Raw genomic sequence first — 224,089 nt, 5'->3', positions numbered from 1 at the left:
CCGGCATCATCCCCGCGCCCTACCTGGCGCGCGCGAAGTGGGTGCGCGTCGAAGATTTGAAAACCCTCAGCGACGCCGAAGCAAAGGACCTGCTGACGCGTTCCTATGAACTGGTGTTCGGCAAACTTACCAAGAAGCTGCAACGCGAGATACAAGGATAAACAACCATGGCCGATACTTTCGACAGTCTGGAAACGCGCTCGCCCGAACAACGCGAACGCGAGCTGATGACACGCCTGCCGCAGCTGGTGGCGCGTGCCAAGGCCGCCGCCGGCTGGTCGCGCATCCTGCACGACGTGAACGCCGCCGACATCAACAGCCGCGCCGCGCTGGCCAGGCTGCCGGTGACGCGCAAGTCCGACCTGCACGGATTGCAGAAACAGCAGGCGCCGTTCGGCGGCCTCAATACCACGCCGGTCGGCCAGCTGTCGCGGGTGTTCATGTCGCCCGGCCCCATCTTCGATCCCGAGGGACGCGGCCAGGACTGGTGGCGTTTCGCGCGGCCGATGTACGCGGCCGGCGTGCGTGCCGGCGGCCTGCTGCAGAACTGCTTCTCATATCACTTTACGCCTGCGGCTTTCATGGTCGAAGGCGGCGCGGCGCGCATCGGTTGCGCCGTGATACCGGCCGGCGCCGGCCAGACCGAATTGCAGGTGCAGGCCATCAGCCACCTGCGGCCCGATACCTACATCGGCACGCCGTCCTTCCTGAAGATCATCATCGAAAAGGCGCAGGAACTGGGCGCGGACATCAGCAGCATCAGGCAGGCCTTGATGTCCGCCGAGGCGCTGCCCGAATCGCTGCGCAACTGGTTCGTCGGGCATGGCGTGCCGCACGTGCTGCAATGCTACGCTTCGGCCGATATCGGCAGCATCGCCTATGAAACCCACACCGGCGGCGCGCGCGATCCCGGCATGGTGCTGGACGAAGACCTGATACTGGAAATCGTCCGCCCCGGCACCGGCGACCCCGTGCCCGACGGCGAAATCGGCGAAGTGGTGGTCACTCTCTTCAATTCCGACTATCCGCTGATACGCTTCGCCACCGGCGACCTGTCGGCGATCATGACCGGCGTGGCGCCCTCGCCCTGCGGCCGCACCAACACCCGCATCAAAGGCTGGATGGGCCGCGCCGACCAGACCACCAAAGTGCGCGCCATGTTCGTGCATCCGTCGCAGGTGCACGACGTCACCCGCCGCCATCCGGAGATCGTCAAGGCTCGGCTGGTGGTGTCGGGCCAGATGGCGCACGACGTGATGACGCTCCATTGCGAAGTGGCCGATCCGTCCAGCGCCAGCAGCGCCGTCGCCATCACCGAATCGATACGCGACCTGACCAAATTGCGGGGCGAGGTGCGGTTTGCCGCCATCGGCAGCCTGCCCAACGACGGCAAGGTGATCGACGACATCCGCGATTACAAGTAACCCGTTGTGGCGGAAAACCAACGGCATGCGGTGTGGCGGGATATGGCGGATAATAGCGAACTTACCACCCGTTTTTAGAAGCCGAAGAAGACCATGCAAGACTTCCACCACAACCGCGCCCGCGCCCTGCTGGAAAACGCGGAAGAGCTGTTCACCAAAGCAGACGTCGACCACGCCGTCACCGCGATGGCCGATACCCTCAACGCCCGCTTCGACCGAGCGGATAGCGACGCCTTCCCGCTGGTGCTGGGCGTGATGGGCGGCGCGGTGGTCTTCACCGGCAACCTGCTGCCGCAGCTGACCTTCCCGCTCGAATTCGACTACATCCACGTGAGCCGCTACGGCGACGACGACCAGGGCGGACAAGTGGTGTGGAAAGTGGTGCCGCGTTCGAATGTGGCCGGCCGCGTGGTCATCGTGCTGGACGACATCCTGGACGAAGGCGAAACGCTGGCCCACGTCAAACAGCGCCTGCTGGACATGGGCGCCGCCGAAGTGGTGCTGGCCGTCTTCGCCGACAAGGCGATCGGCAAGGCCAAGCCGGTCAAGGCGGACATCGTCGGCATCACCATCCCCAACCGCTTCGTGGTGGGCTTCGGCATGGACGCCTACGGCTACTGGCGCAACCTGCCAGGCCTGTGGGCCATCCAGACCGAGAACTAAGCCTTACGGCCGCAGGCCGTACGCGTCGACGAACTTGCGAATGCCGTCCGGGTGTCCGCGCTTCCAGGCCTCGAACTCGGGGCGCCAGGACTCCTTGTACTGCAACAGCATCAGCGCGGTCTCCAGCTGGCCGGCCTTGGCCAGCATGCGCATGGTCTTCAGGTTGGAATCTGTGACTTCGCCGCCGCCGTTCGCGGCCAGTTCGTCCGCCACCTTCATCGCGCCCTCCCACGACGCCAACTCGATGGCGAAGGGTTTGTCGGCCACCTTGTCCACACGGTTCTGGCCGCGCAGGTTGGCCTCCGTGGCGGCGAGCATCAGCCATACCGCGCCATCAGGGCTCTTTTGCTCCGCCGACCCACTGAACGCCTCGTCCAGATTGATGGTGAACTTGCCGGTCGCCGGGTCCATCGCGGCGCTGGCCTTGCGCTTCATCTGCAGGGCGGTCAGCGGGTAGCCGTTGGCGCGGCGCAGGGATGCCAGCTTGTCCCAGTTGGGGCGCTGACTTGGCTGCGCGGCGATGCCGCTCAACAGCGCGGCTTCGGCTGCGGGGCGCTTGCCCTGCTGGGCCAGCGCATCGGACAGGAAGCGCCACGCCTGGCCGTTCAACGGCTCCAGCTCGGCCGCCTTGCGGAACCAGGCTTCCGCCTCCGGCATATTCTGCTGCACATAGTAGGTGTCGCCGATGAAGACCAGCACCGAGGAATACTGCGGGTCCATCTTCGCGGCCTGCTCGTATTTGACGCGCGCCTCATCGAATTTGCGCCCGTGGTAAAGCACTTCGCCTTCCTGCACCACTTTCAGCACGTCCATCGATGGCTCATGCAACTGCGTGCTTTTTCCATCCATCAGGCGGCGCAGCACCTCCTGCGCCAACGGGTCGGCGGAATCGAGCCTGAGTGCCTGGCGCGCGGCACCCTCGGACTGCTGCCGCAGCTTGGCGGCGTTGGCATCATCGGTGTTCGACGACGCCACCATCAGCACATGGGCGATGAGCGACAGCGGCGTCGATGCCGCCGGATCGGCCTTGGCCGCCGCCGAAAATTTGTTCAGCGCCTCCTGGAACTTGCCCTGCGCGGTCAGCACCTCCCCTTCCCGCACCAGCGGCTGGGCCGCCTCGTTGGGCAGCACGGTGGCATAAGCATGGGCGCCGGCCAGCGCCAGCACCATCGTCAAAACGCGGATTTTTTTCATCGAACGAAGTTCACCAATTGATAAGATTGGAATTAGTATAATTGCTTTCATCCTCGGAACATGGGAGCATCGACGGAATGTTCAATCTGATACTTTCGTGGCTGTTCCTGCTGGCGATAGGCCAGGCCTTCCTGATGGCGGCGTCGCTGCTCAGCGTGCGCCAGCCGGAGATGCGCACCGCCAACCGGCTGCTGTCCGCGCTGCTGCTGGTGTTCGCGGCCATCATCGGCCATAACTGGCTGGGCCTCAATCACCTGTATCACCAGTATCCGCACAGCGCGCTGGCCATCGTCACGCTCGGCCTGGCCGTCGGGCCGCTCCAGTACCTCTACCTGCGCGCTATGCTGTCGGACCAGCCGCTTGGCCGTCGCGCGTTGCTGCACTTCGCGCCGTTCGCCGCCGCCACGCTGGCGATGATGCCGTTCTATCTGCGCTCCGCCGAGGAGAAGCTGGCGTGGATGCATCGCTGGAACGGCTGGCCGTGGTACATGACCGTGGCGGGACTGGTCAAGCTGGCGATCCTGCTGGCCTATATCCGCGCCACCTTCGTGCTGGTGCGCCGCGTGCCGACCGAATCGGACCTGGTACGCGACCTGCGGCGCCTGATGAGGGCCTGGCTGGTCAGCGCTGGGCTGAGCGTCGCCGCACTGGCGATGGAGGTGCTGGACGTGGAGACGCCGCTGTCCGCCGACGCGATGGACGGCATCTCGCTGATGGTGTTCGTGTTCGCGACCGCCGTCACGGCGATGCGGCTGCCGCTGGGCTACCGTCCGCGCGCGCTGCCGGCCCCCGCCAGGCAGCGTTACGCCAGCAAGCAGTTATCCACAGGCGACCGCGATGCCTTCCTCGCGCGCCTAAACGCCTGCATGACGCATGACCAGCCCTACCGCAACGGTGAATTGAAACTGGAAGACCTGGCCGCGCAGGTGGCGATGACGCCGCACGAACTGTCCCAGCTGATTAACGAAAACTGCGGCGGCAATTTCGCCGATTTCCTCAACCGGCACCGGGTCGACGCGCTGAAACTGGCCCTGCACGAACCCTTGCAAGCCGCCGCCAGCATCCTCGATCTGGCGATACAGGCCGGATTTAACAGCAAAAGCGCGATGAACCGCGCATTTAAAAAACAGACCGGCATGACGCCGGGCGAATTCCGCGACCAAGCCAAAACGCCCGCATAGCGCGTGCCAGATCATCATTTGCGACGCAAACCGCAGCCTGCGGCGGCACACTGGGCGCCTCACAACACGGAGCCACGCATGAAAACCACCCGCATTCTCGCCAGCCTTTCCCTCGTCCTCTGCGCCCAGGCCTGCGCGACAGGGCAGCAGACCTGGATCACCAACGTCAAGCTGGTGTCGCCGGAAAAGCTGGACCGCATCGAGACCGGCAGCGTCCTGATCGACGATGAACGCATCGTCCGCGTCGAACGCGGCGCCGGCAGGAAGGCCCCGGCGGGCGCCCGCCGCGTCGATGGCAAAGGCCAGTTCCTCACGCCCGGCCTGATCGACTCGCACGTCCACCTGTTCTCCGTCCCCGGCATGAGCTTCGAACAGGCCGACCAGAAGAAGACCATGGCCGCCGAATACTTCGCGCAGCTGCCGCGCTCCTTCCTCTACTACGGCTACACCACGGTGATCGACCTGGCCGCCGGCAGCCGCCAACTCATCGACCGCGTAAAAGCCACGCCGCTGCACCCGGACGTCTACGACTGCGGCGCACCGCTGGTGTTCGCCAACGGCTACCCGTCGTCCTACGCGCCGCCGGAGACGCGCTTCGACATGTTCTCCAACTTTATCTACGACCCGGCGCAGGCCGACCAGATCCCCGCCCGCTTCAAGCCGGAGGACTACACGCCGGCCAAGGGCGTGGCGCGGGTCAAGGCCGACGGCGCCATCTGCGTCAAGACCCACTTCGAACACGGCTTCGGCACCATGCGCAACCTGCCGGTGATGAGCCCCGCCGTGTACGCGGATGTACGAAAGGCCGCCAGCAAGGAGGGCCTGGTGCTGGTCACCCACGGCAATTCGTTCGAGGCGCAGACCTTCGCCGTCAACGGCGGCGTCGATGTGCTGGCGCACGGCATGTGGAATTGGGGTGCGATGGACAAGGAGAAGGAACTGCCGGCCGAGATCAAGCAGCTGCTGGACAAGATCGTCGAGCGCCGCATCGGCTTCCAGGCGACGATGCAGGTGTTGTATGGCATGAACGCCTACTTCGAACCGGCCTACCTGAACAACCCGACGCTGGCCAAGCTGCTGCCGCCTTCCATGCTGGCCTGGCTCAAGACGCCCGAAGGCCAATGGTTCAAGCAGGAGCTGGCGGAAAACGAAACCGACGCCGAGGTATTGAAGGGAATGGAGGTGCCGCTGCGCCGCCAGCAGCAGGTGGTGGCCTACCTGGCCGGCAAAGACGCCAACTTCGTGTTCGGCAGCGACACGCCTTCGTCGCCGACCTACGGCAACATCCCCGGCCTGAACGGCTACCTGGAGATGCAGGACCTGCATAATGCCGGACTGTCGCTGGCGCAGCTGTTCAAGGCCGCGACCATCAACAACGCCCGCACCTTCAGGATCGACGCGCAGGTCGGCACCATCGAAGCGGGCAAGGTCGCGAACCTGGTGCTGATGAAGATGTCGCCGCTGGCCGATATCCGCGCCTACGACAGCATAGACACCGTCTGGGTGCGCGGCAAACAGGCTGCGCGCGGCAGCCTGTCGGTCAAGCGGTAGTTACAGCGCCAGGCGCGCGCGGGCAGCGTCGTATTCCTGCTTCAGACGGGCCACCATCTCGGCGGTGGTCGGCACGTCGTCCATCAGGCCCACGCCCTGGCCGGCGCCCCAGATGTCGCGCCAGGCCTTGGCGCTGCTGGAGCCGAAGTTCATCGAGCTCTTGTCGGCCTGCGGCAGCGCGTCCGGGTCCAGGCCGGCGGCGACGATGGATTTTTTCAGGTAGTTGCCATGCACGCCGGTGAACAGGTTCGAATACACGATGTCCGCCGCCGTCGACTCCACGATCGCGTTGCGATAGTCGTCGCTGACGTTCGACTCCTGCGTCGCCAGCCAGCGCGAGCCGATGTACGCGAAGTCCGCGCCCATGGCCTGCGCCGCCAGGATCGCGTCGCCGGTGGCGATGGAGCCGGACAGCGCGATCGGACCCTTGAAGAATTTGCGGATCTCGCCCACCAGCGCGAACGGCGACAAGGTGCCGGCATGGCCGCCGGCGCCGCTGGCCACCAGGATCAGGCCATCGACGCCCGCCTCCAGCGCCTTCTCGGCGTGGCGGATCGAGACCACGTCGTGCAGCACGATGCCGCCGTAGCTGTGGATCGCATCCAGCATCTCCTTCGGCGGCGCGCGCAGCGACGAGATGATGATCGGGATCTGGTGCTTGACGCAGACTTCCACATCATGCGCCAGGCGGTCGTTCGACTGGTGCACGATCTGGTTGACGGCGATCGGGCCGACGCGCTTGCCCGGATTGGCGGCCTGGAAGTCGGCCAGCTCTTTTTGCAAATCGGTCAGCCACACGTCCAGCATCTCGGCGGGACGCGCGTTCAGCGCCGGGAAGGAGCCGACGATGCCGGCCTTGCACTGCGCCGCGACCAGGGCCGGGCCGCTGGCGATGAACATCGGGGAGGCAATGACGGGAAGGGTAAGGTTTTGCAAGACTGCTGGCAGGGCCATGGCGCACTCGCTGTCGGTAAGTTGAGGAAAATCGATTATAGATCGAAAATAGTACGACCGTGCCGAAACTAGGCGACTTCCTCTACACTTGCCTGGTGTCTACACGTTAAGTAAGTGCTCACCCTCGACGCGGGCCGCGCCGGCGCGCACCAGCTGGCCGGCCGCCCAGGTGGCGACTTCTTCCGGCGTCTGCTTCAGGAAGTGGCTGTTGGCCTTGGCGAACACCGGCATCGCCAGCAGCAGCTGCGGCACTTCCGCCAGCGGAATGCGCTGGCGCTCCAGCAGCAGGAACTTGAGCAACACCTTCAGCGCGTTCTGCGCGTTGCGCAGCGGATCGGCCTCCAGGTAGTCCACCCGCGAACGGGCCCGCGCCAGCGCGCCTGCCACATCGTTGAACGGCTTGCCGTGGCCGGGGATCACCAGCCGCACGTCCAGCCCCTCGATCACGTCCAGCGTGGCGCGTTCCTCGGCAAAGCCGGACTGCCCGTCGAGCTCCGGGAAGATGATGCCGAAGCCGTTTTCCCACAGCGCGTCCGCCGAAATCAGCAGCCGCTCCTGCGGGCAGTAGAAGATCAGCGAATGCGGATCGTGCCCGGGCGCGCCCAGCGCATGCCATTCCATGTCCGCCAGTTGCAGCACGTCGCCGGGGGACACGGTGGCGTCGAAGGTGAAACGCTCGCAGCGCTGGCCGGTCGCCTTGAAGCTGAGGGCCTCCACGTCCCAATGCCGCACCTTGTCCGCCTCGGCCACCGGGATCGAGGTGCGGCTGCCGAAGTGCGCCTGCAAGGTGGCGTTGCCGCCGCAATGGTCGGAGTGCAGGTGGGTGTTGATGATCTGGTCCAGATGCCTTCCGCGCAGCGCGTGGCGCACCAGCGCCAGCGTCTGCGGCGCGTGGGTCAGGTAGCCGGTGTCGATGATGGCCGTATCGTGGCGGCCCAGCAGCATGACGTTGTTGGACGACAGCCAACCCCGCTCAAAAACCTGGATCGAATCGGGGAGCGCGTTCATTCGTCGTCGAAGTTGATTAATTGTTCACGGCGGCGGATTTCTGCCCACACGCCGCGCTTGTAGTCGTCGTCCGCGGTGGACCAGGCGACGATTTCCGGAATGGTGCGCATGCAGCCCAGGCAATAGAGGCGGTCGGCGTCCATTTTGCATAGGCTTACGCAGGGCGACGGCACCGGCACGGCCAGTTCCGGCGCGCCGGGAGGGATCAGGTTGGCGGGTTCACTCATGCCGCCATTATGCCGCGAACACGCTTGACTTGGTGAGTTTCAAGCCTATACTACCATCCATGTAGATGGTAACCGGATGGAGACTCATGGCAAAGCAAGAATTAAAACTGAAGACCGCCGAATCGGAAAAGATCACGATCAATCTCGGTCCTATCGACCTGGGGCAAATCGATCTGTTGGTGCAGGAGGGGTTTTACTCCAACCGCACCGATTTGATACGCACGGCGATCCGCAATCAGTTGAACCAGCACGCCGACGTCGTGAAACAGACGGTGGCGCGTAAAAGCCTGGTACTCGGGATGCAGCACTATTCGCGCGCCGACCTCGAAGCCATCCAGGCGGCGGGCGAGCGGCTGCAGATCCAGGTACTGGGCTTGGCCAGCATCGCCAGCGACGTTTCGGTCGAACTGGCGCTGGCGACGATCGACTCTATCTTCGTATTGGGATCGCTGCATGCCAGCGCCATGCTCAAAACCGCGCTGGCCCAACGCATCCATTAAAGGATCATCATGAAACTACCGTTGTTTTCACACATGCGCGAGGCAGCGCAAAAACTGATGAACCGAAGCGCGTCGGCCACCATCCAACAAGCGCTGGACAGCCTGCGCGGGCATCCGTCCCTGCGGACGGCGCAACCTGCGATGCGCGACATCAATCCGCCGCCGTCCGGGCCAGCGGCGGAAGCCGCGCCCGAAGCCGCCGCGCGGACGGCGTCCGCACCGGCCACGCCGAATCCGGCCACGCATCCCGCCGAATACGCGCAGGACATGCTGAACCGCATGGGCATCCAGATCGACCTGCAAGCGAACATCGACCGCGCCATCGACGCCGGCGCCTTCATGCATCCGACGCCGGAAGTGGCGCTGCCGGAAGGCGCGCAGTTCATCAAGGGCAGCTACACCAACCACGCGGGCACCCGCAACTACAAGCTGTACATCCCGGCCAGCTACCACGGCCAGGCGATGCCGCTGCTGGTGATGCTGCACGGCTGCACGCAGAACCCGGACGATTTCGCCGTCGGCACGCAAATGAATTTGCTGGCCGAGGAAAAGGAATGCTTCGTGGTCTACCCGGAGCAGACGCCCAACGCCAACCAGCAGCGGTGCTGGAACTGGTTCAACGCCATCGACCAGCAGCACGGCCAGGGCGAGCCGTCCATCATCGCCGGCATCGCGCGGCGGATCATCGACGAATACCCGGTCAACGAGCGCCAGGTGTACGTGGCCGGCCTGTCGGCGGGCGGCGCGATGGCGGTGATCGTCGGCACGCTGTACCCGGAACTGTTCGCGGCGGTCGGCGTGCATTCGGGTCTGCCCTACGCCTCGGCACAGGACCTGCCGTCGGCGCTGTCGGCCATGAAGCGCGGCGTCAAGGCGCCGCACAAGGCCGGCGACGGCGCGCAGCCCATCATCGTCTTCCACGGCGACAGCGACACCACCGTCCATCCGCGCAACGGCGAGCAGGTGATCGAGCAGCGCCTGCACAGCCACCCTGGAAAACCGACGGTGCAGTCGGGCAGCGTGCCGAACGGCCACCGCTACACGCAGACCACGCACACCAAGGCGGACGGCACGCCGCTGGGCGAACACTGGGTGGTGCACGGCGCCGGCCACGCCTGGTTCGGCGGCAACGCCGGCGGCACCTACACCGACGCCAAAGGCCCGGACGCCAGCCGCGAAATGCTGCGCTTCTTCCGCACCGTCAGTTAGGCTTTTTAACAACATTCCTGTTGCACGACCTAGGACAATTGTCCTAAAATCTGCCCACTACTCAATCAACGGAGGCGTGGGCACGAATGGGAACGCGCGAACAGATCGTGGATGCCGCGAACCGGCTGTTCTACCAACAAGGGTATGAACGGACGTCGTTCGCGTCCATCGCCGAAGCCGTCGGTATCTCACGCGGCAATTTCTACTATCACTTCAAGACCAAGGACGAGATCCTCGACGCGGTCCTGCAGACGCGCCTGGCGGACACGCGCGCCATGCTCGATGGCTGGACCGAAGGCGCGGCCACGCCCATGGAGCGCGTGTTCCGCTTCGTCGACATCGTGGTGACCAACCGTGGCGACATCGAACTTTACGGCTGCCCGGTCGGCACCCTGACCAGCGAACTCGCCAAGCTGGATCATCCCTCGCGCGCGCAGGCCGTGGGCATCTTCCGCGTCTTCCGCGACTGGCTGGGGGAGCAGTTCAAGGCGCTCGGCCACGCCGCCAGCGCGGACGATCTCGCCCTGCAGGTGCTGGCGTTCAGCCAGGGCGTCGCGACACTGTCGAACGCTTTCGGCGACCGCGCCTACGTGCAGCGCGAGGTGGAGCGGCTGAAGACACGCCTCATGTCACTCGACACTTAACCAAGGAGACTACAGATGTACATCGTCCTGCTTCGTTTTTCCGCCAACAAGAGCCAGGCCCCGGCGCACATGGCCGCCCACCGCGAATGGCTGCAACAAGGTATCGACGAAGGCGTCTTCCTGCTGGCCGGCAGCATCCGCCCCGGCCTGGGCGGCGCCATCCTGGCCGCCGGGCCGTCGCCCGAAGCGCTGCAAGCCCGCATCGACCAGGACCCGTTCGTGGTCCACGACATCGTCAAGGCGGAGATCCTCGACGTCGCCCCCAACCACACCGTTCCCGAACTGGCCTTGCTGGCAGGGTGACGGTCAGCCGGTAAAGCGCTCGATCTTCGCGCGGTTCTGCTCCATGTCGTGGTCGGAATCGGCGTAGCGCTTGGCGATGTCGATGAAGTCCTGCTGCAGCTCCATGAAGGCGTCGACCATGTCGGGATCGAAGTGCTTGCCGCGTCCCTCGGCGATGATGGCCACCGCCGCCTCGTGCGACATGCCGGCCTTGTAGACGCGACGGCTGATCAGCGCGTCGTACACGTCGGCCACCGCCATCAGCCGCGCGGAGATCGGAATGTCGTCGCCGCTCAGGCCTTCGGGATAGCCGCTGCCGTCCCATTTCTCCTGGTGGCCATAGGCGATCTCCTTGGCGAACTTGAGGAAGTCCACCTCCAGCCCCAGCTCGCGCTCGGCCTGGCGGATCGCGTCGCGACCCAGCGTGGTGTGGGTCTTCATGATCTCGAACTCGTTGCCCTCGAAGCGGCCGGGCTTGAGCAGGATGCGATCCGGGATGCCGACCTTGCCGATGTCGTGCAGCGGCGCGGACTTGAACAGCAGCTCGATGTTCTTATCGGTCAGGAAGGCGCTGAAGCGCGGATTGGTGCGCAGCTTTTCCGCCAGCGTCTTCACGTAATGCGCGGTGCGGCGGATATGGTTGCCGGTTTCGCTGTCGCGCGTTTCGGCCAGCGAGGCCATGGTGTGGATGGTCACGTCCTGCAGGGCGACGATCTCGCGCGTGCGCTTTTCGATTTCGGTTTCGAGGAAGTTGTTCTGGTCGCGCAGGAAATCGTGCACCCGCTTCATCGACAGCTGGGTCTTGATGCGCGCCTGCACGATGGGCGCGGAAATCGGCTTGGTGATGTAGTCCGCCGCGCCCAGGCTCAGGCCGAGCTGCTCGTCCACCGTCTCGCTCATGGCGGTGACGAAGATGACCGGAATGTCGCGCGTGTCGGGATTGGCCTTGAGCGCCTTGCAAACGTCGTAGCCGCTCATCCCCGGCATCATCACGTCCAGCAGGATCAGGTCCGGCTTGGATTCGCCGTTGGCGATCTTCAGGGCGCGCTCGCCGTTGACGGCGATCTTGGTGCGGTAATCGTCTTCCAGCACGGCGCACAGCAGATCGATGTTGTCCGGGATATCGTCGACCACGAGGATCGTTGGTTTTGCGTTCATCGGCGTTCTCTCTTCACAAAGCGATACTCAGTGCATCGGCGGCGGCCTTCAGTTCATCCAGCGCGCCTTCAAAATCGTACTGTCCCAGCATGCGCCGCAGCTGGCGCGCATGCTCGGCCTGGCCGGCCGCGGCCAGCGCGCCGCACAAGCGGTCCAGCAGCTTGACGGCGGCGCCGTCGTCCTGCGCCAGCAGGCGCGCCATCTCGCGCGCCGCCGCCGCCAGTTCGTCCTTGTCGACCGCCTGCGGCGCCGGCGCCTGTTCCACGGCGGCCGGCTTGTCGTCCATCGCAAGCGCGATGCGCGCCACCAGGTCGTTCAATTCGCTCGCCATATCGGCGATGGCTTCGTCGCGGCCCTTGGTCGCGCCCATCGCCAGCATCTGCTCCACCTTGCCGGCGGCATCGGCCATGCCGCCCGCGCCGATATTGCCAGCCAGGCCTTTCACAGTATGCGCCTCGCGCGTGGCGCCAGCCAGGTCGTTGTTCTCGATGGCGGTGGCGATGCGCTGCATGGCGTCGAACTGGGTTTCGACAAAGCGCGACAGCAGCTTGCGCATCAGCTTAACATTACCGCCCACACGCTGTAGCGCGGCTTCCATGCGCAGGCCGGCGACCACCGGCAGCACCTCGTCGCGGCCCGCGCCGGCGGGCGCTTCGGCCGCCGTTTCAAGCGCCAGCGGATTCTTCACCTTGACCCAGCGCGCCAGCGTCGTGAACAGCTGCGCCACGTCGATAGGCTTGGCGATGAAGTCGTTCATGCCGGCGGCCAGGCACTTCTCCTTGTCGCCGACCATGGCGTTGGCGGTCATGGCGATCACCGGCAGGTTGGCGTGGCGTGCGTCCTCGCGCAGCTTGCGGGTGGCGTCGTAGCCGTCCATCACCGGCATCTGGCAGTCCATCAGCACGCCGTCGTAGTCGGCCACGGCGATCTTCGCCAGCGCCATCGCGCCGTTGACGGCGATGTCGACGCGGACGCCGGCGTCGCTGAGAATCTGCTGCGCCACTTCCTGATTGACCTCGTTGTCCTCCACCAGCAGCAGATAGGCGCCGCGCATGGCCTCTTCGGCCGCCATGTAGTCGGCGCGCCGGCGCGTGCTGCGGCAGCGGCTCAAGTCCTTGCCGAACACTGTGGAAATCGAATCGAGCAGCGTGGACGAGCTGACAGGCTTGTTCAGCATGGCGTCGATGGCGATGCCGCGTGCCTCTTCCATCAGCACGTCGCGGTTGTAGGCGGTGACCATGATGAAGGCCGGCGATTCCGCGCCCGCCTCCTGCGCCTGCGCGCGCAGCGCCTGCAGCGTCTCCAGGCCGTTCATGTCCGGCATCTGCCAGTCCAGCAGCACCACGTTGAAGGGCCGGCCTTCGCTGCGCGCCTGCGCCGACAGCTCGAGCGCGCGCCGGCCACCGTCCGCGCAGGCGGCGGCGAACTGCATGGACGACAGCATGCCCATGAAGATTTCGCGGGCGCTGGCGTTGTCGTCCACCACCAGCACGCGCAGGCCGGAGATGTCCGGCAGCGGCTGCGGCGCCTCGACGGCGGCCACGCCGAATACCGCCGTGAAGTAGAAGGTGCTGCCGACGCCAGGCTGGCTTTCCAGCCCGATCTCGCCGTCCATCAGCTCCACCAGGCGCTTGCTGATGGTCAGGCCCAGGCCCGTGCCGCCGTGGTGGCGGGTGGTGGAGGTGTCGGCCTGCGAGAAGGCCTGGAACAGGCGCGCCTGCTGCTCCGGCGTCAGGCCAGGGCCGGTGTCGCGCACGTCCACGCGCAGGCGCACGCGCTGGTCGGGCAGGTGTTCCTGCACATGGATCGTCACCACGATCTCGCCCCGCTGCGTGAACTTGATGGCGTTGTTGGTCAGGTTGATCATCACCTGCCCGAAGCGCAGCGGATCGCCCACCAGCGCCTGCGGCACATCCGGCCCGACATCGAACAACAGCTCCAGGCCCTTGTCCTGCGCCCGCATCACGGACAGGTCGGCGATATTCGCCATCACGTCCTCGACGTAGAAATCGACCTGCTCGAAGGCCAGCTTGCCGGCCTCGATCTTCGAGAAGTCCAGGATGTCGTTGATGATGCCCAGCAGGTTCTTGGCCGCGCCCTCCACCTTCTCCAGGTAGTTGCGCTGCTTGGGCGTGAGGTCGGTCTGCAGCGCCAGGTGCGTCATGCCGATGATGCCGTTCATCGGCGTGCGGATCTCGTGCGACATATTGGCCAGGAAGTCGGACTTCATCTTGGTCGCATCCTCGGCCACCATCACCGCGTGGCGCAGCTGCTGTTCGGCCGCCAGGCTGGCCGTCATCAGCTTGAGCGCGTGCAGCAGTTCGCCCGTCTCGTCCTGCGAGGTCACCTCGATCACCGAACTGAGGTCGCCCTGCCCGACCCGCTTGGCGATGCCGATCGCCGCCTCCAGCGGCCGCGTGATCGAGCGCGCCGAAATGCCGAAGCCTATCCCCACCAGCACCGCCGCGCCGCCCATCAGCGAAATCAGCACCAGCGAAAAATTGATGTCGGCGCGCGCGCGTCCGGCGCTGGCCATCACCTGGCTTTGCTGCAGCCGGTCCAGCACCTTGATCTGCTCCAGCAGGTGGTCCAGCGCCGGCAGCGCCATTCCATTCATCTTTTCCTCGGCCTGGTCGCGGTCCTCGGCCTCCACCATGTCGGCCACGGCGATGAAGCTGTCGTAGTAGGCGGCGCGCGCCTGCTTGACCCTTTCGATCTGCGCCCGCGCCTCCGGCGCGGTGTCCAGTTTGGCCAGCAGTTCCAGCTGGGCGTCGATATCGAGCTTGATGCGGTCGATGCGGCTGTAGCTGTCGACGCGGTGCTTCTGGTCCTTCTGGATGATCAGCGTGACGATGCGGGTGGCGGCCTCGCGCGACTGCGTGTCGATCGCGTTGATGGCGGCGCTGGCGGCCCAGTCCTGGTGCAGGATATGGTCGCTCTCGGCGCGGATGGCGTAGATGCGGCTCACGCCGACCAGGATCACGCCGGTCATCAGCAGGATCAGGATGATGTAGCCGCTGCTGATGCGCGCGCGGATACCCATGTCGCTAAAACGGCGCATGCATGCTTCCTTCTGGCTAGGCGGCCGGCTTGGGATGGTCGGCGCGTTGGTCCAAGATATGCTGTTTCAGACAATCCGGACACCAGCAGCTGGCGCCCGGCGCGGACGGCACCGGCAAGGACGCCGGCAGATACGTGCACCAGCAGGGCTGCGCCGGCGCCGACGGATCGGCATCGACCATGGCGCAGCTGAATTGGGCGCCGCAGCGCGAGCAGGTGCTCATGGCGCGCCTATGGATGGTGGTGTTCGGGGTCGTCGTCGAGCGGCGGCGCGCCGTCTTCCGGCAGGTCGAGCGGGAAGCGCCGCATGGCCGTGCGCAGCAGCGACATCTGGCCGTTGAACCGGGTGCAGGCGTCGCACACCATCAAGTGCAGCCGCATGCGGGTGCGCTCGATGAAGGACAAATCGCGGTCCATCCCTTCCGACACCAGCCGGTGCACTTCGCGGCAGGTCGGCTTCAAGCCGGTTTTATGTGGTTCCATAGTCGCAGACGATAAGTGGCGCGGTCACGTGGCCTGGCGGTTGCCAAACCAGTTCAAGTCCAGGCATTCGCGCAAACGCATGCGCGCCCGGTACAGGAGTACCCAAGCATTAGACGTTGTAATCGCCAGTTCCTTACAAATTTCGTCGGTTTCCAGTTCCAGCCATTCGCGCATCATGAAAATGCGGGCGGTCTTGGCGGGCAGCTTTTCCAGGCAAATCTCCAGCACCTTGAAGAAATCCTTCTGCTCCAGCGTCGCATCCGGATCGCCCCAGGCCATCGGTTGATCGACGGTGTGACCGTCGGCCTTGAACAGCGCGTCGATGGCGTCGTCCTCGGACTGGTCCTCGGCGGTGTCGATCTGGCGCTCGCGCGAGCAGGCGCGCAGGCAGTCGATGATCTTGAACTTCAGGATGCCCGTCACATAGGTGCGCAGCGTGGACTGGCCGTTGAAGCGCTCCGGCTTTTCCAGCACGGCGATCAATGCGTCCTGCACTGCGTCTTCGGCCAAGGCCTGATTCCGTATTTGCAATTGTGCAAATCGGACAAGCATGGGGCGCATGGTTTCTAGCTGGCGGTGGAGGGTGTCGTTGGCGCTCATAGAGGGGCAGCGTATCGGATGATCCGGGAAAATACAACCGGATAGCCCTATAATGCGTAGTTGATTGCAGCTTGAAGCTGTAAAATTGCACAGATTTTTCTAACCGGACTCGCCATGACCCAACTGACTAACCTTAACTTAGGCATGAATGACGACTTGACCGCGGTGGCGCCGCAGATCAAGGCGCAGATCCTGGCTGAGGCCCTGCCCTACATCCGTAATTTCCACGGTAAGACCATCGTCATCAAATACGGTGGCAATGCGATGACCGACGAGCGCCTGAAACACGGCTTCGCACGCGATGTCATTTTGCTCAAACTGGTGGGCATGAACCCGGTCGTGGTGCACGGCGGCGGTCCACAAATCGACAACGCGCTGAAAAAAATCGGCAAGCAGGGCACCTTCGTGCAGGGCATGCGCATCACCGACGAAGAAACCATGGAAGTGGTGGAGTGGGTGCTGGGCGGCGAAGTCCAGCAGGACATCGTGATGCTGATTAATCACTACGGCGGCCAGGCGGTTGGCCTGACCGGCAAGGACGGCGGTCTGATTCGCGCGAAAAAAATGTCCATGCCGGACAAGGACAATCCGGGCCAGTTCCTCGACATCGGCTTCGTCGGCGAGATCGACGCGATCAACCCGGCCGTGGTCAAGGCGCTGCAGGACGACGCCTTCATCCCCATCATTTCGCCGATCGGCTTCGGCCAGGACGGCCAGGCGTACAACATCAACGCCGACGTCGTCGCCGGCAAGATCGCCGAGATCCTGAAGGCTGAAAAGCTGATCATGATGACCAATATCGCCGGCGTGCAGGACAAGCAGGGCAACCTGGTGACCGACCTGTCGGCCCGCGAGATCGACGAAATGTTCGCCGACGGGACGATTTCGGGCGGCATGCTGCCCAAAATTTCATCAGCTTTGGACGCGGCCAAGTCCGGCGTCAACACGGTTCACATCATCGACGGGCGAATTGAACACAGTTTATTGCTCGAGGTGTTGACCGAACAGGCTTTTGGCACTATGATCCGGTCTCACTGAAAAAACGGCGGTCTCGCCGAATCGGTGAAACCGCCACATTTGTATGCCCTTGTAGCTCAGTGGTAGAGCACTCCCTTGGTAAGGGAGAGGCCACGTGTTCAATCCACGTCAAGGGCACCATTTCTGTAGTACCCTCCCCCGCTCAGTAAATCCGTTCCACCGACAGCCCGCGTTTGCGCAGCAGTTCCGGTACGCTTCCCTTGCCGATCAGGTGCAGCACGCCGATCGCCGCCACGCAGTTGTTCTCGCGCGCCATCAGCTTGACCATGCCGTCGGCCAGCGTGGGATTGCGGCCGTCCAGCAGCACCTTCTGCACGAAGCGGCCGGAGAAGCTGTCGTCCATCTCCGCCTTGAGCGCCAGCGCGTCCAGTCCCACCACATCGGCCTTGCGCCAGGCATCGGCGATCTCGCGCGCCTGGTTGGCCTGCTCCTTGTCCTCGATGCCGGCGATGGCCTCCTGCAGGAAGGTCAACTGCTCCGCTGCGCTCATCTGGTCGAACAGCGCCATCTGGCTCTCGGGCGATTCCAGCTCGACCACCTTCTGGCCGCGCTGGTGCGCCTGCCTGGACAGATGCGCGTCCACCGCCAGCGCGGCCTCGTAGCCCTGGGCCGAGAACTCGCTCACCGTCAGCAGGCTGGCCAGCAGCCAGGGCTTCATCGCCGCCACCGTCTCCGGCTCGATGTTGTACTGCTTGAGCAGGCGGTCCAGCCGCAGGCGCCAGTCGGCCGTCAGCTCAGGTCCCGCCGGGCCGCCCTTGGCCAGCATGCCGTGGCGCTGCACGGCGCGCATCAGGTTCTGCTGGTCGCCCAGCGGATCGATCTCCAGCGCCAGCACCGGCGCCTTCTTCAGCGCCGCCGCGATGCGCGGCTCCAGCGGATAGAAATCGGCCGCGCCGACGTGGATGGTGCCGAACAGGTACAGCGTATGCCCGCCCTGCTGCACCTTGAACAGGGCGCCGTGATTGGGCGCCTGGACTTTGTCCGCGGCCCATGCCGGCATCGACACAAAACAGAACAAAGTCCAGAACATCACTATAATCTGGCGCTGTATGGCTTCCCGCATGGCTTCCTTAGATGACTGACTTGAAGTGAACATTATTACCCGCAATTCCCCGGTGTGGCTATTCGATCTGGATAACACGCTGCACAACGCCTCGCACGCGATCTTCCCGGCGCTCATGGCCAACATGAACGTCTACATCGCCAATGTGCTGGGCGATGGCGTCACGCCCGCCGGCGCGGACGCGGTCAACGCCGCGCGCACGCTGTACTGGCAGCGCTACGGCGCCACCATGCTGGGACTGGTGAAGCACCATGGCGTGCAGGCCGCGCACTTTCTCGACGTGACCCACCGCTTCGAACGGCTCACCGACATGATCCGCGCCGAACGCGGACTGCGCCAGCTGCTGCGCCGTCTGCCCGGCCGCAAAATCCTGCTGACCAACGCGCCGCACCGCTACTCGACGCAGGTGCTGCGCCACCTGGGACTGCAGCGCCACTTCAACCACCACATCTCGGTCGAGGCGATGACGGTGCACCGGCAGATGCGCCCCAAGCCGTCCAAGCTGCTGCTGCGCAAACTGATGCGCCGCCACGGACTTACGCCCGGCCGCTGCGTGCTGGTCGAGGACACGCTGGCCAACCTGCGCAGCGCCCACGCGCTGGGCATGCGCACCGCCTGGGTCACGCAATACCTGAAGGTGGGCGACGCGGTCGGCCTGGCGCATCCGCAAAAAAGGTTAATTCGCCCCGCTTATGTCGATGTCAAAGTAAAATCTGTCAGGAATTTGCCGGCGCGGCTGCACCATCTGCGCTGAAGCCAGGTCAAAAAGACATACCCATTCACTTATCCGCGAGATCACATGGCAAGCACACCGCCGGGCCAGCGCCGCATGCAAATCCTGCAGGCGCTGGCGGAGATGCTGGAACAACCCAAGGGCGACAAGATCACCACCGCCGCGCTGGCGCGCAAGCTGGAGTTCTCCGAGGCCGCGCTGTACCGGCACTTCGCCAGCAAGGCGCAGATGTTCGAGGGGCTGATCGAGTTCATCGAGTCCTCGGTGTTCGGCCTGATCAACCGCGTCGCCGAACGCCAGAGCGACGGCCTGGCGCAGGCGCGCGACATCGTCGGCATGCTGCTCAACTTCGCCAGCCAGAATCCGGGCATGACGCGGGTGCTGATCGGCGAGGCGCTGGTGAACGAGGACGAGCGCCTGCAGCTGCGCATGAACCAGTTCTACGACCGCGTGGAGCTGGCGCTAAAACAGGCCTTGCGGCTGGCCGTCACCGAGGGCCAGGCGCACGAGGCGGACGTGCAGGCGCGCGCCGGCATGCTGGTGAGTTTCGTCATCGGCCGCTGGCACCGTTACGCCAAGAGTGGATTCAAGAACAACCCTGCGCAGGACGCGCCTCTGCAAATCGCCCTGCTGCTTTCGTAAGTTGAAGATGAACGCTGAATGTTTCGCACTGCTGGATGACGCCAGCCCGGAAGGCACGCAAGCGCCGGGAGCGCGTTCGCGCCTGTACACCGGCCACACCGCCACCCTGCACTGCGACGACATCGGCCAGTGGCCGCAACTGCTGGAGCAGATGCAGGCGGCGCTGATGCGCGGCGAATACGCCGTCACCGTATGCAGCTACGAGCTGGGCGCCGAACTGCTGCAACTGGATGCGCAGGCGCCAGCCGCCAGCGCCGGCACGCCGCCGCTGGCGCGGATCCTGCTGTTCTCGCAATGCACGCTGCTGTCGCCGGCCGAAGTGGGCGACTGGCTGGCGGCGCGCTCCTTCCCGATCGACCGCCCGTCCGGCATCGCCAACATCCGTGCCAACATCGGCCAGGAAGCCTTTAGCGGGGCGCTGGCGCGCATCCACGACTACATCGAGGCCGGCGACACCTACCAGGTCAATTACACGTACAGGCTGCGTTTTGACGCCTTTGGCAGCATCCACGCGCTGTACGCCCGCCTGCGCGGACGCCAGCCGGTGCCCTACGGTGCGCTGGTGGGGCTGGAGGACGGCAGCGCCATCCTGTCGCTGTCGCCCGAGCTGTTCGTGCGCCACGAGGACGGCGTGCTCACAGCGCGGCCGATGAAGGGCACGGCGCCGGCCGCGCCGCCGTCGCAGGCCGCCGAGAACATCCTGCGCGCCACCACGCTGGCCGCCGATCCCAAGAACCGCGCCGAGAACCTGATGATCGTCGACCTGCTGCGCAACGACATCGCCCGCGTCGCGCAGACCGGCAGCGTGCAAGTGCCGGCGCTGTTCGAGGTGCACCGCTACAGCAGCGTGCTGCAGATGACCTCCACCATCACCGCCCGGCTGCGCGACGACGCCACGCTGGCCGACATCTTCAACGCGCTGTACCCGTGCGGCTCGATCACCGGCGCGCCCAAGCGGCGCACCATGGAGATCATCCGCGAGCTGGAGCCGGACCCGCGCGGCGTCTACACTGGCGCCATCGGCTGGTTCGATCCGCGCAGCGACGGCAGGGTGGGCGACTTCTGCATGTCGGTGCCGATCCGCACGCTGATGCTGCAACCGGCGGAGAGCCCGAACGGCATCCGCCACGGCGAGATGGGCGTGGGCGCCGGCATCGTCTTCGACAGCGACGCGCAAGAGGAATACGCCGAATGCCAGCTCAAGGCGCGCTTCCTCACCGGCCTGAAAAACGAATTCGAGATTTTCGAAACCATGCGCGCCTCGCGGGCTGGCGGCGTGCGCCACCGCGGGCGCCACCTGAAGCGGCTGGCGGCATCGGCGGCCTGCTTCGGCTACGCCTGGGACGAGGCGGCGGCCAACGCCTACCTCGACACCGCCTGCGCCATGCTGGACGCGGGCATCGACTACCGGCTGCGGTTGGCCTTGAGTGCGGCGGGCGCGTTCTCGGTGCAGCATGCGCCGCTGTCGCCGTTGACGGAGCCGGTGCGCGTGCTGCTGGCGCCGGACGCCACCGAATCGGGCGACCTGTTCCTGCGCCACAAAACCAGCGTCCGCAGCCGCTACGACGCCGCCTGGCGCGAGGCCGAGGCGCAAGGCGCTTTCGACACGCTGTTCTTCAACGAACGCGGCGAGCTGACAGAAGGCGGCCGCACCAACGTCTTCGTGCGCGTGGACGGCCGCTGGCTCACGCCTCCATTAAGCAGCGGCCTGCTGCCCGGCGTGATGCGCGGCGTGATGCTGGACGATCCGCAGTGGCAGGCCAGCGAAGCCGTCGTCACGCGCACGATGCTGGCGGCGGCCGACGAGATCGTGGTCTGCAACGCGCTGCGCGGCGCCATGCGCGCCGTGTTGGCGAACTAGGCCCGCCACTCCAGCATCTTGTACGGGCCGGCGTCGCCGGTCACGCGGAATCCCAGGCGCTCATACAAGCGCTGCGCCGGATTGCTGCCTTCCACATGCATGCTGATGCCGGCGCCGTCGCTGGCGGCGTCCTGCTGCAGGCCGCGCAGCAGCTGCGTGCCGTGGCCCCGCCCCTGCCATGGCGGCAGCAGCGATATGTCGATCACGTGGGCCATCAGCGGCCGCCGCGCGACGTAGAAGCGCCCAATCGCCACGCCATCCAGTTCGACGATATCGAAGCGCGCGTCGGGATAGGCCGCGCGGTAGTGGCGGTCCTGCGCGTCGAACTGCATGCGCAGGAATATCTCGGCCTGGCTGGAGTGCCAGCCGAACAAGCTGATTTCGCCGGCGCGGGTGGAGGCGTACACGCTGCGCAGGAAGGCCTCGTCCTCGGGCCGGCTGGGTCGGCGCTCCAGCATCACAGGTCGATCATCATCTCGAAGCCGCCCCAGATCATGCGCTTGCCGTCGAAGGGCATGTTCTTCGGGTCCATGTAGTGGGCGACGCGCGGGTCTTTCATCACTTTTTCGTTGATCTCGTCGCGCGCGGCGCGCGAGGCGTAGACGATCCACGAGAACACCACGGCCTCGCCCTCTTCCAGTTCGACGCTGAGGGGGAAGGACGTCACCTTGCCGGGTGGGACATCGTCGCCTATGCACTCGCGGAATTCGAGCGCGCCGTACTCCTTCCACACCTTGCCGCATTCCATCGACATTTTTTTGTATGCGTCGACCTTTTCCTTCGGCACCGGAATCACAAAACCGTCTACATAGGACATGGCTGTCTCCTTCTCAGTTTGGAAATTCAGGGTAGCCAGATATGGCCGAAATGACAAGCGGCGCGCCCTAAATCGTGTGGCCGAAACGAATGCAGGTGAGAACCACGCGCACAACATGCTCACTTTATCTCGACAAACTTACCGCCAACAAAGCGGCCGCGAGAGGTTTTTCGCCTGAGCTTGCGAATGACGATCGTCGGATCGGAGGGATCGGCGGAAAACAGCGGGGTGTCGCTCCTGAAGCGCAGATTCAGCTCCGCAGGCAATGCGCCTACCGCCTCAGGTAAGGCCTTGGTTACACGACGGCTGTCACGCAGATCGACATCATCCGCCACCAGCGGAACTATCATCTGCATTTTTCTGTTACGCGCCATAGCTTCCTCCGGCACTGGCCGTTGAGCCGCCGAGGCGGCCATTACTGGTAGACCGCCAGCCTATGCAAAAGTTCAACCCACTTCAATTATAAAACTTCCACAAACTTCCCGGCCTTGAAATAGCCCCTGGCCGCCCTGCCGTCGAGCTCGCGGATCACCAGGCCGGGGTCGAGCGGATCAAGGCTGAAAACGGGCGTGCCGGGTTCGAAGGCCGCGTCGGCGCCCGCGTCGGCCAGCATGATGGCGGCACGCCGGCCTTCGCCGCGCGCCCGCACCAGTTGCCGGGCCGTCTGCAGGTTCGAGCGGATGGCGATGCAGCCAAACGAGATATCGATCGGGCCGCTGACCGCGACTGCCGCCTTGTTCGCGATACGCACCATGAAGTCCTCCTGCTCTGCCGGTTGAGCCGCCGAAGCAGCCATCACTGGTAGACCTCCGCCATAGCCGGAAGTTCAGCGCTGCTTCCCTCGCCGGCGCATTTCGCTATACTGGAACGCCTGATGCCGTTGGAGTGCCCCATGACCATCACCGTAGGCCGGATGTTCGCCGCCGCGCTGCTCGCCTGCCTGCTGGCCTCGGCGGGCACGGCGCAGGCCGGCCCGCTGATCCGCCTGGGCTCGGACGACTGGTGCCCCTATGTGTGCGCGCTCGACGGCAAGCCGCCCGGCGGCTATCTGGTGGAACTGGCCTCGATGGCGATGGCGGCGGAAGGCTATCGGGTGGAACCGGTGCTCATGCCGCTCAACCGCGCCATCACCCAGACCGTGCATGGCGATATCGAAGGCGTCTACGCCCCGCCGATCGACCGGCGCCTGCACCTGAGCGCGCCCGTGGCGCAGTCGCGGGCCTGCTTCTACACGCGGGCCGGCGACGACTGGAGTTTTCATTCCATGAATTCACTCAAGATGCAGGTGGTGGGCGTGATCGACGACTACGGCTACGACGACGGGCCGATGGACGCCTACATCGCGGAAAACCGGCACCAGCCCGCCCTCATCGCGCTGGCCTTCGGCGCGTCGGCCGGCACCACCAATGTGCAGAAGCTGCTGGGCGGACGCTATCGCGTGATATTGGAGCATGCCGCCGTCATGGCGCAACTGGGCAAGCGGCTTGATGTGGCCGGCCGCATCCGTCAGGCGGGCTGCCTCGACAACGAGCTGCCGCTGACCATCGGCTTCGCCACGCAGGATATCCGGGCCGAGACCTGGGTCCGCGCGCTGGCCGACGGCGTACGCAAGCTGGAAGCCTCCGGCGAACTGAAAGCCCTGCAGAAGCGCTACAAGCTGGACTAGCCGGCTTACATCGCCAGCGCTTTTTCCACCGCGCCGACCAGCTGCTTGTCCGTCGGCGTGACCTTGCTGCCGAAGTTCTCCACCACCTTGCCGTTGCGGTCGATCAGGTATTTGTGGAAGTTCCAGGCCGGCGCCTTGCCGGTGATTTTGATCAGGCTGGCGAACAGCGGATTGGGCTCCTTGCCCGACACCACCGACTTGGCGAACATCGGGAACTTCACGCCGTAGGTGTTATAGCAGAAATCGGCGATCTCCTTGCTGCTGCCCGGCTCCTGCTGGCCGAAGTCGTTGGACGGGAAGCCCAGGATCACCAGGCCCTTGGCGCCGTACTTGGCGTACATCGCCTCCAGCCCTTCGTACTGGCCGGTGAAGCCGCAGTAGCTGGCCGTGTTGACCACCAAAATCACCTTGCCCGAATACTGGCACAGGTCCTGCGGCGCTTCGTCCTGCAGGCGCTTGAAGGTCTGCTTGAGGATGGCCGGGCAGCTGGCCGGCGCGGCGGCCGGTGCGGCGGCCGGCGCCGCAACAGGGGCTTGGGCAAAGACGGACGCGCTGGCCATCACGGTCAGCGCGGAAAGCAGGCATAACTGGGCAAAGGTCTTGGACATGATGGTCGGCCGGAAAAGGGAAAAAACCATTTTATGCCAAACTCGGCCGGCCTGCTTGCCGAGCCTGTGGATAAGCCCTTCCCGCCCCGCGCACGATTGAGCGAAATTAAGCGAAATGCGTCCCGCTGCTCCACACTGCATGCCTGACCTGAAGCGAGGATGCCATGACGAAGCTGCTCTGCCTGCTGTGTTTGCTACTGGCCGGCGCCGCCCCGGCGCAAGTGGTATCGCTGCCCAATATGACGGCCACCCAGGTCACCGTGTCCGGCCTGTCGTCCGGTGCCTACATGGCGGTGCAGTTCGAGGTGGCCTTCTCGCAGACGGTGCAAGGGGCGGGCGTGATTGCCGGCGGGCCCTACTTCTGTTCGCAGGGCAGCGTGTTCACCGCCACCACCAGTTGCAGCTGCACCAGCGAGCTGTTCCCGTGCCGCGTGCGCCCCGGCGGCACCCGCATCAACGAGCTGATCGCGTTTACCGACTGGTTCGCCGGTGCCGGCGACATCGACCCGCCCGCCGCCCTGGCCGGCCACCACATCTGGATGTTGTCCGGCAGCGCCGATACGGTCGTGCCGCAGCCGGTGATGAACGACCTGTACTTCTACTATCGCCATTACGTCGACGCCGACCGCATCTCCTACACCCGCAACCTGCCGGCCGAGCACGCGATGCCGACCGACAAGTACGGCCACAGCTGCGCCACGCTGGGCACGCCCTACATCAACAACTGCGGCTACGACGCGGCGGGCGAGCTGCTGCGCTGGCTCTACGGCCCGCTCACGCCCCGCAACAACGGCGGGCCGGGCGGCCGCGTGATCGCCTTCGACCAGTCGGAATTCCTGCCGCTGCCGGGCTGGCACGGCATGGCGGAGACCGGCTACCTGTACGTGCCCAAGGCCTGCGACGGCAACAGCGGCGCCGGTTGCCGGCTGCACGTGGCCTTCCACGGCTGCCTGCAGGACCAGGACAACATCGGCACCACCTTCGTCGAACACGCCGGCTACAACGCCTGGGCCGACAGCAACAAACTCGTGATCCTGTATCCGCAGGCGTCGGCGATCTACCCGTACACCAATCCCAACGCCTGCTGGGACTGGTTCGCCTACGACGACGCGCGCTATGCCCAACAGTCCGGCAACCAGATGGCGGCCGTCAAGCGCATGGTGGACCGGCTGACCGGCGTGGCGCCGGCCACCATGCTGGTGCGGATGCGCTAGATGCCGCCCATGCAGATGTATTTGACGACCAGGTAGTCGTCCAGCCCGTAGTGCGAGCCTTCGCGCCCCAGGCCCGATTGCTTGACGCCGCCGAACGGCGCAATCTCGTTGGAGATCAAACCGCTGTTGACGCCGACCATGCCGCTCTCCAGCCCCTCCGCCACGCGCCAGATGCGGCCGATGTCGCGCGAATAGAAGTAGCTGGCCAGCCCGAACTCGGTGCTGTTGGCCAGCTCCACCGCCTCCTCGTCGGTGGTGAAGCGGAACAGCGGCGCCAGCGGGCCGAAGGTTTCCTCGCTGGCGACGATCATGTCGGCGGTGACGTCGGCGATCACGGTCGGCTGGAAGAAGCTGTGGCCCAGCGCGTGGCGCTTGCCGCCGGCCAGCAGGCGGCCGCCCTTGGCCAGCGCGTCGGCCACGTGCTGCTCCACCTTCTGCACCGCCTTCTCGTCGATCAGCGGGCCTTGCGTGACGCCCTCCTCCGCGCCATTGCCGACCTTGAGCTTGGCCACGGCGGCCACCAGCTTTTCGGCGAAGCGGTCATACACGCCGTCCTGCACGTAGATGCGGTTGGCGCAGACGCAGGTCTGGCCGGCGTTGCGGTACTTGGAGGCCAGCGCGCCCTCCACCGCCGCGTCCAGGTCGGCGTCGTCGAACACGATGAAGGGCGCGTTGCCGCCCAACTCCAGCGACAGCTTCTTGATCGTCGGCGCGCACTGCTCCATCAGCAAGCGGCCCACCGCCGTGGAGCCGGTGAAGGTCAGCTTGCGCACGGTGGGGTTGGACGTCATCTCCGCGCCGATCTCCTTCGGCGTGCCCGTCACCACGCTGAACACGCCGGCCGGAACGCCGGCGCGCTCGGCCAGCACGGCCAGCGCCAGCGCGCAATACGGCGTCGATTCGGCGGGCTTGAGCACCATCGGGCAGCCGGCGGCCAGCGCCGGGCCGGCCTTGCGGGTGATCATCGCGATCGGGAAGTTCCACGGCGTGATGGCGGCGCACACGCCGATCGGCTCCTTGGTCACCAGCAGACGGCGATCCGGCCATGGCGAAGCCAGGGTCTCGCCGGCCACGCGCTTGGCTTCCTCGCCGAACCACTCGATGAAGGAGGCGCCATACGCCACCTCGCCGCGCGACTCGGCCAGCGGCTTGCCCTGTTCGGCGGTCATCAGCTGGGCCAGGTCTTCGGTGTTTGCCAGGATCAGGTCATTCCACTTGCGCAGGATGGCGGCGCGCTCCTTGGCGCTCTTCTTGCGCCAGGCCGGCCAGGCGGCTTTGGCGGCGGCGATGGCGCGGCGCGTTTCGGCTGCGCCCATCAGCGGCACGGTGCCGAGCTGCTCGCCGGTGGCGGGATTGGTCACGGCCAGCGTGGCGCCGTTGTCGGCGTCGCTCCACGCGCCGTTGATGTAGGCCTGCTGGCGCAGCAGGGTGGGATCTTTAAGTTGCAGCATAGGTAAGCTCCTTTACTCCACGGTGAACGAGGACAGGTCGGGATGCGGCTCGGGATAGGCCAGGTCCATGTCTTCCAAAGTCTCCAGCAGCAGGCTGGCGACCACCAGGTTGCGGTGCGTCTTGGAATTGGCCGGCACCACGTACCACGGGGCGTGCGGCATATTGGTCTCGCGGATGGCGCGTTCATAGGCGCGCTGGTAGTCGTCCCATTTCTTGCGCTGCTCGACGTCGGTCGGATTGAATTTCCACTGCTTGTCGGGATCGTCCAGCCGCTCCTGCAGGCGCCGGCGCTGTTTTTCCTTCGAGATGTGCAGGAACACCTTGACGATCACCGTGCCAGTCTCCGTCAGCATGCGTTCGAAATCGCGGATCTGCGCGTAGCGGCGCTTGCATTCGTCGCCGTCTATCATGCCCTGCACCTTGGTGATCAACACGTCTTCGTAGTGGCTGCGGTTGAAGATCGCGATCTCGCCCTTGACCGGCACCTGCTGGTGCACGCGCCACAGGTAATCGTGGGCCAGTTCGTTGTCGGTCGGCTGCTTGAAGGCCGCCGCGCGCACGCCCATCGGGCTGATGCCGTTGAACATGACACGTATCGTGCCGTCCTTGCCGGCGGTGTCCATGCCCTGCAGGATCAGCAGCACCTTCTGCTGGCGCTGCGCATACAGCTTGTCCTGCAGGGCGCCGATGCGGGCGATCAGCGCGGCGGTGCGCTTCAGGTCCAGCGCCTTGGCCTTGGCCTTGCTCAGTTCCGGGTTGGCGGAGCGGCTTGAAAAAGCCGCGTCGTCTGCGTCGCTTTCACGCAGTTTCAGTTTGGCGGAGGCGCCGAAGCGCTGGCGGGCGTTATGTGTCATCGGAATAGCTTATCACTTTGCGGCAAGTGCGGCGGCACGGCAGCCCCACCACGCGGCTTCCTCGAAGACCGAGAAGCCCGACAGGTCGGCGTGCGCGAACAGGATGGGGCCATCGGCCTCGCGCAGCGCCTTCATGCCGGCGTTGCTGCGGAAGTTGGGGCCCGGCGAGGCCATCGCGTGGCCGCGCAGCGTGATGTCGACCCGCTCGACGCAGGAGGCGAACTGCGATCCGTAGGCTTCCTTCAGATCGGCGCTGGCCAGCGCCAGCAGCTCTTCCGGCGTGGCGGCCTCCATCCAGCGGCGCGCGGCGCCGGGCTTGCGGTCGGACAGCGCGACGTAGGCGCTGAACACGGTCTTCTCCGGCGGCTGCACGCGGATGTCCTGGTGGGTGGAGACGACGAAGCCCAGTCCCGGCTCGCTGTACACCACGTTGTCCCACGACAGCGGCTGGCTTGGACGCTCGTCCGGAAAGCGCTTGAGCAGGAAGTTCGCCACCATCCACGGCGCATAGTCCGGTACGTGCTTGACCGGATCGAAGCCGTAGGCGGCGATGTTCTCCACCACTCGCGCAGCCACGTAGGTGGGCATCGCGCAGATGGCCTTGCGGGCACGGACGACGTAGGTGACCGGTTGGCCGTTTTCCAGCTTGAAGCACAGCGCCTCGACGCCGTCCGCCGTGGTCTTCAGCGACACCGCGGTGCCGGCCATGCGCTGCACGCCGGATGCGCGCTCGATGCCGGAAGCCAGCGGCTGCAAGCCTCCCGGCCAGGTGAGCCAGGCGCCGTTGCCGGCGTTGGCGGCCTGTCCCCAGCGGCTGCAGTAGTAGTGCAGCCCGGCCCAGGCCGAGACCTGGTCGTAGCGCGTGCCGTAATCGTCGCGGCAGCAGTAGTTCAGGTACCAGTGCAGCGTCGGCGACTTGTAGCCGTTCTGCTCCAGCCACTGCTTGAGGGTGATGCGGTCCAGCGCCTGCCACTGCGGGTCTTCCGACGACAGCACGGTGGGGAACACGAACACGCGGCGGCCGTCCGCGCCATGCGTCTGGCGCAGTCGCGTTACCTCGGCGAAGAAACGCGTGTGTTCGTCGCGCTCCCACTGCGGCACGCCGTCGGTGGGGATGAAGCCGTCCTGCCAGTGGCCGTTGAACAGCAGCCGCTCCTCCGGCCCGTGCAGGATGTAGCGCTCGTCGTAGTAGGGCTTCTCGGCCATCGCATCCTTCTGGATGATGCCCAGGTCGGCCAGGATCTCGCGCACGTGCACCGATTCCGGCGACGGCAACGGCAGGTAGTGCGCGCCGGTCGGATATTCGAGGTCGCCGAAGGCGCCGCCGGCGGCGTTGCCGTGCGGCTGAGGGCCGTCGATCATCAGCACGTCGGTCTTGCCGAGTTTTTTCAGCTTCCAGGCGGCGGTCAGGCCAGCCACGCCGGAGCCGAGGATGGCGACGTCGGTGTGGATAACTTGCGACGGCGGCGGCAAGGCGCGACGGTCGCGCAGGAAGTGGCCCTCGGCGCGGCCAGGATAATGCACCGCTGGCGTGATCTCCTGCCAGCGGTGAAATCCTGCCACGCTGCCCGCCGCCACCACGCCGCTGGCGCCGGCCCACACGAGGAAGGAACGGCGCAGCATCAGCGTATCACCCGGCGCCAGTCCTGCTCGAACTCGTGCACCAGAGATTGCGTGTTGAGGCGGTTCGGCTCCATCGGCAGCGCCTTCATATCCGGCGGGAAGATGAACATCTCGCGCGTGGTGTCGGCGTTCAGGTAGCGCATCGGCAGGCGGTATTCGGTGGGCGGCTTGTAGTCCGCCTGCGGCGTGGCGAGGATGAAGCCCCATTCGCCGAACGACGGCACATAGGCGTGGTACGGATAGGTCTTCAGGCCCACCTCGCGCAGCGTGGCATCGATGGTCCAATAGGCGTGCGGCGCGAAGAACGGCGACGTCGATTGCACCACCATCAGGCCGTTGGCGGCCAGGTGCTTCTTCACCATGCCGTAGAACGGCACCGAATACAGCTTGCCCAGCGCGAAACTGGACGGATCGGGGAAATCGACGATGACGGCGTCGAACATGTCGTCATTATGCTGCAGCCAGATCGCGGCGTCCGCGTTGATGACGCGCACGCGCTTGTCGCTAAAGGAGCCGTGATTGAGCTTGACCAGCTCCTCGCGCTTGGTGAAGGCGCCGGTCATGGCCGGATCGAGGTCGACCAGCGTGACCTGCTGGATGTTCGGATAGCGCAGGATCTCGCGCAGCGCCAGGCCGTCGCCGCCGCCCAGCACCAGCACGCGCCGCGCCCAGGGCAGCGGCTGCAGCACCGGATGCACCAGCGCCTCGTGATAGCGGTACTCGTCGCGCGAGGAGAATTGCAGGTTGCCGTTGATGTACAGGCGCAGGTCGTCCTTCCAGCGCGTGATCACCAGCCGCTGATAGGGCGTGGTGGTGGCGTACACGATCTCGTCGCCGAACAGGCCATGCTCGCCCCAGTAGGTCATCTTGTCGGCGAAGGCGAAGCCGAACACCAACACGCACATCACGCTGGCGGCGCGCAGCATGCGGCCGGTGACGTTTTTCAGCTCTGTGCGAAACGCGGTGATGGTCCACAGGGCGACGCCCACATTGAGCATGCCGAACAAGAAGCCGGTGCGCACCAGTCCCAGATACGGCGCCAGCACCAGCGGGAACAGCAGCGACACGGCCAGCGCGCCCAGGTAGTCGAAGGTCAGCACGCGGCTGACCAGCTCATTGAATTCGGTCCTGCGCTCGTTCAGGGCGCGCATCACCAGCGGCACCTCCATGCCGACGAAGGCGCCGATCAGGAACACCATCACGTACAGCAGCGTGCGGAACGGCGCCGCCATCCACGAGAAGGTGAGGAACAGCACGGCCGCCGACAGGCCGCCGACCAGGCCGACCGCCAGTTCGATGTCCACGAAGCGCGCCAGCACATCCTCGTCCCTGACATACTTGGAAAAATGCGCGCCCACGCCCATGGCGAACAGGTAGCAGCCGATAATGGTGGAGAATTGCAGGATCGAGTCGCCCAGCAAGTAGCTGGACAGGGCGCCGGCGATTAATTCGTAGGCAAGGCCGCAGGATGCGACGACGAAGACGGACAGGATGAGAATCTTTTTGGTCATTTAGCTATTTTTGCACTAATATGTTTGAGCGTTAGCAAGTTAACCACTTTAACCCAAGGTGCGCCGTGCCCGCCATCCTAAACTACCTGATTCATCTTTTGCTGGCCGCAGTGCTGCTGGCGGTCTTCTTCAAAGCCTACACGTGGATGACGCCTTTCGACGAGGTGCTGCTGATACGGCAGGGCAATTTCGCCGCCGCGCTATCGCTGGGCGGGGCCTTGATAGGTTTTTCCATCACCATCGCGTCGGCGCTGGTGCATACTGCCGATTACCGCGAGTTCTCCGCCTGGGCGCTCGGCGCGATGGTGGTGCAGATGCTGGCCTACGCCATCACCACCCGCGTGCTGAACATGTCGAAGGACCAGATAGAAGGCAACAACGCGGCCTTCGGCGGCTTGCTGGGCGCTATCTCCATTTCCATCGGCGCCATCAACGGCGCCTGCATTTCCTAATTTTTTTCGCGAGGACCATCATGGGCTTAGGCAGCTTTATCAAGAAGCAGTTTATCGACGTACTGCAGTGGAACGAGGAAGTCGACGGCGTTCTGGCATGGCGTTATCCGATGCAGGACCAGGAGATCCAGAACGGCGGCGTGCTGGTGGTGCGCGAATCGCAGATGGCGGTGTTCGTCAACGAGGGCCAGATCGCCGACGTGTTCGGCCCCGGCACCCACAAGCTGACCACGCAAACCCTGCCGGTGCTGACCAATCTGAAAAACTGGGACAAGCTGTTCGATTCGCCGTTCAAGTCGGATGTCTACTACTTCAGCACCCGCGTGCAGACCGGCCGCAAATGGGGCACGCCGCAGCCGATCACCATCCGCGACAAGGACTTCGACATGGTGCGCGTGCGCGCCTTCGGCATGTACTCGTACCGCGTGGCCGATCCGCGCCTGTTCTTCAAGGAGATCAGCGGCACCCGCGAGGCCTACACCCGCGACGAGGTGGAAGAACAGCTGCGCGGCATCCTGATGGCGACCATGGCCAGCTCGCTGGGCAGCGCGCAAGTGCCGTTCCTGGACATGGCGGCCAACCAGGCGCTGATGGCGCAGCAGGTCAAGGGCGACCTGGCCACGGCGTTCGGCCGCTACGGCATCGGCCTCGATGAATTCAACGTCGCCAGCGTCAGCCTGCCGGAGGAACTGCAGGCCGCGCTGGACGAGCGCATCTCCGCCGGCATGAAGGGCGGCATGAGCGCCGACAAGATGGCCGGCTTCACCAAGTACCAGGCGGCCACCGCGATTCCGCTGGCGGCGCAGAACGAGGGCGGCATGGCCGGCATCGGCGTCGGCCTGGGCGCGGGCGTGCAGCTGGGCCAGGTGATGGGCCAGGCGCTGGGCGCGTCGCTGGCGCCGCAGGCGGCTCCGGCCGCCGCCGCACCCGCGGCGCCGGCCGAGGACTCGGTCGAGGCGCGGCTGGAAAAACTTAAGGGTCTGCTCGACAAGGGCTTGATCACGGCTACCGACTACGACAGCACCAAGGCCGAACTGCTGAAAAAACTGCTCGGCTAATGCAAATCGTTTCCTGTCCCAGCTGCGGCGCGGAAGTCAAATTCCGCTCGCATGCCTCGGTTATGGCTGTCTGCGAATACTGCAGCACCAGCGTGCTCAAGGACGCCGACTCGGTCAAGGGCCTGGGCAAGATGTCGTCCGTGCTGGAGGACTACTCGCCAATCCAGATCGGCACCGCCGGCGTGTTGGGCAAGCGCCAGTTCACGGTGGTCGGCCGCATCCAGCTGCGCTACTCGGCCGGCATGTGGAACGAGTGGTATCTGCTGTTCGACGACGGCGTGACCTCGTGGCTGGGCGATTCGTCCGGCATGTACACTGTCACCGCCGAATTCAAGATCGATCCCCAGGCCTCGGCGGCGCTGCCGGCGTTCGAGCAGCTGCAGCCCGGCCGCAATTACCCGATCAACGGCGCGCCCTACACCGCCGCCGAAATCCGCACCGCCGATTGCATAGGCGGCCAGGGCGAGCTGCCGTTCAAGGTAGGCGAAGGCTATCAGGCCAGGGTAGCCGACTTCCGGCGCGGCGTGGAGTTCATCACGCTCGATTATTCGGATTCGCCGCGCCCGGTGGTCTACACCGGCCTGGCCGTCACGCTCGAGAGCATGAAGTGCCAGCTGCTGCGAGACGACGACACCATCCAGCGCGCGGCCGGACGCTATCGCGGCAAGCTCGACGCACTCGACTGCCCGTCCTGCGGCAGCGGCATCAAGTACATCCCCGGCGTGACGGCCACGCTGGTATGCCCGGCCTGCCACGCGCAGATCGACGCCGCCAGCCCGAAGGCCGAGGTGCTGGCCGCCGGCGAGCGCGTGGCCGCCGTGCCGATGACGATAGAACTGGGCGCGACCGCCAAAATCAACAACCAGGACTTCACCATCATCGGCATGATGCGCCGCGCCGACGACGAGGGCACGCAGTGGAACGAGTACCTGATGTACGGCACCCGCGCCGGCTTCTCGTGGCTGGTGGAGACGGACGAAGGCTGGTCCGGTTCGAACGTGCTGGCCGAGTGGCCGGTGGCGTACGCGCCCGGCGCGCCGACGGTGACTGTGGATAAGTCGCAGTTTTCCCGCCTGTACGACTACGGCTCGGTGGTGACCTTCGCCGCCGGCGCCTTCAACTGGCGGGTGGCGGCGGGCGACCGCACGCGGGTGGAGGAATATGCCGCCTGCCAGATCCGGCTGGCGGCCGAAAGCACGGACCAGGAAATGACGTGGTCGCGCTCGTCGCCGGTGTCGGCCGACCAGCTCAAGGCCTGGTTCGGCGACAAGTTCAAGGGCCGCGTGGGTGCGCAGGCTAAGGCCAAGGGCGGCAATCGCCGCTACCGCGACACCGCCAAGTACATCATCTGGTTCATGTTGGCGATTAACGCGATACCGCTGCTGATGAACTTCTCCGGCACCTGGTTCCTCAGCCTGCTCGGCGCGGCGGCGATCTACCTGCCCGCCTGGTTTATGGACAACGAGGACAACTCATGAGCAAATTCTTCATCTACGCGGTCATTGTTTCCGTGGTCACCTCGGGCAGCAGCTGGATGCGCGCGATGAGCGGCGGCAGCAACTACGGCAGCAGCTACCGGGGCAGCACCTGGAGTTCCAACACCGGCGGCGGCGGCGGCAGCTACGGCGGCGGTTCCGGCGGCGGAGGCCACAAGTGAAACGCGAAGCGCTCCCGAACGCGGCGGCCGTGCACCAACCGGCCGGCACGCATCTGCTGGCCGACCTGGGCGGCATCGCCGCCGAAAAATTGAGCAATTGCGCGGAGCTGGAAGCGTTGCTGCGCGCGGCGGCCGAGGCGGCGCATGCGCGCGTGCTGTTCAGTCACTTCCACGGCTTCGGGGAGGGATTGGGCGTGACCGGCGTGGTGCTGCTGGCGGAATCGCACATCTCGATCCACACCTGGCCCGAATGCGGCTTCGCCGCCGCCGACATCTTCATGTGCGGCAGCGCGCAGCCTCGGTTGGCGCTCGCCATTCTCGAAACGGCCTTGCAGCCCGCGTCCAGCCAGGTCAACACCGTGCGGCGCGCGCCTCCCGCGATCAGTTGACCCTGGCGGCGCTCTGGCTGGGCGACATCAATTTCAGCGGCACGTCGTCAACCGGTACGTTGGCCGTAACGGGAGACGCCGTGTGTACCGTCACGACGATGCTCGGCGGATAATTGAAGCCGGCGCCGGTATTGCGATCGACGATGTAGCCGATGCCCCCACCCACAAGGATATTGGCCCACACCGCGCCGTTCGCCTTGGACTCTGCCGTGGCGTTACCAACGTAAGCGTCCTTTTTGCAGTCGACCGCCAGGTCACCCGTGCTCTTGTGGACCATCACGCTTGCCGGACTGGTCACGAACCAGCTGCCGGCATCGTTGCTCAGTGTGCAGCCCAGGCCGGCAATTTCCCGGCTGTCGAAAATCGTAGTCACGGCCACCGGCTGCATCTTTTCGCCTACCACCGTCGCGCAGCCTGTCATCGCCAAGACGCCAGCCAAAACGAGTATTTTCTTCATTTATTTTTCCTGGTGGACTTATTGTCCATCAAATTATCACTCAGGAAATAGAAGATAACAATATGCAACGAACACGGGACGGCCAATTGCTGGCCGTCCCGGACAAAAAACTACAGGTTATACGTCTCGTTCAGTCAGTTCGCCTTGACGGCGCTTTCGTTTGCCGACACCGGCTTGAGCGGTGCATTGGCAGGAATGCCGGCGGTGTCGAGCTGGCGCAGCGTCACGACGATGGTCGGCGGGTAGTCGAAACCTGCTCCGGTATTGCGGTCGACGATGTAGCCTATGCCGCCGCCCAGCAGGATATTGCCCCACACCGCACCATTCGATTTGGACACGGCCGTGGCCGTGCCGGCGTAGGAATCCTTCTTGCAATCAATCGCCAGATCGCCCGTGCTCTTATGCACGGTCACGCTTGCCGGGCTGGTCAGGAACCAGCTTCCGGCATCGTTCGTCAACGTGCATCCCAAGCCGGCGATTTCCTTGTTATCGAAAATCGTGGTCACAGACACCGGCTGCATCTTTTCGCCAGCCACCGATGCGCAACCGGTCACTGCCACGACGCCCAGCAAGGCGAGTATTCTTTTCATGTATTTCCCCTAGTGGATTATGTTTTTATACTTTTGCCTGAGACAAAAGTTGCAACACAATACGGGGTTATTGCCATTGCAAAACTAACAAAATGTCACACTGGAAAAATATGGTGAGACCAAGCAACAGTTAGGCGGCGGCTTGGGCGGCGGCCAGTTCGCCGTCCTTGGCATTGGCTGCGGCAAACGCAGGCCGGCTCGTGACGCGCGCCACGTACTGCTCGATCACGGGCAGCTTGGGCAGCAGGTCGTAGGCGCCCATCCAGCCCAGCGACGAGGCCCACAACACGTCGGCCGCGCTGAACTGTTCGCCCAGCAGGTACGGCCCCTTGGACAGCTGTTCGACGAAGGTGTTGAACATGGTGTCGAAATCGCCGTAGGGGCAGGACGCCTTGTCGGCCGGCGTGTTCTTCATCCACTTGTCGACGATGGCCGGCTCGAAGCAGCTGCCGTAGAAGGCCATCCAGCGCAGGTAGGGCCCGCGCAGCGGATCGCCCGGCGGCGGCGCCAGTTTGGCGTCCGGGAACAGGTCGGCCAGGTACAGGTAGATCGCCACCTGCTCGGTGACAATGGCGTCGCCGTGGCGGATCGCCGGCACCTTGCCCATCGGGTTGATGGCCAGGTAGGCCGCCGCGCGGTTCTCGCCCTGCTTCATGTTCATCACCTGCAGCGCGTAGGGCGCGTGCAGTTCTTCCAGCAAGGTCATCACGCCCGTGGAGCGCGAATACGGGCAGTGGTACAAGGTCAGTTGGGTTGCCATGGTGTTACTCCTGTCGATGGTGAAGAGACGCCACGATATCTCTTGCTATGATGGCGGTCTTGTAAAAACGCGAACCCCATCATGCAAACCGTGACGAGCCGGCCCAAAGGCGTGGTCAATCCCGCCGCTGCGGAGAAAGCCTTCCGCCTGGAACGCTACCTGCCGCCGCCGGACCTGGCGCCGTTCGTCGAATACTTCTGGCTGGTCGCGTGGAAGTTGCCGGAGGGCGTGGTCCATGTGCAGCGCACCCTGCCCTCGCCCTGCATCCACCTGGTGTTCGACGCCGGCCGCACGGCGGTGTTCGGCGTGATGACGGGGGCTTTCGAATACACGCTCAGGGACAGCGGCCGCATCCTCGGCGTGCGCTTTCTTCCGGGCGCCTTCCGCTGCTTCCTGAAGCAGCCGGTACAGTCCGCGACGAACCGCGAATTGCCGCTGTCGTCGCTGTTCGATTGCGACGACGCCGAGGCCGAACGCAGCGTGCTGGCGGCGGCCGACGATGCCGGCATGGTGGAGGCGGCCAGCGCCATCCTGCGCCGCGCCTTGCCCGCGCCCGATCCGCAGACCGCGCGCATCGCGCAGATCCTGGACGCGGTGCAGCAGCATCCCGACATCACGCAGGTGCGGCAGCTGGCCGATCACACCGGCATCGGCGTGCGCAGCCTGCAGATGCTGTTCAAGGAATACGTGGGCGCCACGCCGAAATGGGTGATACGCCGCAACCGCCTGCTGGACGCGGCCGACCAGCTGTCGCACGGCAGCGATGTCGACCTGGCCGCGCTGGCGCAGGCACTGGGCTATTACGACCAGGCCCACTTCACCACCGATTTCGAAAAACTGGTCGGCAAGCCGCCGGCCGACTACCGCCGCAGTTGCAAGGAGCAGAGATGAGCCGTCGTTTCAAGCAGGTCGATGTTTTCACCAGCGCACCGTTCATGGGCAATCCGCTGGCGGTGATCCTGGACGCGGAGGGACTGAGCGGCGAGCAGATGCAAGCCATCGCCCGCTGGACCAATCTGTCCGAAACCACCTTCGTGCTGCCGGCCACCGATCCGGCCGCCGATTACCGGGTGCGCATCTTCACCACGGCGGAGGAATTTCCGTTTGCCGGCCATCCCACGCTGGGCACGGCCCACGCGCTGCTGGAGGCGGGACTGCGGCCCAGGACGCCAGGCTTGCTGGTGCAGGAATGCGGCGTCGGCCTGGTACCGCTGCGCATCGGCGACGGCGGCAGCCTGGCGTTCCGCGCCCCGCCGGCCACGCACGCCGCGCTGGACGCCGGACTGACGCCGCTGCTGTGCGCGGCGCTGGGCGCCGACGCGCTGGCCGAGGACGCGCCGCCGGTGGTGGTCGACATGGGCATACGCTGGCTGGTCGCTCGGCTCGACACGGCGGCCGACTGCCTGGCGCTGAGCTGCAACGCCGCCGCCTTGAGCGAGCTGACGCAACGCGCCGGCATCAACGGCGTCGCGGCGTATGGTCCGCATCCGTCGGGCGGCCCGGCGGACTACGAAGTGCGCGCAGTGTGTGTGGAGAACAGCGTGATGATCGAAGACCCGGTCACCGGCAGCGCCAACGCCTGCATCGCCCGTCTGCTGGGCGGCGGCCGGGACTACACCGTCCGCCAAGGCACCGCGCTCGGCCGCGACGGCCGCGTCGCCGTCCGCTACCTCGACGGCGAGCCATGGATAGGCGGCCACAGCGTCACCATCATTGACGGCGCCATCGTCCGATGAGACACTGTGCGCCTAACCCACCCACAGGAGACCATAAAATGCGCCAAGTAGATACTGCCCTCCTGGCGGCTGCCTGATTACGTCGGGACTCCCCTCCGTAGTGTGTTGATCCGCGCGTTCTCGCGCAGCTGACTTCCCGTATTCGCCACCCATTCGCCCAGTCGCGAAGGGTATTGCTCGCCTTACCGGAATCAGGAAACACACACACCATGATCGACATCGATTTTGAATCGCTGCGCCTTATCGGCTTAACGCAAACCATCGCCAGCCAGCTCCACCTGCTGCACGACGCCCCGGCCAACGCCCGGCTGGTGCGCATCACCGAAATCCAGCGCGACTGGCTCACCGTCCACGACGGCCACGAGGAGTTCCGCGCCCGCGTGCTGCCGGCGCTGCACGACGCCGCGCTGGCGGTCGGCGACTGGGTGCTCAGCACTACGCTGGCCCACGACGAACGCTGGCTCGGCGCGCTGCTGCCGCCCACCACCCACATCGCCCGGCGCGGCAACGACGGCCAGCATCACAGCCTGGCGAGCAACGTCGACACGGCACTACTGGTGATGGGGCTGGACCACGACTTCAATCCGCGCCGGCTGGAACGCTACCTCGCCATCGTCAAGACGGCCGGCGTGGAGCCGGTGGTGGTGATGAGCAAGGCCGACATCGGCGACGAGGTGGAACAGCGCATGGCGCTGCTGCGCCAGCGCCTGCCCGCCAGCATTCCGCTGCTGGCCGTGAACACGCTCAGCGACGATGCCGCGACGCAGCTGGCGCCGTGGCTGGGCGCCGGCCAGACGCTGGTGTTGCTGGGCTCCTCGGGCGCCGGCAAGTCGACGCTGACCAACACGCTGACGCAGGCCGGCCAGCAGACCGGCGGCGTGCGCAAGGGAGACGGGCGCGGGCGGCACACGACGACGTCGCGTTCGCTGCACCGTTGCGCCGGCGGCGCCTGCATCATCGACACGCCGGGCCTGCGCAGCTGGCAGCCCGACGCCGACGAGGCCAGCCTGACGGCCGCGTTCGAGGACATCGACGCGCTGGCGGCGCACTGCCAGTTCCGCGACTGCCGCCATGCCGGCGAGCCCGGCTGCGCGGTGCGCGGCGCAGTGGATGAGGACCGTCTGCTGAACTACCACAAGCTGCTGCGCGAAGCGCGCCGCAGCCAGCAAACGCCGCTGGACCGCATCGCCGAGGTCGCCAAGTGGAAAGTGATGCAACGCGCCGCCGTCGCCCGCTCGAAGGACAAGTTCGGCAAGCGATAGCAAGGCTTGGCTGTGCCGTCGGCTACGACGCCACCGACGGCGCATCAGGCTGGCGGTACTGACCGGCGTCCGATGCGGTCGCTCAGAATGCCGAGGATGGGCATGGTCAGCCCGATACCGACCGCGCCCAGCAGTGCGCGATTCATGGGGCCTTTGCATGAAGTAGCCGCCAATTGTATGGTGACCAAGCGTGAACGGCTATGGCCGCTGTCACAACCTCGCGACGTCGGAGTGGATGTCAACGCTACGAAAGGTATTACTTACTGGACCTACCAATATAAAACAGTTATCAAAAGATGACGATGCTATATTCGCACTCGGTGTTTCCTCAAATTTTAAGAAATGTCCTGAGTTATGAAACTATTCGCCGTTTTCGCCGTACTGGCGATTTGCGTTTCGCCTTTAAGCTTGGCTCAGGTAGAAAAAAAACCCACCATCGAACCAGGTATCTATGAACCGAAGGCTCCCTTTGAGAACATAAAGCAGCGGTTTTACGTTCGCGAACGTGAGCGGCCGCTACTAGACGCCATTATGGATGCAAGTACGTCCATCACTTTTTTTTTAATCGATGTAACCAATGCCTCATCGGCCAAATCGGAGTCTTCCATACGTCAGGTTTTAGGCGAGGCACGGAATGACTTACGTTTGCCGCCAATTGCTACTTTTGATAAAACAAATCGATATGTCGGCTTAACTCTCTACTGTTGGAAGAGCACAGAAAAAAATAGCTTAGAGTTTTTGATCGAGTGGGCGGATATCACAACTAACGCACGCTACACCGATTCCTACATATTTGTTCGACGAGGGCCTTCGTGGTATTTTGAAAGGCATGGAAGTACGCCTGCTTGGCACTGGACACAAACCGAGCGCTATTTTCAACGTGCTTGTCCATCAATTCCCACTGAGTGAATCGAATGTTTTGGGCTCGCCCAGCTTCTTCGTGTTCAGGTTCCGCCATCGGTGTCAAAAAGCGCGGCGATTACGGCGCTGGAAATCGCCGAACCGTGTGCCGACCGGCACTCGCCGTTTCGCCGCCTCCCCGCGCACTGATTGAGCTGAAACGCTAACTCGCTGCAGCGGGCTTGCGCATCAACACCGGCAGGCACAGCACATACAGGCCGGCGCCGATCAGCCACACCAGGCCGGGGAAGCGGCCGCGCGACATGAAGTAGATCGTGCTGATCGCCACCGGGCCGATCACCGTCGCCAGGCTGGCGGTGCTGGCCAGCACGCCTTGCAGTTTTCCCTGCTGCGCCGGGCCCACGCTGGCCGACACCAGCGATTGCAAGGCCGGCGCGCCAATGCCGCCCAGGCAGAACAAGGGCATCAGCGCGAACGCCATCCAGCCCTGGTTGGCCAGCGCGATCAGGATATAGGCGCTGCTGTCGGCCGCGACGCCCACCATCAGCGCGCGCCGTTCGCCCCAGCGCTCCGCGATCGGCCCCACCACGAACGCCTGCGCCAGCGCGTGAAACGCGCCGAAGCCGGCCAGCGAGATGCCGATGGTCAGCGAGTCCCAGGCGAACTTGTCCTCGCCGTACAGCACCCAGACGGTGCCGCCGATTTCGCCGATCAACACCAGCACGCCGGACGCGCCTATCAACGGCAGCAACGATTTGAAGCTGGCCGCCCAGCGCAGATTGGCCAGCGGATTGTAGGACATGCGCTCCGCAGCAGCCGCCTCGCCGGCGCGCGCCGTGTGCGATTCGCGCACCAGCAGCAAGGTCAGCACCAGGTTGACGGCGTTCATCGCCGCGGCCGCCAGGAAAGGCGCCCTCACCCACCAGCCGCCCAGCAGGCCGCCGATCACCGGGCCGATGATGAAGCCGATGCCGAAACAGGCGCCCAGCTGGCCGTAGCGGCGCGAGCGCTGGTCTTCCGGCGTCACGTCGGCGATGTAGGCCGACGTCACCGCCATGCTGGCGCCGGTGATGCCGGCGATCGCGCGGCCCACGAACAGCAAGGCCAGCGTCGGCGCCAGCGCCATGAACAGGTAGTCGACCACGGTGCCGGCCAGCGACAGCAGCAACACCGGCCGGCGGCCGATGCGGTCGCTCAGCACGCCGAGGATGGGCGAGAAGATGAACTGCATCAGCGCGTACAGGCCGGTGAAGGCGCCGAAGCGCCAGCCCAGCTCGGACGTGTGGCCGACGTCGCGCATCAGTTGCGGAATGATGGGCATGGTCAGCCCGATGCCGATGGCACTCAGGACGACGGTGGCAAGTATGGTCAGCAGCGCTCGGTTCATCTGGCTCTTTTCAGAAAGTAGCCGTCGATTGTAGGACGATCAAATCCTCGCTGCTGTGCCCGCTATCACAATGTGCTTGCCTCTGCGGGCGCGATCGGCGCCGGTTGAACGCGCCAGGCGGCCAGCGCAACGGCGCTCAACGCGGCGCCGGCCAGCGACACGCCGCTCCATCCGGCGCGGGCGTAGACGTAGGTGGACAGCATCGAGCCGCAGGCGCCGCCGATGAAATAGCAGCTCATGTAGCAGGCCGTGAGGCGGCTTCCGGCGTCCGGACGCAGCTGGTTGATGACGCTGAGGTTCATCACGTGGATCGCCTGCGCCATCAGGTCGAGCACCAGGATGCCAAGCAAGAGTGCGGCGACGGACGTGCTGGCGGCGGCCAACGGCAGCCACGACAGCAGCAGCAGGCCCAGTCCGACGCTGGTGACCAGGCCGGCCTTGCCGCGATCGGCCCAGCGTCCCACCGGGGAGGCAGCCAGCGCGCCCGCCGCTCCCACCAGCCCGAACAGGCCGATCGTGCCGTCGTCGTAATGGAAGGGTTCGGCCGCCAGCAGAAAGGACAGCGAAGTCCACAGCACGCTGAAGACGCAGAACACCACCGCGCCCAGGAAGGCGCGGATGCGCAGCACCGGCTCTTCCACGAACAGGGTCAGCGTCGACGCCAGCAGGCGCGGATAGCTCAGCCTCGCCGACTGGCGATGCCGGGGCAGCGCCCGGCCGAGCGCGAACGCCGTCGCGACCATCATGGCGGCGCCGAACCAGTACACCGCCTGCCAGCCGGCGGCGGCAGACAAATAACCGGCGACGGTTCGCGCCAGCAGAATGCCGAGCAGCAGGCCGCTCATCACATTGCCGACGATCCGGCCGCGCTCCTCCGGCGCGGCCAGCGTCGCCGCGAACGGCACCAGGATTTGCGCCAGCACCGAAAACAGGCCGGTGACCAGCGTGCCGGCCAGCACCAGCGCCAGGCTGTTGGCGAGCGCCGTCAGCACCAACCCTGCCGCGGACAACAGCGCCATGACGACCACGAGCCGCTTGCGTTCGAACAGGTCGGCCAGCGGCACCAGCAGCATCAGGCCCAGGGCATAGCCGAGCTGGGCGGCGGTGACGATGCATCCGGCGCTGGCGTTGGAGATGCCCAGTTGGGCGGCGATGGTGTGCAGCAGCGGCTGCGCGTAATAGTTGCTGGCCACGGCGACGCCGGTGGCCGCGGACATCAGAACCATGAGGCCTGTGCCGAGCTGGTGGGATGGGGTGCTGGCCACGGGCGGGCGCCTTTCGGAGAGGTGGCCCACGCCTGCGCTGGCGTGGGCCGGGCTTGCATCAGTAAGGCTTGTTCGGCAGGAACTTGCCGTTCAGGGTGATCACGGCGCGCTTGCCGCCTTCCGGATCGTCCTCGGTCTTGAAGTCCAGCTTGAAGTTGATCGCGCTGATGATGCCGTCGCCGAGCTCTTCGTGCACCAGCGCCTTCAGGGTCGTGCCATAGATCTGCACCATTTCGTAGAAACGATAGATCGTCGGATCAGTGGGTATGCCGCCGGGGATGCTGCCGCGCAGGGGGATGGCTTGCAGCTGCGCGGCGTCGGCCTGGTCCAGGCCCAGGCGTTGGCACACCAGCTCGGCCGCGTCCTTGCTCAGCGTGTGCTGGCCCAGCAGCGCGGCGGTCACGTAAGGGACGCTCAGTCCGCTGCCGGCGGCGATCTCTTTCCAGGACAGGTCTTTCAGCGCCTTGGCGGCCAGCACGCGATAGGTGACTTCGAGGCGGGGATCTTGAAATACGTTCGACTGTTGCATGGTGATTTCCTTTATCAACGGGGTGGGTGGATGGTTAAGCGGCCAGGGCGCCGTGCTTCGCTTGCGTCGCCTGGGTGTGTGGATGGTCGGCCAGCGAGACGAAGCTGTTGGTCTCGCCGTCCAGCGCCACGATGGAACCTGTTTCGATGTCGTAGACCCAGCCGTGCAGGTTCAGGCGGCCCTGCTCCAGCGCCAGCGCCACCGAGGGATGGGTGCGGATGTTGACCAGCTGGGCGATGACGTTTTCGCGCACCATGGAGTTGAGCCGCGCGGCCGGCGAGACATGGGTGCGCGAGGCATTGACCACCTTGGCCGAGTCCGCATGACGCAGCCAGCTGGCGACGGCCGGCAAGTGATCCAGGCATTTGCAGCTGGAGATGGCCGTCATCGCGCCGCAGTCCGAGTGGCCGCAGACGACGATATCGGTCACGCCCAGCACCGCGACTGCGTACTCGACCGTGGCAGTCACGCCGCCCGGTTCGGAGCTGTAGGAAGGCACGATATTGCCGGCATTGCGGATGACGAAGATGTCGCCGGGATCCTGCTGGGTCAGCAGCTCCGGCACGACGCGGCTGTCCGAACAGGTGATGAACAGCGCGCTCGGGCTTTGGGTGGTGGCCAGCTCCTTGAACAGCGACGACAGCGCGGGGAAGGCGTGCTGTTGGAACTTGATGACTCCGTCGACGATGGACTTCATGGCGTTTCTCCTTGTGTGATGAGGCAGTGACGTCATGATGAGGCGGCGGAGCTATTACGTCCAAGACTCATATACAATGAAGTCCATAACCAATGCCTATAGTTTCAAGCCATGCAACTACGCCATATCCGCTACCTGCTCGCCGTGGTGGAGCACAAGAATTTCACCCGCGCGGCCGAGGTGCTGCATGTGTCGCAGCCGACCTTGTCGCAGCAGATCCGGCAGCTTGAGGAGTCGCTGGGCGCGCAGCTGCTGGACCGTACCGGGCGGACGGTGCGGCCGACCGACGCCGGAACAGCTTATATCGAATACGCGCGCAGGGCGTTGCGGGAACTTCAAGCGGGACAGCGCGCCATCCACGACGTCCACGACCTGTCGCGCGGCGTGCTGCGGCTGGCGATGACGCCGACGTTCACCGCCTATCTGGTGGGGCCGGTGATCGAGCGCTTCAACGCCCGCCATCCCGGCATCGCCATCGACATCCGCGAGATGGCGCTGGACGCGATCGAATCCGCGCTGGCCGAGGATGAGGTCGATCTGGCCATCGCCTTCAGCTCGGTGCGCTCGGCGGAGCTCGATTGCCGCGCGCTGTTCATCGAGAAGCTCAGCGTGGTGGTGGGCGCGGGCCATCCGTTCGCCGCGCGCGCGGACGGCATCGCACCGGCCGACCTGGCGGCCGCGCCGCTGGCGCTGTTGACCGCCGACTTCGCCACCCGCATGCATGTGGATGCGTATTTCCAGGCGCAGGGCATACGGCCGAGGATAGCCGTGGAAGCCAACACGATCAGCGGGATAGTCGAGATTGTTCGGCGGGGCAGCATCGCGACGATACTGCCGGACGCCATCGCGCGCGAGCACGAGGCGCTGCAGGCGATAGCGCTGACGCCGGCCTTCGCGCATCGCGGCGTCGCGCTGCTGAGCCGCAAAGGCGCCTACCAAAGCGCGGCCGCCACCGCCTTCGCGGAACTGCTGGCGGCCATGGTCGCGGAGGCCTGAAATGAAAACGGCCCGGTCGAAAACTCGACCGGGCCGCAGAGGCAGTAGGCTGCCTGTGATGCTGTGCGTTGCTTAGTGCTTGGCGCGCAGTTTGGCGATCGCCGCCAGCTGGCCGATGGCCGCCGCCAGTTCGGCTTGCGCTTTCGCGTAGTCGATCCCGGAGGTGTTGTTCGCCAGCGCTTCTTCGGCACGTTTCTTGGCCGCGGCCGCTTTGGCCTCGTCCAGATCCTTGCCGCGAATCGCGGTATCCGCCAGCACCGTCACGGCGCCCGGCTGCACTTCCAGCAGGCCGCCCGCGACGAAGACAAATTCTTCCTCGGCTTGACCTGGTACCTGGATGCGCACCGCGCCCGGACGGATGCGGGTGATCAGCGGCGTGTGCTTGGGATAGATCCCCAGCTCGCCCTGCTCGCCCGGCAACGCGACGAATTCGGCTTCGCCCGAGTAGATCAACTCCTCGGCGGAAACCACGTCAACGTGAATAGTGTTTGCCATGTGTGTCCTGTCGGTGTGATGCGGCCCCGCTTGCACAGGGCCGCGCTCAAAGCTCAACGATTAGTTGAGTTTCTTGGCTTTTTCGATTGCTTCGTCGATCGTGCCAACCATGTAGAACGCTTGTTCTGGCAGGTGATCGAGTTCGCCGGAAGCGATCATTTTGAAGCCCTTGATCGTGTCTTTCAGCGAAACGTATTTACCTGGCGAACCGGTAAACACTTCAGCAACGTGGAACGGCTGCGACAGGAAACGCTGCATCTTACGTGCGCGTGCCACCAGCAGCTTGTCTTCCGGCGCCAGTTCGTCCATGCCCAGAATCGCGATGATGTCGCGCAGTTCCTTGTAGCGCTGCAGGGTGCCCTGAACGGCGCGCGCGGTGTCGTAGTGCTCCTGGCCGACGACCAGCGGGTCCAGCTGGCGCGAGGTCGAGTCCAGCGGGTCCACCGCAGGGTAGATACCCAGCGAGGCGATGTCACGCGACAGCACGACGGTCGAATCCAGGTGACCGAAGGTGGTCGCTGGCGATGGGTCGGTCAAGTCATCCGCTGGAACGTAGACGGCCTGGATCGAGGTGATCGAACCGGTCTTGGTCGAGGTGATGCGCTCTTGCAGACGGCCCATTTCTTCGGCCAGGGTAGGCTGGTAACCCACTGCGGAAGGCATACGGCCCAGCAGTGCGGACACTTCGGTACCGGCCAGCGTGAAGCGGTAGATGTTATCGACGAAGAACAGCACGTCCTTGCCTTCGTCACGGAACGATTCCGCGATGGTCAGGCCGGTCAGCGCGACGCGCAGACGGTTGCCTGGTGGTTCGTTCATCTGACCGTAGACCATGGCCACTTTGGAGTTGGCCGGGTTTTCCAGGTCGACCACTTTGGCGTCAGCCATTTCGTGGTAGAAGTCGTTACCTTCGCGGGTACGCTCACCAACGCCGGCGAACACGGACAGACCCGAGTGCGCTTTGGCGATGTTGTTGATCAGTTCCATCATGTTCACGGTCTTGCCCACACCTGCACCGCCGAACAGACCGACCTTACCGCCCTTGGCGAACGGGCAAACCAGGTCGATCACCTTGATGCCGGTTTCCAGCAGATCCTGCGATGGCGACAGTTCGTCGTAGGCAGGAGGAGTGCGGTGGATCGAGGCGATCTGGTCGTGAGCGACCGGGCCGCATTCGTCGATCGGGTTGCCCAGCACGTCCATGATGCGACCCAGGGTAGCTTTACCCACTGGCACCATGATCGGCTTGCCGGTGTTCTGGATCATCATGCCGCGACGCAGACCGTCCGACGAGCCCAGAGCAATGGTACGGACCACGCCGTCGCCCAGCTGTTGTTGTACTTCCAGGGTCAGCTCGGAGCCTTCCATTTTCAAGGCATCAAATACCTTAGGCATCGCGTTGCGTGGAAACTCTACGTCCACCACAGCGCCGATACACTGAACGATTTTGCCATCAGCCATGTTCGTTCCTTCAAATATAGTTAAATTCGTTTAAACCGCTGCCGCACCGGCGACGATTTCGGAGAGTTCTTTGGTAATCGCAGCTTGACGGGTCTTGTTGTAAATCAGCTTCAATTCGCCGATCACGTTACCGGCGTTGTCGCTTGCCGATTTCATCGCCACCATGCGCGCCGATTGCTCGGACGCCAGGTTTTCCGCCACGGACTGGTACACCAGCGCTTCTACATAGCGCTCCAGCAGCTCATCAATCACGGTCGCAGCGTCTGGCTCGTAGATGTAATCCCAGTTGTGATTACCTGCGTCAGCCTGCGTCTTGGCCGCTGGCAGTGGCAGCAACTGCTCCACTACCGGCTCTTGCTTCATCGTGTTAATGAACTTGGTGTAGCACAGGTAGACTGCGTCGATCTCGCCGTTCTGGAACTTCTCCAACATGACCTTGACCGGCCCGATCAGTTTTTCCAGGTGCGGCGTATCGCCGATCTGCGTTACTTGCGCAACGACAGGGACGCCTACGCGATTCAAAAAGCCCAAACCTTTGTTACCGATGGCTACCGCGGCAATCTTGTTGCCGGCTGCTTCCAGCTCCCGGGTTTTGGCCGTCACCATGCGCAGGATGTTGGTGTTCATGCCGCCGCACAGACCTTTGTCGGTGGTGACGATCACGAAGCCTATGGCCTTCGCCTTGTCCTGCTGCTCTTCAGCCAGGAACGGGTGGGTGTATTCCGGGTTAGCGGTAGCCAGATTAGCGGCGATATTGCGAATCTTTTCACTGTAGGGACGGGCGGCGCGCATGCGATCCTGCGCTTTGCGCATTTTCGATGCGGCGACCATTTCCATCGCCTTGGTGATCTTCTTCGTATTCTCTACGCTCTTGATCTTGCCACGTATCTCTTTGCCTACTGCCATGAGTCCTTACTCCTTCTGCGCGTAAGGCGCCCCTCGCGGGGCGCCGTTGTGCTTAAAATGCGCCGGATTTTTTGAAGTCAGCAATGGCCGCCGACAGCGTTGCTTCGCCATCTTTGTCCAGTTGCTTCGACGATTCAATCTTGGACATCAGGTCAGCTTGCTTGGTCTTCAGGTATGCATGCAGACCAGCTTCGAACGGCAGCACTTTCTTGACCGGCACGTCGTCCAGGTAGCCCTTGTTCACTGCGAACAGCGAAGCGGCCATCATGGAGATCGACAGTGGCGAGTACTGAGCCTGCTTCAGCAGTTCGGTCACGCGGGCGCCGCGGTCCAGCTGCTTGCGGGTCGATTCGTCCAGGTCGGAAGCGAACTGCGCGAACGCAGCCAGTTCACGGTACTGCGCCAAGTCGGTACGGATACCGCCGGACAGGTTTTTGATGACCTTGGTCTGAGCGGCGCCACCGACGCGCGACACCGAGATACCGGCGTTGATCGCAGGACGGATGCCCGAGTTGAACAGCGAGGTTTCCAGGAAGATCTGACCGTCGGTGATCGAAATCACGTTGGTTGGCACGAACGCCGAAACGTCGCCCGCCTGGGTTTCAATGATAGGCAGTGCGGTCAGCGAGCCGGTCTTGCCCTTGACTGCGCCGCCGGTGAAGGCTTCGACGTAGTCGGCGTTGACGCGTGCTGCGCGTTCCAGCAGACGGGAGTGCAGGTAGAACACGTCGCCTGGGTAGGCTTCGCGGCCTGGTGGGCGGCGCAGCAGCAGGGAAATCTGACGGTAGGCCACGGCTTGCTTGGACAGGTCGTCGTACACGATCAGCGCGTCTTCGCCGCGGTCGCGGAAGTATTCGCCCATGGTGCAGCCCGAGTAGGCCGAGATGTACTGCATCGCTGCCGATTCGGCGGCCGATGCGGCCACAACGATGGTGTACTCCATCGCGCCGTGCTGTTCCAGCGAACGCACGATGTTCTTGATCGTCGAGGCTTTCTGACCGATAGCCACGTAGATGCAGGTCATGCCCTGGCCTTTTTGGTTGATGATCGCATCAACCGCCACGGCGGACTTACCGGTTTGACGGTCGCCGATGATCAGCTCGCGCTGGCCGCGGCCAATTGGTACCATCGCGTCGATCGACTTCAGACCGGTCTGCATAGGCTGCGAGACGGACTCACGGGCGATAACGCCTGGAGCGATCTTTTCGATTGGCGAGGTCAGCTTGGCGTCGATGGCGCCTTTGCCGTCGATCGGCTGGCCCAGGGCGTTGACCACGCGGCCACGCAGTTCAGGACCGACCGGCACTTCCAGGATGCGGCCGGTGCACTTGACCGTGTCGCCTTCGGAGATGTGCTCGTAAGCACCCAGGATCACGGCGCCGACGGAGTCACGCTCCAGGTTCATCGCCAGGCCGAAGGTGTTACCAGGGAATTCCAGCATTTCGCCCTGCATCACTTCGGACAGGCCGTGGATGCGGACGATACCGTCGGCGACGGAAATAACCGTGCCTTGGTTGCGTACTTCAGCGCCGCCATCAAGGCCTTGGATACGGCTCTTGATCAGCTCGCTGATTTCAGATGGGTTGAGTTGCATACTAACTCCTAAAAGTGTTTCTCTCAGCTTGCGCGAGATGAAGAATCTGTTCTAAGCGACGCTTATGCGACCAGTGCGACACGCATTTGCTGCAGCTTGGCGCGTACCGAAGTGTCCAGCACTTCATCGCCAACGACCACGCGCACGCCACCGATCAACGCTGGGTCCACGGTGACAACCGGGTTCAGCTTGCGGCTGAATTTCTTTTCCAGCGTGGCGACCAGCTCGCTCACTTGAGCCGAGCTCAGGTCGAAGGCGCTGGTGATGTCGGCGTCTGCCGCACCTTCCTGGGCGTTTTTCAACGCCTGGAATTGCGCGCCGATTTCCGGCAGCAGACTGATGCGGCCGTTGTCGACCAGCATCGCCAGGAAGTTTTTCGCTTCCGTGTTCAGCGGCGACTTGACCAGTGCCGTGATGGCGGCGCTCACATCGCTAGCCGAAGCTTTCGGGTTGCGGGCGAATGCTTGCACCTCGGGGTGGGCACCGATCTGGGCCAGTTCGGCCACCAGTTCGGACCACGCCGCGAGGTTGAACGATTCCTTACCTGCTTGGGCTACGCGGAACAAAGCTTCCGCGTAGGGACGGGCGACGGTTGCGTTTTCTGCCATGATTACAGCTCGACAGACAGGCGCGACAACAGATCGGCGTGGGCCGAGGCGTTGACTTCGCGCTTGAGGATTTGCTCGGCGCCCTTCACAGCCAGGTCAGCCACCTGAGCGCGCAGCGCTTCGCGCGCCTTGGCCACTTGCTGATCGGCGTCGGCCTTGGCTTGCGCAATGATGCGGTCGGCTTCAGCTTGTGCATTTGCTTTGATTTCTTCCGCCACCAGTTGCGCGCGCTTTTCAGCGTCGGCAACGCGTTGCGAAGCTTCTTCGCGTGCACCAGCCAGCGCTTCGCTGGCGCGCTTCTCAGCAACGACCATCGCCTGCTGGCCCTGGTCGGCCGCAGCCAGACCGTCAGCGATACGCTTGGCACGCTCATCCAACGCTGCATTCAGCGAAGGAAATACGAACTTCATCGAAACCCAGACCAACACCGCGAAGGTGATCATCTGACCGATGAGAGACATATTGATGTCCATACCTTTGCTCCTAACTAAAAGTTTCTCCTAGAAGGGAGCGAATTAATGTGCCGCCAGAACAGCTGCCAGGAACGGGTTGCTGAAGGTGTACAGCAGGGCAACGCCGACGCCGATCATCGAGATCGCATCCAGCAGACCGGCGATAACGAACAGCTTGGTTTGCAGTTGTGGCATCAGTTCTGGTTGACGAGCCGAAGCTTCCAGGAATTTGCCGCCCAGAATTGCGAAACCGAGTGCGGTGCCGATAGCGGCCAGGCCGATGATGATAGCGGCTGCCAGAACGGTCATGCTTTGTACTTGTGCGATCAGAGCTTGCATTGAATTTCTCCTAAGATTTTAAAAAAGACTACGATACTGAAAGTTAAAAACGATTTTGTTGCTTAGTGCTTCTCAACCGCGAGGCTCAGGTACACGACAGTCAACGCCATAAACACAAACGCTTGCAGGGTCACCACCAGGATGTGGAAGATAACCCAAGGACCACCCAGCAGCCACTGCGCCCACCATGGCAGCAGAGCGATCAGAATGAACAGCAGCTCGCCGGCATACATATTGCCGAAGAGTCGCAGCGACAGCGACAGTGGCTTGGCCAGCAACTCGATCATCTGGAAGATGAAGTTGACCGGGGCCAGCACGACAGCCATGAAGCCATGGGCGTGGAACGGCGCGGTCAGCAACTCTTTACCCCAGCCGCCGAGACCTTTGGCTTTGATCGAGAAACCAATAATGCACAGCATGACGCCGAACGACATGCCGAAAGTGTGGTTGACGTCCGCGGTCGGCACGACGCGCAGCTTGTGGACGCCAGCGTAGCCAAGCAGCTTAGGCAGCAGATCGACCGGCAGGAAGTCCATCGCGTTCATCAGCCAAACCCAGCAGAAGATCGTGATGGCCAGCGGCGCGATGACCTTGCTCTTGGCGTGGAATGCGGAATTGACGACTTCGTTGACCAGCTCCATGACGGCTTCGACGAAGTTTTGCAGCTTGCCCGGCACGCCGGCGGTCGCGCGGCGCGAGGCCAGGTAGAACACACCGAGGAAAATCAAGCCCAGAATGGCCGAAACCCAGAACGTGTCCAGGTTAAAGGCGCCATCCGCAGACTTCAGATGCGACAGGTGGTGCTGAATGTACTCGATGGAGGTGGGCGCTTCGTGTGCCCCTACAGCGTTTTCTGTGGTCATAAAAGTAGTAGATTTTGGTGATTAAATTGCGAGCAGTGAAAACCAATAAGCTAAGGTTGCCACCGCGAAACCCAAGATCAGCCATAACCAAGAGGCCGACTGAAACAGCGCCAGTGCCAACACAAACAGCACTACCGTGATAAATATTTTTACAACTTCGGCGCGTACATGCGACCGGAAAGCTTTTTTGGCGTCATTTGTTCCGCCCGCAACAATCATCGCGTACATCAGACTCCCGATGACTGCGATTGCTCCGCCATAGGCGGCCGACCAAGCTTTGAGCACTCCGCCCAAGTTCCAGGCGAGCAAGGCGAATCCAGTGGCGATAGCTAACTGGAGGGCGACGACTTTAAAAATCGGCTTGGAAATACTCGTCGAATCATTCATCTGGCGAGCTCCCGAAAAGCCGATAAAACCCAAAGACACGGGATTATATGTGTCTTTACTGTATCACGTCAAACATTGCTGCACCGCAGCAGAGCAATTGGTGCACGAAAGCGACGCTTTTATAAACAATTCCGCGCCGGTTGCACCAAGTTGGAACCAGTTAAGCGTTTTCGTTTTTCAGGAGAATTTTGGGGTCAAGTCTGACATTCGGACACGAACTCGGCCGTAGACTGTCGTTACGGCAGAGGCCGTGTCCGAATGTCAGACTTGACCCCAATTTTATTAGGCGCGCAGGCGGGCCAGGACGCCGTCGAGGATGTCGAGGTCGGCGAAGGCGATGATCATCTGGCCGCGGCCCTTGCTGCCCATCTTGAATACGACCGGCGTGGCCAGCTTGTCCGACAATTCTTCTTCCAGGCGGACGATGTCGCCGGATTTCTCTTTTTGACGCGCTTCGGCCGGCGGCGCTTTTTGATCTTCCAGCGTTTTTGCCACCAACTTTTCAGTTTCACGCACGGATAACCGTTTGGCGATGACCATGTTGGCCAGGTTGATCTGGGTCGCGGCGTCGACCGACAGCAAGGCGCGCGCGTGGCCCATGTCGATGTCGCCGGCCATCAGCATGGTCTGGACCGCGTTGGCCAGGTTCATCAGGCGCAGCAGGTTGGAGACGGCGCTGCGCGAACGGCCCACGGCCGTGGCCGCCTGCTCGTGCGTGAAACTGAAGTCGGTGATCAGGCGGTGGATGCCCTGCGCCTCTTCCAGCGGATTCAAATCCTCGCGCTGCATGTTCTCGATCAGGGCCATCGCGGCGGCGGCCTGGTCGTCGACGTCGCGCACCAAAACAGGGAGCACTTCCAGGCCGGCGATTTGCGCGGCGCGGAAGCGGCGTTCGCCGGCGATGATCTCGTACTTGGTGGCGCCGGTCAGCTTGTCGGTGCCGACCGGGCGGACCAGGATGGGCTGCATGATGCCCTGGGTCTTGATCGATGCGGCCAGCTCCTGCAGGCCGCCCTCGTCCATCCGGGTGCGCGGCTGGTACTTGCCGGCCTGCATCTGCGCGACCGGCAGTTCGGACGGCGTGTTCGCGTCCGGGGTGGTGATGTCGCCGTCGCCGCCGAGCAGCGCTTCCAGGCCGCGACCCAGGCCTTTGAGTTTTTTGGTTGCCATGTGATTGCCTTACATTTTCTTGATGCGCTTGACCATCTCGGCGCCGAAGGCGATGTACGCCTGCGCTCCCTTGGAGGATGGATCGAAGGTGACGCCCGGCAGGCCGTACGACGGCGCTTCGGCCAGGCGCACGTTGCGGGGGATGATGGTTTTGAAGACCTTGTCGCCGAAGTGCTGCTCCAGCTGGGCCGATACTTGCTGCGACAGCGTCATGCGCGGATCGAACATCACGCGCAGCAGGCCGATGATCTTCAGGTCCGGGTTCAGGTTGGCGTGCACCTTCTTGATCGTGTTGACCAAGTCGGACAGCCCTTCCAGCGCGTAGTACTCGCACTGCATCGGGATGATGACGCCGTGCGCGGCGCACAGGCCGTTCAGGGTCAGCATCGACAGCGCGGGCGGGCAGTCGATCAGGATGAAGTCGTACTCCTTGTCGACCAGGGCCAGCGCATCCTTCAGGCGGCGCTCGCGGTTGTCCAGCGAGACCATCTCCACCTCGGCGCCGGCCAGCTCGCGGTTGGAGGGCAGGACGTCGAACTGTCCCGGCTCCGAACGCTGGCGCGCGGTGGCCACGTCGGATTCGCCCAGCATCACCTCATAGGTCGATGCAGGCAGGCCCGCCTTGTTGATGCCCGCGCCCATCGTGGCGTTGCCTTGCGGGTCCAGGTCGACCAGCAATACCCGCTGGCCCAGCTTTGCCAATCCGGCGGCCAGGTTTACCGTCGTGGTGGTTTTCCCCACACCACCCTTTTGATTCGCTACGCAAAAAATTTTCGCCATGTATTTCTTTGTGTTGTGCTTCTTAATTATTTATACTATTAAAACGATATAAACGATTTATACTGTTTATACAGAATAAACGGTATAAACCATTTATATCGTATAAATCATTTACTTGGTTTCGGCTTGAATGAAGACCAGGTGGCGCTCCGCGTCCAGCCCCGGCACTTCCAAAGGTTCCAGTTTCTGCACTTTCCATGGCTCCGGCAGCCGCTCCCGCTCCTCCGCCGGCGCCGTCCCTTTCAGGGCGATGAATCGCCCGCCCTCCTGCAGCAGGTGCCCGGACCAGTTGACGAAGTCGGACAGGTCGGCAAACGCCCGCGAGGTGATGACATCGAACTTGGTCTTCACTTCCAGCTGCTCCACGCGCTTGGTGTACACCGTCACGTTGGCCAGGCCCAGCTCCGCCTTCACCTGGTTCAGGAAGGCGGTCTTCTTGTGCACCGTGTCGATCATCGACACCTTCATGTCCGGACGGCTGATCGCCAGCACCATGCCCGGCAAGCCGCCCCCTGCCCCCACGTCCAGCACGTTCTGCGCGCCGGCGAAGGCGGGCACCGCCGCCAGCGAATCGAGCACGTGCAGGGTGACCATCTGCATCGGATCGCGCACCGAGGTCAGGTTGTACACCGCGTTCCACTTGTTCAGCAGCGCCAGGTAGTCCAGCAATTTCTCCACCTGATCGTCGCCGAGGTCCAGCTTCAGACTGTTGATACCTTGTTTTAAAACATCCGCAATGGCTACACGGTCAAACACCTTCATTGAACAGCCTCATCTTTTTGATTCAAAAAACCGCCGAAACCGGCCTTCTTCAGGTGCACCAGCAGCAGCGAGATCGCCGCCGGCGTCACGCCGGAGATGCGCGATGCCTGGCCCAGCGTTTCCGGGCGCTGCGCGTGCAGCTTCTGGCGCACTTCCACCGACAGCGCGGTGATGTCCAGGTAGCTGAAACCTTCCGGCAATTTCAGGTTTTCGTAGTGCTCGTGGCGCTCGACTTCCTTGGTCTGGCGGTCGATATAGCCCGAATATTTGAGCTGGATTTCCACCTGTTCGCGCACCGCTTCGTCGCTCACGCCGGGGCCGGCCAGCTCGCGGCCGTCGATGCCGGACAGGCTCATCAGCTTGCCGTAATCGACGCCGGGACGGGCCAGCAGATTGGCCAGCGAGTACTCGCGCTCGATCGCCTGGCCGATGACGCGCTCGGATTCGGCCGCCTCCAGGATGCGCGGATTCACCCACGTGGAACGCAGGCGCTCCAGCTCGCGGGCGACGGCTTCGCGCTTGGTCTCGAAGGCTTCCCACTGGGCGTCGCCGACGCAGCCCAGCTTGCGGCCGATCTCGGTCAGGCGCATGTCGGCGTTGTCTTCTCGCAGGCTCAGGCGGTACTCGGCGCGGCTGGTGAACATGCGGTACGGCTCCATCACGCCCTGCGTGACCAGGTCGTCGACCATCACGCCCAGGTAGGCTTCGGAACGGGCCGGCGTCCAGGCTTCGCGGCCCTGGGTTTGCAGCGCGGCGTTGATGCCGGCCAGCATGCCCTGCGCGGCCGCTTCCTCGTAGCCGGTGGTGCCGTTGATCTGGCCGGCGAAGTACAGGCCGCCGATGGCCTTGGTTTCCAGCGAGGCCTTGAGGCCGCGCGGGTCGAAATAATCGTATTCGATGGCATAGCCGGGGCGCAGGATGTGGGCGTTTTCCATGCCCTTCATCGAGCGCACCAGGTTGATTTGCACGTCGAACGGCAGGCTGGTGGAGATGCCGTTTGGATAGAATTCGTTGGTCGTCAGGCCTTCCGGCTCCAGGAAAATCTGGTGCGATTCCTTGGCCGAGAAGCGGTGGATCTTGTCTTCGATCGACGGGCAGTAGCGCGGGCCGACGCCTTCGATGACGCCGGTGTACATCGGGCTGCGGTCCAGGCCGGCACGGATGATGTCGTGGGTCTGGGTGTTGGTGTGCGTAACCCAGCACGGCATCTGCTCGGGGTGCATGGCGGCGTTGCCCATCACCGAGAATACCGGCACCGGATCGAGGTCGCCGGGCTGTTCGGTCATCAGCGAGAAGTCGATGCTGCGGCCGTCGATGCGCGGCGGCGTGCCGGTCTTCAGGCGGCCTTGCGGCAGCTTCAGTTCCTTCAGGCGGGCAGACAGCGAGATGGCCGGCGGATCGCCGGCGCGGCCGGCCGAGTAGTTCTGCAGGCCGACGTGGATCTTGCCGTCCAGGAAAGTGCCGGCGGTCAGCACCACGGCCGGCGCCAGGAACTGCAGGCCGATCTGGGTGACGGCGCCAATCACGCGCTCGCCCTCCACCATCAGGTCGTCCACGGCCTGCTGGAACAGCCACAGGTTGGGCTGGTTTTCCAGGCGCGAACGGATGGCCTGCTTGTACAGGATGCGGTCGGCCTGGGCACGGGTGGCGCGCACGGCCGGGCCTTTGGACGAATTCAGGATACGGAACTGGATGCCCGACTCATCGGTGGCGATGGCCATGGCGCCGCCCATGGCGTCGACTTCCTTGACCAGGTGGCCTTTGCCGATGCCGCCGATGGAGGGATTGCACGACATCTGGCCCAGCGTCTCAATGTTATGCGTGAGCAGCAGAGTCTTCTGGCCCATGCGGGCCGAAGCGAGGGCGGCCTCGGTGCCGGCGTGACCACCACCGACGACGATGACGTCGAATTTTGTAGGAAATAGCATGTTGGAATTGGTTAAAGCGAAGGGATCAAGGTCAGATTATAGAGTCTTTTTGCTGCTGCGACTTTTTTAAGCAAAAAAATATCGTTGGATTGTTCCACGTGAAACATTGAAAAAGGGCCCTTATCGTTCCCGATAAGAGCCCTCTTTTTGTTCCACGTGAAACAGTGTCACCAACGCAACCATGCATCGTGGCCAGTTTTCAGGATCAATATCGTCACCACGACCAGGAACAATTTGCGCACGAAGCCGCTGCCGTGCTTCATCGCCATACGCGAGCCGATGATGGAGCCGGCGATCTGGGCCACCGCCATGGTTGCGCCCAGTTGCCAGATCAGGTGGCCGCTGTAGCCGAACCAGATCAGCGCGGCGAAATTGCACGCCACGTTGACGACCTTGGCCACGGCCGAGGCGCCGAGGAAGTCGAAGCCGAAGATGCGCACGAACAGAAACACCAGGAAGCTGCCGGTGCCGGGGCCGAAGAAGCCGTCGTAGAAGCCGATGCCGGCGCCGATCAGCAGCGCCAGCGTCTGCTCCCTGGCGCCCGAGTGCACGGGCGCGTGGACGCTGCCGAAGTCCTTCTTGGCGAAGGTGTAGATGGCGACCGCCACCAGCACGACCGGCAGCAGCAGACGCATGAAATCGGCCGAGACCTTGGTCACGGTGTAGGCGCCGAGGAAGGCAAAGACCAGCGCAGCCAGGGCGGCCGGCGTGGCCACCGACCAGGCGATCGCGACCCGCCGCGCGTAGCTGACCGCCGCGACGCTGGTGCCAAAGATGCTGGCCAGCTTGTTGGTGCCGATCAGCGTGGCGGGCGCCATGTTGGGAAACACCGAGAACATGGCCGGAAGTTGTATCAGTCCCCCGCCCCCCACCACCGCGTCCACCAGACCCGCACCGAACGCCGCCACACCCAACACCAGATAATCGACCATCGCCTTGCCATCCTCAACCATGCAAAGGCTACATTGTACGGAAGAAATTCGATGCGGCTCATGCGCATCCTGCATGGCCCGGGGCAGGCACAAATCAGGTAAGCTTCACGTGAAATCCACCAACCTGGAACCGCCATGACCGACTTCCCAGCGTTCGCCTTCAGCACCGTCGCCCATATCGTTTCCAAGCTCGGCGCCGCCGGCCGACTCGGCGAACATATCGTCCAGCGCTTTCCGGCGGCCAGGCGCGCCCTGCTCGTCACCGATCCCGGCTTCCTCGGAACCGGTCTAGTCGAAGCACCGGCCGCCAGCCTGCGGGCCGCCGGCCTGGCGGTGGCGACCTACTCCAACGTGGTGGCGGACCCGCCGGAAGCGGTGGTGCTGGATGCCGTGGCGGCCGCCCGCAAGCACCGGGCCGACATCGTCATCGGCCTCGGCGGCGGCAGCTCGATGGACGTCGCCAAGCTGATCGCCGTGCTGGCCGGCAGCGACCAGCCGCTCAGCGCCATCTACGGCATCGGCAATGTGCTGGGCGCGCGGTTGCCCTTGGTGCAGATTCCAACCACCGCCGGCACAGGATCGGAGGTGACCAACATTGCCATCGTCACCACCGGAGCTACCACAAAAATGGGCGTCGTCGCGCCGCAACTCTATGCCGATCTTGCATTGCTGGACGCCGAGCTGACACTCGGTCTGCCGCCCATGGTCACCGCCGCGACCGGCATCGACGCGATGGTGCACGCCATCGAGGCCTACACCAGCCGCCACAAAAAGAACCCGCTGTCCGACATCTTTGCGCGCAAGGCGCTGGGCCTGCTGTCCGCCAACCTGATCCGCGCCTGCGAAAACGGCGGCGACCTGGCCGCGCGCCAGGCCATGCTGCTGGGCGCGATGCTGGCCGGGCAGGCGTTCTCCAACGCACCGGTGGCGGCGGTGCATGCGCTGGCGTATCCGATAGGCGGGATATTCCACGTGCCGCATGGCTTGTCGAATTCGCTGGTGCTGCCGCATGTGCTGCGCTTCAACGCACCGGAGGCGGCCGCGCTGTATGCGGAACTGGCGGAGATCGTCGTGCCTCAGGCCAGCGGCAGCGTTGAGGCGAGGGCGGAGGCGTTGGTTGTTGCGATGCAACAAATAGCCATCATCACGGGGATAGAGCGGACGTTGCAGCAGGTGGGCATCAGGGAAACGGATCTGGACCGGCTGGCGGACGACGCCATGCTCCAGACCCGCTTGTTGGGGAATAACCCCCGCACCGTCACGCGCGACGATGCGAGGGCGATCTACGCGGCGGCCTTGTAGCCCTTAGTTGGGCACATCGACCGTGGTGCCGCTGACCGCGATCGCGTTGGCGCCAGGCGCGGCCGCGATGGGCGGCACGTTGACCACGGTGATCGGCGTGGTGTTGTCGGCGCGCGGAACGGTACGCACCAGCTGCGACGGCGGCAGCGGTGTCGCGGAACTGCGCAGATTGGCCAGCATCGCATCGAGCGCACGGAACAGGTAGACGTGCAGCGGCACGATGTTGGCCGGCAGCGCGTTGGTGAAGGAATCGAAGTGGTTGGCGTTGGTCACCTCGATGTAGCGCAGCTTGCTGGACGTGCCCTCCGCCGACGCGTTCAAGCCCACGTAGGCGCGTGAGGCGAAGTTCACCGGGATCAGCGTATCGCTGCGTCCCTGCACGATGATGGCCGGCTTGCCGTGCAGATTGCCAGTCGCCGCCACCTCGGCCATGCCCGCCTTCACGCGCGCGCTCTGCGCCGACAACGTCCCGCTCAGGGCGCCACCGGTCACCGGGTCGACGCCCGTCGCCAGCGAACGCAAACACAAGAAGCCGTCCAGCGACTGGTCCGCCAGGCTGCTGCTCGGCGACACGCCGAAGTTGTAGGCCTTGGCGCCGCCCACCGAATTTTCGTACACCACGCTGCCGACGATGCCGTTTTGCGTGGCGAAACTGCTGGCCTTTTGCGCGGCCGTAAAGGCCAGCGGCGAACCGGTCGCGTCGGTTGGCGCGAACGAGAATCCGCACACCTTGTCCGTCACCGAGAATTTGCCGTAGGCGTTGGCATACGTCACCGCCACCAGGATGTTGGTGCCAGCGTGCGCCGCCTGCAAGATGTCGGAATCGGCCAGCCAGCCGTAGGCCTTCAGCCGGGCCTTGGCGTCCGCCTGCTGCGACGGCAGGTCGATGCCGGTCAGCAGGCCTTTGGCGGCCAGCGCCGTGCAACGGCCGGGCGCGGCGGCGGTGGAGGCGATGCAGGGCTGGTACAGCGCCGCAAACGTCGAGTAGTCGAACAGCGCCTTGCCCTGCCCTGTCACGTTGACGCCGCCCTGGCGCACCGTGTAGCCGGTGGCGGTCTTGGGCTGCACCTGCGGCTCGGTGGCCGCCACGCCGCCGATCAGGCCCTTGGTGTCCTGTTCCGCAGCCAGCAGGGCCGAGCCGGCGCCGTTGGAGATGCTGGAGGCGATGGTCACCGTGTTCTTCGGCGTCAGGCGCACGATGTGGCTCTTGTTATCCTTGGCCAGCACGCCGTACTTTTCGTTGAGCACGTAGAAGGCGAATTCCAGCGATTGCAGGGTGAACTTGCCCCAGTCCTTTTCCGGATTCTGCTGCGAGTGCGCGTGCTTGAAGGCGACGCGCCCAGGCGATGATGCGGCGAACACGGCGCGGTCGGCATCGCTCAGCGCCGGCGCGAACATGGCGTTCTTGCCGGCCGCGGCGCGGGTGGAACGCACGCCGTTCTGCAGGTTCACGCTGTCGTCGTCGAAGGTGTAGAGGCCGGTGCCGCTGCCCTTGTCGGCATACGCCACGGCGCAGTTGTTCTTCAGGCCCCACTCGCCGGCGCTGCCGATGGCGCCGTACACGCCGCGCGATCCGCTCGACGTGCCGGTGACGATGCAGGGGTTGTTGATGTCGAAGCCGCTCGGGATCTGCACCATCAAGGTCACGTTCTGGTTGCCCGTGCCGTCGTCGGAATAGGCGATGTACTCGGTGCCGGCAATCATGCCCTGCCCCGAACCGATCGTGCCCCTGGCATCCACATTGGGGCCGTACAGCGTGCCGTAGCCGCTGTTGACGTTGATGTCGAGCACGGCACGGTAGTTGGCATAGATGGCGTTGCGCCGCAGCTCGGTGGCCGTGGGATTGGACGGATCGGCATACGCCGGCGCGGTGGCGGCGGCCAGGCCGGTCGCGCCCAGGCCGGCGGTCAGCAGGTCGTCGGTGGTGCCGTCGTAGGTCTTGCTGCTGATGGTGCCCAGATACGCCGGCAGCACGTTCAAATCCTCGGCCGCGTCGTGCTCGTTGGCGCCGCAGGCGGTCAGCGCAATGCCGGCCAGCGCCAGCGTGATTTTCTTGATGTGCATGTCATCCTCTATGTCGATAAAAAGTTACGGACGGACTACTCCCATTCCGGCCGGCGGCCAGACGAAATGTACTACCGGTGAAATAAAAACGCCGGACAGAACGTCCGGCGCGTGTGCTGCATCAAGCTGCTTTTTTGCCGCCGCCGACGGCGTACTTGGCGACGATCTCGCCGACTATGCCGCGCCGGAACAACAGCACGCAAACGATGAAGATAAAGCCGATCACCATGTTGACCGCTTCGCCGATGGTGTTGAACCATTCGATGCCGGTGTGCGAGACCATGAAGATGCCGAAATCGCCCAGTTTGTTCTCCAGCGCGATGATGAGGATGGCGCCCAGCATCGGCCCGGCCAGCGTGCCCATGCCGCCCACCAGGGTCATCAGGATCACCAGGCCGGACATGCTCCAGTGGACGTCGGTCAGCGTTTCGAAACCCTGCACCAGCATGTTGGACGCGCCCGCCAGGCCGGCCAGCGCGGCCGACAGCACGAAGGCCAGCAGCTTGTACTTGTCCACATCGTAGCCCAGCGAAATCGCGCGCGGCTCGTTCTCCTTGATCGCCTTCAGCACCTGGCCGAACGGCGAATGCACGGTGCGCACGATCAGCATGAAGGCCAGCACCGCGATGCCCAGCACGAAGAAGTACAGCGCGGTGTCGTTCGTCAGGTCGATCAGGCCCAGCAGTTTTCCACGTGGAACACCCTGCAGGCCGTCCTCGCCGCCGGTGAACTCGCCGGCGCGCAGCGCGCCGAAGTACACCATCTGCGCCAGCGCCAGCGTGATCATCGAGAAATAGATGCCCTGGCGGCGAATCGCCAGCGCACCCATCACCAGGCCGATGAAGGCGCCTGCGGCGACGCCGGCCAGCAGGCCCAGCTCGACCGGCCAGCCCCACACCTTCATCGCGTTGCCGGCCACGTAGCCGGCGGCGCCGAAGAAGGCCGCATGGCCGAACGACAGCAGGCCGGTGAAGCCGATCAGCAGGTTGAAGGCGCTGGCGAACAGCGCAAAGCACAGCAGCTTGGCCAGGAACACCGGATAGCCGACAAACGGCGCCGCCAGCGCGATCGCGAAGGCGACGAGATAACCTAGGTTTTTATTCATCTGCGGCCTCTTATTTTTCTTTGCCGAACAAGCCGGCTGGACGGATCAGCAACACGACGACCATCACCAGGAACACCACCGTCGACGAGAACTCGGGGTAGAACACCTTGGTCAGGCCCTCGATCACGCCCAGGCCGAGGCCGGTCAGGATGGAGCCCATGATCGACCCCATGCCACCGATCACTACAACGGCGAATACGACGATAATCAGGTTCTGACCCATCAGGGGCTGCACCTGGATCACCGGGGCCGCCAGCACCCCTGCAAAGCCCGCCAAAGCGACGCCGAAGCCGTAGGTGAGCGTGACCATCAGCGGCACGTTGATACCGAACGCTTCGACCAGCTTGGGATTCTCGGTGCCGGCGCGCAGGTAGGCGCCCAGTTTGGTCTTCTCGATGACGAACCAGGTCGACAGGCACACGGCCAGCGACGCCACCACCACCCAGGCGCGATAATTCGGCAGCACCATGAAGCCGAGGTCGGTCGCCCCGGCCAGCGTCTCCGGCACCTGGAAGGGCTGGCCGGACACGCCGTAGAACGAGCGGAACACGCCCTCCACCAGCAGCGTGATGCCAAAGGTCAGCAGCAGGCCGTAAAGGTGGTCCAGCTTGTAGAGCCAGCGCAGCATGGTTTTTTCGATGACGATGCCGAACACGCCGACGATCAGCGGCGCCAGCACCAGCATCACCCAGTAGTTCAGGCCGAGGTAGGCCATGCCCATCCAGGCGACAAACGCGCCCATCATATACAGCGCGCCGTGCGAGAAATTAATCACGTTCAGCAGGCCGAAGATCACCGCCAGGCCGAGCGACAGCATGGCATAGAAGGAGCCGTTGACCAGGCCAAGCATCAGCTGGCTCATAATCATGGGCAAGGGGTAGCCGAATATTTCCATGAGATCACAATATAAAGATCGCCGTCCCGGACGGTGCGGCGTGACACCAGAAAAAGGCCGGGCAAGGGCGCCCGGCCTGTGTGCAACTCAGCTTATTTCCACAGGGAGCATTTGGTTTCCGCCTTGGTGGCGTAAGCCTGGTCGCCCGGAATGGTGGCCACGACCTTGTAGTAGTCCCATGGATATTTCGATTCCGACGGCTTCTTCACTTCCATCAGGTACATATCGTGGACCATGCGGCCGTCCGGACGGATCACGCCGTTCTTGGCGAACATGTCGTTGATCTTGTTGGCCTTCAGGTAGGCCATGACCTTGTCGGTATCGTCGCTGCCCACGGCCTTGACCGCCTTCAGGTAGTTGGCCGCCGCCGAGTAGTCGGCCGCCTGCAGCATCGACGGTTCCTTCTTCATTTTGGCGAAGTAGCGCTGCGACCAGGCGCGGGTGTCGGCATTCGCATCCCAGTACCAGCCATCGGTCAGGTACATGCCCTGGGTCAGGTTCAGGCCCAGCGAGTGCACGTCGTTGATGAAGATCAGCAAGCCCGCCAGCTTCATCTTCTTGGTGATGCCGAACTCGTTGGCGGCCTTGATCGAGTTGATCGCGTCGCCGCCGGCGTTGGCCAGGCCCAGGATCTGCGCGCCCGACGATTGCGCCTGCAGCAGGAAGGACGAGAAGTCCGACGCCGACAGCGGATGCTTGACCGCGCCCAGCACCTTGCCGCCGTTGGCTTTCACCACGTCGGCCGTGTCTTTTTCCAGCGACTGGCCGAAGGCGTAGTCGGCGGTCATGAAGTACCAGCTCTTGCCGCCCTGCTTGACGATGGCGCCGCCGGTGCCGCGCGCCAGCGCGATGGTGTCGTAGGCGTAGTGGATCGTGTACGGCGTGCATTCCTCGTTGGTCAGGCGGGCCGAACCGGCGCCGATCGAGATGAACACTTTTTTCTTCTCGGCCGCGACCTTGGCCATGGCCAGGTTGGCGCCCGAATTGGTGCCGCCGATCAGCATGTCGACGCCCTGCTGGTCGAACCACTCGCGCGCCTTGGAGGCGGCGATGTCGGCCTTGTTCTGGTGGTCGGCGGAGATGAACTCGACCTTTTTACCGGCGATGACCACGCCGGCGTCGGCAATCGCCATCTTGATTGCTTCGGCACCGCCGGCGCCGTCGATGTCCGTGTACAGGCCGGACATGTCGGTGATCATGCCGATCTTGATGGTGTCGCCGGAAACCTGGGCTTGGGCAGCAAAGGACAGGCCGAGTGCGCACACGGCGGTGGCTGCGATGGTGATGGCTTTGAGTTTCATTTTGTCTCCGTTGGTTCAAGAAGTAGTGCTGGTCTATTTTTTGTACACTTACTCAGACACCCAGAAGCTCGGTCAGGACCGGCATCTTGGCGCTCAATTCCGATGCAACAAAGGTCTCGACGATCTGACCGTGTTCCATCACATAAAACCGATCCGCCAGCGGCGCGGCAAACCGGAAATTCTGTTCCACCATGACGATGGTGTAGCCCTTGGCCTTGAGCGTGGTGATCATCCGCGCCAGGCCCTGCACGATGACCGGCGCCAGGCCTTCGGAGATTTCATCGAGCAGCAGCAGGCGCGCGCCGGTGCGCAGGATGCGCGCCACCGCCAGCATCTGCTGCTCGCCGCCGGACAGCCGCGTGCCCTGGCTGTGCTTGCGCTCTTCCAGGTTGGGGAACATCGCGTAGATTTCCTCGACCGACATGCCCTTCTCGCCGGTCGCCAGTTGCGGCGGCAGCATCAGGTTTTCCTCGGTCGACAGCGACGAGAAAATGCCGCGCTCTTCCGGGCAATAGCCGATGCCGAGGTGGGCGATCTTATGCGTCGGAAAACCGATCGCTTCCACGCCGTTGACCTTGATCGACCCCTTGCGCGCGCCGGTCAGGCCCATGATCGCGCGCAGCGTGGTGGTGCGGCCGGCGCCGTTGCGGCCCAGCAGCGTCACCACTTCGCCCGGCTGCACTTTCAGGTTCACGTCGTGCAGGATGTGCGATTCGCCATACCAGGTTTGCAGGTTGGAGATTTCCAGAGCGGCGGCCATCAGTGGGCTCCTTCCAGCACTGCGGCTTCGGTGCCCATATAGGCTTCCATCACTTGCGGATTACTTGAAACTTCGGCGTACGTGCCTTCCGCCAGCATCGCGCCGCGCTGCAAAACGGAAATCTTGTCGCAGATGCCGGACACTACTTTCATATTGTGTTCGACCATCAGAATGGTGCGGCCGGACGACACTTTTTTGATCAGCTCCGTCACGCGGTGCACGTCTTCGTGGCCCATGCCCTGGGTCGGTTCGTCCAGCAGCATCAGCTCCGGTTCCATCGCCAGCGTGGTGGCGATTTCCAAAGCGCGCTTGCGGCCATAAGGCATATCGACGGTGATGGTGTCGGCGAACTCGGTCAGGTCGACCTCGGCAAGCAGCTGCATGGCGCGGTCGTTCAGCTTGTTCAGCGACCGTTCGCTCTGCCAAAAATTGAAGCTGGTGCCGAGCTGGCGCTGCAGTCCGATGCGGACATTCTGCAGCACCGTCAGGTGCGGAAAGACTGCGGAAATCTGGAAGGAACGGATCACGCCCATGCGGGCGATCTGCGCCGGCTTGGCGGCGGTGATGTCCTTGCCGTTGAAAAGAATCTGGCCGGAGGTGGGCACCAGAAACTTGGTGAGCAAATTGAAGCATGTGGTTTTACCGGCGCCATTGGGGCCGATCAGCGCGTGGATGTGGCCGCGCTGCACTTTCAAATTCACATCATTGACCGCGGTAAAACCTTTGAATTCCTTGGTCAAGTGCTTTGTTTCCAAGATAACGCCGGACATCCTGTCTCCTTGTTATTCTTTTCAAACTACTAAATTTTTTTAAATCATACACAGTAACAAATTGGCTAACAATACAGTATAACTACGGTCCGCTTTTGATTTAGACCTAGCGAACACAGGGTTTCATTTCCACTCTGAACGAATCAGTTCTGAAGCTTTCTCCGCGATCATAATCGTCGGCGAATTGGTATTTCCCGACGTGATAAACGGCATGACGGAAGCGTCGACCACGCGCAATCCTTGTACGCCAATTACACGCAAGGCGCTGTCCACGACGGCGGTTCGATCAGCGATGCGGCCCATTTTGCAAGTGCCGACCGGATGGAAAATCGTGGTGCCGATCAAGCCCGCGGCGGCCGCCAGTTCTTCCTCGGTGCGGTAATGGATGCCCGGCTTGTACTCTTCCGGCGCATAGCGTTTCAATGCCGGCGCGGCGACGATCCGGCGCGTCAAAGTCAACGCGTCGGCGGCGACTTTGCGGTCTTCGGGCGTGCTCAAATACATCGGTGAAATCTTGGGCGGCGCGTACGAATCGGCGCTGGCGATGCGCACATGGCCGCGCGAAGTCGGCCGCAGATTGCAAACGCTGGCGGTGAACGCGGGGAAGGCGTGCAACGGTTCGCCGAACTTTTCCAGCGACAGCGGCTGCACGTGATACTGCAGATTCGGCGTGGCCTGCGCGGAATCGGAGCGCGCAAAAGCGCCCAGCTGCGATGGCGCCATCGACATCGGCCCGCTCTGGAACATCGCATATTCGAGGCCGATTTTCATCTTGCCGTACCAGCTGGACGCCATCGTGTTCAGCGTACGGGCGCCGCCGCCGAGCTTGTAAATCATGCGCAGCTGCAGATGGTCCTGCAGGTTTTCGCCGACACCGGGCAAGTCGGCCAGCGGCTCGATGCCGTGCTGGCGCATGCTGCCGGCGGCGCCGATACCTGAGCATTGCAGAATCTGCGGAGAACCAACGGCGCCAGCCGCCAGCAGGGTTTCTTTGCCGGCGGCCGCGCTGAACCGCGTGCCGCCGCCGGTGAAAATCACGCCTTTGCACACCGGCCCGCGATCTCCCATTTCGATCTGCAAACGTTCCACGTGGCAGCCGGTCATGATGGTCAGGTTGGGCCGCATCGACACCGGTTTCAAAAATGCCTTCGACGTGTTCCAGCGGATGCCGCGTTTTTGATTGACGTCGAAATAGCCGCAACCGGCATTGTCGCCGCGGTTGAAGTCGTCCACTTTCTGAATGCCGGCCTGCTCTGCCGCGTCGCGGAACGCGTCGAGTATCTGCCACGACAGGCGCTGCTTTTCCACGCGCCATGGCCCGCCGGCGCCATGCAGTTCGGATGCGCCGCCGTGATAATCCTCGCTCTTTTTGAACAGCGGCAGCACAGACGACCAGCGCCAGCTGTCGTCGCCGGTCAACTCGGCCCAGCGGTCATAGTCTCCAGCCTGGCCGCGCATGTAGATCATGCCGTTGATGGAGGAACTGCCGCCCAGCACTTTGCCGCGCGGGTAAAGCAAGCTGCGCCCGCCCAGGCCGGGATCGGCCTCGGTGCGGTACATCCAGTCGGTACGCGGATTATCTATGCAATGCAGATAACCAACAGGAATATGGATCCACACATAATCGTCTTTACCACCTGCCTCGATCAGCAGGACATTCGCGTTTCTGTTCGCGCTCAAGCGGTTTGCCAATACGCAGCCTGCCGAGCCTGCTCCAATAATGATGTAATCGTAAATGCCTGCTGATTCCAAAAACTTCTCCTCCAAGAGTGGTGTTCCGGTCAGGCGGCGGCTATCTCCGCCAACAAGGTTTTTACCAGCTGCGCAGCGGGCATCGGCCGCGCACGGCCGACGCCGGTTCCGCACCACAGCGACATCAGTTCCGTCTCGCCGCGCTTGCCCGCTTCCGCCCGGATGGCGCCGGTCAACGCATTTTGTATCGGATAAGCCGGGATTTGTTTTTCCACCGGAGCCATTTCAAGCATGAAGCGGTTCTCCAATCCGCGCGCATAACGGCCGGAAAAGGTGCGCGTCAGGCGGGTCGGATGATCGCCGGCCGTCAGCAAGCGCTGCTTGTAAATCGGATTGATGGACGACTCGTCGCACACCAGGAATGCCGTGCCCATCTGCACCGCCTGGGCGCCGCCGTCCAGCGCGCGCTTGATATCGGCGCCGTCCATGATGCCGCCGGCGGCGATCACCGGAATATTCACCGCCTCGACGATGGTCGGCAGCAGTTCGAAGGTGGTCAGCCTGGCGTCTTCCTGGGCCCCGATGAAGGTGCCGCGATGGCCGCCGGACTCGGTGCCGGAAGCGATCACCGCATCGGCGCCCCTGCTCTGCCAGGCCAGCGCTTCGTCGGCATGGGTGATCGTGCCGATGACGAAAATACCGGCGTCGTGCAAACGCCGGATCTGCTCTGCGCTGAGGATGCCGAAGGTGAAACTGGCCACGGCGGGCCGCAATTCGATCAGCGTTTCAAACTGGGCGGCGAAGTCTTCGCACCATTTGGCGGGCACCGGCACCTCCGTCCAGCCCAGCGACGAAGCGATCGGCTTCAGCCATTCCATGGCGCGGGCCACTTCTTCCGGGGCCGGCTTGGGTGTCTCCAGAACAAAGAAATTCAGGCAAAACGGCTTGTCGGTCAGGGCGCGGATTTGTTCGGTCTGGCTGCGGATGACGTCCGGCGAAAGCAGGGAGCAGGCCAGCGAACCCAGCGCTCCTGCATTGGAGACCGCAGCCACCTGCGCGGGCGTATTATTGCCGCCGGCTGTCGGTCCCTGGATGATGGGATGGGGAAAAATTGATGCCAAATTCATCGGATTTCTCGCAAAAAATGGCGTTTACGACATGTGGATAAGTCTATGGATATCCACAGGCACGAAATGTGAGTAAACAAAAATTTTTTGGGGACGCTTTTTCTTATCCCAAAACAGTTCTTTGCTCATACACGGCTTTCCCGCCCGCTTATGCAGTCCGTAAACGCCTGATTTTAATCCAAAATGGACACTTATCCACAGAAAAGTGTCTGCGTTAACAACTACTACTATTTTTATATATACATCTTTAGAGTAAACCATAAACCCAAAAACCACAGGCGCAAGCGCCTGGACCGCCCGATACCCTACTGAAACGGAAATAAGATTTCTCCCACATCTGCTTTCCCCTATACTGAATTCGCAAACAACCAGCCTCTGGCGGAGACATTTTGTCCTCACAGCGCAAACATCTGCGGTCGCCGGCTTATCTGCGTTTTCGGCGACGTCTGATCACGGGCCTTTTCCTGATGGCTACCCTAGCCATTGCCGTAGTCGTTACTCAATTCCGCACCAGCTACGTTGAACGCGAACTCGCGGTCAAAACCCAAACCGAACATCACGTCAAAGCGATGGAAGCGCATGTGCTGTATTCGCTTCAATCGGTCGACCTGTCGTTGATAGGCTTTGCCAACGCCATCAAGGTTTTGAACGCGCAACAACGGAACTCACCGGAAATGATGTCGGAACTGTTGTCCTCGCGCGGCTCCACTTTCAACGGTGAATACTGGATCACTTTTCTCGACACCAAGGGCGTGGCAATCGCCACCTCCACCGGCAACAACATCAACGGTTCCCGCTATGCCGAGCGCGACTACTTCAAAGCCCATCTGGATATCGCGATGCGCGGCAAATTATTCATTGGAGAACCCGCACTTGGCCTGCGCAGCAGCCAAAGGTTGTTTTTTCTCAGCCGCCGGGTGGAAAGCGCCAAGGGAGAATTTCTGGGAGTAATCGTGGCTCCGCTCAACGTCAGCCGCTACGTCACCGTATTTGAAAATTCGCGCTTCAATTCCGACATCTCTATCGCGCTGGTGCATGCCGGCGGCAAAGTCATCGCCAGCGTCCCGAATTTTGAGGAATCGTTTGCCCGCGACCTCGGATCGACCGACCTGTTCGACAATGTTCGCCGCGCCAGCTCAGGCACTTACAAAACCATCACCAACACCGACAATTTCACGCGCGTATTCAGCTACCGCGTTTTTGAAAAGCTTCCTTTGATCATCGTCGTCGGCAGCAGCGATTCCGAATCGGCCAGATTGCTTCAGCAAAATTCTTTGATTGCTGGCGCTGGCTTGATCTTGCTGTTGATCCTGATCGCAGGCGCCGGTCATTTTTCACTGCGCACATACACCAGGCAGGAAGAACGCGAACTGCGCTTCCGCGCCCTCTACTCCGCCAGCCGGGAAATGGAACAAAAGCTGCTGGCCAACGAAGCGGAACGCAAGAAAAACGAAGAATCCATGAAGCTGGCGGCCTTGCTTTTCCAAAACAGCGGCGAAGGCATGATGGTCACCGACGCGGACGGCCGGATTTTGACCGTGAATCCAGCCTTTTCCCTGCTGAGCGGCTATACGGAAAAAGAAGTTATCGGCCACCGCGGCTATGAGTTGACGACCAGCCGCCAGGACATCAACTTCTACACACGCATGTTCGAGTCGATCGCCCATACCGGCCAGTGGGAAGGCGAACTCTGGCATCAACACAAAGACGGCGAAGAGTATCTGGTCGCGATGCGCTTCAACACTGTCTATGATGAATTGGGCAATCCATTCCGCTATGTAGCGCTATTGAGCGACATCACCAAAAGGAAGGCATCGGAAGAACTGGTCTGGCGCCAGGCCAATTTCGATGCGCTGACCGGGCTGCCGAACCGGCGCATGTTCCATGAGCATCTACGTCAGGAAATGAAAAAGACCGACCGCTCGCACCTGCCGATGGCGCTGGTGTTCATGGATCTGGATCACTTCAAGGAAATCAACGACACCCTCGGCCACGATAAGGGCGATTTGCTGCTCAAAGAAGTGGCAATCCGCTTGTCCGGCGCCGTGCGCGGGACCGATACGGTGTCGCGGCTGGGAGGCGACGAATTCACCATCATCCTGAGCGAGCTGCACAACGCCGGCGACGTCGTCCGGACGGCGCAGGAAATCCTCAGGCAAATGAGCACGCCGTTCAACCTTGGCAATGCCGGGGACAAACATATCGCCCATATTTCCAGCAGCATCGGCATCACGCTCTATCCCGAAGACGGCGCCGATGCTGAAACTTTAATCAAAAACGCCGACCAGGCCATGTACGCGGCCAAACAGCAGGGCCGCAACCGCTTCAATTATTTCGCCCCGTTCATGCAGGAAGCGACGCGCGTGCGCATGACTTTGGTCAACGAATTGCGCGAAGCGGTCAATCACGACGAATTGCGGATCTTGTTCCAGCCGATAATCGACCTGGCCAGCGGCAATATCTGCAAGGCGGAAGCGCTGGTCCGTTGGCAACATCCAGTGCGCGGACTGCTCAATCCTGCCGAATTTATCAGCATCGCGGAAAGCAGCGGCATGATCGTCGGCATCGGCGACTGGGTTTTCAAGCAGGCGGCTCGGGAAGTGCAAAAGCTGCAGGCTCTGGGATTGCCCGATTTCCAGATCAGCGTGAACAAATCCGCGTGGCAGTTCCGCGACAACGGCAGCAATTACGAACAATGGCTGGATTTTCTCCAGGAACTGCATCTGGATGCGAACAGCATCATCATCGAAGTGACGGAAAACTTGCTGCTGGATACGGCAAACTCGGTTTCGGAGCGAATGCTGGCGCTTCAACATGCCCATATGCAGATTTCGCTCGACGATTTCGGCACCGGTTATTGCTCAGTGGCATTTTTGAGGCGATTCGATATCGATTACATCAAAATCGACCCGACTTTTGTCTCCAATCTGTCGAATGGGACGGATGGCGTCGTGCTTTGCGAGGCAATTATCGCCATGGCGCACAAGCTGGACATCAAAGTGATCGCCGAAGGCATCGAAACACCTCAACAACTGGCCGCCTTGACGGCCGCCGGATGCGATTTAGGACAGGGATACCTGTTTTCCAAGCCGATTTCGGGCGAAGAATTGGAAAAACAGATCAAAAACCAGCTGGCACCTGTGAATAACTCGCTGGATATCCACAGGACGACTTGTGAGTAAGGACGAAGTTGTCCAAAGGACGACATTTTATACAGAATTGCTCCTGAACTGGTACAGCGCTTATGCAAGTGTTTATCTTTCGCGTAAACAAATGATTTGTAAACGTATACATGACTTATCCACAGGCTTTTGGTCGTTTACTATTACTACTATTTTTATATAAATCCTTTGTAAACAAGTAAACCGAATCTGAAGGCCTGCTCGCGCTCTGAAAACACCCCAGAGCACAAAAAACGCCTTAAAATCGACCGATTTTCGTAAACCTCTGTGGAAAAACCGCTTGAAATCCACAGCCTCCATCGTCAAAAACCAAGGAAAAGTATGCGTTTAGGCATCATCAGCGCGTTGGCTGAAGAACAGCATGGGCTGATAGAAGCCCTTGAGAGCCCCTACAAGCTCGTCCATGGCATGAGGGAGTACACGGGTGGGAAACTCTGGGAAATCGACGCTGTGTGCGTTCTGTCGCGTATAGGCAAGGTTGCAGCGGCTATGACAGCTTCCATCCTTGTGGAAAAGTTCGGAGTTACCCACATCGTCTTCACCGGCGTCGCCGGAAGCGGGGATAAAAATGTAAAAGTCGGGGATATCGTCGTCGCTGAGGAACTGGTTCAGCATGATTTCGATGCCAGCCCGCTTTTTCCACAGTTTGAAATCCCGTTGACGGGCTTGTCGCGCTTCGCGACCGATACCGCTTTGACTGAGCAATTGGCTGCCGCAGCCGCACAAACCACGCGCGTACACCGTGGAATGATCGCCAGCGGTGATCAATTTATTGGCAAATTGGCCCAAATTCAGGCGTTAAAGGCTGCTTTGCCTGATTTATTGGCAGTGGAAATGGAAGGCGCCGCAGTCGCGCAGGTTTGTTTTGAGCTAGGCATTCCGTTTGCCGTCATCCGCACGATCTCCGACAACGCCAACGACGACGCCGCCGTCGATTTCATGCATTTCATCAAAACCGTGGCTTCCCGTTATGCTTTTGATGTGATTGAGCGCTTTTGCAGGGAACATGTCGGATCCGTCTGAAATGATGGTTATCCCCGGCGGCACCATCGCCATGAGGGACGATCGAACCGGTCGAGCCTGGGTGGTGGAGCTGCCCGCTTTTGCGATCGGCTGCTATCCGGTCACGCAAGCGCAATATGCGGCCGCCACCGGGCTTTGGCCCTCGTCCCGCGTTTCCGCTCAACGTCCGGTGGAGAACGTCTCCTGGGTCGATGCTGTCCGGTTCTGCAATCTGTTGTCGAACAGCGCCGGTTTCCGCGCCGCTTACGAGTTGGACGACGATGGCATGAGCGCTTCGCGCATAGCCGGCAGCAACGGCTACCGCCTGCCCACCGAAGCCGAGTGGGAATATGCATGCAGGGCCGGCACCAATGGCCCGCGCTATGGCGATCTTGGGGAGATCGCCTGGTACCGGGAAAATTCAGGCGGTCGCCCGCACGCGGTCGGCCAGAAACAGCCCAACAGCTGGGGTCTGCACGACATGCTGGGCAATGTCTGGGAATGGTGCGAAGACCAGTACGATCCGGCGGTTTATGGGCCGTACCGGGTATTCCGTGGCGGGGGCTGGTCGGATGCCGAACGGGGCTGCCTGGCGACGAACCGCCGCCGCAGCCATCCCACCTTCGCCATCGACGATCTCGGCTTCCGGGTGGTCCGGCCGTTGGCCTGATCAGGCAAAAAAAGGGCCGGGTTTTATCCCGGCCCCAAAACAACAACAGGTGATAGGTTTATGCGTCCAGCGTCATCAGGCTGGCGTTGCCGCCGGCCGCGGTCGTATTCACGCACAGAGCGCGCTCAGCGAGCAAACGCCACAGGGGGATGGCGCCATCCTCGTTGGTGTCGATCAGGCCCACCAGCGCCCCGCTACGGGCCGCCAGCGAGGCACGCAGGCCGCCGACCAGCATCGTCTCCACCAGCGCGATCTGGAAATCGCCGTTGAAGCTGTCCAGGCTGCTAATAGCCTGGATGCGGTCTTTGACCACGGCAGGCAGGTCCGCAGGCAGCAATTTGGACGATTCAGCCGTCACCAGCGCCATATTGCCGGTCGCCAGGGTCGCCGCGAGCTGGTTCAACAGGCCGGCTTGCGTGCCGGCCGCGCAGACCACGGCGCCGCGCGCAACCAGCGCCAGCGTGTTGCGTTCGCCCGTCGGGCCCGGCAATACCGTCAAGCTGCCCAGCATCGTGGTGCGGCTGTATTGCTCCGCCAGGGTGGCGATGCGCTCGTGGCCGTGCATTTTCGACCAGACGGTCAGCGCGTCCAGGCCAGGCGTCGCCTGGCGCTCGTGTTGCGCGCTGATGATGGCGCCGCGCTGCAGACGCTTCAGATACAGCGGGCCGCCGGCTTTCGGGCCGGTGCCGGATTTGCCTTCGCCGCCGAACGGCTGCACACCCACTACCGCGCCGACGATGTTGCGGTTGACGTAGATATTGCCGACATGCGCGCGCGAGCTGATGTAGTCGATGGTTTCATCGATGCGCGAGTGGACACCCAGCGTCAGGCCGTAGCCGCTTTCGTTGATCTGTTCGATCAGCTTGGGCAGATCGGCGCGCTTGTAGCGAATCACGTGCAGGACCGGGCCGAACACTTCCTGCGTCAGTTCCGACAGCGAGCGGATTTCCAGCACAGTCGGCGGCACAAAGGTGCCGGCCGACGTCACGCTGGCCGGCAGGTCCAGCGAGAAGTAGTTCAGCGCGGTTGCCTTGAGTTTGTTGATGTGCGCCAGCAGGTTTTGCTGGGCTTCGGCGTCGATCACCGGGCCGATGTCGGTCACCAGGCGATCGGGGCAGCCGACTTTCAGTTCCTGCATCGCGCCCTTGAGCATCTTGATGGTCTTGTCGGCGATATCTTCCTGCAGGAACAACACCCGCAGCGCCGAGCAGCGCTGGCCGGCGCTGTCGAAGGCCGACGAAATCGCATCCTGCACCACCTGCTCCGGCAGCGCCGAGGAATCGACGATCATGGCGTTCTGGCCGCCGGTTTCGGCGATCAGCGGAATGTCGGCGTTTTCCGCGACGGCGCGCTTGGCCAGAGTGCGGTTGATCAGCTGCGCCACCTCGGTCGAGCCGGTGAAGATCACGCCTTTGACGCGCGCGTCGGCGGTCAGGGCGGCGCCGACCACTTCGCCGCGGCCCGGCAGGAATTGCAGCGCGGCGCGCGGAACGCCCGCTTCGTGCAGCAGCTCGACGGCGCGGTGGGCGATCAGCGGCGTCTGCTCGGCCGGCTTGGCCAGCACCACGTTGCCGGCGGCCAGCGACGCTGCCACCTGGCCGGTGAAGATCGCCAGCGGGAAGTTCCACGGGCTGATGCAGGTCACCGGACCCAAGGCCAGCGTGTTGGTCGAGCCGTGCACTTCGGCCGCGTAGTAGCGCAGGAAGTCGACCGCCTCGCGCAGTTCGGCGATGGCGTTCGGCAGCGATTTGCCGGCTTCGCGGATCGCCAGCGTCATCAGCTCCATGGCGTTGGCCTCGAACAGGTCGGCGGCACGGTTCAGCGCGGCCGCGCGTTGCGACGGCTCGGTGGTCTGCCAATCCATGGCGAAATTGCTGGCGCTGGTCAGCGCGGTTTCGACATCGGCGGCGCTCGCCTCCACCAGCTGGCCGACGATGTCGCTGCGTTGCGCCGGGTTGCTCACGTCCTGCACCGGCTGGCCGGCGCTCAGGCCGCCCGCCAGCAGAGGCGCGGCGTGCCAGTGGCGCGGCGCGGCCAGTTCCGCTGAAATTTTACGCAGCACGTCTTCGTTGGCCAGGTCGAAACCGGACGAGTTCTTGCGCTCGGCGCCGAACATGTCCAGCGGCAGCGCGATGCCGGTGTGCGGCAGGCCGCCCTGTTCGCGTGCCAGCGCCACCGGATCCTTGATCAGCGATTCGACCGGGATGGCTTCGTCGACGATCTGGTTGACGAAGGAGGAATTGGCGCCGTTTTCCAGCAGGCGGCGCACCAGGTAGGCCAGCAGCGTTTCGTGGGTGCCGACCGGGGCGTAGATGCGGCAAGGCTTGTCCAGGTTGTCCTTGCCGACCACCTGGTCGTACAGGGATTCGCCCATGCCGTGCAGGCACTGGAATTCGTAGTCCGTCACGCCGTCGCGCTTGGCCCAGGTGTAGATGGTCGACAGGGTTTGCGCGTTGTGGGTGGCGAACTGCGGATAGATCACGCCGGTCGCGCCCAGCAGCTTTTGCGCGCACACCAGGTAGGACACGTCGGTGTAGACCTTGCGCGTGTAGACCGGATAGCCGCTCATGCCGTCGACCTGGGCGCGCTTGATTTCGGCATCCCAGTACGCGCCCTTGACCAGGCGCACCATGAACTTGCGGCCGCTGCGCTTGGCAAGGTCGATCAGGTAGTCGATGACGAAGGGGCAGCGCTTCTGGTAGGCCTGTACGACGATGCCGATGCCTTCGAAACCGGCCAGCTCGGGCTCGTGCGCCAGCGCTTCGATCAGGTCCAGCGACAGTTCCAGGCGGTCGGCCTCTTCCGCGTCGATGTTCAGGCCGATGTTGTAGTGCTTGGCCAGCAGCATCAGCTCGCGCACGCGCGGCAGCAGTTCTTCCATCACGCGGGCGCGCTGGGCGCGGCTGTAGCGCGGGTGCAGCGCCGACAGTTTCACCGAAATGCCGGGGCCGTTCTTGATGCCGCGCCCGTTCGATGCCTTGCCGATCGCATGGATCGCGGTTTCGTAGGAAGCGTAGTAATTCTTGGCGTCGGCCTCGGTCAGCGCGGCCTCGCCCAGCATGTCGTAGGAATAACGGTAGCCGCGCGCCTCGTTGGCCTGGCCGTTCTTGATGGCCTCGGCGATGGTCTGGCCGGTGACGAACTGGTTGCCCAGCATGCGCATCGCCAGGTCCACGCCCTTGCGGATCAGCGGTTCGCCGCCCTTGGAGATGAGCTTGGTCAGGGCCGAGCCCAGGCCGGTCTCGCTGCTGGTCGACACCAGCTTGCCGGTGATCAGCAAGCCCCAGGTGGCGGCGTTGACGAACAGCGAAGGCGATTCGCCCAGGTGCTTGCGCCAGTCGCCCTTGCTGATTTTGTCGGCGATCAGGCGGTCGGCGGTGGCGTTGTCGGGAATACGCAACAGTGCTTCGGCCAGGCACATCAGCGCCACGCCTTCTTCCGACGACAGCGAAAACTCGTGCATCAGGGCATCGACGCCCGAGGCGCGGGTACGCTGTTCGCGCACCGAGCTGACCAGTTTATGGGCCAGTTGCTGGGCCTGCTGCAGCGTGCCGGCGTCGTTGTTTTTGATCTGTTCCAGCAGCCATTGAACGGCGCTGACCTCGTCGCGGCGATAGGCTGCCGTCACTGCTGCGCGCAGGGGAATCGGGTCGCGCAGGATCTCGTCCTGCAAGGCGGCGAAAGGGGTGAAACCGGTGCTTGCTGCTGCTTGCATTGAATACTCTCAGAATAGAAATTTTGGCGCAGTACATTACAAAAAAACGCTCGGCCGGCGGGTGCTGGCGAGCGTGAATCTGAGTCAACTGCTGATGATTCGATTGTAAAGTGATTTCTTCTGGATTAATTCTGGTATTGCAGGGGACTAGCAATAGATTGTTTTTAGTGCGACAATTTAACCAAATAATATTTATTTGGGAGTTCCCGGAAATGTTAGACAAGATCAGCAAAAAAATCTTGATGGAATTGCAGAGCGATGGCCGCATCAGCAATGTGGAGCTGGCGGCGCGCGTGAACCTGTCACCGGCCGCTTGCCTGGAACGCGTGCGTAAGTTGCACGAGTCCGGCTACATCATGGGTTATACCGCGCAGCTCAATCCGCAACTGCTCGACGTATCCCTGCTCGTCTTCATCGAAGTGGTGCTCGATCGCACCACGCCCGAAGTGTTCGACGCCTTCAAACACAGCGTGCAGGTCATCCCCGAAGTACTGGAATGCCACATGGTTGCCGGCGGCTTCGACTACCTGGTCAAAGCCCGCGTCAAGGACATGGCGGCCTACCGCGAATTCCTGGGTAAAACCCTGCTCCAGAAGGGCGTACGTGAAACCCACACCTACGCCGTGATGGAAGAAGTGAAGAATACCACCAAGTTACCGATAAAATAGCATCAGGGAAATAAATTAGTCGAGACGCCCAAGGCGCCTGGTAAAACGGGGGACAAATGAAGCTTTTGCAGCACAGGCTGGTGCAACGTGGATTGTGGATTTTGGGCGCGACGGCGGGTGGTACTTGCCTGGCATATTTATTCAAGCTGGTGGCCGGCGACGGCGCGGCCCTGGTCTACACGGCCGCGCCGGCCGCGCTGGGCGGGGCCGCAGTGGCGTGGTGGGCCGCCCGGCAGAATGGCGACGAGGATGGCGTCAAGCGTTTCGCTCTTGTGGTCGGCGATGAAATCGATGCCATCATGATCGGCGCGGCGGAAACCTCGTATTTCGTCGATTCCGTCAAAAAGAAAATCGAGCTGGACGTGGGGACGGCTGGCGGCATCGCCCGCAGTTCGGCCCACAATGCGCAGGCCACGGCCGCCATTGCCGTCAATGCCGAGCGCGCCGCCAAGATCGCCGCCCAGGTGCGCGGCGAGACGGTGACCGGCCGCACCGAGGCCGATCATGGTTTGCAGCGCATCAATACGGCGCGCCAGGATGCGCAGACCGCGGCGGCCGTCATGGCCAGCTTGCAAACGAATTCACGCAAAATTTACGGATTTACCGAGGCCATCAGCGAAATCTCGGCCCGCACCAACCTGCTGGCGCTCAATGCCGCCATCGAGGCCGCGCGCGCCGGTGAGCAGGGACGCGGCTTTGCCGTGGTCGCCAGCGAGGTGCGCCAGCTGGCGCTGCGCACCAAGGAAGCCACCGACGAAATCAGCACCATGGTGCGCGAAATCAATCAGCAGGCCGAGCAGGCGGCCACCGGCATGAATTCGCTGGCGGCCAAGGTCAGCGAGGCGGCCGGCAATGTGGAAACCGTGCACGGCTTGCTGGGCAATATCGAGCGCTCCTCCGGCGTGTCGGAGGAAGAGATCGGCGAAATCGCGCGGGCCTCGCGCGAACATGTCGCCACCACCGAGGAAATCGCCGCCGCCATCGCCAGCATCCGCGACAGCTTGTTATCGACCGAGAAGGAATTGCCGCGCGCCGCCAGCTCGGCGATGGCGCTGGCGGAACGGGCCGAAGTCATTACCGCCGCGCTGAGCGAGTCGTCGATCGAAACCTCGCACGACGCGATCCGCATTGCCGCGCAGCAGGCGGCCGCGCAGGTGGGACGGTTGTTCGAGGCCGCCATCGCCTCCGGCAAGATCACGCGCGAAGCGCTGTTCGACCGCCACTACACGCCGATCCCGAACACCGATCCGCCCAAGCACAAGACCCGTTTCGACGATTTCACCGACCGGGCCCTGCCGCAGCTGCAGGAAGGCGTGCTGGCGGCGATGCCGCAGCTGGCCTACGCCGGCGCTGTGGATAACAATGGATATTTCCCCACCCACAACAAGAAGTTTTCGCAGCCGCTGACGGGCGATTACGACGTCGACATGGTCAACAACCGCACCAAGCGCATCTTCAGCGACCGCACCGGCAAGCGCTGCGGCTCGAACACCAAGCCCTTCCTGCTGCAAACCTACAAGCGCGACACCGGCGAAGTGATGCACGACCTGTCGGCGCCGATCTATGTGAACGGCAAGCACTGGGGCGGTTTCCGCGTGGGTTACCGCTCCAGCCACCAGTAATCAGTAGGTGTCGTTCTTGGGCGCCGTGCCCGGCGCGGTGCGCTGGGCCACGGAGTTCATGCCTTCCAGGTTCATGCGTAGCCACTTGTGGGCCGGGCTGCGGGCGTCGCGCTCGTGCCACAGCATGTCCAGGTGCACGGCCGGCAGCTGGAACGGCAATTCCTTGGAGATCAGCGCATCGGTCATGCCGGTGGAGGCGATCAGGTGGCGCGGCAGCACCGTGATCAGGTCGGAATTGGCCACCACGCGGCCGGCCGTGAAGAACTGGTTCACGGTCAGCAGGATGCGGCGCTCGCGCTGGATCTGCGCCAGCGCCTCGTCGACCAGGCCGTGCGCGCGGCCGGAGAAGCTCACCAGCAAGTGGTTGGCCTTGCAATAGTTGTCCAGGGTCAGGTCGACCTTGGACAGCGGATGGTCGCGCCGCATCACGCACACATAATGCCCCGAATACAGGCGCTCATGGCGGATCGGCGAGCCGGTCTCATACGACAGCTGCGCCGCCACGCCGGGGAAGAAGCCCACCGCCAGGTCGATATCGCCGCGCAGCAGCATCGGCCGCGGTTCGCGCGTGGTCAGCGGCACCATGCGCACGTTGACCCCCGGCGCCTCCCTTTCGATAGAACGCATCAGCGACGGCAGCCAGAAGGCGGCGGTGGCGTCGGCCATCGCCATGCGGAAGGTGGCGTGGGCGGCGGACACGTCGAAGGTCTCCGGCGCCACCGCCGCCTCCAGGCTGGCCAGCGCGCTGCGCACCGACGGCCACAGCGCCTCCGCGCGCGGGGTCGGCTTGACGCCGTAGGCGGTGCGGATCAGCAATTCGTCGCCCAGGCTCTCGCGCAGGCGCTTGATGGCGTTGGAGACGGCGGGTTGGGTCATGGCCAGGTGGCCGGCGGCGCGTGTCAGGTTCTGCTCTGTCATCACGGCGTCGAAGACGCGTAACAAATTCAAGTCCAGCGTCAAAAAGCTCATGTCGGCTCGGGATGTGGGGTTGGGGTCAGTGCAGTATCGAGAAATATGGATTTCCCGTCAATGATAAGACATCCCATTCACCAAACGAATAATTGTTATCGGGGAAGTAAATTGGATACTTATGTTGCGCTGCACTATAGTTACACTTGATTCTAAATGCAGTATAACAACATGTCTACCATCATCTCAGTCGTACAGAATATTTCCTTGGCCGCCGCCGGTGAGCTGGCGCTGGCGAGCGGCGCTTTGTGCGCGCTGGCCGTCCTGTTCAAACCGCTGCTGCGCGGCCTGGCGCGGGCCGCCATGCTGGTCGTCAAACCCAAGCGCAGCAAGGAAGAGCAGCTGCAGCGCCGCCAGATGCGCGACGCGATGATGCTCAAGCGCATGCTCAATGCGATGGAAGGCGACCCCAGCCACGCCGCCGAACTGCGCGCCATGGCTTCGCGTGCTTAAGGATAAGGCAGCGGTACCGGCCTCCGGTACCGCGCCGCAGCATTACTTCTCGCCCAGCAGGGCGGGCTTCAACGAACTGTCGACCGGCTTATCACCCAGCCAGATGCGCAGCACGGCGTTGTAGAACGCCACGTCCGGCATCAATTCCCCGATTTTCTTTCCGTTCAGATAGCACTGCGTGCCCTCGCCCGGGTTCCAGTCCAGCGTCAGCTGGTCGCCCTTTTTCAGCGCCTGGATCTGCGCGAACACTTCGCCGAACTTCATCGTCTGCGGCAGGATCTTGCTGCGCTCGTTCTTGTCGGTGTTGTTGTTCAGGCCGTCCATGAAGGCCTTGCCGAAGTCTTCCGAGCTCACTTCGCGCAACATGGTGATGGCCACGCGGCGCGGGCCCGGCGTGGCCAGCACGTCCGGCACGGAGGTTTTCTTTTCGGTCAGGTAGAGGCCGGCGGCGTAGACCTTGAAGATCACCTTGGTCCGCAGGCCCGCGCCGTTGAGCTTGAGTTCCTTGCCGGCGACATTGATGCTGTCGTCGAACTTGACGCCGGCCACTTCCACGGCGGCAAATGCGGGCAGGCTGAAGCTGCCGGCCAGGAAGGCGGCTGCCATCAGGCTCTTGATGATGTTTCTGCGATTCATGAGTTGTCTCCGAGGAATATAAATGCCAGCGTCCCGCCTGCGAGGCGGGCGTTGCTGGAATATACCACCGGGAGCGGGGCAAAAACGCGCTGCGGCGCAAATTGGCCGCACGGTCATGCTTTTTTAGGCTCGTCAGGCCTTGGCGGCCTGCAAACGCTCGAATTTTTCGCGCAGTTGTTCTTCGCTCTCGCGCCAGGCGGGATTGAAGGGGATGCAGCTGACCGGGCACACCTGCTGGCATTGCGGCTCATTGAAATGGCCGACGCATTCGGTGCACTTGTCCGGATTGATTTCGTAAATTTCGGCGCCCATGTAGATCGCGTCGTTCGGGCACTCCGGCTCGCAAACGTCGCAATTGATACAGTCGTCGGTGATCATCAAGGCCATGCTGGAACTCGCTTATTGCTCGGCGGCGTTGTTGGCGGCAATTTTCTTTTGCAGCCAGCGGTCGACCGATGGGAAAACAAACTTCGATACGTCGCCGCCCAGCACCGCGATCTCGCGCACGATGGTGCCGGAGATGAACTGGTACTGGTCGGACGGGGTCAGGAACAGGGTTTCGACGTCGGGCAGCAGGTAGCGGTTCATGCCCGCCATCTGGAATTCGTACTCGAAGTCGGACACGGCGCGCAGGCCGCGCACGATGACGCGGGCGTCGTGCTCGCGCACGAAATCTTTCAGCAGGCCGGAGAAACTCTCGACCTTGACGTTGGGATAGTGGCCCAGGACTTCGTTGGCGATGGTCAGACGCTCTTCCAGCGAGAAGAACGGCTTCTTGTTCTTGCTGTCGGCAACACCCACCACCAGCGTGTCGAATAGACCGGATGCGCGACGCACCAGATCTTCGTGACCACGGGTCAGCGGATCAAAAGTTCCTGGATAAACGGCTACTACCATCGCGGCTCCTTGCAGTGCACCAATATAGAACGCGCATTATGCCTGAAAAACCCTATCTGCCTTAATTTGGGGCTGCTTGCGGCCCATTTAGCGGCAAATACCGGCGTTTAGGCAAGCGCATCCTTGTGCTTTAACAAATGATAGAACACCATTCCGGCCTTGTCAGCCCGGATCACTTCCCACGGCGCCATCCATTCCGGCACGTCGCCCTCGTCGAACTCCAGCGCCAGGCCGGATTCGGCGTAGATCAGGCCACCCTCTTTGAGGATGCGCGTGCACAGCGGCAGGCAGCGTTCGAGGAACTCCTGCTGGTACGGCGGATCGAGGAAGATCAGGTCGTATTTCTGGCCGCGCGCGGCGGCCGACTGGGCCACGGCCAGCGCGTCGGCACGCATGATCTGCACGTTGTCGGCCTTCAGCTTGGCCTTGATGTCTTCCAGCTGGCGCACCACCGGCACCACGGTGTCGATCATCGTCACCGATTGCGCGCCGCGGCTGGCCGCCTCGAAGCCCAGCGCGCCGCTGCCGGCGAACAAGTCCAGCACCTGCGCATCGGCCCAATAGCCGTCGCGCTGGTGATTGATCCAGTTGAATACGGTCTCGCGCACGCGATCGGGCGTGGGACGCAGGCCGGAGGCGCTCAGCACCGGCAGCGGCGTGCGCTTCCAGGCGCCGCCGATGATGCGCACCTGGTTGCTGTGCTGGGGACCGTGGACCGGGACTTTGGCGGGTTTCGCTGCTTTGCTGGCGGGCTTCTTTGGCATGTGGCTGTGTTCTAAGTCATTGATTCAACAGGGGCCACTATACCATACGGGCCTTAGCGGGGTTCCACCGCCAGACTGTTGAAGTCGTCGATCCAGCCCTGCATGCGCTTGTGCGCGTGGGCTTTCTGGGCCGGCGTGGCGATCTTGACGACGGTCAGTACCAGCTGTGCCGTGGAGGCTTCGTAAGCGTCGAAGAACTGTTTGCGCTCGGAATGTTCGAGGCGCTCGAAGGTGTCCTTGATCAGCGTGTGGACCAGGGCCATCGTGGCCTCCTTGCTCAGCTTTTCGCGCTGTACCTTCTGCACCAGGGTCAGGATGTTTTTCTGGCGGCGCATGCGCTCGTCCAGCCAGATGTCGTTGTCCAGGGGCCGCGCGTCGGAGGCCTTGCGGATTTGCGCCTCCTGGTCCGGGCTGAAGTTGCCGAACCAAAGCTCGAACTGCTCCATCGATTTTTTATAGCGGAACTTCAGCTGGGCATCCAGGTCGCCCTTCATGTTCTTCTTGCGGAACTCGGCGTTGTTGGCGGCGAATTTCTTTTCCAGCGTGGCGATCTGGTCCGGCTGCAGCGAGCGCACCAGGTCGGCCAGTTCCGGCAGCGCCTTGAACAGCAGCAATTGCGTGCGGCTTTTGACTTCGTCGTAATCGCCGATCAGGTCGGCCGCCGTCGGGTTGCCTGCCAGCTGGCGCTGCGCCGTCTGCAGGATTTGCGCGTAGTCGTGCAGCTGGGTCTTGCGATGCCAACGGAACAGGTCGTCGATATCCCGCTTGACCCAGACCTTTTGATCGGAGTTGAGGTCGACATAGGCGTCCAGCCACCAGTACAGCAAGGTATCGCCGTGGTTGTAGGCCAGGCGCAGCGAACTGCAGCCGGCCAGGACCGCCAGCAGGACGACCAGCAAAAGGCGGCGCAGTGCGCGGCTGTGGATAATTGGCATGTTAAACTTTCGCTTTGATTAACTCTCTTGACTTGGCACCTATGAACGTAGTTATCCTCGCAGCCGGCATGGGCAAACGCATGCAATCCGCGCTGCCGAAAGTGTTGCATCCACTGGCGGGCAAGCCGCTGTTGTCGCACGTTCTGGATACGGCGCGTAGCCTGTCTGCCAGCCAATTATGCGTGATTTACGGTCATGGTGGCGCGGCCGTGCTGGAGATGCTGGCGGCGCAGCCGGAAAAAGTTGCTACCGCGCTGCAGGAACCGCAGCTGGGCACCGGCCACGCCGTCATGCAGGCGCTGCCCGCGCTGGACGACAGCGCCGCCACCCTGATCCTGTACGGCGACGTGCCGCTGACCACAGCAGCCTCGCTGCAGGCGCTGGTGGACGTGGCCGGCAAGGACAAGCTGGGCATCCTGACCGTGGTGCAGGACGATCCCTTCGGCCTCGGCCGCATCGTCCGTGAAAACGGCGAAATCGTCCGCATCGTCGAGCAAAAGGATGCCAATGAAGCCGAACGTGCCATCAAAGAGATCAACAGCGGCATCATGGTGGTGCCGACCGCGCGCCTGAAGCAATGGCTGGGCGCGCTGAAGAACAACAACGCCCAGGGCGAGTACTATCTGACCGACATCGTCGCCATGGCGGTGGCGGACGGTGTGCCGGTGGTGTCGGCCCAGCCGTCTGCGCAGTGGGAGGTGGCCGGCGTGAACAGCAAAGTGCAGCTGGCCGAGCTCGAACGCATCCACCAGGCCAATATCGCGCTGAAATTGCTGGAACAGGGCGTGACGCTGATGGACCCGGCACGCATCGACGTGCGCGGCGAGCTGGTCTGCGGCCGCGACGTCACCATCGACGTCGGCTGCGTGTTTGAAGGCAAGGTCGAACTGGCCGACGGCGTGCGTGTCGGGCCGCATTGCGTGATCGTCAATTCCCGCATCCTGGCCGGCGCCCAGATCAAGCCGTTCTGCCATATCGAAGAGGCGGTGGTGGGTGAAGTGTCCATCATCGGCCCGTACGCGCGCCTGCGCCCCGGCACCGTGCTGGCGGAGGACGTGCATGTGGGTAACTTCGTCGAAATCAAAAACGGCCAGGTCGCCGCGCACAGCAAGGCCAACCATCTGGCCTACATCGGCGACGCCACGATCGGCTCGCGCGTCAACATCGGCGCCGGCACCATCACCTGCAACTATGACGGCGTCAACAAGTTCCGCACCGTGATCGAAGACGACGCCTTCATCGGCAGCGACAGCCAGCTGGTCGCCCCGGTGACGGTCGGCAAGGGCGCGACGCTGGGCGCGGGCACCACGCTGACCAAGGACGCGCCGGCCGACAAGCTGACCATTTCCCGCGCGCGCCAGATCACCATCGAAAACTGGAGCCGTCCGGTGAAAAAGCCGAAGTAACAGCACCGCACTCCAAGCAAAGCCGGGACATGTCCCGGCTTTTTTATTTTGTGGATAACGATGTGGAGAAGCGTGCGTATAAGCCGTGAAAAAGCCGCGTATAAGCCGGGGAAAACCGCTGCACAACTCTGCTTGCAGGAGAAAAGTGACCGCGCGCGACGGCATGCAGCTGTGGTTCAGGCCGGGATGTGGATAAGCCTGTGGGAAATCATGTGAGTAAATCAGGATAACTATTTACTGTGGATAAGGTTGGGTATAACCGCGTGCATAGCCCTTGGAAAAGCCGTGGAAAAAACGGGAAAACATTTCCCGGTCCTAGTCCGATGTGGATAAACCTGTGCAGAAACCGTTGAATAAGCCAGGGATAAGTCTCTAAACCGCGATCCGCGTCTCGAATTTGCTGCGGAAGGTGGAAAAGTAGGCTTTGACATTGCGCACATTGGCCTGCGTGGCGAACAGCCGGTGCGCCAGCGCGTGATAGGCCGGCATGTCCGCCACCTGCACGATCAGCACGAAATCCGGCCCCGGCGCCACGCGGTAACACTGCAGCACGGCGTCGTCGCCCGCCACATGGGCTTCGAACTCGGCCATGCGCTCGGCCGCCTGGACATCCAGCGAGATTTCCACTATCGCCGTCAGGCTGGGGCCGACCTTCTCCGGCGCCACGATGGCCACCTGGCGCTGGATCACCCCGCTCTCGGTCAGATGCTTGACCCGACGCAAACAAGTCGGCGCGGAAACATGGACCGCCAGCGCCAGCTCGCTGTTAGTTTGTGACGAATCAATCTGCAGCGCATTCAAAATGCGACGATCTATCTCATCCATAAAAATATTCCTCGAAAATGAAATAATATTTCACACATCAACATCGGTGAAAGAATATTCCAAAATATACAGGATTTAGAAAGCATATTTCAGAAGTCATGCTCTAGCATGGCTAGACTTATTTTTAGCGAGGTTTTCTATGTGCGGCATCGTCGGCGCGGTAGCGCAACGCAACATCACCCCCATCCTGATCGAGGGCCTCAAGCGCCTGGAATACCGCGGCTACGACTCCTGCGGCGTGGCCTTGCACGTGGATGGCCAGTTGCAGCGTTCGCGCAGCACCTCGCGCGTGGCCGACCTGGAAAAGCAGATCGCCGAAGTCGGCATGCAAGGCTTCACCGGCATCGCCCACACCCGCTGGGCCACGCACGGCGCGCCGGCATCGCACAACGCCCACCCGCACTTCTCGCCGACCACCGAACAGGCGCGCATCGCCCTGGTCCACAACGGCATCATTGAAAACCACGACGAACTGCGCGCCGAACTGACCGCGCTCGGCTACGTCTTCCAGAGCCAGACCGACACCGAAGTGATCGCCCACCTGGTCGACCACATGTACAACGGCGACCTGTTCGACACCGTCCAGCAAGCCGTCAAGCGCCTGCACGGCGCCTACGCGATCGCCGTGTTCGCGCGCGAAGAACCGCACCGCGTGGTGGCCGCGCGCCAGGGCTCGCCGCTGATCGTCGGCCTGGGCCAGGGCGAGAATTTCGTCGCCTCGGACGCGATGGCGCTGGCCGGCACCACCGACCAGATCATCTACCTGGAGGAAGGCGACGTGGTCGACCTGCAACTGGCGCGCACCTGGATCGTCGACGTCAACGGCAAGCCGGTCACCCGCGAAGTCAAGACCGTGCAGGCGCACACCGGCGCGGCCGAGCTGGGCCCGTACCGCCACTACATGCAGAAGGAAATCTTCGAACAGCCGCGCGTCATCGGCGATACGCTCGAAGGCGTCACCGGCATCATGCCGGAACTGTTCGGCGACGGCGCCTACAACGTCTTCAAGCAGATCGACCGCGTGCTGATCCTGGCCTGCGGCACCAGCTACTACTCCGGCCTGACCGCCAAGTACTGGATCGAATCGGTGGCCAAGATCCCGGTCAACGTCGAGATCGCCAGCGAATACCGCTACCGCGACAGCGTGCCGCACCCGAACACGCTGGTGGTGACGATCTCGCAAAGCGGCGAGACCGCCGACACCTTGGCTGCGCTCAAGCACGCGCGCAGTCTGGGCATGGAGCACACGCTGACGATCTGCAATGTCGCCACCAGCGCCATGGTGCGCGAGTGCAAGCTGGCCTACATCACCCGCGCCGGCGTGGAAGTGGGCGTGGCCTCGACCAAGGCCTTCACCACGCAGCTGGCCGCGCTGTTCCTGCTGACCCTGTCGCTGGCGCAGGTGAACGGCCGCCTGACCGACGCCGAAGAAGAACAGCACCTGAAAGCCATGCGCCACCTGCCGGTCGCGATTTCCGCCGTGCTGGCGCTGGAGCCCCAGATCATCGCCTGGTCGGAAGATTTCGCCCGCAAGGAAAACGCGCTGTTCCTGGGCCGCGGCATGCACTACCCGATCGCGCTGGAAGGCGCGCTGAAGCTGAAAGAGATTTCCTACATCCACGCCGAGGCCTATCCTGCGGGCGAACTCAAGCACGGCCCGCTGGCGCTGGTGACGGAAGAAATGCCGGTTGTGACCATCGCCCCGAACGACGCGCTGATCGAGAAGCTGAAGTCCAACATGCAGGAAGTGCGCGCGCGCGGCGGCCAGCTGTACGTGTTCGCCGACGTCGACTCGCGCATCACCTCGGGCGAGGGCGTGCATGTGATCCGTCTGCCGGAACACTACGGCCTGCTGTCGCCTATCCTGCACGTGGTGTCGCTGCAGCTGCTGGCCTACCACTCGGCGCTGGCTCGCGGCACCGATGTGGACAAGCCGCGCAACCTGGCCAAGTCGGTGACGGTCGAGTAAGTAGGGGGATGAACCCAAGCAAATGTTTGATCAGGGCTGTACCGCGTTGTACAGCCCGATTACAGTGCCGACAAATCCGCCGGCCTTCTTCGTGCTGAGGAAGCTGGCGTCCAGATCCTTTTCTAGCGACTTCCACCTGCCATCGTCCAGCGCATACGTAGCGGACACGCGCCCCGCATCGAACGCAAGCCGTAGGCGAACTGTTTGCGCTAGCGCGCCCGGCAACTTCCGGGACGCCAGCACCCGGCCAACGCGAGGAGCCTGCTCCCCATCGCGTTCGGCCAATACCAGCATCGGGCTGCCCTCTATTTGCTGGATGCCAAAGAACAACCACGACTGGTCGCTTTGCACGGCAGCGAGACCCGCCCGTTCGCCTTCCGCTGCCGGCGTAAAACGCATCGACGTGCTGGCTTCGGCGTGCGCATGGGCCTGCTTTCTCCCGACGAACGATGGCACGGCCGACGGATCGCCAAGCGGTGTAGACGGACGGAGCACAAGGTCACCGTTCTGCAAGGTGTAATGCGGAGTGCCGTCGCTCCGGATACTCATCCAGCCAAATTGGAGCGCAGGGCCCTTGAAGTCGTCGGTGTAGCCGTAGTCGCCATTGAGTGGCGTCGGCTGCTGGGCTCCATGCGGCAGTTCGGGGCGCTCAACCACCAGCGGCAGCGCCCGGCCCGCCGGCAGGATGGTCGGCCAGTCGTCTTTCCAAGTTACCGGCAACAGGAAGGTCTCCCGCCCCGTGTTATACAACTGCGGCGCGTAGGGACGGGCTGCGAGGAACGCGGCCCACCAGTCGCCGTTTGAGGTCTGCACGAATTTCGCATGGCCCGCGCTTTCAACCGGATGCTTGCGCTCCGCAGGCAGGTCAAGCTGGGAAAGGATCGGATTGCCGGCATAGGCTTCATACGGCCCTTTCAAATTGCGGCTGCGGAACACCAGTTCGGAATGGCGCTCGTGCGGCTTGGTTCCGCCAGCGGCGGTGAGCAGATAGTAATAGCCGTTACGCTTGAAAAGATGCGGCCCCTCGGCCCAGAAAATGGAGGGAGGGTGTTCGCCTCCTCCCACCAGCGGCACGCGCCCGCCCACCGTCGTATGTGTTTTCGGATCGAACTCCTGCAGCCAGATTACGCGGTGGCCCGGATAGCGGGGCGCTCCCTCAGGAGGACCGTTGTTGACGATATATGCTTTGCCGTCTTCGCTGTTCCAGAAAATCGACGGGTCGATCCCTTCGACATCAAGCCAGTAGGGATCGGACCAGGGACCCGCAGGATCGGATGCGGTGATGACGAAGTTCCTGCGGAAAGTCGAGACAATGTAGTAAATGCCATCGTGGTACGAAATGTCCGGCGCCATCATGCCGTCCGAAACCTGCAGGCCGCGAAAATCCAGTTGTGCCGGCCGATCGAGGGCATTGCCGATCTGCGACCAATTGACGAGGTCGGTCGAGTGATAGATCGGAAGCCCGGGAAAATGCGCGAAGCTGGATGTGACGAGATAATAGTCCTTGCCAACCTGAGTCAGGCTGGGGTCTGGTGCGTAGCCGGAGACGATCGGATTGACGAAATGCTTCGCATCGGGCTTCAACCCCTCAAGGCTGTGTCCTTCGTAGCGGAACCAGGAAAAATATGCATCGGCGCCTCGCAATGTTTGTGCATTGCCGATACAGGACGCGGCCATGAGAGCAGCCAGCAAGGAGAGACGAAACAAGGAGATAGCCTTCCTGAACTTGTCGTTGGAGTGCGAATGCGAAGAGCCACGATGCCCGGATGGTCATGGCGTTGGTCAGCGATCGCATACTAGCATTGGAGGGGGCGCCGTTGAGGCGAGTCTACAAAATCGAACGCGCAATTGCTGAATTTCATAATTGCCAGGCCGGGTGTCGCCGTGGACAATGCCTGCTGACTCAATCTGGGGGGAATATGCGGAAGTCTTTGCGCGCGTGGATACGGGTGGCGCCGGCGCTGCTGCTGGCGCCCTTGCTTGCCTGGGCACAGCCGCGCGTATCGGCGCCCCTGGATGCAGGATGGGAATTCCGAAAAGCCGATACCGAACCCTGGCAAAGCGTTACCCTGCCCCACAGCTTCAATGCAGCGGACAGCGCCAGTCCACACTACTACAGAGGACCGGCCTACTACCGGCGCTCGTTGGACCTGCCCGCCATGCGCGGGGATCAGCGCCATTTCCTTGAATTCGACGGCGCCATGCTCGTTACGGAAGTGTGGGTCAATGGGCACCGTATTGGCAGCCACGCAGGCGGATTCGCGCGCTTCCGTTTTGACGTCACTCCGTGGCTCAAGCCGGGACGCAATGAATTCCTGGCAAAGGTCGATAATGCCAGCAATCCCGACGTGGCGCCGCTGGGTGGCGACTACACCATGGCCGGCGGCCTTTACCGGCCAGTGCGCCTGATGAGCACCGGAGATGTGCACTTCGACATGCTCGATTACGGCGGCCCTGGCGTCTACTTCAAGTCTTCCAACGCCACGCCTGGCCGCGCTTCGCTGGCCTGGACCGCCCGTGTCGCCAACGAGCGCGCAGACCTCGTGCGCGCCGTGGTCAACGCGCGCTTGCGCGATGCAGGCGGCAAGGTTGTTGCCACGGCGCGCAAGGTGGTCGCTCTGCCGCCGCGCAGCGTCACCACCGTGGCGTTGGAAAGTGCGCTCTCCTCGCCCCGCCTGTGGCAAGGCGCTTCCGATCCCTACCTGTACACCAGCGAGGCCGCACTCGATGCCGAAGGCGCAGCTGCAACGCTGGACCAGCTGGATTTCCAGGTCGGCATCCGCGACATCCGGCTCGACCCGGCGCGCGGCCTTCTGCTGAACGGCCATCCTTATCCCGTCCATGGCGTCAATGTCCACCAGACCTTCCTGCCGGGCAAAGGCCCCGCTGTTTCGGCGGCCGATATCGATGCTGACTACCGGATTCTCGCCGACCTGGGCGTGACCGGCCTGCGCTACGCCCATTACCAGCATCCGCAGCACGCTTACGATCTGGCCGACCGCGCCGGCTGGCTGGTCTGGACCGAATTGCCGCTGACGGCGGCGGTCAGCGCCAGCCAGGCATTCCTGGCCAACAGCGTCCAGCAGCTCCGTGAACTGATACGCCAGAACAGCAACCACCCGTCGGTCATGGTCTGGGGGCTGGGCAACGAAATCTACAAGGTCGACGCAGACAGCTCGCGCGTGCTGGCCTTGTTGCACGAGATGGCGCGCCGCGAGGATCCCGACCGGCCAACGGTGTATGCCAATTGCTGCGCGCCGATCGAAGGCCCGCAGGCAGCGCACACCGACGCGGTCGGCTCCAATGTGTATTACGGCTGGTATGACGGCGAGTTTGCCGACCTTGGTCCCTTCCTAGACCGGAACCACGCCCGAAAGCCCGCCACGCCGCAGGCGGTGAGCGAGTACGGCGCCGGGGCCAGCGCGCAACAGCAGGAAGATCCGCCCCGGCGCCCTGCCGCCGGCGGCCGCTGGCATCCGGAACAATACCAGTCCCTGTATCACGAGGCTGCATGGCGCCAGCTGGCGGCACGCCCCTGGCTCTGGTCGAACTTTGTCTGGGTCGGTTTCGACTTCCCGTCGGCGGGCCGCAATGAGGGCGACAGCGCCGGTTTCAACGACAAAGGGCTGGTCAGCTTCGACCGCAGCGTGAAGAAGGATGCCTATTTCTGGTACCAGGCCAACTGGTCGCCTACGCCCATGGTCCACATCACCTCCCGCCGCCAGGTGCAGCGCGCGGCGGCGGACCTGCAGCTCAAGGTGTACAGCAACCAGCCAGCCGTGCGCCTGCGCATGAACGGGACCGAGCTTGGCGAGCAGCCTGTCGTCGGCCGCATCGCCAGTTGGCAGCTCCGGCTGAACGAGGGCGCGAACCGAATCGAAGTCAGCGCCGGCGGGGTGAGCGACGCTGTCGAGTGGAATTACCGTCCGGTGACGTCCGCTCCCAGTCCCTAGTTGGCTACCCGCCTAGCGGCCGCTCAATGCCACCCCGTCCAGACTGCGCGACTTTTGCCCGACATACGGCAGCAAGCTGACCAGCCCCAGCGCGGCCAGCGCGACGCCCAGCCACAACGGCGCGCGCAGGCCGTAGCCGGCCGCGATGCCCGCGCCGCCTAGCCACGACCCGGCCCCCAGGCCGATGTTGATGACCGAGGTGTGCACGGTGTTGACCAGCGGCCCCGGATGCGCGGTCTTCATCACGCGGGCGATGATGGCCGGATTCATCGACACGCCGACCAGCCCGGTCACGACCAGCAGGATCACGCTGATCGTCTGGTTGTCCGCGAACACCGCGAACAGCGCCAGGCTCACGCCCAGCACGATCATGCCCCACACCATGATGAGGATGGTGTGCTGGTCCGCGTAGCGTCCCACCACGCCGTTGCCCACCACGTTGGCCACACCGTACGCGCCCAGCAGCCACGGGATGGCCGACGGCGCAAAGCCGCTGATCTGGATCAGGATGGGCGTGAAGTAGCTGAAGGCGGCGAAGATGGCGCTGATGATGAGCGCGCTGGTGGCGTAGGCCGCCCACAGGTGGGGATTGCGGAACTCCACCATCTCCTTGCCGAGGCTGATTTGTCCGGACGAGCGCGAACGCGGCACCAGCAGCGCCACCAGCAGCATGCACATGCCGGTCAGCGCCACCACCAGCCAGAAGCTGGCGCGCCATCCCAGGTGCTGGTCGATCAGCGTGGTGACCGGCACGCCGACCACGGCGGCGAGCATCAGGCCGCCGATCACGACGGCGGCGGCGCGTCCGCGCATGGTCGGGCTGACCACCTCGGCGCTGATCGCCAGCGACATGCCAAAGCAGGCCGAGCCCGCCACGCCGGTGGCCACCCGCGCGATCGCCATGACGTCGTAGCTGACGGCCGAGGCCGCGACCGACTGCGCCAGCGCGTACAGGCCCAGCAGGCCCATCAGCCCTTGCTTGTTGGGGACGCGCAGCTTAAGCAGGCCCAGCGTGGCCAGCGGCCCGCCGACCACCATGCCGATGGCGTACAGCGAGATCAGATAGCCGATCTGCGTCACCGGCACGTTCAGGGCCTGGGCCAGCGACGGCATGATGCCCGCCACCATGAATTCGGACGTGGTCAACGAAAAAATCGTCAACCCGAGTATGTAGACAAGCAACGGCATAAAGGCTTCCTTCGAGATTGGGGGAATGGGCGCGAGCCGCCGGTGCGGCCCGCGCCCTTGAGTGATGCGCCGCCGTCAGCGCGAAAAAATGCTGTCCGCGATATCGCCGGTGCTGAAGTTAGGGAAGTCGCGCACCGACAGGTGGTGCGGGTCGTTGCCGGTGACCATGCGCAGCAGGCGGTTGCTGCCGGCCTGCAGGTAGAACACCGACGACGCGGCCGGCCGCTCCACCACCCAGGCGTCGGCGGCCTGGCCCAGCACAGTGTGGCGGCCGTCGTGCAGCGCCCCGCCGTCCCGCAGGATGGCCTGCGGCAGGAACAGCTCGGGGAAGGACGACAACTCGTCGGCCAGCACGGTCTCCAGCAGCTGCGCGCCGGCCGCCGTCGCTTCCCTGGCATAGGCCACTTTCTGCTTGCGGCTTTGCCCGCGCCCGGCGTCGCCGAGCTCCGACATCCACAGCCGGTAGCCCTTCTCCTTTTCCGGCCAGGGATTGAACAGGCCATCGATGCGGCAGATGTTGCGGGCGTAGTCGAACCAGCAATAGCCGGAGGTGACCTGGTCTTCCGGCTGCATCGGCGACCAATAGGAGACGTAGGCGCTGCTCCATTGCATCGGCAGCAGCGGCGGCGTGGCGTGGACTGGCATCGTGGCGCTCCCTATCGGCCCAGCGCGTAGCCGAGGGCGGCCATCAGCGCGTCCTGCAGCGGCGGCAGGTCCTTGCGGCGGGCGTCGAAGCTGATGGTCAGCTCGGCGTTGCTCAGGCCGATGCGGTCGCCGACGGTCTCGAACCAGCGGCGGCTGCTGTTGGCGTGTTCCTTGAACAGCTGCACCAGCGGCACCGCGCGGTCGTTGAAGTTGCGCAGCGCGGCGGCGGTGTCGGGCTCGGCGCCGAGCGTCTTCACCAGCAGGTGGGCCACCACCACCGCCATCGTGGTGCCGTGGCCGATCGAGAAGTGGCCCGATTGCAGCGCGTCGCCGATCAGCACGAACTTGCCGTCGTAGGCGAGGTCGTGGCTGAGCGTCATGAAGTTGCGCCAGCCCTGGCCCGGCTGGCTCACCAGTCCGTGTTCGCCCAGCTCGGCGTTGAAGGTCTGGGCGATGTAGGCGGCCGCTTCGCGCTCGGTCATGTTGTCCAGCCCGGCGCGTTCATAGGTCTGCTCGCTGCACTCGACGATGAAGGTGCTCATCTTGTCCGAGTACTTGTAGGCGTGGCCGATGAAGATGCCCTTGTCGTTGCTGCGGAAGACCAGGTTCATCTGGTCGAACAGCTGGGTGGTGCCGTACCAGATGTATTTGTTGCGGCCGAAGTCGACCTGCGCGGCCAGCGCCGGCGGCAGTTCCAGCGATTTGTGGTTGACGCCGTTGGACACGACCACCAGGTCGTATTCGGCCTCCAGCTCTTCCCGGCTTTGCATCGGCGTCTCGTAGCTGACGGCGATGCCGGCCGCCACGCATTTGGCGCGCAGCGCCTGCACCAGGCCGCGGCGCTCGACGCCGCACAGCGTCACGCCGGTGCTCATCAGGTTGGGCTGGTCGCGGTGCACCAGTTTGAACTCTTCGATGAACTGCGGGTTCAGCTGTTCCGGCTGCGCCAGGTAGGACAGCGGATTGGCCGGATGGCGCGGCGGCCGCCCGGGCAGCACGACGCCCCAGCCCAGCACTTCTTCCTGGGTATTTTTTTCCGCGATGCTGATGTCCCAGCTTGGCTGGGCTTGCTTCATTTGACTGGCGAAAATCAGTCCTGCCGGTCCTGCGCCGATAACGAGAATCTTCATTAATTTACCCTTCCAAGTTTGTACCAAACGTTTTGCTTCTTCTGGATTTGCTGCAGCTCATCGTAGGGAACCGATGTGAAGTACAGTTTCTCCGCCATGTCGGGCGGATAAACATTGGGGAATTTCTTGTGCATGTAGCGCGTGTAGCGCGTCTGCAGGAAGAAAATGAAATTGGGATTGCTCAGCGCCTCGTAGTTGGCGATCGCCATGTCCTGCATGGCGTCCGCCTGCACCTTGCGCTGGCGGGTGAACTCGGACAGCACCACGTCCAGCGCCTCGCCGTGTTTTTCCAGCAGCGTGATGAACACGTACACGTCCTCCAGCGCCATGTTCATGCCCTGGCCGAGGAAGGGCGCGGTCGCGTGCGCCGAGTCGCCCAGCAGCAGCACGTTGCCCTTGTAGTGGAAGGTGCTGGAGCGCACGTTGATCAGGTCGTTGCTGGGCAGGGCGATGAACTGGTCCACCAGCGCTTGCCGGCTGGCCTCCGGCAGGCCGCCGAAGTAGCGGCTGAAGAACTCGTTCATCGTTTCGCGGTGCAGCGTGGCCAGGCTGGGCACGCCGGTGTAGGGCAGGCAGATGGCGAAGCTGATGCTGCCGTCCGGGATGGTGGCGGCGCGGCCGGCGAACAGGCCCTTGGAATCCATGCCGAAGAAGTACAGCAAGTCCTTGCGGAAGCCCAGTTCCGACGCGTTCGGCAGCACCAGCGTCTTGTAGCCGTGGCGGAAGAAGCTCTGCTTGAACTCGAAGCGCCGCATGCCGCTCTGCATGGCGCGCCGCACGGCGGAGTGGGCGCCGTCGGCGCCGATGATCAGGTCGCCATGCAGGTGCTGCATGGCGCCGTCCTTGCCCTGGATGAGCACGATCTTGCGTTCGAGGTCGACGTCCAGGCAGCGGTGCTCGAAGTAGTACTTCACGTTGTGCTTGGCGGCGTAGCGGTTGAGCAGGCGCTGGAAGGCGTTGCGGTCCAGCGAGAGCGGGAACAGGTTTTCCAGCGGGCTCAGTTCGCGCACCTTGAACTGGCCGCGCACGCAGAAGGCCATGCCGACGATGGGCTCGCCGCACTGCTCCAGCTCCTGCCGGCTGATGCCGGCCGCCAGCACGGCCTTGATGCCGCGCACGGTCATGCTGACGCCGATGGCGCGCGAGCTGACCGGATCGGCCGTGGCCGGGTTGTCCTGCAGCGGATCGCTGCGCTTTTCGATGACGTGGATGTCGTATCCGCGCTGGGCCAGGTAGATGGCGGTCAGGCTGCCGGCCAGCCCGCCGCCGACAATGATGATGGTCTTTTTCATTTACGCTTCCCTTGACATCCTTCCCCGAGATAAGTCGGTCAATTGCTGATTAAAAAACTCCAACATTTCTATCTGCGCCAGGCCGACCACGCCGGCCTGCAGGCCGCGCGCGTACTGCGCCAGCGACCGGCATTTGTGCGCCAGCTGTTCGCAGCCCAGGCTGAAGTTGCTGCTGACCTGCTCGCCCGGCCGCATCGGCACCGGCGGCCCGGCGTTGCGGCCCGGCAGGCCGGACGGCATGTTCATCAGCGCCGCAGACAGGGGCCGCAGCAGGCCGGTCATGATGTCGATGGAGGCGTTCATCAGGCGCGAGCGGCGCAGGCTGCCCAGCGGCTGCTGCGCGAAGTGGTGCGCCATCAGCAGGAAGGTCAGCTCGTAGCAGCCCTGGTACAGCCGCATCAGCGAACGCGCCTGCTGGTCGGTCACCACGGTGCAGTCGGCGCGCGCCTCCAGCACCGGGTTCTTCAGCGCCGGCACGGCCGGTTCGAACGGCTGGGCGCGGGCCGTGTACCTGCCGGCCATGGCGCGCAGCCGCTGGAAATGCGAGGAGGCGAAATGCGGCGAATCGACCGCCACGCCCTCGCCCTGCTCGGTGACGAAGTCGATCGCGAACAGCGCGCTGTCGCGGTCGAACACTTCCAGCTGGTAGCCCGGATAGGCGCGGTTGGTCAGCTCCTTGAGGAACAGGTGGTGCTCGCCGCCGCGCTTGCCGCCGTTGGCGTCGAACAGCTCGGGCAGCTCGGCCAGCGCCCGGCGGATCGCGATGTAGAAGCTGGCGATGGACTTGCCCGGCGTGGGCAGGTAGTCCGGCCATTCGAAGCGCACGAAGCGGGCCAGCACGTGTTCGGAGAACGGTTCGAAGGCGAACTCGGTGTCGAGGCCGAAGCGCTGCCGCGCCTGCTCGCCCAGCAGCGGCGTGCCGGCGTGGAAGGGTTCGCCGAGCGCCATCAGCACATTGTTCACCACCAGGTAGTGGATCATCTCCTCGTGGGCGATTTCCAGCAGCGCGCCGCGCGTGCCGCTGTTGCGGCGCCGGTCCTCGGTGCCGCAGGCCAGTTCCAGCTCGTCCTGCTGCCAGCGGCCGGCCTGCACCAGCTGCGCGCCCTGCTCGTAGTTGGGGATGGTGTAGGCGGCGTACAGGTATTGCAGCATCAGCGACAGTTCCAGGTCGATCGCCGTTTTCAGCTCGGCGATCAGCTCGCCCTTGCAGGCGATCGCGCGCGCTGTCGTGTCCGCCTGCGGCGGCGCGGCTTTGGCTGCGGCCTCGACTTGCGTCAGGTATTTCAGGAACAGGCGCGACTTGGGCAGCGACAGCTCGCGTGTGCTCGGCATGTAGTAGCTCTTGTCGCGATTGTGCGGATCGCACATCTGCCACATCAGGCGCGAGTAGGTCTCGGCCTTGCACTGGTCCGCCAGGCTGAACACCTTGTCCGACATGAAGGGATAGACCAGCTCGTAGTAGCTCATCACGTGCCGGTACAGGAAGGCGTAGTCGACCTGCTCGGCGGGGACCTCGTCCAGGTGCCAGTCGTCGGGCAGCACGCGCGCGCCGATGTGCTGCGCTTCCCTGCCCTCGCCCAGCACGATGCGGGTGGCGCCGGGGCGGCGGCCGGTGACGGTCAGGTCGGCGTAGCCTGCGCCCAGCTTCGATGCTTGCAGTTGCAGCGCCAGCAGCTCGCCGTCCTGCGCCTGCGTCTGTTCCGCGAGCGCGGGGTGCGCGGCCAGCTCGCCGCGGAAGCGGCTTTGCAGCGTGATCGTCTGTGGATAATCCTGGAGTTGTCCACGGTTGGGCGCTTCCAGGTACAGCTGGTTGCTGTCGGACTGCACCACCCAGTCGGCCTCGTCCCATTGCGCGTGCGCGCTGCCCAGGCGCAGCGAGCCGGACGGCGCGGCGCCGTGCCGCAGCGGCACGTCGAACACGCCGTGGTGGCGCCAGTGGTCCAGATACAGCTGCTCGGGTATCCGGGCCACCAGCGTTCCGGCCGCGTCGTGCAGCGTGAGTTCGCCCAGCGCCTGCTTGCCGCCGAGCGCGTGCGTGGGATGCTGTTCGGAGACGGCGCCGGCGTCGCGGGTGGTGAAGGGGATGGCGGTCGGCATGTTGAGCGAGACCCGATCCGCGTGCAGCTTCACCAGCACCGGCCCCAGGCTGCCCTGCCGCGGCAGCAGCAGACGGCCGCTGGGATAGGTGGCCAGTTCGTCGCGGCGCCACAGGCCGATGCTGCCGGCCAGGTCGTAGAACACCGGCGAATCCGGCTTGAGCGGCGTCGACATATTGAACAGCGCGTACTGGATGGTCAGGCCCAGCACGTCGTCGTCGGCCAGCGCGTGCTGCAAGGCGCACATGCTGGACGGCAGCGGCGTGTCGGGATTGAACAGGAAGTTCGGGTCCTGCTTGGCCACCGAAAACTGGAACAGCCGCGAGCGGCCGATCTCCTCGTCCAGGAAGTGTCCGTTGCGCTCGGTGACGTGGCCGTGGCCCAGCCAGCGCACCGAATGCGCTTGCGGAATGTCGGCGCTGAACAGCGTCGGCGTGTGCGGCGTGGCCTGCTTGCCGCTCAGCGTGAACTGGCCGGCGTAGATCAGCGTGGTGTCCGGCTGGCCGGGGTTGTTGTCGACCCAGCGGGCGCGGTTGAAGGTGGTGCGCAGGTAGTCGTTGTAGTGACCCCATAAGGCCAGCTTGGCGCCCACCAGCGCGTCCCCGGTGTCGATCTCGCCTTCCTGCAGCTGCACGCCGGTGATCCTGACGTTCTCCCACGAGAAGTGGTTGTTGCCGCAGAAGTTGTAGCCGGCCGCCTGGCTGAACACGCCTTCCGGGTCCGGCTTGCCGGCGGCGTTGAAGCGCGGCGCCAGCTGCTTCAGGTGCTCATGGAACTCGGACGGCGGCCGGCTCAGGTCGAACGGCTCGCCCGCCATCGAGATCGCGTTGGTGGCGATATCGATGTGGCCGTGCGTGTTGCGGTTCGCGGTCGGCACGTTGGCGCGCGCGAAGCCGCGAAAATGCAGGCGGGGCAGGTCGAGTATGCTCATGCGCGCTCAGCCGACGAGAGGACCAGCGCATCGGCCTCGCCGGACGCTTCGGCCTGCTGGCGCAGGCGTTCCAGCAGCAGGCGGGTGGCGTGGCGCGCGCTGATCAGGCTGCCCTCCATCCAGCCGCAGTGCTGGGTGTAGGCGTCCGAGCAGGAGATGATGCCGTCCTGGTGCAGCAGCGCGGCCGGGTGCGTGCTTTGCGGCTCCATGTAGAACTCGACGCCGTGCGGCCAGTGCTTGTGGAAGTGCGCCTTGATCGGCGGCATAGGCCGGCCGTCCAGCGGCAGCGCTTCCTCCAGGTGGCGGCGCACCCGCTCCAGGTACACGTCCTCGCCCTGCTCCAGCGATTCCCGCCAATAGCTGGCGCTGTCGCTGTCGTTGTAGAACAGCAGGTATTTGTCGCCCTTGAAGTAGATCTTGCGCAGCGGGTTGTTGGTCATCACCACCTTGTCGGTCAGGCCGAGCGCCTGCCACCAGGCGTGGTCGAAGGTCAGGAAGCCTTTGAACAGGGGCAGCGAATCGTATTCGAACGAGCTCCAGGCGGCCGGGAAATCCAGGTTCAGCGGCGGCATCGCGGACGGCGGCACGGCCATGATCACGTGGCGGGTGCGGTGCAGCTGGGTGTCGCCCCGGTGGCTGAAGGCGAGCAGGTGGTCGGTGCCGGCGCGTTCGACCGACAGCAGGCGGTGCTCCATCTGGAACTCCACGCCGGCGGCCTGCGCCTGGCGCTGCAGCCGGGCCAGCAGTTCGCCGTAGCCGCCGGTGGCGTAGCGCCACTGGTTGCCGGCGTTTTCGGTGAAGCTTTGCGTTTCCGGGTGCTTCTTGATGATGTCGTAGGCCATGGCGCCCGAGACGATGGGCAGCAGCAAGGCGTCGTAGCCGGTGGCCTTGATCATGCGGATGGCTTCCGCCTCGCCCAGGTAGTGGCTGACGAATTCAAGGAAGGAATCGGTCGGATGTTCCTTCAGCATTGCGCTCAGGCTGCGCAGGGTGGATTTGAGCTTCTCCTGGGCGCTGCCGCCGGCCGCCACTTCCGTGAACGGATAGGTCGCGTGCTCAAGGCCGCTGTCCTGCATCAACTGGTCGAAATGCGGATGCAGCTGCGGCGAGTAGCGGGCCGCGCCCAGTTCGGCGACCTCGTCGCCGTCGACCATGCGCGACTGGATCCGTCCGCCCACTTTGGCATTCAGATCGAATACCCGGATGCGTAAATTCTTGCCGAACGCGGCTTTGATCAATTGAGTTGCGCATGCCAACCCCCCCAGGCCTGCGCCAATGATGCAAATGTCAGAATAATGTGTCATCCAGAGTTCCTTTCAGTTAATCAAAAAACGTGAAGCAACACACCCTGTGGGCGCACTGCCGAAAACTGATGCGGCTCAAAAAAGCTTGATTTAGACGCGTGGTTTTTCTGCGTCAGATCAAAGGCTGCGCAGACGATAGCGTAATTGCATGTTTGACGATTTGATAAATCACAAGGCGCTCCAAGCGGACTCGTGCTACTTTTGAACGGTTCTATTTCCGCTAGGCAGGACGCTGATTCGGCGGGCAATATCTGGCTGTTGTTGGCCGGAATGTTGTGTAGCCGCGCAGTTTGGCTGCGCGGCGGCACGTGCGGAGGGGGGAATGTGATGGGCGCTGGGTCGCGGCGCTATCCGGGGCGATAGCGTGGACCCGGCGCGAGGCGCCGTTACAGCGTTTGCGCGTAGCCGCTGCCGGCCAGCAGGCGCTCGAAGTCTTTGGTGTTGAGGATGTCGGCGATGGCTAGTTTCTTGTCGGTGGCTTGCCGATAGTAAGCCTGGCAGATGCGGAAGCCCATGAGCAGCGAGGTCGGGAGATCGGCGCCGCCTTCCTTGATGCCGTGGTCCAGCAGGGTCTGCGGCGCGACCTTCTGCTGGAAGTGCATCAGCTCGCGCGTCACCAGCGACGGCATCAATCGGATCCTTTTTGTCGCATGGGCCTATTTCTCGTGCGCGGCGTCGGGATATTTCTGCTCGATCTCTTTGATGATCTCCGCGCCCAGCCTGGCGTAGTTGGCGTAGCGGTCGTAGAGCTGCTGCGCGGCGATCTGCTGGCGCAGCAGGCGCTTGCCCTTGGGCGCGGTCACCAGCTGGTAGTGCTGTTCGACGCTGTCGTCGCCGGACAGGCTGGACTCCACGTAGGCGCGGAAGGCATTCTGACGGTTGCGCCATCCGCCTTCCGAGGTTTTGATCTGCTCGCTCTGGAGTTCATAGAGGTTGAGGATTTTTTCCAGCAGCGCCTCGTCCTCAATATGGATCAGCTTGCCGGAGGACTTGAAGCCCTGGTAGCGGCTGGTCTGCGAGCTGAAGAAGAAATTGCTTTCGGCCGCCTGGTACGCTTGCTCGAATTTCACCGGCTCGGGCGTGGCGCGGGGATCGAGCTTGCTGAGGTATGCAAAGTTGGCGTCGAACTCGCGGTAGGCGGCGTTGAGGTCTTTGATGTATGCGATGTCGGCGCCGATGTCGTGCTTCAAGCCCAGCAGGAAGTGGCGCACCTGTTCCTGTTCGTGCCGGTGCTCGCCCAGGCTGTGCAGCCAGATGCTGAGGGTGACGGCGAACACGATGGTGACGATCTCCAGCATCATCTCGCCGAGTTTGTGGCGCCAGCTGTGTTCATTCTTTTCAAACAGTCGTACCACGTTCTTGGTGTGTTTCGCGATTTCCTGCTCAGCCATGGTTTTCCGGTATTGAAAAATAAAGTAGCCGAAACTATAACGCATGACATCGTGCCGGCGCAAAAAAGCCCGCTCGCGGCGGGCTGAGCGCGGAGCGCGGGGCTGGCGTCAGCGTCCGCCGCAGGCCACCGACGAGCCGTCCGCCGACGCCTGGCAGAAAGGCGCCAGGCCGCCGCACGCGACTTGGCGGCCATTGGCCGATTGCTCGCAGAAGTTGGCCTTGCCGCCGCAGGCGACCTGCTGGCCGTCGGCCGATTTTTCGCAATAGGAGGCGGCGGCGCCGCAGGCCACCGCGCTGCCGTCGGACGATTTGGCGCAGAACGCGGCTTCGCCGCCGCAGGCGACTTGCTTGCCGTCGGCCGAGGTGTCGCAGAAGTTGGCCTTGCGGCCGCAGGCGACCGCGTTGCCGGCGGGGGATTTCTGGCAGAAGCTGGCGGCCGGGCCGCAGGCTACCGCCTTGCCGTCGGGCGAGGCCTGGCAAAACGCCGGGCCGCCGTCGGCGCGGGCCGTGGCCGCGCCGGACTGGGGCACGATCGCGATGCAGCCGGCGCACAGCAGGGTGGCAAGAAAGGTCAGGGTGGAGCGTGCTGCCTGCATGATGCGCATGGTAATCCTCGGAGTGGTTATTGATCTTTTGCTATTATACCCATCGGCGGGCTGTGCACCCGGCCGGGCAAAACCTTATTCTGGGAGGAACGACCATGCTTACCACGGAGTCCGACATCCTCGCCGCCGAGGCGGCCCTGGCCGACTGGCACCGCGCGCTGGAGCGCCACGACTGGGACGCGGTCGAGGCCGGCCTGACGGCGGACTTCGTCATGATCGAGCAGGACCGCATCCTGGACCGGGCCGCCGTGCTGGCGCTGCTGACCGGCAGCGCCGCGCTGGGCCGGCAGCAGGCCAGTCTGCAGGAATTCCGCACCCAGGCGCACGGCGACGTCGCCTGGACCACGGTGCGCAACGATGCGGTCTGGATCGCCAACGACGGCATGCAAACCCCGTACGGCTTCCTGGAGACGGCGGTCTTCAAACGCGACGGCGGCGTCTGGCGGATCGACCGCTACCACGCGACCCGGCTGGCCGTGCGTTGAAAGTTGCAATTTCTTTAGTCCGCGGCAAGAATGGCGGCTGTTCAAATTACAACAGGATGACCGATGACCGACCTGAGCCAGGATGGCCAGCCGCAGCTGAGCAAGCACCGTATCGAAGCCCTGGTGGACGGCATCTTCGCCGTCGCCATGACCTTGCTGGTGATCGACCTGCGCCTGCCCGAGCATGCGCACCTGGCCAGCGAGGCCGCGCTGCGCTACGCGCTGGCGGGCCTGATCCCCAACCTGATGTCGTGGCTGGTCAGCTTTTTCGTGCTGGCGATCTTCTGGATCGCCAATCACCGCCTGTACAGCTACGTGCGGCACGCCGACCAGGGCCTGCTGTGGCTGACCATGCTCAGCCTGTCCGGCGCCGCGTTGCTGCCGTTCGCCTCGGCGGTCAACGCCCAGATCCCGTCGACCACGGGACAGATCGTGTATTCCGGTGTGATGATCTGGTTGAGCGTGTCGACCTTGCTGGTGGCGCGCCACATCCACCGCCATCCCGGCCTGTGCGCGCATCCGATGCCGACCGGCGCCTACCGCGCGACCCTGGTGCGCGGCGGCGGCGTCATGCTGATCGCGGCCCTGGCTGTGCTGCTCAGCATGGTCGCGCCGGGCAAGGCCAACGTGGTGTTTATGCTGATGTCCGCCTTGCGTCCGCTGAGCGCGCGCATTGAGCGCCGCTACGCCGGCGCCGCCGCCTGAGACCGGCTCAGACCTCGCTCCACTGCCGCAGCAGGTTGTGGTAGTGGCCGGTCAGGCCGACCAGTTCCTCGCAGTCGCCCAGGCGCGCGCGCAGGCGCTGGATGTTCTGGTCCAGCTCCAGCAGCATGCTGCGGCGCATGTCGTCGCGCACCATGCTCTGGGTCCAGAAGAAGGAACAGACCCGCGCCCCGCGCGTGATCGGCTGCACCCGGTGGATGCTGGTCGACGGATAGACGATCAGGTCGCCGGCCGGCAGCTTGACCTCGTGCTCGCCGTAGGCGTCGGTGACGATCAGCTCGCCGCCGTCGTAGTCGCCGGGATCGCTGAGGAACAGCGTCGACGACACGTCGGTGCGCAGCCATTGCCCGCTGGCCGGCACGCGGCGCAGCGCGCCATCGACGTGCGCGCCGTAGTGCTCGCCGCCGGCGTAGCTGTTGAACAGCGGCGGGCAGGTGCGCAGCGGCAGCGCGGCGGCGAAGAACAGCGGACTGGCCGCCAAGGCCGCCAGCACTTCCGCGCCCAGCTCCTGCGCCAGCGGCGAGCCCTCGGCCAGCTGGCGGTTCTGCTTGACCTGGGCGCCCTGAGCGCCGACCGTGGTGCGGCCGTCGACCCAGTCGCTCTGGTCCAGCCGGCGCCGCATGGCGGCCACTTGTTCGCGGCTCAGCACGCCGGGGATGTGCAACATCATCGAATCTCTCCTAAAAAAAAGCCCCGCCGGTGAGGGCGGGGCCGGCGTCACAGCATGGCTGGCGCCTAGAACTTGAAGTTGGCGGTCAGGCTGGCCGAGCGCGGCGCGCCCGGCGTGTAGCGGTAGCCCGACTTGTTGATCGCCTGCACGTACTGCTTGTCGGCCAGGTTGTAGACGTTCAGGCGCAGGTCGACATGCTTGTTGAGCGGATACGAGGCCATGGCGTCGACCACCCAGTACGAGTCGGCGTAGGCCGGGGTGCCGACCGCGCCGTCGGTGCCGCGCAGCAGACGGTCGCTGAAGCGGGCGCCGCCGCCGATCTGCAGGCCCATCGGCAGCGTGTACGAGGTCCACAGCGTGAACGCCTGCTTGGGCGTGTAGCTCAGCTGGTTCTCGCCCATGGCGGTCACCACCTTGCCCGACACCACCTGGGTCGACATGCGGGTGTAGCCGGCGCTGACCAGCCAGTTGCGCAGGAGCTCGCCGGTCACGCCCAGCTCGACGCCCTGCACGCGCTTCTTGCCGTTCTGGTAGAAGATGGCGCTGTTGGTCGGGTCGACCTCGATCTCGTTGCGCACGTCGGTGCGGTAGGCCGCGGCCGACAGCGACAGCTTCTGTTTCAGCAGGTCCCACTTGGCGCCCATCTCGTAGGTGGTGGTCACCTGCGGATCGTAGTTGGGGTTGGCGGCGCTGTTGGCTGCCGAGCTCAGCGTGAAGGTGTTGCCGCCTGGCGGTGCCTTCGAGGTCGCCACCAGGCCGTAGACGCTGCTGTCGGCGGTCGGCTTGTACAGCGCCGACAGTTTGCCGTTGAGCAGGTTGTCCGAGGCTGTCAGCGAGGTCGCCAGCAGCGTGCCGACCGGGATGGTCTGCGGCGTGGCCACGCCCTGCACGGTCGCGCCGTTGTAGCTGGTGTTGTAATGGTCCACGCGCAGGCCGGCGTTGAAGATCCACTGGTCGCCCAGCTTGGCGGTGTCGAACAGGTACACGCTCTCGGTGGTGGTGCTGCCGTTGCCGCCGGCGCCGTTGCGCACCAGGCTGACCTGGGACGGCGTCACCGGCTGGCTGGCATCCGGATGGTAGATGCTGACCAGCGGCAGGCCGGTCGCGCCCGGCGCGTTGACGTTGGTGTAGTTGGTCTGCTTCTCGTTGACCAGTTCCAGGCCGGCCACCACGGTGTGCTTGAGCAGGCCGCCGTCGAAGTCGGCGGTGACGGTGGTCTGGTTGGTGACGATCTCGTTGAGCTGGTCTTTGTAGTTCAGGTTGGTGCGCGCCATCATCCAGCTGTCCGGATTCGAACCGGCCACGACGTTGCGCAGGTTGGCGCCGGTCGACATGAAGGACGTCAGCAGGTAGTCCTGCTTGGTGCGGCCGTAGCGGGTGGTGCTTTGCAGCTTGGCGCCGCCGGCGAAGTCGTGTTCGACGCGCACGGTCAGCATGTCGGCCTTGACGCGGTCGAAGTCCAGCACCGAGCCGTAGAAGTTGTTCGGATCGACAGCCCTGGCGCCGGCCATGAAGTCGAAGCTCGGGCCCAGCACGGCCGGCGAGGTGGCCGTGGCCGCCTTCAGCACGACCGGCGCCGGCGGGGTCCAGCCCGGCAGGCCGATGGTCGGCACGCCGCCGTCGGGGATGTTGTCCTGGTCCACGTGCAGGTAGTTCAGGTAGACGCGGGTCGGGCCGTTCAGGCCGAAGGCGAGCGACGGCGCGACGGCCCAGCGCTTGTTCTTGACCACGTCGCGCGCCGGGTTGCCGCTGTCCTGGTCGAGCAGGTTGAGGCGGAAGGCGGTGCCGGTGTCGGCGTTGATGATCTTGTTCAGGTCGGCGGTGACGCGCTTTTGCCGGCCGCTGCCTACCGTGACGGCGCCCTGGTAGGCGTCCTCCATCAGCGGCTTCTTGCTGACCAGGTTGACCGAGCCGGTCGGCGAGCTGCGGCCGTTGTCGGTGCCGGCCGGGCCCTTGAGCACGTCGATCTGTTCGATGTTGAAGGTGTCGCGCGAGATCGAGCCGACGTCGCGCACGCCGTCCACGTAGATGCTGCCGGAGGCGTCGAAGCCGCGCATGTAGATGGCGTCGCCGGTGCTGGTGCTGCCGTTCTCGCCCAGGAAGAAGGCGCCCACGCCGGGGGTGTTGCGCAGCGCCTCGGTCAGCGTGACGGCGCCCTGCTGCTCGATCAGCTCCTTCTTGATGACGGTCAGCGTCTGGGCGGTGTCGACCAGCTTCTCGGTGTACTTGGCGGACGAGGCCTTGTCGGCCTTGAAGTCGTTGATGGCTTCGCCACGGACCTTGACTTCCTGCAGCGTCTGGTTGCTGCCGGCCACGATGACCGGGTCGGCGCCGGCGTCGGCCGCGTGGGCGGCCACCGGCAGCAGCATCACGGCCAACGCCGCGCCCATCTGTTGGTTGAAGCGCGACTGCGCGTGTTTGCGACTCTTAATCATTTGCATCTTTCTTCCGAGAATGTAGGCGGCGGGCTGCGCTGTGTTGCGGCGTCTGGCTGCCGGATCATGATCGGAGGATTGTAACAATGAAGCTTATATATGTAAATGCGAATTATTATCAATAGCGTTCCGCTATATGAAAATACGCGGGGCGGAGGGGATTATTGGCCGGCCAGCCAGGCGCTGGCCAGCGCCAGCGTCTGTTCCAGCTCGGCGCGCACGGCCTGGTACAGCGCGTCGAGCTGGTCGTCGCGCTGCTCGTTGATGGCGGTTTCGGCGTCCAGCGTGGCCTGGATCAGGCGCTTGGCGCCCAGCACGCCGACCGCGCCGCGCAGGCTGTGGAACTGGCGGGCGGCGTCGCGCAGCCGCCCCTCCCGCAGCGCCTGGCCGGCCAGGTCGGCCGGCTCCATGCCGGCGTCGACCACGCCGCGCACCATCTTGACCATCACGGCGCGGCCCTTGGCGTCCTTGCCCATCACCCGCATCAGGCTGTCCATGTTGAAGGCGGGGAGGCGGTCGGGCGGGGGCGCCGGCGGCTGCGGCGCGGCGGCGGCCATGGCGGCCAGCATGGCGTCCTGCGCCGACACCCTGGGTGGCACGTGGCGCAGCAGCACCGCCAGCATCTCGTCCACCTCGATCGGCTTGGGAATGAAATCGGTGATGCCGGCCTCCTGGCTGCGCAGGCGTTCCGAGCCGAGCACGCCGGCCGTCATGGCGATGATGGGCAGGGTCAGGCCCAGCTGCTGGCGCAGCACGCGGGTGGCGGTGAAGCCGTCCATCACCGGCATCTGCATGTCCATCAGCACCAGGTGGTAGCGGCTGGCGCTGGTGCGCAGCAGGTCGACCGCCTGGCGGCCGTCGTCGACCACGTCCAGCGTGGCGCCGGCGTGTTCGAGGATGCCGCGCGCCACCATCTGGTTGAGCGCATTGTCCTCCACCAGCAGGAAGTGGTAGCCGGCCAGGCTGCCGGCGATGCCGGGATCGGCCACCGGCTGCGGCTGGCCGTCGCTCTTGGTCACCAGCGCCTGGTGCAGCGCGTCGAACAGGTTGGAGCTGGTGATGGGCTTGACCAGCACCACGTCGGCCTCGGGCGCGTTGGAGATTTCCTCCGCGTGGTCGCGGGCGAAGGCGTTGACCATCACCACGATGGGCTGCCTGGCGCCGGCCGCCGCCTCGCGGATGCCCTTGGCCGTGGCCAGCCCGTCCATGCCGGGCATGTGCCAGTCGGCCAGCACCACGTCGTACACCTGGTGCGCCTGCTGGCTCTGGCGGTAGCGCTGCAGCGCGGCCGCGCCGGAATCGACCTCGTCGGCCTGCCAGCCCCAGGCGCGGATCAGCTTGGCGATCACCTCGCGGCTGGTGCGGTTGTCGTCCGCCACCAGCAGGCGCAGCTGGCCCAGCGCCGGCTTGCGGCGCTCGTCCGGCAGCTCGGGCAGCACCTCGAACGGCAGGCTGAACCAGAAGCGGGTGCCCTTGCCCTGCCCGCTCTGGACGGCGATCTGCCCGCCCATCAGCTCGATCAGCCGCTTGGTGATGGCCAGCCCCAGGCCGGTGCCGCCGAAGCGCCGGGTGATGCTCTGGTCGCCCTGCGAGAAGGCCTGGAACAGCTGCGTCTGCTGGGCCTCGGTCATGCCCATGCCGGTGTCGCGCACCTCGAAGCGCAGCAGCGCGTGGCCGGCGTCGCGCGCGCTCAGTTCGATGCTCACCACCACCTCGCCCTGCTCGGTGAACTTGATGGCGTTGCCGGCCAGGTTGACCAGGATCTGCTGCAGGCGCATGGCGTCGCCGCGCAGGTGGCGCGGCACGGCCGGGTCGACGCTGATGGCCAGCTCCAGCTCCTTGTCGCCGGCGTTCATGGTCATCAGCGTGGCCAGCGAGTTCATGGTGTCGTCCAGCGTGAACTCCACCGGCGACAGCTCCATGTGGCGCGCCTCGATCTTGGAAAAGTCCAGCACGTCGTTGAGGATGCCCAGCAGCGACTGGCCCGACACCCGCACCATGCTCAGGTATTTGCGTTGCTGCGGCGTCAGCTTGGTGTTGCCGAGCAGGTAGACCATGCCCAGCACCGCGTTCATCGGCGTGCGGATCTCGTGGCTCATATTGGCCACGAACTCGCTCTTGGCGCGGTTGGCGGCCTCGGCGCGGTCGCGCTCGCGCTCCAGCTCGGCGGCGCGCGCCTCCACTTCCAGCTGCAGCCGGTGGCGTTCGGTGATGTCGGAGATCACCGCCAGCACCTTGGTGCCCTGGTCGGTGCGCACCGCGCTCAGGTTGATTTCGATCGGGAACTCGCTGCCGTCGCGGCGCAGGCCGAACAGCACCGTGCCGCGCCCCATGCGCACCGGCTCGGCGCTGAGGCGGTCGGCAAAGAAGCGCACGCGGTGGGCCGCGTGCGGGCCGCGCTGGCGCTCCGGCACCAGGATTTCCAGCGGCTGGCCCAGCACGGCGTCGCGCTGGTAGCCGAAGCAGCGTTCGCTTTCGCGGTTGAAGGTTTCGATGCGGCCGTCGACGCCCACCACCACGATGGCGTTGGGCGCGAATTCCAGCAGGCTTTGCAGGCGGGCGTCGGCCGCCAGCCGCTCGTGCATCAGGGCGTTGAAGGCGGAGGTCAGCTGGCCCACCTCGTCCTGTGCGTGGGCCGGCAGCGGCGTGTAGCGGCCGGGCTGGTCGCGCAGCGCGACGATGGCGTCGCGCAGCCGGATCAGCGGCGCCAGCAGACGCGAGGTCAGCCAGCCGATCAGCGCGGCCGCCAGCAGCGAGGCCAGGCCGCCCCACAGCATCAGCCGGTACAGCACGCCGTTGAAGGGCTCGAACGCTTCCTCGGCCGGCAGCGAGGCGGCCAGCACCCAGTTCACCGTCTTGAGCGCCTTGTAGCTGTTGAGGGTGCGCCGGCCGGCGCTGTTGACGCTGTCGACCGTGCCCTCGTAGTCCTGTTCCAGCGCGCGCGCGGTGGCGGCGTTGGCGTTGGACGGGCGCGGTTGCAGCAGGCGCTTCAGGTCGGGATGCAGCACGTACACCGGCGTCGGCCCGCGGGTCAGCGCGAAGTAGTAGCCGGTGCGGCCGACCTTGGCGTTGCGCAGGTGGCCCAGCAGGTTGTCCTTGTACAGCCGCAACACGCCCACCAGCAGGCAAGCCACCTCGCCGTTGGCGTCCAGCACCGGCGCCACCATCTGCACGATGGGCTGGCCGTTGCCGCGGCCGATCAGCGGTTCGGTGATCATCGGCTGGCGGGTGCGCATCACCGTCTTGAAGTAGGCGCGGTCGGCGGCGTCGATGCCGACCCGGCCCGGCTGTTCCGGCAGGTCGGCGATGACGGTGCCTTGCGGACTGAGCACCAGCAAGTCGTCGAACAGCGCCAGCACCGCGCGATCCCGGTAGTAGGCCCGCAGTTGCCCGGCGGATTTGGCCAGCGCCGGCGGCTGGTTGCGCGCCGACATGGCGATGATGTCGAGCAGCATCGTCAGCTTGTCGTCCAGCTCTTCCGCCGTGCGGTTGATCAGCGCGGTCTGCTGCGTGAACAACACCTTGGTGAAGTCTTCCTGCATGCGGTGGGTCTGCAGCACCGTCACCAGCGCGATCATCAGGACCGAGGTGATGCTGGTGGCCAGCGCAACTTTAGCCTTGATGCCGGGTGACTTCATCGCGTCCTTGTGGGCGAGGTGGGGGGACAGGAGAAAATGTCTAATTGACAGCAAATTCTCCTATCAAAGCCCGCCCTTGGCAACAGGATTAACGCTGGGCGGCGGCGGCGATGATCACCTCGGCCACCCTGGCCGGCTGCGACAGCATCGGCACGTGGCTGGTTTTCAGCGTGACGGTGGTGGCGTTGAGCTTTTTGGCGAAGGCTTGTTGCAGCGCCGGCGCGATCATGCGGTCGTCGGCGGCCGCGATGTAGTAGTTGGGCTTGGTCTTCCAGGCGGCCACGGTGGTGGTGTCGGCGAAGGCCTTGGCGCTGATCGGGCCCTGGGTGGCGGCGATCAGGGCGGCGGTGGCCGGCGCCACGTCCGGCGCGAAGTTGCTGGCGACCGAGTCGGTTGGCAGCCACAGGTAGCCGGCGGCGTCGGCCCGCAGCGTGGCGATGCCGGGCGGCACGGCGTAATCCTTGCCCAGCGCGGCGGTGGCCTCGCCCTCGGACGGCGCGAACGCGGCCACGTAGACCAGCGCCTTCACCTTGTCGCTGGTGCCGGCCTGGGTGATGACGGTGCCGCCCCACGAGTGGCCCACCAGCACCACCTTGCCGGTCTGCGCGTCGATCACGCGCTGGGTGGCGGCGACGTCGTCGGCCAGCGAGCTGAGCGGATTTTGCACGGCCACCACCTTCAAGCCCTGGGCCTGCAGCAGCGGGATGACCTGGTTCCAGCTGGAACCATCGGCGAAGGCGCCGTGAACCAGCACGACGGTGGTGTCGGCGGCCGGGGCGGCGGCGTGGGCGCCCAGGGTGGAGGCCAGCAGTGCGGTAGCGATCAGAGTGCGTTTCATGGTGTTGTCCTTGTGGTTGAGTAGTTGGCTATCAAATAGTGTGCTACTTGATGTGTTGAACTATAGCTCGCAATTTAATCGTGCGCAATATAAAAATTAAAAATATTTTGTGATACTTCGCGAACCCAAACGGCGCCGCCGCGCCTCTTAGCTGCCGAGGGACTTCCTCTGCGACAATTTGGAGTGCATGATGTTTTATGTGAAAAACGTACCGAACTGGGAACGCGCGCTGCGCGTGGTGGCCGGCGTCATCGCGGCCGGGGCCGGCATCGCCGTGCTGGGCGGCGCATGGGGGCTGGCGCTGGCGGCCTCGGCGGCCGGGATCGTGGCGTCCGGGCTGTTCGGCTTCTGCCCGATGTGCGCGCTGGTCGGCCGCCGCCTGGACCGGGCGGCCGGGAAGCAAGGGAAATAATGACGCTGGCAATACAACACTTGCCGGTGCTGGACGCCGCCCACCGCGGCGATCCGGCCGCGCTGGCGCAGCTGCTGCGGCTGTGCCAGCCCGACATCCGCCGCTACGCCCAGCGCAACTGCCTGATCGGCGACGTCGACGACGCGGTGCAGGAAGCCCTGCTGGTGCTGTCGCGGCGGCTGTCGTCGGTGCGCGCGCTGGCGGCGTTTTCCGGCTGGCTGTTCCAGGTGGTCAGGCGCGCCTGCCACCGCCTGGGCCGCGCCGCGCTGGGCCACGATCCGTGGGACGACGAGCGCGCCGAGCTGTGGCTGGCCAGCCAGGACACGGCCGGCCTGCGGCTGGAGCTGGTCAACGCGCTGGAATCGCTGCCGGCCGACTACCTGCAGGTGGTGTTGCTGCGCGATTTTGCCGAAATGTCCATCGCCGAGATCGCCGCCGAGGTGGGCGACAGCGGCGCCGCCGTCAAGAGCCGGCTGCACCGGGCGCGCAAAATGGCGCGCGAATACCTGATCGGCTAACTGCGGCATCAGCCCCGATTGACGACAAATGGTCTACACTGAGGCCATGATACGAGAACTTCCTGAGCTGGTCCTGCCCGGCGCCACCCTCGACACCCTCAAGGCCAGTTGTGCGACGTGCAGCATGCACCAGCTGTGTTTGCCGATGGGGCTGGACAACAACGATATGGACCGCCTGGACCAGATCATCGGCCGCCGCCGCAAGGTGGCGCGCGGCGCCCCGCTGTTCCGCATCGGCGATGCGTTCCAGAGCCTGTACGCGATCCGGCTCGGCCATTTCAAGACCTACCAGGTCAACCGCGAGGGCGTGGAGCAGATCACCGGCTTCCAGATGGCCGGCGAGCTGCTGGGCATGGACGCCATCAGCGCCGACCAGCACCATTGCACCGGCGTGGCGCTGGAGGACAGCGAGGTGTGCGAGATTCCGTTCGGCAGCCTGCAGCAGCTGCTGGCCGACATGCCGACGCTGTTGCGCCATTTCCACCGCATGATGAGCCAGGAAATCACCCGCGAGCAAAGCGTGATGCTGTTGTTGGGGAATATGCAGGCGACCCAGCGGTTCGCCGCCTTCCTGGTCAACCTGTCGTCGCGCTACGAGGCGCGCGGCTATTCGCCGCATGTGTTCCAGCTGCGCATGTCGCGCGAGGAGATTGGCAACTACCTGGGGCTGACCATCGAAAGCATCAGCCGTCTGCTGTCCAAGTTCAAGAAGGAAGGTCTGCTGCGCGTGAGCAACCGCGAAATCGAGTTGCTCGAGCCGATACGGCTCAAGGCCATCACGGCAGGCACGCAGACCTGTAGTTGAATATTAATCGTCCGCCGGTTGCGGCAGGTCGGCGTGCAAGGTCACCGAGCGCTGCGCCGGCCAGCTCCAGGTGCCGGCCAGGCGCCAGTCGCGCCGTTCGCCCTCCACCAGCACCACCCAGCGGCTGCGCTCCAGCATCGGCAGGTTGATCTGGAAGGCGCCGAACTCGTCCGGCTGCACCACCAGTTGAATATCCTTTTCCGGCAAGGTCGCGTGCGACAGGTGCACGAACAGCCGTTCGGTCTTGCCCTGGTCGCTGGCGGTGCGGCGCAGCTGGCCCGTCAGTGCGCCCTGGGTGGCATCGTAGCTGACGTCCACCGACAAGCCCAGCGACGCGGCCAGGCGGTCGCGCCGCAAGTCCTGGTTGATGGCCTTGCCCTGCTTGTAGTAATCGCCCACCACCAGCGCGTCCTGGCGCGAGTAGGCCAGCCAGCCGGTGTAGCTGGCGGCCACCACCACCACGGCCGGGCCCAGCATCAGCAGCCACGGCCAGCGCTGCTTCCACCACGGCGCCGTCGGCGGCGTCATCATCGAAATAGTCATTAGCTTCCCCTTAGCGCGGCACGAAGAATACCGCGTGTTCTTCCACATGCAGCGACGGCTGGTCGACTGCGGTCAGTTCGATCTCGATCTTGTTCGAGCCCGGTTTGCCGGCGCCGTGCGCGCTGCGCAGGCGGATCGGATAGGCCTTGGTCTCTGTGCCTTCCACCCGCACCAGATCCGGCGTCACCTGTGTCAGCGTGGCTATGCCGCTGACGCGGATGCGGTAAGTATGCGCCTGTTCCGAGGTGTTCATGATCTGCAGGCGGTAGACGTTTTCTATCATGCCCTCCTCGACTTCGCGGCCCATGGCGCCGCGGTCGCGGATCACGTCCAGCTTGAGCGGCGTGCGCAGCCACAGCGCGGTGCTGACCGCGATCACGATCAGGCCCAGGATGGCGGCGTAGATCTTCACCCGCGGGCGCAGCGTGCGCTTGCGGATTTCGGTCGGCGTGTAATGCATCAGCAGCGCGCGTTCGGTGCTGTAACGGATCAGGCCGCGCGGCTCGTCGATCTTGTCCATCACGCCGTTGCAGGCGTCGACGCAGGCGGCGCAGCCTATGCATTCGTACTGCAAGCCCTTGCGGATATCGATGCCGGTCGGGCACACCTGCACGCACAGGCTGCAGTCGATGCACGAGCCGCCCTTGAGTTCTTCCCGCTTCGACAGCGGCGCGCGCGGTTCGCCGCGTTCGCTGTCGTAGGTGATGATCAGGGTGTCGCGGTCGAACATCGAGCTCTGGAAGCGGGCATAGGGGCACATGTATTTGCACACCTGCTCGCGCAGCCAGCCGGCGTTGCCGTAGGTGGCCAGACTGTAGAACAGCACCCAGAACCATTCCCACGGGCCGAAGCTCAAGGTCAGCACCTCGTTGCCCAGCAGCTTGATCGGCGTGAAGTAGCCCACGAAGGTGAAGCCGGTCCACAGCGCGACCGCGCCCCAGGCCAGGTGCTTGGCGGTTTTCTTGCCAAACTTGGCGGCCGACGGCGGTTGCCGGTCGAGCGCCATGCGCGCGCTGCGCTTGCCTTCGATCTGACGTTCTATCCACAGGAAGATCTCGGTGTACACCGTTTGCGGACAGGCGAAGCCGCACCACACCCGCCCCGCCACCGCGGTGGCCAGGAACAGCAGGTAGGCGCAGATGATCAGCAGCGCGGCCAGGTAGATGAAGTCCTGCGGCCACAAGACCAGGCCGAAGATGTAGAACTTGCGCGCCACCAGGTCGAACAGCAGGGCCTGGCGGCCGTTCCACTGCATCCACGGGCTGCAGTAGAAGGCCAGCTGCGTCAGCCAGACAAACAGCCAGCGCAGCCGGGCGTAGCGGCCCGTGGTTTCGCGCGGGTAGATTTCCTCACGCTTCGCATACATCTTGATGACTTGTGGTGCAGGATCGTTCATTTTGTTGCCGGGGCGGGTTCTGTCGCCGCCGCGACCGGTGAGGTTTCAACGCGGTTGGCGTCGTTCGACAAGCTCCATACATAGGCAGCCAGCACATGCACCTTGGCGTCGCCGAGGAAGTCCGCGAAGGCCGGCATGGTGGTGGTGCGGCCCTTGCGGATGGTTTCCATGATGGTCTCGGCGCTGCCGCCGAACAGCCAGATCTTGTCGGTCAGGTTGGGCGCGCCGATGGCCTGGTTGCCGGTGCCGCCGGCGCTGTGGCAAGCCATGCAGGCGCCGAACTTGTCCTTGCCGAACGCGGCCTTGATCGGGTCCGAGGTCGAACCGGACAGGCTCAGCACATAGTGCGCGACGTTTTCCACTTCCTTGTCCGAGCCCAGCGCGGCGCCCATCGGCGGCATCACGCCGGTGCGGCCGTGCAGGATGGTTTCCTTGATGGTCTCGGGGGCGCCGCCGAACAGCCAGTCCTTGTCGGTCAGGTTGGGGAAGCCCTTGTTGCCGCGCGCGTCAGAGCCGTGGCATTGCGCGCAGTAGGTCAGGAACAGGCGCTCGCCGATGGCGTGGGCCTTGGGATCGGCCGCCACCGCTTTCAGGTCCTGCTTCTGGTATTGCGCGAACAGCGGGCCGTAGTCGGCCTCGGCCTGCTTGAGCTCGGCCTGGTACTGGCCCGACGATTTCCAGCCCAGCTTGCCGGCATAGCTGCCCAGCCCCGGATACAGGAACAGATAGGCCAGGCCGAACACGATGGTGATGTAGAACAGCCACATCCACCAGCGCGGCATCGGCGTGTTCAGCTCGCTCAAGTCCTCGTCCCACACGTGGCCGGTGGTTTCGCCGGCCTTGCCCTTGATCTGGGATTGCGAGAACAGCAGGATGCCGCAGCCGGCGATGCCGAGCAGGGTCAGCACCACGATGTACAGGTCCCAGAAGCCGTTGGTGAAATCAGCCATGGCTACTCTCCTTGTCGTCGTCGTCGAACGGCAGCTGCGCCGCCGTGGCGAAATCGGCTTCCTTGTTGTGGATGAAGGCCCACCACAGGATGCCGGCAAAGGTGATGAAGGAAATCACCGTCATCACGCTGCTGGCGCGGTCAAACAGGTTATCGATAGCCATGCTAGTTCCTCGTCTTGATTAATGTGCCCAGGCCTTGCAGGTAGGCGATCAGGGCGTCTTCTTCGGTCTTGTCCTTGAGCTCGGCCGGCGCGGCGGCGATCTCGGCGTCGGTGTACGGATCGCCCAGGCGCTGGAGCGCCTTCATGTGCGGCACGATCGCCTCCGGCACCAGCGCGGTCTTCGCCAGCCACGGGTAGTTCGGCATATTCGATTCCGGCACCACGTCGCGCGGATTGTTCAGATGGGTGCGGTGCCATTCGTCGCTGTAGCGGCCGCCCACGCGCGCCAGGTCGGGCCCGGTGCGCTTGGAACCCCACTGGAACGGCCGGTCGTAGACGAACTCGCCGGCGACCGAGTAGTGGCCGTAGCGCTCGGTCTCGGCGCGGAACGGACGCACCATCTGCGAGTGGCAGTTGTAGCAGCCTTCGCGCACATAGATGTCGCGGCCGGCCAGGCGCAGCGGCGAGTACGGTTTCAGGCCGGCCACCGGCTCGGTGGTGGACTTCTGGAAGAACAGCGGCACGATCTCGACGGCGCCGCCGACGCTGACCACCAGCGTCACCAGCACGATCAGCAGCCAGGGGTTTCTCTCGATCCAGTCATGTGAAAATTTCATGCTTTGCTCCGATATCAGGCGTGGCCGGCGGTGAGCGCGGGAATGCGCGCTACGGCGGTCTCGCGGTTACGCAAGGTCATCCAGGTGTTGTAGCCCATCAGGCACATGCCGCTCAGGTACAGCAGGCCGCCGGTGAAGCGCACCACGTAGTACGGATAGGTCGCTTTGACGCCTTCGACGAAGGTGTAGGTCAGGGTGCCGTCCGGGTTGACCGCGCGCCACATCAGGCCCTGCATCACGCCGGCGATCCACATCGCGGCGATGTACAGCACGATGCCGATGGTGGCGACCCAGAAGTGCAGGTCGATCAGCTTGGTGCTATACATTTTTTGCTGGCCGGCCAGGCGCGGCAGCAGGTAGTAGATCGAGCCCATAGTGATGAAGCCCACCCAGCCCAGTGCGCCGCCGTGGACGTGGGCGATGCCCCAGTCGGTGTAGTGCGACAGCGCGTTGACGGTCTTGATCGACATCATCGGGCCCTCGAAGGTGGCCATGCCGTAGAACGACAGCGAGACGATCATGAACTTCAGGATAGGGTCGGTGCGCAGCTTGTGCCAGGCGCCCGACAGCGTCATGATGCCGTTGATCATGCCGCCCCAGCTTGGCGCCAGCAGGATCAGCGAGAACACCATGCCGATCGATTGCGTCCAGTCCGGCAGCGCGGTGTAGTGCAGGTGGTGCGGGCCGGCCCACATGTAGGTGAAGATCAGCGCCCAGAAGTGCACGATCGACAGGCGGTAGGAGTACACCGGACGCTCGGCCTGCTTCGGAATGAAGTAGTAGACCATGCCCAGGTAGCCGGCGGTCAGGATGAAGCCCACCGCGTTGTGGCCGTACCACCACTGGATCATGGCGTCCTGCACGCCCGAGTAGGCGGAGTAGGACTTGAACAGGGTTGCAGGCATGCTGGCGCCGTTGACCACGTGCAGTATCGTCACGGCCAGGATGTAGCCGGCGAAGAACCAGTTGGCGACGTAGATGTGCTTGACCTTACGCTTGATCAGCGTGCCGAAGAACACGATGGCGTAGGACACCCACACCACGGCGATCAGCAAGGTGATCGGCCATTCCAGCTCGGCGTATTCCTTGCCGCGGGTCAGGCCCAGCGGCAGGGTGACGACGGCGCTGAGGATGACCGCTTGCCAACCCCAGAAGGTGAAGGCGGCCAGTTTGTCCGAGAACAGCCGCACCTGGCAGGTGCGCTGCACGACGTAGTAGGAGGTGGCGAAAAGTCCGCAGATGCCGAACGCGAAGATGACGGCATTGGTGTGTAAGGGCCGCAGGCGGCCGTAGGTCAACCATGGAATGTCCAGGTTCAGCGCCGGCCATGCCAGCTGGGCGGCGATAATGACGCCTACCAGCATGCCGACGATACCCCAGACCACGGTGGCGATCGCGAATTGCTTCACAATCTTGTAGTTGTAGTTCTGTGCAAGGTCCACTTGAAGTTCTCCCAAGAACGCTTTGATGATGTGGATCAAAGGTTACTTATGTGGGACTTAAAAAACCTTGATGTGAATCAAAATTTTCAGGATCAAGTCATTCGACCGGCGGCTTGTCGTCGTCCTGCAGCACGCGCAGCGCCGGGCCGACCAGGTCGTCGAACTGGCCGCCGTCGGAGGCGCTGAAGAAGATCCACAGCGCGGCGAACACCAGGATCACGCTGAGCGGGATGAGCAGGTACAAGGCTTCCATCATGCACCCCTTCTGAGCCGCAGCGCGTTGGCCACCACCACGGCCGAGCTGAGCGCCATGCCCACCCCGGACAACCAGGGGTTGAGCCAGCCCATCGCCGCCGCCGGGATGGCCACCGCGTTGTAGACGCTGGCCCAGCCCAGGTTCTGGCGGATCACGCGCATGGTGTCGGCCGCCACGCGGGCGCAGCCGGCCACGGCGTCGAGGCGGCCGCACAGCAGCACCGCGTCCGCGTGGGCCTGGGCCAGCGCGGCGCCGGCGCCCATGGCGAAGGAGACGTCGGCCGCGCTGAGCACGGCGGCGTCGTTGATGCCGTCGCCCACCATCGCCACCACCGCGCCCTTTTCCTGCAGGCGCTTGACGAAGGCCAGCTTCTCGTCGGGCAGGTAGCCGCCGATGGTGGTGCGGATGCCGAGCTGGTCGCCGACCTGGCGCGCCAGCACGTCGTGGTCGCCGCTGAGCAGCACCACCGTCTTGCCGGCCTGGCGGAAGTAGTCGACCGTGGCCTGGGCCTCGGGCCGCAGGCCGTCGTGCAGCTGGAAGCAGGCCAGCCACTGGCCTTCCACGCCCAGGTAGACCGGCGTGACGCCGGCGCCAGGATCGTGCGGCGGCGCCGCGCCGCTCAGTTCGGCCACGAAGCCGGCGCTGCCCAGCCGGTACAGGCGGTTGTGCAGCACGCCTTCGATGCCGCGTCCGGGAATTTCCTTGGTCGCCACCGGCTGCCAGTCGGCGCGCGCGCCGCCCTGCGCCTCGGCCGCCGCGTTGACCAGGGCGCGCGCCAGCGGATGGGCGCTGCCGGCGTCCAGCGCGGCCGCCACCTGCAGGCAGAAGTCGGTTTGCATCAAGCCCAGCTGGCGCACCTGCTGCAGCACCGGACGGCCGTAGGTCAGCGTGCCGGTCTTGTCGAACACCACATGGGTGGCGCGGTGCAGCGTTTCCAGGGTCTGCGGGCCGGTCACCAGCACGCCCTGGCGCAGCAGGGAGTCGGTGGCGGCGGCCAGCGCGGTCGGCGTGGCCAGCGACAGCGCGCACGGGCACGACACCACCAGCACGGCGATGGCGATCGGCCAGGCGCGGCGGGCGCTGTCGCCGTCCAGCCAGAACCAGAAGGCGAAGGTGGCCAGCGCGAACAGCAGCAGCGCCAGCACGAACCAGCCGGCCACGTCGTCGGCCCACTGGGCGATGCGCGGCTTGTCGCGGCCGGCGCGGTCGATCAGCTGCACCAGGCGCGACATGGTGCTGTCCTGGGCGATGCGCGTCACGCGCGCCAGGATCACGGCGCCGGCGTTGATGGCGCCGCCCGGCAGCGCGTCGCCCACGTCCTTGGCCACCGGCGCGCTCTCGCCGCTCAGCAGCGACAGGTCGAGCACGGTGCGGCCGTCGACGATGACGCAGTCGGCCGCCACCGCCTCGCCCGGCTTGATCATGATGACGTCGTCCACCGCCAGCGCGGCGGCCTTGACCAGGCTGGCCGCGTGGCTGTCCGGGTAGTGCTCCAGCAGCGTGGCCGAGGCCGGCAGCGCGTGCTGCAGGCGCTCGAGCGCGGCGCCGGCCTTGCGGCGCGCGCGCAGTTCCAGGTGGCGGCTGCACAGCAGCAGGAAGATGAACATCGTCACCGAATCGAAATACACCTCGCCCTGGCCGCGCACGGTGGCCACCACGCTGGCGCCGAACGCGGCGGCGATGCCCAGCGCCACCGGCACGTCCATGCCCAGCGCGCGCGCCCGCAGGCTGGCCCAGGCGCCGCGCCAGAACGGCAGCGCCGAGTAGCAGATGGCCGGCACGGTCAGCACCAGGCTGGCCCAGCGCATCAGCGTGGCCATGCTGTCGTCCAGCGTGCCGGCGTCGGCCAGGTAGGCCGGCGCCACGTACATCATCACCTGCATCATGGACAGGCCGGCCACGAACAGCTGGCGGCCCAGCGTCCTGGCGGCCTTGCGCTGCTGTTCGCTGTGGCGCTGCACGTCGTAGGGATAGGCGGCGTAGCCGATCTTGTGCAGCGCGGCCAGGATGTCGCCGGGCTGGCAGGCGTCGCTGCGCCAGCGCACGTACAGGCGCTCGCTGGCGACATTGAGCTGGGCGCTTTCCACGCCCGGCAGCTTGGCCAGGCGCTGCTCGATCAGCCACACGCAGGCGGCGCAGCGGATGCCCTCGACGGTCAGCGTGGTTTCGCGGCTGTCCTCGTCGAGCGCGAAGCGCGGGTCGGCGTTGTCGTACAGGCGCAGCTCGGGCGGCAGCATCTGCGCGCCCTCGGCGCTGGCGGCGAAGGCCGAGCGCTCGCGGTAGTAGGATTCCTGGCCGAGGTCGACGATGGTCTGCGCCACCGCCGCGCAGCCGGGGCAGCACATGGGATGGTCGGCGCCGGCGATGCGCACCGTCCACGCGGGGTTGGCGGCGGCCGGCAGCGGCAGGCCGCAGTGGTAGCAGAGGCCGGCGCTGGCGGCCGGCGGCGCGGCGTTGCCCATGGCGGCGCTCATGGATGTGGTGTCAGGCATAGGGTGTCCATCCAGTCGGGCGCGATGCCGCCGGCCGCGCGGGCCAGGCCGAGCACGCCGAAGGCCAGCACCAGCAGGCCGCAGGCGATGCGCACGCGGCGCTGTTGCAGGGCGCGTTGCAGGCGGGCGCCGGCCAGGCCGAGGCCGGTCAGCATGGGCAGCGTGCCCAGGCCGAAGGCCAGCATGACGGCGGCGCCGTCGCCGGCCGAACCGCTCAGCATGGCGGTCAGCAGCACGCTGTAGACCATGCCGCACGGCAGCCAGCCCCACAGCGCGCCCAGCGCGAAGGCCTGGTGCGGGCGGGTGGCCGGCATCAGCGATTTCATCATCGGCGCGATCGCCGGCTGGGCGCGCTGCCACAGCACGCGGCCGCCCCGCTCCAGCACGGCCAGGCCGCGCCAGGCGTCCATCAGGTACAGGCCCAGCGCCACCAGCATCAGGTTGGCCAGCCAGTAAAAGCCCAGCTGCAGCCCGGCCAGCGAGGCGATGCTGTGGGCGCCGCCGGCCAGGCCGCCGGCCAGCGCGCCGGCCGTCATGTAGCTGGCGATGCGGCCGGCGTTGTAGGACAGCACCCGCGTCAGCGCGCTGGTCTGGTGGACCGCGACGATGGGGATCACCGTGCGCGGCGGCGGCGCCGTGCCGACCGACAGCGCGCCGACGATGCCGCCGCACATGCCGACGCAGTGGACGCTGCCCGCGAGGCCCACCACCATCACCGGCAAGAGCTGGAGTGCGTTCATGGCGGGGTCAGATCGTCTTCGAGTAGCGCAGCGGTTGCGGGCCTTCGCTGCGCGGCAGGCTCAGGTAGCGGTCGAACACCATGCAGATGTTGCGGATCAGCAGGCGGCCCTTGGGCGTCACCGTGATCCACTGCTCGTCGAGCTGCACCAGGCCGTCGTCCTCGAAGGCGCGCAGCTTGTCCAGCTCGGCCGCGAAGTATTGCTGGAAGCGGATAGGGTAGGCTTGCTCGATCGACGAGATCGACAACTCGAAATTGCACATCAGCTTTTGGATGACGATGCGGCGCAGCAGGTCGTCGGTGTCGAGCTTGATGCCGCGCGTGACCGGCAGCTTGCCGTCGTCGAGCTTTTCGTAGTAGGCCTCCAGCGTCTTCTCGTTCTGGCTGTAGGTGGCGCCCACCGCGCTGATGGCCGACACGCCGCACGAGATCAGCTCGGCCTCGGCGCGCGTGGAGTAGCCCTGGAAGTTGCGCTGCAGCCGGCCCTGGCGCTGGGCCACGGCCAGCTCGTCGTCCGGCTTGGCGAAGTGGTCCATGCCGATGTAGACGTAGCCGGCCGCGCACAGGCGGCCGATGCACAGCGCCAGCAGGTCCAGCTTGACGGCCGGCGTCGGCAGGTCGGCCTCGGCGATGCGGCGCTGCGGCTTGAACAGGTGCGGCAGGTGGGCGTAGTTGTACAGCGCGATGCGGTCGGGGTTGGCGGCGATCACCTTGTCGAGCGTCTGTTCCATGCTGGCCATGCTCTGCTTGGGCAGGCCGTAGATCAGGTCGATGCTGATGGAGCGGAAGCCGGCCGCGCGCGCCGCGTCCATCACGGCGCGCGTCTCCGCCTCCGGCTGGATGCGGTTGACGGCCTTCTGCACCTCGGGGTCGAAGTCCTGCACGCCCAGGCTGATGCGGTTGAAGCCCTGCGCCCGCAGCGAATGCACGCGCTCCACGCTGACGGTGCGCGGATCGATCTCGATCGAGTACTCGCCCTGGGCGTCCGGCGCGAACTGGAAGTTCTCGTGCAGGTGGGTCATCAGGTCGCCCATCTGGCGGTCGCTCAGGTAGGTCGGCGTGCCGCCGCCGAAGTGCAGCTGCTCGATCTGGCCCATGCCGGCGAACAGGCGGCCCTGCATGTCGATCTCCTGCTTGAGGTAGCCGAGATAGGTGGCGGCCTTGCTGTGGTCCTTGGTGACGATCTTGTTGCAGCCGCAGTAGTAGCAGATGGTGTCGCAGAACGGGATGTGGATGTACAGCGACAAGGGCCGCTGGCTGCGGCGCATGCGCAGGCCGGCTACGGCCTCCAGGAACTGGCCGTAGCCGAATTCCGGCTGGAAGCGGTCGGCGGTCGGGTAGGAGGTGTAGCGCGGGCCCGACTGGCTCAGCTTGCCGATGATGGCGGCGTCGAATTCGACGGCGGGAAAGGCGCCGCCGGTGTGGCTTACGGTGGTGTTCATGTTCATGCCGCGAGGCGTTTCATCGGTTGAGGTTGTTTGGTGGCGCGCAGCGGACGCACCTTGCGCGCGCTGTCGAATTTGAACAGGCTGACCGCCTGGGTCAGGCCGCCCGCCTCCAGCGCCAGGCTGGCGGTGGCGGCCGCAGCCTCCTCGACCAGCGCGGCGTTCTGCTGCGTGACCTGGTCCATGTGGGCGATGGCGGCGTTGACCTGGTCGACGCCGATGCTCTGCTCGTGCGAGGCGACCGAGATGTCGTGCATGATGGCCGTCACCTGCTGCACCGAGGCCACCACTTCCTTCATGGTGGCGCCGGCGCGGTCGACCTGCACCATGCCGTCGCTGACCTTGCCGACCGAGACGTTGATCAGGTGCTTGATGTCCTTGGCGGCGGTGGCGCTGCGCTGGGCCAGGTTGCGCACCTCGCCGGCGACGACCGCGAAGCCGCGTCCCTGTTCGCCGGCGCGGGCCGCCTCGACGGCGGCGTTGAGCGCCAGGATGTTGGTCTGGAAGGCGATCCCTTCGATCAGGCCGATGATGTCGACGATCTTGCGCGAGGAGGCGTTGATCTCGTCCATCGTGGCGATCACGTCGGCGACGATCTCGCCGCCCTGCACCGCGACGTTGGAGGCGTTCTGCGCCAGCTGGTTGGCCTGGGCCGAGTTGTCGGCGTTCTGCTTGACGGTGGCCGAGAACTGCTCGACGCTGGAGGCGGTCTCCTCCAGGCTGGCGGCCTGCGCCTCGGTGCGGCCGGACAGGTCGGCGTTGCCGGCGGCGATCTGGCGGGTGGCCACGGCCATGGTCTCGACATTGGTGCGCACGTCGCGGATGGTGGCGATCAGGTTGCTGTTCATCTGCTGCAGCGCGCGCACCAGTTGGCCGACCTCGTCGGTGGCCTCGGTTTCGAACGAGCAGGACAGGTCGCCGGCGGCGATCGAGCGGGCGCCCTCCAGCGCGCGGCCCAGCGGCTGCAGCACCGACACGCGCAGCGTGTACCACAGGAAGACGTTGATCAGCAGGCCGACGAAGGTGGCGGCGAAGATGCCGTAGCTGTTGCCGCCGCCGCCCATCAGCGCGGCCGCGCAGACCACCACCTGCAGCACGTTGACCACGCTGGTGGCCAGCCAGATGCGCATGGCCAGCGACACATGGCTCAGGCGCGAGAACAGCGAGCCGGCGCCGGAGCGGATCACCTGACCGTTCTTGATGCGGATGCCGTGCTTGCCGCCTTCGCGGATGGCGCGGTAGGCCTGCTCGGCTTTTTCGATCTGGTGGCGCTCGGGCTTGACCCGCACCGACATATAGCCGGTGGTCTTGCCGTTGTCGCGGATCGGCGTGATGTTGGCGCGCACCCAGTAGAAGTCGCCGTTCTTGCAGCGGTTCTTGACGATGCCGGTCCACGGCATGCCGCCCTTGATCGAGCTCCACAGGTCGGCAAACGCTTCGGCCGGCATGTCCGGATGGCGCACGATGTTTTGCGGCGCGCCGAGCAACTCCGCCTCGCTGAAACCGCTGACTTGCGTGAAGTAAGGATTTACATAGACAATATTGCCATTTAAGTCAGTCTTTGAGACGATGGCCTGGTCATCCAGGACTTCCACTTCGCGGTTGCTGACGGGCTGGTTGTTGCGCATACGAGGCTCCGAAGGATATATTGCTTTATCGCAATTGATCCGTTCAGTTTACGGAGTCCGGCGTCCAATTTTATTGATGTGGATCAAAATTCCCCGGATTGGGGTTGCTAAGGAAATCATGAAACTTCACCGTCCCATAGGCATTTTCGACGCCGGCATCGGCAGCTATGCGATCGTCGAGCGCGTGCGCGCGGCCTTCCCGGCGCAGGACGTGGTGTATTTCGCCGACCGCGCCAGTTTTCCCTACGGCGCCAAGTCGCCGCAGCAGTTGCTGGAAGTGGTGCAACGTGCTACCGCTTTTTTGCAGGACCAGGGTTGCGTGGCGGTGGTGCTGGCGTCCAACGCGCCCAGCGTGGTGGTGCTGGAGCCGCTGCGGGCGGCGGCGGCCGTGCCGGTGATCGGCATCTTCCCGCCGGTGGCCGAGGCGGTGCGGCGCTCGGCCAGCGGCCGGGTGGCGGTGCTGGGCGTGCGCTCGATGGTGGGCAGCGCTGCCATGCAGGCCTACGCGGACGCCCACCGGGGCGCCGGCCAGGTGCTGCTGGTGAACGCGTCGCCGCTGGTGGAGCTTGTGGAAAACTTTGATTTTGTCCACAGGCCGCAGGCGACCCAGGCCACCGTCGACGATTTCATCGCCGAACTGCGCGCCGCCCACCCGCAGGTGGATGTGATGACGATGTCGTCCACCCACCTGCCGTGGCTCCAGCCCTTCTTCGAGGCGGCCGCGCCGGACGTGCAATTCCTCGACCCGGCCGACAGCGTGCTGGCCGAGCTGGCGCCGCACACCAGCGCCGGCGCCGGCCTGACGCGCTGCGTGGCCACCGCCAGCGCCGAACTGAGCCTGGAGGACTTCAACACCGCGCTGCGCGCGCTGGGCACGCCGCTGCAGGCCGAGCTGGTCGCCAGCGCCTAGCCGTCCACGCTGAGCGGGCGCAGCGTGCCCACCGCGTAGCCCTGGGCGTAGTCCAGGCCCAGCTCGCGCACCACGGCCAGCGTCGGCTCGTCCTCCACGTATTCGGCCACGGTGCTGATGCCCATCACGTGGCCGACCTCGTTGATCGCCTTGACCATGGCGCGGTTGATGGCGTTGTTGGCGATGTCGCGGATGAACACGCCGTCGATCTTCAGGTAGTCCACCGGCAGCGCCTTCAGGTAGGCGAACGAGGACAGGCCGCTGCCGAAGTCGTCCAGCGAGAAGCGGCAGCCCAGCGCCTTCAGCCCGGCCATGAAATCCTGCGCCTTGATCAGGTTGGCGATCACGGCGGTCTCGGTGATCTCGAAGCAGATCTGCTCGGGCGCCACGTCGTGCTCGACGAACTGCTCGATGATGTAGTCGCGCAGGCCCTCGTCGCTCAGCGAGGTGCCCGACAGGTTGACCGAGTACTGCGCCGGCGCCGGCTGGCGCTGCGCGAGATAGGCCTGCTGCGGCCCCAGGCTCTCGCGCACGCTTTGCACGTGGCGGCACACGGCGCGTATCACCCAGCGGTCGATGGCGGTCATCATGTCGTAGCGTTCGGCGGCGGGGATGAAGGCGCCCGGCAGGATCAGCTCGCCCTTGTCCGGCTGGATGCGGATCAGCACCTCGTCGTGCCCGCCGCCCTGCGCGCCCAGGCCGACGATGGGCTGGGCGTACAGCCGGAAGTACTGGTGCTCGAAGGCCTCGTTCAGGCGCGACACCCATTGCATCTCGCCCTGGCGGCGCGCCAGCCGCAGGTCCGAATCCTGGTACAGGTGCACGCGGTTGCGGCCCCGTTCCTTGGCCAGGTAGCAGGCCTGGTCGGCCGCGATCAGCAGCTCGGTCATCGACTTGCTCAGGTGGTTGATCTCGACCAGGCCGATGCTCACGCCCAGCTCGAAGGTGTGGTCGTCCCACACGAAGCGGAAGTTTTTGATCGATTGCCGCAGCTGGTCGGCGATCAGCTGCGCCTGGTCCGGCGGGCAGTGCGGCAGCAGCAGGCCCAGCTCGTCGCCGCCCAGGCGGGCCAGGATGTCGCTGTCGCGCATCTGCGTCTGCAGCATCTTGGACAGCAGTTGCAGCAGCAGGTCGCCGGCGCTGTGGCCGCAGGTGTCGTTGACGATCTTGAACTGGTCCAGGTCCATGTACAGCAGCGCGTGCACGTGGTTGTCCTGCTTGGCGCTGTGCAGCGCGGCGGCGATCTGCACCTCGAACTCGCGCCGGTTGATCAGGCCGGTGAGCGTGTCGTGGCTGGCGTTCCACGACAGCTGCTTGGTGAGCTTGCGTTCGTGGCTGACGTCGCGGAACACCACCACCGCGCCCAGCAGCTGGCCGCAGTCGGACCAGATCGGCGCGGCAGATTCCTCCACCGCCACGTGGCGGCCGTCGCGCGTGACCAGCTGGTTTTGCGACGAGGTGCCGATCGCCTGCTTGAGGCGCAGGCACTGCAGCGCCACGTGCTCGGGGATGGCCGCGCCGGCGTCGTCGATCAGCTTGAGCGTGGTGGCGATGTGCAGGCCGCGCGCGTGCTCCAGCGTCCAGCCGGTCAGCTGTTCGGCGATGTAGTTGAGGTAGTCGGTCTCGCCGCTGGCGTTGGTGGTGATGACGCCCTCGCCGATCGAGCGCAGCGTGACGGCGGCCAGCTCGCGCTGGCGCGCGACGGCCTGCTCGGTCTCCTTGCGCTCGGTGATGTCCCAGACGATGCCCAGCGTGCCGATCGGCCCGCCGTGGTCGTCGCAGAACACATGGGCCTTGGCGGCCAGCCAGTGGCGGCTGCGGTCGGGCCACTGCACGCGGTATTCGACCTCGTAGCCGGTGCACTTGTCGACCGCGTCCTGCATGGTGTCGAGCAGCTTGTCGCGGTCCTCCGGACAGACGATCTGCAAAAAGGTGGCGAACGGCTGCTGCCGGTCGCCCGGCGGCAGGCCCAGCAGGCTGGTGCCGGCGCCGACCCACTTGACCGTGCTGTCGAGCACCTTGCCGCCCCCCAGCTCGGAATCCCAGATCATCATGCGCGCGGCGTCCAGCGCCATGCGCAGATGGCGTTGTGTTTGCTCCATTGCGGACCTCCTACGCCTTTTGAGTGAAAAGGCGGCTTGGAGTTCCGCGGTTTGCCGAATTTTTTAGCGCCGGATCAGCCCGGCTCGCCGGCGCCGCCGGCCTTGACGGCGGCGACGTCGCGCACGTTCTTCTGCACCGCCACCGCCGCAAACAGGCTGAGCGCGAAGCCCATGGCGTAGAAGCCTTTTTCGCTGGGCGCCAGCGTGGCGTTGAACAGGCCCACACCCAGCAGGCCGATGACCAGCAGAATGGAGGTCCAGCACAGGCTGAAGTACAGGCCGCTGACCGGGATGCCTTCGCTGCGGTCGCGCACCGATTTTTGCAGCGAGACGGCGGCGAACAGGCCGTACATCAGCAGCGTGAAGTAATAGCCTTTTTCGTTCAGCGCCATGGTGGCGTTCCACAGGCCGAACAAATAGGTCAGGGCGCCGGCGATCAGGGCGACCCAGGAGGCGGCGATAAAGGCGCTGGTCGGGCCTTGGTGGGTGGGATGGGCCATATGTGCTCCTTGCAGTGGGTGGCGCGGGGCCGGACGGCGCCCGCTGCGGGATCATATCAAAAATACCAATGTTACTTCCTGATAATCCTCAACAGTTTGCCGCCCAGCATCACCACGGCCAGGGTCAGCGCGCCGGCGGCGACCCCGGCCAGCGCGTCCAGCGCGACCGGCGCGGCCCAGGCCAGCAGCGGGCCGAACGCCGGCACCGTGGCCGCCGCTTCGGCGGCGTGGTGGATCAGGTCGTGGGCGCCCGGCAGGCCGTGGGTCAGGATGCCGCCGCCGACCATGAACATGGCCGCCGTGCCCACCACCGACAACAGCTTCATCAGCTTGGGCGCGGCCGCCAGCAGCACCCGGCCCAGCGCGCGCACGGCGGCGCCGCCGCGCCGGCTCAGGTACAGGCCGGCGTCGTCCATCTTGACGATGCCGGCCACGATGCCGTACACGCCCACCGTCATCACGAGGGCGATGCCGGCCACCACCGTCACCTGCTGCAGGAAGCCGGCGCCGGCCACCGTGCCCAGCGCGATCACGATGATCTCGGCCGAGAGGATGAAGTCGGTGCGGATGGCGCCCTGGATCTTGTCCTTCTCCAGCGCCACCAGGTCGACGTCGGGATCGCTGACGGCGTCGGCCAGCTCGCCCAGATGGCGGTCCTGCTCGTCCTTGTGCAGCAGGCCGTGGGCGATCTTCTCGAAGCCCTCGAAGCACAGGTACAGGCCGCCGGCCATCAGCAGCGGCGTGATGGCCCACGGCGCGAACGCGCTGATGGCCAGCGCGGCCGGCACCAGGATGGCCTTGTTCTTGAGCGAACCGAGCGCCACCGCCCACACCACCGGCAGCTCGCGCTCGGCGCGCACGCCGGCCACCTGCTGGGCGTTGAGGGCCAGGTCGTCGCCCAGCACGCCGGCGGTTTTCTTGGCCGCCATCTTGCTCATCAGGGCGACGTCGTCGAGGATGGTGGCGATGTCGTCGATCAGCGCCAGCAGGCTGGTGCCGGCCATTAACGTTGCTCCTGCGGGTAGTGGGTCATGGGAATTCCTTGGTTGATAAGCAATATTAACCGATGACGGGCCGGGCGGTGAAACGCCAACGCCGCTACAATGTACTTTGCCCCGCGGCATGGTGCTGCGGCTGACCGCACGGGATTATCATGAGCTTCGCCACCTGGATCACCTTTTTCATCGCCGCCTGCATCATCGCCGTCTCGCCCGGCTCGGGCGCGGTGCTGTCGATGTCGCACGGCCTGTCGTTCGGCGTGCGCCGCACCACCGCCACCATCCTCGGCCTGCAGAGCGGGCTGATGCTGATCTTCTTCATCGCCGGCGCCGGCGTCGGCTCCCTGCTGCTGGCGTCGGAAGTGGCGTTCAGCATCGTCAAGACGGTGGGCGCGCTGTACCTGATCTACCTGGGCCTGAGCCAGTGGCGCGCCAAGGTCAGCGTCGGCGCCCAGCGGGAGCGCGCGGAAGTGGTGGTGCCCAGCGCGCGCAAGCGCTTCCTGACCGGCTTCCTGACCAACGCCACCAATCCCAAGGGCATCATCTTCATGGTGGCGGTGCTGCCGCAGTTCATCACCCGGGGCGCCCCGCTGCTGCCGCAACTGCTGATCATGGCCGCCACCATGTGCTGCATCGACCTGGTGGTGATGCACAGCTACGCCTTCCTGGCCTCGTCGATGCAGCGCTATTTCCGCGACGCGGGCGCCGTCCGCAAGCAGAACCGGGTGTTCGGCGGCCTGCTGATGGCGGTCGGCGCGGCCTTGTTCTTTGTTAAACGCGGCGGCGCAAGTGCCTGATTTGCCTATGATTTGTAACCCGGTGTAAGCCCGGTAGCCGAATCCGCCGGCGCAGCGTTAATCTGAAGACAAACTAGGAGACGCGCCATGAGCCGCAAAATACTACGTTCCGCCGTGCTGGCCGCCCTGGCCGGCTTTTGTACGTTCGCGCTGGCGGACCCGCCGGCCATGGTCGGCCGCATTTCGGCGGTGCAGGGCCAGGTCACGCTGGTCGGCGACGACGAGCCGGTCGCCGCCGGGCTGAACTGGCCGGTCACCGGCGCCAGCCATCTCACCACCGCCAGCGGCGCCCGCACCGAGTTCCGGGTCGGCTCGACGGCGGTGCGGCTCGACGGCGACTCCGACCTGGAAATCACCGACCTGGACGACGATCTGCTGCGGCTGCGCCTGAATTACGGCAGCGTCAGCATCCGCGTGCGCAGCCCGGAGCTGCTGCGCGATTTCGAACTGAACACGCCGCAGGCGCGCGTCACGCTGCTGGAACCGGGCCTGCTGCGGGTCGACGTCGAGCGCGTGGCCGACACCAGCCAGGTCAGCGTGCTGGCCGGCAGCGCGCGGGTGGACGGCGCCGGCTCGTCGCTGACGGTCGGCCCGGGCCGCCACGTCGACGTCAGCAGCGTCGATGTCGGCACCAGCGTGGCGCGGCGCGACGGCTTCGATGTCTGGTCCGACGAGCGCGACCGCGCCGCCGAGGTGGTGGTGGCCTCGCGCTTCGTCTCCACCGGCATGACCGGCTACGAGGAGCTGGACCGCAACGGCAGCTGGAGCGACAGCGTCGAGTACGGCGCGCTGTGGACGCCGCGCAATGTCGCCATCGACTGGGCGCCCTACCGCGACGGCCGCTGGATCTGGCTGGCGCCGTGGGGCTGGACCTGGGTCGACAACGCGCCCTGGGCCTATGCGCCGTCGCACTACGGCCGCTGGGTGGTGGTCAACCGCCGCTGGTGCTGGGCGCCGGGGCGGCCCGCCGGGCGGCCGGTGTGGGCGCCGGCGCTGGTGGGCTGGGTGGGCGGCGACGGTTTCGTGCGCGACCACCGGCCGGGCCTGGGCTGGTTCCCATTGTCGCCGCGCGAGCGCTACGTGCCGGCCTACCGGGTGTCGTCCGAGCACGAGCGGCGCCTGGTCTGGACCCACAACGGCCGGCCGTTCGAGCCGCGCACCGGCGTGCCCGGCCAGTGGGAGCGGCGCGACGGCCTGACCGTGCTGCCGCGCGACCAGTTCGAAGGCCGCCACCGCAGCGTGCAGGTGCCGCGCGGGTCGCAGGTGATCCCGACTGCCGCGCTGGCCGCCGCCGCGCCGGTGGCGCCGCCGCAGCCGGCGGTCGCGCGCACGCTGGACACCAACCGCCGGGGCTGGCAAGACAGCGACCATGACGGCCGTCCCGACCGTCCGGCGCGGGTGCTGACCGCGCCGTCGGTGCCGCAACCGGCGGCGCCGTTGCAGCCGGGCCGGCCGCAGGTCAGCACGCTGGCGCCGGGCCAGTTCGGCCGGCCCGACGCGCCGCCGCAAACCATCCAGCCGGGCGACGTGCGCATCGATATGCGTCCGTACGGGCGGCCGGGGCAGGCGCCTTACGTCCAGCAGGCCAATCCGCCGCTGACGCCGGCGCCGCACATCCAGCAGGCCAATCCGCCCATCATGGTGACGCCGACTATCCAGCAGGCCAATCCCCCCATCGTGGTGACGCCGAATATCCAGAAAGCCAATCCGCCGATCACCGCCGCGCCGGTGGCGGCGCCGACCGTTCCGACGCCGTTCCCGGCCTACCGCGAGCGCGATGACAATCGCCGCCCGTACCGGCAGCTGGAAGAGCGGCGCCAGGTGCAGCCGCAGCCGGTGCAGCAGCCGGCGCCCCAGGCGGTGCAGCAGCGTCCGCAGCCGCAGCCGCAGATCCAGCCGCAGGTCCAGCCGCAGCCGCGCGAGAACCGCGACGGCGGCCACGACAAGCAGGAGCGCCGCAAGGAGGACGGCCGCGACCGCGGCGACAATCGCAACCAGAACCGTCAATGACCGTCTGTTCCGGAAAAACCGGCGTTCAGGGCGCCAAATCGGCAGTTCGTCTCATTCGGATGGACTTTGTCTATTGTAAAGTATAATGTTGCATTATTGATAAAGCCGGCGGGAAGCGTGAGAACAAGGATGGCGACATCCGCCACGCAGGACCGTCGAGACCGTCCCCCTTTGCCCCAACTATTTTCCGGATTTTTCCCAATTTCCGATCAGAGAATAGTTTTCGCCAGCCTCCGGGCTGGCTTTTTTTTGGCGCGTCCTTAGCCCCGCTCCGCCTTCAGGCGCAGCCGCGCCCGCCATTCGCCCAGCGCCGACAGCGCGCCCTGGAATTCGCGTTCGATCAGATCGGCCTCGGCCGGGGTGACCTTGCCGTCCAGCAGCGCGGTCGAGACCGCCTCTGCCACCGCCCCCACCTGGCTCATCACCTTGCACACGGTTTGCGACAGGTCGTCGTCGCCGATGTTGTCCGGGGTCGGCACGACGAAGGCCGCCATGCCGTGGCGCACCAGCAGCGCGTGCAGCGGCAGGTGGGCGTCGGCCACGCCGGCCTGGTGGCACAGGTGCACCACCGTCGACACTTCCTCGAACGAGGGATAGTGCGAGGCGATGGTCGGCGCCAGCTTGTTGCGCAGCACGTTGACCGAGATGCCCATCGCCTGCGCCAGCGCGTCGATGCCGCCGGGGTAGCTGCGCGCCACCTTGTAAAGCGCGTCGTGTTGATTCATGTCCGAGTATTTGCGTGTCATGGTGAAGCGAGCCTTTTATTACCGATGCAAGCGCCGGTGCGCGGCGCTATGCTGATTTTCATTCAACTTCTTTGCGAAAAGACATCATGAAGTTCTTTCATTCTGCGCTGGTACTGACGCTCTGCCTTGCGCTGGGCAGCAATGTGGTGGCGGAGGCGCGAACTTCCGCACATTCTGGCACATCGTCGTCGTACAAAAGTGGATTTTCTTCACAAAAGAGCAACGTCTCGCGGAGCTCGCCTGCCGCGCCGGCGGCCGACCGCCAGAGCGGCCCCGGCGCGTTCGGCAAGGCGGCCGGCCCGCCGGCCTCGGCCACGCCGCGCAACAGCTCGGCCGCCTCGCGCGACCTGGACCAGAGCGCGGCCCAGGCCAACGCGCTGAAAACGCTGGACGCCCGCCGGGCCGCCGCCGCCGCGCCAACCGCGCCGCCGCCGTTGAACGATACGGTTTCGCGGCCGCAGCCGTCGCCGGTGTATCAGGCGCCGCCCGCGTACCAGCAGGCGCCCATCATCGTGCAACAGCCAAGTAGCGGCCTGATGCATGGCGTGCTGGGCTTCATGCTGGGACGGGCGATGAGCCAGAGCCATCAGCCGGTGTCGTATCCCACCGCCCCTGCCGCCGCCGGCAGTCCGGCCCCGGCCGACAGCGGCGCCACCCAGGCCGGCATGGTCGGCGGCATGCCGGGGCTGGGCGATCCGGTCCCTGCCGCCGCGCCGCCGGCGCCGTCCTTCCTGGGCAGCGTGGCGCGCTGGCTGGTGTGGCTGGGCGTGCTGGGGGTGATGGCGTGGGCGCTGCTGTACACGGTGCGCAAGCTGCGCCGCCTGCGGGCAGGCAAAGGAACGAATGGCGGCACTGCGAATTATTCATTTGAAAGGAATTGAGATGGGCTGGTCGGATGCATACAACTACCTGCGCAATGGCGCGGCCAAGCTGGGCGGGGCCGAGGCGCCACGCACGGACCAGGGCTTGCCGCTGGGGGCGCGCATCGGCAGCGTGATCCGGCTGCAGCAGTCGCCGCTGCTGCGCGCCGCCGGCGACGGTTCGCTGATCGCCCTGCCGGACGAGGGCGACAGCCGCATCGTGGCGGTGTCGCAGATCCGGCTCAAGCAAAGCGGCGGCCTGTACCGCTACTACCTGGACACCGGCGACCGCGACGCCAGGGAGAAGTTTTTGCAGGTGTACCAGGACACCCAGGGCCAGGTGGCCGAGGTGATGTATTGCACCCAGCTGGCCCGCGTGATTCCGGAAACGGTGGAGGACCAGGAGGCCTACATGGGCCTGGCCGGCGCCGGCCTGGGCGACCGCAGCTACACGCTGTGGCGCGGGCAGCTGGGCGACGTCGGGTTGGACGAGTCCGACCTGGACCTGGTGTTCGGCCAGCGCGACGGCCTCGACTACTGGCGCGACGCCGGCGACCCCAACGCCGAGTTCGTCTCGCCGTTCTCAGGCACCGAGACCCGGCTCGACGACGCCAGCGGGCGCACCGGCCTGCGCCAGGAAATGTACTTCATGCCGTATGTGCGGGAACTGCGCGGCGGCGGCAAGGAATATTTGCTGATCACGACTGAAATCATCAGCAGCGTGAACGGCGATGCATCGAAACGCGGGATCCATGTCGACTTCGTCATTGGCATCCCGGTTGAGCAGCAACGCGTCGTTATCCAATGACGCGCAACTTTTTAAGGACGACTGACATGAGCAACTTGAACGGCTGGGGTTTGACCGCGCGCCTGATTTCCAAACACTTTGGCGCGCTGGGCGACCGTGTTTCCGAAGCGATCGCCAATTTTGATCCGGAAACGGCCACCGAGGCCGACCGCGACCGGCTGGCCGACAGCCTGCGCCTGACCGCGCAAAAACTGGCCGCCGCCCGCAGCTCCTTCGACAAGGAAGCGGCCGACGTGGTCCAGCTGCGCCAGCTGATCGCCACCGACGAGCAGGCGGCCGGCACCTTGGCCGAGCGTCTGGCCGCGGGCAAGATTTCGGAGGCGACCATCACCCTGTTCTGCGACGAGCTGGAGGCGAACAAGGCGCGCATGCCGCAGGAGCTGCAGGAGGAGGCCGACGCCCGCCAGTATATGCAGGAGCTGCAGACCATCGTCGATGCGCTGTCCAAGCAGCTGGCGGACTTCGACTCGGCGGCCAAGAAGGCGATGCAGGCGCTGGCCTCGGCCCGCGCGCAGCAGGATCTGCAGAACCTGCGCGCCGAGCGTCAGAGCCAGCTGGCCGGGCTGTCCGGCATGCGCGGCAACTCCAGCGCGCTGAACGCGCTGACCCGCCGCGCCCAGGCCATCAGCAACGAGGCGGCCGGCATGAAGATCGTCACCGACATCGGCCAGCGCCCGTACGAGCAGGCGGCCGAGCTGGAGGCGATCCGCAAGTCGGTCAGCCAGCCGGGTGTCGCCAACGAATCGGCGCTGGCGCGCCTGCAGCGGCTGTCCGGCCAGCAGCCGGCGCAGCTGGCCGCGCCGCAGGAGCCGGCCACGCTGGCGCTGGGCAAAGCGTAAGCCTGCGCTGAATTGGCTACAATAGAGGCCGGTGGCGTCGTGTTGGCGCCGCCGGTTTTCTTTTTTGATTGGAATGAATATGCAAGCGATCCCGCCGTCAGAGTCCCTCATCGAGTACCCGAGCGACTTCCCGATCAAGGTGATGGGCCCGACTCATATCGATTTCGCCCCGACCATCGTGCTGGTGGTGCAAAAGCATGACAAGGATTTCCACGAAGGCAAGATGGAAGTGCGTCCCTCGGCCAAGGGCAATTACACCGGCCTGACCGTGGTGGTGCGCGCCATCAGCCGCGAGCAGCTCGACGCGCTGTATTCCGAGCTGTCGGCTCACCCGATGGTCAAGATTGTGATGTAAATCAGGCTTGCTGGCGCTGGAAGGCGGCGATCTCTTCCAGCAGCCAGTCGCGGAAGGCCTGCACCTGCGGCCTGCCGGCCGCGCCGGGCGGCGAGACGAAGAAATACTCATCCGGGCACGGCGTGGCGGTATCGAACAGCCGCCGCAGCTGCCCGGAGGCGATCTCCTGCATCGCCACCACATGGCGCACCAGCGCCACCCCGTTGCCGTCGGCGGCGGAGCGTATCAGCATCGACAAATCCTCGAACATCAAGCCGCCGGACGGCTCGGCCATGTCGACCCCGGCCGCGCGCAACCACGGCGACCACGGTTCCACCGAGCGCAGCAGCGTGTGCTGGGGCAGCTCCTGCGGCGTGGCCGGTTGCTGTCCGCCACGATAGTGGGGACTCACTACCGGGTAGTAGACGTCGCCCATCAGCCGCTGCACCACCAGCCCCGGATAGTTGCCGCGCCCGAAGCGGATGCCGACGTCGATGCCGTCGCGCGCCAGGTCCTGCAGCTGGCCGCTCGACTGCAGCACCACCTCGATATCCGGATACAGGTCGATGAAGCGGCCCAGCCGGGGCGCCAGCCAGCGCGCGGCGAACGACGGGATCGACGAAATCGTCAGCCGCTGGTTGACGCTGGAGGCCCGCATGGCGTCCGCCGCGGCGGAAATATCGGCAAAGGACTTGCCTAAAAACTGGGCGAATTTCAGCGCATCGCTAGTTATTTTCACCTGCCGGCCGTGGCGCACGAACAGCGGCCGGCCCAGTTCCTCCTCCAAGGCGCGCACCTGATGGCTGATCGCGCCATGCGTCAGATGCAACTCCTCCGCCGCCCGCGAGAAGTTCTCGTGGCGTGCCGCCGCCTCGAAGGCGCGCAGGGCGGAAAAATTGGGCAGGCGGCGGCTGGCGCTCATCAGGTCGTCATGCTGTGGATAACTATGTGAATAAAATTAGCTAGAATCACGAAAATATAACGTTATACAGGCGCTACGGCAAGGCTTACCATGTGAATAAATCTACTCTAGCCGGAGCCATCATGCCTTTTGAACTGTACGTCGACAGCCTTTTCACCAGTCCTTACGCCATGTCCGCCTTTGTGGCGCTGACCGAAAAGGGCGTGCCGTTCAGCGTCAAGACGGTGGACCTGGAAGCCGGGCAGCAGAAACACAGCGCCTACGCGGGGCGCGCGCTGACCGCCCGCGTGCCGGCGCTGGTCGAGGGCGCGGGTGAATCTCAATTCGTGTTGACCGAGTCGAGCGCCATCACGGAGTACCTGGACGAGAGCTTCCCGCCGCCGGAATACATCGCGCTGTACCCGAAGGACCGGCGCCAGCGCGCCCAGGCGCGGCAGATCCAGGCCTGGCTGCGCAGCGACCTGCTGCCGGTGCGCGCCGAGCGCGACACGGAAACGGTATTTTTCGGCAAGGCCAGCGCGCCGCTGAGCGAGGCCGGCCAGGCCGCCGCCGCCAAGCTGATCCACGCCGCCGGCCAGCTGGTGCGGGAGGGCAGCCCCAATCTGTTCGGCGAGTGGTCGCTGGCCGATGTCGACCTGGCGCTGATGCTCAACCGCCTGATCCTCAACGGCGACGAAGTGCCGCAAAAGCTCAAGGACTACGCCGCCGGCCAGTGGCAGCGGCCGTCCATCCGGCAGTGGCTGGAGCGTCACCAGCCGGGCTGATTTATAATGCCGGGATGACGTCCCCTACCCCAATCGAGCCTGCGCTGATACGCCACCTCGGCCTCTCCGACTACGACAGCACGTTCGCCGCGATGCGCGCCTTCACCGACGCGCGCACGCCGGACACCCGCGACGAACTGTGGATCGTCGAGCATCCGCCCGTGTTCACGCTGGGCCTGGGCGCCGACCGCGGCCACCTGCTGGCGGGCGCGTCCGCGATCCCGGTGGTGCAGACAGACCGCGGCGGCGAGGTTACCTACCACGGCCCCGGCCAGGTGGTGATCTACATGCTGATGGACCTGCGCCGCAACAAACCGGGCGGCAAGTTGTACGCCCGGCAGTTCGTCAATAAAATCGAGCAGGCGGTCATCAACGTGTTAGGGGCGTATAATCTTGCCGGTGAGCGCGTTGCCGGCGCGCCGGGCATCTACATGGCCGGCGGACCCAAGCAGGGCGCCAAGATCGCCGCGCTCGGCCTGAAAGTGCGCGGCAACGGTTGCACCTACCATGGGCTGTCGCTGAATGTGGCGATGGATCTGGCCCCGTTTTCCTGGATTAACCCCTGCGGCTATGCCGGGCTGGAAACAGTCGACATGCGCACCGTCGGCGCGAGCGCCGTGTTGTCCGACGTGCAACAGCAACTGGCCGAGGAGCTGATCCGCGTATTGGCGCATGTTGCCGAACCAGCAGTACACGAATAACCAAACTTTGCCCGCGAGGGCACGCAGCCAAATGACTTCTGAAACCACCTCCAGCGTTGCCCCAGCTTACAACCCGAGCGAAAAGCAAAAAGGCGCCAGCAAGACCGCGCGCATCCCGATCAAGATCGTGCCGATCGAGCAAGTTGAGCGGCTGAAAAAGCCGGAGTGGATCCGCGTCAAGGCGGCGTCGGCGTCGACCCGCTTCTACGAGATCAAGGACATCCTGCGCGAGAACAAGCTGGTGACCGTGTGCGAGGAGGCGAGCTGCCCGAACATCGGCGAATGCTTCGGCAAGGGCACGGCCACCTTCATGATCATGGGCGACAAGTGCACCCGCCGCTGCCCGTTCTGCGACGTCGGCCACGGCCGTCCCGATCCGCTGGACAAGGAAGAGCCGGCCAACCTGGCCAAGACCATCGCCGAGCTGCGCCTGAGCTACGTGGTGATCACCTCGGTCGACCGCGACGACCTGCGCGACGGCGGCGCCGGCCACTTCGTCGAGTGCATCCAGCACACCCGTGCGCTGTCGGCCAAGACCCAGATCGAAGTGCTGGTGCCGGACTTCCGCGGCCGCCTGCAGAAGGCGCTGGACATCTTCAAGGACGGCCTGCCGGACGTGATGAACCACAACCTGGAAACCGTGCCGCGCCTGTACAAGGAAGCGCGTCCGGGTTCGGACTATATGCACTCGCTGCAGCTGCTCAAGGAGTTCAAGGAGCTGTACCCCGAGGTGAAGACCAAGTCCGGCATCATGGTCGGCCTGGGCGAGACCGATGAGGAGATCCTGCAGGTGATGCGCGACATGCGCGAGCACAATATCGACATGCTGACCATCGGCCAATACCTGGCACCGTCCAACAGCCACCTGCCGGTGCGCCGCTACGTGCATCCGGACGTGTTCAAGATGTTCGAGGAAGAAGCGTACAAGATGGGCTTCAAGCACGCCGCCGTGGGCGCCATGGTGCGCTCGTCGTACCACGCGGACGAGCAGGCGCACAACGTGCTGGCCGCCGTGTAAAACCCGGCCACGCCGCAAAGAGCAAGCCCTCGCGAGACGGCTTGCTTTTTTTTGGGCTATTTACGCACCGATCAGCTTCAGGTCGAACGCGCGCTCGGCCAGCCACACCACTGCCACCAGCGCGATGGCCGCCGAGCCGGCGGTCAGCAGGTGGCGGTAGAAGCTGGTGGCGCGCAGCGCGAACGCCAGCGGCAGGAAGGCGGCGACGATGCACAGCTGGCCGATCTCCACGCCCGCGTTGAAGCCGAATAAACCGGCCAGCAAAGCACCCTGCGGCAGGCCCAGGTCGGTCAGCACGCTGGCGAAGCCGAAGCCGTGGATCAGCCCAAACCCGAACGCCGCCACCGGCCGCCGGCCACGGAACAGCGGATAGATGTTGTTCAGCGCCGCCAGCACCACCGATGCCGCAATCGCCGATTCCACCCAGCGCGAGGGCAGCGATATCAGCGACAGGCTGGCCAGCGTCAAGGTCAGCGAGTGCGCCAGCGTGAAGGCCGTCACCACTTTGAGCACGTCGATGAAGCACGCGCGCAGGCCGGCCGACGGCGTGCCGTGCGCACCCACCATCACCGCCGGCAGCAGCAGCGACAGCAGGAACAGGAGATGGTCATAGCCGGTCCAGATATGCCACACGCCGTCCTTCACGTAGGCGCGGAATTGCCGCCAATGGTCCGGCGCTGTCAGCGACAAGGTCTGGCGCGCATGTTCCGGATCGAAGATCGCGCTGGACGTCGCGCCGTCGCGCACCAGCCGCAGCAAGCCTTTGTGCTGCGGATCGAGATCGGCGAACAGCCGGTAGTTGATGGTCAGCGCCGCCACCGGGCCTGGACAGTCCGCGTGAAAACGCAGCACGTTGTAGGCGCCGTCGGTGTGGTCGTCGACCAGCTGCTGGCCGGCGTCGATGCGGCAGGCGCCCTTGCCGGTGGCGATCTCCAGCCGCTCCAGCGCATACGCGGCGATCGCCGCATGCCGCGCGCGGATCTCGTCCCACGTCAGCTTGCCGTCGCCATCCTGGTCAAGGCCGATGGCGAAGTCCAGATCGCGCAGCGCGATGTCCCACTGGCCGGTGATGCGTTCGCCCTGCACCGTCAGCGACAGATAGCTGTCGCTGGGCTTGTGCGCAAGGGCCGGCAGCGCCACGCCGCACAGCAGCGCGCAAAACAGTATCAGGCGTCTCATCATGTCCCCGCTTGCAGTTGACGGATCAGGCGCGACGCGGCCACATCCTCGGTGTGATTCAGCGCGACCCAGTCCAGCACCGGCCTGGCGGCGCTGGCGTCGCGCGCCTGCACCGCCGATTCCAGATAGATGCGAATGTCGGCCGCCTCCTTTTGCACGGCCCAGTTCTTGCGCGCCAGTGCCAGCGCGGTGGCCGGGTCGTGGCGCAGCATCAGTTCAAAGCGCGCCTGCTCGCGCTGGTGCACGGTGTCGCCGCGCTGGGCGGCGGCGTCGAAGCGCGACGCCAGTTCCTGCACATCGGCGGCCAAGGCGATGCGCGCGCCGCCCAGCTGCTGCAACGCCAGCGCGCGGCGCAGCAGCAGCGCGTCGATGCGGGTCTGGTCCTTCAGCAGCGCGACGACTTCGCCCGCGCGCCGTTGCTCCAGCAGGAAATCGGCGTAGGCGCCCAGCAGGTAGCTGTCGCGCGGGCTCAGTGCCAGCGCGCGTCGGTAGCGCGCTTCGGCGACGTCCGCCGCGCCGCACCGTTGCGCCAACTCCGCCAGCAGCGTCAAGGCCCAGACCTGCAGCTCGGCCGGCGCGTTGGCGCTGCGTTCCAGCGTCAGGTCCAGCAGCCGTTCGCTGTTCAGGGAACGCCCGGTCGCCGCGCCGACGTTGGCGATGCAGGCGATGGCGACCAGCTCCGTCGACAACGCGGACAGGTGCGCGCAGCTGGCGGTGGCGCCGGCGTAATCGCCTTGCACGGTCTGCACGGTGGCCTGTGTCAGCCATGCCTGCGCGTTGGCCGGATCGGCCGCCAGCACGGCCTGCAGGTCGTCCATCGCCGGCTTGAAGTTGTGGGTACTTTGCAGCAGCGTGGCGCGCAGCAGGCGCACCGGCGCCGGCGGCGACGACAGCCGCCACCACGGCGCCAGCGCCGCTTGCGCGTAGCCGAGGTAGCGCGGATCGGTTTCGCTGCGGGCCAGGCCGATGTAGCGTGTGGCCAGCCCGATAGCCAGCGGCATGTCCCCGGGACGGGCATGCAATTCACTGCGCATGCGGCGCAGTTCCTGCTGCACCGGATCGCCGCGGCGCGGCAGCGTCTCGATCACTTGCCGGCCGCTGTCGGGAAGGTAAGGCGCCGCCTGCACCGCCGTCGCGGCGCTCAGCAGCAACGCAAATAATGGCTTCTTCATGATGACCTCAAACGGTGGTGTGGGCGGCTGCAAGGCTTACTTGTACGCGACCGGTTCCGCATCCTCCGGCGCGGTGGCGGCGATGCTGTCCGTCGCCACCGGTTCGGCCGTGGTTTCGCTGCCGTCGCCGATGAGGGCCAGTACCGCCGAGTAGAACGCGTCGAGCGTCACCGCCGGCGGCGACGGCGCCGGCGGCATCGGCGGCGTGTGGTCTTCGTAACTGGTGCCGCCTCCGCATGCGCTGAGCACCAGCAGCGCAATCAGGCCAAGGTACTTCATGGCGCGCTCCGGCCCGACGTCACGCCCGAGGTTTGCGGCGAGCCGGGGATGGGCGTTTTCAAGTAAGGGAAGGCGGCGGTGAAGTAGCTATCGTCCAGGTAGGCGCCGTCGGTGAAGTGCAGGCCGCCGGCCGGTGCGTCGGCCGGCGTGCAGCCCAGGTTCAGCGTGCACAGTTTGCCCATCACCACGCGCAGCGCGATGTCGACCACGTCGTCGCCCGGACGGCGGCCGTTGGGAAAGCCGGCGTTGTCGCCGCCGATCACGCCCAGGCGGTTCTGCGCGCCCATCGCGACGGCGGGCGTCGAGGTGTTCAGGCGCAGCATCTCGGAGGCGGTCACGGTGGCCGGCTGGTTCAGGCCCTTGACGCCGGTGAGGAAGGCCGCCACCAGGTCGTTGCGCGGGAAGTTGGTGGGCGCCTTGGCGCCGGCGCTGCCGTACAGGATTTCGATCAGCGCCGGCAGCGTCGGGTTGGTGACGTAGGTCGCGAACTGCGCGTCGCCGGAAGGCTTGCTGCTGTTGAAGCTGTCCTTGTCCTTGAGGCCGATGACGACTTCGTTCACCAGCGGCATGCCGAGGCGCGACACCTGGGTCCAGGCGCCGCCCTCCTTCGATGGCGCGCCGGCGTTGGGCGTCGGATTGAGCAGGCGCGCCTGGCGCACGCTGGCCGTGGTCCAGCCGCCGATCACGGGATCGCTGCCGCCGGGCGCGGTCAGGCAGGCGGCGGCGACTTCCAGTTCGATCGAGGTCACGTTCTTGTCGGCCAGGTCGTCCCTGGCGGCGCGTTCGGCGTTGGCGTTGAACTCGGTGGCCGGGGCCTTGATGTTCACCAGGTCGAAGGTCTCGCCGAGGTTGACCACGAACGGGTCCTTGCGCTGGCCGACGAACATGCGTGCCGGCGTGGCGCAGCCGGGGATGTTGACGTTGTAGAGGTGGGCGGCGGCATAGGCCGCGTAGTTCGGTATCGACTTGTTGCCGATGTTGTCGAGCGGCTTGTCGAAGATGGCGGAGCCGTCGGCCGCGTTGGTGACGGCGGCCCTGGCGCCGGTGCGGCGGTCGCCGCGCACCAGGTTGACGGTGTAGGTTTCGCGCACGTTGGCGCCGGCCGCGTTCGGGCCGGCGATGGGGCCGCCGTTGATCACCAGCGGGATCGACACCTGCTTGCCGCCGACGGTGAGCTTGCCGTCCTTGTTGGCGCTGCTGAAGCGGAACTGGAAGGTCAGGTCTTCCCTGGCGTCGCCGTTGTTGTCGATGTGGATCTCGTACAGCGCGTTCGGGTCCATGGCGAAGAAGTTCGGCCCGCCGTAGGCATCCTGCAGGGGGATGTAGTTGGCGATCAGCGTGATGAAGCCGGCGCGGCCGGCCTCGTAGCTGCGGAACATGTAGAAGTCGGTGCCGTCGACCTTGGGACTTTGCGTAATGAACGGCGCCTCGCGGTGGCTGGAGGCGGTGGCCGCCGGTGCGAACGCGCTGGCCAGCGCGCCGATGGCGGCCGCGCGCATCGCGTGTTTGACGATAGTGTGCATCTCGTTTCTCCCTCGATTGGTTGATCTGCCGGATACTGCGAGGAGATATACGCGGCGCGGGGCGAACCGGATTCAAAATAAATCGGTGTTCGCGCCGGCGGGGGATATGGTATTTTTCATCTGCTTGTATTTTTTCCTCCCCATCCGGAAGGCTCCTTGTGTCCGACGCGAATACTCTTGATCCCCAGCAGCTGCGCGCCTGGCTGCAAGGCGCGGCACGGCGCGACGCGGCCGCCTTCCGCGCGCTGTACGACGCCACGTCGGCGAAACTGTTTGGCTACGCATTGCGTATATTGAACAAGCGCGAGCTGGCCGAGGAGGTGCTGCAGGAAAGCTTCGTCGCGATCTGGCATAACGCCGGCACATATCAAAGCCAGCTGGCCGCGCCCATGACGTGGATGGCGACCATCGTCCGCAACAAGGCTTTCGACCTGCTGCGCCGCAGCGACGCCGCCGCCGAAATCGACGGCGATCAGTTTGACAGCGAGGTGATCAATGCACTGCAAGACCCGGCAGCCACCCCCATCGAGGCACTGCTGATGAGCCGCGACGCCAAGGCGCTGGCCTATTGCATGGCGGCGCTGGAAGGATTGCAGCGGCAGGTGCTGGGCCTGGCCTTTTTCCACGACCTGTCGCACAGCGAGGTGGCGCAGCAGATGGCGCTGCCGATCGGCACCGTCAAGACCTGGATACGGCGCAGCCTGGACAAGCTGAAGACCTGCCTGGCGAAGCGGGAGCGCGCATGAATCTCCGCGACAACGCCGCGCTGCGCGATCAGCTGGCGGCCGAATACGTGCTGGGCACGCTCAAGGGCGGCGCGCGCCGCCGCTTCGAAGGCCATCTGCACAACGACGCGGCCCTGCGCCGGCTGGTGGCGGAATGGCAGGACCGGCTGATGCCGCTGGCCGAGTTCTCGACCGCGCAGGCGCCGCGCCGGCAGGTGTGGCGCGCCATCGAGCGCCGGCTGGATTTGCCCGCCGCCCATCCGGCGTGGCAGTTCTGGCGCAAGGGATCGCTGACGTTCTGGCGCGCGTTGGGCATGGCCTCGAGCGCGGTGGCGGCGTTGCTGGCGCTGGTAATCGGCCTGCGCACGTTCGATGCGCCGCGGCTCGACTACGTCGCCACGCTGACCGACGCGCAGGCGCAGACCGCGCTGCTGCTGACCGGCGACCGCCGCCACCAGGCGATCACGGTGCGCGTGGTGGGCGCGGCGGCGGTGCCGGGAGATAAATCGCTGGAACTGTGGGCGGTGCCCAAGTCCGGCCATCCCCGTTCGCTGGGCTTGCTGAGCGGCCGGGGCGAACTCACGCTGCCGATGACCGGCAAGGCGGTCGGCGACGACGTGGCGCTGCTGGCCGTCACGCTGGAGCCGAAGGGCGGCTCGCCCGATCCCAACGGGCCGACCGGTCCCATTCTGTACAAAGGCCGCTGGGTCCGGGTGATGTGAGGGGAAAGTTGCTATCATCGCGAGTGTCGGGCCGCAGCCCCCACTCGCGAAGGAAAGTCATGGACGCCAGCAAGTTCAACCCGGAATACTTCAACAGCTTCGGCAAGGGCACCTTGCCGGATCATATGGGCATCGTCATCACCGGCGTGCGCGAGGGCGAGATCGTGGCCGAGTTCGAAGTTACGCCACAGCACCTGGCGCCGAACGGCTACCTGCACGCCGGCAGCGTGGTCACATTGGCCGACACCGCCTGCGGCTACGCCTGCTTCTCGCACCTGCCGGAAGGCGGGCACAGCTTCACCACCATCGAGCTGAAGTCCAATCACCTGGGCACGGCGCGCGACGGCGTGGTGGTGGCGACCGCGAAGGCCGTGCACCTGGGGCGCACCACGCAGGTGTGGGACGCCATCGTCAGCAACAAGGAGACCGGCAAGACCATCGCCCTGTTCCGCTGCACGCAGATGATCCTGTTCCCGAAACAGGCATGAGGCACTTCCCCAGGATGGCCGGACTGGGCCTGCTGCTGGCCTCGTCGCTGGCGACGGCGCAGACGCCCTACGCCGATGACGCCACTTACCTTGGCCTCGGCGGCAAGGACGGCATCCGCAAGATCGTCGACACCTTCATCCCGCTGGTGCTGGCCGATGCGCGTATCAAGGACAGTTTCGCCGACTTCGACATGGATCAGGTCGGTGCGCGGCTGCGGGAGCAGTTCTGCGAATTCGCCGGCGGCCCGTGCCGCTACACCGGCCAGCACCGCGACCGCACCATGGACGGCGTGGGCACCGTGCGTGACATGGCGACCGTGCACCAGGACTTGAAGATCACCGACGCCATGTTCAACGCGCTGACCGAGGACTTGCAGCTCGCGATGGAGCGCAACCAGGTGCCGAACCGCGTGGCCAACAAATTGATCGCGAAGCTGGCGCCGATGCGGCGTGACATCGTCACCGAGCGGGCGGCGCCGGGGCGGCCGGACGGGGGCAAGTTCCTCGCCACCGGCGGTGTCAGCCAGGTGGAGGGCGCGGGCGGCGGCGGCATCACGCCGTGGGCGCTGATCGGCGGCTACGGCACGCGCGACAGCTGGGGCGCGAATGCGTACTACACCCGCCTTTCAACGCAGGACTACCGGCTCGACAGCTACGGCGTGGCGGTGGGCGTCGCCGACCGGCTGGAGCTGACGCTGGCCAGGCAGCGCTTCCAGGGGAGCCTGGCGCCGCTGAACCTGCTCGACATCCGGCAGGACATCGTCGGCGTGAAGCTGAAAGTGGCGGGCGACGCGGTGTACCAGCAGGACAGCCCGATGCCGCAGGTGGCGCTCGGCGTGCTGTACAAGCGCAACCGGGGCGTGGACGGCCTGGGCGCGCTGGGCGTGAGCAAGGTCAGCCAGCTGGGCGCCAGGGACGACCACGGCTACGACTACTACGTGGCGGCCACCAAGATCCTGTTCGAGCAGAGCCTGCTGTTGAACGGCACCTTGCGGGCGACCCGCGCCAATCAGATGGGTTTGTTGGGTTTCGGCGGCGACAAGGGCGACAGCCTGCGCCTGATGCCGGAGGTGTCGGCAGCGTATTTGGTCAGCCGCAAGCTGGCGCTGGGCGCCGAGTACCGCCGCAAGCCGCGCAACCTGGGCGTGGACAACGAGAAGGCGTACTACGACGTGTTCGTGGCCTGGTTCCCGAGTAAAAATTTCTCATTGACGGCCGCATATGTCGAGCTGGGCGACATCACCGTCTTCAATCCGGCCCGGCAGCACGGCCTGTACTGGTCGGCGCAGGCTGGCTTTTAAGGTGGGGTCAAGTCTGACATTCGGACACGAGCTCTGCCCTAGGCGCACCTAGGGCAGAGCTCGTGTCCGAATGTCAGACTTGACCCCAGTGTTGGTTTTTGAATTAGCCGCGCAGCGATTCTTCCAGCAGCTTGTGCAGCGCCGGGAAGTCCGGCTCGCCCAGGTAGCGCTTGAGGATCTTGCCGTCCTTGCCGATCACGAAGGTGGTCGGCGTCATCGCCACGTTGCCGTAGGCCTTGGCGGCCGAACCGTCGGTGTCGAGCGCGACCTTGAACGGCAGCTGGCGCGTCTCGGCGTAGTTCAGCACGTAGTTGGGCGGATCGTAGCTCATCGCCACGGCGACGAACTCCAGCCCCTGTCCCTTGAACTTGTTGTAGGTCTCGACCATCTTCGGCATCTCGCCCACGCAGGTGGTGCACGAGGTGGCCCAGAAGTTGACCATCACCACCTTGCCGCGCAGGCTCTCCGGCGATATCTTGTCGCCCTTGATGCTCAGGAAGGTCACCTCGGGCGCGGCCTGGCGCTGGTTCAGCGACAGGTAGCCGCCAAAGCCGGCCGCGGCGATGACCACGGCGGCCAGCACCGGCTTGATCCAGCCGGGGGAAGTTTTCGTCTCTTGCATGATGGGCTCGGACTAGGTATGGAATGGGGCCATTATAGACCCCATCCGGATTACGAGTTGCCGGCCGGCTTGGCGGGCTGGAAGCTCTTCCACTCTTCCTCGGTGATGTACTCGAACACCTTGACCACCTTGTTCACGCCGCTCACGCCGCGCGCCACGTCGGCGCCGATCTGGCCTTCGCGCTGGGTCACGCGGCCCTGCAGGTAGACCACGCCGCGCTCGGTCACCACCTGGTAGGAGTTGGCCGAGATGTCCTTCATGTCGACCAGGCTGGCCTTGACCTTGGTGGTGATCAGCGCGTCGTTCGAGCGCGAGGTGTAGCTGGACGGGCCGGCGATCTCCAGCTCGTTGATCACCGACACCACGCCTTCGATGCCGCGCAGTTCGCGCTCGGCGGTGGCCTTCATGGCCTCGTCGCGCACTTCGCCGGTCAGCAGCGCCCGGCGGTTGAAACTGTTGATGTTGATATGACCCGCGTCGCCGACCACGTTGTTGAGCTTGATGCCGCCCTTGACTTCGATCGCCCGGTCTTCCGTCTGCGCACCCAGGGTGCGGCGGTCGGTCGCGGCCAGCGTTCCGGAAATGGCGCCGCCCGCGACCAGCGCGACGCAGCCCGACAGCGAGGCCAGCATGGCGCCACACAGCACGCTCATGGCCAACGGCCGCTGTACTTTTTTCCAGATATCGCCGGGATTAGTCATTCACATCTCCTCCGAATAGCGCGACGTCGATGCCGTCGCAAATGCAGTGTATGGTCACCAGATGGACTTCCTGGATGCGGGCGGTGCGGTCGGCCGGCACGCAGATGTGCACGTCGGCGTCGGTCAGCATCTTGCCGATGGCGCCGCCGCCCTTGCCGGTCATCGCCACCACGCGCATTTCGCGCTCCAGCGCGGCCTCGATCGCGGCCATCACGTTGGCCGAGTTGCCCGAGGTCGAGAACGCCAGCAGGATGTCGCCGGCCTGGCCGAACGCCTGCACCTGCTTGGAGAAGATTTCGCGGTAGCTGTAGTCGTTGGCCACCGCCGTCAGGATCGAGGTGTCTGTGGTCAGCGCCATGGCCGGCAGCGGGAAGCGTTCGCGCTCGAAGCGCCCCACCAGCTCAGCCGCGAAGTGCTGGGCGTCGGCGGCCGAGCCGCCGTTGCCGCACACCAGAATCTTATTGCCGTTGGACAACGCCGAGAACATCAGCTCGACCGCTTGCGCGATGTGCGGAGCGAGGACGGTGGCGGACTGGATTTTGAGTTCGGCACTTTCGTGGAAGTGCGAGAGTATGCGTTGATTATTCATAGTGTGCTGATTATAGTGCAGCCGCTCAACGAGCCGGACAAGCGCTGTTAAAAATGCTTACATTTCCAGCGTATTTTGTATCCATGACAACTTTTCGCCGTCGATGGCGACCAGGTCGAAGCGGCAAGGCGGCAGGCTGCGGTAGCGCTGCAGGTAGAACTGGGCCGCGTGGATCAGCCGCCGCTGCTTGGCCGGCGTGACGCTGGCGGCCGCCCCGCCGTAGCGGCTGCCCGCCCGCCGCCGCACCTCGACGAACACCAGGTGCCCGCCGTGCCGCATGATCAGGTCGATCTCGCCGGCCTTGCACAGGAAGTTGCGCTCGACCAGCACCAGCCCGGCCGCGCTCAGGTGGGCCAGCGCCCGGTCCTCGCCGAGCCGGCCCAGGCGCTGCTGTTCGGTGCGCGGCATGGCGGCCTCACGGCGTGACCGGCCGCGCCGCGCCGTTCTGGTACACGGCCGGCTGCTCGGCGCGCTCGAAGCTGGCCGCGCCGTCGCCGAAGTCCACGCTCAGCCGGCCGGTGACGCCGTCCAGCTGGAAGCGCCCCACCGGATGGCGGCCGATCTCGCGCGCCACGCGGTAGGCGTCGATGCCCAGCGCGTACAGGCGCTCGATGTCGGCGCTGTTCGATTGCAGCGGATGCGGGTAGACCATCACCGCCGGATGGTCGCGCTGCAGCTGCCACGGCAGGTCCAGCAGGCGCACGCCGTCCAGTTCCTGGGTCGGGCTGTTGCTGCCGCTGCCCGGGTTCAGCGCCGAGGTGCCGTAGATCGGCAGGCCGCGCAGCGATGGCGCCGGCGTGGCGGCCGGCGGCGGCGGCAGCGCGTCGGCGGTGCTGAAGATGGGATTGGTCGGCTCGGTGCTGTAGCCGTCGCCGAGGGCGCCGCGCAGCTGGCGGGTCTGGTCGGCGCTCATGGCCGAGAACAGCAGGCCGGGCGGATCGTCGCGCAGGCGGGCGCGCAGCTGCACCAGTTCCGGATCGCTGAGGTAGCCGTCGGGCGCGCTCAGCTCCACCATTTTGGACGGCAGGCCGTGGCGCTGCCACTGCGCGGCGAAGGCGGCCGCCACGCGCCGCTGCCAGGGCGTGCCGGTGCTTAAAATCAGGGCAGTGCTGCCGGGCAGGTCGGCGGCGGCCCACTGGGCGGCCTGGCGCGCCTCCTCCTCGATCGACAGTCCCATGGCCAGCATCTGCGGCGGCAGGGGCGCGGCGCCCGGCAGGCCGTGGCCGTCCGGATAGTTCAGCGCGACGGTCGGCTTTTGCACCAGCGGACTGGCGGCGATGGCCGCCACGGCCGAGCGCGCCAGCGGGCCGACGATGAGGTCGTCCTGCTGCTGGGCGCGGGCGTAGCTGGCCAGCACGTCCTGCGGCACGTCGCCGGTTTCGATCACGTCCACGGTGATGTTGTCGCGGTCGCGCTCCCACGCCGCCAGGAAGCCGGCCCGCACCGACGACGCGGCCAGGCCCAGCGTCTCGGAACGCAGCGGCAGCAGCAGCGCCATGCGGATCGGCGCGGCGGACCCCAGCGCGGGCGCCTCGGCCATGCGCACCGGGCCCTGGTCGGCGCTGACGGTCAGGCCGGCGCCGGCACGCGGCGGCGCGGCCGGAGCCATGCCCGGCAGCGTGACGGCGAAGACTTCGGCGGGCGGCGGCGCCGGTTCAGGCGGAGGCTTGGGCAGCGGCGCGGGTGCCGGCGGCGGCAGCGCGGCGGGCGCGACACTTGTATTTGACGAGCCGGGCGCGCACAATCCTCCGGGCGCATTGCAGAACGGCGTGCTGCACGCGCTCACCAGCGCCGCGACCGTACACAGCAGCGACAACTTCACACTATTCATCCTACCCCCACAATGACCGCACAAGAATCCAGCTCCATCGCCACCCTGCCCGTGATGGGCGAAACGGCGCACCAGACCTATCCTAGCGCAACCTTGTACGTCGTGGCGACCCCGATCGGCAATGTGACGGATATCAGCCTGCGGGCGCTGCACGTCTTGAGCCTGGTCAACGCCGTGGCCTGCGAGGACACCCGCAACACGGCCCAGCTGATGACCCGCTTCGGCTTGCACAAGCCGCTGATCGCGGCCCACCAGCACAACGAGCGCGAAGTGGCCGACACGCTGATCGCGCGCCTGCAGGCCGGCGAGCGCATCGCGCTGGTGTCGGACGCGGGCACGCCGGCCGTGTCCGATCCGGGCGCGCGCATCGTCGACGCGGTGCGGGCGGCGGGCCTGCGCGTGCTGCCGCTGCCGGGCGCGTCGGCGGCGGTGACGGCGCTGTCGGCCAGCGGGCTGGTGAACGATCAGTTCTACTTTGTCGGCTTCTTGCCGGCCAAGGCCAAGCAGCGCGAGAACTTCCTCGCCACCTTGCGCGCGGTCACGGCCACGATGGTGTTCTACGAGGCGCCGCACCGCATCCTCGACTGCGCCACGGCGCTGGCGGCGGTGTTCGAGCCGGAGCGCCAGGTGGTGTTCGCGCGCGAGCTGACCAAGATGTTCGAGGAAATCCACCGCTGCCCGCTGTCCGAGGCGGAGGCCTGGATCAAGGCCGACGCGCACCGCGAGAAGGGCGAGTTCGTCGTGCTGCTGGCCGGCGCGCCGGCCGCCGAGGACGAGCAGGACGTGGAGGCCGAACGCATCCTCAAGATTCTGCTGACCGAGTGCTCGGTCAAGCAGGCTGCCAACCTGGCGGCGCAGATCACCGGCCGCAAGAAGAACGCGCTGTACGACCGTGCCCTGCAGCTCAAGGGCGGCGAATAATCAAAACTTGCAGCCGCTGTCTTTCTTGTCCAGCAGCCAGATGAGCGGCGCCAGCAGGCCGCCGCCGCCCTTCCGGCAGTCGGGCCGGGTGGCGCCCTGGATGTCGTGCCCCAGCTTGGATTCGCGTTGCTCGGGATACAGCGGATGATCGTCCAGCTGCGCCACCGGCAGGCCGGCGCGCGCCGGATCCTTGGCGTTGGCTTCCTTGCGGGCGGTTTTCAGCGCCGCGTTCATGTCGAATTTCTTCGGTTGCAGCTCCGGGTGCAGCGGATCGGGCACGGCGGCCGGCGCCGGCAGCGTGATCGCCTGTGCCGTCACGGCCGCCGGCGCCTCGGCTTTGGCCGGCTCCGGCGATGCCGGGTTGGCGCGCTTGGCCAGCTGCGGCCGTTCGCGCTTGCGCGGCTGGGCCGGCTCAGGTTTCGGCGCGGGCGGCGGCTCCACCTTGGCGACGATGGGCTTGGGCGGCTCGGCCGGCCGCAGCCACACGGTCATGGCCTTGGCCGGCTGCGTCGGTTCCGGCGCGGTGGGCGCCGCCAGCCGGTAGCCGAAGATCAGCGCCGCGTGCAGCACCAGCGAAACGGCGATGCCCGCGACTATCCCCGGCCGCCGCATCGGGGCGGGCTGGAATTGGGTCAGGATCGCGCTCATGGCTTTTTAGATAATTTATTCACACCGCCATAATCTCACATTGAAAAAAAATCGCCATAGTACATACTGATTTCATAGTGACACTTGACGGATACCGGAGCAGCTTGTATTATCTTGCTTCTTCGGAGTGTGGCGCAGCCCGGTAGCGCACCTGGTTTGGGACCAGGGGGTCCAAGGTTCGAATCCTTGTACTCCGACCAGTTTCAGAAAAAAAGACTCAAGAGTTTCGGCTCTTGGGTCTTTTTTTTATCCCGCACGGTTCAACGAGCTATACGAATTGATCATAGATTCGATTGAATACGCAATTGGTTGGCAAGCAAGCTCTTACGTAATATGAAATGAGCGCGGGCAAAACGCGCAAATAAAAAAACTACGGAGAGACCATGCAACCGACTACGCTCAACTGGCACATCGCCTGCTAGCTCGCCGCATCGCGCGAGCGCCTGCTATCCACAATCAGAGCTACACGCCGCACCAGGCAGGCATTCGCACATTCATTCATTCCTAATACTAAGAGCACGGAGACACAATGAAAATGAATACATCCAAGACAGTCATAGCAGCCGTCATCGCCGAGATGCTGATGATGGCGGGCGCGTCGGCGCAAACGTCCGGCGAGGCCAAGCCCATCGACACCGGCGCGACCGTGGTGGTCAGCGGCATCCGCGCCTCGCTGTCGTCGTCGCTGACCACCAAGCGCCTGCAGGACGGCGTGGTCGATGCTGTGTCTGCCGAGGATGCCGGCAAGTTCCCGGACACGAACATCGCCGAATCGCTGCAGCGCGTCACCGGCGTGCAGATCCAGCGCAACAACGGCGAAGGCCGCTACATCTCCGTGCGCGGCCTGGGGCCGGAATTCAACAACGTGCTGGTCAACGGCCGCACCATGACCAGCGACACCGGCGGCCGCGAGTTCTCCTTCGACCTGCTGTCGTCCGACCTGATCTCGAAAGCGCTGGTGTACAAGACCTCGCAGGCCTTCCTGCCTGAAGGCGGCATCGGCTCGACGGTGGACATCCAGACCGCGCGCCCGCTGTCGGGCAAGCTGGGCCACACGTCGGTGGTCAACGTGTCGGACTCCTACGACACCAACTCCAAGAAGAACACGCCCAACCTCAGCGGCATGTATTCGTTCGCCAACGAGAACCGCACCTTCGGCGTGACCGGCTCGCTCTCCTACACCGACCGCGCCTCCAAGCAGAACAAGGCCGTCAACGACGCCTGGAACTACCGCGACGTCTCGATGATCAACGGCGACCTCAACTCCAAAGGGTTGACGATGGCCGACGTGACCACCAAAAAGCTCTACATGCCGCAGAGCTATGGCTTCCAGCAGGAGAACGAAAGCCGCAAGCGCCTGGTGGGCAATCTGACGGTGCAATACAACCCGTCGCCGACCTGGAAGCTGACGGCCGACGCGCTGTACTCGCGCCTCGACCAGAAGAACGATGTGATCGCGTTCAGCGACTGGAACAATCCCCAGCAGCTCGGCATCAAGACCGACGCCAACAACCAGGTCATCAGCTTCCTGCGTCCCGGCTCGATCTTCTACGCCAACAACCCGGCGATCGCCGGCGCCGGCAAGCTGCTGGGCGAGGCCAACTCGAACGACATGATCGTCAAGGGCGGCGACCGCCTGTCCACCACCCAGGCGTTCGGCCTGAACTCCAAATGGGCGCTGGCGCCGGAGTTGAAACTGGAGGGCGACATCTCCAGCTCGCGCACCACCTCCAAGTCGCCGAACATGTGGATCGTGGCCGGCATGGTGCCGAAGAACGGCGACGTGCTGACCTTCGGCAGCACCCCCGGCCTGGTGTTCGGCGACGGCATCGCCGACCCGACCGCGGTGCGCGCGCACGCCGTCTCGTACGGCGACATCCGCAACCTGGACGACCTGCAGGAAGGCCGCTTCAGCCTCGCGTGGAACCACGAGATGGGCTACTTCAAGGGCATCGACTCCGGCATGGCCTACTCGCAGCGCAACGTCGAACGCACGCAGTGGAACAACGACGCCTGGAACGCCTTCAGCGGCTACCACGTCTCCTTGCCATCGTCGCTGTTCACGGTCACGCCGATGGACAACTTCCTGGGCAACGGCGCGCAGATCCCGAGCGCGTATCTGCGCTTCAGCCCCTACGCCTACATGGACTACCTGAACCAGCCGTCGCTGCTGGCGCAATCGAACGACCCGGCGCTGTATCTGGACAAGAGCAAGTACCCGAACGGCCCGATGGCGATCGACTACACCAAGCCTGACATGTGGGGCGTGAAGGAGAAGGTGTCGAGCTTCTTCCTGGATTCGAAGTGGGAAGGCGAAGGCTGGTCGGCCAACGCCGGCATGCGCGTGGTGCACGTGAACTCGGCGTCGACCGGCATCAGCCGCGTGCTGCTGTCGGCGACCAAGAGCCCCAACGACACCACCTACATCCTGAACTGGGGGCCGACCGCGGTCAACACCGTCAGCAACAGCTACAACAGCTTCCTGCCGTCGGCCAACCTGAAGATCGATCTGACGGCCGACATGATGCTGCGCCTGGCCGCGTCGAAGACCGAGACCCGTCCTACCTTGAACCAGATGGGCGTCAGCAATTCCTACGGCGGCCGCTTCGGCGACGTGCAGACCGGCGGCGGCAATCCCTACCTGAAGCCTATGCAGTCGAAGAACTACGACCTGTCGTATGAATGGTATCTGTCGAAGACCAACTACGTCAGCGCCGCCATCTTCCGCAAGGACGTCTCCAACTTCCTGGAGACCAAAATGGTGGACATGAAGATTCCGCAGTACGATGAAGTGGTCCACGACACCCGCGTGCGCAACGGACAACAGGGCAAGATCAAGGGCGTGGAACTGGCCGGCCAGTACGCCTTCGACAACAGCATCTCGTGGCTGAAGGGCTTCGGCGTCGCCGCCAACTACACCTACGTGGACGCCAGCGCGACCCGCGAGTCCGACGCCAGCGCGCCGGCTTGCGGCTACCCTGGCCTGTCGCCGCAGTCGTACAACGGCTCGGTGTTCTACGAGAACGACAAGTTCATGGCACGCGTGAGCTACAACTGGCGCAACCACTTCTCCGTCGATTGCGGCGGTGGCAGCACCCTGCCGCGCAACCGCGCTGCCTACGGCCAGACCGACGCCAGCCTGCGCTACAATCTGACGCCGAAGATGGCGCTGTACGCGGACTTCATCAACCTGGCCAACTCGCGGATGCACGAATATGCCAACAACGAATCGCAGTTCCTCACCCTGGAAGATGTCGGCCGCCGCGCCAACGTTGGCCTGCGAGTGGCGTTCTAAATGATGCGAGCGAATCTTCCTCGCCGCCGCCTGCTGCAAGGCGCCGCCGCCGTCGCCGGTGGCGCCCTGTTGCCGATCCACGCCGGCGCGCAAGCGGCGCCGCGCTTCGCGGTCGGCGCCAGCGACTTCCTCATCGACGGCAAACCATTCCAGATCCGCTGCGGCGAGATGCACTTCGCCCGCGTGCCGCGCGAGTACTGGGGCCACCGCCTGAAGGCCATCAAGGCGATGGGTCTGAACACGGTGTGCGCCTACCTGTTCTGGAACTATCACGAATGGCGCGAAGGGAAGTTCGACTGGAGCGGCCAGCGCGATGCGGTGGAGTTCTGCCGTCTCGCGCAGCAGGAAGGGCTGTGGGTGATCCTGCGTCCCGGCCCTTACGCCTGCGCCGAGTGGGAGATGGGCGGCCTGCCGTGGTGGCTGTTGAAGAAGAATCCGGGCGATGCCTTCCTGCGCACGCGCGATCCGGCCTTTATCGATCCGGCGCGGCGCTACCTGAATGAAGTCGGCCGCGTGCTCGGGGCCATGCAGGTGACGCAAGGCGGGCCGATTTTGATGGTGCAGGTGGAGAACGAATACGGCTTCTTCGGCGAAGACCTGGACTACATGCGCGTGCTGCGCCAGGCCCTGCTCGACGCCCGGTTCGACGTGCCGCTGTTCCAGTGTAATCCGACCAACGCGGTGGCCAAGACTCATTTGGCGGGCATGCTCTCGGTGGCCAACTTCGGCAGCGATCCGGCCAGCGGCTTCAAGGCGCTGGCGGCGGTGCAGCAGGCGCCGTTGATGTGCGGCGAATACTACTCCGGCTGGTTCGACACCTGGGGCAATCCGCACCGCCGTGGCGACAACACCTCCGCCGTCATCGACATCCAGGCCATGCTGAAGGCGAACGGCTCGTTCAGCCTTTACATGGCGCACGGCGGCACCACCTTCGGCCTGTGGGGCGGCTGCGACCGTCCCTTCCGTCCGGACACCACCAGCTACGACTACGACGCGCCGATCAGCGAAGCCGGTTGGATGGGCGCCAAGTTCAACGCCTACCGCGAGGGCATGCGTCCCTTCCTGGCGGCGGGCGAGGTGCTGCCCGACGCGCCGGCGCGCAATCCCGTGATGCGCATCGATGCCTTTGCGCTGAGCGAGTCGGCGCCGGTGCTGGCCAACCTGCCGCCGCGCGCGATCAAGGCCGTGTCGCCGGAGCCGATCGAGCAGTACGACATCAGCCGCGGCCTGATAGTCTATCGTGTGCAGCTGCCGGCCGGTCCCGCGGGCTTGCTGGCCGCAGCCAAGGTGCGCGACCTGGCCTGGGTGTACATCGACGGCAAGCAGGTGGGAACGCTGGACACGCGCCACCGCCGCTTCTCGGTCGCCGTGCCGGCGCGCAGCAAGCCCGTGACGGTGGAGATCCTGCTGTACACCATCGCGCGGGTCAACTTCGGTCTGGAAGTCCACGACCGCAAAGGCCTGCATGGCCCGGTGACGTTCACCCCCAAGGACGGTGCGGCGCAGGCGCTGGAGAACTGGGAAATCCGCGCCATCGATTTCGACGCCGACGGCGTGCTGCCGCCGCTGTCGTTCAAGCGCGGACGTACGAAAGGCCCGGCCTTCTGGCGCGGCGGCTTCGAGGCGGGCCGGCAGGCCGACACCTTCCTCGACATGTCGAGCTGGGGACAGGGCATCGTGTGGATCAACGGCCGATGCCTGGGCCGCTACTGGAGCATCGGCCCGACGCAGACCATGTACCTGCCCGGCCCGTGGATCAAAAAGGGCCGCAACGAAATCGTGGTGCTGGACCTGACCGGCCCGCGCAGCGCCCGCATCGCCGGCCTGACGGAACCGATACTCGACCAGCTCAATCCGGAGCTGGACCTGGCGCGTCCACCGAGCACGGTCAGGCCGGCGCTGGAAGGCGTGACGCCGGCGCATGCTGGCGAATTCGCGGCCGGCGGCGCGACGCAGGATGTGATGTTCGCCGCTCCGGTCAGGGGCCGCCAGTTCTGCCTTGAATCGCTGGGCGCCTTCGACGGCAAGCAGTTCGCGGCGGTGGCCGAGATTTCACTGCTGGGCAAGGACGGCAAGACGATCAACCAGCAGTCGTGGACGATCGCCTACGCCAGCAGCGAGGAGTTGAAGAAGGAGGACGGCTCGGCGCTCAACGCCATCAACGGGCAGGCGTCGGACCACTGGCACACGGCGTTTGCCGGCGGCGCCGGCCACCCGCACCAGCTGATCATCGACCTGGGTCAGCAGGTGGAGGTGGCGGGCGTGCGCTACATGCCGCGCCAGGGGCCCGACACCGTCACCGGGCGAATCAAGCAGTACCGCATGTACGTCGCGGACAAGCTGGTACGCGAGTGACGTAAGGTTAGCCGGCGCGCTTGGCGGCGATGGCGTTGCCGGCGCGGCTGGCGCCTTTGCGGCCCAGGAACTGCGAGATGAACTGGCCGGCGTCGACCACGATATCGAGGTCGATGCCGGTTTCAATTCCCAAGCCCTGCATCATGTACAGCACATCCTCGGTGGCCACGTTGCCGGTGGCGCCCTTCGCATACGGACAGCCGCCCAGCCCCGACACCGACGAGTGGTAAATCGAGATGCCCAGTTCCAGGCTGGCGTAGATGTTGGCCAGCGCCTGTCCATACGTGTCGTGGAAGTGGCCGGACAAGCCATCCAGGCGGAAGGCGCGGATCGCCGTCTCCATCACCGCCTGCGTCTTGCGCGGCGTGGCCACGCCGATGGTGTCGGCGATGTCGATCTCGTCGCAGCCCAGGTCGCGCATGCGGCCCACCACGTCGGCCACCGCGTCCAGCGGCACCTCGCCCTGGTACGGACAGCCGAACGAGCAGCTGATGCTGCCGCGCAGCCGCAGGCCGTTGTCCTTGGCCGCCTTGGCCACGCCTTCAAAGCGCGCGATCGATTCGGCGATCGAGCAGTTGATGTTCTTTTGCGAGAACGCCTCCGAGGCCGAACCGAAGATCACCACCTCGTCCGCCTTGGCCGCCAGCGCCGCTTCGAAGCCCTGCATGTTCGGCGTCAGCGCCGAGTAGATCACGCCCGGCTTGCGCGTGATCGCGGCCATCACCTCTTTGCTGGTGGCCATCTGCGGCACCCACTTCGGCGACACGAACGACGCCGCCTCGATGTTCTGGAAACCGGCGCTGGTCAGCCGGTTCACCAGCTCGATCTTCACTTCGGCGGGCACGCTTTCCTTTTCGTTCTGCAGGCCGTCGCGCGGGCCGACTTCGACGATCTTTACCTGTTTCGGCAAACTGCTCATTTCAATATCCTCGGTTGCGGTCGACCACGCCGGCGACGGTTTCGCCCTGCGCGGTTTTACGGATTTTTTCGGTGATCTGCAGCACGCTCTCGCGGCGCAAGGTCAGCGCGGAGATGTGCGGCGTGATCGTGATGCGCGGCTCCTGCCAGAACGGATGCTGCGGCGGCAGCGGCTCGTTGCGGAACACGTCCAGCGTGGCGGCGGCGATGTGGCCGGACTTGATCAGCGTGAGCAGATCCGGTTCCGCCAGGTGCGCGCCGCGCGCCACGTTGATCAGGTACGAGCCTTGCGGCAGCTTGCTCATATTGGTGCGGTTGACCAGGTTGTTGGTCTCGGCCGTCAGCGGCAGCATGCAGACCAGCACTCGGCTGCCGCGCAGGAAGGTGTCCAGCCCTTCGGCGCCGTGGAAGCACTGCACGCCCGGCATGCTCTTCTCGCTGCGGCTCCAGCCGCGCAACGGGAAGCCGAACGGCGCCAGCGCCTCCAGCACGCGCGTGCCCAGCACGCCCATACCCAGCACGCCGACGGAGAAGTCTTCCTTCGGATGCTGGGGCAGCGGCAGCCACTGGCCGGCGCGCGCCTGGGTTTCGTATTCGTCGAAGCGGCGGAAGTAGCGCAGCACCGAGTACGTCACGTACTCCGCCATCTGCAGCCCCATGCCGGCGTCTTCCAGGCGGATGATGGGAATGTGCGGCGGCAGCGCGTCGGTGAACTTGAGCACCGCGTCCACGCCGGCGCCGGTGACGAAGATCGCCTTTACCTGCGCCAGTTCCGGCAGCATCGCTTCCGGCGGCGACCACACCACCGCGTAGTCGCAGCCCTGGGTTTTTTCGCCGGCGTGCCAGATTTCGACTTCGGCTTCCGGCAGGTACTTCGCAAAGTCCTTGATCCACGGTTCGGTCTTGCCGTCCGCGCGATGTAAAAGAATACGCATGATGTCCTCCTTTACGCCGTCTTAAACGCCAGCAGCGGTGCGCCGTCTGCCACCTGGTCGCCCACGCTGTACAGGATTTCGTCGACCACCCCATCGTGCGGCGCGGCGATGGTGTGCTCCATCTTCATGGCTTCCATGATGACCAGGGCGTCGCCCTTCTTCACTTCCTGGCCCTTGGCGGCCAGCACCGCGACCACCTTGCCCGGCATCGGCGCGGTCAGGCGGCCGCCTTCGGCCTCGGTCTCGCCGGCGTGCGCCATCGGATCGTTGTAGGCCAGCGGATAGTGCGCGCCATTGGTGAACACGTGCAGCATGTCGCCGTCGCGGCGCACGGTGCCGTGCACGGCCTGCTCGCCCAGCTTGATGCTGAAATCATTCCCGTTTTGCGACATCAGGCTCAGTACCTGCGGCTGCGCCGTGCCGACGCTGAACAGCCAGTCGGCGGCGCGGTAGCTGACGTTGACGCCGTACGGCTTGGCCGCCGCGAATTCGTCGCTGAACGACAGCCCGCGCACGTAAGGATGGTTCATGCGCCAGCCCAGCGCCTGGCCCCACGGGTCGGCGGCGTTGGCGCCGGATTGCGCGGCGGAGCGGTCCTTCTCGGATTCGATCAGCGACACGGCGGCCAGCGCCAACGCGGCGTCCGGCGCCGCGTGGGCGGCCGGGAACAGCGCGTCGTGATTGCGTTCGATCAGGCCCGTATCCAGGTCGGCCGTCGAGAAGGCCTGGCCTTCGACCAGGCGTTTCAGGAAGGCGATGTTGGTGGCAAGGCCGACGATCTGGTACTGCGACAGCGCCTGCGCCATGCGGGCCAGGGCCTGCTTGCGATCCGCGCCCCAGACGATCAACTTGGCGATCATCGGATCGTAGAACGGCGAGATCGCATCGCCGGCGCGCACGCCGGAATCGATGCGCACGCCGGCCGGCAGGTTGACGGCGCCGCCCAGCTCAAACGCGACCGCGCCCGGCGTCTCCATGTGGCGCAAGGTGCCGATCGACGGCAGGAAGCCCTTCTCCGGATTCTCGGCGTAGATGCGCGCTTCGATGGAGTGGCCGTTGATGGCCAGTTCGTGCTGCTGCTTCGGCAGCGGCTCGCCGGCGGCCACGCGCAGCTGCCATTCCACCAGGTCGGTCCCGGTGATCATTTCGGTGACAGGGTGTTCGACCTGCAGGCGGGTGTTCATCTCCATGAAGTAGAACGAACCGTCCTGGTTGGCGATGAACTCCACCGTGCCGGCGCCCACGTAGCCGACGGCCTTGGCGGCGGCGACTGCCGCCTCGCCCATCGCCGCGCGGCGTTCGGCCGGCATGTTCGGCGCCGGTGCTTCCTCCAGCACTTTCTGGTGGCGGCGCTGCACCGAGCAATCGCGCTCGAACAGGTAGATGCAGTTGCCGAGGGTGTCGGCGAAGACCTGGATTTCAATGTGGCGCGGGCGCTGGAGGTATTTCTCCGCCAGCACCTTGTCGTCGCCGAAGGAACTGATCGCCTCGCGCTTGCAGGACGCCAGCGCGTCCTTGAACTGCGCCGAGTTCTCGATCACGCGCATGCCCTTGCCGCCGCCGCCGGCCGAAGCCTTCAGCAGCACCGGGTAGCCGATCTTGTCGGCCTGCGCGTGCAGGAAGTCGGCGTCCTGCTGCTCGCCGTGGTAGCCGGGAACCAGCGGCACGTTGGCCTTCTCCATCAGCTGCTTGGCGGCGGACTTGGAGCCCATCGCGCGCATCGCCGATGCAGGCGGGCCAATGAATACAAGGCCCGCTTCGGAGCAGGCGTCGGCGAATTCGGCGTTCTCGGACAGGAAGCCGTAGCCGGGGTGGATCGCCTGCGCGCCGGTGGCCTTGGCGACGGCGATGATTTTTTCGCCGCGCAGATAGCTTTCCTTGGCGGCGGCGGGGCCGATCAGCACCGCCTCATCGCACACCGCCACGTGCTTGGCGTTGGCGTCCGCCTCCGAGTACACGGCGACGGTCTTGATGCCCATGCGGCGCGCGGTGGCGGCCACACGGCAGGCGATTTCACCACGGTTGGCGATCAGTATTTTTGTGAACATGGTCTCTCTCTTTGCAGCTTGTGGCTGGAAGTTTTTTTATAGTGTGGCGAATCGACGGGCTGGATCAGCAGCCGCACTTCTCCTTCGGTGCCGAGTCCAGCACGGCGCCACGGGTTTTCAGGCCCAATTTGTTCAGCAGCGCGCGGTCGTCTTCCGCTTCCGGGTTGTCGGTGGTGAGCAGCTTGTCGCCGTAGAAGATCGAGTTGGCGCCGGCCAGGAAGCACATCGACTGCACCGCCTCGCCCATCTGGCGGCGGCCCGCCGACAGACGCACGCGCGCCTTCGGCATGGTGATGCGGGCCACGGCGATGGTGCGCACGAATTCGAACGGGTCCAGCGGGTCCATGCCGTACAGCGGCGTGCCTTCCACCTGCACCAGATGGTTGACCGGCACCGATTCAGGATACGGATTCAGGTTGGCCAGTTGCGCGATCAAGCCAGCGCGCTGCAGGCGCGATTCGCCCATGCCGACGATGCCGCCGCAGCAGACCTTCAGGCCCGCTTCGCGAATGCGGCCCAGCGTGTCCAGGCGGTCCTGGTATTCGCGGGTCGAGATCACGTTGTCGTAGAACTCGGGCGCGGTGTCCAGGTTGTGGTTGTAGTAATCGAGGCCGGCGGCCTTCAGGCGCTCCGCCTGTTTTTCTTCCAGCATGCCCAGCGTGGCGCAGGTCTCCAGGCCCAGCGCCTTCACTTCGCGCACCATCTCCTCGACCTTGTCCATGTCGCGGTCCTTCGGGCTGCGCCACGCGGCGCCCATGCAGAAGCGGGTGGCGCCGTTGTCCTTGGCCTGGCGGGCCGCATCGAGCACGGTGTCGATGTCGAGGATCTTCTTGGCTTCGACGCCGGTGTCGTAGCGCGCCGCCTGCGGGCAGTAGCCGCAGTCCTCCTCGCAGCCGCCGGTCTTGATCGACAGCAGCGTGGCCAGTTCGACGTCGCCGTCCGGGAAGTTGGCACGGTGGGTCTGCTGGGCGCGGAACATCAGGTCGTTGAACGGCAGGTCGAACAGGGCCATCACGTCTTCCAGCGGCCAGGTCGCGGCGGGCGGCAAGGTGATGGCGGCCGTCGGACGGTGCAGCGAAACGGTTTTCGGTTCTTGGAGGGTGTTCTGGGACATCGTGTTTCCTTCTTCGTTCAAAGTTTGTTCTGAGCTGGCCAGTTGGGCAGCTGCGTAAAATCGATATATGCGGCGGCGGCTTGCGCGCCCGGTTCGGCCAGGCGCGGCACGCGGCCCAGCAGCGGTGCGCTGATGCGCTGCTCCAGCGCGGCGACGTTTTCGTCGGCGAAGGCCATGTCGTCCTGCGTTTCGTTGGCGACCCAGCCGGCCAGGCGCAAGCCGCGCGCTTCGATCGCCTCCACCGTCAGCAGCGCGTGGCTGATGCAGCCCAGGCGCAGGCCGACCACCAGCACCACCGGCAGGTCGAGCTGCTCGGCCAGGTCGGCGGTGTCGAAATCGTCGTTGAGTGGCACGCGGAAGCCGCCCACGCCCTCCACCACCGAGGCGTCGGAGGCGGCGTTGATTTCGATGTAGGCGGCCAGGATGGGCACCGGCGAAATCGTCACGCCTTCCAGCGCGGCGGCGATGTGCGGCGCGGCCGGTTCCTTCAGCAGGAACGGCGTGGTGATCGACTGCAGCAGGTGGACATTGCCGGCGGCGGCCAGCTGGTCGCAGTCGTCGTTGTGCCAGGCGCCGTCGCGCAGTTCGGCGCCGGCGGCCACCGGCTTCATGCCGCAGGCGCGCACGCCGGCCTGCACCAGCGCGTGCAGCATCGCCGATGAGATCAGCGTCTTGCCGATCTCGGTGTCGGTGCCGGTGACGAAACAGCTGAACCGCGGCGGGATGCCGGTGGCGGCTGGCGCGGGCTGCACCTGCGTTTGCGGTGCGTCCACGGCTATGACGGGATCGTCGAGACTCATATCAAGTCCTTTCCAATGCATTGATCGCGGCTATCAGCTTTGCGACTTCCATGCTGCTATGCCCTGCCGACAGCGTTACGCGCAGGCGCGAGGTGCCCGGCGCCACGGTCGGCGGACGGATGGTGCCGACCCACAGGCCCTGCTCGTACAAGGCCGCGCCGGCGCGCATGGTCTCGGCATTATCGCCGATCAGGATGGGCTGGATCGCAGTCATCGAGGGCAGGCGCTGCCAGCGCTTCAGGCGCAGGCCATCGTCTAATTGTGCCACCAAAGCCTGCAACCGTGCGCGCCGGCTGCGGCCTTCGTCGCCTTCCAGCAGCTCAAGGCTGGTCAGCAGCGCGTGCGCCAGCGCCGGCGGGGTGGCGGTGGTGAAGATGTAGGGGCGGGCTTTCTGGATCAGCGTTTCGATCACCGTCTCGTGCGCGGCCACGAAGGCGCCGCTGACGCCGGCCGCCTTGCCCAGCGTGCCCATATAGACCAGGTTGGGCGAGCGCAGGCCGAAGTGCTCCAGTGCGCCGTGGCCGTTGGCGCCCAGCGTGCCGAAGCCGTGGGCGTCGTCCACCACCAGCCAGGCGCCGTATTGTTCGCACAAGGCCAGCAGCTGCGGCAGCGGCGCGAGGTCGCCATCCATGCTGAAGACGCTGTCCGTCACTACCAGTTTGGTAGCGGCCTTGGACGCGGCCAGCAGCTGCGCCAGCGCTTCCAGGTCGGCATGCGGGTAGACCTGGACGTTGGCGCGCGACAGGCGGGCGCCGTCGATCAGCGAGGCGTGGTTCAGCGATTCGGAGAAGATGTCGGCGTCGCGGTCGGCGGCGGTCAGGCCGGTGACGATGGCCAGGTTGGCCATGTAGCCGGTGCAGAAGGTGAGCGCGCGCGGCGATTCCAGATGGGCGCCGACGAATTCCACCAGCCGCTCTTCCAGCATGGCGTGGGCGTGGCCATGGCCGCTGATCAGGTGCGAGGCGCCGCTGCCGACGCCATACATCGCCGCGCCTTCCTGCAGCGCGAGCTTGATGCTGCGGTGGTTGGCCAGGCCGAGGTAGTCGTTGGTGCAGAAGGCCAGCAGTTCGCGGCCGCCGACCGATACGCGGGGACCGCAGGGAGTGTCGACCGTGCGGCGGGTGCGGATCAGGTCTTGCTCATCGAGCGCTTGCAGCTGCCGCTTGAGTTGATTCAGCATTTCCATGGTCAGCCCGCCATCACTTGGTCGAACACGGCCAGCGTGTTGGCGGCGAGGCCGTCGATTTCCTCGTCGTCGAGGATATACGGCGGCATCATGTAGACGGTGGAACCGATGGGGCGCATCAGCAGCTCGTGCTCCACCGCCGTGGCGAAGAAGCGGCGCGAGAAGTCCGGCTTGGCGCCGACGGCGTCGAAGGCCCAGATCATGCCGCGCTGGCGGAAGTGGCGCACCTGCTGGTGTTGCGCCAGCGGTTGCAGCGCCGCAGTCAGGCGCGCTGCTTTCACGCGGTTCGCGGCCAGCACGTCGTCTTCCTCGAAGATCTGCAGCGTCGCCAGCGCGGCGCGGCAGGCCAGCGGGTTGCCGGTGTACGAGTGCGAGTGCAGGAAGCCGCGCGTGACGTCGTTGCTGTAGAAGGACTGGTATATCTCGTCGCGCGTCATCACCAGCGACAGCGGCAGATAGCCGCCGCTGATGCCCTTCGACAGGCACAGGAAGTCCGGCCACACGCCGGCCTGCTCGCACGCGAAGAAGGTGCCGGTGCGGCCGCAGCCGACGGCGATTTCGTCGAGGATCAGGTGCACCGCGTGGCGGTCGCACAATTCGCGCACCAGCTTCAGGTACAGCGGGTCGTGCATCGCCATGCCGGTGGCGCATTGCACCAGCGGCTCGATGATGATGGCGGCGATCTTGTCGGCGCGTTCGATGAACAGGCGTTCGACGTCGGCGGCGGCTTTGCGGGCCATGTCCTCGGCGGTCTCGCCATCCCCGGCGTTGCGGGCGTCCGGCGACATCACCGTCTGCGAGGCGCGCAGCAGCGGGCCGTAGGCGTCCTTGAACAGGGCGACGTCGGTCACGGCCAGGGCGCCGATGGTCTCGCCGTGGTAGCTGCCCTTGAGGCAGACGAATTCCTGCTTGCCGCTCTTGCCGTTGTTGCGCCAGGAGTGGAAGCTCATCTTCAGCGCGATTTCCACCGCCGATGCGCCGTCGCTGGCGTAGAAGCTGTGGCCGAGCGCATGGCCGGTCAGCGCCGACAGTTTTTCCGACAGCTCGATCACCGGTTCGTGCGTGAAGCCGGCCAGCATCGCGTGTTCCAGCGTGTCCAGCTGGTCCTTCAGCGCCGCGTTGATGCGCGGGTTGGCGTGGCCGAACAGGTTCACCCACCAGGAGCTGATCGCATCGAGGTAGCGGCGGCCTTCGTGGTCGTACAGCCACGCGCCCTTGCCGCTCTTGACCGGAATCAGAGGAACGGTTTCATGGTGCTGCATCTGGGTGCACGGATGCCATACGCTGCGCAGGCTGCGTGCTACCCAGTCGCTTTGTTTATTCAATTCCAAAACTACTCCAGACTTTTTCTAGCTCAGCCAAGTTGGCTTGCGCTTCTCCAGGAACGAGGCCACGCCTTCGCGGCCCTGTTCCGAGGCGCGGATATGGGCGATGCGCTCGGCGGTGTCGGCCAGCAGCGCATCGTTGACGGTTTGCCCGACCACTTCGCGCACCAGCACCTTGGCTTGCTGCACGGCGTTCGGACTGTTGTTGACCAGTGCCTTGACGATCTCCGCCACCTTGGCGTCGAGGGCGTCGGCGGGCACCACTTCGTGCGCGAAGCCGATGCGCAGCGCTTCCTGCGCGCCGAAGCGCTCGGCGGTGAGGAAGTAGCGGCGCGACGCGTTCTCGCCCATGGCCTTGATCACATACGGCGAAATGGTGGCGGGGATCAGTCCCAGTTTTACTTCGCTCAGGCAGAAGTTGGCCTGGTCGACCGCGACGATGATGTCGCACGCAGAGACCAGGCCCATGCCGCCGGCGTAGCAATCGCCCTGCACCTTGGCCACCACGGGCTTGGGACACAGGTAGATCGTGCGCAGCATCTCCGCCAGTTGCAGAGCGTCGGCATGGTTTTCGGCGTGCGTGTAGCCCGCCATTTTTTTCATCCAGTTCAAATCGGCGCCGGCGCAGAAGGCCGGGCCGTTCGCGGCCAGCACAATCGCGCGCAGGTCCGCTTCCGCACCGAGCTCGCCGAAGGCTTGCGTGATCTCGGCGATGGTGGTTTCGTTGAAGGCGTTGCGCACGTCGGGGCGGTTCAGCGTGACGGTGGCGACTTTGCCTTCGCGGCTGATGGTCAGCGTGGTAAAGCTCATCTCTGGTCCTTGATCGTGTATTTGATTTCGGTCGGCATGCCGACGCTTTGCAGGAAGCGCGTGGTCTCCGGCAGCCAGATGGCCACGCCGTCCGGGCTGGAGCTCATGCCGTGCGCGTCGCGCTTGAAAGGTCCGTAGGCCACCAGCTGCGCCTTGCCGCCGGCGCCGGTATAGGCGGCGTACATGTCGGCGGCCAGCTTGGGGCCGAAGTGGTGGTCGTTGGCGCCGTAGAACCAGATGCTGGGCGTGGTGCTGACCGCGCCGTAGGCCTTGAAGGCATCGACCAGCGCGGCCTGCCAGTCGCAGTGCGAGCGGCTGTTGACGCCGCCGGCGAAATTGATCACGCCCCGCACGCCGCTGATGTTATGGCTGCCGGCGGCGATCGCCGTCAGGCCGCCGTGCGACTGGCCGCCGATGACGACGTGCTGCTGGTCGGCCCACGGCTGTTTCATCACGTAGGCCATCGCGAAGTACAGCGACGAGGCCTGGTCCTCGCCGTTTTCCCTTGCCTGGCAATGGGAGTTGACGTAGCTGCCGCCCGAATCGGCAAAGCCCATGCGCATCGGGATCACCACCGCGTAGCCGCGCTTGACGAACTCGCGGCTGATGACGGGATAGCGCGCGCGCGCTTGCCTGTGGGCGTCGCCGCCGTCCTTCCCGTGGTTCATGAACAGCACCGGGAACGGGCCGTCGCCGGGCGGCTTGAAGATGGTGGTTTGCAGTGTGATGTCGGCGCCGCCGATCTTCGCGGGGATGGCGATGACCTGCTCGCCCATGTTCGCATCGACCGCCGGCACATGGATGGCCTGCGCCGAAGCGCATGCCGCCGCCAGCAGCGGCGCGGCCAGTCCTTGACGGTATCGGGTCTGCAAGGTCATCGTCCGCTTACATCCTGAAGACGCCGAACTTGGTGTCCGGGATTTCGGCGTTGAGCGCGGCCGACAGGCCCAGGCCCAGCACCATGCGGGTGTCGGCCGGGTCGATCACGCCGTCGTCCCACAGGCGCGCGGTGGCGTAGTACGGGTGGCCCTGGTGTTCGTACTGTTCCTTGATCGGCTGCTTGAACGCGGCTTCCTCCTCCGCCGTCCACGAGCCGCCCTTGCCTTCGATGCCGTCGCGCTTGACGGTGGCCAGCACCGACGCGGCCTGGTCGCCGCCCATGACGGAGATGCGGGCGTTGGGCCACATCCACATGAAGCGCGGCGAGAACGCGCGGCCGCACATGCCGTAGTTGCCGGCGCCGAAGCTGCCGCCGATGATGACGGTGAACTTGGGCACGGCGGCCGTCGCCACAGCGGTCACCATCTTGGCGCCGTTGCGGGCGATGCCTTCGTTTTCGTATTTGCGGCCGACCATGAAGCCGGTGATATTTTGCAGGAACACCAGCGGGATCTTGCGCTGCGCGCATAGCTCGATGAAGTGCGCGCCCTTCAGCGCGGACTCGGAGAACAGGATGCCGTTGTTGGCGATGATGCCGACCTTCATGCCGAAGATGTGGGCGAAGCCGCAGATCAGGGTGGTGCCGTAGCGCGCCTTGAATTCATCGAACTCGCTGCCGTCGACGATGCGGGCGATCACTTCGCGCACGTCGAAGGGCTTGCGGGTGTCGACCGGGATCACGCCGTACAGTTCTTCGGTGGCGTACTTCGGTTCCGCCGCCTCGCGCAACGCGCCCTGCTGCGGCTTGGTGCGGTTCAAATTGGAGACGATGGTGCGGGCCAGCGACAGCGCGTGCAGGTCGTTCTGCGCCAGGTGGTCGGCCACGCCGGACAATCGGGTGTGGACATCGCCGCCGCCCAGGTCTTCGGCGGTGACCACCTCGCCGGTGGCGGCCTTCACCAGCGGCGGGCCGCCGAGGAAGATGGTGCCTTGTTCCTTGACGATGATCGATTCGTCGCTCATCGCCGGCACGTAGGCGCCGCCGGCGGTGCAGGAACCCATCACCACGGCGATTTGCGGGATGCCCTTGGCCGACAGGTTGGCCTGGTTGTAGAAGATGCGGCCGAAGTGGTCGCGGTCGGGGAAGACGTCGTCCTGGTTGGGCAGGTTGGCGCCGCCCGAGTCGACGAGATAAATGCACGGCAGGTTGTTCTGGTCGGCGATCTCCTGCGCGCGCAGGTGCTTCTTGACCGTGATCGGGTAGTAGGTGCCGCCCTTGACGGTGGCGTCGTTACAGACGATCACGCACTCCTGGCCGGCCACGCGGCCGATGCCGGTGATGATGCCGGCGGCCGGCGCGGCGTCGGCGCCGTTGGCGTCCTGGTACATGCCGTAGGCGGCCATCTGCGACAGTTCGAGGAAGGGCGTGCCGGGATCGAGCAGCATCTGCACGCGGTCGCGCGGCAGCAGCTTGCCTCGCGCGACATGCTTGGCCGATGCCGCCTCGCCGCCGCCCAGGGCGATCCTGGCGACCTTGTCGCGCAGGTCGTCGACGACGGCCTGCATGGCGGCCGCGTTGGCCTTGAAATCCTCGCTGCGGGGGTTGAGTTTGCTTTCGATCTGCGGCATTGCTTTTCCTTTTTTCTGCGCGGTGTCTCCGCCGCGTCCTGATGATTTATTCTGGAAAACTACCGTCAACGTAAAACCAGCGCAGGCCGCCCTCGGCCGGCTCGCGCACAAAGTTGCTGATCTCGTGCAGGCGCTGCGCCCGGCCATTGACCTTGAACCGGGCGACAAACTCCACCGTATCCATGGCCGGATCGGCAACTTCGACTTTACGTTGACGTAAACGTAAAGCAGATTTTACCTCAAGTCCCAGCCACTGCAATTTTTCTTCCTTGCTCATGATGGGCTCGGCCGGACGGGTGCTGGCGTGCCAGGTGGCCATCAGGTAGGGCTCGTTGCGCTGCACGTAGGCGGTATAGCGCGAGCGCATCAGCGCTTCGGCGGTGGGCGGGATGGCGGCGCCGGCGATGTACGGCCCGCAGCAGCTCGCCAGGGAGGGGCCGCCGCAGGGGCAGGCGGCAGGCGCGGTGGACTTCTTGGACATGGGTTCGGATGGTCGGGCTGGTGTAACGATCCAGCATTATCCGCCAAATGGCCGCATTCCGTCGGGCTTGCCGTTATGCCATGTGAACAAATATTGTTAATTTCAGCGTCCTGAGGCGCACACGTTTGGTGTAACGCTATTACACTAGAGGCGTGAGGAGATTTGAATGAGCCAGACGAGTTTTGAATTCAAGGCGGATGCCAACGACAGTACGCCGCTGTACATGCAAATAGCCCGGAAGTTGAGCGACGATGTGCATAACGGCCGCTACCAGGTGGACCAGGCGCTGCCGTCCGAGCGGACCTTGTCGGAGCTGCTGAACGTGTCGCGGGTGACCGCGCGCAAGGCCATCGACCAGCTGGTGGACCAGGGGCTGGTGGTGCGCCGCCGCGGATCGGGCAACTATATTGCGCCGCGCATCGAGCAGCCGCTGTCCAACCTGACCAGTTTTTCCGAGCAGTTGCAGCAGCGCGGCCACATTCCCGGCTCGCGCTGGCTCAAGCGCGCGGTGGTGACGCCGACGCCGGAAGAGCAGCTGAGCCTGGGCCTGTCGCCGTATTCCAAGGTGGCGCGGCTGGAGCGCCTGCGCCTGGCCGACGACGTGGTGATGGCCTACGAGGTGTCGGTGCTGCCGCAGACCGTGCTCAACGATCCGAACGCGGTGGGCGCCTCGCTGTACCAGTATTTGGAGAGCATCGGCCAGGCGCCGGCGCGCGCGCTGCAGCACATCCGCGCGATGAACGCTTCGGCCGAGCTGGCCAAGCAACTGGGTGTTCCCGAGGGGCAGGCGGTGCTGTACATCACCCGCATCGCCTATCTGGAATCGGGCGAGGCGATGGAGTTGACGCATTCCTATTGCCACAGCGATCACTACGACTTCGTCGCGGAGATGCGTCGCGCTACGTAACACACAACCTATGCTAAAAACCGAAACGCCGAGTACGCAGCACGCGCAGCTGGATCAATATTCGGTTGAGGCATTGGTGGCGGCGCTGGTCGACGACCAGACGCAGGCGCTGAAGGCGGTGCAGGCGGCCGAGTCCAGCATCAGCGCGGCCGTGCACGCGATGGCGCCGCGCATCGCCGCCGGCGGACGGCTGGTGTATGTCGGCGCCGGCACGTCGGGGCGGCTGGGCATTCTCGACAGCGTGGAGCTGTTTCCCACCTTTTCCTGGCCGCACGAGCGCGCCGTGGCGCTGCTGGCAGGCGGCCTCGGCGCCATGTTCGAGGCGGTCGAGGGGGCGGAGGACGACCGCGCCAAGGGCGCTTCCGACTTGCGCTTGCTGTATCCGGTCTATAACGACGTGGTGCTGCTGGTGGCGGCGTCGGGCACCACGCCGTATGTGCTGGGCGCGTTGCAGGCGGCGCGCGCGGTGGGCGCTTTGACGGTGGGCATCGCCAACAACGTCGGCACGCCGCTGACGGCCGGCGCCGACATCGGCATCACCATCGACACCGGGCCGGAAGTGATTTCCGGCAGCACGCGGCTGAAGGCGGGCACGGCGCAGAAGATCGTGCTGAACACCTTGTCGAGCGCGTTGATGGTGCGGCTGAACAAGGTCTACGGCAATCTGATGGTGGACATGCACGCCACCAACGTCAAGCTGGTCGAGCGCGCGGTGCGGCTGACCATGCACGCCACCGGCGTCGACGCCGCCATTGCGCGCGGCGTGCTGGAGCGGTGCCATTTCCACGTCAAGGTGGCGATTGTCTCGCTGCTGAAAAACACCTCCATCGAAGTCGCGCAAGACTTGCTCGACGCAGCGGATGGCAATGTCCGCAAGGCCATCAAATAAAATTGGGGTCAAGTCTGACATTCGGACACGAGCTCGGCTGTCGCACGGGGGTCAAGTCTGACATTCGGACACGAGCTCAACACTAGGCGCGGCCTAGTGTTGAGCTCGTGTCCGAATGTCAGACTTGACCCCCAGCCCACGGCACAGGCCGTGTCCGAATGTCAGACTTGACCCCAAGTTGAAAGGTCGTATGAAGCAACAACGCAATGCCTGGGCCTGGGTGCCCAGTATTTCCTTCAGCCAGGCTGTGCCTTACGTCGCGGTGATGATGCTGTCGACGGTGATGTACAAGAACCTCGGCGTGTCCAACACCGACCTGGCGTTCTATACCGCGTGGCTGTACCTGCCGTGGGTGATCAAGCCGCTGTGGTCGCCCATCGTGGAGCTGTTCGGCACCAAGCGGCGCTGGATCGTGCTGCTGCAACTGCTGACCGGCGCGGCGCTCGCCTCGGTGGCGCTGACCCTGCACCTGCCCGAGTTCTTCCGCATCAGCCTGGCCGTGCTGTGGCTGATGGCCTTCAGCTCGGCCACCCACGATATCGCCTCCGACGGCTACTACATGCTCGGCCTGCCGACCCAGCACCAGCAGGCCGCCTTCGTCGGCGTGCGCAGCGCCTTCTACAAGCTGGCGATGATCTCCGGACAGGGCGGCCTGGTCTACCTGGCCGGCCGGCTGGCCACGTCCAGCGGCGATCCCGCCTGGGCCTGGTCGGTGGTGTTCGGCCTGATGGCGGCCCTGATGCTGGCCTTGGGCGCCTATCACCAGCTGATCCTGCCCCGCCCCGGTTCCGACCGCAGCCATGCGGCCGGCGGCGCGCTGTGGCAGGATTTCCTGCGCACCTTCCACAGCTTCTTCCAGAAACCGGGCATCAAGGCCACGCTGGGTTTCCTGCTGCTGTACCGCCTCGGCGAGGCGCAGCTGCTGAAGATGGCGGCGCCCTTTCTGCTCGATGCGCGCGCGCAGGGCGGCCTCGGCCTGAGCACCGAGACCGTCGGCGTGGTCTACGGCACCGTCGGCGTGTGCGCGATGGTGCTGGGCGGGCTGGCCGGCGGCGTGGTGATTTCCCGCTTCGGCCTCAAGCGCAGCCTGTTGCCGATGGTGTTCATCATGCACGTGCCGGACCTGGTGTTCGTCTACCTGGCCAGCGCGCTGCCCACCGACACCACGCTGATCTCCGCCTGCCTGGCGGTGGAACAGTTCGGCTACGGCTTCGGCTTCTCGGCCTTCCTGCTGTACATGGTGCTGGTGGCGGACGGCGAGCACAAGACCGCGCACTACGCCATCTGCACCGGTTTCATGGCCCTCGGCATGATGTTGCCGGGGATGGTCAGCGGCTGGGTACAGCAGCACCTGGGTTATCAACATTTCTTCGTCTGGGCCTGCGTTTCGACCCTGCCCGCGTTCGCGATGACGGCGCTGGTACGGATCGATCCCCAATTCGGCAAGGAATAAACGGTAAGCGCATTACAATACGGGTGCTCAACAGATTCGGGGAATGGTTTTGGTTTTTAATGCAAAGAAGCGGCTGACGCTGTCTGCCGGCGTGGCCGGCGCCCTGGCCGTGCTGCTGGACGGCTGTTCCAGCACACCGATCGCGACCGCGCCGGAGGCTGGTGTCCCGCCGCGTCCGCAGGCACCAGGCATCGCGACGCCGCCGGCGCCGTTCGATATGAACATGCCGCCGCCGGCCCCGCGCGAGTTCCGCGCCGCGTGGGTGTCGACCGTGGCCAACATCGATTGGCCCAGCCGCAGCAACCTGGGCATGGCCAAGCAGCAGGCCGAGGCGCTCGCCATCCTCGACCGCGCGCAGGCGCTGCAGCTGAACGCCATCGTGCTGCAGGTGCGGCCGAGCGCGGATGCGATCTATCCGTCCGAGCTGGAGCCGTGGTCCGAGTTCCTGACCGGCCAGCAGGGCCGCGCCCCCGCCACCGCCTGGGACCCGCTGCAGTTCTGGATCGAGCAGGCGCACGCGCGCGGGCTGGAGCTGCATGCCTGGTTCAACCCCTACCGCGCCCGCCACGCGACGGCCAAGTCGCCGCTGGCGCGCAACCACATCGGCAGCACCAATCCGGAGGTGGTCAAGTCCTACGGCCGCTACCTGTGGATGGACCCGGGCGAGGCGGCTGCCTCGCAGCACACGCTGGACGTGGTGCTGGACGTGGTGCGCCGTTACGATATCGACGGCGTCCACATCGACGATTATTTCTATCCCTACCCGATCGACACGGCCGGGGCGGACGGCGTGGTGCTGGACGCCGGCGCCGGCCCGAAGCAGGAGCTGGAGTTCCCGGACCAGCCGTCGTGGCAGCACTACCTGCTGGGCGGCGGCACGCTGGACCGCGCCGGCTGGCGCCGCCAGAACGTCAACACGCTGATCGAGGCGCTCTACCTCGGCATCCACAAGGAGAAGAGCTGGGTGCGCTTCGGCATCAGTCCGTTCGGCATCGGCCGCCCGGATCGGCGCCCGGCCGGCATCGTCGGCTTCAGCCAGTACGACAAGCTGTACGCGGACGCCGAACTGTGGCTGGCCAACGGCTGGCTCGACTACCTGGCGCCGCAGCTGTACTGGCCGGTGGCGCAGGCGCCGCAGGCCTTCGACGTGCTGCTCGACTACTGGCTGGCGCAGAACACCCGGGCGCGCCACGTCTGGCCGGGCCTGTACACCAGCCGCATCGACAACAGCGCCAAGGCCTTCGCGCCGGAGGAGATCGTCAAGCAGATCGGCGTCACGCGCAGCCGCGCCGGCGTGCAGGGCCACCTGCACTTCAGCATCGCCGCGCTGATGGAGAACCGCAAGGGCATCGCCGACCAGCTGCGCGCGCAGACCTACCAGACCGCCGCGCTGGCCCCGGCCAGTCCGTGGCTGGGCGCGGAGCTGCCGCTGGCGCCCACCGTCGCCGTGCGGCGCGAGGGCAACGGCGTGGGACTGAAGCTGTCGGCCGGCGCCGGCAGGCCGGTGGCGCATTACGCGATCTGGTCGCGCTACGGTTCGGAATGGCGCTTCGCGGTGGCGCCCGCCTCGCGTCCGGTGCTGCTGCTGCCGGACGACGCGGCGGCCGGCTCGGCGCAGGCGGTGGTGGTCAGCGCGGTCGACCGCCTGGGCAATGAAAGCGAACGCATCAGCGTCATGCGCTGACCATCATGGAGCGCAACATGGGCGAGCTGGGACTGGGCATCGACGCGGGCGGCACGCAGACCCGCTGGGCATTGGCCGACGCGGCGGGCGCGGTCGTGGCCGAGGGCGCGGTGGCCGGCCTGTCCGCCACGCAGATGGGCAACGCCGCCGGCCGCGACGCGGTGCGCGGCATCTTCTCGCTGCTGGCGGCGCAGGTGCTGGCGGCCGGCCGGCCGCGCGCCGTGTGCGCCGGCCTGACCGGCTTCGACGGCCAGGCCACGCTGCCCGCGCAATGGCTGGCCGAACTGCTGCAAGTGGCGCCGCCGGCGGTCGCGCTGCGCAACGACGTGGAGATCGCCTACCTCGACAGCTTCGCGCCCGGCGAAGGCTACCTGGTCTACGCCGGCACCGGCTCCATCGCCGCGTGGATCGGCGAGGACGGCGTGTTCCACCGCGCCGGCGGACGCGGCGTGACGCTGGACGACGGCGGCGGCGGCTTCTGGATCGCGCGCGAGGCGATGCGCCACATCTGGCGGCTGGAGGACGAGCAGCCCGGCGCCTGGCAACAATCGACTATGGCACGCGCGGTGTTCGAGCAGGTCGGCGGCAGCGACTGGGCGTTGTCGCGCCAGTTCATCTACGGCCAGGAGCGCGGCGCCATCGGCCGCCTGGCCCTGGCCGTGGCCGCCAGCGCGGACACCGATCCGGTGGCGCGCAGCATCCTCGAACAGGCCGGCCGCGAGCTGGCGCGCATCGCGCTGGCGCTGGTGGGCCGCTACGGCCCGCGCCCTCTGGTGCTCAGCGGCCGGGCCGCCACGCTGCACCCGCTGATCGCGCAGGCGATGCGGGCGGCGCTGCCGCCGGAACTGCCGCTGCGGCAAAAAGAAGCGCAGGCCCACCACGCTGCGGCCCGCATTGCTCTACACTCACGGAATTGAAACGTTGCCGAGACCGCTAATGATGAAGCTCCTGCCGCTTGCCGCCCTGACCACCGCCGCCGCCCTGCTGGCCGGCTGCGCCACCGCACCGCCCGCCGGGCCGCGCCTCGACACCACGCTGACGGCGCGCAGCCAGAGCGACCGCATCAAGTACATCATCCTGCACTACACGGTCAGCGACCTGCCGCGCTCGATCAAGATACTGACCCAGCAGGAAGTCAGCGCCCACTACCTGCTGACCGACACCGACCAGCCCTTCTTCTACACGCTGGTGGACGAATCGCGCCAGGCCAACCATGCCGGCCTGAGCAGCTGGAAGATCTACAACCAGCTCAATTCGGCGTCGATCGGCATCGAGATCGTCAATCCCGGCTTTGTCGACACGCCGCAGGGTAGCGTGTACGCGCCGTTCAAGCAGGCGCAGATCGACCAGCTGATTTTGCTGCTGAAGCAGATCGTCGCGCGCCACGACATCAAGCCGGAGAACATCCTCGGCCACAACGACATCGCGCCGCAGCGCAAGCAGGATCCCGGCCCGATGTTCCCGTGGAAGCAGCTGGCCGACGCCGGCCTGGTCGCGTGGCCGGAGCCGAGCCGCGTGGCCGCGCGCCTGCAGCTGTTCCAGCAGCAGCTGCCGGACGTGGCGTGGTTCCAGCGCAAGCTGGCGCAGCACGGCTACGCGGTGCCGCAGACGGGCGAGCTGGACCAGGCCACCCGCAACGTGATGGTGGTGTTCCAGTCCAAGTATCGGCAGTCGCTGTACGACGGCGAGCCGGATGCGGAAACGGCGGCCATCCTCGACGTGCTGACCAGCCCGCTGCCGCTGCAGATGGCGGTCCCGCCGACCGTGATGCCGCAGCCGCAGCCGGCGCCGGGCACGTTGCCGACCGAATAACTCGTTGGGAGCGCCGCATGGCTGTCACCGTCCGCTGTGAAGAAATCGCCAGCCATCCCGACTTCCGGCGCCTGGACGGCATCGCCGGCATCGCCGTCGACCTGCGCTACGCCACGCCGGATAATTTCGTCGGCCGCGACTTGTACACGCCGCTCGACTGCGCCTGGCTGCACCGGCACGCGGCGGCGGCGCTGGAGCGCGTGGTGGCGTGGCTGGCCGAACGGCGGCCCGACTGCAGGGTGCTGGTGCTGGACGCGCTGCGTCCGCAGCGGGTGCAGGAGCAGTTGTGGCTGGCGCTGCAAGGCACGGAACTGCTGGGCTACATCGCCGACCCGGCGCGCGGCTCGATCCACTCCTTCGGCATGGCGCTGGACCTGACCCTGCTCGACGCGCAGGGCCGCGAGCTGGACATGGGCACCGGCTTTGACGATTTATCGGAACGCTCGCATCCGGCGCTGGAGGCGGCATTGCTGGCGCGCGGCGAGCTGAGCGAACAGCAGATCGCCAACCGCCGCCTGCTGCGCGACGCCATGTTCCAGGCCGGCTGGGTCGGCATCAACAGCGAATGGTGGCACTTCGACTGCGGCGACCGCCAGCTGGTGCGGCGCGACTACATCCGCGTGCTGTAGCGCTTACCCCGCACGGTAGGCATCAACGATCCACCATCGCCATGCGCTCCTTGCTGTAGCGCGGGCCGGACACCTGCTTGAGCGCGCTGTCGAGCACCGCCATCTCGGTCGCATCGAGCGCGATCTCCGCCGCCGCCACGTTCTGCTCCAGGAAGGCGCGCCGGCGCGTGCCGGGGATGGTCACGATATCGTCGCCCTTGTGCATGGCCCAGGCCAGCGCGATCTGCCCCGGCGTGACCAGGCGATGATCGGCCAGCTCGCGCACGATGGCGGCCGCCTCCATGTTGCGGTCGAAGTTCGCGCCCTGCAGGCGCGGGTCCAGATGGCGGAAGTCGCTGGGCGGATATTCCTCCGCGCGCTTGGCGGTGCCGGCCAGGAAACCCCGTCCCAGCGGGCTGAACGCCACCAGGCCGATGCCCAGTTCACGCAGCGCCGGCAGCACGTCGGCCTCCAGATTGCGCTCCCACAGCGAATACTCGCTTTGCAGCACGCTGATCGGATGCACCGCGTGGGCGCGGCGGATGTTGGCCACGCCCGCCTCGGACAGCCCCAGGTAGCGCACCTTGCCCTCGCGGACCAGCTCGGCCATCACGCCCACCACGTCCTCGATCGGCACCAGCGGATCGATACGATGCTGGTACAGCAGGTCGATGTGGTCGGTGTTCAGGCGGCGCAGCGAACCCTCCACCTTCTCGCGGATATGTTTCGGATCGCTGGTCACGCCGACGGTCTTGCCGTCGCGGATGTCGAAGCCGAACTTGGTGGCGAGGATCACCTCGCTGCGGCGGCCGGCGAAGGCGCGGCCCAGCAGCGCCTCGTTGTCGTAGGGACCGTATTGCTCGGCCGTGTCGAAGAAATTGACGCCCAGTTCCAGCGCCCTGTGCAGCGTGGCGACCGCCTCGGTCTGGTCGGCCGGCCCGTAGGTATTGCTCATGCCCATGCAGCCCAGTCCCTGCGCCGATACCGTCAGACCCTGGCTGCCTAAAGTGCGTTGTTTCATGGTGACTCCTGCTTGATGTGGTGCTTTCAGTATGGCCACCGCACAAAAAATACACAATCCACTTACAATGCAAAGCATTGTTGATGTAGCTGCAACGGTGGAGCGATGCAATGGAAATGTTGAAGGAGATGGCCATCTTTGCACAGGTGGTCGATAGCGGCGGTTTCTCTGCGGCGGCGCGGCAGCTGGAGCTGACCACGTCGGCGGTCAGCCGCCACGTTTCGCGGCTGGAGGCGCATATGGGCGGACGGCTGCTGCAGCGGACCACGCGTTCGCTGTCGCTGACCGAGCTGGGGCAGCAGGTGCACGCGGCCTGCGCGCGCATGGTGAGCACGGCGCGCGAGGTGCATGCGCTGGCCGGCAGCTACAGCGCGCGGCCCAACGGCACCATCCGCGTCAGCGCGCCCATCGTGCTGGGGCAGGTGTGGCTGGCGCCCAAGCTGCCCGGCTTCCTGGCGCGCTATCCGGAGGTCAACGTCGAACTCCAGCTGATGGACCGCAAGATCGACCTGATCGAGGAAGGCATGGACCTGGCGATCCGCATCGCCACCGAACTGGCGCCGGGGCTGGCGGCGCGCACGCTGGGGCCGGTGAGCTATGTGCTGGTGGCGTCGCAGCAGTACCTGGACGCGCATGGCGAGCCACAATCGCCGCACGAGCTGCCGGCACACCAGTGCAGCTATCTGGGCTACGCGCGCTTCGGCGACGCCTGGAGCATGCGGCGCGGCGGCGAGACGGCCAGCATCCGCGTGCCGTCGCGGCTGACGATCAACAACAGCGGGGCCTTGATGGCGGTGGTGGAGGCGGGCGGCGGCATCGGCCTGGTGCCGGACTTCACGGCCCGTCCGGCGCTGGCGCAGGGACGGGTGCGGCGGGTGCTGCCGGAGTGGAGCTTCGACCAGCCGTACGCCGGCACCGTGCACGCCGTGTACATGCCCGGCCCGCACCTGGCGCTGAAGGTGCGGGCGTTTATCGACTATCTGGTGGAGGAAGGGTTGCCGGGGATGTGACTACCGGGAGCGGGCAAATGCCAAGATCGGCGCAACGTTGTCGTGGCCAACCACAATCACGTTCTTTGCTTTCAACTCAGCGACAATCTCGCCTTGCGCGCGGCCGCGCGGCGTAGGCTCATTGGCCTCGGGGCCTTTGACGGCAAAGAGGACTTGAGGGGGTAACAGATCGCGCTTTTTAAGCGAGTCAATACGGTAGAGCCATTGGCCGCCGTGGTCGATGATTTTCGCGGCGTCAGTGTAATTGAGGTTGAGCGGCTTGATGATTTTTTCAGGATGCTCTTCCGGGCCTGCCACGAAAGGAAAATGCGCGTGATATTCTTCGTTGCCTATGCGCGCCGCATGGAATTTGTTTTGGAGCCCGGCGTCACGCAGCCATCCGCTGACATCGCGCTCCAGCAGCTTTTCCTGATACTCCTTGTTTGCGAAGTTGTGTCCGACGTAGTAGTCATAGAGCTCCAGCAATTTCGAGGTGCAATCTTCAGCCAAGACAAGACGTGGTTCGCTAAAGCGCAACATGGTCTCACGAGGCTTAATCAGCTCCGCCCAAATGCGCAGCAGAGCTTCTTTGTCGTAGCTGCCAGTCTGGTTTAATATCAAATGGAGTCGTTCCATTTCCTCGCTCAGATCGCTGATTGAGGCTTTGAAAACCTTGGGATCTAGCCCTTCAAAGAAATTGGTCACGCGAGCGTATCGGTTAAGCAAAAGTTTGAACCCGAAGAAGCGTATTCCGGGTGCAAGCATAACCAAGCCAACATTGGCGAACTCTCCGGTCTCAATGAACGGCGTAAAGCGAACAATGGCGTAATGACAGGCGATATTCATGGTGGTGGCAACTGCCAGAATGCATCTGTTAAAGCACGCTCCAAAAGCCGTTTGATCTCATCAAACGGGAACTTGGTCGGCATGGTCATTTCGGCGTCGATAAAGCGCCAAGCTAAGGGAAGCGTATCACAAATAGCATCCCAATTTTCCAGTGCGGTGGTAAAGCGGGCGCGGTATGTGTCGCGCAGGAGGAAATCACTGAACAGATCGGCTACTTCTGAAGAAAACACATGCAGATGAAGAAATTGTGCTGGGTCGAAGTCCGCATCAAAAGCCAAATTGTGATCAATCATGACCAATGCCGGTGACTCACCGACCGTCCACAGCAGGTTGGGATTGCCGCCAATGTCCGTTAAGTTGCGATCTGCATTGCGCACCCACCAGTCAAACACGATGATGTCGCGACGCAGACTTTGCTGTACTCGTTTTATATCGCTGCGCATCAGGTTTCTGGCGTTCACGCGGCGAGATGCGAAGACCGGGTCCGCGCCCAAGTCTTGATAAGTGCCAGTTAAGTCAGCTTCGATTATTTCGACAGGTACCGTCGCCAACGCATAGTGGGGAATGGGTAATTTCAATGCTGTACATAACTGTGCGCTTATCCACTCGGCGATAAGCTGATATCGGGTAGTTGATTTTCCCTTGACGAAGTAGACGTCTCCATCGTCACACCGACAGATGAAAGGGCGTGTTTGTCCCTCTTGAGAGCGGCTCAGTATTTCTGTGACGATTAAGGACATCTTGCAATGTTCCCCGCTGCGTTATGGTCAAATTATTCTACGCGAACTTCAGTATGGAAAATTCAAACCTATTTGGTACGAGCCACCCAGTCGATCACGCCGTCCAGCACGGTGCGGCCGGCGCCGTTGGCGACGTGTTCGTCGTTCAGGATGGCGACCACGATGCAGGGCTGGTTGTTGGCGTCGGTGACGTAGCCGGCGATGGCGATCACGCTCTTCAGGCTGCCGGTCTTGATGCGGGCGCGCAGCGCGGCCGGGCTGTCCTTGAGGCGCTTGCGCATGGTGCCGTCGGTGGCGGCGATTGGCAGGCTGGACAGGAACTCGGGCATCCACAGGCTCTTCAGGCCCGCTTGCAGCACGCCCGCCAGTTGCGCCGGCGTGGCGCGCTCGGTGCGCGACAGGCCGGAGCCGTTGTCGAACACCAGGCCGTTGGCGTCGATGCGCTGGCTTTGCAGCCAGGCGCGGATCGCGGTCTCGGCGCGCATCGGCGTGCTGGCGGCGCTGCCGTCGGGCGCGATCGGGCGGCTGCCCAGCACGGGGTCGGCCTCCAAGCTGCCCAACATCAGGAAGACTGTGCGGGCCAGGGTGTTGTCCGAGAATTTGTTGATGTCGCGTAGCATTTCCGGCAGCGGGCGGGAGACGTGTTCGGCCAGCAGGCGCGTGGCCGGGACGGCGGCCGGGGCCGGCGTAGCAGTGGCCGGCGCATCGACATCGGCGTCAGCGGCCGGTTTGGCGGGCGTGGCGCTGGCGGCGGGCGAGGCGGTCACGTTGGCGGCCGGCGTGGCCGCAGTGGTGCTCGTGCCCGGCGCGGCAGCCTCGCGCACCTCGCCGCTGATGCTGCCGCCCAGCTTGCGCCAGGTGGCGCGCAGCAGGCGCTCCAGATAGTCGTGATGATCCATCACATCGACGCTGGTCGACTTGATGCAATTCCTCGGGAAGCTGCCATGCAGCACCACCTCGATCCTGTCGCCGCTGCGCGCCACGTCCGGCGAGCGCCAGCCCGCCTCCCACGATCCGCACGGCGCGTCGCTGAGCGTCATCTCCGAACGGATGGCGACCTTGTCCATCTCCGGCATCATCACCAGGCCCAGCTTGTGGGCGGTCGAGCGCATCTCCACTTTCAGCAGATTGGTGTTGGTCAGCAGCGCGTCGGGGATCACGTTGTAGTAGGCCCATGGATACTCGTCGAATGGCGGCTGGCCCACGTCCGGCCGCGCCGGCTGGAACAGTTGCCGGTCCAGGATCACTTCGCCCTTGATCTTGCGGATGCCCTGGTTGCGCAGCGCCTGCAGCATGTGCAGCAGCACGTCCTCGTTCAGGTCGACATCGCCGCCGCCGCGCAGGATCAGGTCGCCCTGCAGCACGCCGTTGACCAGCTCGGCGCCGGTGCGGAACTCGGTGCGGCCGCGGAAGGCCGGCCCCAATTGCTCCAGCGCGGTCATCGTGGTGAACAGCTTCATGGTGGACGCCGGCTGCATGCTCTGCTGCGCGTTGTGCGAGACCAGCGTGGTGTCGCCGCGCAGCACGACGATGCCGGCGCCTTCCGGCGGAATTTGCGCCGCCTGCAGCAGGGCGCTGATCGGCTCCGGCAGGTCAGCGGCGTGGGCGGTACCGGCGGCGATCAGCGCGGCGAGGATGAGGCGACGGAACATGGCGACCTTGTTCAATGGAAGAAGACGTAGGATACAAAAATGGCGGCGATCACACCGGCAAAATCGGCGATCAGGCCGCAGGAGATCGCGTAGCGCGTCTTGCGTATGCCGACCGAGCCGAAGTACAGCGCGACGATGTAGAAGGTGGTGTCGGCCGAGCCGTTGAACACGCAGGCCAGGCGGCCGACGAACGAGTCCACGCCGTAGGTACGCATGGTGTCGATCATCATGGCCTTGGCGGCGCTGCCGCTGAGCGGCTTCATCAGCGCGGTCGGCAGCGAGGGCACGAAGTCGGTGTTGATGCCCAGGTGGCCGAACACCCAGCTGAAGCCGTCCACCACGTAGGCGAACACGCCGGCGTTGCGGATCACGCTGATCGCCACCAGCATGCCGACCAGGTAGGGAATGACGGTGATCGAGGTCTGGATGCCGCCCTTGGCTCCCTCGATGAAGGCCTCGTAGACGTTGACCTTGCGCCGCAGCGCGCCGATGATGAAGCCGGCGATCACCAGCATCAGCACCAGGTTGCTGAAGACCTTGGAGAACAGTTCGATCTCGGTCTTGGTCATGTAGTGCGTGAAGTAGTAGACCATGCCGGCGATGGCGGCGGTCATGCCGCCCAGCCAGCCCAGCACCACGCCGTTGAACAGGTTGATGCGCTGGCGGATGGCGACCGCGATGATGCCGGTCACCGTCGCCACGTAGGTCGCGATCATGCAGGGGATGAAGATGTCGGACGGATCGGCCGCGCCCAGGATCGAGCGCTGCGCCATGATCGCCAGCGGGATCAGCGTCAGCCCGGAGGTGTGCAGCACCAGGAACATGATCTGCGCGTCGGTCGGCTCGTCCTTGCTGGGGTTGAGGGTTTGCAGGCTTTCCATGGCCTTCAGGCCGAACGGCGTGGCCGCGTTGTCCAGGCCCAGCAGGTTGGCCGAGAAGTTCATCACCATGTGGCCGGTGGCCGGGTGGTTCTTCGGCACGCCGGGGAAGATGCGCGAGAAGAACGGCGCGATCAGCCGTGCCAGCAGGTCGATGGCGCCGGCCTTCTCGCCGATGTTCATGATGCCCAGCCACAGTGTCATCACGCCGGCCAGCGGCAGCGCGATGTCCATCACGCCGGCCTTGGCGGAGTCGAAGGTGCCGTCGATGATGCGCTTGAAAATCTCGGTGTCGCCCGTCAGGAGGAACTGCGCCAGCGCTGCCACAAAGCCGACCAGGAAGAAGCCGGACCAGATGTAATTGAGCGACATATCGAGTATTTTTCCTGAAAGCAGTGGGCGATCCGCAAAGTATAGCGGGTAAGCCCGCCAAAAAAGTTATAAGCTGCCGCTTTACGTATGCGAGGTGGAATGGACCTGATGACCAAAAGTTATGCCGCAGTCGTGCTGGCGCTGGTGTTATCGGCCGGCGGCGCCGATGCCGCCGCGCCGAAAGTCCTGCACGCCTTCCTGAGCACCGGCGAGACCGGACTTGATCCGGCGGTGGCGTCCGACATCGCCAGCCTGAGCCTGCTGGAGAACCTGTTCGATCCGCTGCTGCGCTACGACTACCTGGCCCGCCCCGTCAAATTGCAGCCCAACACGCTGAGCGCCATGCCGACCATCGAGGACAACGGCCTGAGCTACACCTTCCATCTGCGCCAGGACATCTACTTCACGCCCGACCCGGCGTTCAAGGGCGAGCACCGGCAAGTGACCGCGCAGGACTACGTCTACAGCCTCAAGCGCCTGTACGACCCCACGCTGAAGTCGCCATGGCTGTTCCTGTTGGAGGGCAAGATCGCCGGCGACGAGGCGCTCAAGACCAAGTTCAGCTACGACAGCGACATCGCCGGCCTGCAAGCGGTGGACAAGTTCACCCTGCGCATCAAGCTCAACACGGCCGATCCCAACTTCCTGTTTTACCTGGCCACCCCGTCCACCGCCGTGGTCGCGCGCGAGGTGATGGAAGCCTACGGCGCGCAGGCCGGCAACCACCCGGTCGGCACCGGCCCCTTCCTGATGGGCCGATGGAAGCATAGCGACCAGATCACGCTGCTGGCCAACCGCGACTTCCGCCCGACGATGTTCCAGGGCCGCCGCCTGCCGCTGCTGGACCAGGTCGACATCAAGATCGTCGAGGAATACCAGTCCCGCGTGCTGGGCTTCCTGAACGGCGAATTCGATTTCCTCGAACAGCTGCCGGAATCGATGAAGGACATGGTGCTGACCGCCGACGCCAAGCCGACCCTGAAGCCGGCGCTGGCCAAACAGGGCATGGTGCTGTCGCCCTTCCCCGTGCTGCAAACGTACTACATGTGGATGAACATGGACGACCCGCTGATCGGCGGCTACGGCAAGGAGAAGCTGGCTTTGCGGCGCGCCATCGCGCTGGGCTACAACAGCGGCGAGGACGTGGCGCTGATGAAGAAGGGCCTGGCGCTGCCGGCCGCCACGCCGCTGCCGCCGAACGTGCTGGGCTACGATCCCGCCTACCGCAGCCCGGTCGGCTACGATCCCGCGCTGGCCAACGCGCTGCTGGAGCGCTATGGCTACCGCAAGGCCGCCGACGGCTTCCGCACCCAGCCCGACGGCAAGCCGCTGACCCTGGTGATGCACAGCGAATCGTCCACCGTCGGCCGCCTGCGCGACGAGCTGTGGCGCAAGAACCTGAACGCCATCGGCCTGAAAGTCACGTTTAAGAGCGACAAGAAAACCGAGATCATCAAAGCGTCGCGTCTGGGCTCGGTGATGATGTTCGAGACCAACTGGGTCGCCGACTTCCCAGACGGCGAGAATTTCTACCAGCTGCTGTACGGCCCCAACAGCGGCCGCGCCAACTACGCGCGCTTCAACCTGCCCGCCTACAACCAGCGCTACGAGCAGAGCCGCGCCATGGGCGACTCGCCGCAGCGCACCGCGCTGTACGACGAGATGGCGCAGCTGATCCACGCCTACACGCCATGGGTGCTGCTGACCCATCCGATATCCGCCGACCTGCAGCAGCCGTGGCTGAAGAACTACCAGCGCCATCCGGTAGAATTCACCAACTGGCGCTATCTGGACGTGGGCGCACATAGTCCGCGCTGATCCATGCGTACAATGGCCGCATGAGACTATTCAACCGCAGGGCGCTGCTGCACGTCAGCGCACACCCGATGGGCTTCCTGCTGCAATGCCTGAAGGGCTTCCGCGCCAACCAGGGCTTGCTGCTGGCGGGCGCGGTCGCCTATTACTCGCTGCTGTCCATCGTGCCGCTGGTGATGCTGGTGGTGGTCGCGCTGTCGCACGTGATCGCGCAGGACGAGCTGCTGGCCACGCTGGGCCGCTACCTCAACTGGCTGGTGCCGGGCCAGGCCAAGGCCATCGTGACCGAGGTCGGCCACTTCCTCGAACACCGCGACCTGATCGGCGGCGTGCTGGTGGTCAGCATGATTTTCTTCAGCTCGCTGGCCTTCACCGTGCTGGAGAACGCCATGTGCGTGATCTTCAAGCACCGGGTCGAGATACGGCGCCGGCATTTCCTGATCTCGGCGATCATGCCCTACTGCTACATCCTGTCGCTGGGCGTGGGCATGCTGCTGGTGACGCTGGTGGCGGGCAGCCTGCAGGTGCTGGGCGAGGAAAGCGTGCAATTCCTCGGCTACAGCTGGTCGCTGCACGGCGTGTCCGGCGTGCTGCTGTACCTGCTGGGCCTGGGCGGGGAGGTGCTGGTGCTGACTTCGATCTACCTGGTGATGCCGGTGGGCCGGCTATCGCTGTCGCACGCGCTGATCGGCGGCGTGACGGCGGCGCTGCTGTGGGAACTGGCGCGCCACATCCTGGTTTGGTATTTTTCAACCTTGTCGCAGGTGAACGTGGTGTACGGCTCGATGACCACCGCCATCGTCGTCATGTTCAGCCTGGAGATCGGCGCCACCTTGCTGCTGTTCGGCGCCCAGGTCATCTCCGAGTTCGAGCGGGTCGGCCGCCGCCGCCAGCCGGGCGAAGCGGTGCCGATGACCACCCAAGCTACAGAAGTAAAATAATTTGTGCGTCGCACAAAAAACTGTGTTACACTACGTTCGTGGTTGAGGTTGTGAGGGAGGAATCCCGGACAACAGTCCCACATCCAAGTGGAGCGCCGCAGTTCGATATGTGTAAGACCGAACCGCAGTTGACGCGAAACCTGGAGTTGTAATTCCGGATACGATGGTCGATTTACACGTTGGAGGCACCACGCAGATAGCATGGGCGTCCGAGACTCTGGAGTCACTTTGCAGATAGCACTGGATTCCGGCATACGATTAAAGCATTGGTAATACATTGGAACAAAGCCCGCTGAGATGCGGGCTTTTTTTTATGGCCGATTCATTTCGATATTATTTGAAATATCGAATCACCTGCGGTAATATCGGCCGCATGGAAACCAAACAAGCTCTGGCGGCCCTGTCGTCGCTGGCCCAGGAAAGCCGCCTTGCCGTGTTCCGGCTGCTCGTGCAGGCTGGGCCGGACGGCATGGCCGCCAGTAAAATTGCGGAACGGCTCGCCATCTCGCCGTCGTCGCTGTCCTTCCACCTGAAGGAGCTGAGCCATGCCGGCATGGTCAGCTCGCGCCAGGATGGCCGCTTCATCATCTACGCGGCCGACGTGGGCGCGATGAACGGCCTGATCGGCTTCCTTACCGAAAACTGCTGCAGCGGCCTGCCCTGCGGCGTGAATCCCTGCACACCATGAACGTTCTCTTTCTTTGTACCGGTAATTCCTGCCGCTCGGTGTTGAGCGAAGGCGTCTTCAACCATCTGGCGCCAGCGGGTTGGCGCGCCATCAGCGCCGGCAGCCAGCCTGTGGGCGCGCTGCATCCGCGCGCGGTGGCGCTGCTGGCGCGCAAGGGCATTTCCACCGAGGGCTACTACAGCAAATCGTGGAACGACTTGCCGGTCACGCCGGACATCGTCATCACCGTCTGCGGCAGCGCGGCCGGCGAGACTTGCCCGGCCTATCTGGGCCAGGTGCTGCGCGCGCATTGGGGCGTGGACGATCCCAGCCATGTGGTCGGCACCGAGGAGGAAATCGAGGCCGCTTTCGAGCACGCCTACCGCATCATACGCGCCCGCATCGAGGCCTTCCTGGCTTTGCCACCGAGCGCGGACAAGAACGCACTCAAGCAGGAGCTGGACCGCATCGGCGGCCTGAGCGTGGCCTGATGCTGGCCGCCTCCCTGATCTTCCTGGCGACGCTGACCCTGGTCATCTGGCAGCCGCGCGGCCTGGGCATAGGCTGGAGCGCGGTGGCCGGCGCCTGCGTGGCGCTGCTGGCCGGCGTGATCCATGTCGGCGACATCCCGGTGGTGTGGCACATCGTGTGGAACGCCACCGGCACCTTCGTGGCCATCATCGTCATCAGCCTGTTGCTGGACAAGGCCGGCTTCTTCGAGTGGGCCGCGCTGCACGTGGCGCGCTGGGGACGCGGCAGCGGCAAGCTGCTGTTCGCGATGTTCGTGCTGCTGGGCGCGGCGGTGTCGGCGCTGTTCGCCAACGACGGCGCGGCGCTGATCCTCACGCCCATCGTCATCGCCATGCTGCGCGAGCTGAAGTTCTCCGGCAAGGCCACGCTGGCCTTCGTGATGGCGGCCGGCTTCGTGGCCGACACAGCCAGCCTGCCGCTAGTGGTGTCCAACCTGGTCAACATCGTCTCGGCGGACTATTTCAACGTCAGCTTCGCGCGCTACGCGGCGGTGATGGTGCCGGTGAACTTTGTCGCCGTGGCCGCCACGCTGGCGGTGCTGCTGTGGTTCTTCCACCGCGACATACCGGCCGACTACGACCTGGCGCAGGTCAAGCGGCCCGAAGACGCGATCCACGACCGCGCCACCTTCGTCACCGGCTGGTGGGTGCTGGGCCTGCTGTTGATCGGCTTCTTCTGGCTGGAGGACCTGGGCGTGCCGATCAGCGCCACCTCCGCCGTCGGCGCGGCCATGCTGCTGCTGGTGGCGGCGCGCGGCCACCGCATCTCCACGCGCGAGGTGATCGGCAACGCGCCGTGGCAGATCGTGGTCTTCTCGCTGGGCATGTACCTGGTGGTGTACGGCCTGCGCAACGCCGGCCTGACCGACTACCTGACGGCCGCGCTCAACGCCTGCGCGCAGCATGGCGTGTGGGGCGCGGCGATGGGCACCGGTGTCATCACCGCCATCCTGTCGTCGATCATGAACAACCTGCCGACCGTGCTGATCGGCGCGCTGTCGATCGACGCCAGCACCGCGCAGGGCGCGGCGCGCGAGGCCATGGTGTACGCCAACGTGATCGGCAGCGACCTGGGGCCGAAGATCACGCCGATCGGCAGCTTGGCCACGCTGCTGTGGCTGCATGTGCTGGAAAACAAAGGCATCAAGATTTCGTGGGGCTACTACTTCCGCGTCGGCATCTGCCTGACCTTGCCGGTGCTGCTGGTGACGCTGGCGGCGCTGGCCCTGCGGCTTAACTGAGGAGTGAACATGGACCTGCCCAACATCAACCCAGCCCTGCTGGACACGCCGACGCTGGACAAGCTGGCGCCGGTTGGTGACCTCGATCATCCGCCACGCATCCTGATGCTGTATGGCTCGCTGCGCGAACGTTCGTTCAGCCGCTTTTTGACGGAGGAAGCGGCGCGTATCCTGGAGCACTTCGGCGCCGAGGTGAAAATCTTCGACCCGACCGAGTTGCCGATGGCGGGCAGCGTGCCGGAAGACCATCCGAAGGTGCGGGAGTTGCGCGCCTTGTCGCTATGGTCCGAGGGCCAGGTGTGGTGCAGCCCGGAGCGCCATGGCGCGATCACCGCCGTGATGAAGAACCAGATCGACTGGATACCGCTGGAGCAAGGCGCGTTGCGCCCGAGCCAGGGGCGCACGCTGGCGGTGATGCAGGTGTGCGGCGGATCGCAGTCGTTCAACGTGGTCAACACGCTGCGGCTGCTGGGGCGCTGGATGCGCATGTTCACCATCCCCAACCAGTCGTCGGTGCCGATGGCCTACAAGGAATTCGACGACGCCGGCCGCATGCGTCCTTCCGCGTACTACGAGCGCGTGGTGGACGTGATGGAAGAGCTGTTCAAGATGACCCTGCTGCTGCGCGGCAGGACCGACTACCTGACCGACCGCTACAGCGAACGCAACGAGCGTTCAGTCAAGGTGATCAACCGACAACTTGGGAAGATTTGATGGACCCGCACACCCTGCCAGTGGAACTGGAAAAAGCGTATCGCCTGCTGAACCACGGCCCGACGGTGCTGGTCTCGGCCACGCACGGAGGCACTGCCGATGTGATGGCGGCGGCGTGGTCGTGCGCGCTGGATTTCATGCCTCCGAAAATCACGGTGGTGCTGGATAAGTCGACCGCCACGCGCGGACTGGTCGAGCAGAGCGGCTATTTCGCGCTGCAGGTGCCGAACATGGCGCAGATCGAGCTGACGCACGCGGTCGGTAGCATGAGTCTGGCCGATGTGCCGGACAAGCTGGCGCGATGCGGCGTCGAGCTGTTTCATGTGGAAGGCCAGGAGACGCCGCTGGTGGCGGGCTGTTCGGGCTGGTTGATCTGCAAGGTGGTGCCGGAGCCGCACAACCAGCAGACTTACGACCTGTTCATCGGCGAAGTGGTGTCGGCGTGGGCGGACTGCCGCGTGTTCCGCAACGGCCACTGGGAATTCGAGTCCGCGGGCCCGGAATGGCGCAGCCTGCACTACATCGCCGGCGGCACCTTCTACGCCATAGGCGAACTTGCCAAAGTCAAAACCTAAACGTGGGGTCAAGTCTGACATTCGGACACGAGCTCTGCCGTAAACGTGCGCTTACGGCAGAGCTCGTGTCCGAATGTCAGACTTGACCCCAAATTGCTTAACCCCAATGTGGGGATTACAGCGCGCGGGCGATCAGCAGTTTCTGGATGTCGCTGGTGCCTTCGTAGATCTGGCAGACGCGCACGTCGCGGTAGATGCGCTCCACCGGGAAGTCGGACACGTAGCCATAACCGCCGTGCACCTGGATGGCGTCCGAGCACACCTTCTCCGCCATCTCCGAGGCGAACAGCTTGGCCATCGCCGCCTCCTTCAGGCACGGCAGGCCGGCGTCCTTCATCGAGGCCGCGTGACGGATCAGCTGGCGCGCCGCTTCGATCTGCGTCGCCATGTCCGACAGGCGGAACTGCACCGCCTGATGCTCGAAGATCGGCTTGCCAAAGCTTTCGCGATCGCGCGCGTACGCCAGCGCCGCTTCGTACGCCGCGCGCGCCATGCCCACCGCCTGCGAGGCGATGCCGATGCGCCCGCCCTCCAGGCCCGACAACGCGATCTTGTAACCCTGGCCTTCCTCGCCGATCAGATTCTCCGCCGGAATGCGGCAGTTCTCGAACAGAATCTGCGCCGTGTCCGACGAATGCTGGCCCATCTTCTGCTCCAGCCCCGCCACGATGTAGCCCGGCGTCGATGTCGGCACCCAGAACGCGCTGATGCCCTTCTTGCCGGCCGCCTTGTCGGTGACCGCCATGACGATGGCCACGTCCGCATACTTGCCGCTGGTGATGAACTGCTTCACGCCGTTGAGCACATACTCGTCGCCATCGCGCGTGGCGGTGGTGCGCAGGGCGGCGGCGTCGCTGCCGGTGTGCGGCTCGGTCAGGCAGAAGGCGCCCAGCATCTCGCCCTGCGCCAGCGGACGCAGCCACTGCTGCTTCTGCTGGTCGTTGGCGTACATCATCGCGATGCTGCACACCGGGCAGTTGTTGACCGAGATGATGGTGGAGGTGCCGCCGTCGCCGGCCGCGATTTCTTCCAATACCAGCGCGAGCGACACGTAATCCATGCCGGCGCCGCCCAGCGCCTCCGGCACCGCGACGCCGAACGCGCCCAGTGCGGCCAGCTCCTTCAGCTCCTCTTTCGGGAAGTGATGTTCCTTGTCCCAGCGGGCCGCGTTGGGCGCCAGGCGCTCCTGCGAGAAAGTGCGCAGGGCGTCGCGTATCATTTCGTGTTCTTCGCTCAGTATCATGTTGTCTCGTTTATCGTTATTGAATCACCAGCCGATGCTTGTGCCATCGTGGTTGCGATACTCCGCCCGGTCGGACGCGGGTAGCGCCGCCAGCGTTGCGCGTATGCCTGCCGCGCTTTGTTCCACCGAGAGGTCGGCCTCGCCGCCCCCCATGTCCGTGCGCACCCAGCCCGGATGCAGGGCCACGCACGTCGCGCCCTGCTTGCCGAAGCTCAGCGCCGTGTCGATCAGCACCGAGTTCAGCGCCGCCTTGCTGGCCCTGTACAGCGAGCCGCTCGGATTGCTGCGCTCGCTGAGCGAACCCATCTTCGACGACAGCACGGCCAGCTTGCCGCGCACCGCGCACACCATCGGCGCGATGATGGGCAGCAGCCGCATCGCCGCCAGCACGTTGGTGTGCATCACCGTGTCGAAGTCCGACTGCAGCGGGAAGCCGTCGTGGCGCGGGCCATACACGCCGGCGTTGAGGATGGCCACGTTGAGCTCCTCCCCGTCCAGCTTCCAGCCCAGGCCGGCGACGGCCTCGACGTTGGTCACGTCCAGCCCGTGGGCCTCGGCGCCCAGCTCGGCCAATGCGTCCACGTCCTCCGGCTTGCGCGCGGTGGCGATCACGCGCCAGCCGTCGGCCAGGTACTGGCGCGCCAGTTCCAGGCCGATGCCGCGCGAGGCGCCGATGATCAGTGCCGTCGCCATCCGTTTACGCCAGTTCGATGGCCATCGCGGTCGCTTCGCCGCCGCCGATGCACAGCGCCGCCACGCCCTTCTTGCCGCCGGTGCGCTTCAACGCGCCGATCAGGGTGACGATGATGCGCGCGCCGGATGCGCCGATCGGGTGGCCCAGCGCGCAGGCGCCGCCGTGGATGTTGACCTTGTCGTGCGGGATGTCGAGGTCGCGCATCGCGGCCATCGGCACGGCGGCGAACGCTTCGTTGATCTCGAACAGGTCGACGTCCTTGGTGCCCCAGCCGATTTTCTTGTACAGCTTTTCCACCGCGCCGATCGGTGCGGTGGTGAACAGGTTGGGCTCCTGCGCGAAGGTGGCGTGGCCGTGGATCTTGGCGATCACGGTCAGGCCCAGTTTCTTGGCGGTCGATTCGCGCATCATCACCAGCGCGGCGGCGCCGTCGTTGATCGACGACGACGAGGCGGCGGTGATGGTGCCGTCCTTCTTGAACGCGGCGCGCAGCGTAGGGATCTTGTCGACCTTGGCCTTGAGCGGGCCTTCATCCTTGTCGATGACGGTGTCGCCGGCGCGGCTGGTCACGGTCACGGGCGCGATTTCCCACTTGAAGTAGCCCTCGCTGGTGGCGACCTGCGCGCGCTTGACCGATTCGATGGCGAAGTTGTCCTGCGCCTCGCGGGTGAACTCGTACTTGGCCGAGCACTCTTCGGCGAAGGTGCCCATCGAGCGGCCTTCGCCGGTTTTCTCGTTGCGCGAGTAGGCGTCTTCCAGGCCGTCGTACATCATGTGGTCGAACAGCATGCCGTGGCCGATGCGGTAGCCGCCGCGCGCCTTCGGCACCAGGTAGGGCGCGTTGGTCATCGATTCCATGCCGCCGGCGATCACCACTTCGGCGCTGCCTGCGACCAGTTGGTCGTGCGCGAAGATCGCGGCCTGCATGGCCGAGCCGCACATTTTCGACAGCGTGACCGCGCCGGTCGAGGTCGGCAGGCCGGCCTTCAACAATGCCTGGCGCGCAGGCGCCTGGCCCTGGCCCGCCATCAGGCAGTTGCCGAAGTAGACGTGCTCGACCAGCTTGCCATCGATGCCGGAGCGTTCGACGGCGGCCTGGATCGCGACGGCGCCCAGGTCGTGCGCGGCCTTGCCGGAGAAGTCGCCCTGGAAGGCGCCCATGGGGGTGCGTGCCGCACCGACGATTACGATAGGATCATTCATTTTCTAAGGTCTCCATAAATGGCGGCTGGATGGCCGCCGGTGGGGTGGTGTGTTGATTGCAAAAACGGATGTGCTGCGGATATGGGAACACGTCTTCCACATAGCCGTCGAGGATGCGCTGCTTGCGCGCCTGCCACCAGGCTTGCGTCAGCAGCTCGCTGTGGTGCTTCATGAAATACTTGCGGATCTTGGCGTTCCCCAGCAGGAAGCGGCCGAACTGTTCGGGGAAGACGTCGTACTTGCCGATCGGGTACCACGGCTCGGAGGCCATTTCCTCTTCCTCCGTGCGCGCTTGCGGGATCACGCGGAAATTGCAGTCGGTGATGTATTCGATTTCGTCGTAGTCGTAGAACACCACGCGCTGGTGGCGCGTGACGCCGAAGTTCTTGTACAGCATATCGCCGGGGAAGATGTTGGCCGCCACCAGCTCCTTGATAGCGTTGCCGTACTCCAGCACGCCGTGCTCGATCTGCACGTCGTCGTTGTCCTTCTCGGCGTTGGTCAGCCACATGTTGAGCGGCACCATGCGGCGCTCGATGTACAGGTGCTTGATGACCAGCTGGTCGCCCTCCTCCTCCAGCAGCGACGGCACGAAATGCTTGAGCTCGGCGATCAGCTCCTCGCTGAAGCGGTGGCGCGGGAAGGCGACGTTGGAGTATTCCAGCGTGTCGGCCATGCGGCCGACGCGGTCGTGGTGTTTCACGAGCAGGTATTTTTCCTTGATCAGCGCGCGCGTGGTTTCCTTGGGCGCCGGGAAGAAATCCTTGATGACCTTGAACACGTAGGGGAACGACGGCAGCGCGAACACCAGCATCACCAGGCCGCGGATGCCGGGCGCGATGTCGAACAGGTCGGACGAATGCTTCAGGTGCTGCAGGTAGTCGCGGTAGAACAGCGTCTTGCCCTGCTTCTGCAGGCCGAGGATGGTGTAGATCTCGCTGCGCGGCTTGCGCGGCAGCAGCGTGCGCAGGAACTGCACGTAGGCCGACGGCACTTCCATGTCGACCAGGAAGTAGGCGCGCGTGAACGAGAACAATATCGTGATCTGCTCGTGGTCGAACAACACGGTGTCGAGGATCAGCTCGCCGTTCTTGTTGTGCAGGATGGGCACGACGAAGGGATATTCCTTGTTGCCGTTGATGCCCTTGCCGACGATGTAGGCGCCCTTGTTGCGGAAGAACAGGCTCGACAGCACATGGATCTGGTGGTTGGGCTCCAGCTTGATGCCGCCGAACAGCGTGCGCAGCCGGCCTTCGATCTGCGCCACGTCGCGCGTCAGGTTGGCGAATTTCGTGGCCAGCTGGAAGTTGGTGATGATGCGCTTGAGCGTGTAGTGCAGGCCGTCGGTGCCGGGGTAGTAGACGCGGTAGGTCGGCGCCACTTCCTCGGTTTCGATGTACTCGGTGGACACCACCGGGCGCACGAAGATGAACTCGTTGTGGAAGTAGCGGCGGTGCAGGATGTTGCAGCAGACCGAGTTGAAGAAGGTCTCGGCCAGCTCCGGCTGCTTGTGGTCGGACAACATGCCGATGTAGTGCAGCTTGAGTTCGCGCCACACCTCGTCGGTCAGCTCGGCCGGGTCGTACTCGTCCTCCAGCATCTGCACGCATTCCTGCACGCGGCGGTCGTAGAAGCCGATGCGCTCGCGCGCGGCCTGCTGCGCGATGCGCCAGGCGCCCTGTTCGAAATGCTGCTTGGCCTGCTGGCTGGTGAGCCGGAACAGGCGGTAGTGCTTGTCGAAGCCGTCGCGGATGGTGCGCGCGATATCGAACGCGATCTGCGAGCGCAGCAGTTTGGGAAAAGCAGCCTGGATCATGGGTCAGCCCTGGTGTGCGTTAGCGGAGGTTCATACAGCCGCCGGTCCAGCCAACGCACACGATGCTTACTTGGTTTCCGCGAACAGTTCGCGGCCGATCAGCATGCGGCGGATTTCGCTGGTGCCGGCGCCAATCTCATACAACTTGGCGTCGCGCCACAGGCGGCCGACCGGATACTCGTTGATGTAGCCGTTGCCGCCCAGCGTCTGGATCGCCTCGCCGGCCATCCAGGTCGCTTTTTCTGCGCTATACAAAATGGCTCCCGCTGCATCCTTGCGCAACTGGCGAACCGCTTCCGGAGTTTTGGCCCGGTCGCAGGCCTGACCGACGGCGTACACATATGCCTTGCACGCCATCATGGTCGAGTACATATCCGCAATCTTACCCTGCATCAGCTGGAATTCGCCGATCGGCTGGCCGAATTGCTTGCGGTCGTGGATGTAGGGCACGACCGCGTCCATGCACGCCTGCATGATGCCCAGCGGGCCGCCGGACAGCACGGTGCGCTCGAAGTCCAGGCCGGACATCAGCACGTTGACGCCCTTGCCCAGGCCGCCCAGCACGTTCTCGGCCGGCACTTCGCAGTTGTCGAATACCAGCTCGCCGGTGTGCGAGCCGCGCATGCCCAGCTTGTCGAGCTTCTGGGCCACGGAGAAGCCCTTGAAACCTTTTTCGATCAGGAAGGCGGTCATGCCGCGCGGGCCGGCTTCCAGGTCGTTCTTGGCGTAGACCACCAGCACGTCGGCATCGGGGCCGTTGGTGATCCACATCTTGGTGCCGTTGAGCACCCAGCGGTCGCCCTTGAAGTCGGCGCGCAGCTTCATGCTGACCACGTCGGAACCGGCGTTCGGCTCGGACATCGCCAGCGCGCCCACGTGTTCGCCGGAGATCAGCTTGGGCAGGTATTTTTGTTTTTGCTCTTCGGTGCCGTTGCGCTTGATCTGGTTGACGCACAGGTTCGAGTGGGCGCCGTATGACAGGCCGACCGAGGCAGAGGCGCGCGAGATTTCCTCCATCGCGACGATGTGGGCCAGGTAGCCCATGTTGGCGCCGCCGTATTCCTCGCCGACGGTGATGCCGAGCACGCCCAGCTCGCCCATCTTGCGCCACAGGTCCATCGGGAACTGGTCGTTACGGTCGATTTCTGCGGCGCGCGGCGCGATTTCTGCGGCGGCGAACTGTTGCACGGCTTCGCGCAGGGCGGCGATGTCTTCGCCGTGGTCAAAGGTCAGGCCTGGGAGATGGAGCATGTCGTCCTCATTCTTGTGTTTTGTTGGAAGCGTCAATAATACGCCGGTGTGACGTTAACGTAAACGTAAAGCAGCGGTGGCGGTGGGCCGCCACGCAATCTTGTTATTTTTGTCAGATAGTGGCCGGCCGGGGTTCGCCGATGGCGGCCAGCAGGCGCTTGCATTCGTCCTCGTGGGCGGTGATCTCGGCCAGCGACATTTCGATGTCCTCGCGCTGCTGTTCCAGCGTTTCGCGGTGCTGCGCCAGCACGCCCAGGAAGCGGTTCATCTGGGCGCTGGTATCCTTGGGCGATTCGTACATGTCGACCAGGCTCTTGATTTCCGACAGCGACAGGCCCAGGCGCTTGCCGCGCAGAGTCAGCTTGAGGCGGGTGCGGTCGCGCGGCGTGTAGACGCGGTTGCGGCCGCCCGCGCCTTCGCGGGACGGGCTCAGCAGGCCCTGGTCTTCGTAAAAGCGGATCGCGCGCGCCGTGATATCGAATTCACGGGCCAGTTCGGTGATGGTGTAGGTGGGCATCTCTAGGTTTGCGGTAAAGTCGTACTATTCCGTTTACGTCAACGTCAAGCACATTGTAGCGCGCCTGACATCCTGAAAGAAGAAAAATGAACCCGCTCGAATCGCAACTGGACTATCCGCTGGGCGACACCATCCCGGCCACCGGCGCCGTGCACGAGATCGCGCCGGGCCTGCGCTGGCTGCGCATGCCGCTGCCGTTTGCGTTGGATCATATCAACCTCTGGTTGTTGCGCGACGGCGAAGGCTGGAGCGTGGTCGACAGCGGCGTGGCCGCCGACGCCACCCGCGCCGCCTGGGAGTCCATTTTCGAAAACGGCCTGGACGGCCTGCCGGTGCGGCGGGTGTTCGCCACCCATTGCCATCCCGACCACATCGGCCTGGCCGACTGGCTGTGCCGCCGCTGGGACGCGCCGCTGTGGACCACCGCCGGCGAATACGCCTTCGCGCGCATGATGTCGGCCGCGCTGCCGGGCGTGGATGGCCTGGCGGCGCTGCCGCACTTCCAGCGCCACGGCCTGCGCGACCCCGACATGCTGGAAAAAATGGGCAGCCGGAAAAACTACTATCCGACCTTGGTGCCGTCGGTGCCGCCCGCCTACACCCGCATCCAGGACGGGCAGGCGCTGGCGGTCGGCGGACAGCGCTGGCGGGTGATCACCGGTTTCGGCCATTCCCCCGAGCACGCGGCGCTGTATTGCGCGGAATTGAACGTGCTGATTTCCGGCGATATGGTGCTGCCGCGCATTTCCACCAATGTATCGGTTTTCGCGGTCGAGCCGGAAGCGAACTCGCTGACGCTGTACTTGGAATCATTAAGCAAGTTTGTTGACTTGCCGAATGATGTATTGGTGCTGCCCTCGCATGGCAAACTGTTCCGCGGATTGCACACCCGCATCGCCCAGTTGCGCCAGCACCACGTCGAGCGGCTGGCCGAAGTGGCCGACGCCTGCCGCGCCTGGCAGTCGGCGGCGGACATCGTGCCGCTGATGTTCAAACGGCCGCTGGACGCCCACCAGCTTAGCTTTGCGCTGGGCGAGGCGCTGGCCCATCTGCACAAATTGTGGCATGACGGTATCGTGCGCCGTGAAACAGGGGCGGACGGCATCATACGCTTCCGCGTCGCGTAGCGTCGAAACTCTGGCCGTAAACTAGCAGTAGTGTTATTGTAATAACTTCACTATTTCCGCTGAAAACGGCGCCGAGGCTTCAGCCCATTTCGCAGCGGGAAACCGAATAAAGTTCGGCGCCTGTTGTTGCGGGCGTTTGCACTTACAGAGGATAAAGTGTTAATTATAAAATCCCATCACGTCACAATCAGGTCTTAAAAACAAGAGACTGACTTTCATGACGCAACGTGAAATAGTGCAATTATGAATTCTTCTAATGAACGCGAAAGCTTTAGCCAGCGCTTGCAACAGGCTCTCAAAAACGCCCACTACTCCCCCGACAGTCCCACGCGGTTGGCGCGGGAATTCAATATCCGCTTCGATGGCAGGCCCATCACCGTCCATGCCGCCCGCAAGTGGCTGGTAGGCGAGGCGATTCCCACCCAGGAAAAGCTGCGCATGATCGCGCAATGGCTGGGCGTGCCGGCCGAATGGCTGCGCTTTGGCGGCGCCGAGGCGGACGCGCCCACTGGCGAAGGCGGCAACGGTCTGTCGCGTTTCGAGTCGGCCGACGTCAAGTTGATCGCGGATTTGCAACGCCTGGATGAGCATCATCGCCAGATTGCACGCGAATTTATACGCATGTTGGTGCGAGTCAACTACCAAAAGTAGTCATTTTATGTACTACTACGGAGTTATTTTTACCGTTTGTGGCTGACCGTTGAAGTGTTTCCGTGTGAAACTAGTTTCACGGAAAGTCCAGTTTTTGTTCGGAATGGGCGTCCCCGAGGGGGCGCCTTTTTTATTTTTGGAAGGCTTTACGAATTGTCATAGTTCCGACACGGTTTTGAGGCACAATAGGCCATCAGCGCCGCTGAACCGCAGCATTTACTTCGGGAGCCAAGCTTTTGAGCCGTCTTATGAAAAGTAACTACAGCAACGTCGCGCAGCTAAAAGATTTGATGACCGTCCCCCCGATGACCGCCGCCCAGCATGCCGAGGTGATGCGCAAGCGTATCGCCCATCGCCGCATGGTTGAGGAAGCACGGGATCTGAAGAAGGCCAGCGGATCGCAGTTCGATAAACGCTAGCGCGGCACGGGTAGGTTAGTTTGGTTCGCTGGCGGACTTCATGCCGTTCCAGCGCGGGGCCAGTGCATGCTCGATGCTGAACAAATCCAGCACCCGGCCCACCGTGTGGTCGACCATCTCCGCAATGCTTTGCGGGTTGTGGTAAAAACTGGGCAGCGGCGGGAAGATGATCCCGCCCATTTCCGTCACCGCCGTCATATTGCGCAGATGCGCCAGGTTGAACGGCGTTTCCCTCACCATCAGCACCAGCCGGCGGCGCTCCTTGAGCACCACGTCGGCCGCGCGCGCGACCAGATTGTCCGACAGGCCGTGCGCCACCGACGCCAGCGTCTTCATCGAGCACGGCGCGATAATCATCCCATCCGACTGGAAAGAACCGCTGGCGATGGTCGCGCCGACGTCGCGCACCTTGTGCACCACGTGGGCCAGCGCCTCGACCTCGCGCCGCTGCAAGCCGGTTTCCTGGTGCAGCGTGAGGACCGCCGCGTCCGAGACGATCAGATGCGTCTCCACGTCGGCGGTGTGTTGTAACTGTTGCAGCAGACGCACGCCATACACCGCGCCGGTGGCGCCGGTGATGGCGATAATGATCCGCCGCGGACGATCAGGCATCCAGCAGGGCCTTCAACTCGCCCGACTCGAACATTTCGTTCATGATGTCCGAACCGCCGATGAATTCGCCCTTGACGTAGAGCTGAGGAATGGTCGGCCAGTTCGAATAATCCTTGATACCCTGGCGGACTTCAGGATCTTCCAGCACGTTCACGGTTGCAATGTTCTCAACGCCGCAAGCTTTCAGGATCTGGATGGCGCGGCCGGAGAAGCCGCATTGCGGGAACTGGGCGGTGCCCTTCATGAACAGCACCACCGGGGTGTTGGTCACGGTTTCTTTGATCCAGGTTTGTACGTCGCTCATAGCTGCCTCAGTGAAAAGATGTAATTAGATGCCGTCATTTTATAAGAAATGCGGCCGCCGCGTGGTTGACACGGCGAAAATCATTGGTAGTATAGCGTGTATCGCTATATCGGTTATCGATATAGCGATACACGATACAAAGGGCCGCGATGGGCGATATCCATTATTCGAAGTATTTGCCGCTGTCCGAGGCCACGTTTTACGTGATGCTGGCGCTGAACGAACCGCTGCACGGCTACGCCATCATGCAGAAGGTGGAAACAATGAGCGGCGGCAGCGTCACGCTGGGGCCGGGCACCCTGTACGGCGTGTTCGGCACGCTGGAAAAGCAGGCCTTGATCGTCAAGGTGGCGGAAGAGGAACGGCGCAAGGTGTATGCGCTGACGGAGTTGGGACGGAAGGTGCTGGCCGAGCAGGTGCGCCGGCTGGAAATCATGGTCGGCAACGCCCGCGCGTTGCTGCATGCATCCTGAGGAGGTGGTATGGACATGGATCTGGTGACGAAATACAAGTTCTGGTTTGCCTGGCAGGACGAGCAATGCGAGGCCTGGTTGCAGCGTATGGCAGCGCAAGGCTTACATCTACGTTCGATGAACGTGTTCGGCATCCACGTCTTCGAGCGGGGTGTGCCGGCGGACGTCGCTTACCGGATGGAGATATGCGCCGACAGTTTCGATCCGGCTTATCAGCGCTTGTTGAAGGATGCGGGTTGGGAATACGTGGCCGTGGTGACCGCCGGCTGGCATTGCTGGCGCCACCCCATCAAGGCTGGCGAACCGGCGCCGGAGCTGTTCACCGACAACGCGGACAAACGCCGTAAATACTGGCGCATGCTGGCGCCGTTCGCGCTGATCGTGGGATTTCAACTCTACAACGTGCGCGGTTGGCAACGGTGGGGAAGCTCAGCCGCCTGGACCGCGCTGGAAACGCTGAGCATCGGTATCTTTCTGCTTTGCGCATACAGCCTGCTCAAACTGGGGCAGCGTATTGCAGCTCTGAGATAGGAGGTTATGTGGAAAACGGTACCGTAGTTCGGAAGTTCAAATCCTGGTGGGCCTGGAAGGATGACAAACACGAGCAATGGCTGCAGAGCATGGCGGCCCAGGGGCTGCATCTGCTCGACACCAACGCCATCGGCATGCACAGCTTCGTGCGCGGCGCGCCGGCGGACGTGGCCTATCGTTGGGACATGGGCGCTCAGCGGCGTGATCCGCATTACATGCAGCTATTGCAGGATGCCGGCTGGGAGTATGTGGCCTCCACCGGGATTTGGCATTGCTGGCGCAAAACCCGCAAGGCCGGCGCGGTGATGGAAATCTATACCGACAACGCAGGCCGGATACGCAGGTACCGCAGGGTGCTCGTCGTGCTGTGCGTGGGCGCGGTGGCGCAGCTGCCGGCCATCCTGATCAGCAGCGGACACTGGCCCGAACTGCTGGGGGGGCCGGCCCACCTGACCGGCGTCCCCGCGGCGGTGCGGTGGATGAATGTCGCGCTGTTGTTGCTAATGCTGTATGGCATCACCAAGACCGGCCGCCGCATCCGCGACTTGAAGCAGGCTTAACCCCGCAGCTTGGCGAAGGCGGCCGCCATGCTGCCGCCGATCGGCTCGGACTTGGCGGCCTGCTTCTGGTGCTGGCCCATGCTCTTGCGGTCGTTGCGGTCGCCGCGCTGCTGCGGTTGCGAACCGGCTTGCGGCGCGCTGTCGGTCAGGCGCATGGTCAGGGCGATGCGCTTGCGCTTCTCGTCCACCTCCAGCACCTTGACCTTGACCACCTGCCCCGCCTTGACCACCGTGTGCGGATCCTTGACGAAGGTGTTCGACAGCGCCGAGATGTGCACCAGCCCGTCCTGGTGCACGCCGATGTCGACGAAGGCGCCGAACGCGGCCACGTTGGTGACCACGCCTTCCAGGATCATGTCCGGACGCAGGTCGCGGATCTCTTCCACGCCTTCCTTGAAGGTGGCGGTGGTGAACTCGGGACGCGGATCGCGGCCGGGCTTCTCCAGCTCCTTCAAAATATCGGAGATGGTCGGCACGCCGAACTTGTCGTCGGCGTACTTGGCCGGGTTGAGCGTCTTGATCAGCGCGGTTTCGCCGATCACCGCCTTGATGTCCTTCTTGATGTCGCCGAGGATTTTCTCCACCAGCGGATACGATTCCGGGTGCACCGCCGAGGCGTCCAGCGGGTTCTCGCCGCCCATCACGCGCAGGAAGCCGGCCGCCTGTTCGAAGGTCTTGTCGCCCAGGCGCGGCACCGATTTGAGCGCCGCGCGCGAGGTGAACGCGCCCTTGACGTCGCGGTAGGACACAATGGCCTGCGCCACCGAGGCCGACAGGCCCGACACGCGCGCCAGCAGCGGCGCCGAGGCGGTGTTGACGTCCACCCCGACCGCGTTCACGCAATCCTCGACCACCGCGTCCAGCGAGCGGGCCAGCTGGGTCTGCGAGACGTCGTGCTGGTACTGGCCGACGCCGATCGATTTCGGATCGATCTTGACCAGCTCGGCCAGCGGGTCCTGCAGGCGGCGTGCGATCGACACCGCGCCGCGCAGCGACACGTCCATGTCCGGCAATTCGCGCGAGGCGAATTCCGAGGCCGAGTACACCGACGCGCCCGCCTCCGAGACGACGATCTTGCTCATTTTTTGCTCAGGGAAGCGCTTGATCAGGTCCTGCGCCAGCTTGTCGGTCTCGCGCGAGGCGGTGCCGTTGCCGATCGAAATGAGCGACACATTGTGCTTGGCGGCCAGCTTGCCCAGCGTGTGCAGCGAGCCGTCCCAGTCGTTCTTGGGCTGGTGCGGATAGATCACGGCGGTGTCGACCACCTTGCCGGTGGCGTCCACCACCGCCACCTTGACGCCGGTGCGAAGGCCCGGGTCCAGGCCCATGGTGGCGCGCTGGCCGGCCGGCGCGGCCAGCAGCAGCGCCTTCAGGTTGGTGGCGAAGACATTGATCGCGTCGAGCTCGGAACGCTCGCGCAGCGCGCCCATCAGCTCGGTTTCCAGGTGCATGAAGCTCTTCACGCGCCAGGTCCAGCGGGCCGTGTCGCCCAGCCACTTGTCGGCCGGACGGCCCTGGTTCTTGATGCCGAAACGGGCGGCGATGCGGCCTTCGCACGGATTGTGCGGCGCGTCCCACTTCGGTTTCTCGGCCTCGGTGTCCAGCCGCAGCGTGACGTCGAGGATGCCCTCGCGGCGGCCGCGCAGCAGGGCCAGCGCGCGGTGCGACGGCACCGTGCCTATGGTTTCGGAATAATCGAAGTAATCGGCGAATTTTTCGCCTTCGTCTTGCTTTCCTTCAACAACTTTGGACTCAACGATGCCATGCTCTTGCACATATTCGCGCAGGGACTGCAGCAAGGTTGCATCTTCGGCAAAACGTTCCATCAGGATCTGGCGCGCGCCGTCCAGCGCGGCCTTGATGTCGGCCACGCCCGGATTGTTGCCCTCGGCGGTGGTGAAGGCGTCGCGCAGGTATTTGTTGGCCTCCATTTCCGGATTCAGTTCCGGATTGGCCAGCAGGCCGTCGGCCAGCGGCGCCAGGCCCGCTTCGATGGCGATTTGCGCCTTGGTGCGGCGTTTTTGCTTGTAGGGCAGGTATAAGTCTTCAAGACGGGTCTTGTCTTCTGCATGCATGACAGCATCTAGCAGTTCGGGCGTCATTTTATTCTGCTCGGTGATCGATGCCACGATGGCGGCGCGGCGGTCTTCCAGCTCGCGCAGGTAGCGCAGCCGTTCTTCGAGCAGCCGCAGTTGAATGTCGTCCAGGCCGCCGGTGGCTTCTTTCCGGTAGCGGGCGATGAAGGGCACCGTGGCGCCTTCGTCCAGCAGGGCGATGGCGGCGGCGACCTGCACCGGTTTGCAAGTCAGTTCCAGGGCAAGACGTTGTTCGATAGAAGGCAACATGTGGGCGATTCCTAAGCAGTCAAGCCCGGAATGATACGCAATCGGCGCGAATGTGCCAGTCTTGACAGTCCAAACGGACTGTGGGCGGCCGAAGTGACACGCAAGTAACACGTTTACATGCGGGTTTTTGAAGAATCCGCAAACACGAAGGCGTGTATGGCGGATAATATCGCCTGTTGCCGTTTTTGAACCATGCTGACCAACAATGCGACCTATGGATTTTACCCGCGACGACGCCACCGATGTCCCAGCTGCCCCGGCAGCCCCCGTACGCCCTGCGCCGCCCGCGAATCAATTGTCGTACGCCGTAGCCACCTGGCTGCAGCGTGTGGATGCCGCAGCGCATCCCAAAGCCAAACTGAGCGCGCCGCCGGTCGATAACGATCCCAAGCAGCAGACCCAATACAAGCTGATCTACGTGATGGCGCCCACCAGCGGCGGCCGCCATGTGGCGCTGTGCCTGTACAAGGCGCGGCTGCGCTCGAACGGCGACGTCGCCGCGGCCAGCCCGGTGAGCGAGGTGTTCTCGCTGCTGTCGGCGCCGCCGAGCTTCCTCGCGCCCGGCGACGAGGACTTGATCCGTTTCTTCGTCGCCATGCGCAGCGGGCAGAATTCCCAGACCGGCTCCGCCACCGAACCGCGCGGCAAGATCGGCGCGGCCCTGCTCAACATGCTGGCCGAACAGGATAAGTTGCTTTGGGCAAACTCCTGGGCCGATGTCGGCAACGGCCTGGTCTACCCGCTCAAGGGCGGTGTGATGCGCGAGGCCAACCTGGCCTGGCGCGAGGAAGGCAAGGGCCTGCGGCTGGGCTGGCAGGTGCAGGCGCCGCCGAACGCCAAGCACGTGGGCGCCGACCAGGTCGACTACATGCTGCCGACCGATCCGCCGTGGTACATCGACAACCTGTCCTGCGGCGTGCTGCAGCTCAACCAGGGCGGCGCCTCGATCCCGCTGGCCGACCTGCAGGCGCTGGTGGCGCAAGCCCCGCTGCTGACCAACAACGACAAGATGCGCGTGTCGCAGCTGCTGCTGGCCCACGGCCTGCAACAGCTGATGCCGCTGCCGCAGCCGCTGCCGCAGCGGGTGCGCGACGACGTCAAGCCGCGCCCGGTGCTGACCTTGGACGCGGCCATGCTGGCCGACGGCTCGCTGCAGCGCTGGCACGACTTCGCCGTGCTGTCCTTCGACTACGACGGTGAGCGCGTGTCCTTCGACCCGTCGCAGCGCGTGGTGCGCCAGAAGGGCGAAGTGACCGAAATCATCCAGCGCGACAGCGCCGCCGAGGAACTGGCCCTGTCGCTGCTGACCGAGCGCCACTTCCACCCGCCGGTCACGCTGCCGCTGAGCAGCGTCAAGGGCGGCCTGTTGCTGCCGAGCCAGGCCGAATGGCTGCGCTTCGCCCGCGACGGCATCGACGCGCTCAAGCAAGCCGGCTGGAAGGTCGAAAAAACCGTCAAATACCGCTACGACGTCAGCGACGTCGGCGACTGGTACGCCGACGTGGTGGAAGACCCGGCCGACGGCGGCCACGCCTGGTTCGAGCTGGAGCTGGGCATCATGGTCGAGCAGGACCGCGTGCCGCTGCTGCCGGTGCTGGTGCAGATGATCCGCAGCGCGCCGAACGACTTCAACCCGAAAACCATCGCCCAGCACGGCGACGAGGACCAGATGCTGGCCACGCTGCCCGACGGCAGCCGCGTCGCCCTGCCGTGGGGCCGCGTCAAGCCCATCTTGACCACCCTGGGCGAGCTGTACTTCAGCGACAAGATCAAGACCTCGCTGCGCATGGCCACGCTGGACGCGGCGCGCCTGGACGACCTGGCCCGCAACGTCGAGCTCAACTGGACCGGCGGCGCCGAACTGCGCGAAATGGGCGCGCGCCTGAACCAGTTCGGCGCCGTCAAGCGCATCGCCACGCCGGCCGGCCTGCAGGCCACACTGCGCGACTACCAGACCGACGGCCTGTCGTGGATGCAGTTCCTGCGCGAGTACGGCTTCGCCGGCATCCTGGCCGATGACATGGGCCTGGGCAAGACCGTGCAGACGCTGGCCCACATCCTGGTCGAGAAGGAGGCCGGCCGCCTGACCGCGCCGGCGCTGGTGATCGCGCCGACCAGCCTGATGGGCAACTGGCAGGAGGAAGCGGCGCGCTTCGCGCCCGGCCTGCGCGTGCTGCTGTTGCAAGGCAAGGACCGCATGGGCCAGTTCGACCAGATCGAAGAGGCCGACCTGGTGCTGACCACCTACGCGCTGCTGCCGCGCGACGAGGAAAAGCTGCGCGAGCACGATTTCCACCTGGTCATCCTGGACGAATCGCACTACATCAAGAACACCCGCAGCAAGGCCGCGCAAAGCGCCGGCCTGTTGCGCGCGCGCCATCGGCTGTGCCTGTCCGGCACGCCGCTGGAAAACCACCTGGGCGAGCTGTGGTCGCAATTCCACTTCCTGCTGCCGGGCCTGCTCGGCGACGAGAAGGGTTTCAACACCGTGTTCCGCCACCCGATCGAGCGCCAGGACGACCCGCTGCGGCGCGCGCTGCTGAACCGCCGCATCAAGCCCTTCCTGCTGCGCCGGACCAAGGACAACGTGGCCAAGGAACTGCCGCCCAAGACCGAGATGGTGCGCAAGGTCGAACTGACCGGCGCCCAGCGCGATCTGTACGAGACGGTGCGCCTGGCCATGGACCAGAAGGTGCGCGAGGAGATCGACCGCAAGGGCGTGGCGCGCAGCCAGATCGTGATCCTGGAGGCGCTGCTCAAGCTGCGCCAGGTATGCTGCGATCCGCGCCTGGTCAAGTCGCTGCCGTCGAAGAAGCAGACGGCCGGCTCGGCCAAGCTGATCGACCTGATGCAGATGGTCGAGGATCTGCTGGAGGAAAACCGCAAGATCCTGGTGTTCTCGCAGTTCACCAGCATGCTCGAGCTGATCGAGGAGGAACTGGAGGCGCGCGATATCCCGTATGCCTTGCTGACCGGCGAGACCAAGGACCGCAGCGCGCAGGTGGCGGCGTTCCAGCAGGGCGCGGTGCCGATCTTCCTGATCAGCCTGAAGGCGGGCGGCGTCGGCCTGAACCTGACGGCGGCCGACACGGTCATCCACTACGATCCGTGGTGGAATCCGGCGGCGGAAAACCAGGCCACCGACCGCGCCTGGCGCATCGGCCAGGACAAGCCGGTGTTCGTCTACAAGCTGATCGCCAAGGGCACGCTGGAGGAGAAAATCCAGCTGCTGCAGCAGAAGAAATCCGATCTGGCGCAATCCATCCTGGCCGAAGGCGAGTCGCAGAAAATGGCGCTCACCCAGGAGGACTTGCAGCAGATCTTCGCCCCGCTGGCGGAATAAGTGGCGACCGTCGACGAACTGCAAGCGGCGCTGCGCCGGTCGCAGGAGGAAGCGGAACGCTACCGCCTGCTGCTCCAGCACAGCGGCGAGGTCAGCTGGATGGCCGACTGCGCCAGCCAGCGCCTGACCTGGCTCAGTCCCGCCGCCGAACGCCAGTTCGGCTACACGCTGGAGTCCGCGCAGGCGCTGGCCGCCGACCTGTTGCGGCAGCTGCCGGCCCGGCTGGAGCGCCACGCCGGCGGCGACCCGAGCCGCGTTCGCCTGCTGCGCGAAACCGAGCTGCCGCACGCGGACGGCCGCCTGCTGCCGGTGGAAATCGAATCGACCCTGATCGTCGATGCGCACGGCGCCGCCGTCTCGGTGGTCGGCGTGGTGCGCGACCTGAGCGCGCGGCGCGAGCTGGCGGCGCAGCAGAAGAAATTCGCGTCCATGCTGTCGCACGAATTCCGCACGCCGCTGTCGACCATCGACGGCGCCGTGCAGCGCCTGGAAATGACCGGCGCCCATCACGACGAAGCCACGCGCAAGCGCTACCGCAAGATCCAGACCGCGGTCGACCGCATGCTGGCGATGCTGGACGAGTACCTGTCGCCCGAGCGCATGGCCAGCATCGGCCGCGAGCGCCAGCCGAACGAAATCTCGCCCGCCACGCTGCTGGAATCGGTGGCCGAACAGGCGCGCCGCCGGCGCGACACCGTCAGCGTGCGCACCGGTTCGCTGCCGCAATGGATGCGCTGCGATCCCGCCGGTGTGCGCTTATGTCTGGAAATCTTGCTGGACAATGCAATTAAGTACACAAGCGCCAATACTCCGATAGAATTGATAGGCAATATGGCAAGCGAGGGCGGCGTCGAGTTCCTGGTGCGCGATCGCGGAGCCGGCGTGCCGGCGGCCGAACTGGCGCATGTGTTCGACAAATCCTTCCGCGGCAGCAATGCCGTCGGCGTCGCCGGATCGGGCCTGGGCCTGTATATGGCGCGCGCGGTGGTGGACGTCCATGGGGGCACGCTGACGGCTACAAATGTTTCTGAAAGCGGCGCGGAATTTCGGATTTGGCTGCCGGTTGGGGCCGCTGCCGGGAAAAGCCTTGCGCGGGCGGGTGGCAGCAGTGATAATTCCTTGGACGCAAGCTGAAGCAGCAGGGCAGGACTGAGCACCGTTGCTCAATAATCGATCGAATGGCGCATCAATGACGCAAATACTCATCGTGGAAGACAATCTGGACTATGCCGAAGAAATGGCAGAGTTTTTGACTGAGCTTGAACACGAAGTGCATATCACTAACAATGCCAGCGAAATGTGGTCGGCCCTCAGCCAGGGCAATGTCGGCGTGGTGGTGCTCGATCTGGGCTTGCCGGACGAAGACGGTTTCAATGTGATACCCCGGATGCGCCAGCTGTATCCGCAGATCGGCCTGCTGGTGCTGACCGGCCGCGTGGCCTTCGACAACCGCATCCTCGGCCTGCGCCTGGGCGCCGACCACTATCTGACCAAGCCGATCAAGTTCCCGGAACTGGCCGCCCACATCGAGGCGCTGGACCGCCGCGTCGGCCCGCAGGAAACCATCCCGGCGCCCAGCAAGTGGACGCTGCGCGTGAGCGCCCGCCAGCTGGAGCTGCAAGGCATGGCGATCACGCTGACCGAGAAAGAATGCAATTTCCTTCACTTGCTGACGATTAACACCCGTCCCGTGCCGCGCCAGGTCATCGTGGCCGGCATCGGCGGCGACGATCCGGACGCCGGCCGCCGGGTCGACATGCTGGTGTATCGTTTACGCAAAAAAGCCCGCACGGGCCTCGGCCAGGACTTGCCCCTGCGCAGCGCCTACGGCGAGGGCTACAGCCTCTCCGCCAGCTTTAACTTATCTTGAGTCAAACTCAATAGTATTTCTGTACTGTGGAAATGTGAGAGTTTCCTAGGCGCAGCTTTGTCGTAGCATGAATTTTCCACGTTCAATGTTGGGGAGAATTGCAATGCGTTACAGCGACTGGAAAATTGGGATGCGCCTGGCTGGCGGCTTCGGCCTGGTGATGTTGCTCATCGTCGGCATGGCCATGGCGGGCATGTGGCGCCTGCAGGCGGTGGGGGATCTGACCGAACAGATGGTCGGCAGCGCCAGCGTCAAGGAGCGGCTGACCGCCGAATGGCATAACCAGATCAGCATCAGCGGCGTCGGCGTGCTGGCCTTCGCCCGCAATACCGAAACCGCCGAATCCCCGGCCCTCGCCGATAAGGCCGCCGCCACCCGCGCGCGCGTCAACGCCATACAGAAGCAACTCGAACCCCTGCTCACCAGCAGCGAGGAAAAAGCCTTGCTGGAAGCGGTCGCGTCGGTGCGCAAGGGTTATGCGGCCAGCCGCGACCTTTTGTTCAAGCTCAAGAAAAGCAGCGACCTGGCCGGCGCCCGCGCGCTGGCCGACAACAAGCTGGAATCGCAATTCAATGCCTACCTGGACAGCGTACAAAAAATCGGCGACTACGAGGCCGGCGTCGGCCGCGCGCTGGCGGCGGAGGTGCAGCAGCAATACCATTCCGGCCAGCGCTTCCTGTTGGCGCTGACCGCCGGCGCGCTGGTGCTGGGGGCCTGGTTCGCGTATGTGATCGGCATCTCGATTACCGGCCCCATCCACAAGGCGGTGCGGGTGGCGCAGACCGTCGCGGCCGGCGACCTGAGCAGCAAGATCGACGTGCGCAGCAAGGACGAGACCGGTGTGCTGCTGCAGGCGCTGAAGGACATGAACGCCAGCCTGATCAACATCGTCGGCCAGGTCCGCAGCGGCACCGACACCATCGCCACCGCTTCCGGCCAGATCGCCAGCGGCAACCTCGACCTGTCGGCCCGCACCGAGCAGCAGGCCAGTTCGCTGCAGCAGACCGCCTCGTCGATGGAGGAACTGACCGCCACCGTCAAACAGAACGGCAACAACTCGCGCCAGGCGCACACGCTGGCGCTGTCCGCCTCCGAGGTGGCGGTCAAGGGCGGCAGCGTGGTCGATGAAGTGGTCGGCACCATGAGCGAGATCAGCGCGTCGGCGCACAAGATTGTCGACATCATCGCCGTGATCGACGGCATCGCTTTCCAGACCAACATCCTGGCCTTGAACGCGGCGGTGGAGGCGGCCCGCGCCGGCGACCAGGGCCGTGGCTTCGCCGTGGTGGCCACCGAGGTGCGCAATCTGGCCCAGCGCAGCGCCAGCGCGGCGAAGGAGATCAAGGAACTGATCAACAACTCGGTCGACAAGGTGGAAAGCGGCGCGCGCCTGGTGGCTCAAGCGGGCAGCACGATGCGGGAAATCGTCGTCAACGTGCGGCGTGTGACCGACATCATCGGCGAAATCACCGCCGCCAGCGCCGAGCAGACCAACGGCATCGAGCAGATCAACCGCGCCATCGCGCAGATGGACCAGGTGACGCAGCAGAACGCGGCCCTGGTCGAGGAGGCGGCGGCGGCCTCCGCCGCGCTGCAGGACCAGAGCGGGGCGCTGGCCCGCGTGGTCAGCGTGTTCCAGCTTTCCGGCCACGCGCCGAAAAACAGGGACAGAGTCAGGCCGGTTTTGCTGGGCGCTTGATTAATCGGGGACAGAGTGGTGTAGAATCGGTGTTTCCGATTCGTTTTGCTCAAATTTATGGCACGTCTACCCCGTTTGATCGTCCCCGGCCAGCCGCACCATGTCATCCAGACCGGCAACAACAACCAGCCGATCTTCCGCGAGACCGAGGATTACCAGGCCTTCCTCGGCTGGCTGCGCACCGCCGCCAAGAACTACAAGGTGGCGGTGCACGCCTATGTGTTGATGCCGGACCACCTGCATTTGCTGGTCACGCCGGCCGACGCGGACGGCCTGGGCCAGATGATGCAGTGGATAGGCCGCTATTACGTGCCCTACTTCAACCAAAAATACGGCCGCAGCGGCACTTTGTGGAACGGACGCTACAAAACCTCGCTGATCGACGCCGAGCAATACTTCATGTCATGCAGCCGGTATATCGAGTTCAATCCGGTGCGCAACGGCATGGTGGCGCGGGCCGAGGATTATCCGTGGTCCAGCTATCCGCACCACGCCGGCCTGCGTTCCGACGGCCTGATCGTCGACCATCCGAAGTTCTGGGAGCTGGGCAACACGCCGTTCCAGCGCGAGGCGGCCTATATCGCGCTGGCCGAGCCGGCCTTGAGCGAGGACGAGATCGCCGTCATCGGCAAGGCGCTGCTCAAGGGCTGGCCGCTGGGCACGGAGCAATTCAAGACGGCGCTGCAGCACAAGGTCAAGCGCCAGGTCTTGCCGGCCAAGCGCGGCAGACCGTTCAAAATCAAGCCTGAAGCGGCCTGAGCGACTAGACCAAACCGTGGGGATCGCCAGTCCCTGCGGTTTTTTTAAAACCCCCATCACTCTGTCCCTAATTAAAATTTTCAGCAACTTGGAAAAAATTAATTCGACTCCGACCCTAATTGTTATTGTTGAAGTTTACGCTGCATTGCACTACTCTAGTTTTTCGTTAGTCAAAATTGCAGTGGAGAGCCCATGAAAGCCCAAGGTCTGTACGATCCGTCCAATGAACACGATGCCTGCGGCGTCGGTTTCGTCGCCCATATCAAGGGCAACAAGAGCCACTCCATCGTGGAACAGGGTCTGTTGATCCTGAAAAACCTCGATCACCGGGGCGCCGTCGGCGCCGATGCGCTGATGGGCGATGGCGCCGGCATCCTGATCCAGATTCCGGACCAGTACTACCGCGACGAGATGGCCAAGCAAGGCGTGGAACTGCCGCCGCCAGGCGAATACGGCGTCGGCATGGTGTTCCTGCCGAAGGAAAACGCTTCCCGCATCGCTTGCGAACAGGAAATCGAGCGCGCCGTGCGCGCCGAAGGCCAGGTCGTGCTGGGCTGGCGCAATGTGCCGGTCGACTGCGACATGCCGATGTCCCCGACCGTGCGCGCCAAAGAACCGGTGATCCGCCAGATCTTCATCGGCCGCGGCGCCGACATCATGGTGACCGACGCGCTGGAGCGCAAGCTGTACGTGATCCGCAAATCGTCCGGCCACGCGATCCAGGCGTTGAAGCTGATCCACGGCAAAGAATTCTTCGTGGCCTCGCTGTCGGCCCGCACCATCGTCTACAAGGGCCTGCTGCTGGCGGACCAGGTCGGCGTGTACTACAAAGACCTGCAGGACGCGCGCTGCGTTTCCGCGCTGGCGCTGGTGCACCAGCGTTTCTCGACCAACACCTTCCCGGAATGGCCGCTGGCCCACCCGTACCGCCTGATCGCCCACAACGGCGAGATCAACACCGTCAAAGGCAACTTCAACTGGATGCGCGCCCGTGAAGGCGTGATGAAGTCCGCCGTGCTGGGCGACGACCTGCACAAGCTGTTCCCGCTGATCTACGAAGGCCAGTCGGACACCGCCTGCTTCGACAACGCGCTGGAACTGCTGCTGATGGCAGGCTATCCGATCGCCCAGGCGATGATGATGATGATCCCGGAAGCCTGGGAAAATCACGGCACGATGGACGACAATCGCCGCGCATTCTACGAATATCACGCCGCCATGATGGAACCGTGGGATGGCCCGGCCGCCATGGCCTTCACCGACGGCCGCTACATCGGCGGCACGCTGGACCGCAACGGCCTGCGTCCGGCCCGCTACATCGTCACCGACGACGACCTGGTCGTGATGGCCTCGGAATCGGGCGTGCTGCCGATTCCCGAATCCAAGATCATCCAGAAATGGCGCCTGCAGCCGGGCAAGATGTTCCTGATCGACCTGGAAGCGGGCCGCATCATCGACGATAAAGAGCTGAAAGACACCTATGCCAACGCCAAACCGTACAAGGCGTGGATCAACGCGGTGCGCATCAAGCTCAACGAAATCAAGCTGAGCGAAAGCCAGCTGGCGCACAACCGTGCCAAGGACGCCGCGCCGGCGCAGGGCGAAAAGGCCACGCCGTCGCTGCTGGACCGCCAGCAAGCCTTCGGCTACACCCAGGAAGACCTGAAATTCCTGATGGCGCCGATGGCAGCCGCCGGCGAGGAAGCCACCGGCTCGATGGGCAACGACTCGCCGCTGGCCGTCATGTCCAACAAGCTCAAGCCGCTGTACAACTACTTCAAGCAGCTGTTCGCGCAGGTGACCAACCCGCCGATCGACCCGATCCGCGAAGCGATGGTGATGTCGCTGGTGTCCTTCATCGGCCCGAAACCGAACCTGCTCGACACCAACAACGTCAACCCGCCGATGCGCCTGGAAGTGTCGCAGCCCATCCTGGGCTTCGACGACATGGCCCGCCTGCGCGGCATCAGCGCGCATACCGGCGGCAAGTTCAAGTCATATGAGCTGAACATCTGCTATCCGCTCGCATGGGGCAAGGACGGCGTGGAGGCTTGCCTGGCGTCGCTGTGCGCCGAGGCGGTCGACGCGGTCAAGTCCGGCCACAACATCCTGATCGTGTCGGATCGCTCGGTGAGCCCTGAGCGCGTGGCGATTCCCGCGCTGCTGGCCACCTCGACCGTGCACCAGCACCTGGTCAGCAAGGGCTTGCGCGCGTCCACCGGCCTGGTCGTCGAGACCGGCTCGGCCCGCGAGACCCACCACTTCGCGCTGCTGGCAGGCTACGGCGCCGAGGCGATCCACCCCTACCTGGCGATGGAAACGCTGGTCGAGATGGCGCTGGGCATGCCGGGCGACATGACCGGCGAAAAGGCGGTCTACAACTACACCAAGGCCATCGGCAAGGGCCTGATGAAGGTCATGTCCAAGATGGGCATTTCGACCTATATGTCCTACTGCGGCGCGCAGATATTTGAAGCCGTCGGCCTGAACAAGTCGCTGGTCGACAAATACTTCAAGGGCACGGCCTCCAACGTGGAAGGCATCGGCGTGTTCGAAGTGGCGGAAGAGGCGCTGCGCCTGCACAACCTGGCCTTCGGCGACGATCCCGTGCTGGCCAACCACCTGGACGCCGGCGGCGAGTACGCCTACCGCGTGCGCGGCGAAGACCACCTGTGGACCCCGGATGCGATCGCCAAGCTGCAGCATTCGACCCGCAGCAACAACTTCTCCAGCTACAAGGAGTACGCCCAGATCATCAACGACCAGAGCAAGCGCCACCTGACCTTGCGCGGCCTGTTCGAGTTCAAGCTCGACCCGGCCAAGGCGATCCCGCTGGACGAAGTCGAGCCGGCCAAGGAAATCGTCAAGCGCTTCGCGACCGGCGCGATGTCCATGGGGTCGATCTCGACCGAAGCCCACGCCACGCTGGCGGTGGCGATGAACCGCATCGGCGGCAAGTCCAACACCGGCGAAGGCGGCGAGGATCCATCGCGCTACACGATGGAACTGAAGGGCATCAAGATCAAGCAGGGCGAGACCATGGCCTCGGTCATGGGCAAAGAGCAAATGGTGGTCGACATTCCGCTGCAGGAAGGCGATTCGCTGCGCTCGCGCATCAAGCAGGTGGCGTCCGGCCGATTCGGCGTGACCGCGGCCTACCTGAACTCGGCCGACCAGATTCAGATCAAGATGGCGCAGGGCGCCAAGCCGGGCGAAGGCGGCCAGCTGCCGGGCCATAAGGTGTCCGAGTACATCGCCACCTTGCGCTTCTCGGTGCCGGGCGTGGGCCTGATCTCGCCGCCGCCGCACCACGACATCTATTCGATCGAGGATCTGGCCCAGCTGATCCACGACCTGAAGAACGCCAACCCGCGCGCTTCGATCTCGGTCAAGCTGGTGTCGGAAGTCGGTATCGGCACCGTGGCCGCCGGCGTGACCAAGGCCAAGGCCGATCACGTTGTGGTCGCAGGCCATGACGGTGGCACCGGCGCTTCGCCGCTGTCGTCGGTCAAGCACGCCGGTACGCCGTGGGAGCTGGGTCTGGCGGAAACGCAGCAGACGCTGGTGCTGAACGGCCTGCGCAGCCGCATCCGCGTCCAGGCCGACGGCCAGATGCGCACCGGCCGCGACGTGGTCATCGCCGCCATGCTGGGCGCCGACGAAATCGGCTTCGCCACCGCGCCGCTGGTGGTCGAGGGCTGCATCATGATGCGCAAGTGCCACCTGAACACCTGCCCGGTCGGTGTCGCCACGCAGGATCCTGTGCTGCGCGCCAAGTTCTCCGGCAAGCCCGAGTACGTCGTGAACTACTTCTTCTTCGTCGCCGAGGAAGCCCGCCAGCTGATGGCGCAACTGGGCATCCGCACGTACGACGAGCTGATCGGCCGCGTCGACCTGCTGGACAAGTCCAAGGCGATCACGCACTGGAAGGCCAAGGGCCTGGACTTCAGCAACATCTTCTACTCGCCGGCAGTGCCGAACGGCGATTCCATCTACCACACGATGGAACAGGACCACTGCCTGGACAAGGCCCTCGACCACAAGCTGATCGCGCAAGCCAAGGCCGCGCTGGAGAAAGGCGAGCGCGTCTCGTTCATCTCGCCGGTGCGCAACGTCAACCGCACGGTCGGCACCATGCTGTCGGGCGAGGTGGCCAAGCGCTACGGCCACGCCGGCCTCCCGGACGACACCATCCACATCCAGCTGCAAGGCACGGCCGGCCAGTCGGCCTGCGCCTTCCTGGCGCACGGCATCACCATCGACCTGGTCGGCGAGGGCAACGACTACGTCGGCAAGGGCTTGTCGGGCGGCCGCATCATCGTGCGTCCGAACACCGAGTTCCGCGGCTGGGCGGTGAACAACATCATCATCGGCAACACCGTGCTGTACGGCGCGATCAGCGGCGAAGCCTTCTTCAACGGCGTGGCCGGCGAGCGTTTCGCCGTGCGTAACTCGGGCGCCACCGCCGTCGTCGAAGGCACTGGCGACCATGGTTGCGAATACATGACCGGCGGCACCGTGGTGGTGCTGGGCGCCACCGGCCGCAACTTCGCGGCGGGCATGTCGGGCGGCATCGCCTACGTGTACGACCCGGAAGGCGATTTCGAGGCGCGCTGCAACACCGCGATGGTGACGCTGGAGCCGGTGCTGACCGCCAAGGAGCAGGAAGCCCAGAGCGAAACCTGGCACGTGCAGCACAAGGACCACGGCCGCGAGGCGGACGAGGTGATCCTGAAGCGCCTGATCGAGCGCCACTTCAAGCACACCGGCAGCACCCGTGCCCGCCTGTTGCTGGACAACTGGGCAGAAGGCCGCGGCAAATTCGTCAAGGTCTTCCCGAGCGAATACAAGCGCGCCCTGGTCGAGATGGCCGAGGACGTGGCGAACGAAGCCGCCTCCGCGCAGCCGATCGCAGCCTGATGCTGACCGTACAGAACAATATTTAAGGAATTATCGTGGGTAAAATCACCGGCTTCATGGAATTCAAGCGTCAGGACGAGGGCTATCTGCCGCCTGCTACGCGTTTGAAAAACTATTCCGAATTCGTCATCACCCTGACCAACGAGCAGGCCAAGGTGCAGGGCGCGCGCTGCATGGATTGCGGCATCCCGTTCTGCAACACCGGCTGCCCGGTCAACAACATCATCCCGGACTGGAACGACCTGGTTTATCGCGGCAACTACCGCGAGGCGCTCGACACCCTGCACTCGACCAACAACTTCCCGGAATTCACCGGCCGCATCTGCCCCGCGCCGTGCGAGGCCGCCTGCACGCTGGGCATCAACAACGATCCGGTCGGCATCAAGTCGATCGAGCACAAGATCATCGACGAAGGCTGGGAACACGGCTGGGTCGTGCCGCAGCCGGCCGCCCGCCAGACCGGCAAGAAGGTGGCCGTGGTCGGTTCCGGCCCCGCCGGCCTGGCGGCGGCGCAGCAGCTGGCGCGCGCCGGCCATGCCGTCACCGTATTCGAGAAGAGCGACCGCGTCGGCGGCCTGCTGCGCTACGGCATCCCCGACTTCAAGATGGAAAAGTCGCACATCGACCGCCGCATTAAGCAGATGGAAGCCGAAGGCGTGGTGTTCCGCACCAGCGTCCTGGTCGGCAAGGACTTCCCGGCCAACGTCAACAACTGGGCCAAGGAAACCATCTTCCCCGAAGACCTGGCCAAGGACTTCGACGCCGTCGTGCTGGCCGGCGGCGCCGAGCAGCCGCGCGACCTGCCTGTGCCGGGCCGCGAACTGAAGGGCGTGCATTTCGCCATGGACTTCCTTCCGCAGCAAAACAAGGTCAACGCCGGCGACAAGGTGAAGGACCAGCTGAAAGCCACCGGCAAGCACGTGGTGGTGATCGGCGGCGGCGACACCGGTTCCGACTGCGTCGGCACCTCGAACCGCCACGGCGCCGCCTCGGTGACCCAGTTCGAACTGATGCCGATGCCGCCGGAGCAGGAAAACAAGCCGCTGGTGTGGCCGTACTGGCCGACCAAGCTGCGCACCTCCTCGTCGCACGAGGAAGGCTGCGAGCGCGACTGGGCGGTGGCCACCAAGCGCCTGGAAGGCAAGAACGGCAAGGTCGAGAAGCTGGTCGCCTGCCGCGTCGAGTGGAAAGACGGCAAGATGAGCGAAGTGCCGAACTCGGAATTCGAGATGAAGGCCGACCTGGTGCTGCTGGCGATGGGCTTCGTGTCGCCGGTCGCCAACGTGCTGGACGCTTTCGGCGTCGAGAAAGATGCGCGCGGCAACGCCAAGGCCAGCACGGACGGCGAAGGCTGCTACAAGACTACCGCCCCCAATGTGTTTGCCGCCGGCGACGTGCGCCGCGGCCAGTCGCTGGTGGTGTGGGCGATCCGCGAAGGCCGCCAGTGCGCGCGCGCGGTCGACGAGTTTTTGATGGGCTCTTCGGAACTTCCGCGCTAATCCCCGCGGCCCGCTAAAGCCTGCCTCCCGCCGGTGGCGAACGGGTGATCCCCGTTCCCGCCGGTTTTTTTTTCGTCCATGGCTTGTGCGGTGCAGCAATGTTACAATTCTTGATAGGTGTAAATTGCTGACTTTAGGTTCAGTAGTGTTGTATTATCTGCCACTTACCATGCCTCCCCCTGTCACAAAAGTTGGCGGCGCCTGCAGAGATTAACCTTTCTGCACTACAATACGGCATTAAAAAAAATGAGTTCAGTCGTGGCTAATTTAGTCGAAATCCGTGATTTACACTTTTCCTATGGAAAGCGCTCGATCTTGTCGGGCCTCCAGATGGACTTCCCACGTGGAAAAGTGATCGCTGTGATGGGCGGCTCGGGCAGCGGCAAGACCACGGTATTGCGCCTGATCGGCGGCCAGATCCGCCCGCAACGCGGCCATGTCAAGGTGCAGGGCCAGGTGGTGCACAAGCTCAATACCGCCGGCTTGTATCTGCTGCGGCGCAAGATGGGCATGCTGTTCCAGCATGGCGCGCTGTTCACCGACCTGACCGTGTTTGAAAACGTCGCCTTCCCGCTGCGCGAGCACACCGATTTGCCGGAAGAGCTGATCCGCAACCTGGTGCTGATGAAGCTGCACGCGGTCGGCCTGCGCAACGCCGCCAAGCTCAAGCCGGGCGAGATTTCCGGCGGCATGGCGCGCCGCGTGGCGCTGGCCCGCTCGATCGCGCTGGACCCGGAACTGATCATGTACGACGAGCCGTTCGCCGGCCTGGACCCGATCTCGATGGGTGTCACCGCCAACCTGATCCGTAACCTGAACACCGCGCTGGGCTCGACCACGGTGCTGGTGTCGCACGACGTCAAGGAGTGCTTCGCCATCGCCGACTATGTGTACTTCCTGTCGCAAGGCAAGATCGTCGCGCACGGCACGCCGGAGGACATGATGGTGTCGACCGACCCGTATGTGAAGCAATTCGTCAACGCCGAGGCCGACGGCCCGGTGCCGTTCCACTATCCAGGCAAGTCCCTGGCCGATGACCTGGGCCTGGGAGTGCAAGTATGAGTCTGAAGAACTGGTTGTCCAAGCTGGGCGCGCCGCTGCGCGATTACGTCGAAAGCATAGGCTATGGCAGCCGCAGCTTCGCCAACATGCTGGGCGTGTCGCCCGGCCTGCTGCGCCGGCCGTCGCTGGTGGTGGAACAGTTGCATTTCATCGGCAATTATTCGATGCTGATCATCACCCTGTCCGGCCTGTTCGTCGGCATGGTGCTGGGCTTGCAGGGCTATTACACGCTCAACAAATACGGCGCCGAGCAATCGCTGGGCCTGCTGGTGGCGCTGGGCCTGACCCGCGAACTGGGCCCGGTGATCACCGCGCTGCTGTTCGCCGGCCGCGCCGGCACCTCGCTGACGGCCGAAATCGGCCTGATGAAGGCTGGCGAGCAGCTGTCGGCGATGGAAATGATGGCCGTCAACCCGGTCCAGCGCGTGCTGGCGCCGCGCTTCTGGGCCGGCGTGATCTCGGTGCCGCTGCTCGCTTCCGTGTTCAGCGCGGTGGGCGTGTTCGGCGGCTACCTGGTCGGCGTGCAGCTGATCGGCGTCGACGAGGGCGCGTTCTGGTCGCAGATGCAGGGCGGCGTCGACATCTGGAAAGATATTTACAACGGTTTTGCCAAGAGCGTGGTGTTCGGCATCGCCATCACCTTCATTGCGCTGTACCAGGGCTACGAGGCCCAGCCGACCCCGGAAGATGTGGCGCGCGCCACCACCCGCACGGTCGTGATTTCATCGCTGATGATCTGGTGGCTGGACTTCATGATGACGGCGCTGATGTTCAGCAAATAAGCGTAAAAGTACAAGATAAGAAACTAAGGAATCGCTATGCAACGTAAATCTCTGGATGTCTGGGTCGGTCTGTTCATCGTCGTCGGCGTCGCCGCGCTGATGTTTCTGGCGCTGAAGGCCGGCAACATGGGTTCCATGTCCTTCGGCAAGGCCTACCCGATCACCGCCAAGTTCGACAACATCGGCAGCCTGCGCCCGCAGGCGCCGGTCAAGGCGGCCGGCGTGGTGGTCGGCCGTGTGGGAGAGATTAAGTTTGATGACAAGACTTACCAGGCGCTGGTAACCTTGAACATGGAAGAAGGCTACAAGTTCCCGAAAGACAGCTCGGCCAAGATCCTGACCGCCGGCCTGCTGGGCGAGCAATACGTGGGCATCGAAGCTGGCGGCGACACCAACAACCTGGCCGCCGGCGACAAGATCGCCCGTACCCAGTCGGCCGCCGTACTGGAAGACCTGATTAACCAGTTCATCTACAGCAAAGCTGCAGAAGGAAAGGACAGCAAATGACGCAACGCACCGCCAAACACCTCCGCAGCGCCGCCCTGGCGCTGGGCGTCACCGTGCTGCTGGCCGGCTGCGCCGGCCCGAACCCGCGCGACCCGTACGAGGGCTTCAACCGCGCCATGTTCAGCTTCAACGACACGGTCGACACCTACGCGCTCAAGCCGGCCGCGACGGCCTACCGCAACGTGCTGCCGAACTTCGTGCAGACCGGCGTCAACAACTTCTTCGGCAACCTGGCCGACGCCTGGACCGGCGTCAACAACCTGCTGCAAGGTCACGGCGAAGCCGGCCTGTCGGACGTCACCCGCTTCGCGCTGAACTCCACGCTGGGCATCGTCGGCCTGTTCGACATCGCCTCGGAAGCCGGCCTGCAGAAGCACAAGGAAGACTTCGGCCAGACGCTGGGCACCTGGGGCGTGCCGTCCGGCCCCTACCTGATGCTGCCGCTGCTGGGCCCGTCGACCGTGCGCGACACGGTGGCCCTGCCGCTGGACATCAAGGGCGATATCTGGGGCTACAAGGAACCGGTCTACATCCGCAACAGCGGTACCGCGCTACGCGCCGTCGACCAACGTGCTAATCTGCTCAACGCGACCAGTTTGCTGGAAGACGCCGCGCTGGACCGTTACGAATTCATCCGCGACGGCTTCCTGCAGCGCCGCGAAAGCCAGATTCATCCGGACGGCGACGATGCGCCGCGCAAGCCTTCGAAGGATGACTCGGCCGAGCCCGACGTGAAGCCGGAAGCCAAGCCGGAAGCCAAGCCGGACGCTAAACCAGCCGCTGCCGCACAAAGTTCTGCCCCTGTGTCATCCGAATCGGCGCCAAAAGAGTTAAACTCTGGCGCACCGGCTGCGGCTACCGCCAGCCAGTGACCCCGAAGAACCACACAAAGGTAACGACAACATGAAATTGATTAAACAACTTATCGCCCTGGCAACTGTCGCGCTGGCCGTCAACGCCCACGCGGCCGCCGCGCCGTCCAACGAAGCGCCGGACGTGCTGGTCAAGCGCATCAGCCAGGAAGTGATCGAGACCGCCAAGTCCGACAAAGCCATCCAGTCCGGCGACCAGAAGAAGGTGCTCGACCTGGTCGAAAGCAAGATCCTGCCCTACGTCGACTCGCAGCGCATGACCGCGCTGGCGGCCGGCCGCTTCTGGCGCGACGCCACGCCCGAACAGCAAAAACTGCTGTCGGACCAGTTCCGCACGCTGCTGATCTTCACCTACTCGGGCGCGCTGTCGCAGATTAAAAACGAAACCGTCGAATTCAAGCCGATGCGTTCCGACCCGTCCGACAACGAAGTGGAAGTGCGCTCGCAGGTCAACGTGGCCCGCGGCGAACCGATCCCGCTGAACTACCGCGTCGCCAAGACCCCGTCCGGCTGGAAGATCTACGACATCAATGTGCTCGGCGCATGGCTGGTCGAGACCTACAAAGGCACGTTCGCCTCCGAAATCAGCAAGGGCGGCATCGACGGCCTGATCAAGACGCTGACGGAAAAGAACAAGTCGCTGGCCAACAAGCCCCTGAAAACCGTCGCCAAGTAAGCCCTCACGCCATGTCCACCGCCGTTTCCGAAGCCATCGACAACCTGCAGTCGCTCACGACCCTGACCGTGCTCAACGCCACCGCGGCGCTGGAGCGCGGCCTGGCGGCCCTCAAGGCCGGCCAGACCGTGTTCGACCTGCGCCATGTGTTGACGGTGGATTCGGTGGCGGTGTCGGTCATGCTGGCGTGGCAGCGCGCCGCCCAGGACGCCGGCGTCAAGCTGGAACTGAAAAACCTGCCGCCGGCGCTGCAAAGCCTGACCAAGCTGTACGGCGTGTGCTCGCTGCTGTTCCCGACCGACGTCAAGCTGGAGCAGGATTGCGCCGGACAGGCCAATCCCGCCCACGAAGAATTCGCCCCGGTCGATGCGCCGGAGTCCTTCTTCACCCAAAAGACCGGTCTCGCCGACGACTCGTCTTCGCACCACCATCATTGATCCCCGCCCCACTCCGCTCCCCCGGTAAACAGCCAGTCCGGCTCTGCCGATCCGAATTTCCAATATAATTGAACGTTGCCGCTGCCCGAGAGCCGTGGCGCCCGCAGCATCTTCCGCCTTTTGGCACTACGCGCCGGACCCGTGCCGCCGCACCTTACAGATAAGTCAAGCATGACAGCGATCCAAATAAGTAATGTCGAGAAGCGCTACAAGTCGCTCCAGGCACTGGGCGGCGTGTCCCTTTCCATCGAAGAGGGTGAATTTTTCGGCCTGCTGGGCCCCAACGGCGCCGGCAAGACCACGCTGATTTCCATCATCGCGGGCCTGATCCGCCCCGACGCCGGCAAGGTCACCATCCACGGCCACGACGTCACCGGCGATTTCCGCGCGGCCCGCAAGAAGCTGGGCGTGGTGCCGCAGGAGCTGGTGTTCGATCCCTTCTTCACCGTGCGCGAAACGCTGCGCCTGCAGTCGGGCTATTTCGGCCTGCCCAACAACGACGCCTGGATCGATGAGGTGATGCACAACCTCGACCTGACCAACAAGGCTGACGTCAACATGCGCGCCCTGTCCGGCGGCATGAAGCGCCGCGTGCTGGTGGCGCAGGCGCTGGTGCACAAGCCGCCCGTGATCGTGCTCGACGAGCCGACCGCCGGCGTCGACGTCGAACTGCGCCAGACGCTGTGGAAGTTCATCTCGCGCCTGAACCGCGAAGGCCACACCGTGGTGCTAACCACCCACTACCTGGAAGAAGCGCAGGCCATGTGCAAGCGCGTGGCCATGCTCAAGAGCGGCAAGGTCGTGGCGCTGGACACGATGGCGTCGCTGATCCGCCGCATCTCCGGCTCGCAGCTGACGGTCAACCTGAGCAGCGGCGACCTGCCGCAAGACCTGCGCCACCTGGTCACGCATCCGGAAGAGTCGGAGCACGGCAAGAAGTACAGCCTGCGCATCAACGAATACGCCGAAGTCGAAACCCTGCTGGCGCGCCTGCGCGTATCCGGCGCCGTGATCGACGAAATGCAATTGCAACAAGCTGATTTGGAAGACATCTTCTTGCAGATCATGGATAAGGGCACCGTATGAACTTCATCTCCACCGGCTTCCGCACCCTGGTCTACAAGGAGACGCTGCGCTTCTGGAAGGTCGCCACGCAGACCGTCGCCGCACCCATCCTGACGGCGATGCTGTACCTGCTGATCTTCGGACACGTGCTCGAAGGCCGCGTCACCGTGTACGCGGACGTCAGCTACACCGCCTTCCTGATCCCCGGCCTGGTGATGATGAGCGTATTGCAGAACGCCTTCGCCAATTCGTCGTCCTCGCTGATCCAATCCAAGATCACC

General features: G+C 64.7%; 213 protein-coding genes, 2 tRNA genes and 1 pseudogene (2 of these 216 cut by a window edge). 95 read left to right on the top strand and 121 right to left on the bottom strand.

The genetic code is table 11. The features are described from left to right. The 3 genes from AC07WS_RS02120 to AC07WS_RS02110 form a co-directional block, all read left to right on the top strand. A protein-coding gene (locus tag AC07WS_RS02120) for an MmcQ/YjbR family DNA-binding protein (RefSeq protein ID WP_494727496.1) crosses the window boundary here: on the top strand, window positions 1-161 show its 3' portion. The gene continues 187 nt to the left of window position 1, outside the view; only the last 161 of its 348 coding nucleotides appear in the window; its start codon lies beyond the left edge, outside the window; it ends in the stop codon at window positions 159-161. Window positions 162-167: 6 nt separating this feature from the next. Beyond that, a complete protein-coding gene (locus tag AC07WS_RS02115; RefSeq protein WP_494727495.1) occupies window positions 168-1,424 on the top strand; it encodes a phenylacetate--CoA ligase family protein in 1,257 nt (418 codons plus the stop codon). A gap of 93 nt (window positions 1,425-1,517) precedes the next feature. Continuing rightward, complete coding sequence (locus tag AC07WS_RS02110; protein WP_494727494.1) at window positions 1,518-2,087, top strand: hypoxanthine-guanine phosphoribosyltransferase; 570 nt, start codon at window positions 1,518-1,520, stop codon at window positions 2,085-2,087. Window positions 2,088-2,090: 3 nt separating this feature from the next. On the opposite strand, the gene AC07WS_RS02105 is transcribed toward AC07WS_RS02110, so the two are convergent. After that, window positions 2,091-3,281 (bottom strand): tetratricopeptide repeat protein, encoded by a 1,191-nt coding sequence (locus AC07WS_RS02105; RefSeq protein ID WP_494727493.1) that lies wholly within the window; start codon window positions 3,279-3,281, stop codon window positions 2,091-2,093. A gap of 77 nt (window positions 3,282-3,358) precedes the next feature. On the opposite strand from AC07WS_RS02105, the gene AC07WS_RS02100 reads away from it, so the two are divergent. Beyond that, on the top strand, window positions 3,359-4,462 hold the full coding sequence (locus AC07WS_RS02100) for an AraC family transcriptional regulator (protein ID WP_494727492.1): 1,104 nt from the start codon (window positions 3,359-3,361) through the stop codon (window positions 4,460-4,462). A gap of 78 nt (window positions 4,463-4,540) precedes the next feature. Next, complete coding sequence (locus tag AC07WS_RS02095) at window positions 4,541-6,013, top strand: amidohydrolase family protein (RefSeq protein ID WP_494727491.1); 1,473 nt, start codon at window positions 4,541-4,543, stop codon at window positions 6,011-6,013. Here AC07WS_RS02095 and AC07WS_RS02090 read toward each other — a convergent pair whose 3' ends face one another. The 3 genes from AC07WS_RS02090 to AC07WS_RS02080 form a co-directional block, all read right to left on the bottom strand. Then, window positions 6,014-6,967 carry an NAD(P)H-dependent flavin oxidoreductase gene (locus AC07WS_RS02090; protein WP_494727490.1) on the bottom strand — a complete coding sequence of 318 codons (954 nt, stop codon included), beginning with the start codon at window positions 6,965-6,967 and terminating at the stop codon, window positions 6,014-6,016. 99 nt (window positions 6,968-7,066) lie between these two features. Beyond that, window positions 7,067-7,975 carry an MBL fold metallo-hydrolase gene (locus AC07WS_RS02085; RefSeq protein WP_494727489.1) on the bottom strand — a complete coding sequence of 303 codons (909 nt, stop codon included), beginning with the start codon at window positions 7,973-7,975 and terminating at the stop codon, window positions 7,067-7,069. Further along, the gene (locus AC07WS_RS02080; protein WP_494727488.1) at window positions 7,972-8,202 is read right to left on the bottom strand and encodes a DUF1289 domain-containing protein; all 231 of its coding nucleotides are present in this window, start codon (window positions 8,200-8,202) and stop codon (window positions 7,972-7,974) included. The genes AC07WS_RS02085 and AC07WS_RS02080 overlap by 4 nt, the downstream gene beginning before the upstream one ends. Window positions 8,203-8,288: 86 nt before the next feature. Here AC07WS_RS02080 and AC07WS_RS02075 point away from each other — a divergent pair, with 86 nt between their 5' ends. The 4 genes from AC07WS_RS02075 (at window position 8,289) to AC07WS_RS02060 (ending at window position 10,858) form a co-directional block, all read left to right on the top strand. Then, window positions 8,289-8,702 carry a CopG family transcriptional regulator gene (locus AC07WS_RS02075; protein WP_494727487.1) on the top strand — a complete coding sequence of 138 codons (414 nt, stop codon included), beginning with the start codon at window positions 8,289-8,291 and terminating at the stop codon, window positions 8,700-8,702. Between the two features lie 33 nt (window positions 8,703-8,735). Then, complete coding sequence (locus AC07WS_RS02070) at window positions 8,736-9,911, top strand: extracellular catalytic domain type 1 short-chain-length polyhydroxyalkanoate depolymerase (RefSeq protein WP_494728033.1); 1,176 nt, start codon at window positions 8,736-8,738, stop codon at window positions 9,909-9,911. Window positions 9,912-9,997: 86 nt separating this feature from the next. Beyond that, window positions 9,998-10,555 carry a TetR/AcrR family transcriptional regulator gene (locus tag AC07WS_RS02065; protein ID WP_494727486.1) on the top strand — a complete coding sequence of 186 codons (558 nt, stop codon included), beginning with the start codon at window positions 9,998-10,000 and terminating at the stop codon, window positions 10,553-10,555. A gap of 15 nt (window positions 10,556-10,570) precedes the next feature. Further along, window positions 10,571-10,858 (top strand): YciI family protein, encoded by a 288-nt coding sequence (locus AC07WS_RS02060; protein WP_494727485.1) that lies wholly within the window; start codon window positions 10,571-10,573, stop codon window positions 10,856-10,858. Between the two features lie 3 nt (window positions 10,859-10,861). On the opposite strand, the gene AC07WS_RS02055 is transcribed toward AC07WS_RS02060, so the two are convergent. The 5 genes from AC07WS_RS02055 to AC07WS_RS02035 are packed head-to-tail and all read right to left on the bottom strand — an operon-like array spanning window position 10,862 to window position 16,138. After that, window positions 10,862-11,995, bottom strand: coding sequence for a response regulator (locus AC07WS_RS02055; RefSeq protein ID WP_494727484.1), 1,134 nt, complete (start codon window positions 11,993-11,995; stop codon window positions 10,862-10,864). A 13-nt stretch (window positions 11,996-12,008) separates the two neighbouring features. Beyond that, window positions 12,009-15,056 (bottom strand): hybrid sensor histidine kinase/response regulator, encoded by a 3,048-nt coding sequence (locus AC07WS_RS02050; protein ID WP_494727483.1) that lies wholly within the window; start codon window positions 15,054-15,056, stop codon window positions 12,009-12,011. A 16-nt stretch (window positions 15,057-15,072) separates the two neighbouring features. Then, window positions 15,073-15,279, bottom strand: coding sequence for a cysteine-rich CWC family protein (locus tag AC07WS_RS02045; protein WP_494727482.1), 207 nt, complete (start codon window positions 15,277-15,279; stop codon window positions 15,073-15,075). Between the two features lie 7 nt (window positions 15,280-15,286). Continuing rightward, complete coding sequence (locus AC07WS_RS02040) at window positions 15,287-15,538, bottom strand: zf-HC2 domain-containing protein (RefSeq protein WP_494727481.1); 252 nt, start codon at window positions 15,536-15,538, stop codon at window positions 15,287-15,289. Window positions 15,539-15,562: 24 nt separating this feature from the next. After that, complete coding sequence (locus AC07WS_RS02035; protein WP_494727480.1) at window positions 15,563-16,138, bottom strand: sigma-70 family RNA polymerase sigma factor; 576 nt, start codon at window positions 16,136-16,138, stop codon at window positions 15,563-15,565. A 144-nt stretch (window positions 16,139-16,282) separates the two neighbouring features. Here AC07WS_RS02035 and argB point away from each other — a divergent pair, with 144 nt between their 5' ends. Together argB and AC07WS_RS02025 are read left to right on the top strand one after the other, a co-directional pair. Then, on the top strand, window positions 16,283-17,176 hold the full coding sequence (argB, locus tag AC07WS_RS02030; protein ID WP_085946284.1) for an acetylglutamate kinase: 894 nt from the start codon (window positions 16,283-16,285) through the stop codon (window positions 17,174-17,176). Between the two features lie 45 nt (window positions 17,177-17,221). Then, window positions 17,222-17,296 (top strand) — tRNA-Thr (locus AC07WS_RS02025). Between the two features lie 22 nt (window positions 17,297-17,318). On the opposite strand, the gene AC07WS_RS02020 is transcribed toward AC07WS_RS02025, so the two are convergent. After that, entirely contained in the window at window positions 17,319-18,239 is a 921-nt protein-coding gene (locus AC07WS_RS02020; RefSeq protein WP_494727479.1) for a TraB/GumN family protein, read from the bottom strand. Window positions 18,240-18,264: 25 nt separating this feature from the next. Here AC07WS_RS02020 and AC07WS_RS02015 point away from each other — a divergent pair, with 25 nt between their 5' ends. From AC07WS_RS02015 to pabB, 3 genes are read left to right on the top strand one after another with little or no spacing between them, the layout of a single operon-like run. Further along, complete coding sequence (locus AC07WS_RS02015) at window positions 18,265-18,993, top strand: HAD-IA family hydrolase (RefSeq protein WP_494727478.1); 729 nt, start codon at window positions 18,265-18,267, stop codon at window positions 18,991-18,993. Between the two features lie 45 nt (window positions 18,994-19,038). After that, window positions 19,039-19,614 carry a nucleoid occlusion factor SlmA gene (gene slmA / locus AC07WS_RS02010; protein ID WP_494727477.1) on the top strand — a complete coding sequence of 192 codons (576 nt, stop codon included), beginning with the start codon at window positions 19,039-19,041 and terminating at the stop codon, window positions 19,612-19,614. Between the two features lie 7 nt (window positions 19,615-19,621). Further along, on the top strand, window positions 19,622-21,475 hold the full coding sequence (pabB, locus tag AC07WS_RS02005) for an aminodeoxychorismate synthase component I (RefSeq protein WP_494727476.1): 1,854 nt from the start codon (window positions 19,622-19,624) through the stop codon (window positions 21,473-21,475). Here pabB and AC07WS_RS02000 read toward each other — a convergent pair. From AC07WS_RS02000 to AC07WS_RS01985, 4 genes are all read right to left on the bottom strand, one after another. After that, the gene (locus AC07WS_RS02000) at window positions 21,472-21,933 is read right to left on the bottom strand and encodes a GNAT family N-acetyltransferase (RefSeq protein ID WP_494727475.1); all 462 of its coding nucleotides are present in this window, start codon (window positions 21,931-21,933) and stop codon (window positions 21,472-21,474) included. The two genes, pabB and AC07WS_RS02000, sit on opposite strands and share 4 nt — an antisense overlap. After that, the gene (locus AC07WS_RS01995; RefSeq protein WP_494727474.1) at window positions 21,933-22,292 is read right to left on the bottom strand and encodes a DUF1428 domain-containing protein; all 360 of its coding nucleotides are present in this window, start codon (window positions 22,290-22,292) and stop codon (window positions 21,933-21,935) included. The genes AC07WS_RS02000 and AC07WS_RS01995 overlap by 1 nt, the downstream gene beginning before the upstream one ends. Before the next feature lie 119 nt (window positions 22,293-22,411). Continuing rightward, window positions 22,412-22,666, bottom strand: coding sequence for a hypothetical protein (locus tag AC07WS_RS01990; protein WP_494727473.1), 255 nt, complete (start codon window positions 22,664-22,666; stop codon window positions 22,412-22,414). Window positions 22,667-22,752: 86 nt separating this feature from the next. Continuing rightward, the gene (locus tag AC07WS_RS01985) at window positions 22,753-23,046 is read right to left on the bottom strand and encodes a hypothetical protein (RefSeq protein WP_494727472.1); all 294 of its coding nucleotides are present in this window, start codon (window positions 23,044-23,046) and stop codon (window positions 22,753-22,755) included. 138 nt (window positions 23,047-23,184) lie between these two features. On the opposite strand from AC07WS_RS01985, the gene AC07WS_RS01980 reads away from it, so the two are divergent. Next, entirely contained in the window at window positions 23,185-23,958 is a 774-nt protein-coding gene (locus AC07WS_RS01980) for a substrate-binding periplasmic protein (protein ID WP_494727471.1), read from the top strand. A gap of 5 nt (window positions 23,959-23,963) precedes the next feature. On the opposite strand, the gene AC07WS_RS01975 is transcribed toward AC07WS_RS01980, so the two are convergent. Then, a complete protein-coding gene (locus tag AC07WS_RS01975; RefSeq protein WP_494727470.1) occupies window positions 23,964-24,566 on the bottom strand; it encodes a glutathione peroxidase in 603 nt (200 codons plus the stop codon). Window positions 24,567-24,730: 164 nt separating this feature from the next. Between AC07WS_RS01975 and AC07WS_RS01970 the strand changes: the two genes are divergently transcribed. Then, window positions 24,731-25,780, top strand: a complete 1,050-nt coding sequence (locus AC07WS_RS01970) for an extracellular catalytic domain type 2 short-chain-length polyhydroxyalkanoate depolymerase (protein WP_494727469.1) — start codon at window positions 24,731-24,733, stop codon at window positions 25,778-25,780. Here the strand turns inward: AC07WS_RS01970 and gabD are convergent. From gabD to AC07WS_RS01950, 4 genes are read right to left on the bottom strand one after another with little or no spacing between them, the layout of a single operon-like run. Further along, window positions 25,777-27,231, bottom strand: a complete 1,455-nt coding sequence (gene gabD / locus AC07WS_RS01965; RefSeq protein ID WP_494727468.1) for an NADP-dependent succinate-semialdehyde dehydrogenase — start codon at window positions 27,229-27,231, stop codon at window positions 25,777-25,779. The two genes, AC07WS_RS01970 and gabD, sit on opposite strands and share 4 nt — an antisense overlap. A 12-nt stretch (window positions 27,232-27,243) precedes the next feature. After that, window positions 27,244-28,086 (bottom strand): PPK2 family polyphosphate kinase, encoded by an 843-nt coding sequence (locus tag AC07WS_RS01960; RefSeq protein ID WP_494727467.1) that lies wholly within the window; start codon window positions 28,084-28,086, stop codon window positions 27,244-27,246. A 12-nt stretch (window positions 28,087-28,098) separates the two neighbouring features. Next, window positions 28,099-29,709 (bottom strand): NAD(P)-binding protein, encoded by a 1,611-nt coding sequence (locus AC07WS_RS01955; protein ID WP_494727466.1) that lies wholly within the window; start codon window positions 29,707-29,709, stop codon window positions 28,099-28,101. Further along, window positions 29,709-31,220, bottom strand: a complete 1,512-nt coding sequence (locus AC07WS_RS01950) for a polyamine aminopropyltransferase (RefSeq protein WP_494727465.1) — start codon at window positions 31,218-31,220, stop codon at window positions 29,709-29,711. The genes AC07WS_RS01955 and AC07WS_RS01950 overlap by 1 nt, the downstream gene beginning before the upstream one ends. A gap of 65 nt (window positions 31,221-31,285) precedes the next feature. On the opposite strand from AC07WS_RS01950, the gene AC07WS_RS01945 reads away from it, so the two are divergent. The 5 genes from AC07WS_RS01945 to speD all read left to right on the top strand — a co-directional run bounded on the left by AC07WS_RS01945 (window position 31,286) and on the right by speD (window position 34,776). Continuing rightward, complete coding sequence (locus AC07WS_RS01945) at window positions 31,286-31,672, top strand: DUF350 domain-containing protein (protein WP_494727464.1); 387 nt, start codon at window positions 31,286-31,288, stop codon at window positions 31,670-31,672. A 20-nt stretch (window positions 31,673-31,692) separates the two neighbouring features. Next, window positions 31,693-32,730 carry an SPFH domain-containing protein gene (locus AC07WS_RS01940; protein ID WP_494727463.1) on the top strand — a complete coding sequence of 346 codons (1,038 nt, stop codon included), beginning with the start codon at window positions 31,693-31,695 and terminating at the stop codon, window positions 32,728-32,730. Window positions 32,731-32,792: 62 nt separating this feature from the next. After that, entirely contained in the window at window positions 32,793-34,208 is a 1,416-nt protein-coding gene (locus tag AC07WS_RS01935; protein WP_494727462.1) for a DUF4178 domain-containing protein, read from the top strand. Next, on the top strand, window positions 34,205-34,387 hold the full coding sequence (locus tag AC07WS_RS01930) for a hypothetical protein (RefSeq protein WP_494727461.1): 183 nt from the start codon (window positions 34,205-34,207) through the stop codon (window positions 34,385-34,387). Before AC07WS_RS01935 ends, AC07WS_RS01930 begins: the two co-directional genes overlap by 4 nt. Next, window positions 34,384-34,776: an adenosylmethionine decarboxylase gene (gene speD / locus AC07WS_RS01925; protein ID WP_494727460.1), complete on the top strand. Its 393-nt coding sequence runs from the start codon at window positions 34,384-34,386 to the stop codon at window positions 34,774-34,776. The genes AC07WS_RS01930 and speD overlap by 4 nt, the downstream gene beginning before the upstream one ends. Here speD and AC07WS_RS01920 read toward each other — a convergent pair. From AC07WS_RS01920 to AC07WS_RS01910, 3 genes are all read right to left on the bottom strand, one after another. Beyond that, on the bottom strand, window positions 34,769-35,233 hold the full coding sequence (locus AC07WS_RS01920) for a hypothetical protein (RefSeq protein ID WP_494727459.1): 465 nt from the start codon (window positions 35,231-35,233) through the stop codon (window positions 34,769-34,771). The two genes, speD and AC07WS_RS01920, sit on opposite strands and share 8 nt — an antisense overlap. 134 nt (window positions 35,234-35,367) lie before the next feature. Then, a complete protein-coding gene (locus AC07WS_RS01915) occupies window positions 35,368-35,823 on the bottom strand; it encodes a hypothetical protein (protein ID WP_494727458.1) in 456 nt (151 codons plus the stop codon). Window positions 35,824-35,953: 130 nt separating this feature from the next. After that, window positions 35,954-36,583, bottom strand: coding sequence for a glutathione S-transferase family protein (locus AC07WS_RS01910; protein ID WP_494727457.1), 630 nt, complete (start codon window positions 36,581-36,583; stop codon window positions 35,954-35,956). Window positions 36,584-36,664: 81 nt separating this feature from the next. On the opposite strand from AC07WS_RS01910, the gene AC07WS_RS01905 reads away from it, so the two are divergent. The 4 genes from AC07WS_RS01905 (at window position 36,665) to AC07WS_RS01890 (ending at window position 40,490) form a co-directional block, all read left to right on the top strand. Next, complete coding sequence (locus AC07WS_RS01905) at window positions 36,665-37,474, top strand: AraC family transcriptional regulator (protein WP_494727456.1); 810 nt, start codon at window positions 36,665-36,667, stop codon at window positions 37,472-37,474. After that, window positions 37,471-38,319: a PhzF family phenazine biosynthesis protein gene (locus AC07WS_RS01900; protein WP_494727455.1), complete on the top strand. Its 849-nt coding sequence runs from the start codon at window positions 37,471-37,473 to the stop codon at window positions 38,317-38,319. Before AC07WS_RS01905 ends, AC07WS_RS01900 begins: the two co-directional genes overlap by 4 nt. A gap of 209 nt (window positions 38,320-38,528) precedes the next feature. Then, a complete protein-coding gene (rsgA, locus tag AC07WS_RS01895) occupies window positions 38,529-39,581 on the top strand; it encodes a ribosome small subunit-dependent GTPase A (protein WP_494727454.1) in 1,053 nt (350 codons plus the stop codon). Between the two features lie 354 nt (window positions 39,582-39,935). Continuing rightward, window positions 39,936-40,490 carry a hypothetical protein gene (locus tag AC07WS_RS01890; RefSeq protein WP_494727453.1) on the top strand — a complete coding sequence of 185 codons (555 nt, stop codon included), beginning with the start codon at window positions 39,936-39,938 and terminating at the stop codon, window positions 40,488-40,490. Between the two features lie 154 nt (window positions 40,491-40,644). Here the strand turns inward: AC07WS_RS01890 and tet are convergent. From tet to AC07WS_RS01870, 4 genes and pseudogenes are all read right to left on the bottom strand, one after another. Next, window positions 40,645-41,844, bottom strand: a pseudogene (gene tet, locus AC07WS_RS01885) (Tet(A)/Tet(B)/Tet(C) family tetracycline efflux MFS transporter); the annotation flags it as partial. A 50-nt stretch (window positions 41,845-41,894) separates the two neighbouring features. Further along, window positions 41,895-43,055 (bottom strand): MFS transporter, encoded by a 1,161-nt coding sequence (locus AC07WS_RS01880; protein WP_494727452.1) that lies wholly within the window; start codon window positions 43,053-43,055, stop codon window positions 41,895-41,897. 97 nt (window positions 43,056-43,152) lie between these two features. Then, window positions 43,153-43,623: a cyanase gene (gene cynS / locus AC07WS_RS01875; RefSeq protein WP_494727451.1), complete on the bottom strand. Its 471-nt coding sequence runs from the start codon at window positions 43,621-43,623 to the stop codon at window positions 43,153-43,155. A 34-nt stretch (window positions 43,624-43,657) separates the two neighbouring features. After that, on the bottom strand, window positions 43,658-44,320 hold the full coding sequence (locus tag AC07WS_RS01870; RefSeq protein ID WP_494727450.1) for a carbonic anhydrase: 663 nt from the start codon (window positions 44,318-44,320) through the stop codon (window positions 43,658-43,660). A 111-nt stretch (window positions 44,321-44,431) separates the two neighbouring features. On the opposite strand from AC07WS_RS01870, the gene cynR reads away from it, so the two are divergent. After that, a complete protein-coding gene (cynR, locus tag AC07WS_RS01865; RefSeq protein WP_494727449.1) occupies window positions 44,432-45,316 on the top strand; it encodes a transcriptional regulator CynR in 885 nt (294 codons plus the stop codon). 72 nt (window positions 45,317-45,388) lie between these two features. On the opposite strand, the gene AC07WS_RS01860 is transcribed toward cynR, so the two are convergent. The 14 genes from AC07WS_RS01860 to AC07WS_RS01795 form a co-directional block, all read right to left on the bottom strand. Next, window positions 45,389-45,811: a F0F1 ATP synthase subunit epsilon gene (locus AC07WS_RS01860; RefSeq protein ID WP_008443442.1), complete on the bottom strand. Its 423-nt coding sequence runs from the start codon at window positions 45,809-45,811 to the stop codon at window positions 45,389-45,391. Window positions 45,812-45,871: 60 nt separating this feature from the next. Then, window positions 45,872-47,272 (bottom strand): F0F1 ATP synthase subunit beta, encoded by a 1,401-nt coding sequence (gene atpD, locus AC07WS_RS01855; RefSeq protein ID WP_152807971.1) that lies wholly within the window; start codon window positions 47,270-47,272, stop codon window positions 45,872-45,874. 30 nt (window positions 47,273-47,302) lie between these two features. Beyond that, the gene (atpG, locus tag AC07WS_RS01850) at window positions 47,303-48,178 is read right to left on the bottom strand and encodes a F0F1 ATP synthase subunit gamma (RefSeq protein WP_494727448.1); all 876 of its coding nucleotides are present in this window, start codon (window positions 48,176-48,178) and stop codon (window positions 47,303-47,305) included. 52 nt (window positions 48,179-48,230) lie between these two features. Then, on the bottom strand, window positions 48,231-49,772 hold the full coding sequence (gene atpA / locus AC07WS_RS01845) for a F0F1 ATP synthase subunit alpha (RefSeq protein WP_494727447.1): 1,542 nt from the start codon (window positions 49,770-49,772) through the stop codon (window positions 48,231-48,233). 62 nt (window positions 49,773-49,834) lie between these two features. Further along, on the bottom strand, window positions 49,835-50,380 hold the full coding sequence (locus AC07WS_RS01840) for a F0F1 ATP synthase subunit delta (protein WP_494727446.1): 546 nt from the start codon (window positions 50,378-50,380) through the stop codon (window positions 49,835-49,837). 2 nt (window positions 50,381-50,382) lie between these two features. After that, a complete protein-coding gene (locus AC07WS_RS01835) occupies window positions 50,383-50,853 on the bottom strand; it encodes a F0F1 ATP synthase subunit B (protein ID WP_161095164.1) in 471 nt (156 codons plus the stop codon). Window positions 50,854-50,895: 42 nt separating this feature from the next. Beyond that, window positions 50,896-51,171 carry a F0F1 ATP synthase subunit C gene (gene atpE / locus AC07WS_RS01830; RefSeq protein ID WP_008443432.1) on the bottom strand — a complete coding sequence of 92 codons (276 nt, stop codon included), beginning with the start codon at window positions 51,169-51,171 and terminating at the stop codon, window positions 50,896-50,898. A 62-nt stretch (window positions 51,172-51,233) separates the two neighbouring features. Continuing rightward, entirely contained in the window at window positions 51,234-52,034 is an 801-nt protein-coding gene (atpB, locus tag AC07WS_RS01825; protein WP_494727445.1) for a F0F1 ATP synthase subunit A, read from the bottom strand. Between the two features lie 21 nt (window positions 52,035-52,055). Then, window positions 52,056-52,421, bottom strand: coding sequence for an ATP synthase subunit I (locus AC07WS_RS01820; protein ID WP_494727444.1), 366 nt, complete (start codon window positions 52,419-52,421; stop codon window positions 52,056-52,058). Window positions 52,422-52,703: 282 nt separating this feature from the next. Then, complete coding sequence (locus tag AC07WS_RS01815; RefSeq protein ID WP_494727443.1) at window positions 52,704-53,591, bottom strand: ParB/RepB/Spo0J family partition protein; 888 nt, start codon at window positions 53,589-53,591, stop codon at window positions 52,704-52,706. A 9-nt stretch (window positions 53,592-53,600) separates the two neighbouring features. Continuing rightward, complete coding sequence (locus AC07WS_RS01810) at window positions 53,601-54,371, bottom strand: ParA family protein (protein ID WP_494727442.1); 771 nt, start codon at window positions 54,369-54,371, stop codon at window positions 53,601-53,603. A 111-nt stretch (window positions 54,372-54,482) separates the two neighbouring features. Continuing rightward, on the bottom strand, window positions 54,483-55,133 hold the full coding sequence (gene rsmG / locus AC07WS_RS01805; protein ID WP_176361574.1) for a 16S rRNA (guanine(527)-N(7))-methyltransferase RsmG: 651 nt from the start codon (window positions 55,131-55,133) through the stop codon (window positions 54,483-54,485). Next, window positions 55,130-57,061 (bottom strand): tRNA uridine-5-carboxymethylaminomethyl(34) synthesis enzyme MnmG, encoded by a 1,932-nt coding sequence (gene mnmG, locus AC07WS_RS01800; RefSeq protein WP_494727441.1) that lies wholly within the window; start codon window positions 57,059-57,061, stop codon window positions 55,130-55,132. Before mnmG ends, rsmG begins: the two co-directional genes overlap by 4 nt. Window positions 57,062-57,228: 167 nt before the next feature. Further along, entirely contained in the window at window positions 57,229-57,993 is a 765-nt protein-coding gene (locus tag AC07WS_RS01795) for a sulfite exporter TauE/SafE family protein (RefSeq protein WP_494728032.1), read from the bottom strand. 135 nt (window positions 57,994-58,128) lie between these two features. Between AC07WS_RS01795 and AC07WS_RS01790 the strand changes: the two genes are divergently transcribed. Then, window positions 58,129-59,295 (top strand): iron-containing alcohol dehydrogenase, encoded by a 1,167-nt coding sequence (locus AC07WS_RS01790; RefSeq protein ID WP_494727440.1) that lies wholly within the window; start codon window positions 58,129-58,131, stop codon window positions 59,293-59,295. 3 nt (window positions 59,296-59,298) lie between these two features. Here the strand turns inward: AC07WS_RS01790 and AC07WS_RS01785 are convergent, their stop codons facing one another. The 8 genes from AC07WS_RS01785 to AC07WS_RS01750 form a co-directional block, all read right to left on the bottom strand. Next, window positions 59,299-61,359, bottom strand: coding sequence for a 3-hydroxybutyrate oligomer hydrolase family protein (locus tag AC07WS_RS01785; protein WP_494727439.1), 2,061 nt, complete (start codon window positions 61,357-61,359; stop codon window positions 59,299-59,301). Window positions 61,360-61,480: 121 nt separating this feature from the next. Then, window positions 61,481-62,464: a branched-chain amino acid ABC transporter permease gene (locus tag AC07WS_RS01780; RefSeq protein ID WP_494727438.1), complete on the bottom strand. Its 984-nt coding sequence runs from the start codon at window positions 62,462-62,464 to the stop codon at window positions 61,481-61,483. 10 nt (window positions 62,465-62,474) lie between these two features. Beyond that, on the bottom strand, window positions 62,475-63,359 hold the full coding sequence (locus tag AC07WS_RS01775) for a branched-chain amino acid ABC transporter permease (RefSeq protein ID WP_494727437.1): 885 nt from the start codon (window positions 63,357-63,359) through the stop codon (window positions 62,475-62,477). A gap of 92 nt (window positions 63,360-63,451) precedes the next feature. After that, window positions 63,452-64,660, bottom strand: coding sequence for an ABC transporter substrate-binding protein (locus tag AC07WS_RS01770; RefSeq protein WP_494727436.1), 1,209 nt, complete (start codon window positions 64,658-64,660; stop codon window positions 63,452-63,454). 52 nt (window positions 64,661-64,712) lie between these two features. Then, window positions 64,713-65,420, bottom strand: coding sequence for an ABC transporter ATP-binding protein (locus AC07WS_RS01765; protein WP_494727435.1), 708 nt, complete (start codon window positions 65,418-65,420; stop codon window positions 64,713-64,715). Then, window positions 65,420-66,190, bottom strand: a complete 771-nt coding sequence (locus tag AC07WS_RS01760) for an ABC transporter ATP-binding protein (RefSeq protein ID WP_494727434.1) — start codon at window positions 66,188-66,190, stop codon at window positions 65,420-65,422. Before AC07WS_RS01760 ends, AC07WS_RS01765 begins: the two co-directional genes overlap by 1 nt. A gap of 123 nt (window positions 66,191-66,313) precedes the next feature. After that, the gene (locus AC07WS_RS01755) at window positions 66,314-67,942 is read right to left on the bottom strand and encodes a GMC family oxidoreductase (protein WP_494727433.1); all 1,629 of its coding nucleotides are present in this window, start codon (window positions 67,940-67,942) and stop codon (window positions 66,314-66,316) included. A gap of 29 nt (window positions 67,943-67,971) precedes the next feature. Then, a complete protein-coding gene (locus AC07WS_RS01750; protein ID WP_494727432.1) occupies window positions 67,972-69,009 on the bottom strand; it encodes an NAD(P)H-dependent flavin oxidoreductase in 1,038 nt (345 codons plus the stop codon). Window positions 69,010-69,398: 389 nt separating this feature from the next. Here AC07WS_RS01750 and AC07WS_RS01745 point away from each other — a divergent pair, with 389 nt between their 5' ends. From AC07WS_RS01745 to AC07WS_RS01735, 3 genes are all read left to right on the top strand, one after another. Next, the gene (locus AC07WS_RS01745; RefSeq protein ID WP_494727431.1) at window positions 69,399-72,191 is read left to right on the top strand and encodes a bifunctional diguanylate cyclase/phosphodiesterase; all 2,793 of its coding nucleotides are present in this window, start codon (window positions 69,399-69,401) and stop codon (window positions 72,189-72,191) included. Between the two features lie 321 nt (window positions 72,192-72,512). Continuing rightward, on the top strand, window positions 72,513-73,214 hold the full coding sequence (locus AC07WS_RS01740) for a 5'-methylthioadenosine/adenosylhomocysteine nucleosidase (protein WP_494727430.1): 702 nt from the start codon (window positions 72,513-72,515) through the stop codon (window positions 73,212-73,214). A gap of 1 nt (window position 73,215) precedes the next feature. Continuing rightward, window positions 73,216-73,863, top strand: a complete 648-nt coding sequence (locus tag AC07WS_RS01735; protein ID WP_494727429.1) for a formylglycine-generating enzyme family protein — start codon at window positions 73,216-73,218, stop codon at window positions 73,861-73,863. A 58-nt stretch (window positions 73,864-73,921) separates the two neighbouring features. Here AC07WS_RS01735 and putA read toward each other — a convergent pair whose 3' ends face one another. Then, window positions 73,922-77,578, bottom strand: a complete 3,657-nt coding sequence (gene putA, locus AC07WS_RS01730; protein ID WP_494727428.1) for a trifunctional transcriptional regulator/proline dehydrogenase/L-glutamate gamma-semialdehyde dehydrogenase — start codon at window positions 77,576-77,578, stop codon at window positions 73,922-73,924. Between the two features lie 212 nt (window positions 77,579-77,790). Between putA and AC07WS_RS01725 the strand changes: the two genes are divergently transcribed. After that, complete coding sequence (locus tag AC07WS_RS01725) at window positions 77,791-78,246, top strand: Lrp/AsnC ligand binding domain-containing protein (protein WP_008443393.1); 456 nt, start codon at window positions 77,791-77,793, stop codon at window positions 78,244-78,246. Window positions 78,247-78,302: 56 nt separating this feature from the next. After that, entirely contained in the window at window positions 78,303-79,868 is a 1,566-nt protein-coding gene (locus tag AC07WS_RS01720; protein WP_494727427.1) for a methyl-accepting chemotaxis protein, read from the top strand. Here the strand turns inward: AC07WS_RS01720 and AC07WS_RS01715 are convergent, their stop codons facing one another. After that, window positions 79,869-80,837 (bottom strand): LysR family transcriptional regulator, encoded by a 969-nt coding sequence (locus AC07WS_RS01715; protein ID WP_161088526.1) that lies wholly within the window; start codon window positions 80,835-80,837, stop codon window positions 79,869-79,871. Between the two features lie 171 nt (window positions 80,838-81,008). Between AC07WS_RS01715 and AC07WS_RS01710 the strand changes: the two genes are divergently transcribed. After that, window positions 81,009-81,290: a hypothetical protein gene (locus tag AC07WS_RS01710; protein WP_494727426.1), complete on the top strand. Its 282-nt coding sequence runs from the start codon at window positions 81,009-81,011 to the stop codon at window positions 81,288-81,290. Between the two features lie 42 nt (window positions 81,291-81,332). Here the strand turns inward: AC07WS_RS01710 and AC07WS_RS01705 are convergent, their stop codons facing one another. The 5 genes from AC07WS_RS01705 to AC07WS_RS01685 form a co-directional block, all read right to left on the bottom strand. Next, a complete protein-coding gene (locus AC07WS_RS01705) occupies window positions 81,333-81,926 on the bottom strand; it encodes a chalcone isomerase family protein (RefSeq protein WP_494727425.1) in 594 nt (197 codons plus the stop codon). 132 nt (window positions 81,927-82,058) lie between these two features. Continuing rightward, on the bottom strand, window positions 82,059-82,313 hold the full coding sequence (locus AC07WS_RS01700) for a YfhL family 4Fe-4S dicluster ferredoxin (protein ID WP_494727424.1): 255 nt from the start codon (window positions 82,311-82,313) through the stop codon (window positions 82,059-82,061). 12 nt (window positions 82,314-82,325) lie between these two features. After that, complete coding sequence (coaD, locus tag AC07WS_RS01695; protein ID WP_161084294.1) at window positions 82,326-82,823, bottom strand: pantetheine-phosphate adenylyltransferase; 498 nt, start codon at window positions 82,821-82,823, stop codon at window positions 82,326-82,328. Between the two features lie 107 nt (window positions 82,824-82,930). After that, window positions 82,931-83,587 carry a 16S rRNA (guanine(966)-N(2))-methyltransferase RsmD gene (gene rsmD / locus AC07WS_RS01690; RefSeq protein WP_494727423.1) on the bottom strand — a complete coding sequence of 219 codons (657 nt, stop codon included), beginning with the start codon at window positions 83,585-83,587 and terminating at the stop codon, window positions 82,931-82,933. 53 nt (window positions 83,588-83,640) lie between these two features. Then, window positions 83,641-84,522, bottom strand: coding sequence for a DUF6279 family lipoprotein (locus AC07WS_RS01685; protein WP_494727422.1), 882 nt, complete (start codon window positions 84,520-84,522; stop codon window positions 83,641-83,643). A 41-nt stretch (window positions 84,523-84,563) separates the two neighbouring features. On the opposite strand from AC07WS_RS01685, the gene glmU reads away from it, so the two are divergent. After that, window positions 84,564-85,928 (top strand): bifunctional UDP-N-acetylglucosamine diphosphorylase/glucosamine-1-phosphate N-acetyltransferase GlmU, encoded by a 1,365-nt coding sequence (gene glmU, locus AC07WS_RS01680; protein ID WP_494727421.1) that lies wholly within the window; start codon window positions 84,564-84,566, stop codon window positions 85,926-85,928. Between the two features lie 372 nt (window positions 85,929-86,300). On the opposite strand, the gene AC07WS_RS01675 is transcribed toward glmU, so the two are convergent. After that, the gene (locus AC07WS_RS01675) at window positions 86,301-86,753 is read right to left on the bottom strand and encodes an Lrp/AsnC family transcriptional regulator (protein WP_494727420.1); all 453 of its coding nucleotides are present in this window, start codon (window positions 86,751-86,753) and stop codon (window positions 86,301-86,303) included. A gap of 139 nt (window positions 86,754-86,892) precedes the next feature. Between AC07WS_RS01675 and glmS the strand changes: the two genes are divergently transcribed. Next, window positions 86,893-88,722, top strand: coding sequence for a glutamine--fructose-6-phosphate transaminase (isomerizing) (gene glmS, locus AC07WS_RS01670; protein ID WP_486063467.1), 1,830 nt, complete (start codon window positions 86,893-86,895; stop codon window positions 88,720-88,722). Between the two features lie 30 nt (window positions 88,723-88,752). Here the strand turns inward: glmS and AC07WS_RS01665 are convergent, their stop codons facing one another. Beyond that, window positions 88,753-90,429, bottom strand: a complete 1,677-nt coding sequence (locus AC07WS_RS01665; protein WP_494727419.1) for a glycoside hydrolase family 43 protein — start codon at window positions 90,427-90,429, stop codon at window positions 88,753-88,755. A gap of 212 nt (window positions 90,430-90,641) precedes the next feature. Here AC07WS_RS01665 and AC07WS_RS01660 point away from each other — a divergent pair, with 212 nt between their 5' ends. Then, a complete protein-coding gene (locus tag AC07WS_RS01660; protein WP_494727418.1) occupies window positions 90,642-92,675 on the top strand; it encodes a glycoside hydrolase family 2 protein in 2,034 nt (677 codons plus the stop codon). Between the two features lie 12 nt (window positions 92,676-92,687). Here the strand turns inward: AC07WS_RS01660 and AC07WS_RS01655 are convergent, their stop codons facing one another. The 9 genes from AC07WS_RS01655 to AC07WS_RS01615 form a co-directional block, all read right to left on the bottom strand. After that, entirely contained in the window at window positions 92,688-93,863 is a 1,176-nt protein-coding gene (locus AC07WS_RS01655; RefSeq protein ID WP_494727417.1) for an MFS transporter, read from the bottom strand. Window positions 93,864-93,938: 75 nt separating this feature from the next. Beyond that, window positions 93,939-94,508 carry a violacein biosynthesis enzyme VioE gene (vioE, locus tag AC07WS_RS01650; RefSeq protein WP_494727416.1) on the bottom strand — a complete coding sequence of 190 codons (570 nt, stop codon included), beginning with the start codon at window positions 94,506-94,508 and terminating at the stop codon, window positions 93,939-93,941. 11 nt (window positions 94,509-94,519) lie between these two features. Next, window positions 94,520-95,638: a flavin-dependent violacein biosynthesis monooxygenase VioD gene (vioD, locus tag AC07WS_RS01645; protein ID WP_494727415.1), complete on the bottom strand. Its 1,119-nt coding sequence runs from the start codon at window positions 95,636-95,638 to the stop codon at window positions 94,520-94,522. Further along, entirely contained in the window at window positions 95,638-96,930 is a 1,293-nt protein-coding gene (vioC, locus tag AC07WS_RS01640) for an NADP-dependent violacein biosynthesis oxygenase VioC (RefSeq protein ID WP_494727414.1), read from the bottom strand. Before vioC ends, vioD begins: the two co-directional genes overlap by 1 nt. Then, window positions 96,931-99,957 (bottom strand): iminophenyl-pyruvate dimer synthase VioB, encoded by a 3,027-nt coding sequence (vioB, locus tag AC07WS_RS01635; protein ID WP_494727413.1) that lies wholly within the window; start codon window positions 99,955-99,957, stop codon window positions 96,931-96,933. Continuing rightward, the gene (vioA, locus tag AC07WS_RS01630) at window positions 99,954-101,261 is read right to left on the bottom strand and encodes a flavin-dependent violacein biosynthesis tryptophan-2 monooxygenase VioA (RefSeq protein WP_494727412.1); all 1,308 of its coding nucleotides are present in this window, start codon (window positions 101,259-101,261) and stop codon (window positions 99,954-99,956) included. Before vioA ends, vioB begins: the two co-directional genes overlap by 4 nt. 386 nt (window positions 101,262-101,647) lie before the next feature. Beyond that, a complete protein-coding gene (locus AC07WS_RS01625) occupies window positions 101,648-101,890 on the bottom strand; it encodes a hypothetical protein (protein WP_494727411.1) in 243 nt (80 codons plus the stop codon). 27 nt (window positions 101,891-101,917) lie between these two features. Next, window positions 101,918-102,652, bottom strand: a complete 735-nt coding sequence (locus AC07WS_RS01620; RefSeq protein ID WP_494727410.1) for a hypothetical protein — start codon at window positions 102,650-102,652, stop codon at window positions 101,918-101,920. A gap of 108 nt (window positions 102,653-102,760) precedes the next feature. Beyond that, window positions 102,761-103,258: a hypothetical protein gene (locus tag AC07WS_RS01615; RefSeq protein ID WP_494727409.1), complete on the bottom strand. Its 498-nt coding sequence runs from the start codon at window positions 103,256-103,258 to the stop codon at window positions 102,761-102,763. 95 nt (window positions 103,259-103,353) lie between these two features. Here AC07WS_RS01615 and AC07WS_RS01610 point away from each other — a divergent pair, with 95 nt between their 5' ends. Both AC07WS_RS01610 and AC07WS_RS01605 read left to right on the top strand, forming a co-directional pair. Further along, window positions 103,354-103,743, top strand: a complete 390-nt coding sequence (locus AC07WS_RS01610; protein WP_494727408.1) for a YybH family protein — start codon at window positions 103,354-103,356, stop codon at window positions 103,741-103,743. A 63-nt stretch (window positions 103,744-103,806) separates the two neighbouring features. Further along, entirely contained in the window at window positions 103,807-104,448 is a 642-nt protein-coding gene (locus AC07WS_RS01605) for a TMEM175 family protein (RefSeq protein WP_494727407.1), read from the top strand. Window positions 104,449-104,455: 7 nt separating this feature from the next. Here the strand turns inward: AC07WS_RS01605 and AC07WS_RS01600 are convergent, their stop codons facing one another. The 4 genes from AC07WS_RS01600 to AC07WS_RS01585 form a co-directional block, all read right to left on the bottom strand. Continuing rightward, complete coding sequence (locus tag AC07WS_RS01600; protein ID WP_494727406.1) at window positions 104,456-105,136, bottom strand: Fe2+-dependent dioxygenase; 681 nt, start codon at window positions 105,134-105,136, stop codon at window positions 104,456-104,458. A gap of 65 nt (window positions 105,137-105,201) precedes the next feature. Then, complete coding sequence (locus AC07WS_RS01595; protein ID WP_494727405.1) at window positions 105,202-107,577, bottom strand: catecholate siderophore receptor Fiu; 2,376 nt, start codon at window positions 107,575-107,577, stop codon at window positions 105,202-105,204. Window positions 107,578-107,732: 155 nt separating this feature from the next. Continuing rightward, window positions 107,733-111,209, bottom strand: a complete 3,477-nt coding sequence (locus AC07WS_RS01590) for a response regulator (protein ID WP_494727404.1) — start codon at window positions 111,207-111,209, stop codon at window positions 107,733-107,735. Window positions 111,210-111,297: 88 nt separating this feature from the next. Next, on the bottom strand, window positions 111,298-112,047 hold the full coding sequence (locus AC07WS_RS01585) for an alpha/beta fold hydrolase (protein ID WP_494727403.1): 750 nt from the start codon (window positions 112,045-112,047) through the stop codon (window positions 111,298-111,300). A gap of 190 nt (window positions 112,048-112,237) precedes the next feature. On the opposite strand from AC07WS_RS01585, the gene AC07WS_RS01580 reads away from it, so the two are divergent. From AC07WS_RS01580 to fnr, 3 genes are read left to right on the top strand one after another with little or no spacing between them, the layout of a single operon-like run. Beyond that, the gene (locus AC07WS_RS01580) at window positions 112,238-112,459 is read left to right on the top strand and encodes a YgaP family membrane protein (RefSeq protein ID WP_494727402.1); all 222 of its coding nucleotides are present in this window, start codon (window positions 112,238-112,240) and stop codon (window positions 112,457-112,459) included. Beyond that, the gene (locus AC07WS_RS01575) at window positions 112,459-112,977 is read left to right on the top strand and encodes an RNA polymerase sigma factor (RefSeq protein WP_494727401.1); all 519 of its coding nucleotides are present in this window, start codon (window positions 112,459-112,461) and stop codon (window positions 112,975-112,977) included. Before AC07WS_RS01580 ends, AC07WS_RS01575 begins: the two co-directional genes overlap by 1 nt. Before the next feature lie 46 nt (window positions 112,978-113,023). After that, window positions 113,024-113,782: a fumarate/nitrate reduction transcriptional regulator Fnr gene (gene fnr / locus AC07WS_RS01570; protein ID WP_494727400.1), complete on the top strand. Its 759-nt coding sequence runs from the start codon at window positions 113,024-113,026 to the stop codon at window positions 113,780-113,782. Window positions 113,783-113,785: 3 nt separating this feature from the next. On the opposite strand, the gene AC07WS_RS01565 is transcribed toward fnr, so the two are convergent. The 11 genes from AC07WS_RS01565 to AC07WS_RS01515 all read right to left on the bottom strand — a co-directional run bounded on the left by AC07WS_RS01565 (window position 113,786) and on the right by AC07WS_RS01515 (window position 125,452). Continuing rightward, a complete protein-coding gene (locus AC07WS_RS01565; RefSeq protein ID WP_494727399.1) occupies window positions 113,786-114,325 on the bottom strand; it encodes a FixH family protein in 540 nt (179 codons plus the stop codon). 10 nt (window positions 114,326-114,335) lie between these two features. Continuing rightward, a complete protein-coding gene (gene ccoG, locus AC07WS_RS01560; RefSeq protein WP_494727398.1) occupies window positions 114,336-115,721 on the bottom strand; it encodes a cytochrome c oxidase accessory protein CcoG in 1,386 nt (461 codons plus the stop codon). Continuing rightward, complete coding sequence (ccoP, locus tag AC07WS_RS01555; RefSeq protein WP_494727397.1) at window positions 115,718-116,671, bottom strand: cytochrome-c oxidase, cbb3-type subunit III; 954 nt, start codon at window positions 116,669-116,671, stop codon at window positions 115,718-115,720. The genes ccoG and ccoP overlap by 4 nt, the downstream gene beginning before the upstream one ends. Continuing rightward, window positions 116,664-116,834: a cbb3-type cytochrome oxidase subunit 3 gene (locus tag AC07WS_RS01550; protein WP_494727396.1), complete on the bottom strand. Its 171-nt coding sequence runs from the start codon at window positions 116,832-116,834 to the stop codon at window positions 116,664-116,666. The genes ccoP and AC07WS_RS01550 overlap by 8 nt, the downstream gene beginning before the upstream one ends. 1 nt (window position 116,835) lies before the next feature. Next, window positions 116,836-117,450: a cytochrome-c oxidase, cbb3-type subunit II gene (gene ccoO / locus AC07WS_RS01545; RefSeq protein ID WP_444846960.1), complete on the bottom strand. Its 615-nt coding sequence runs from the start codon at window positions 117,448-117,450 to the stop codon at window positions 116,836-116,838. A gap of 14 nt (window positions 117,451-117,464) precedes the next feature. Continuing rightward, window positions 117,465-118,892, bottom strand: a complete 1,428-nt coding sequence (gene ccoN / locus AC07WS_RS01540; RefSeq protein WP_494727395.1) for a cytochrome-c oxidase, cbb3-type subunit I — start codon at window positions 118,890-118,892, stop codon at window positions 117,465-117,467. Between the two features lie 97 nt (window positions 118,893-118,989). Beyond that, window positions 118,990-119,145 (bottom strand): cbb3-type cytochrome oxidase assembly protein CcoS, encoded by a 156-nt coding sequence (gene ccoS / locus AC07WS_RS01535; protein ID WP_494728031.1) that lies wholly within the window; start codon window positions 119,143-119,145, stop codon window positions 118,990-118,992. Then, on the bottom strand, window positions 119,145-121,640 hold the full coding sequence (locus tag AC07WS_RS01530; protein WP_494727394.1) for a heavy metal translocating P-type ATPase: 2,496 nt from the start codon (window positions 121,638-121,640) through the stop codon (window positions 119,145-119,147). Before AC07WS_RS01530 ends, ccoS begins: the two co-directional genes overlap by 1 nt. Then, window positions 121,619-122,380, bottom strand: a complete 762-nt coding sequence (locus AC07WS_RS01525) for a sulfite exporter TauE/SafE family protein (RefSeq protein ID WP_494727393.1) — start codon at window positions 122,378-122,380, stop codon at window positions 121,619-121,621. Before AC07WS_RS01525 ends, AC07WS_RS01530 begins: the two co-directional genes overlap by 22 nt. A 7-nt stretch (window positions 122,381-122,387) precedes the next feature. Beyond that, the gene (gene hemN / locus AC07WS_RS01520) at window positions 122,388-123,821 is read right to left on the bottom strand and encodes an oxygen-independent coproporphyrinogen III oxidase (protein ID WP_494727392.1); all 1,434 of its coding nucleotides are present in this window, start codon (window positions 123,819-123,821) and stop codon (window positions 122,388-122,390) included. A 2-nt stretch (window positions 123,822-123,823) separates the two neighbouring features. After that, entirely contained in the window at window positions 123,824-125,452 is a 1,629-nt protein-coding gene (locus AC07WS_RS01515) for a methyl-accepting chemotaxis protein (protein WP_494727391.1), read from the bottom strand. A 118-nt stretch (window positions 125,453-125,570) separates the two neighbouring features. On the opposite strand from AC07WS_RS01515, the gene AC07WS_RS01510 reads away from it, so the two are divergent. Further along, a complete protein-coding gene (locus tag AC07WS_RS01510; RefSeq protein WP_494727390.1) occupies window positions 125,571-126,362 on the top strand; it encodes a glutamate racemase in 792 nt (263 codons plus the stop codon). On the opposite strand, the gene AC07WS_RS01505 is transcribed toward AC07WS_RS01510, so the two are convergent. The 3 genes from AC07WS_RS01505 to AC07WS_RS01495 form a co-directional block, all read right to left on the bottom strand. Continuing rightward, window positions 126,359-128,464, bottom strand: coding sequence for an EAL domain-containing protein (locus tag AC07WS_RS01505; protein WP_494727389.1), 2,106 nt, complete (start codon window positions 128,462-128,464; stop codon window positions 126,359-126,361). The two genes, AC07WS_RS01510 and AC07WS_RS01505, sit on opposite strands and share 4 nt — an antisense overlap. Before the next feature lie 74 nt (window positions 128,465-128,538). Next, window positions 128,539-128,964, bottom strand: coding sequence for an inner membrane protein YiaA (gene yiaA, locus AC07WS_RS01500; protein WP_117012286.1), 426 nt, complete (start codon window positions 128,962-128,964; stop codon window positions 128,539-128,541). A gap of 71 nt (window positions 128,965-129,035) precedes the next feature. Beyond that, window positions 129,036-129,968 (bottom strand): DUF808 domain-containing protein, encoded by a 933-nt coding sequence (locus AC07WS_RS01495; RefSeq protein ID WP_494727388.1) that lies wholly within the window; start codon window positions 129,966-129,968, stop codon window positions 129,036-129,038. Between the two features lie 149 nt (window positions 129,969-130,117). Here AC07WS_RS01495 and AC07WS_RS01490 point away from each other — a divergent pair, with 149 nt between their 5' ends. Together AC07WS_RS01490 and AC07WS_RS01485 are read left to right on the top strand one after the other, a co-directional pair. Continuing rightward, on the top strand, window positions 130,118-130,759 hold the full coding sequence (locus tag AC07WS_RS01490; RefSeq protein ID WP_494727387.1) for a LysE family transporter: 642 nt from the start codon (window positions 130,118-130,120) through the stop codon (window positions 130,757-130,759). Window positions 130,760-130,846: 87 nt separating this feature from the next. Continuing rightward, window positions 130,847-132,769: a DUF6600 domain-containing protein gene (locus AC07WS_RS01485; protein ID WP_494727386.1), complete on the top strand. Its 1,923-nt coding sequence runs from the start codon at window positions 130,847-130,849 to the stop codon at window positions 132,767-132,769. Between the two features lie 260 nt (window positions 132,770-133,029). Here AC07WS_RS01485 and AC07WS_RS01480 read toward each other — a convergent pair whose 3' ends face one another. Next, window positions 133,030-133,515, bottom strand: coding sequence for a phage regulatory CII family protein (locus AC07WS_RS01480; RefSeq protein ID WP_494727385.1), 486 nt, complete (start codon window positions 133,513-133,515; stop codon window positions 133,030-133,032). An 86-nt stretch (window positions 133,516-133,601) separates the two neighbouring features. Between AC07WS_RS01480 and AC07WS_RS01475 the strand changes: the two genes are divergently transcribed. The 4 genes from AC07WS_RS01475 to AC07WS_RS01460 all read left to right on the top strand — a co-directional run bounded on the left by AC07WS_RS01475 (window position 133,602) and on the right by AC07WS_RS01460 (window position 136,377). Then, window positions 133,602-134,396 carry a hypothetical protein gene (locus AC07WS_RS01475; protein WP_494727384.1) on the top strand — a complete coding sequence of 265 codons (795 nt, stop codon included), beginning with the start codon at window positions 133,602-133,604 and terminating at the stop codon, window positions 134,394-134,396. Window position 134,397: 1 nt separating this feature from the next. Beyond that, window positions 134,398-135,183 carry a DUF2491 family protein gene (locus tag AC07WS_RS01470; protein WP_494727383.1) on the top strand — a complete coding sequence of 262 codons (786 nt, stop codon included), beginning with the start codon at window positions 134,398-134,400 and terminating at the stop codon, window positions 135,181-135,183. 26 nt (window positions 135,184-135,209) lie between these two features. Further along, on the top strand, window positions 135,210-136,022 hold the full coding sequence (locus AC07WS_RS01465; RefSeq protein WP_494727382.1) for a hypothetical protein: 813 nt from the start codon (window positions 135,210-135,212) through the stop codon (window positions 136,020-136,022). A gap of 79 nt (window positions 136,023-136,101) precedes the next feature. Then, window positions 136,102-136,377 (top strand): DUF493 family protein, encoded by a 276-nt coding sequence (locus AC07WS_RS01460; RefSeq protein ID WP_117012278.1) that lies wholly within the window; start codon window positions 136,102-136,104, stop codon window positions 136,375-136,377. 1 nt (window position 136,378) lies between these two features. Here the strand turns inward: AC07WS_RS01460 and AC07WS_RS01455 are convergent, their stop codons facing one another. Beyond that, window positions 136,379-137,278 (bottom strand): transcriptional regulator GcvA, encoded by a 900-nt coding sequence (locus AC07WS_RS01455; RefSeq protein WP_494727381.1) that lies wholly within the window; start codon window positions 137,276-137,278, stop codon window positions 136,379-136,381. 122 nt (window positions 137,279-137,400) lie between these two features. Between AC07WS_RS01455 and yfcF the strand changes: the two genes are divergently transcribed. Genes yfcF through lipA form a run of 3 tightly spaced genes read left to right on the top strand, consistent with a single transcriptional unit; the run spans window position 137,401 to window position 139,761 of the window. Further along, window positions 137,401-138,042, top strand: coding sequence for a glutathione transferase (yfcF, locus tag AC07WS_RS01450; RefSeq protein WP_494727380.1), 642 nt, complete (start codon window positions 137,401-137,403; stop codon window positions 138,040-138,042). Between the two features lie 14 nt (window positions 138,043-138,056). After that, window positions 138,057-138,743, top strand: a complete 687-nt coding sequence (gene lipB / locus AC07WS_RS01445; protein ID WP_494727379.1) for a lipoyl(octanoyl) transferase LipB — start codon at window positions 138,057-138,059, stop codon at window positions 138,741-138,743. Window positions 138,744-138,774: 31 nt separating this feature from the next. Further along, window positions 138,775-139,761 (top strand): lipoyl synthase, encoded by a 987-nt coding sequence (gene lipA, locus AC07WS_RS01440; protein WP_494727378.1) that lies wholly within the window; start codon window positions 138,775-138,777, stop codon window positions 139,759-139,761. A 60-nt stretch (window positions 139,762-139,821) separates the two neighbouring features. Here lipA and AC07WS_RS01435 read toward each other — a convergent pair whose 3' ends face one another. Genes AC07WS_RS01435 through AC07WS_RS01420 form a run of 4 tightly spaced genes read right to left on the bottom strand, consistent with a single transcriptional unit; the run spans window position 139,822 to window position 143,914 of the window. After that, complete coding sequence (locus tag AC07WS_RS01435) at window positions 139,822-140,943, bottom strand: HupE/UreJ family protein (RefSeq protein ID WP_494727377.1); 1,122 nt, start codon at window positions 140,941-140,943, stop codon at window positions 139,822-139,824. Further along, window positions 140,940-142,112: a tetratricopeptide repeat protein gene (locus tag AC07WS_RS01430; RefSeq protein WP_494727376.1), complete on the bottom strand. Its 1,173-nt coding sequence runs from the start codon at window positions 142,110-142,112 to the stop codon at window positions 140,940-140,942. Before AC07WS_RS01430 ends, AC07WS_RS01435 begins: the two co-directional genes overlap by 4 nt. Before the next feature lie 36 nt (window positions 142,113-142,148). Then, the gene (locus tag AC07WS_RS01425; RefSeq protein ID WP_494727375.1) at window positions 142,149-142,391 is read right to left on the bottom strand and encodes a hypothetical protein; all 243 of its coding nucleotides are present in this window, start codon (window positions 142,389-142,391) and stop codon (window positions 142,149-142,151) included. After that, window positions 142,388-143,914: a DUF4331 domain-containing protein gene (locus AC07WS_RS01420; RefSeq protein ID WP_494727374.1), complete on the bottom strand. Its 1,527-nt coding sequence runs from the start codon at window positions 143,912-143,914 to the stop codon at window positions 142,388-142,390. Before AC07WS_RS01420 ends, AC07WS_RS01425 begins: the two co-directional genes overlap by 4 nt. Before the next feature lie 158 nt (window positions 143,915-144,072). On the opposite strand from AC07WS_RS01420, the gene AC07WS_RS01415 reads away from it, so the two are divergent. The 4 genes from AC07WS_RS01415 to AC07WS_RS01400 are packed head-to-tail and all read left to right on the top strand — an operon-like array spanning window position 144,073 to window position 147,150. Beyond that, on the top strand, window positions 144,073-144,660 hold the full coding sequence (locus AC07WS_RS01415; protein ID WP_494727373.1) for a sigma-70 family RNA polymerase sigma factor: 588 nt from the start codon (window positions 144,073-144,075) through the stop codon (window positions 144,658-144,660). Continuing rightward, window positions 144,657-145,361: an anti-sigma factor gene (locus AC07WS_RS01410; RefSeq protein WP_494727372.1), complete on the top strand. Its 705-nt coding sequence runs from the start codon at window positions 144,657-144,659 to the stop codon at window positions 145,359-145,361. The genes AC07WS_RS01415 and AC07WS_RS01410 overlap by 4 nt, the downstream gene beginning before the upstream one ends. A 59-nt stretch (window positions 145,362-145,420) precedes the next feature. Further along, window positions 145,421-145,849 carry a PaaI family thioesterase gene (locus tag AC07WS_RS01405; RefSeq protein WP_494727371.1) on the top strand — a complete coding sequence of 143 codons (429 nt, stop codon included), beginning with the start codon at window positions 145,421-145,423 and terminating at the stop codon, window positions 145,847-145,849. Then, window positions 145,846-147,150 carry a DUF3034 family protein gene (locus tag AC07WS_RS01400; RefSeq protein ID WP_494727370.1) on the top strand — a complete coding sequence of 435 codons (1,305 nt, stop codon included), beginning with the start codon at window positions 145,846-145,848 and terminating at the stop codon, window positions 147,148-147,150. The genes AC07WS_RS01405 and AC07WS_RS01400 overlap by 4 nt, the downstream gene beginning before the upstream one ends. Before the next feature lie 103 nt (window positions 147,151-147,253). Here AC07WS_RS01400 and AC07WS_RS01395 read toward each other — a convergent pair whose 3' ends face one another. From AC07WS_RS01395 to AC07WS_RS01375, 5 genes are read right to left on the bottom strand one after another with little or no spacing between them, the layout of a single operon-like run. Next, window positions 147,254-147,772, bottom strand: coding sequence for a peroxiredoxin family protein (locus AC07WS_RS01395; RefSeq protein WP_494727369.1), 519 nt, complete (start codon window positions 147,770-147,772; stop codon window positions 147,254-147,256). A gap of 50 nt (window positions 147,773-147,822) precedes the next feature. Next, window positions 147,823-148,473 (bottom strand): BON domain-containing protein, encoded by a 651-nt coding sequence (locus AC07WS_RS01390; RefSeq protein ID WP_494727368.1) that lies wholly within the window; start codon window positions 148,471-148,473, stop codon window positions 147,823-147,825. Further along, entirely contained in the window at window positions 148,466-149,062 is a 597-nt protein-coding gene (locus tag AC07WS_RS01385) for a phosphoheptose isomerase (RefSeq protein ID WP_494727367.1), read from the bottom strand. The genes AC07WS_RS01390 and AC07WS_RS01385 overlap by 8 nt, the downstream gene beginning before the upstream one ends. A 57-nt stretch (window positions 149,063-149,119) precedes the next feature. Next, the gene (locus tag AC07WS_RS01380) at window positions 149,120-149,470 is read right to left on the bottom strand and encodes a YraN family protein (RefSeq protein ID WP_494727366.1); all 351 of its coding nucleotides are present in this window, start codon (window positions 149,468-149,470) and stop codon (window positions 149,120-149,122) included. Between the two features lie 7 nt (window positions 149,471-149,477). Beyond that, window positions 149,478-150,893: a penicillin-binding protein activator gene (locus AC07WS_RS01375; RefSeq protein ID WP_494727365.1), complete on the bottom strand. Its 1,416-nt coding sequence runs from the start codon at window positions 150,891-150,893 to the stop codon at window positions 149,478-149,480. Between the two features lie 12 nt (window positions 150,894-150,905). Here AC07WS_RS01375 and rsmI point away from each other — a divergent pair, with 12 nt between their 5' ends. Beyond that, entirely contained in the window at window positions 150,906-151,814 is a 909-nt protein-coding gene (rsmI, locus tag AC07WS_RS01370) for a 16S rRNA (cytidine(1402)-2'-O)-methyltransferase (protein WP_494727364.1), read from the top strand. Here the strand turns inward: rsmI and AC07WS_RS01365 are convergent, their stop codons facing one another. Then, window positions 151,815-152,462 carry a hypothetical protein gene (locus AC07WS_RS01365; protein ID WP_494727363.1) on the bottom strand — a complete coding sequence of 216 codons (648 nt, stop codon included), beginning with the start codon at window positions 152,460-152,462 and terminating at the stop codon, window positions 151,815-151,817. A gap of 123 nt (window positions 152,463-152,585) precedes the next feature. Here AC07WS_RS01365 and AC07WS_RS01360 point away from each other — a divergent pair. From AC07WS_RS01360 to AC07WS_RS01350, 3 genes are all read left to right on the top strand, one after another. Then, window positions 152,586-152,662, top strand: a tRNA-Pro gene (locus AC07WS_RS01360). A gap of 329 nt (window positions 152,663-152,991) precedes the next feature. Continuing rightward, window positions 152,992-155,757, top strand: a complete 2,766-nt coding sequence (locus AC07WS_RS01355) for a TonB-dependent receptor (protein ID WP_494727362.1) — start codon at window positions 152,992-152,994, stop codon at window positions 155,755-155,757. After that, window positions 155,758-158,112: a beta-galactosidase gene (locus AC07WS_RS01350; protein ID WP_494727361.1), complete on the top strand. Its 2,355-nt coding sequence runs from the start codon at window positions 155,758-155,760 to the stop codon at window positions 158,110-158,112. A gap of 7 nt (window positions 158,113-158,119) precedes the next feature. Here AC07WS_RS01350 and AC07WS_RS01345 read toward each other — a convergent pair whose 3' ends face one another. The 11 genes from AC07WS_RS01345 to AC07WS_RS01295 all read right to left on the bottom strand — a co-directional run bounded on the left by AC07WS_RS01345 (window position 158,120) and on the right by AC07WS_RS01295 (window position 170,237). Next, on the bottom strand, window positions 158,120-159,031 hold the full coding sequence (locus tag AC07WS_RS01345) for a hydroxymethylglutaryl-CoA lyase (protein WP_494727360.1): 912 nt from the start codon (window positions 159,029-159,031) through the stop codon (window positions 158,120-158,122). Between the two features lies 1 nt (window position 159,032). Continuing rightward, window positions 159,033-159,965 carry a 2-hydroxyacid dehydrogenase gene (locus tag AC07WS_RS01340; RefSeq protein WP_494727359.1) on the bottom strand — a complete coding sequence of 311 codons (933 nt, stop codon included), beginning with the start codon at window positions 159,963-159,965 and terminating at the stop codon, window positions 159,033-159,035. 11 nt (window positions 159,966-159,976) lie between these two features. Further along, window positions 159,977-162,013 (bottom strand): acetyl/propionyl/methylcrotonyl-CoA carboxylase subunit alpha, encoded by a 2,037-nt coding sequence (locus tag AC07WS_RS01335; RefSeq protein ID WP_494727358.1) that lies wholly within the window; start codon window positions 162,011-162,013, stop codon window positions 159,977-159,979. A gap of 64 nt (window positions 162,014-162,077) precedes the next feature. Further along, on the bottom strand, window positions 162,078-163,127 hold the full coding sequence (bioB, locus tag AC07WS_RS01330) for a biotin synthase BioB (RefSeq protein WP_494727357.1): 1,050 nt from the start codon (window positions 163,125-163,127) through the stop codon (window positions 162,078-162,080). Between the two features lie 17 nt (window positions 163,128-163,144). Continuing rightward, window positions 163,145-163,927, bottom strand: coding sequence for a dethiobiotin synthase (gene bioD / locus AC07WS_RS01325; RefSeq protein ID WP_494727356.1), 783 nt, complete (start codon window positions 163,925-163,927; stop codon window positions 163,145-163,147). A 1-nt stretch (window position 163,928) separates the two neighbouring features. Next, on the bottom strand, window positions 163,929-165,113 hold the full coding sequence (gene bioF / locus AC07WS_RS01320; RefSeq protein WP_494727355.1) for an 8-amino-7-oxononanoate synthase: 1,185 nt from the start codon (window positions 165,111-165,113) through the stop codon (window positions 163,929-163,931). A 2-nt stretch (window positions 165,114-165,115) separates the two neighbouring features. After that, window positions 165,116-166,444 (bottom strand): adenosylmethionine--8-amino-7-oxononanoate transaminase, encoded by a 1,329-nt coding sequence (bioA, locus tag AC07WS_RS01315; protein ID WP_494727354.1) that lies wholly within the window; start codon window positions 166,442-166,444, stop codon window positions 165,116-165,118. Between the two features lie 18 nt (window positions 166,445-166,462). Next, on the bottom strand, window positions 166,463-167,248 hold the full coding sequence (locus AC07WS_RS01310) for an enoyl-CoA hydratase/isomerase family protein (protein WP_494727353.1): 786 nt from the start codon (window positions 167,246-167,248) through the stop codon (window positions 166,463-166,465). Next, a complete protein-coding gene (locus AC07WS_RS01305) occupies window positions 167,245-168,126 on the bottom strand; it encodes a dienelactone hydrolase family protein (RefSeq protein ID WP_494727352.1) in 882 nt (293 codons plus the stop codon). Before AC07WS_RS01305 ends, AC07WS_RS01310 begins: the two co-directional genes overlap by 4 nt. 7 nt (window positions 168,127-168,133) lie before the next feature. Continuing rightward, complete coding sequence (locus AC07WS_RS01300; RefSeq protein ID WP_494727351.1) at window positions 168,134-169,756, bottom strand: carboxyl transferase domain-containing protein; 1,623 nt, start codon at window positions 169,754-169,756, stop codon at window positions 168,134-168,136. 46 nt (window positions 169,757-169,802) lie between these two features. After that, window positions 169,803-170,237 (bottom strand): YchJ family protein, encoded by a 435-nt coding sequence (locus tag AC07WS_RS01295; protein WP_494727350.1) that lies wholly within the window; start codon window positions 170,235-170,237, stop codon window positions 169,803-169,805. 166 nt (window positions 170,238-170,403) lie between these two features. On the opposite strand from AC07WS_RS01295, the gene AC07WS_RS01290 reads away from it, so the two are divergent. From AC07WS_RS01290 to AC07WS_RS01260, 7 genes are all read left to right on the top strand, one after another. After that, window positions 170,404-171,144 carry a GntR family transcriptional regulator gene (locus tag AC07WS_RS01290; RefSeq protein WP_008443158.1) on the top strand — a complete coding sequence of 247 codons (741 nt, stop codon included), beginning with the start codon at window positions 170,404-170,406 and terminating at the stop codon, window positions 171,142-171,144. Between the two features lie 10 nt (window positions 171,145-171,154). Further along, window positions 171,155-172,033 carry an N-acetylmuramic acid 6-phosphate etherase gene (locus AC07WS_RS01285; RefSeq protein WP_494727349.1) on the top strand — a complete coding sequence of 293 codons (879 nt, stop codon included), beginning with the start codon at window positions 171,155-171,157 and terminating at the stop codon, window positions 172,031-172,033. Between the two features lie 190 nt (window positions 172,034-172,223). Next, a complete protein-coding gene (locus AC07WS_RS01280) occupies window positions 172,224-173,486 on the top strand; it encodes an MFS transporter (RefSeq protein WP_494727348.1) in 1,263 nt (420 codons plus the stop codon). Window positions 173,487-173,529: 43 nt separating this feature from the next. Next, the gene (locus AC07WS_RS01275; protein WP_494727347.1) at window positions 173,530-175,170 is read left to right on the top strand and encodes a glycoside hydrolase family 10-like protein; all 1,641 of its coding nucleotides are present in this window, start codon (window positions 173,530-173,532) and stop codon (window positions 175,168-175,170) included. A 17-nt stretch (window positions 175,171-175,187) separates the two neighbouring features. Next, entirely contained in the window at window positions 175,188-176,087 is a 900-nt protein-coding gene (locus AC07WS_RS01270) for an N-acetylglucosamine kinase (RefSeq protein WP_494727346.1), read from the top strand. A 22-nt stretch (window positions 176,088-176,109) separates the two neighbouring features. Further along, window positions 176,110-176,982, top strand: coding sequence for an N-acetylmuramoyl-L-alanine amidase (locus AC07WS_RS01265; RefSeq protein ID WP_494728030.1), 873 nt, complete (start codon window positions 176,110-176,112; stop codon window positions 176,980-176,982). A 17-nt stretch (window positions 176,983-176,999) separates the two neighbouring features. Beyond that, window positions 177,000-177,611 carry a M15 family metallopeptidase gene (locus tag AC07WS_RS01260; protein WP_494727345.1) on the top strand — a complete coding sequence of 204 codons (612 nt, stop codon included), beginning with the start codon at window positions 177,000-177,002 and terminating at the stop codon, window positions 177,609-177,611. Window positions 177,612-177,633: 22 nt separating this feature from the next. Here AC07WS_RS01260 and AC07WS_RS01255 read toward each other — a convergent pair whose 3' ends face one another. Next, a complete protein-coding gene (locus AC07WS_RS01255) occupies window positions 177,634-178,611 on the bottom strand; it encodes an aldo/keto reductase (protein ID WP_494727344.1) in 978 nt (325 codons plus the stop codon). Window positions 178,612-178,721: 110 nt separating this feature from the next. Between AC07WS_RS01255 and AC07WS_RS01250 the strand changes: the two genes are divergently transcribed. Further along, complete coding sequence (locus AC07WS_RS01250) at window positions 178,722-179,621, top strand: LysR family transcriptional regulator (protein ID WP_494727343.1); 900 nt, start codon at window positions 178,722-178,724, stop codon at window positions 179,619-179,621. Here the strand turns inward: AC07WS_RS01250 and AC07WS_RS01245 are convergent, their stop codons facing one another. From AC07WS_RS01245 to AC07WS_RS01230, 4 genes are all read right to left on the bottom strand, one after another. Then, a complete protein-coding gene (locus AC07WS_RS01245; RefSeq protein WP_494727342.1) occupies window positions 179,622-180,446 on the bottom strand; it encodes a DUF3037 domain-containing protein in 825 nt (274 codons plus the stop codon). Further along, on the bottom strand, window positions 180,443-181,186 hold the full coding sequence (locus tag AC07WS_RS01240) for a HipA family kinase (protein WP_494727341.1): 744 nt from the start codon (window positions 181,184-181,186) through the stop codon (window positions 180,443-180,445). The genes AC07WS_RS01245 and AC07WS_RS01240 overlap by 4 nt, the downstream gene beginning before the upstream one ends. 68 nt (window positions 181,187-181,254) lie before the next feature. Beyond that, a complete protein-coding gene (gene dacB / locus AC07WS_RS01235) occupies window positions 181,255-182,838 on the bottom strand; it encodes a D-alanyl-D-alanine carboxypeptidase/D-alanyl-D-alanine endopeptidase (protein WP_494727340.1) in 1,584 nt (527 codons plus the stop codon). 11 nt (window positions 182,839-182,849) lie between these two features. Next, complete coding sequence (locus AC07WS_RS01230; RefSeq protein ID WP_494727339.1) at window positions 182,850-184,088, bottom strand: nucleoside recognition domain-containing protein; 1,239 nt, start codon at window positions 184,086-184,088, stop codon at window positions 182,850-182,852. A 108-nt stretch (window positions 184,089-184,196) separates the two neighbouring features. Here AC07WS_RS01230 and AC07WS_RS01225 point away from each other — a divergent pair, with 108 nt between their 5' ends. The 7 genes from AC07WS_RS01225 to AC07WS_RS01195 all read left to right on the top strand — a co-directional run bounded on the left by AC07WS_RS01225 (window position 184,197) and on the right by AC07WS_RS01195 (window position 190,571). Beyond that, window positions 184,197-185,906 (top strand): ABC transporter substrate-binding protein, encoded by a 1,710-nt coding sequence (locus tag AC07WS_RS01225; RefSeq protein WP_494727338.1) that lies wholly within the window; start codon window positions 184,197-184,199, stop codon window positions 185,904-185,906. 20 nt (window positions 185,907-185,926) lie between these two features. Then, window positions 185,927-186,844 (top strand): YihY/virulence factor BrkB family protein, encoded by a 918-nt coding sequence (locus tag AC07WS_RS01220; protein ID WP_494727337.1) that lies wholly within the window; start codon window positions 185,927-185,929, stop codon window positions 186,842-186,844. Between the two features lie 373 nt (window positions 186,845-187,217). Continuing rightward, on the top strand, window positions 187,218-187,532 hold the full coding sequence (locus AC07WS_RS01215; protein ID WP_494727336.1) for an ArsR/SmtB family transcription factor: 315 nt from the start codon (window positions 187,218-187,220) through the stop codon (window positions 187,530-187,532). Next, a complete protein-coding gene (locus AC07WS_RS01210) occupies window positions 187,529-188,002 on the top strand; it encodes an arsenate reductase ArsC (protein ID WP_494727335.1) in 474 nt (157 codons plus the stop codon). Before AC07WS_RS01215 ends, AC07WS_RS01210 begins: the two co-directional genes overlap by 4 nt. Continuing rightward, entirely contained in the window at window positions 188,002-189,282 is a 1,281-nt protein-coding gene (locus AC07WS_RS01205; RefSeq protein WP_494727334.1) for an arsenic transporter, read from the top strand. The genes AC07WS_RS01210 and AC07WS_RS01205 overlap by 1 nt, the downstream gene beginning before the upstream one ends. A 9-nt stretch (window positions 189,283-189,291) precedes the next feature. Then, window positions 189,292-189,996: an arsenical resistance protein ArsH gene (arsH, locus tag AC07WS_RS01200; protein ID WP_494727333.1), complete on the top strand. Its 705-nt coding sequence runs from the start codon at window positions 189,292-189,294 to the stop codon at window positions 189,994-189,996. Next, window positions 189,996-190,571, top strand: coding sequence for a flavin reductase family protein (locus tag AC07WS_RS01195; RefSeq protein ID WP_494727332.1), 576 nt, complete (start codon window positions 189,996-189,998; stop codon window positions 190,569-190,571). Before arsH ends, AC07WS_RS01195 begins: the two co-directional genes overlap by 1 nt. 115 nt (window positions 190,572-190,686) lie before the next feature. Here AC07WS_RS01195 and AC07WS_RS01190 read toward each other — a convergent pair whose 3' ends face one another. The 6 genes from AC07WS_RS01190 to AC07WS_RS01165 form a co-directional block, all read right to left on the bottom strand. After that, window positions 190,687-191,814, bottom strand: coding sequence for an acyl-CoA dehydrogenase family protein (locus AC07WS_RS01190; protein WP_494727331.1), 1,128 nt, complete (start codon window positions 191,812-191,814; stop codon window positions 190,687-190,689). Window positions 191,815-191,838: 24 nt separating this feature from the next. Then, window positions 191,839-192,507, bottom strand: a complete 669-nt coding sequence (locus tag AC07WS_RS01185) for an SDR family oxidoreductase (protein ID WP_494727330.1) — start codon at window positions 192,505-192,507, stop codon at window positions 191,839-191,841. Window positions 192,508-192,511: 4 nt separating this feature from the next. Continuing rightward, window positions 192,512-193,711: an acetyl-CoA C-acyltransferase gene (locus AC07WS_RS01180; RefSeq protein WP_494727329.1), complete on the bottom strand. Its 1,200-nt coding sequence runs from the start codon at window positions 193,709-193,711 to the stop codon at window positions 192,512-192,514. Next, entirely contained in the window at window positions 193,704-195,527 is a 1,824-nt protein-coding gene (aceK, locus tag AC07WS_RS01175) for a bifunctional isocitrate dehydrogenase kinase/phosphatase (RefSeq protein WP_494727328.1), read from the bottom strand. Before aceK ends, AC07WS_RS01180 begins: the two co-directional genes overlap by 8 nt. Window positions 195,528-195,593: 66 nt before the next feature. Continuing rightward, a complete protein-coding gene (locus tag AC07WS_RS01170) occupies window positions 195,594-196,778 on the bottom strand; it encodes an isovaleryl-CoA dehydrogenase (protein ID WP_494727327.1) in 1,185 nt (394 codons plus the stop codon). A gap of 112 nt (window positions 196,779-196,890) precedes the next feature. After that, complete coding sequence (locus tag AC07WS_RS01165) at window positions 196,891-197,295, bottom strand: MerR family transcriptional regulator (RefSeq protein ID WP_117012222.1); 405 nt, start codon at window positions 197,293-197,295, stop codon at window positions 196,891-196,893. Window positions 197,296-197,381: 86 nt separating this feature from the next. Between AC07WS_RS01165 and AC07WS_RS01160 the strand changes: the two genes are divergently transcribed. The 3 genes from AC07WS_RS01160 to AC07WS_RS01150 all read left to right on the top strand — a co-directional run bounded on the left by AC07WS_RS01160 (window position 197,382) and on the right by AC07WS_RS01150 (window position 199,492). Next, entirely contained in the window at window positions 197,382-198,422 is a 1,041-nt protein-coding gene (locus AC07WS_RS01160; protein ID WP_494727326.1) for an MBL fold metallo-hydrolase, read from the top strand. Window positions 198,423-198,665: 243 nt separating this feature from the next. Next, window positions 198,666-199,073 (top strand): hypothetical protein, encoded by a 408-nt coding sequence (locus AC07WS_RS01155; protein WP_026334739.1) that lies wholly within the window; start codon window positions 198,666-198,668, stop codon window positions 199,071-199,073. 248 nt (window positions 199,074-199,321) lie between these two features. Next, complete coding sequence (locus AC07WS_RS01150) at window positions 199,322-199,492, top strand: hypothetical protein (RefSeq protein ID WP_020703835.1); 171 nt, start codon at window positions 199,322-199,324, stop codon at window positions 199,490-199,492. 15 nt (window positions 199,493-199,507) lie between these two features. On the opposite strand, the gene AC07WS_RS01145 is transcribed toward AC07WS_RS01150, so the two are convergent. Next, window positions 199,508-200,104 carry a UbiX family flavin prenyltransferase gene (locus tag AC07WS_RS01145; protein ID WP_494727325.1) on the bottom strand — a complete coding sequence of 199 codons (597 nt, stop codon included), beginning with the start codon at window positions 200,102-200,104 and terminating at the stop codon, window positions 199,508-199,510. Further along, the gene (gene grxD / locus AC07WS_RS01140; protein WP_008443113.1) at window positions 200,097-200,408 is read right to left on the bottom strand and encodes a Grx4 family monothiol glutaredoxin; all 312 of its coding nucleotides are present in this window, start codon (window positions 200,406-200,408) and stop codon (window positions 200,097-200,099) included. The genes AC07WS_RS01145 and grxD overlap by 8 nt, the downstream gene beginning before the upstream one ends. 149 nt (window positions 200,409-200,557) lie before the next feature. Between grxD and AC07WS_RS01135 the strand changes: the two genes are divergently transcribed. The 3 genes from AC07WS_RS01135 to AC07WS_RS01125 are packed head-to-tail and all read left to right on the top strand — an operon-like array spanning window position 200,558 to window position 201,972. Continuing rightward, a complete protein-coding gene (locus AC07WS_RS01135) occupies window positions 200,558-200,881 on the top strand; it encodes a PadR family transcriptional regulator (RefSeq protein ID WP_494727324.1) in 324 nt (107 codons plus the stop codon). A 9-nt stretch (window positions 200,882-200,890) separates the two neighbouring features. Next, window positions 200,891-201,412: a DUF2812 domain-containing protein gene (locus tag AC07WS_RS01130; RefSeq protein WP_494727323.1), complete on the top strand. Its 522-nt coding sequence runs from the start codon at window positions 200,891-200,893 to the stop codon at window positions 201,410-201,412. A gap of 8 nt (window positions 201,413-201,420) precedes the next feature. Then, window positions 201,421-201,972 carry a DUF2812 domain-containing protein gene (locus tag AC07WS_RS01125; protein WP_494727322.1) on the top strand — a complete coding sequence of 184 codons (552 nt, stop codon included), beginning with the start codon at window positions 201,421-201,423 and terminating at the stop codon, window positions 201,970-201,972. On the opposite strand, the gene AC07WS_RS01120 is transcribed toward AC07WS_RS01125, so the two are convergent. Next, entirely contained in the window at window positions 201,969-204,317 is a 2,349-nt protein-coding gene (locus tag AC07WS_RS01120) for a Tex family protein (RefSeq protein ID WP_494727321.1), read from the bottom strand. The two genes, AC07WS_RS01125 and AC07WS_RS01120, sit on opposite strands and share 4 nt — an antisense overlap. 214 nt (window positions 204,318-204,531) lie before the next feature. On the opposite strand from AC07WS_RS01120, the gene AC07WS_RS01115 reads away from it, so the two are divergent. The 15 genes from AC07WS_RS01115 to AC07WS_RS01045 all read left to right on the top strand — a co-directional run. Then, complete coding sequence (locus tag AC07WS_RS01115; RefSeq protein WP_494727320.1) at window positions 204,532-207,660, top strand: DEAD/DEAH box helicase; 3,129 nt, start codon at window positions 204,532-204,534, stop codon at window positions 207,658-207,660. Further along, window positions 207,661-208,794 carry a PAS domain-containing sensor histidine kinase gene (locus AC07WS_RS01110; protein ID WP_494727319.1) on the top strand — a complete coding sequence of 378 codons (1,134 nt, stop codon included), beginning with the start codon at window positions 207,661-207,663 and terminating at the stop codon, window positions 208,792-208,794. Window positions 208,795-208,849: 55 nt separating this feature from the next. Continuing rightward, entirely contained in the window at window positions 208,850-209,530 is a 681-nt protein-coding gene (locus tag AC07WS_RS01105) for a response regulator transcription factor (RefSeq protein ID WP_161089562.1), read from the top strand. A 67-nt stretch (window positions 209,531-209,597) separates the two neighbouring features. Next, window positions 209,598-211,229 carry a methyl-accepting chemotaxis protein gene (locus AC07WS_RS01100; RefSeq protein WP_494727318.1) on the top strand — a complete coding sequence of 544 codons (1,632 nt, stop codon included), beginning with the start codon at window positions 209,598-209,600 and terminating at the stop codon, window positions 211,227-211,229. A gap of 57 nt (window positions 211,230-211,286) precedes the next feature. Further along, window positions 211,287-211,988, top strand: coding sequence for an REP-associated tyrosine transposase (locus tag AC07WS_RS01095; protein WP_494727317.1), 702 nt, complete (start codon window positions 211,287-211,289; stop codon window positions 211,986-211,988). 192 nt (window positions 211,989-212,180) lie between these two features. After that, a complete protein-coding gene (locus AC07WS_RS01090) occupies window positions 212,181-216,908 on the top strand; it encodes a glutamate synthase-related protein (protein WP_494727316.1) in 4,728 nt (1,575 codons plus the stop codon). Between the two features lie 35 nt (window positions 216,909-216,943). After that, window positions 216,944-218,407, top strand: coding sequence for a glutamate synthase subunit beta (locus tag AC07WS_RS01085; protein ID WP_494727315.1), 1,464 nt, complete (start codon window positions 216,944-216,946; stop codon window positions 218,405-218,407). A gap of 246 nt (window positions 218,408-218,653) precedes the next feature. Beyond that, window positions 218,654-219,469, top strand: coding sequence for an ABC transporter ATP-binding protein (locus tag AC07WS_RS01080; protein ID WP_494727314.1), 816 nt, complete (start codon window positions 218,654-218,656; stop codon window positions 219,467-219,469). Further along, window positions 219,466-220,251: a lipid asymmetry maintenance ABC transporter permease subunit MlaE gene (gene mlaE, locus AC07WS_RS01075; RefSeq protein ID WP_117012209.1), complete on the top strand. Its 786-nt coding sequence runs from the start codon at window positions 219,466-219,468 to the stop codon at window positions 220,249-220,251. Before AC07WS_RS01080 ends, mlaE begins: the two co-directional genes overlap by 4 nt. Before the next feature lie 36 nt (window positions 220,252-220,287). Then, window positions 220,288-220,758: an outer membrane lipid asymmetry maintenance protein MlaD gene (mlaD, locus tag AC07WS_RS01070; protein ID WP_494727313.1), complete on the top strand. Its 471-nt coding sequence runs from the start codon at window positions 220,288-220,290 to the stop codon at window positions 220,756-220,758. Beyond that, window positions 220,755-221,630, top strand: a complete 876-nt coding sequence (locus AC07WS_RS01065) for an MlaA family lipoprotein (RefSeq protein WP_494727312.1) — start codon at window positions 220,755-220,757, stop codon at window positions 221,628-221,630. Before mlaD ends, AC07WS_RS01065 begins: the two co-directional genes overlap by 4 nt. 31 nt (window positions 221,631-221,661) lie before the next feature. Continuing rightward, window positions 221,662-222,306 (top strand): MlaC/ttg2D family ABC transporter substrate-binding protein, encoded by a 645-nt coding sequence (locus AC07WS_RS01060; protein ID WP_494727311.1) that lies wholly within the window; start codon window positions 221,662-221,664, stop codon window positions 222,304-222,306. Between the two features lie 11 nt (window positions 222,307-222,317). Then, window positions 222,318-222,743, top strand: a complete 426-nt coding sequence (locus AC07WS_RS01055) for an STAS domain-containing protein (protein ID WP_494727310.1) — start codon at window positions 222,318-222,320, stop codon at window positions 222,741-222,743. 171 nt (window positions 222,744-222,914) lie between these two features. Further along, window positions 222,915-223,829: an ABC transporter ATP-binding protein gene (locus AC07WS_RS01050; protein WP_494727309.1), complete on the top strand. Its 915-nt coding sequence runs from the start codon at window positions 222,915-222,917 to the stop codon at window positions 223,827-223,829. After that, window positions 223,826-224,089, top strand: partial view of an ABC transporter permease gene (locus AC07WS_RS01045; protein WP_494727308.1) — the 5' end (the start) only. It continues 504 nt past the right edge of the window; only the first 264 of its 768 coding nucleotides appear in the window; it begins with the start codon at window positions 223,826-223,828; its stop codon lies beyond the right edge, outside the window. Before AC07WS_RS01050 ends, AC07WS_RS01045 begins: the two co-directional genes overlap by 4 nt.

Source organism: Duganella sp. GW821-FHT01E12, assembly GCF_059422325.1.
This window is presented reverse-complemented; position numbering and strand designations above follow the sequence as displayed.

Bases quoted from the DNA above. Each gene is read 5' to 3' on its own strand.
- AC07WS_RS02115 (WP_494727495.1), top strand. From the start codon at position 168: ATGGCCGATACTTTCGACAGTCTGGAAACGCGCTCGCCCGAACAACGC.
- AC07WS_RS02110 (WP_494727494.1), top strand. From the start codon at position 1,518: ATGCAAGACTTCCACCACAACCGCGCCCGCGCCCTGCTGGAAAACGCG.
- AC07WS_RS02105 (WP_494727493.1), bottom strand. From the start codon at position 3,281: ATGAAAAAAATCCGCGTTTTGACGATGGTGCTGGCGCTGGCCGGCGCC.
- AC07WS_RS02100 (WP_494727492.1), top strand. From the start codon at position 3,359: ATGTTCAATCTGATACTTTCGTGGCTGTTCCTGCTGGCGATAGGCCAG.
- AC07WS_RS02095 (WP_494727491.1), top strand. From the start codon at position 4,541: ATGAAAACCACCCGCATTCTCGCCAGCCTTTCCCTCGTCCTCTGCGCC.
- AC07WS_RS02090 (WP_494727490.1), bottom strand. From the start codon at position 6,967: ATGGCCCTGCCAGCAGTCTTGCAAAACCTTACCCTTCCCGTCATTGCC.
- AC07WS_RS02085 (WP_494727489.1), bottom strand. From the start codon at position 7,975: ATGAACGCGCTCCCCGATTCGATCCAGGTTTTTGAGCGGGGTTGGCTG.
- AC07WS_RS02080 (WP_494727488.1), bottom strand. From the start codon at position 8,202: ATGAGTGAACCCGCCAACCTGATCCCTCCCGGCGCGCCGGAACTGGCC.
- AC07WS_RS02075 (WP_494727487.1), top strand. From the start codon at position 8,289: ATGGCAAAGCAAGAATTAAAACTGAAGACCGCCGAATCGGAAAAGATC.
- AC07WS_RS02070 (WP_494728033.1), top strand. From the start codon at position 8,736: ATGCGCGAGGCAGCGCAAAAACTGATGAACCGAAGCGCGTCGGCCACC.
- AC07WS_RS02065 (WP_494727486.1), top strand. From the start codon at position 9,998: ATGGGAACGCGCGAACAGATCGTGGATGCCGCGAACCGGCTGTTCTAC.
- AC07WS_RS02060 (WP_494727485.1), top strand. From the start codon at position 10,571: ATGTACATCGTCCTGCTTCGTTTTTCCGCCAACAAGAGCCAGGCCCCG.
- AC07WS_RS02055 (WP_494727484.1), bottom strand. From the start codon at position 11,995: ATGAACGCAAAACCAACGATCCTCGTGGTCGACGATATCCCGGACAAC.
- AC07WS_RS02050 (WP_494727483.1), bottom strand. From the start codon at position 15,056: ATGCGCCGTTTTAGCGACATGGGTATCCGCGCGCGCATCAGCAGCGGC.
- AC07WS_RS02045 (WP_494727482.1), bottom strand. From the start codon at position 15,279: ATGAGCACCTGCTCGCGCTGCGGCGCCCAATTCAGCTGCGCCATGGTC.
- AC07WS_RS02040 (WP_494727481.1), bottom strand. From the start codon at position 15,538: ATGGAACCACATAAAACCGGCTTGAAGCCGACCTGCCGCGAAGTGCAC.
- AC07WS_RS02035 (WP_494727480.1), bottom strand. From the start codon at position 16,138: ATGAGCGCCAACGACACCCTCCACCGCCAGCTAGAAACCATGCGCCCC.
- argB (WP_085946284.1), top strand. From the start codon at position 16,283: ATGAATGACGACTTGACCGCGGTGGCGCCGCAGATCAAGGCGCAGATC.
- AC07WS_RS02020 (WP_494727479.1), bottom strand. From the start codon at position 18,239: ATGCGGGAAGCCATACAGCGCCAGATTATAGTGATGTTCTGGACTTTG.
- slmA (WP_494727477.1), top strand. From the start codon at position 19,039: ATGGCAAGCACACCGCCGGGCCAGCGCCGCATGCAAATCCTGCAGGCG.
- pabB (WP_494727476.1), top strand. From the start codon at position 19,622: ATGAACGCTGAATGTTTCGCACTGCTGGATGACGCCAGCCCGGAAGGC.
- AC07WS_RS02000 (WP_494727475.1), bottom strand. From the start codon at position 21,933: ATGCTGGAGCGCCGACCCAGCCGGCCCGAGGACGAGGCCTTCCTGCGC.
- AC07WS_RS01995 (WP_494727474.1), bottom strand. From the start codon at position 22,292: ATGTCCTATGTAGACGGTTTTGTGATTCCGGTGCCGAAGGAAAAGGTC.
- AC07WS_RS01990 (WP_494727473.1), bottom strand. From the start codon at position 22,666: ATGGCGCGTAACAGAAAAATGCAGATGATAGTTCCGCTGGTGGCGGAT.
- AC07WS_RS01985 (WP_494727472.1), bottom strand. From the start codon at position 23,046: ATGGTGCGTATCGCGAACAAGGCGGCAGTCGCGGTCAGCGGCCCGATC.
- AC07WS_RS01980 (WP_494727471.1), top strand. From the start codon at position 23,185: ATGACCATCACCGTAGGCCGGATGTTCGCCGCCGCGCTGCTCGCCTGC.
- AC07WS_RS01975 (WP_494727470.1), bottom strand. From the start codon at position 24,566: ATGTCCAAGACCTTTGCCCAGTTATGCCTGCTTTCCGCGCTGACCGTG.
- AC07WS_RS01970 (WP_494727469.1), top strand. From the start codon at position 24,731: ATGACGAAGCTGCTCTGCCTGCTGTGTTTGCTACTGGCCGGCGCCGCC.
- gabD (WP_494727468.1), bottom strand. From the start codon at position 27,231: ATGCTGCAACTTAAAGATCCCACCCTGCTGCGCCAGCAGGCCTACATC.
- AC07WS_RS01960 (WP_494727467.1), bottom strand. From the start codon at position 28,086: ATGACACATAACGCCCGCCAGCGCTTCGGCGCCTCCGCCAAACTGAAA.
- AC07WS_RS01955 (WP_494727466.1), bottom strand. From the start codon at position 29,709: ATGCTGCGCCGTTCCTTCCTCGTGTGGGCCGGCGCCAGCGGCGTGGTG.
- AC07WS_RS01950 (WP_494727465.1), bottom strand. From the start codon at position 31,220: ATGACCAAAAAGATTCTCATCCTGTCCGTCTTCGTCGTCGCATCCTGC.
- AC07WS_RS01940 (WP_494727463.1), top strand. From the start codon at position 31,693: ATGGGCTTAGGCAGCTTTATCAAGAAGCAGTTTATCGACGTACTGCAG.
- AC07WS_RS01935 (WP_494727462.1), top strand. From the start codon at position 32,793: ATGGCTGTCTGCGAATACTGCAGCACCAGCGTGCTCAAGGACGCCGAC.
- AC07WS_RS01930 (WP_494727461.1), top strand. From the start codon at position 34,205: ATGAGCAAATTCTTCATCTACGCGGTCATTGTTTCCGTGGTCACCTCG.
- AC07WS_RS01920 (WP_494727459.1), bottom strand. From the start codon at position 35,233: ATGAAGAAAATACTCGTTTTGGCTGGCGTCTTGGCGATGACAGGCTGC.
- AC07WS_RS01915 (WP_494727458.1), bottom strand. From the start codon at position 35,823: ATGAAAAGAATACTCGCCTTGCTGGGCGTCGTGGCAGTGACCGGTTGC.
- AC07WS_RS01910 (WP_494727457.1), bottom strand. From the start codon at position 36,583: ATGGCAACCCAACTGACCTTGTACCACTGCCCGTATTCGCGCTCCACG.
- AC07WS_RS01905 (WP_494727456.1), top strand. From the start codon at position 36,665: ATGCAAACCGTGACGAGCCGGCCCAAAGGCGTGGTCAATCCCGCCGCT.
- AC07WS_RS01900 (WP_494727455.1), top strand. From the start codon at position 37,471: ATGAGCCGTCGTTTCAAGCAGGTCGATGTTTTCACCAGCGCACCGTTC.
- rsgA (WP_494727454.1), top strand. From the start codon at position 38,529: ATGATCGACATCGATTTTGAATCGCTGCGCCTTATCGGCTTAACGCAA.
- AC07WS_RS01890 (WP_494727453.1), top strand. From the start codon at position 39,936: ATGAAACTATTCGCCGTTTTCGCCGTACTGGCGATTTGCGTTTCGCCT.
- AC07WS_RS01880 (WP_494727452.1), bottom strand. From the start codon at position 43,055: ATGGTTCTGATGTCCGCGGCCACCGGCGTCGCCGTGGCCAGCAACTAT.
- cynS (WP_494727451.1), bottom strand. From the start codon at position 43,623: ATGCAACAGTCGAACGTATTTCAAGATCCCCGCCTCGAAGTCACCTAT.
- AC07WS_RS01870 (WP_494727450.1), bottom strand. From the start codon at position 44,320: ATGAAGTCCATCGTCGACGGAGTCATCAAGTTCCAACAGCACGCCTTC.
- cynR (WP_494727449.1), top strand. From the start codon at position 44,432: ATGCAACTACGCCATATCCGCTACCTGCTCGCCGTGGTGGAGCACAAG.
- AC07WS_RS01860 (WP_008443442.1), bottom strand. From the start codon at position 45,811: ATGGCAAACACTATTCACGTTGACGTGGTTTCCGCCGAGGAGTTGATC.
- atpD (WP_152807971.1), bottom strand. From the start codon at position 47,272: ATGGCTGATGGCAAAATCGTTCAGTGTATCGGCGCTGTGGTGGACGTA.
- atpG (WP_494727448.1), bottom strand. From the start codon at position 48,178: ATGGCAGTAGGCAAAGAGATACGTGGCAAGATCAAGAGCGTAGAGAAT.
- atpA (WP_494727447.1), bottom strand. From the start codon at position 49,772: ATGCAACTCAACCCATCTGAAATCAGCGAGCTGATCAAGAGCCGTATC.
- AC07WS_RS01840 (WP_494727446.1), bottom strand. From the start codon at position 50,380: ATGGCAGAAAACGCAACCGTCGCCCGTCCCTACGCGGAAGCTTTGTTC.
- AC07WS_RS01835 (WP_161095164.1), bottom strand. From the start codon at position 50,853: ATGGACATCAATATGTCTCTCATCGGTCAGATGATCACCTTCGCGGTG.
- atpE (WP_008443432.1), bottom strand. From the start codon at position 51,171: ATGCAAGCTCTGATCGCACAAGTACAAAGCATGACCGTTCTGGCAGCC.
- atpB (WP_494727445.1), bottom strand. From the start codon at position 52,034: ATGACCACAGAAAACGCTGTAGGGGCACACGAAGCGCCCACCTCCATC.
- AC07WS_RS01820 (WP_494727444.1), bottom strand. From the start codon at position 52,421: ATGAATGATTCGACGAGTATTTCCAAGCCGATTTTTAAAGTCGTCGCC.
- AC07WS_RS01815 (WP_494727443.1), bottom strand. From the start codon at position 53,591: ATGGCAACCAAAAAACTCAAAGGCCTGGGTCGCGGCCTGGAAGCGCTG.
- AC07WS_RS01810 (WP_494727442.1), bottom strand. From the start codon at position 54,371: ATGGCGAAAATTTTTTGCGTAGCGAATCAAAAGGGTGGTGTGGGGAAA.
- rsmG (WP_176361574.1), bottom strand. From the start codon at position 55,133: ATGAAGGTGTTTGACCGTGTAGCCATTGCGGATGTTTTAAAACAAGGT.
- mnmG (WP_494727441.1), bottom strand. From the start codon at position 57,061: ATGCTATTTCCTACAAAATTCGACGTCATCGTCGTCGGTGGTGGTCAC.
- AC07WS_RS01795 (WP_494728032.1), bottom strand. From the start codon at position 57,993: ATGGTCGATTATCTGGTGTTGGGTGTGGCGGCGTTCGGTGCGGGTCTG.
- AC07WS_RS01790 (WP_494727440.1), top strand. From the start codon at position 58,129: ATGACCGACTTCCCAGCGTTCGCCTTCAGCACCGTCGCCCATATCGTT.
- AC07WS_RS01785 (WP_494727439.1), bottom strand. From the start codon at position 61,359: ATGCACATCAAGAAAATCACGCTGGCGCTGGCCGGCATTGCGCTGACC.
- AC07WS_RS01780 (WP_494727438.1), bottom strand. From the start codon at position 62,464: ATGAATAAAAACCTAGGTTATCTCGTCGCCTTCGCGATCGCGCTGGCG.
- AC07WS_RS01775 (WP_494727437.1), bottom strand. From the start codon at position 63,359: ATGGAAATATTCGGCTACCCCTTGCCCATGATTATGAGCCAGCTGATG.
- AC07WS_RS01770 (WP_494727436.1), bottom strand. From the start codon at position 64,660: ATGAAACTCAAAGCCATCACCATCGCAGCCACCGCCGTGTGCGCACTC.
- AC07WS_RS01765 (WP_494727435.1), bottom strand. From the start codon at position 65,420: ATGGCCGCCGCTCTGGAAATCTCCAACCTGCAAACCTGGTATGGCGAA.
- AC07WS_RS01760 (WP_494727434.1), bottom strand. From the start codon at position 66,190: ATGTCCGGCGTTATCTTGGAAACAAAGCACTTGACCAAGGAATTCAAA.
- AC07WS_RS01750 (WP_494727432.1), bottom strand. From the start codon at position 69,009: ATGAATTTGGCATCAATTTTTCCCCATCCCATCATCCAGGGACCGACA.
- AC07WS_RS01740 (WP_494727430.1), top strand. From the start codon at position 72,513: ATGCGTTTAGGCATCATCAGCGCGTTGGCTGAAGAACAGCATGGGCTG.
- AC07WS_RS01735 (WP_494727429.1), top strand. From the start codon at position 73,216: ATGATGGTTATCCCCGGCGGCACCATCGCCATGAGGGACGATCGAACC.
- putA (WP_494727428.1), bottom strand. From the start codon at position 77,578: ATGCAAGCAGCAGCAAGCACCGGTTTCACCCCTTTCGCCGCCTTGCAG.
- AC07WS_RS01725 (WP_008443393.1), top strand. From the start codon at position 77,791: ATGTTAGACAAGATCAGCAAAAAAATCTTGATGGAATTGCAGAGCGAT.
- AC07WS_RS01720 (WP_494727427.1), top strand. From the start codon at position 78,303: ATGAAGCTTTTGCAGCACAGGCTGGTGCAACGTGGATTGTGGATTTTG.
- AC07WS_RS01715 (WP_161088526.1), bottom strand. From the start codon at position 80,837: ATGAGCTTTTTGACGCTGGACTTGAATTTGTTACGCGTCTTCGACGCC.
- AC07WS_RS01710 (WP_494727426.1), top strand. From the start codon at position 81,009: ATGTCTACCATCATCTCAGTCGTACAGAATATTTCCTTGGCCGCCGCC.
- AC07WS_RS01705 (WP_494727425.1), bottom strand. From the start codon at position 81,926: ATGAATCGCAGAAACATCATCAAGAGCCTGATGGCAGCCGCCTTCCTG.
- AC07WS_RS01700 (WP_494727424.1), bottom strand. From the start codon at position 82,313: ATGGCCTTGATGATCACCGACGACTGTATCAATTGCGACGTTTGCGAG.
- coaD (WP_161084294.1), bottom strand. From the start codon at position 82,823: ATGGTAGTAGCCGTTTATCCAGGAACTTTTGATCCGCTGACCCGTGGT.
- rsmD (WP_494727423.1), bottom strand. From the start codon at position 83,587: ATGCCAAAGAAGCCCGCCAGCAAAGCAGCGAAACCCGCCAAAGTCCCG.
- AC07WS_RS01685 (WP_494727422.1), bottom strand. From the start codon at position 84,522: ATGCCAATTATCCACAGCCGCGCACTGCGCCGCCTTTTGCTGGTCGTC.
- glmU (WP_494727421.1), top strand. From the start codon at position 84,564: ATGAACGTAGTTATCCTCGCAGCCGGCATGGGCAAACGCATGCAATCC.
- AC07WS_RS01675 (WP_494727420.1), bottom strand. From the start codon at position 86,753: ATGGATGAGATAGATCGTCGCATTTTGAATGCGCTGCAGATTGATTCG.
- glmS (WP_486063467.1), top strand. From the start codon at position 86,893: ATGTGCGGCATCGTCGGCGCGGTAGCGCAACGCAACATCACCCCCATC.
- AC07WS_RS01660 (WP_494727418.1), top strand. From the start codon at position 90,642: ATGCGGAAGTCTTTGCGCGCGTGGATACGGGTGGCGCCGGCGCTGCTG.
- AC07WS_RS01655 (WP_494727417.1), bottom strand. From the start codon at position 93,863: ATGCCGTTGCTTGTCTACATACTCGGGTTGACGATTTTTTCGTTGACC.
- vioE (WP_494727416.1), bottom strand. From the start codon at position 94,508: ATGCCAGTCCACGCCACGCCGCCGCTGCTGCCGATGCAATGGAGCAGC.
- vioD (WP_494727415.1), bottom strand. From the start codon at position 95,638: ATGAAGATTCTCGTTATCGGCGCAGGACCGGCAGGACTGATTTTCGCC.
- vioC (WP_494727414.1), bottom strand. From the start codon at position 96,930: ATGAAAAAGACCATCATCATTGTCGGCGGCGGGCTGGCCGGCAGCCTG.
- vioB (WP_494727413.1), bottom strand. From the start codon at position 99,957: ATGAGCATACTCGACCTGCCCCGCCTGCATTTTCGCGGCTTCGCGCGC.
- vioA (WP_494727412.1), bottom strand. From the start codon at position 101,261: ATGACACATTATTCTGACATTTGCATCATTGGCGCAGGCCTGGGGGGG.
- AC07WS_RS01625 (WP_494727411.1), bottom strand. From the start codon at position 101,890: ATGCCGTCGCTGGTGACGCGCGAGCTGATGCACTTCCAGCAGAAGGTC.
- AC07WS_RS01620 (WP_494727410.1), bottom strand. From the start codon at position 102,652: ATGGCTGAGCAGGAAATCGCGAAACACACCAAGAACGTGGTACGACTG.
- AC07WS_RS01615 (WP_494727409.1), bottom strand. From the start codon at position 103,258: ATGCGCATCATGCAGGCAGCACGCTCCACCCTGACCTTTCTTGCCACC.
- AC07WS_RS01610 (WP_494727408.1), top strand. From the start codon at position 103,354: ATGCTTACCACGGAGTCCGACATCCTCGCCGCCGAGGCGGCCCTGGCC.
- AC07WS_RS01605 (WP_494727407.1), top strand. From the start codon at position 103,807: ATGACCGACCTGAGCCAGGATGGCCAGCCGCAGCTGAGCAAGCACCGT.
- AC07WS_RS01600 (WP_494727406.1), bottom strand. From the start codon at position 105,136: ATGATGTTGCACATCCCCGGCGTGCTGAGCCGCGAACAAGTGGCCGCC.
- AC07WS_RS01595 (WP_494727405.1), bottom strand. From the start codon at position 107,577: ATGCAAATGATTAAGAGTCGCAAACACGCGCAGTCGCGCTTCAACCAA.
- AC07WS_RS01590 (WP_494727404.1), bottom strand. From the start codon at position 111,209: ATGAAGTCACCCGGCATCAAGGCTAAAGTTGCGCTGGCCACCAGCATC.
- AC07WS_RS01585 (WP_494727403.1), bottom strand. From the start codon at position 112,047: ATGAAACGCACTCTGATCGCTACCGCACTGCTGGCCTCCACCCTGGGC.
- AC07WS_RS01580 (WP_494727402.1), top strand. From the start codon at position 112,238: ATGTTTTATGTGAAAAACGTACCGAACTGGGAACGCGCGCTGCGCGTG.
- AC07WS_RS01575 (WP_494727401.1), top strand. From the start codon at position 112,459: ATGACGCTGGCAATACAACACTTGCCGGTGCTGGACGCCGCCCACCGC.
- fnr (WP_494727400.1), top strand. From the start codon at position 113,024: ATGATACGAGAACTTCCTGAGCTGGTCCTGCCCGGCGCCACCCTCGAC.
- AC07WS_RS01565 (WP_494727399.1), bottom strand. From the start codon at position 114,325: ATGACTATTTCGATGATGACGCCGCCGACGGCGCCGTGGTGGAAGCAG.
- ccoG (WP_494727398.1), bottom strand. From the start codon at position 115,721: ATGAACGATCCTGCACCACAAGTCATCAAGATGTATGCGAAGCGTGAG.
- ccoP (WP_494727397.1), bottom strand. From the start codon at position 116,671: ATGGCTGATTTCACCAACGGCTTCTGGGACCTGTACATCGTGGTGCTG.
- AC07WS_RS01550 (WP_494727396.1), bottom strand. From the start codon at position 116,834: ATGGCTATCGATAACCTGTTTGACCGCGCCAGCAGCGTGATGACGGTG.
- ccoO (WP_444846960.1), bottom strand. From the start codon at position 117,450: ATGAAATTTTCACATGACTGGATCGAGAGAAACCCCTGGCTGCTGATC.
- ccoS (WP_494728031.1), bottom strand. From the start codon at position 119,145: ATGGAAGCCTTGTACCTGCTCATCCCGCTCAGCGTGATCCTGGTGTTC.
- AC07WS_RS01530 (WP_494727394.1), bottom strand. From the start codon at position 121,640: ATGCCTGACACCACATCCATGAGCGCCGCCATGGGCAACGCCGCGCCG.
- AC07WS_RS01525 (WP_494727393.1), bottom strand. From the start codon at position 122,380: ATGAACGCACTCCAGCTCTTGCCGGTGATGGTGGTGGGCCTCGCGGGC.
- hemN (WP_494727392.1), bottom strand. From the start codon at position 123,821: ATGAACACCACCGTAAGCCACACCGGCGGCGCCTTTCCCGCCGTCGAA.
- AC07WS_RS01515 (WP_494727391.1), bottom strand. From the start codon at position 125,452: ATGCGCAACAACCAGCCCGTCAGCAACCGCGAAGTGGAAGTCCTGGAT.
- AC07WS_RS01510 (WP_494727390.1), top strand. From the start codon at position 125,571: ATGAAACTTCACCGTCCCATAGGCATTTTCGACGCCGGCATCGGCAGC.
- AC07WS_RS01505 (WP_494727389.1), bottom strand. From the start codon at position 128,464: ATGGAGCAAACACAACGCCATCTGCGCATGGCGCTGGACGCCGCGCGC.
- yiaA (WP_117012286.1), bottom strand. From the start codon at position 128,964: ATGGCCCATCCCACCCACCAAGGCCCGACCAGCGCCTTTATCGCCGCC.
- AC07WS_RS01495 (WP_494727388.1), bottom strand. From the start codon at position 129,968: ATGGCCGGCACCAGCCTGCTGGCGCTGATCGACGACATCGCCACCATC.
- AC07WS_RS01490 (WP_494727387.1), top strand. From the start codon at position 130,118: ATGAGCTTCGCCACCTGGATCACCTTTTTCATCGCCGCCTGCATCATC.
- AC07WS_RS01485 (WP_494727386.1), top strand. From the start codon at position 130,847: ATGAGCCGCAAAATACTACGTTCCGCCGTGCTGGCCGCCCTGGCCGGC.
- AC07WS_RS01480 (WP_494727385.1), bottom strand. From the start codon at position 133,515: ATGACACGCAAATACTCGGACATGAATCAACACGACGCGCTTTACAAG.
- AC07WS_RS01475 (WP_494727384.1), top strand. From the start codon at position 133,602: ATGAAGTTCTTTCATTCTGCGCTGGTACTGACGCTCTGCCTTGCGCTG.
- AC07WS_RS01470 (WP_494727383.1), top strand. From the start codon at position 134,398: ATGGGCTGGTCGGATGCATACAACTACCTGCGCAATGGCGCGGCCAAG.
- AC07WS_RS01465 (WP_494727382.1), top strand. From the start codon at position 135,210: ATGAGCAACTTGAACGGCTGGGGTTTGACCGCGCGCCTGATTTCCAAA.
- AC07WS_RS01460 (WP_117012278.1), top strand. From the start codon at position 136,102: ATGCAAGCGATCCCGCCGTCAGAGTCCCTCATCGAGTACCCGAGCGAC.
- AC07WS_RS01455 (WP_494727381.1), bottom strand. From the start codon at position 137,278: ATGAGCGCCAGCCGCCGCCTGCCCAATTTTTCCGCCCTGCGCGCCTTC.
- yfcF (WP_494727380.1), top strand. From the start codon at position 137,401: ATGCCTTTTGAACTGTACGTCGACAGCCTTTTCACCAGTCCTTACGCC.
- lipB (WP_494727379.1), top strand. From the start codon at position 138,057: ATGACGTCCCCTACCCCAATCGAGCCTGCGCTGATACGCCACCTCGGC.
- lipA (WP_494727378.1), top strand. From the start codon at position 138,775: ATGACTTCTGAAACCACCTCCAGCGTTGCCCCAGCTTACAACCCGAGC.
- AC07WS_RS01435 (WP_494727377.1), bottom strand. From the start codon at position 140,943: ATGATGAGACGCCTGATACTGTTTTGCGCGCTGCTGTGCGGCGTGGCG.
- AC07WS_RS01430 (WP_494727376.1), bottom strand. From the start codon at position 142,112: ATGAAGAAGCCATTATTTGCGTTGCTGCTGAGCGCCGCGACGGCGGTG.
- AC07WS_RS01425 (WP_494727375.1), bottom strand. From the start codon at position 142,391: ATGAAGTACCTTGGCCTGATTGCGCTGCTGGTGCTCAGCGCATGCGGA.
- AC07WS_RS01420 (WP_494727374.1), bottom strand. From the start codon at position 143,914: ATGCACACTATCGTCAAACACGCGATGCGCGCGGCCGCCATCGGCGCG.
- AC07WS_RS01410 (WP_494727372.1), top strand. From the start codon at position 144,657: ATGAATCTCCGCGACAACGCCGCGCTGCGCGATCAGCTGGCGGCCGAA.
- AC07WS_RS01405 (WP_494727371.1), top strand. From the start codon at position 145,421: ATGGACGCCAGCAAGTTCAACCCGGAATACTTCAACAGCTTCGGCAAG.
- AC07WS_RS01400 (WP_494727370.1), top strand. From the start codon at position 145,846: ATGAGGCACTTCCCCAGGATGGCCGGACTGGGCCTGCTGCTGGCCTCG.
- AC07WS_RS01395 (WP_494727369.1), bottom strand. From the start codon at position 147,772: ATGCAAGAGACGAAAACTTCCCCCGGCTGGATCAAGCCGGTGCTGGCC.
- AC07WS_RS01390 (WP_494727368.1), bottom strand. From the start codon at position 148,473: ATGACTAATCCCGGCGATATCTGGAAAAAAGTACAGCGGCCGTTGGCC.
- AC07WS_RS01385 (WP_494727367.1), bottom strand. From the start codon at position 149,062: ATGAATAATCAACGCATACTCTCGCACTTCCACGAAAGTGCCGAACTC.
- AC07WS_RS01380 (WP_494727366.1), bottom strand. From the start codon at position 149,470: ATGCCGCGCACCGAACAGCAGCGCCTGGGCCGGCTCGGCGAGGACCGG.
- AC07WS_RS01375 (WP_494727365.1), bottom strand. From the start codon at position 150,893: ATGAATAGTGTGAAGTTGTCGCTGCTGTGTACGGTCGCGGCGCTGGTG.
- rsmI (WP_494727364.1), top strand. From the start codon at position 150,906: ATGACCGCACAAGAATCCAGCTCCATCGCCACCCTGCCCGTGATGGGC.
- AC07WS_RS01365 (WP_494727363.1), bottom strand. From the start codon at position 152,462: ATGAGCGCGATCCTGACCCAATTCCAGCCCGCCCCGATGCGGCGGCCG.
- AC07WS_RS01355 (WP_494727362.1), top strand. From the start codon at position 152,992: ATGAAAATGAATACATCCAAGACAGTCATAGCAGCCGTCATCGCCGAG.
- AC07WS_RS01350 (WP_494727361.1), top strand. From the start codon at position 155,758: ATGATGCGAGCGAATCTTCCTCGCCGCCGCCTGCTGCAAGGCGCCGCC.
- AC07WS_RS01345 (WP_494727360.1), bottom strand. From the start codon at position 159,031: ATGAGCAGTTTGCCGAAACAGGTAAAGATCGTCGAAGTCGGCCCGCGC.
- AC07WS_RS01340 (WP_494727359.1), bottom strand. From the start codon at position 159,965: ATGCGTATTCTTTTACATCGCGCGGACGGCAAGACCGAACCGTGGATC.
- AC07WS_RS01335 (WP_494727358.1), bottom strand. From the start codon at position 162,013: ATGTTCACAAAAATACTGATCGCCAACCGTGGTGAAATCGCCTGCCGT.
- bioB (WP_494727357.1), bottom strand. From the start codon at position 163,127: ATGTCCCAGAACACCCTCCAAGAACCGAAAACCGTTTCGCTGCACCGT.
- bioD (WP_494727356.1), bottom strand. From the start codon at position 163,927: ATGAGTCTCGACGATCCCGTCATAGCCGTGGACGCACCGCAAACGCAG.
- bioF (WP_494727355.1), bottom strand. From the start codon at position 165,113: ATGGAAATGCTGAATCAACTCAAGCGGCAGCTGCAAGCGCTCGATGAG.
- AC07WS_RS01310 (WP_494727353.1), bottom strand. From the start codon at position 167,248: ATGAGCTTTACCACGCTGACCATCAGCCGCGAAGGCAAAGTCGCCACC.
- AC07WS_RS01305 (WP_494727352.1), bottom strand. From the start codon at position 168,126: ATGACCTTGCAGACCCGATACCGTCAAGGACTGGCCGCGCCGCTGCTG.
- AC07WS_RS01300 (WP_494727351.1), bottom strand. From the start codon at position 169,756: ATGCCGCAGATCGAAAGCAAACTCAACCCCCGCAGCGAGGATTTCAAG.
- AC07WS_RS01295 (WP_494727350.1), bottom strand. From the start codon at position 170,237: ATGTCCAAGAAGTCCACCGCGCCTGCCGCCTGCCCCTGCGGCGGCCCC.
- AC07WS_RS01290 (WP_008443158.1), top strand. From the start codon at position 170,404: ATGAGCCAGACGAGTTTTGAATTCAAGGCGGATGCCAACGACAGTACG.
- AC07WS_RS01285 (WP_494727349.1), top strand. From the start codon at position 171,155: ATGCTAAAAACCGAAACGCCGAGTACGCAGCACGCGCAGCTGGATCAA.
- AC07WS_RS01280 (WP_494727348.1), top strand. From the start codon at position 172,224: ATGAAGCAACAACGCAATGCCTGGGCCTGGGTGCCCAGTATTTCCTTC.
- AC07WS_RS01275 (WP_494727347.1), top strand. From the start codon at position 173,530: ATGGTTTTGGTTTTTAATGCAAAGAAGCGGCTGACGCTGTCTGCCGGC.
- AC07WS_RS01270 (WP_494727346.1), top strand. From the start codon at position 175,188: ATGGGCGAGCTGGGACTGGGCATCGACGCGGGCGGCACGCAGACCCGC.
- AC07WS_RS01265 (WP_494728030.1), top strand. From the start codon at position 176,110: ATGAAGCTCCTGCCGCTTGCCGCCCTGACCACCGCCGCCGCCCTGCTG.
- AC07WS_RS01260 (WP_494727345.1), top strand. From the start codon at position 177,000: ATGGCTGTCACCGTCCGCTGTGAAGAAATCGCCAGCCATCCCGACTTC.
- AC07WS_RS01255 (WP_494727344.1), bottom strand. From the start codon at position 178,611: ATGAAACAACGCACTTTAGGCAGCCAGGGTCTGACGGTATCGGCGCAG.
- AC07WS_RS01250 (WP_494727343.1), top strand. From the start codon at position 178,722: ATGGAAATGTTGAAGGAGATGGCCATCTTTGCACAGGTGGTCGATAGC.
- AC07WS_RS01245 (WP_494727342.1), bottom strand. From the start codon at position 180,446: ATGAATATCGCCTGTCATTACGCCATTGTTCGCTTTACGCCGTTCATT.
- AC07WS_RS01240 (WP_494727341.1), bottom strand. From the start codon at position 181,186: ATGTCCTTAATCGTCACAGAAATACTGAGCCGCTCTCAAGAGGGACAA.
- dacB (WP_494727340.1), bottom strand. From the start codon at position 182,838: ATGTTCCGTCGCCTCATCCTCGCCGCGCTGATCGCCGCCGGTACCGCC.
- AC07WS_RS01230 (WP_494727339.1), bottom strand. From the start codon at position 184,088: ATGTCGCTCAATTACATCTGGTCCGGCTTCTTCCTGGTCGGCTTTGTG.
- AC07WS_RS01225 (WP_494727338.1), top strand. From the start codon at position 184,197: ATGACCAAAAGTTATGCCGCAGTCGTGCTGGCGCTGGTGTTATCGGCC.
- AC07WS_RS01220 (WP_494727337.1), top strand. From the start codon at position 185,927: ATGAGACTATTCAACCGCAGGGCGCTGCTGCACGTCAGCGCACACCCG.
- AC07WS_RS01215 (WP_494727336.1), top strand. From the start codon at position 187,218: ATGGAAACCAAACAAGCTCTGGCGGCCCTGTCGTCGCTGGCCCAGGAA.
- AC07WS_RS01210 (WP_494727335.1), top strand. From the start codon at position 187,529: ATGAACGTTCTCTTTCTTTGTACCGGTAATTCCTGCCGCTCGGTGTTG.
- AC07WS_RS01205 (WP_494727334.1), top strand. From the start codon at position 188,002: ATGCTGGCCGCCTCCCTGATCTTCCTGGCGACGCTGACCCTGGTCATC.
- arsH (WP_494727333.1), top strand. From the start codon at position 189,292: ATGGACCTGCCCAACATCAACCCAGCCCTGCTGGACACGCCGACGCTG.
- AC07WS_RS01195 (WP_494727332.1), top strand. From the start codon at position 189,996: ATGGACCCGCACACCCTGCCAGTGGAACTGGAAAAAGCGTATCGCCTG.
- AC07WS_RS01190 (WP_494727331.1), bottom strand. From the start codon at position 191,814: ATGATACTGAGCGAAGAACACGAAATGATACGCGACGCCCTGCGCACT.
- AC07WS_RS01185 (WP_494727330.1), bottom strand. From the start codon at position 192,507: ATGGCGACGGCACTGATCATCGGCGCCTCGCGCGGCATCGGCCTGGAA.
- AC07WS_RS01180 (WP_494727329.1), bottom strand. From the start codon at position 193,711: ATGAATGATCCTATCGTAATCGTCGGTGCGGCACGCACCCCCATGGGC.
- aceK (WP_494727328.1), bottom strand. From the start codon at position 195,527: ATGATCCAGGCTGCTTTTCCCAAACTGCTGCGCTCGCAGATCGCGTTC.
- AC07WS_RS01170 (WP_494727327.1), bottom strand. From the start codon at position 196,778: ATGCTCCATCTCCCAGGCCTGACCTTTGACCACGGCGAAGACATCGCC.
- AC07WS_RS01165 (WP_117012222.1), bottom strand. From the start codon at position 197,295: ATGCCCACCTACACCATCACCGAACTGGCCCGTGAATTCGATATCACG.
- AC07WS_RS01160 (WP_494727326.1), top strand. From the start codon at position 197,382: ATGAACCCGCTCGAATCGCAACTGGACTATCCGCTGGGCGACACCATC.
- AC07WS_RS01155 (WP_026334739.1), top strand. From the start codon at position 198,666: ATGAATTCTTCTAATGAACGCGAAAGCTTTAGCCAGCGCTTGCAACAG.
- AC07WS_RS01150 (WP_020703835.1), top strand. From the start codon at position 199,322: ATGAAAAGTAACTACAGCAACGTCGCGCAGCTAAAAGATTTGATGACC.
- AC07WS_RS01145 (WP_494727325.1), bottom strand. From the start codon at position 200,104: ATGCCTGATCGTCCGCGGCGGATCATTATCGCCATCACCGGCGCCACC.
- grxD (WP_008443113.1), bottom strand. From the start codon at position 200,408: ATGAGCGACGTACAAACCTGGATCAAAGAAACCGTGACCAACACCCCG.
- AC07WS_RS01135 (WP_494727324.1), top strand. From the start codon at position 200,558: ATGGGCGATATCCATTATTCGAAGTATTTGCCGCTGTCCGAGGCCACG.
- AC07WS_RS01130 (WP_494727323.1), top strand. From the start codon at position 200,891: ATGGACATGGATCTGGTGACGAAATACAAGTTCTGGTTTGCCTGGCAG.
- AC07WS_RS01120 (WP_494727321.1), bottom strand. From the start codon at position 204,317: ATGTTGCCTTCTATCGAACAACGTCTTGCCCTGGAACTGACTTGCAAA.
- AC07WS_RS01115 (WP_494727320.1), top strand. From the start codon at position 204,532: ATGGATTTTACCCGCGACGACGCCACCGATGTCCCAGCTGCCCCGGCA.
- AC07WS_RS01105 (WP_161089562.1), top strand. From the start codon at position 208,850: ATGACGCAAATACTCATCGTGGAAGACAATCTGGACTATGCCGAAGAA.
- AC07WS_RS01100 (WP_494727318.1), top strand. From the start codon at position 209,598: ATGAATTTTCCACGTTCAATGTTGGGGAGAATTGCAATGCGTTACAGC.
- AC07WS_RS01095 (WP_494727317.1), top strand. From the start codon at position 211,287: ATGGCACGTCTACCCCGTTTGATCGTCCCCGGCCAGCCGCACCATGTC.
- AC07WS_RS01090 (WP_494727316.1), top strand. From the start codon at position 212,181: ATGAAAGCCCAAGGTCTGTACGATCCGTCCAATGAACACGATGCCTGC.
- AC07WS_RS01080 (WP_494727314.1), top strand. From the start codon at position 218,654: ATGAGTTCAGTCGTGGCTAATTTAGTCGAAATCCGTGATTTACACTTT.
- mlaE (WP_117012209.1), top strand. From the start codon at position 219,466: ATGAGTCTGAAGAACTGGTTGTCCAAGCTGGGCGCGCCGCTGCGCGAT.
- mlaD (WP_494727313.1), top strand. From the start codon at position 220,288: ATGCAACGTAAATCTCTGGATGTCTGGGTCGGTCTGTTCATCGTCGTC.
- AC07WS_RS01065 (WP_494727312.1), top strand. From the start codon at position 220,755: ATGACGCAACGCACCGCCAAACACCTCCGCAGCGCCGCCCTGGCGCTG.
- AC07WS_RS01060 (WP_494727311.1), top strand. From the start codon at position 221,662: ATGAAATTGATTAAACAACTTATCGCCCTGGCAACTGTCGCGCTGGCC.
- AC07WS_RS01055 (WP_494727310.1), top strand. From the start codon at position 222,318: ATGTCCACCGCCGTTTCCGAAGCCATCGACAACCTGCAGTCGCTCACG.
- AC07WS_RS01050 (WP_494727309.1), top strand. From the start codon at position 222,915: ATGACAGCGATCCAAATAAGTAATGTCGAGAAGCGCTACAAGTCGCTC.